General features: G+C 67.3%; 191 protein-coding genes, 8 tRNA genes, 12 rRNA genes and 1 other RNA gene (2 of these 212 only partly in view). 82 read left to right on the top strand and 130 right to left on the bottom strand.

Going from position 1 to position 230,686, the window contains the following annotated elements:
- The 3 genes from hprK to hpf all read right to left on the bottom strand — a co-directional run.
- A protein-coding gene (gene hprK, locus DEH84_RS02025) for an HPr(Ser) kinase/phosphatase (protein WP_109038155.1) crosses the window boundary here: on the bottom strand, positions 1–644 show its 5' portion. 307 nt of this gene lie to the left of the window's left edge; only the first 644 of its 951 coding nucleotides appear in the window; the start codon lies at positions 642–644; its stop codon lies off the left edge, out of view.
- A gap of 73 nt (positions 645–717) precedes the next feature.
- Entirely contained in the window at positions 718–1,188 is a 471-nt protein-coding gene (ptsN, locus tag DEH84_RS02020) for a PTS IIA-like nitrogen regulatory protein PtsN (RefSeq protein WP_109034285.1), read from the bottom strand.
- A 253-nt stretch (positions 1,189–1,441) separates the two neighbouring features.
- Entirely contained in the window at positions 1,442–1,789 is a 348-nt protein-coding gene (gene hpf / locus DEH84_RS02015) for a ribosome hibernation-promoting factor, HPF/YfiA family (protein WP_109034282.1), read from the bottom strand.
- Positions 1,790–2,100: 311 nt separating this feature from the next.
- Here hpf and DEH84_RS02010 point away from each other — a divergent pair, with 311 nt between their 5' ends.
- On the top strand, positions 2,101–3,900 hold the full coding sequence (locus tag DEH84_RS02010) for a PglL family O-oligosaccharyltransferase (protein ID WP_159098811.1): 1,800 nt from the start codon (positions 2,101–2,103) through the stop codon (positions 3,898–3,900).
- Between the two features lie 32 nt (positions 3,901–3,932).
- Here the strand turns inward: DEH84_RS02010 and moaC are convergent, their stop codons facing one another.
- Complete coding sequence (gene moaC, locus DEH84_RS02005) at positions 3,933–4,430, bottom strand: cyclic pyranopterin monophosphate synthase MoaC (RefSeq protein ID WP_109034278.1); 498 nt, start codon at positions 4,428–4,430, stop codon at positions 3,933–3,935.
- Positions 4,431–4,559: 129 nt separating this feature from the next.
- On the opposite strand from moaC, the gene DEH84_RS02000 reads away from it, so the two are divergent.
- A complete protein-coding gene (locus DEH84_RS02000; RefSeq protein WP_245932658.1) occupies positions 4,560–6,215 on the top strand; it encodes a M48 family metalloprotease in 1,656 nt (551 codons plus the stop codon).
- 12 nt (positions 6,216–6,227) lie between these two features.
- Here the strand turns inward: DEH84_RS02000 and DEH84_RS01995 are convergent, their stop codons facing one another.
- From DEH84_RS01995 to DEH84_RS01990, 3 genes are all read right to left on the bottom strand, one after another.
- The gene (locus DEH84_RS01995) at positions 6,228–8,369 is read right to left on the bottom strand and encodes a TonB-dependent siderophore receptor (RefSeq protein ID WP_109034276.1); all 2,142 of its coding nucleotides are present in this window, start codon (positions 8,367–8,369) and stop codon (positions 6,228–6,230) included.
- A gap of 71 nt (positions 8,370–8,440) precedes the next feature.
- Positions 8,441–8,596 (bottom strand): hypothetical protein, encoded by a 156-nt coding sequence (locus DEH84_RS19035; RefSeq protein ID WP_159098810.1) that lies wholly within the window; start codon positions 8,594–8,596, stop codon positions 8,441–8,443.
- 110 nt (positions 8,597–8,706) lie between these two features.
- Positions 8,707–10,008, bottom strand: a complete 1,302-nt coding sequence (locus DEH84_RS01990) for a DUF2325 domain-containing protein (RefSeq protein ID WP_109034274.1) — start codon at positions 10,006–10,008, stop codon at positions 8,707–8,709.
- 306 nt (positions 10,009–10,314) lie between these two features.
- On the opposite strand from DEH84_RS01990, the gene DEH84_RS01985 reads away from it, so the two are divergent.
- The gene (locus DEH84_RS01985; protein WP_109034272.1) at positions 10,315–11,298 is read left to right on the top strand and encodes a TerC family protein; all 984 of its coding nucleotides are present in this window, start codon (positions 10,315–10,317) and stop codon (positions 11,296–11,298) included.
- 56 nt (positions 11,299–11,354) lie between these two features.
- Here the strand turns inward: DEH84_RS01985 and bfr are convergent, their stop codons facing one another.
- Positions 11,355–11,822: a bacterioferritin gene (bfr, locus tag DEH84_RS01980; protein ID WP_109034270.1), complete on the bottom strand. Its 468-nt coding sequence runs from the start codon at positions 11,820–11,822 to the stop codon at positions 11,355–11,357.
- Between the two features lie 497 nt (positions 11,823–12,319).
- Here bfr and DEH84_RS01975 point away from each other — a divergent pair, with 497 nt between their 5' ends.
- The 5 genes from DEH84_RS01975 to DEH84_RS01955 are packed head-to-tail and all read left to right on the top strand — an operon-like array spanning position 12,320 to position 17,276.
- Positions 12,320–14,587 carry a TonB-dependent receptor gene (locus DEH84_RS01975; protein WP_245932657.1) on the top strand — a complete coding sequence of 756 codons (2,268 nt, stop codon included), beginning with the start codon at positions 12,320–12,322 and terminating at the stop codon, positions 14,585–14,587.
- 12 nt (positions 14,588–14,599) lie between these two features.
- Positions 14,600–15,286, top strand: coding sequence for a Fe2+-dependent dioxygenase (locus tag DEH84_RS01970; protein ID WP_109034267.1), 687 nt, complete (start codon positions 14,600–14,602; stop codon positions 15,284–15,286).
- A gap of 34 nt (positions 15,287–15,320) precedes the next feature.
- Positions 15,321–15,608, top strand: coding sequence for a PepSY domain-containing protein (locus DEH84_RS01965; protein ID WP_109034265.1), 288 nt, complete (start codon positions 15,321–15,323; stop codon positions 15,606–15,608).
- Positions 15,608–16,141, top strand: a complete 534-nt coding sequence (locus DEH84_RS01960; protein WP_109034263.1) for a cytochrome b/b6 domain-containing protein — start codon at positions 15,608–15,610, stop codon at positions 16,139–16,141. Before DEH84_RS01965 ends, DEH84_RS01960 begins: the two co-directional genes overlap by 1 nt.
- A gap of 19 nt (positions 16,142–16,160) precedes the next feature.
- Positions 16,161–17,276 (top strand): alpha-hydroxy acid oxidase, encoded by a 1,116-nt coding sequence (locus DEH84_RS01955; protein ID WP_109034260.1) that lies wholly within the window; start codon positions 16,161–16,163, stop codon positions 17,274–17,276.
- A gap of 33 nt (positions 17,277–17,309) precedes the next feature.
- Here the strand turns inward: DEH84_RS01955 and DEH84_RS01950 are convergent, their stop codons facing one another.
- Positions 17,310–18,572: an NADH:flavin oxidoreductase/NADH oxidase family protein gene (locus DEH84_RS01950; protein WP_109034257.1), complete on the bottom strand. Its 1,263-nt coding sequence runs from the start codon at positions 18,570–18,572 to the stop codon at positions 17,310–17,312.
- A 325-nt stretch (positions 18,573–18,897) separates the two neighbouring features.
- On the opposite strand from DEH84_RS01950, the gene DEH84_RS01945 reads away from it, so the two are divergent.
- Positions 18,898–19,218, top strand: a complete 321-nt coding sequence (locus DEH84_RS01945; protein WP_109034255.1) for an SWIB/MDM2 domain-containing protein — start codon at positions 18,898–18,900, stop codon at positions 19,216–19,218.
- Between the two features lie 99 nt (positions 19,219–19,317).
- Here DEH84_RS01945 and DEH84_RS01940 read toward each other — a convergent pair whose 3' ends face one another.
- Complete coding sequence (locus DEH84_RS01940; RefSeq protein WP_109034252.1) at positions 19,318–20,196, bottom strand: crotonase/enoyl-CoA hydratase family protein; 879 nt, start codon at positions 20,194–20,196, stop codon at positions 19,318–19,320.
- 250 nt (positions 20,197–20,446) lie between these two features.
- Between DEH84_RS01940 and DEH84_RS01935 the strand changes: the two genes are divergently transcribed.
- Positions 20,447–20,647 carry a hypothetical protein gene (locus DEH84_RS01935; protein ID WP_342755627.1) on the top strand — a complete coding sequence of 67 codons (201 nt, stop codon included), beginning with the start codon at positions 20,447–20,449 and terminating at the stop codon, positions 20,645–20,647.
- A 23-nt stretch (positions 20,648–20,670) separates the two neighbouring features.
- Here the strand turns inward: DEH84_RS01935 and DEH84_RS01930 are convergent, their stop codons facing one another.
- The 7 genes from DEH84_RS01930 to argB are packed head-to-tail and all read right to left on the bottom strand — an operon-like array spanning position 20,671 to position 26,717.
- Positions 20,671–21,168: an NUDIX domain-containing protein gene (locus DEH84_RS01930; protein WP_109034249.1), complete on the bottom strand. Its 498-nt coding sequence runs from the start codon at positions 21,166–21,168 to the stop codon at positions 20,671–20,673.
- Positions 21,165–22,070, bottom strand: a complete 906-nt coding sequence (locus DEH84_RS01925) for an ATP-binding protein (protein WP_109034246.1) — start codon at positions 22,068–22,070, stop codon at positions 21,165–21,167. The genes DEH84_RS01930 and DEH84_RS01925 overlap by 4 nt, the downstream gene beginning before the upstream one ends.
- A 30-nt stretch (positions 22,071–22,100) precedes the next feature.
- Positions 22,101–22,889, bottom strand: a complete 789-nt coding sequence (pdeM, locus tag DEH84_RS01920) for a ligase-associated DNA damage response endonuclease PdeM (RefSeq protein WP_109034243.1) — start codon at positions 22,887–22,889, stop codon at positions 22,101–22,103.
- Between the two features lie 17 nt (positions 22,890–22,906).
- Complete coding sequence (gene slmA, locus DEH84_RS01915; RefSeq protein WP_245932656.1) at positions 22,907–23,587, bottom strand: nucleoid occlusion factor SlmA; 681 nt, start codon at positions 23,585–23,587, stop codon at positions 22,907–22,909.
- 37 nt (positions 23,588–23,624) lie between these two features.
- On the bottom strand, positions 23,625–24,326 hold the full coding sequence (locus tag DEH84_RS01910) for a pyrimidine 5'-nucleotidase (protein WP_109034238.1): 702 nt from the start codon (positions 24,324–24,326) through the stop codon (positions 23,625–23,627).
- 5 nt (positions 24,327–24,331) lie between these two features.
- On the bottom strand, positions 24,332–25,798 hold the full coding sequence (locus tag DEH84_RS01905) for a hypothetical protein (protein ID WP_109034236.1): 1,467 nt from the start codon (positions 25,796–25,798) through the stop codon (positions 24,332–24,334).
- Position 25,799: 1 nt separating this feature from the next.
- On the bottom strand, positions 25,800–26,717 hold the full coding sequence (argB, locus tag DEH84_RS01900) for an acetylglutamate kinase (RefSeq protein ID WP_109034234.1): 918 nt from the start codon (positions 26,715–26,717) through the stop codon (positions 25,800–25,802).
- Positions 26,718–26,934: 217 nt separating this feature from the next.
- Here argB and DEH84_RS01895 point away from each other — a divergent pair, with 217 nt between their 5' ends.
- Positions 26,935–27,228, top strand: coding sequence for a copper-binding protein (locus DEH84_RS01895; protein WP_245932655.1), 294 nt, complete (start codon positions 26,935–26,937; stop codon positions 27,226–27,228).
- Positions 27,229–27,536: 308 nt separating this feature from the next.
- On the opposite strand, the gene DEH84_RS01890 is transcribed toward DEH84_RS01895, so the two are convergent.
- Together DEH84_RS01890 and DEH84_RS01885 are read right to left on the bottom strand one after the other, a co-directional pair.
- On the bottom strand, positions 27,537–28,046 hold the full coding sequence (locus DEH84_RS01890; RefSeq protein ID WP_179950603.1) for a YqaA family protein: 510 nt from the start codon (positions 28,044–28,046) through the stop codon (positions 27,537–27,539).
- A gap of 106 nt (positions 28,047–28,152) precedes the next feature.
- Entirely contained in the window at positions 28,153–29,013 is an 861-nt protein-coding gene (locus DEH84_RS01885; protein ID WP_159098809.1) for an OmpW/AlkL family protein, read from the bottom strand.
- Positions 29,014–29,254: 241 nt separating this feature from the next.
- Here DEH84_RS01885 and dusB point away from each other — a divergent pair, with 241 nt between their 5' ends.
- From dusB to purH, 3 genes are read left to right on the top strand one after another with little or no spacing between them, the layout of a single operon-like run.
- Positions 29,255–30,349 (top strand): tRNA dihydrouridine synthase DusB, encoded by a 1,095-nt coding sequence (dusB, locus tag DEH84_RS01880; RefSeq protein ID WP_425428983.1) that lies wholly within the window; start codon positions 29,255–29,257, stop codon positions 30,347–30,349.
- A gap of 13 nt (positions 30,350–30,362) precedes the next feature.
- The gene (locus DEH84_RS01875; protein WP_109034228.1) at positions 30,363–30,599 is read left to right on the top strand and encodes a Fis family transcriptional regulator; all 237 of its coding nucleotides are present in this window, start codon (positions 30,363–30,365) and stop codon (positions 30,597–30,599) included.
- A gap of 54 nt (positions 30,600–30,653) precedes the next feature.
- A complete protein-coding gene (purH, locus tag DEH84_RS01870; protein WP_109034225.1) occupies positions 30,654–32,243 on the top strand; it encodes a bifunctional phosphoribosylaminoimidazolecarboxamide formyltransferase/IMP cyclohydrolase in 1,590 nt (529 codons plus the stop codon).
- A gap of 54 nt (positions 32,244–32,297) precedes the next feature.
- On the opposite strand, the gene DEH84_RS01865 is transcribed toward purH, so the two are convergent.
- The 7 genes from DEH84_RS01865 to DEH84_RS01840 form a co-directional block, all read right to left on the bottom strand.
- Positions 32,298–33,689 (bottom strand): sensor histidine kinase, encoded by a 1,392-nt coding sequence (locus DEH84_RS01865; protein ID WP_109034222.1) that lies wholly within the window; start codon positions 33,687–33,689, stop codon positions 32,298–32,300.
- A 141-nt stretch (positions 33,690–33,830) separates the two neighbouring features.
- Positions 33,831–34,244, bottom strand: coding sequence for a type IV pilin protein (locus DEH84_RS01860; RefSeq protein ID WP_109034220.1), 414 nt, complete (start codon positions 34,242–34,244; stop codon positions 33,831–33,833).
- A gap of 27 nt (positions 34,245–34,271) precedes the next feature.
- On the bottom strand, positions 34,272–37,652 hold the full coding sequence (locus DEH84_RS01855; protein WP_109034218.1) for a pilus assembly protein: 3,381 nt from the start codon (positions 37,650–37,652) through the stop codon (positions 34,272–34,274).
- Between the two features lie 9 nt (positions 37,653–37,661).
- Positions 37,662–38,276: a pilus assembly PilX family protein gene (locus DEH84_RS01850; protein WP_109034215.1), complete on the bottom strand. Its 615-nt coding sequence runs from the start codon at positions 38,274–38,276 to the stop codon at positions 37,662–37,664.
- Positions 38,273–39,001 carry a PilW family protein gene (locus DEH84_RS19285; protein WP_159099038.1) on the bottom strand — a complete coding sequence of 243 codons (729 nt, stop codon included), beginning with the start codon at positions 38,999–39,001 and terminating at the stop codon, positions 38,273–38,275. The genes DEH84_RS01850 and DEH84_RS19285 overlap by 4 nt, the downstream gene beginning before the upstream one ends.
- Positions 38,998–39,570, bottom strand: coding sequence for a type IV pilus modification protein PilV (pilV, locus tag DEH84_RS19025; protein ID WP_159098808.1), 573 nt, complete (start codon positions 39,568–39,570; stop codon positions 38,998–39,000). The genes DEH84_RS19285 and pilV overlap by 4 nt, the downstream gene beginning before the upstream one ends.
- A complete protein-coding gene (locus tag DEH84_RS01840; protein ID WP_159098807.1) occupies positions 39,567–40,148 on the bottom strand; it encodes a GspH/FimT family pseudopilin in 582 nt (193 codons plus the stop codon). Before DEH84_RS01840 ends, pilV begins: the two co-directional genes overlap by 4 nt.
- A 153-nt stretch (positions 40,149–40,301) precedes the next feature.
- On the opposite strand from DEH84_RS01840, the gene ruvC reads away from it, so the two are divergent.
- Positions 40,302–40,862, top strand: coding sequence for a crossover junction endodeoxyribonuclease RuvC (ruvC, locus tag DEH84_RS01835; protein WP_109034208.1), 561 nt, complete (start codon positions 40,302–40,304; stop codon positions 40,860–40,862).
- Between the two features lie 3 nt (positions 40,863–40,865).
- On the opposite strand, the gene DEH84_RS01830 is transcribed toward ruvC, so the two are convergent.
- From DEH84_RS01830 to dsbD, 4 genes are all read right to left on the bottom strand, one after another.
- Entirely contained in the window at positions 40,866–41,897 is a 1,032-nt protein-coding gene (locus DEH84_RS01830) for a carbonic anhydrase (protein ID WP_109038148.1), read from the bottom strand.
- Between the two features lie 96 nt (positions 41,898–41,993).
- Positions 41,994–42,332: RNase P RNA component class A (rnpB, locus tag DEH84_RS01825), an RNA gene on the bottom strand.
- A 9-nt stretch (positions 42,333–42,341) separates the two neighbouring features.
- Complete coding sequence (locus DEH84_RS01820; RefSeq protein ID WP_109034206.1) at positions 42,342–43,541, bottom strand: multidrug effflux MFS transporter; 1,200 nt, start codon at positions 43,539–43,541, stop codon at positions 42,342–42,344.
- A gap of 2 nt (positions 43,542–43,543) precedes the next feature.
- Complete coding sequence (dsbD, locus tag DEH84_RS01815) at positions 43,544–45,283, bottom strand: protein-disulfide reductase DsbD (protein ID WP_245932654.1); 1,740 nt, start codon at positions 45,281–45,283, stop codon at positions 43,544–43,546.
- Between the two features lie 81 nt (positions 45,284–45,364).
- On the opposite strand from dsbD, the gene cysK reads away from it, so the two are divergent.
- Together cysK and DEH84_RS01805 are read left to right on the top strand one after the other, a co-directional pair.
- Entirely contained in the window at positions 45,365–46,282 is a 918-nt protein-coding gene (cysK, locus tag DEH84_RS01810; RefSeq protein ID WP_109034202.1) for a cysteine synthase A, read from the top strand.
- Positions 46,283–46,326: 44 nt separating this feature from the next.
- Positions 46,327–47,130 (top strand): potassium channel family protein, encoded by an 804-nt coding sequence (locus tag DEH84_RS01805; RefSeq protein WP_109034200.1) that lies wholly within the window; start codon positions 46,327–46,329, stop codon positions 47,128–47,130.
- A gap of 11 nt (positions 47,131–47,141) precedes the next feature.
- Here the strand turns inward: DEH84_RS01805 and pyrC are convergent, their stop codons facing one another.
- A complete protein-coding gene (pyrC, locus tag DEH84_RS01800; protein WP_109034198.1) occupies positions 47,142–48,185 on the bottom strand; it encodes a dihydroorotase in 1,044 nt (347 codons plus the stop codon).
- A gap of 113 nt (positions 48,186–48,298) precedes the next feature.
- Between pyrC and DEH84_RS01795 the strand changes: the two genes are divergently transcribed.
- Together DEH84_RS01795 and DEH84_RS01790 are read left to right on the top strand one after the other, a co-directional pair.
- Entirely contained in the window at positions 48,299–49,129 is an 831-nt protein-coding gene (locus DEH84_RS01795; protein ID WP_218929746.1) for a prohibitin family protein, read from the top strand.
- 43 nt (positions 49,130–49,172) lie between these two features.
- Positions 49,173–50,108, top strand: a complete 936-nt coding sequence (locus DEH84_RS01790) for a DUF4394 domain-containing protein (protein ID WP_109034197.1) — start codon at positions 49,173–49,175, stop codon at positions 50,106–50,108.
- Positions 50,109–50,129: 21 nt separating this feature from the next.
- On the opposite strand, the gene DEH84_RS01785 is transcribed toward DEH84_RS01790, so the two are convergent.
- A complete protein-coding gene (locus tag DEH84_RS01785; protein ID WP_109034196.1) occupies positions 50,130–51,956 on the bottom strand; it encodes an ABCB family ABC transporter ATP-binding protein/permease in 1,827 nt (608 codons plus the stop codon).
- A 53-nt stretch (positions 51,957–52,009) separates the two neighbouring features.
- On the opposite strand from DEH84_RS01785, the gene DEH84_RS01780 reads away from it, so the two are divergent.
- Positions 52,010–52,432, top strand: coding sequence for an acyl-CoA thioesterase (locus DEH84_RS01780; RefSeq protein ID WP_109034195.1), 423 nt, complete (start codon positions 52,010–52,012; stop codon positions 52,430–52,432).
- Positions 52,433–52,537: 105 nt separating this feature from the next.
- A complete protein-coding gene (locus DEH84_RS01775; RefSeq protein WP_109038146.1) occupies positions 52,538–53,269 on the top strand; it encodes a 2OG-Fe dioxygenase family protein in 732 nt (243 codons plus the stop codon).
- A 24-nt stretch (positions 53,270–53,293) separates the two neighbouring features.
- On the opposite strand, the gene DEH84_RS01770 is transcribed toward DEH84_RS01775, so the two are convergent.
- From DEH84_RS01770 to DEH84_RS01740, 7 genes are all read right to left on the bottom strand, one after another.
- Positions 53,294–54,223 (bottom strand): GGDEF domain-containing protein, encoded by a 930-nt coding sequence (locus DEH84_RS01770; protein WP_159098806.1) that lies wholly within the window; start codon positions 54,221–54,223, stop codon positions 53,294–53,296.
- A 178-nt stretch (positions 54,224–54,401) separates the two neighbouring features.
- A complete protein-coding gene (locus DEH84_RS01765; RefSeq protein ID WP_109034193.1) occupies positions 54,402–55,178 on the bottom strand; it encodes an enoyl-CoA hydratase in 777 nt (258 codons plus the stop codon).
- Positions 55,179–55,243: 65 nt separating this feature from the next.
- Positions 55,244–56,143, bottom strand: coding sequence for an alpha/beta hydrolase family protein (locus tag DEH84_RS01760; RefSeq protein ID WP_109034191.1), 900 nt, complete (start codon positions 56,141–56,143; stop codon positions 55,244–55,246).
- Between the two features lie 71 nt (positions 56,144–56,214).
- Complete coding sequence (locus tag DEH84_RS01755) at positions 56,215–57,438, bottom strand: acetyl-CoA C-acyltransferase (RefSeq protein WP_109034189.1); 1,224 nt, start codon at positions 57,436–57,438, stop codon at positions 56,215–56,217.
- Positions 57,439–57,456: 18 nt separating this feature from the next.
- On the bottom strand, positions 57,457–59,856 hold the full coding sequence (locus DEH84_RS01750; protein ID WP_109034186.1) for a 3-hydroxyacyl-CoA dehydrogenase/enoyl-CoA hydratase family protein: 2,400 nt from the start codon (positions 59,854–59,856) through the stop codon (positions 57,457–57,459).
- Between the two features lie 90 nt (positions 59,857–59,946).
- On the bottom strand, positions 59,947–61,737 hold the full coding sequence (locus DEH84_RS01745) for an acyl-CoA dehydrogenase C-terminal domain-containing protein (RefSeq protein ID WP_109034184.1): 1,791 nt from the start codon (positions 61,735–61,737) through the stop codon (positions 59,947–59,949).
- Positions 61,738–61,796: 59 nt separating this feature from the next.
- Positions 61,797–62,516: a TetR/AcrR family transcriptional regulator gene (locus DEH84_RS01740; RefSeq protein WP_425428981.1), complete on the bottom strand. Its 720-nt coding sequence runs from the start codon at positions 62,514–62,516 to the stop codon at positions 61,797–61,799.
- A gap of 263 nt (positions 62,517–62,779) precedes the next feature.
- Here DEH84_RS01740 and DEH84_RS01735 point away from each other — a divergent pair, with 263 nt between their 5' ends.
- The gene (locus DEH84_RS01735; protein ID WP_109034182.1) at positions 62,780–63,340 is read left to right on the top strand and encodes an HNH endonuclease; all 561 of its coding nucleotides are present in this window, start codon (positions 62,780–62,782) and stop codon (positions 63,338–63,340) included.
- A gap of 44 nt (positions 63,341–63,384) precedes the next feature.
- Here DEH84_RS01735 and DEH84_RS01730 read toward each other — a convergent pair whose 3' ends face one another.
- Positions 63,385–63,990, bottom strand: a complete 606-nt coding sequence (locus DEH84_RS01730; RefSeq protein WP_109034179.1) for a TetR/AcrR family transcriptional regulator — start codon at positions 63,988–63,990, stop codon at positions 63,385–63,387.
- A 22-nt stretch (positions 63,991–64,012) separates the two neighbouring features.
- Positions 64,013–65,605, bottom strand: coding sequence for an alkaline phosphatase D family protein (locus DEH84_RS01725; protein WP_109034177.1), 1,593 nt, complete (start codon positions 65,603–65,605; stop codon positions 64,013–64,015).
- 92 nt (positions 65,606–65,697) lie between these two features.
- Between DEH84_RS01725 and DEH84_RS01720 the strand changes: the two genes are divergently transcribed.
- From DEH84_RS01720 to DEH84_RS01710, 3 genes are all read left to right on the top strand, one after another.
- Positions 65,698–66,510: a PhaM family polyhydroxyalkanoate granule multifunctional regulatory protein gene (locus tag DEH84_RS01720; protein ID WP_179950602.1), complete on the top strand. Its 813-nt coding sequence runs from the start codon at positions 65,698–65,700 to the stop codon at positions 66,508–66,510.
- An 18-nt stretch (positions 66,511–66,528) separates the two neighbouring features.
- On the top strand, positions 66,529–67,758 hold the full coding sequence (locus tag DEH84_RS01715; RefSeq protein WP_179950601.1) for an FIST signal transduction protein: 1,230 nt from the start codon (positions 66,529–66,531) through the stop codon (positions 67,756–67,758).
- A 138-nt stretch (positions 67,759–67,896) separates the two neighbouring features.
- Positions 67,897–68,232 (top strand): hypothetical protein, encoded by a 336-nt coding sequence (locus DEH84_RS01710; RefSeq protein ID WP_109034175.1) that lies wholly within the window; start codon positions 67,897–67,899, stop codon positions 68,230–68,232.
- A gap of 10 nt (positions 68,233–68,242) precedes the next feature.
- Here the strand turns inward: DEH84_RS01710 and DEH84_RS01705 are convergent, their stop codons facing one another.
- On the bottom strand, positions 68,243–68,974 hold the full coding sequence (locus DEH84_RS01705; protein ID WP_109034173.1) for a GntR family transcriptional regulator: 732 nt from the start codon (positions 68,972–68,974) through the stop codon (positions 68,243–68,245).
- A gap of 329 nt (positions 68,975–69,303) precedes the next feature.
- Here DEH84_RS01705 and DEH84_RS01700 point away from each other — a divergent pair, with 329 nt between their 5' ends.
- Positions 69,304–71,124 (top strand): acyl-CoA dehydrogenase C-terminal domain-containing protein, encoded by a 1,821-nt coding sequence (locus DEH84_RS01700; RefSeq protein ID WP_109034171.1) that lies wholly within the window; start codon positions 69,304–69,306, stop codon positions 71,122–71,124.
- A 65-nt stretch (positions 71,125–71,189) separates the two neighbouring features.
- Entirely contained in the window at positions 71,190–71,855 is a 666-nt protein-coding gene (locus DEH84_RS01695) for a TetR/AcrR family transcriptional regulator (RefSeq protein ID WP_159098805.1), read from the top strand.
- An 82-nt stretch (positions 71,856–71,937) separates the two neighbouring features.
- Here the strand turns inward: DEH84_RS01695 and DEH84_RS01690 are convergent, their stop codons facing one another.
- Positions 71,938–72,123: a hypothetical protein gene (locus tag DEH84_RS01690; protein ID WP_109034167.1), complete on the bottom strand. Its 186-nt coding sequence runs from the start codon at positions 72,121–72,123 to the stop codon at positions 71,938–71,940.
- Between the two features lie 302 nt (positions 72,124–72,425).
- On the opposite strand from DEH84_RS01690, the gene DEH84_RS01685 reads away from it, so the two are divergent.
- The 4 genes from DEH84_RS01685 to DEH84_RS01670 all read left to right on the top strand — a co-directional run bounded on the left by DEH84_RS01685 (position 72,426) and on the right by DEH84_RS01670 (position 79,166).
- On the top strand, positions 72,426–73,877 hold the full coding sequence (locus DEH84_RS01685; protein WP_159098804.1) for a TolC family protein: 1,452 nt from the start codon (positions 72,426–72,428) through the stop codon (positions 73,875–73,877).
- Positions 73,874–75,151, top strand: coding sequence for an HlyD family secretion protein (locus tag DEH84_RS01680; RefSeq protein ID WP_109034163.1), 1,278 nt, complete (start codon positions 73,874–73,876; stop codon positions 75,149–75,151). Before DEH84_RS01685 ends, DEH84_RS01680 begins: the two co-directional genes overlap by 4 nt.
- 11 nt (positions 75,152–75,162) lie before the next feature.
- Entirely contained in the window at positions 75,163–77,322 is a 2,160-nt protein-coding gene (locus tag DEH84_RS01675; RefSeq protein WP_109034160.1) for a peptidase domain-containing ABC transporter, read from the top strand.
- Between the two features lie 122 nt (positions 77,323–77,444).
- On the top strand, positions 77,445–79,166 hold the full coding sequence (locus tag DEH84_RS01670) for an AMP-binding protein (RefSeq protein WP_109034158.1): 1,722 nt from the start codon (positions 77,445–77,447) through the stop codon (positions 79,164–79,166).
- Between the two features lie 77 nt (positions 79,167–79,243).
- Here DEH84_RS01670 and DEH84_RS01665 read toward each other — a convergent pair whose 3' ends face one another.
- Positions 79,244–80,227, bottom strand: coding sequence for an alpha/beta hydrolase (locus tag DEH84_RS01665; RefSeq protein WP_109034156.1), 984 nt, complete (start codon positions 80,225–80,227; stop codon positions 79,244–79,246).
- Positions 80,228–80,256: 29 nt separating this feature from the next.
- Positions 80,257–81,099, bottom strand: coding sequence for an SDR family NAD(P)-dependent oxidoreductase (locus tag DEH84_RS01660; RefSeq protein ID WP_109034154.1), 843 nt, complete (start codon positions 81,097–81,099; stop codon positions 80,257–80,259).
- A gap of 223 nt (positions 81,100–81,322) precedes the next feature.
- Here DEH84_RS01660 and DEH84_RS01655 point away from each other — a divergent pair, with 223 nt between their 5' ends.
- Positions 81,323–82,045, top strand: coding sequence for a TetR/AcrR family transcriptional regulator (locus DEH84_RS01655; RefSeq protein ID WP_109034152.1), 723 nt, complete (start codon positions 81,323–81,325; stop codon positions 82,043–82,045).
- A gap of 22 nt (positions 82,046–82,067) precedes the next feature.
- Here the strand turns inward: DEH84_RS01655 and ybaK are convergent, their stop codons facing one another.
- Complete coding sequence (gene ybaK, locus DEH84_RS01650) at positions 82,068–82,556, bottom strand: Cys-tRNA(Pro) deacylase (protein ID WP_109034150.1); 489 nt, start codon at positions 82,554–82,556, stop codon at positions 82,068–82,070.
- Positions 82,490–83,233: a helix-turn-helix domain-containing protein gene (locus DEH84_RS19280; RefSeq protein ID WP_218929745.1), complete on the bottom strand. Its 744-nt coding sequence runs from the start codon at positions 83,231–83,233 to the stop codon at positions 82,490–82,492. The genes ybaK and DEH84_RS19280 overlap by 67 nt, the downstream gene beginning before the upstream one ends.
- A 204-nt stretch (positions 83,234–83,437) precedes the next feature.
- On the opposite strand from DEH84_RS19280, the gene DEH84_RS01640 reads away from it, so the two are divergent.
- A complete protein-coding gene (locus tag DEH84_RS01640; protein ID WP_109034147.1) occupies positions 83,438–84,469 on the top strand; it encodes a patatin-like phospholipase family protein in 1,032 nt (343 codons plus the stop codon).
- Between the two features lie 62 nt (positions 84,470–84,531).
- On the opposite strand, the gene lipA is transcribed toward DEH84_RS01640, so the two are convergent.
- The 4 genes from lipA to DEH84_RS01620 all read right to left on the bottom strand — a co-directional run bounded on the left by lipA (position 84,532) and on the right by DEH84_RS01620 (position 88,824).
- On the bottom strand, positions 84,532–85,548 hold the full coding sequence (gene lipA / locus DEH84_RS01635; RefSeq protein ID WP_109034145.1) for a lipoyl synthase: 1,017 nt from the start codon (positions 85,546–85,548) through the stop codon (positions 84,532–84,534).
- 162 nt (positions 85,549–85,710) lie between these two features.
- Positions 85,711–86,340 (bottom strand): lipoyl(octanoyl) transferase LipB, encoded by a 630-nt coding sequence (gene lipB / locus DEH84_RS01630; RefSeq protein ID WP_245932730.1) that lies wholly within the window; start codon positions 86,338–86,340, stop codon positions 85,711–85,713.
- A 117-nt stretch (positions 86,341–86,457) separates the two neighbouring features.
- Entirely contained in the window at positions 86,458–87,594 is a 1,137-nt protein-coding gene (dprA, locus tag DEH84_RS01625) for a DNA-processing protein DprA (RefSeq protein ID WP_342755626.1), read from the bottom strand.
- 111 nt (positions 87,595–87,705) lie between these two features.
- Positions 87,706–88,824, bottom strand: a complete 1,119-nt coding sequence (locus DEH84_RS01620; protein WP_109038142.1) for a LysM peptidoglycan-binding domain-containing protein — start codon at positions 88,822–88,824, stop codon at positions 87,706–87,708.
- 299 nt (positions 88,825–89,123) lie between these two features.
- On the opposite strand from DEH84_RS01620, the gene def reads away from it, so the two are divergent.
- From def to DEH84_RS01600, 4 genes are all read left to right on the top strand, one after another.
- A complete protein-coding gene (gene def / locus DEH84_RS01615; RefSeq protein WP_109034141.1) occupies positions 89,124–89,639 on the top strand; it encodes a peptide deformylase in 516 nt (171 codons plus the stop codon).
- Positions 89,640–89,644: 5 nt separating this feature from the next.
- Entirely contained in the window at positions 89,645–90,601 is a 957-nt protein-coding gene (fmt, locus tag DEH84_RS01610) for a methionyl-tRNA formyltransferase (protein WP_109038141.1), read from the top strand.
- Positions 90,602–90,680: 79 nt separating this feature from the next.
- The gene (gene htpX / locus DEH84_RS01605) at positions 90,681–91,532 is read left to right on the top strand and encodes a zinc metalloprotease HtpX (RefSeq protein ID WP_109034139.1); all 852 of its coding nucleotides are present in this window, start codon (positions 90,681–90,683) and stop codon (positions 91,530–91,532) included.
- 97 nt (positions 91,533–91,629) lie between these two features.
- Positions 91,630–94,935 (top strand): bifunctional diguanylate cyclase/phosphodiesterase, encoded by a 3,306-nt coding sequence (locus DEH84_RS01600; RefSeq protein ID WP_109034137.1) that lies wholly within the window; start codon positions 91,630–91,632, stop codon positions 94,933–94,935.
- Between the two features lie 18 nt (positions 94,936–94,953).
- On the opposite strand, the gene DEH84_RS01595 is transcribed toward DEH84_RS01600, so the two are convergent.
- The 11 genes from DEH84_RS01595 to DEH84_RS01545 form a co-directional block, all read right to left on the bottom strand.
- A complete protein-coding gene (locus DEH84_RS01595) occupies positions 94,954–95,520 on the bottom strand; it encodes a TMEM165/GDT1 family protein (RefSeq protein WP_109034134.1) in 567 nt (188 codons plus the stop codon).
- A gap of 55 nt (positions 95,521–95,575) precedes the next feature.
- A complete protein-coding gene (locus DEH84_RS01590) occupies positions 95,576–98,065 on the bottom strand; it encodes a DUF1631 family protein (RefSeq protein ID WP_109034132.1) in 2,490 nt (829 codons plus the stop codon).
- A 67-nt stretch (positions 98,066–98,132) separates the two neighbouring features.
- Positions 98,133–99,149: a protein translocase subunit SecF gene (secF, locus tag DEH84_RS01585; protein WP_109034130.1), complete on the bottom strand. Its 1,017-nt coding sequence runs from the start codon at positions 99,147–99,149 to the stop codon at positions 98,133–98,135.
- Positions 99,150–99,176: 27 nt separating this feature from the next.
- Positions 99,177–101,039, bottom strand: coding sequence for a protein translocase subunit SecD (gene secD / locus DEH84_RS01580; RefSeq protein WP_109034127.1), 1,863 nt, complete (start codon positions 101,037–101,039; stop codon positions 99,177–99,179).
- A gap of 24 nt (positions 101,040–101,063) precedes the next feature.
- Complete coding sequence (gene yajC / locus DEH84_RS01575; RefSeq protein WP_109034125.1) at positions 101,064–101,387, bottom strand: preprotein translocase subunit YajC; 324 nt, start codon at positions 101,385–101,387, stop codon at positions 101,064–101,066.
- Between the two features lie 97 nt (positions 101,388–101,484).
- On the bottom strand, positions 101,485–101,796 hold the full coding sequence (locus tag DEH84_RS01570; RefSeq protein WP_109034122.1) for an HP0495 family protein: 312 nt from the start codon (positions 101,794–101,796) through the stop codon (positions 101,485–101,487).
- Between the two features lie 63 nt (positions 101,797–101,859).
- On the bottom strand, positions 101,860–103,032 hold the full coding sequence (locus tag DEH84_RS01565) for a D-alanyl-D-alanine carboxypeptidase family protein (protein ID WP_109038140.1): 1,173 nt from the start codon (positions 103,030–103,032) through the stop codon (positions 101,860–101,862).
- 202 nt (positions 103,033–103,234) lie between these two features.
- Positions 103,235–103,897 (bottom strand): alpha/beta hydrolase, encoded by a 663-nt coding sequence (locus DEH84_RS01560; RefSeq protein ID WP_109034120.1) that lies wholly within the window; start codon positions 103,895–103,897, stop codon positions 103,235–103,237.
- A gap of 11 nt (positions 103,898–103,908) precedes the next feature.
- Positions 103,909–104,235 (bottom strand): (2Fe-2S) ferredoxin domain-containing protein, encoded by a 327-nt coding sequence (locus DEH84_RS01555; protein WP_109034117.1) that lies wholly within the window; start codon positions 104,233–104,235, stop codon positions 103,909–103,911.
- 9 nt (positions 104,236–104,244) lie between these two features.
- Positions 104,245–105,405, bottom strand: a complete 1,161-nt coding sequence (locus DEH84_RS01550) for a VanZ family protein (RefSeq protein ID WP_109034114.1) — start codon at positions 105,403–105,405, stop codon at positions 104,245–104,247.
- Positions 105,406–105,439: 34 nt separating this feature from the next.
- Positions 105,440–105,886: a CopD family protein gene (locus tag DEH84_RS01545; RefSeq protein WP_109034111.1), complete on the bottom strand. Its 447-nt coding sequence runs from the start codon at positions 105,884–105,886 to the stop codon at positions 105,440–105,442.
- Positions 105,887–106,181: 295 nt separating this feature from the next.
- Between DEH84_RS01545 and hemB the strand changes: the two genes are divergently transcribed.
- Positions 106,182–107,183 (top strand): porphobilinogen synthase, encoded by a 1,002-nt coding sequence (hemB, locus tag DEH84_RS01540; protein ID WP_109034108.1) that lies wholly within the window; start codon positions 106,182–106,184, stop codon positions 107,181–107,183.
- A gap of 25 nt (positions 107,184–107,208) precedes the next feature.
- Positions 107,209–108,435: a magnesium transporter CorA family protein gene (locus tag DEH84_RS01535; protein WP_245932651.1), complete on the top strand. Its 1,227-nt coding sequence runs from the start codon at positions 107,209–107,211 to the stop codon at positions 108,433–108,435.
- On the opposite strand, the gene DEH84_RS01530 is transcribed toward DEH84_RS01535, so the two are convergent.
- From DEH84_RS01530 to tsaB, 3 genes are read right to left on the bottom strand one after another with little or no spacing between them, the layout of a single operon-like run.
- Entirely contained in the window at positions 108,436–109,305 is an 870-nt protein-coding gene (locus DEH84_RS01530; RefSeq protein ID WP_109034104.1) for a uracil-DNA glycosylase, read from the bottom strand.
- Positions 109,292–109,792 carry a ribosomal protein S18-alanine N-acetyltransferase gene (rimI, locus tag DEH84_RS01525; protein ID WP_245932650.1) on the bottom strand — a complete coding sequence of 167 codons (501 nt, stop codon included), beginning with the start codon at positions 109,790–109,792 and terminating at the stop codon, positions 109,292–109,294. The genes DEH84_RS01530 and rimI overlap by 14 nt, the downstream gene beginning before the upstream one ends.
- A gap of 3 nt (positions 109,793–109,795) precedes the next feature.
- The gene (gene tsaB, locus DEH84_RS01520) at positions 109,796–110,560 is read right to left on the bottom strand and encodes a tRNA (adenosine(37)-N6)-threonylcarbamoyltransferase complex dimerization subunit type 1 TsaB (protein ID WP_109034100.1); all 765 of its coding nucleotides are present in this window, start codon (positions 110,558–110,560) and stop codon (positions 109,796–109,798) included.
- A gap of 41 nt (positions 110,561–110,601) precedes the next feature.
- Between tsaB and DEH84_RS01515 the strand changes: the two genes are divergently transcribed.
- Positions 110,602–112,176: a D-alanyl-D-alanine carboxypeptidase/D-alanyl-D-alanine-endopeptidase gene (locus DEH84_RS01515; RefSeq protein WP_245932649.1), complete on the top strand. Its 1,575-nt coding sequence runs from the start codon at positions 110,602–110,604 to the stop codon at positions 112,174–112,176.
- A gap of 106 nt (positions 112,177–112,282) precedes the next feature.
- Entirely contained in the window at positions 112,283–112,582 is a 300-nt protein-coding gene (locus DEH84_RS01510) for a SemiSWEET transporter (protein WP_425429002.1), read from the top strand.
- Positions 112,583–112,626: 44 nt separating this feature from the next.
- On the opposite strand, the gene DEH84_RS01505 is transcribed toward DEH84_RS01510, so the two are convergent.
- The 4 genes from DEH84_RS01505 to purE form a co-directional block, all read right to left on the bottom strand.
- On the bottom strand, positions 112,627–113,757 hold the full coding sequence (locus tag DEH84_RS01505) for an SGNH/GDSL hydrolase family protein (RefSeq protein WP_109034098.1): 1,131 nt from the start codon (positions 113,755–113,757) through the stop codon (positions 112,627–112,629).
- A gap of 94 nt (positions 113,758–113,851) precedes the next feature.
- On the bottom strand, positions 113,852–114,901 hold the full coding sequence (locus DEH84_RS01500) for an L-threonylcarbamoyladenylate synthase (protein WP_425429001.1): 1,050 nt from the start codon (positions 114,899–114,901) through the stop codon (positions 113,852–113,854).
- Positions 114,902–114,942: 41 nt separating this feature from the next.
- The gene (locus DEH84_RS01495) at positions 114,943–116,118 is read right to left on the bottom strand and encodes a 5-(carboxyamino)imidazole ribonucleotide synthase (RefSeq protein WP_109034094.1); all 1,176 of its coding nucleotides are present in this window, start codon (positions 116,116–116,118) and stop codon (positions 114,943–114,945) included.
- Positions 116,115–116,594 (bottom strand): 5-(carboxyamino)imidazole ribonucleotide mutase, encoded by a 480-nt coding sequence (purE, locus tag DEH84_RS01490; RefSeq protein WP_109034092.1) that lies wholly within the window; start codon positions 116,592–116,594, stop codon positions 116,115–116,117. The genes DEH84_RS01495 and purE overlap by 4 nt, the downstream gene beginning before the upstream one ends.
- A gap of 129 nt (positions 116,595–116,723) precedes the next feature.
- On the opposite strand from purE, the gene DEH84_RS01485 reads away from it, so the two are divergent.
- The 15 genes from DEH84_RS01485 (at position 116,724) to DEH84_RS01415 (ending at position 135,033) form a co-directional block, all read left to right on the top strand.
- The gene (locus tag DEH84_RS01485; RefSeq protein ID WP_109034090.1) at positions 116,724–117,701 is read left to right on the top strand and encodes a tetratricopeptide repeat protein; all 978 of its coding nucleotides are present in this window, start codon (positions 116,724–116,726) and stop codon (positions 117,699–117,701) included.
- Positions 117,702–117,975: 274 nt separating this feature from the next.
- The gene (locus DEH84_RS01480) at positions 117,976–118,572 is read left to right on the top strand and encodes a GspH/FimT family pseudopilin (RefSeq protein WP_159099037.1); all 597 of its coding nucleotides are present in this window, start codon (positions 117,976–117,978) and stop codon (positions 118,570–118,572) included.
- Positions 118,569–118,982 carry a type IV pilus modification PilV family protein gene (locus DEH84_RS01475; protein WP_109034086.1) on the top strand — a complete coding sequence of 138 codons (414 nt, stop codon included), beginning with the start codon at positions 118,569–118,571 and terminating at the stop codon, positions 118,980–118,982. Before DEH84_RS01480 ends, DEH84_RS01475 begins: the two co-directional genes overlap by 4 nt.
- A complete protein-coding gene (locus DEH84_RS01470; RefSeq protein ID WP_109034084.1) occupies positions 118,979–120,109 on the top strand; it encodes a PilW family protein in 1,131 nt (376 codons plus the stop codon). The genes DEH84_RS01475 and DEH84_RS01470 overlap by 4 nt, the downstream gene beginning before the upstream one ends.
- A gap of 26 nt (positions 120,110–120,135) precedes the next feature.
- Positions 120,136–120,741, top strand: a complete 606-nt coding sequence (locus tag DEH84_RS01465) for a pilus assembly PilX family protein (protein ID WP_159098803.1) — start codon at positions 120,136–120,138, stop codon at positions 120,739–120,741.
- 11 nt (positions 120,742–120,752) lie between these two features.
- Positions 120,753–124,571, top strand: a complete 3,819-nt coding sequence (locus DEH84_RS01460; protein WP_109034078.1) for a pilus assembly protein — start codon at positions 120,753–120,755, stop codon at positions 124,569–124,571.
- Between the two features lie 44 nt (positions 124,572–124,615).
- Positions 124,616–125,470, top strand: coding sequence for a sulfurtransferase (locus DEH84_RS01455; RefSeq protein WP_109034076.1), 855 nt, complete (start codon positions 124,616–124,618; stop codon positions 125,468–125,470).
- Positions 125,471–125,662: 192 nt separating this feature from the next.
- A complete protein-coding gene (locus tag DEH84_RS01450; protein ID WP_109034074.1) occupies positions 125,663–126,145 on the top strand; it encodes a type IV pilin protein in 483 nt (160 codons plus the stop codon).
- A gap of 12 nt (positions 126,146–126,157) precedes the next feature.
- Positions 126,158–126,814 (top strand): GspH/FimT family pseudopilin, encoded by a 657-nt coding sequence (locus DEH84_RS01445; RefSeq protein ID WP_109034071.1) that lies wholly within the window; start codon positions 126,158–126,160, stop codon positions 126,812–126,814.
- Positions 126,811–127,239: a type IV pilus modification PilV family protein gene (locus DEH84_RS01440; protein ID WP_109034069.1), complete on the top strand. Its 429-nt coding sequence runs from the start codon at positions 126,811–126,813 to the stop codon at positions 127,237–127,239. Before DEH84_RS01445 ends, DEH84_RS01440 begins: the two co-directional genes overlap by 4 nt.
- Position 127,240: 1 nt before the next feature.
- Positions 127,241–128,449, top strand: a complete 1,209-nt coding sequence (locus DEH84_RS01435) for a PilW family protein (protein WP_159098802.1) — start codon at positions 127,241–127,243, stop codon at positions 128,447–128,449.
- Positions 128,450–128,462: 13 nt separating this feature from the next.
- A complete protein-coding gene (locus DEH84_RS01430) occupies positions 128,463–129,107 on the top strand; it encodes a pilus assembly protein PilX (RefSeq protein WP_109034064.1) in 645 nt (214 codons plus the stop codon).
- 14 nt (positions 129,108–129,121) lie between these two features.
- Complete coding sequence (locus DEH84_RS01425; RefSeq protein ID WP_109034061.1) at positions 129,122–133,384, top strand: pilus assembly protein; 4,263 nt, start codon at positions 129,122–129,124, stop codon at positions 133,382–133,384.
- A 7-nt stretch (positions 133,385–133,391) separates the two neighbouring features.
- On the top strand, positions 133,392–134,123 hold the full coding sequence (locus DEH84_RS01420; protein WP_109034058.1) for a hypothetical protein: 732 nt from the start codon (positions 133,392–133,394) through the stop codon (positions 134,121–134,123).
- A gap of 61 nt (positions 134,124–134,184) precedes the next feature.
- Positions 134,185–135,033 (top strand): carbon-nitrogen hydrolase family protein, encoded by an 849-nt coding sequence (locus tag DEH84_RS01415; RefSeq protein ID WP_109034056.1) that lies wholly within the window; start codon positions 134,185–134,187, stop codon positions 135,031–135,033.
- A gap of 23 nt (positions 135,034–135,056) precedes the next feature.
- Here the strand turns inward: DEH84_RS01415 and DEH84_RS01410 are convergent, their stop codons facing one another.
- From DEH84_RS01410 to DEH84_RS01380, 7 genes are all read right to left on the bottom strand, one after another.
- The gene (locus DEH84_RS01410) at positions 135,057–135,461 is read right to left on the bottom strand and encodes a hypothetical protein (RefSeq protein ID WP_179950599.1); all 405 of its coding nucleotides are present in this window, start codon (positions 135,459–135,461) and stop codon (positions 135,057–135,059) included.
- Positions 135,462–135,626: 165 nt separating this feature from the next.
- Positions 135,627–136,223: a hypothetical protein gene (locus DEH84_RS01405; RefSeq protein WP_109034054.1), complete on the bottom strand. Its 597-nt coding sequence runs from the start codon at positions 136,221–136,223 to the stop codon at positions 135,627–135,629.
- A gap of 16 nt (positions 136,224–136,239) precedes the next feature.
- Positions 136,240–138,594 carry a hypothetical protein gene (locus DEH84_RS01400; protein ID WP_109034052.1) on the bottom strand — a complete coding sequence of 785 codons (2,355 nt, stop codon included), beginning with the start codon at positions 138,592–138,594 and terminating at the stop codon, positions 136,240–136,242.
- Positions 138,595–138,729: 135 nt separating this feature from the next.
- Positions 138,730–139,527, bottom strand: a complete 798-nt coding sequence (locus DEH84_RS01395; RefSeq protein ID WP_109034049.1) for a Crp/Fnr family transcriptional regulator — start codon at positions 139,525–139,527, stop codon at positions 138,730–138,732.
- 19 nt (positions 139,528–139,546) lie between these two features.
- Complete coding sequence (gene ccsB, locus DEH84_RS01390; RefSeq protein WP_109034046.1) at positions 139,547–140,902, bottom strand: c-type cytochrome biogenesis protein CcsB; 1,356 nt, start codon at positions 140,900–140,902, stop codon at positions 139,547–139,549.
- An 18-nt stretch (positions 140,903–140,920) separates the two neighbouring features.
- Entirely contained in the window at positions 140,921–143,236 is a 2,316-nt protein-coding gene (locus DEH84_RS01385; protein ID WP_170119667.1) for a cytochrome c biogenesis protein ResB, read from the bottom strand.
- Positions 143,237–143,368: 132 nt separating this feature from the next.
- Entirely contained in the window at positions 143,369–143,995 is a 627-nt protein-coding gene (locus DEH84_RS01380; protein WP_109034043.1) for a c-type cytochrome, read from the bottom strand.
- A 162-nt stretch (positions 143,996–144,157) separates the two neighbouring features.
- Between DEH84_RS01380 and yihA the strand changes: the two genes are divergently transcribed.
- Complete coding sequence (yihA, locus tag DEH84_RS01375) at positions 144,158–145,003, top strand: ribosome biogenesis GTP-binding protein YihA/YsxC (protein WP_109034041.1); 846 nt, start codon at positions 144,158–144,160, stop codon at positions 145,001–145,003.
- Between the two features lie 150 nt (positions 145,004–145,153).
- Complete coding sequence (locus tag DEH84_RS01370) at positions 145,154–145,660, top strand: FxDxF family PEP-CTERM protein (RefSeq protein WP_159098801.1); 507 nt, start codon at positions 145,154–145,156, stop codon at positions 145,658–145,660.
- A 101-nt stretch (positions 145,661–145,761) separates the two neighbouring features.
- Here the strand turns inward: DEH84_RS01370 and DEH84_RS01365 are convergent, their stop codons facing one another.
- From DEH84_RS01365 to pyk, 5 genes are all read right to left on the bottom strand, one after another.
- Complete coding sequence (locus tag DEH84_RS01365; RefSeq protein WP_109034037.1) at positions 145,762–146,661, bottom strand: phosphoribosylaminoimidazolesuccinocarboxamide synthase; 900 nt, start codon at positions 146,659–146,661, stop codon at positions 145,762–145,764.
- An 89-nt stretch (positions 146,662–146,750) separates the two neighbouring features.
- The gene (locus DEH84_RS01360; RefSeq protein WP_109034034.1) at positions 146,751–148,736 is read right to left on the bottom strand and encodes a hybrid sensor histidine kinase/response regulator; all 1,986 of its coding nucleotides are present in this window, start codon (positions 148,734–148,736) and stop codon (positions 146,751–146,753) included.
- Positions 148,733–149,554, bottom strand: a complete 822-nt coding sequence (locus DEH84_RS01355) for an alpha/beta fold hydrolase (RefSeq protein ID WP_109034032.1) — start codon at positions 149,552–149,554, stop codon at positions 148,733–148,735. Before DEH84_RS01355 ends, DEH84_RS01360 begins: the two co-directional genes overlap by 4 nt.
- Positions 149,555–149,764: 210 nt before the next feature.
- A complete protein-coding gene (gene fba, locus DEH84_RS01350) occupies positions 149,765–150,829 on the bottom strand; it encodes a class II fructose-bisphosphate aldolase (protein WP_109034029.1) in 1,065 nt (354 codons plus the stop codon).
- Positions 150,830–151,059: 230 nt separating this feature from the next.
- Positions 151,060–152,490, bottom strand: a complete 1,431-nt coding sequence (gene pyk / locus DEH84_RS01345; protein ID WP_109034027.1) for a pyruvate kinase — start codon at positions 152,488–152,490, stop codon at positions 151,060–151,062.
- A 190-nt stretch (positions 152,491–152,680) separates the two neighbouring features.
- On the opposite strand from pyk, the gene DEH84_RS01340 reads away from it, so the two are divergent.
- The 4 genes from DEH84_RS01340 (at position 152,681) to DEH84_RS01325 (ending at position 156,549) form a co-directional block, all read left to right on the top strand.
- Positions 152,681–153,517, top strand: coding sequence for an alpha/beta fold hydrolase (locus DEH84_RS01340; RefSeq protein ID WP_109034024.1), 837 nt, complete (start codon positions 152,681–152,683; stop codon positions 153,515–153,517).
- A 3-nt stretch (positions 153,518–153,520) separates the two neighbouring features.
- Entirely contained in the window at positions 153,521–154,606 is a 1,086-nt protein-coding gene (locus DEH84_RS01335) for a helix-turn-helix domain-containing protein (RefSeq protein ID WP_109034022.1), read from the top strand.
- 142 nt (positions 154,607–154,748) lie between these two features.
- A complete protein-coding gene (locus tag DEH84_RS01330; protein ID WP_159098800.1) occupies positions 154,749–155,642 on the top strand; it encodes a metal-dependent hydrolase in 894 nt (297 codons plus the stop codon).
- Positions 155,643–155,679: 37 nt separating this feature from the next.
- Complete coding sequence (locus DEH84_RS01325) at positions 155,680–156,549, top strand: metal-dependent hydrolase (RefSeq protein WP_109034018.1); 870 nt, start codon at positions 155,680–155,682, stop codon at positions 156,547–156,549.
- 102 nt (positions 156,550–156,651) lie between these two features.
- On the opposite strand, the gene DEH84_RS01320 is transcribed toward DEH84_RS01325, so the two are convergent.
- The 25 genes from DEH84_RS01320 to DEH84_RS01200 form a co-directional block, all read right to left on the bottom strand.
- Entirely contained in the window at positions 156,652–157,845 is a 1,194-nt protein-coding gene (locus DEH84_RS01320) for a phosphoglycerate kinase (RefSeq protein WP_109034016.1), read from the bottom strand.
- A 117-nt stretch (positions 157,846–157,962) separates the two neighbouring features.
- On the bottom strand, positions 157,963–158,289 hold the full coding sequence (locus tag DEH84_RS01315; protein WP_109034014.1) for an AzlD domain-containing protein: 327 nt from the start codon (positions 158,287–158,289) through the stop codon (positions 157,963–157,965).
- Entirely contained in the window at positions 158,286–159,047 is a 762-nt protein-coding gene (locus DEH84_RS01310; protein ID WP_109034012.1) for an AzlC family ABC transporter permease, read from the bottom strand. The genes DEH84_RS01315 and DEH84_RS01310 overlap by 4 nt, the downstream gene beginning before the upstream one ends.
- 83 nt (positions 159,048–159,130) lie before the next feature.
- On the bottom strand, positions 159,131–159,502 hold the full coding sequence (locus DEH84_RS19020) for a hypothetical protein (RefSeq protein WP_245932648.1): 372 nt from the start codon (positions 159,500–159,502) through the stop codon (positions 159,131–159,133).
- A 209-nt stretch (positions 159,503–159,711) separates the two neighbouring features.
- The gene (locus DEH84_RS01300) at positions 159,712–160,164 is read right to left on the bottom strand and encodes a Smg family protein (RefSeq protein ID WP_109034010.1); all 453 of its coding nucleotides are present in this window, start codon (positions 160,162–160,164) and stop codon (positions 159,712–159,714) included.
- A 131-nt stretch (positions 160,165–160,295) separates the two neighbouring features.
- Positions 160,296–160,408: ribosomal RNA gene (rrf, locus tag DEH84_RS01295) — 5S ribosomal RNA — on the bottom strand.
- A 174-nt stretch (positions 160,409–160,582) separates the two neighbouring features.
- Positions 160,583–163,464 (bottom strand): 23S ribosomal RNA (locus DEH84_RS01290).
- A gap of 312 nt (positions 163,465–163,776) precedes the next feature.
- Positions 163,777–163,852, bottom strand: a tRNA-Ala gene (locus DEH84_RS01285).
- Between the two features lie 16 nt (positions 163,853–163,868).
- Positions 163,869–163,945, bottom strand: a tRNA-Ile gene (locus DEH84_RS01280).
- A 127-nt stretch (positions 163,946–164,072) separates the two neighbouring features.
- Positions 164,073–165,601 (bottom strand): 16S ribosomal RNA (locus DEH84_RS01275).
- A gap of 373 nt (positions 165,602–165,974) precedes the next feature.
- A 5S ribosomal RNA gene (gene rrf / locus DEH84_RS01270) occupies positions 165,975–166,087 on the bottom strand.
- 175 nt (positions 166,088–166,262) lie between these two features.
- Positions 166,263–169,145, bottom strand: a 23S ribosomal RNA gene (locus DEH84_RS01265).
- 313 nt (positions 169,146–169,458) lie between these two features.
- Positions 169,459–169,534 (bottom strand) — tRNA-Ala (locus DEH84_RS01260).
- A 16-nt stretch (positions 169,535–169,550) separates the two neighbouring features.
- Positions 169,551–169,627, bottom strand: a tRNA-Ile gene (locus tag DEH84_RS01255).
- Between the two features lie 127 nt (positions 169,628–169,754).
- Positions 169,755–171,284 (bottom strand): 16S ribosomal RNA (locus DEH84_RS01250).
- Positions 171,285–171,657: 373 nt separating this feature from the next.
- Positions 171,658–171,770, bottom strand: a 5S ribosomal RNA gene (rrf, locus tag DEH84_RS01245).
- A 175-nt stretch (positions 171,771–171,945) separates the two neighbouring features.
- A 23S ribosomal RNA gene (locus tag DEH84_RS01240) occupies positions 171,946–174,828 on the bottom strand.
- 313 nt (positions 174,829–175,141) lie between these two features.
- Positions 175,142–175,217 (bottom strand) — tRNA-Ala (locus DEH84_RS01235).
- A gap of 16 nt (positions 175,218–175,233) precedes the next feature.
- Positions 175,234–175,310 (bottom strand) — tRNA-Ile (locus DEH84_RS01230).
- A 127-nt stretch (positions 175,311–175,437) separates the two neighbouring features.
- Positions 175,438–176,967: ribosomal RNA gene (locus DEH84_RS01225) — 16S ribosomal RNA — on the bottom strand.
- Positions 176,968–177,340: 373 nt separating this feature from the next.
- A 5S ribosomal RNA gene (gene rrf, locus DEH84_RS01220) occupies positions 177,341–177,453 on the bottom strand.
- A 174-nt stretch (positions 177,454–177,627) separates the two neighbouring features.
- Positions 177,628–180,508, bottom strand: a 23S ribosomal RNA gene (locus DEH84_RS01215).
- Between the two features lie 312 nt (positions 180,509–180,820).
- Positions 180,821–180,896: transfer RNA gene (locus tag DEH84_RS01210), tRNA-Ala, on the bottom strand.
- A gap of 16 nt (positions 180,897–180,912) precedes the next feature.
- Positions 180,913–180,989: transfer RNA gene (locus DEH84_RS01205), tRNA-Ile, on the bottom strand.
- Between the two features lie 127 nt (positions 180,990–181,116).
- A 16S ribosomal RNA gene (locus DEH84_RS01200) occupies positions 181,117–182,645 on the bottom strand.
- Together the 16S, 23S and 5S rRNA genes with 8 tRNA genes alongside form the textbook arrangement of a ribosomal RNA operon.
- A 407-nt stretch (positions 182,646–183,052) precedes the next feature.
- Here DEH84_RS01200 and DEH84_RS01195 point away from each other — a divergent pair.
- A complete protein-coding gene (locus DEH84_RS01195; RefSeq protein ID WP_245932647.1) occupies positions 183,053–183,829 on the top strand; it encodes a 16S rRNA (uracil(1498)-N(3))-methyltransferase in 777 nt (258 codons plus the stop codon).
- A gap of 139 nt (positions 183,830–183,968) precedes the next feature.
- Here the strand turns inward: DEH84_RS01195 and DEH84_RS01190 are convergent, their stop codons facing one another.
- The 7 genes from DEH84_RS01190 to argS form a co-directional block, all read right to left on the bottom strand.
- Complete coding sequence (locus DEH84_RS01190; RefSeq protein ID WP_109034006.1) at positions 183,969–185,612, bottom strand: THUMP domain-containing class I SAM-dependent RNA methyltransferase; 1,644 nt, start codon at positions 185,610–185,612, stop codon at positions 183,969–183,971.
- A 132-nt stretch (positions 185,613–185,744) separates the two neighbouring features.
- The gene (locus tag DEH84_RS01185; protein ID WP_109034004.1) at positions 185,745–187,283 is read right to left on the bottom strand and encodes an RNA polymerase factor sigma-54; all 1,539 of its coding nucleotides are present in this window, start codon (positions 187,281–187,283) and stop codon (positions 185,745–185,747) included.
- A gap of 12 nt (positions 187,284–187,295) precedes the next feature.
- Entirely contained in the window at positions 187,296–188,087 is a 792-nt protein-coding gene (lptB, locus tag DEH84_RS01180) for an LPS export ABC transporter ATP-binding protein (RefSeq protein ID WP_425428980.1), read from the bottom strand.
- Position 188,088: 1 nt separating this feature from the next.
- Positions 188,089–188,691 (bottom strand): lipopolysaccharide transport periplasmic protein LptA, encoded by a 603-nt coding sequence (gene lptA, locus DEH84_RS01175; protein ID WP_109034002.1) that lies wholly within the window; start codon positions 188,689–188,691, stop codon positions 188,089–188,091.
- A 122-nt stretch (positions 188,692–188,813) separates the two neighbouring features.
- Positions 188,814–189,470, bottom strand: a complete 657-nt coding sequence (locus DEH84_RS01170) for a thiol:disulfide interchange protein DsbA/DsbL (protein ID WP_109034000.1) — start codon at positions 189,468–189,470, stop codon at positions 188,814–188,816.
- Positions 189,471–189,499: 29 nt separating this feature from the next.
- Positions 189,500–190,180: an SPOR domain-containing protein gene (locus tag DEH84_RS01165; protein WP_109033997.1), complete on the bottom strand. Its 681-nt coding sequence runs from the start codon at positions 190,178–190,180 to the stop codon at positions 189,500–189,502.
- Between the two features lie 11 nt (positions 190,181–190,191).
- Complete coding sequence (gene argS / locus DEH84_RS01160; protein WP_109033995.1) at positions 190,192–191,880, bottom strand: arginine--tRNA ligase; 1,689 nt, start codon at positions 191,878–191,880, stop codon at positions 190,192–190,194.
- Positions 191,881–192,042: 162 nt separating this feature from the next.
- On the opposite strand from argS, the gene DEH84_RS01155 reads away from it, so the two are divergent.
- On the top strand, positions 192,043–193,380 hold the full coding sequence (locus DEH84_RS01155) for a protein kinase domain-containing protein (RefSeq protein WP_109033994.1): 1,338 nt from the start codon (positions 192,043–192,045) through the stop codon (positions 193,378–193,380).
- Between the two features lie 164 nt (positions 193,381–193,544).
- Positions 193,545–193,802, top strand: a complete 258-nt coding sequence (locus DEH84_RS01150; protein WP_109033992.1) for a hypothetical protein — start codon at positions 193,545–193,547, stop codon at positions 193,800–193,802.
- An 8-nt stretch (positions 193,803–193,810) separates the two neighbouring features.
- On the opposite strand, the gene DEH84_RS01145 is transcribed toward DEH84_RS01150, so the two are convergent.
- On the bottom strand, positions 193,811–194,263 hold the full coding sequence (locus DEH84_RS01145) for a ComEA family DNA-binding protein (protein ID WP_159098799.1): 453 nt from the start codon (positions 194,261–194,263) through the stop codon (positions 193,811–193,813).
- A 96-nt stretch (positions 194,264–194,359) separates the two neighbouring features.
- On the bottom strand, positions 194,360–195,277 hold the full coding sequence (locus DEH84_RS01140; RefSeq protein WP_109033988.1) for a LysR family transcriptional regulator: 918 nt from the start codon (positions 195,275–195,277) through the stop codon (positions 194,360–194,362).
- A 116-nt stretch (positions 195,278–195,393) separates the two neighbouring features.
- Between DEH84_RS01140 and DEH84_RS01135 the strand changes: the two genes are divergently transcribed.
- Both DEH84_RS01135 and DEH84_RS01130 read left to right on the top strand, forming a co-directional pair.
- On the top strand, positions 195,394–196,077 hold the full coding sequence (locus tag DEH84_RS01135; protein ID WP_109033986.1) for a haloacid dehalogenase type II: 684 nt from the start codon (positions 195,394–195,396) through the stop codon (positions 196,075–196,077).
- A 39-nt stretch (positions 196,078–196,116) separates the two neighbouring features.
- The gene (locus tag DEH84_RS01130) at positions 196,117–198,312 is read left to right on the top strand and encodes a malate synthase G (protein WP_109033984.1); all 2,196 of its coding nucleotides are present in this window, start codon (positions 196,117–196,119) and stop codon (positions 198,310–198,312) included.
- An 87-nt stretch (positions 198,313–198,399) separates the two neighbouring features.
- Here the strand turns inward: DEH84_RS01130 and DEH84_RS01125 are convergent, their stop codons facing one another.
- Positions 198,400–198,969, bottom strand: coding sequence for an outer membrane beta-barrel protein (locus tag DEH84_RS01125; protein ID WP_159098798.1), 570 nt, complete (start codon positions 198,967–198,969; stop codon positions 198,400–198,402).
- Positions 198,970–199,276: 307 nt separating this feature from the next.
- Here DEH84_RS01125 and DEH84_RS01120 point away from each other — a divergent pair, with 307 nt between their 5' ends.
- The 7 genes from DEH84_RS01120 to DEH84_RS01090 all read left to right on the top strand — a co-directional run bounded on the left by DEH84_RS01120 (position 199,277) and on the right by DEH84_RS01090 (position 207,373).
- The gene (locus DEH84_RS01120) at positions 199,277–199,750 is read left to right on the top strand and encodes a DUF3015 family protein (protein ID WP_109033980.1); all 474 of its coding nucleotides are present in this window, start codon (positions 199,277–199,279) and stop codon (positions 199,748–199,750) included.
- 116 nt (positions 199,751–199,866) lie between these two features.
- Positions 199,867–201,843 (top strand): Lnb N-terminal periplasmic domain-containing protein, encoded by a 1,977-nt coding sequence (locus DEH84_RS01115; protein WP_109033978.1) that lies wholly within the window; start codon positions 199,867–199,869, stop codon positions 201,841–201,843.
- Positions 201,844–201,995: 152 nt separating this feature from the next.
- The gene (locus DEH84_RS01110) at positions 201,996–202,418 is read left to right on the top strand and encodes an adenosine deaminase (protein WP_109033976.1); all 423 of its coding nucleotides are present in this window, start codon (positions 201,996–201,998) and stop codon (positions 202,416–202,418) included.
- 44 nt (positions 202,419–202,462) lie between these two features.
- Complete coding sequence (locus tag DEH84_RS01105; protein ID WP_159098797.1) at positions 202,463–204,301, top strand: Lnb N-terminal periplasmic domain-containing protein; 1,839 nt, start codon at positions 202,463–202,465, stop codon at positions 204,299–204,301.
- Positions 204,302–204,387: 86 nt separating this feature from the next.
- The gene (locus DEH84_RS01100) at positions 204,388–205,155 is read left to right on the top strand and encodes an endonuclease/exonuclease/phosphatase family protein (RefSeq protein ID WP_109033972.1); all 768 of its coding nucleotides are present in this window, start codon (positions 204,388–204,390) and stop codon (positions 205,153–205,155) included.
- Positions 205,152–206,369: a cardiolipin synthase ClsB gene (gene clsB, locus DEH84_RS01095; RefSeq protein ID WP_218929744.1), complete on the top strand. Its 1,218-nt coding sequence runs from the start codon at positions 205,152–205,154 to the stop codon at positions 206,367–206,369. Before DEH84_RS01100 ends, clsB begins: the two co-directional genes overlap by 4 nt.
- A gap of 5 nt (positions 206,370–206,374) precedes the next feature.
- Positions 206,375–207,373: a lysylphosphatidylglycerol synthase domain-containing protein gene (locus DEH84_RS01090; RefSeq protein WP_109038134.1), complete on the top strand. Its 999-nt coding sequence runs from the start codon at positions 206,375–206,377 to the stop codon at positions 207,371–207,373.
- Positions 207,374–207,387: 14 nt separating this feature from the next.
- Here DEH84_RS01090 and DEH84_RS01085 read toward each other — a convergent pair whose 3' ends face one another.
- The 3 genes from DEH84_RS01085 to DEH84_RS01075 all read right to left on the bottom strand — a co-directional run bounded on the left by DEH84_RS01085 (position 207,388) and on the right by DEH84_RS01075 (position 210,359).
- Positions 207,388–208,332, bottom strand: coding sequence for an alpha/beta fold hydrolase (locus tag DEH84_RS01085; RefSeq protein WP_109033968.1), 945 nt, complete (start codon positions 208,330–208,332; stop codon positions 207,388–207,390).
- 93 nt (positions 208,333–208,425) lie between these two features.
- Positions 208,426–209,124: a histidine phosphatase family protein gene (locus DEH84_RS01080; RefSeq protein WP_109033966.1), complete on the bottom strand. Its 699-nt coding sequence runs from the start codon at positions 209,122–209,124 to the stop codon at positions 208,426–208,428.
- A 5-nt stretch (positions 209,125–209,129) separates the two neighbouring features.
- Positions 209,130–210,359 (bottom strand): acyl-CoA dehydrogenase family protein, encoded by a 1,230-nt coding sequence (locus DEH84_RS01075; RefSeq protein ID WP_109033964.1) that lies wholly within the window; start codon positions 210,357–210,359, stop codon positions 209,130–209,132.
- 456 nt (positions 210,360–210,815) lie between these two features.
- Here DEH84_RS01075 and corA point away from each other — a divergent pair, with 456 nt between their 5' ends.
- Both corA and DEH84_RS01065 read left to right on the top strand, forming a co-directional pair.
- A complete protein-coding gene (gene corA / locus DEH84_RS01070; protein WP_109033962.1) occupies positions 210,816–211,775 on the top strand; it encodes a magnesium/cobalt transporter CorA in 960 nt (319 codons plus the stop codon).
- 5 nt (positions 211,776–211,780) lie between these two features.
- The gene (locus DEH84_RS01065) at positions 211,781–212,929 is read left to right on the top strand and encodes an MFS transporter (RefSeq protein WP_109033960.1); all 1,149 of its coding nucleotides are present in this window, start codon (positions 211,781–211,783) and stop codon (positions 212,927–212,929) included.
- A gap of 31 nt (positions 212,930–212,960) precedes the next feature.
- Here the strand turns inward: DEH84_RS01065 and DEH84_RS01060 are convergent, their stop codons facing one another.
- The 9 genes from DEH84_RS01060 to DEH84_RS01020 all read right to left on the bottom strand — a co-directional run bounded on the left by DEH84_RS01060 (position 212,961) and on the right by DEH84_RS01020 (position 223,173).
- Positions 212,961–214,781: an ATP-binding response regulator gene (locus tag DEH84_RS01060; RefSeq protein ID WP_109033958.1), complete on the bottom strand. Its 1,821-nt coding sequence runs from the start codon at positions 214,779–214,781 to the stop codon at positions 212,961–212,963.
- Positions 214,778–215,452, bottom strand: a complete 675-nt coding sequence (locus tag DEH84_RS01055; RefSeq protein ID WP_159098796.1) for a response regulator transcription factor — start codon at positions 215,450–215,452, stop codon at positions 214,778–214,780. The genes DEH84_RS01060 and DEH84_RS01055 overlap by 4 nt, the downstream gene beginning before the upstream one ends.
- A gap of 88 nt (positions 215,453–215,540) precedes the next feature.
- Positions 215,541–216,677, bottom strand: coding sequence for an AbrB family transcriptional regulator (locus DEH84_RS01050; RefSeq protein ID WP_109033954.1), 1,137 nt, complete (start codon positions 216,675–216,677; stop codon positions 215,541–215,543).
- A 60-nt stretch (positions 216,678–216,737) separates the two neighbouring features.
- Complete coding sequence (locus DEH84_RS01045; RefSeq protein WP_109033952.1) at positions 216,738–218,282, bottom strand: tripartite tricarboxylate transporter permease; 1,545 nt, start codon at positions 218,280–218,282, stop codon at positions 216,738–216,740.
- Positions 218,283–218,304: 22 nt separating this feature from the next.
- On the bottom strand, positions 218,305–218,760 hold the full coding sequence (locus DEH84_RS01040; RefSeq protein WP_109033950.1) for a tripartite tricarboxylate transporter TctB family protein: 456 nt from the start codon (positions 218,758–218,760) through the stop codon (positions 218,305–218,307).
- 13 nt (positions 218,761–218,773) lie between these two features.
- Positions 218,774–219,772 (bottom strand): Bug family tripartite tricarboxylate transporter substrate binding protein, encoded by a 999-nt coding sequence (locus tag DEH84_RS01035; RefSeq protein WP_109033948.1) that lies wholly within the window; start codon positions 219,770–219,772, stop codon positions 218,774–218,776.
- A 158-nt stretch (positions 219,773–219,930) separates the two neighbouring features.
- Positions 219,931–221,355: a sensor histidine kinase gene (locus tag DEH84_RS01030; protein WP_245932646.1), complete on the bottom strand. Its 1,425-nt coding sequence runs from the start codon at positions 221,353–221,355 to the stop codon at positions 219,931–219,933.
- A gap of 13 nt (positions 221,356–221,368) precedes the next feature.
- The gene (locus tag DEH84_RS01025) at positions 221,369–222,037 is read right to left on the bottom strand and encodes a response regulator (protein WP_109033947.1); all 669 of its coding nucleotides are present in this window, start codon (positions 222,035–222,037) and stop codon (positions 221,369–221,371) included.
- Positions 222,038–222,054: 17 nt separating this feature from the next.
- Positions 222,055–223,173: a 3-deoxy-7-phosphoheptulonate synthase gene (locus tag DEH84_RS01020; RefSeq protein WP_109033945.1), complete on the bottom strand. Its 1,119-nt coding sequence runs from the start codon at positions 223,171–223,173 to the stop codon at positions 222,055–222,057.
- A gap of 394 nt (positions 223,174–223,567) precedes the next feature.
- On the opposite strand from DEH84_RS01020, the gene DEH84_RS01015 reads away from it, so the two are divergent.
- Genes DEH84_RS01015 through DEH84_RS00990 form a run of 6 tightly spaced genes read left to right on the top strand, consistent with a single transcriptional unit; the run spans position 223,568 to position 228,602 of the window.
- The gene (locus DEH84_RS01015; protein WP_245932645.1) at positions 223,568–224,392 is read left to right on the top strand and encodes an ABC transporter ATP-binding protein; all 825 of its coding nucleotides are present in this window, start codon (positions 223,568–223,570) and stop codon (positions 224,390–224,392) included.
- A gap of 10 nt (positions 224,393–224,402) precedes the next feature.
- Positions 224,403–225,365, top strand: coding sequence for an ABC transporter permease (locus DEH84_RS01010; RefSeq protein ID WP_109033940.1), 963 nt, complete (start codon positions 224,403–224,405; stop codon positions 225,363–225,365).
- On the top strand, positions 225,362–226,558 hold the full coding sequence (locus tag DEH84_RS01005) for an ABC transporter permease (protein ID WP_109033938.1): 1,197 nt from the start codon (positions 225,362–225,364) through the stop codon (positions 226,556–226,558). Before DEH84_RS01010 ends, DEH84_RS01005 begins: the two co-directional genes overlap by 4 nt.
- A 52-nt stretch (positions 226,559–226,610) precedes the next feature.
- A complete protein-coding gene (locus DEH84_RS01000) occupies positions 226,611–227,618 on the top strand; it encodes an ABC transporter substrate-binding protein (RefSeq protein ID WP_109033936.1) in 1,008 nt (335 codons plus the stop codon).
- A gap of 4 nt (positions 227,619–227,622) precedes the next feature.
- Positions 227,623–228,255, top strand: a complete 633-nt coding sequence (locus tag DEH84_RS00995; protein WP_109033934.1) for a TetR/AcrR family transcriptional regulator — start codon at positions 227,623–227,625, stop codon at positions 228,253–228,255.
- A 47-nt stretch (positions 228,256–228,302) separates the two neighbouring features.
- Entirely contained in the window at positions 228,303–228,602 is a 300-nt protein-coding gene (locus DEH84_RS00990) for a YkgJ family cysteine cluster protein (protein ID WP_109033932.1), read from the top strand.
- 17 nt (positions 228,603–228,619) lie between these two features.
- Here the strand turns inward: DEH84_RS00990 and DEH84_RS00985 are convergent, their stop codons facing one another.
- Together DEH84_RS00985 and hydA are read right to left on the bottom strand one after the other, a co-directional pair.
- Positions 228,620–229,888, bottom strand: a complete 1,269-nt coding sequence (locus tag DEH84_RS00985) for a Zn-dependent hydrolase (protein ID WP_109033930.1) — start codon at positions 229,886–229,888, stop codon at positions 228,620–228,622.
- Positions 229,889–229,913: 25 nt separating this feature from the next.
- Positions 229,914–230,686, bottom strand: the 3' portion of a protein-coding gene (gene hydA / locus DEH84_RS00980; RefSeq protein WP_109033928.1) for a dihydropyrimidinase. 688 nt of this gene lie beyond the right edge of the window; the window shows 773 of its 1,461 coding nt (coding positions 689–1,461); its start codon lies off the right edge, out of view; it ends in the stop codon at positions 229,914–229,916.

The following is a 230,686-nucleotide window of genomic DNA, read 5'->3' as shown; positions in this document are numbered from 1 at the left end:
AGCAGGCCGATGCCGCGCACTTCCAGCAGGTTGCGCAACAGCTCGGGGCAGCGCCCTTCGACGGCATTGCGCGACACGCGGTAGAGGTCGACGGCGTCATCGGCCACCAGACCGTGGCCGCGCGAGATCAGTTCCAGCCCCAGTTCGCTCTTGCCCAGGCCGGATTCGCCCGTCAGCAGCACGCCCAGGCCCAGGATGTCCATGAACACGCCGTGGCGCGTGATGCGCTCGGCGAAGTGCTGGGTCAGGTAGCTGCGCAGCACGTCGATGACGTGGCCTGCCGGCTCCTTGGTGACGAACAACGGGATGCCAGCGCGGCCGCACATGGCCACCAGGCGGTCGGAGGGGACTTCTCCGTCGGCCACCACCACCACGGGCGGCTCCAGCGTCACGATGCGCTGGATGCGGCGTTCCTGGTCTTCCGGGGTGGAGTTGGTTAAGTAGGCCGTCTCGCGGCGCCCGACGATCTGCACCCGGTAGGGGTGGATGTAATTCAGGTAGCCCACCAGGTCGGCGGCCGACTGGGCCGCGTGCACCGCCTCTTCGTCGAAACGGCGCTCAGGGTGGGCGTGGCCCGCGATCCACTCCCAGCGCAGCGAGGTGCGGTTGGCTTCGAACAGTGCCTCGGCACTGATGACGGCGATGTCTTTGACGCTCACGGGGACAGGATGCCTTCAGAACGGGGTCACGCCATGATGCCCGATGAACGCGGCGTGGTCAGGCCACCGACTTCAGGGGCTGCCACCGTTCGATCAGGCCGTGCACCTCGGCGGCGCTGCCTTCGGTCTTGAGGCGATCGCGCAGTTCGCGGTCGGAGAGCAACTCGGCAATCTCGGACAGGATTTCGAGGTGGCGCTGGGTGGCGGCCTCGGGCACCAGCAGGAAGATCAGAAGGTTGACGGGCTCGTCGTCCGGCGCGTCGAACGGGATGGCCTGGCTCAGCCGGATGACAGCGGCCAGCGGGTTCTTCAGCCCCTTGATGCGGCCATGCGGAATGGCGACGCCGTGGCCCAGGCCGGTCGACCCCAGGCGCTCGCGGGCGAACAGGTTGTCCGTGACGATGGCGCGGGCGATGGCGTTCTGGTTCTCGAACAGCAACCCGGCTTGCTCGAAGACGCGCTTCTTGCTGCTGGCGTCGACGTCCACCAGCACCTGGCCGGGGGTAAGGATGGCTGCGAGACGGTTCATCTTGTTACAAGCGGGTACGACGGCGGGATGCCTTGGCACCGCTTCCGGGGTCGGATGAGGGGCGGATTATAGGGAACTGGCAGACCGACACGGTACCGTCAAATTCCATTGATGTGCGGGATTCTGCATCCGCTGCTGCACCGCAGCAAGCAAAAAATCACATTTCCGCTGGTACCGGGACCACGAAAAACGGCCCCGAAGGGCCGTCGTCTGGGTCGGTCATGCGCCGAGGGCTCGGCGCGCGGCCAGTGGGTCACTGGGCGCTGTCCCAGTTCCCTTCGCGCTTGGGCGAGGTGTGGTGGTGATCCTGCACCTTGTCCTTGTGGCGACAGACCTGGCGGTCCAGCTTGTCCATCAACTGATCAATGGCGGCGTACAGATCCTCGTGCGAAGTTTCAACAAAGATGTCCTTGCCCTTCACGTGCAGGTTGACTTCAGCCTTCTGGCGGCGATCCTTTTCCTTTTGCTTTTCAACACTGAGCAGGACAGTCACGTCCACGACCTGGTCGAAATGACGGGTCACCCGATCCAGCTTGGTCAGAACGTACTCACGCAGGGCGGGAGTCACTTCAAGATGGTGGCCACTGATCGTCAAATTCATACTGCCTCCTTTCGAGAGCAGAAAGGTTGAGAACATCCGGCCCCGGCCCAAAAAGGCGTGACCGGACACCCAGTGTGCGCGCGGCGCCAGCGTGTGACAAGGGCATGACATTGGTGTTTGTATGGGGGTCGCGACGCCGCGTGCAGAAAGGCCGCAAACGCTTGAGACAGCGCAAGAAACACGGGTTTGCGAGGCTGGCCGGCGCCGCAGGTGTGTGCAGCGTCTGCCGAGCCGGCCTGCCCGCATGGGCGATCTCCACCGGCGCAGCAGGGGGGGCAAGGAGGCCGGGCTGTGGCCCGACAATACCGGCCATGACGCAAGATGCCCTCGCCCGGACCGCGCCGGCCGGCCTCGCAGCCCGCTGGTGGCCACTGGCCCTGCTCGCCATCGCCGCTCCGACGCTGATCGCGGCCCATGACCCGCCCTCCGTGACGTTCTACAACCAGGCCCTGGCGGTGCTGGGCTGGGGGCTGCTGATCGCGATGATGGCTGCCGCCCCGCTGCCCCCCGGCGCCCGTGCAGGCGGAGCGGTGCGGGCCCTGCTGGGTGTGCTGGGCATGCACGCAGCGCTCGCCGCATGGGCCGCACTGGGCGGCCCCCTGCCGGCCGGGCTGGCGATGATGGGGGCAGGCCTGGGCCTGGCGGCCCTGTTTGCGGTGTGGGCCGGATGGCGCGGCGGGCGCAGCACGGCCGGGGAACTGGCCGCCGACGTGTTCTTCGGCGCCCTGGCTGCGGCCGGGGCCATCGGGATCGCCCTGGCGGCCGTGCAGGTCTTTCATCCTGCCTGGGCAGACGGCCGGCTGTTGGCCGCGCCGGTGGTGGCGGGCCGGGCCGTGGGCAACCTGCGCCAGCCCAACCATTTCAGCACCCTGCTGGTGTGGGGCTGTTGTGCAGCCGTCTGGCTGAGCCAGCGCCGGCGCCTGCCGGAGGGGGTCTGCGCAGCCCTGGTCGCCCTGTTCATCGGCGGGGTGGTGTGGACGGCCTCGCGCACGGGCATGGTCGGCATGGTGTTCCTGTGCCTGTGGGGGCTGCTGGACCGCAACCTGTCGCGCCGCATGCGGGTTGTGGTGGCCGGTGCGCCCGTGTGGTACGCCGCGTGGTGGGGCCTGATGTGGGCCTGGTCCCATCTGGACGGCGGCGTGGCGTTTGCGGCCGAGGCTCGCTTGCACGATGGCAGCGACATCTCGAGCTCCCGCTTTGCCATCTGGTCGAATGTGCTGTCACTGATCCGCATGCACCCGTGGACCGGTGTGGGCTTCGGCGAATTCAACGTCGCCTGGACCTTCACGCCCTTCCCCGACCGTCCGGTGGCGTTCTTCGACCACACCCACAACCTGCTGCTGCAGTGGGCGGTCGAGTTCGGCGTGCCGCTTGCCCTGCTGATGACGGGGCTGTGCCTGTGGGCGTTCGTGGCGCTGTTTCGTCGCCCGGCGCGCAAGGCGATATCGGCACCTTCGCCAGCGCCGGCCGCTGCCGTGATCGTGGCGCTGGCCGGCCTGCACAGCCTGCTGGAGTACCCGCTCTGGTACAGCTACTTCCTGCTGCCGGCCGCCTTTGCCTGGGGATTGGGCCTGGGTGCGCGCGAGGCCGCTTGCGACCTGGACACGGCATCGTCGGGTGCGCCCGCGACAGGCCGGCTCGGTGCCCACGCGCTGACCGCCGCCGGCCTGCTGACGGCGCTGGGTGCGGTGTGGTGTGCGGTGGACTACCAGTCCGCCGCCAACATCTACGCACCACGCGCCGGGGCCGGGCCCCTGGCCGACCGTGTTGCCCGCGGCCAGCGCATGCCGTGGTTCGGATACCAGGCGGACTATGCGGCCGTCACCACCGCCGATGGCGACGAGCCGAGCCTGCCCCCGGCGGCCTTCCGCCGCACGCTGCACAACCTGGTGGACGCCCGCCTGATGATCGCCTACGCGCGCTCACTGGCGGAGCACGGCCAGGTCGACCAGGCCCGCTACGTGGTCGCGCGGCTCAAGGAGTTCCGCAACCCCATGACACGGTCCTTCATGGCCCCGTGCGACACCGAACCAGAGGACGACGAGCCGCTGCCATTCCAGTGCACGCCCCCGGCGCACGACTACACGTGGAGACAGTTGCTCCCCCGTTGATACGCCGAGGTGGCGAAGGCGGACCGTGGCGATCAGGCTGCGGGCAGGTCGCCCTCGGCGCGCACCCAGTGGCCGCTCTTGCCGCCCTGTTTTTCCAGCAGGCCCACATCGGTGATCAGCATGCCGCGGTCGGCGGCCTTGCACATGTCGTACACCGTCAGCAGCCCCACCTGCACGGCGGTGAGGGCCTCCATCTCCACGCCCGTCGGGCCCACGGTCTGCACCGTGGCCTGGCAGCGCACGGCGCAAGGGCTGTCTTCCAGCGTCAGTTCCACCGCCACGCGCGACAGGGCGAGCGGGTGGCACAGCGGAATCAGGTCCGCCGTGCGCTTGGCCCCCTGGATGGCGGCAATGCGGGCGACGCCCAGCACGTCGCCCTTGCCGGCGCGGCCTTCGCGGATCAGTGCCAGCGTCTCGGGTTGCATGCGGATGCGGCCTTCGGCCACGGCCACACGGACGGTCGGCGCCTTGGCCGAGACATCGACCATGTGCGCTTGGCCTTCGCTGTCGAAATGGGTGAGAACGGACATGGCGGACGATCTGCTCAAGGGTAAAGAAACACAAAACAGCCCGGCTGGCAGGGGCTTCCGCTCAGGGATGCACCGCCGGCCGCGCCGGTTCGCAGCATACTGCGCAGTCCACCTGTTGCCATGGTGCCCATGCTGATGCGTCCCCTGCGCCGAGCGGCCCGCCGCCTGCCCTCCCCTCGTTTTACTGCCCTGCACGGCGCCAGGCGGCACGCCATCGTGGCGGCACTGCTGCTTGGCAGTTGGGCCGCCGGGCCGGTGGCCCAGGCCCAGGCCCAGGAGGCCACGCCGAACGCCCTGCCGGCCCTGGGTGATGCGATCTCGCAGGAGCTGTCGCCGGTGGCCGAGCGCCGGCTGGGCGACCGCATCATGCGCAGCATCCGCCGCGACCCGGACATCGTGGACGACCCGTTGGTACAGGCCTACATCGAACAGCTGTGGCGCGGCCTGCTGGTGGCCGGGCGACTGCGCGGAGAGATCGGGCCCGAGCTCGACAGTGCCCATGCGTGGACGCCCTTCCTGATCCGCGACCGATCGGTGAACGCCTTTGCACTGCCCGGCGGCTACATCGGCGTGCACCTGGGCCTGATCGCCATGACGAACACGGCCGACGAACTGGCCTCCGTGCTGGCGCACGAGTTGTCGCACGTGACGCAACGCCACATCGCGCGGATGATCGGGCAGCAATCGCGCACCTCGTGGGTGAGCATCGCAACGATGATCGCCGGCATCCTCGCGGCGAGCCGCAACGCGCAGGCCGCGCAGGCGCTGATCTATGGCGGCCAGGCCGTAACGGCGCAGACGCAGCTGAACTTCTCGCGCGACATGGAGCGCGAGGCCGATCGCGTCGGCTTCGGCGTGCTGGCCCAGGCCGGCTACGACGTGGCGGGCATGGCCTCGATGTTCGAGATGCTGCAGCAGGCCTCGCGCCTGAACGACGACGGCAGCTACCCCTACCTTCGCACCCACCCGCTGACCAGCGAACGCATTGGCGACGCACGCGCCCGGGTGGGCCTTGCGCATGACCGGGCCGGGCCGCTGGCCAGCCGGCCGGATGGCGAACGGGCCGCCTGGCACGCGCTGATGGCCGCCCGCTCACGCGTGCTGATGGACACGCGCAGCGTGGCGCTGCAGGCCTTGCTGCAGCAGGAAGCGCCGGCCAACGCCACGCCGATGCAGCGTGTGGCGCGGCACTACACCACCATGCTGGCCGCACAGCGCGGCGGCGCGCCCTCACAGGCCATGGCGGCCCTCGCCCAGGCTCGCGACGCGGCACGCGCCCTGCCGGCCGTGCAGCAACAGGTGGCCCTGCGGGTGCTGGATCTTGGCGAAGCCGAGAACCGCCTGCGGGATCGCCAGCCGGCGGCCGCCGCGGAGGCGCTGTCTCGTGCCATCGCCGCGGGGGCCAGCGCCGACGCCCGCCCGGAACTGCTGATGGCCGCCCAGATCGCGCTGGCGGCGCCACCCGGCGTCGCGCGGCGCGCCCATGCCGAGCAGGTGGCCGAGCGCCTGCAGAGCCAGGTGAGCCGCCAGCCGGACGACGCCACCGCCTGGACGCTGCTGGCCAGCCTGTGGGCGGAACTCGATCAGCCTGTACGGGCTGTGCGGGCCGAGGCCGAAGCCGTGGCCGCATTGGGTGACCTGCCCGGCGCCATCGAGCGGGTGCAGGGCGCCCGAACCCGCTTCCGTCAGCCGGACGCGGCCGAGGTGATCGAATTGAGCGTGATGGACGCGCGCATGAAGGCATGGATGCGCCAGCAGCGCGCCGACCTGCAGGACGGCAGCTGATGCCGACGCCGTTCAGTACGTCCAGTTCACACTGACCTGGCCGTGGCGCGGTGCGCCGTAGAAGGCCTGATCCCAGTAGAGGCTGTTGATGTATTTCTGGTCGGTGAGGTTGCGGATCTGCGCCGAGACCTTCCAGTGCTTGTCGATCTGGTAGCTGGCGCCGACATCCAGCAGCGCATGGCTGTCCTGCGTGGCGCGCACGCCGCCGATGTCGCGGTAAATAGCCGACTGCCAGCGCAGGGCCGCGGTGGTGCTCAGCCTGCCGGTGGCGGCGTAGCGCACGCTCACCCGCGCCGTGTCGCGCGGCAGAAAGGTGCGCGTGTCCTGGCCATCGGCATCTTCGATGTCCGTGTGTGTGAGGCTGGCGCTCAATTCCACACCCTCGGCCACGCGCCCGGTGGCTTCCAGCTCGATGCCCTGGCTCCGCGCATCGGTGGCTGAATACACATTGCGCCCCTCCACCCAGGTCGCGTCACCCGCGAGGCCGTCCTGACGCGTCCGGAACACGGCCGCCAGCAGGCTCAGCTTGCGATCCAGCAGGTCGGCCTTCAGCCCCACTTCGGCGTTGGTGCCGCGCACGGGCGCCAGTGGCTTGCCATCGGCGTTCACCTCGGTCTGAGGCTTGTAGATCTGCGTGTGGCTTGCATAGGCCGACAGCGCCGGGGTCAGGGTCCACACGGCGCCCAGGTAGGGCGTCAGCCGCGTCGCGTCGTAGACATGGGGCACGCCATAGCTGAGGCCGCTTGAACGGATGTGCAGCAGTTGCGCCCCGGTGATCAGCTTCACCGCGTCGCTCAGGCTGAAGCGCGCAGCGCCATACACGCCCTGGCGCTCCAGATCGAAGGACGAGCCGGCAAAGCTCGCGTCCATCGCCGGCTTCGCGAAGCGACCATCCCAGTTGTCCAGCATCGCCCCCAGGTCCGTGAAACGCGAACCGGCATAGCTCGCATAGCCCGATTGCTCGGTCGCATCTTCCTTCGCCCAGTTGGCGCCAACCACCGCTTCGTGCTGGCGCCCCGCCAGCGAGAACGGCCCGCTGGCCTGCACATGCAGCAGGTCCTGCGTGTAGTCGCCACGGAAGGCCGACGGGTAGCCATACAGCCCGGCAGCGCTGCCCTGTACCGGCGTGCCGAACACGTACAGCAGCTCCGAATCCGACTTGTTGCTGCGGTGGGTCAGCCCGGTGCGCAGCTGCCAGCCCTGGCCGAAGTCGTGGCTCAGTTCAGCGGTCAGTCGCCGCTCCTTGTTGTTCCACCAGGTCCAGTCGGCGGCCGTGTTCGTCGACACGTCGTAGTCGGTCTGCGTGCCGTTGGTGTCGTTCATCGGCAGCGCGCCCCAGAAGGGGCTGCGGGCGCGGCTCTCACGCTCCAGCCAGCCGAGCGAGAGGGTGGTGTGACGGCTCAGGTCGATGTCGACGGCGCCATACAGCGTGTACAGGCGCTTGCCATGGCGGTCGAGGTAGCTGTCGCTGTCCTGGGCTGCACCGACCAGGCGCCCACGCACAGACCCGTCGGCATTCAGCGCACCCGACACATCGCCCTCCAGCCGAACCTTGTTCCACGACCCGAGCGTGAGCCCGCCCGAGGCCTGGAAGGCCGACGTCGGCTTCTTGCGCACGAAGTTGATCGTGGCCGATGGCAGCCCCGTGCCCGTCAGCAGACCATTGGCCCCGCGCAGCACGTCGATGCGGTCGTACACGATGGTGTCGACCTCGCCCCATTGGGCCCCGTTCGTGAACGGCAGGCCGATCCCATCGAGCTGAAAGTTGTCGATGTCGAAGCCGCGCGCCGAGTAGTAGGTGCGATCGGTTTCGACGCGCTCCACCGTCACGCCCGGCGCAAACGCCAGGGCATCGTTGACCGTGCCGAGCCCGAAGTCATCCAGCTGGCTGCGGGTGATGGTGCTGATGGCCTGCGGTGTTTCACGCGGGGTGAGTGCCAGCCCGGTGGCCGTGCGCGAGCGGCCGGCCCGGTAGGAGGCGCGCCCCTCGGTGGGCGCCTCCTCCTTGCGGGCGGTGACGGACACCCCCTGCACGCTGTCGACAGCGGGCTCGGGGCTTTGCGCCCAGGCGGTGGCCGGGATGGCGGTGATGAGCCCGCTCAGCACGAGCAGGGAGGGAGCCGCCGCAACGCGGCGAAGCAGGATGGCAGACATGGCACAGCACGGTGAGGCCGGCCCGCAGGCAACGGCCGGGTGGCAAGGCACCCGATGTGCGCCCTGGTAGCTCAGGCCGCCCCGCTCACCGGCACCGTGAACCAGACGGTCAGCACCACGGCCGCGAAAGGCAGCCAGAACCGAGCCGACTCGGCCCACGGGGCCAGTCGGCCGGGCCGCAGGGGAAGTGGCGCAGAACGCAGACGGCGATCAGAGGGGCGCGGCATGAACGGCTCCAGGGCCCGGCATCGGGCAGAACGCGTTGACCGGCTGGCGGCAGCTGGCTGGCATCGACGGGGTTGAAATATAAATACGAATCATTCTCATCGCAAGCGCGTCATGTTGCCTGCGGGGTCTTGGCGTCGGTGCAAGCGGCTTCCAGCGCCCGGGCCAGGGCGGCGCGGCTCGGCGTGTCGACGAACAGACAGGGCTTGCCGGTCCGCTTGCAGTGCGCTTTCACGCGCCAGTAGGCGCCATGGCTGATGCAACCGGTCTGGCAGACCACCAGGTCCGCGGCAGCGAGGGTGGCGTCCAGCCGCTGGGGGTTGTCCTCGTCGCCGCCGTCATGGTGCAGAAAGCGCCCCCCGGTCTGCTCCACCAGCTCGCGGTAGGCCGGCACGCTGGCCGGACGGCCGCCCACGCACAGCACGGCCCGGTCGATCAAGGCCGCCCGCGGCACCCAGTGCAGCGGCGAGGCGACCGCACGCCCATCGTGCTCATCAGGCTGCGGCGGGAAGGCGTCGGCGCGCTGGGCCTCGGCTGCGAGGGCGCGCTCGCTCAATCTCTGAGCCTGTTCGCTCAGGCGATGAACCTGGCGCTGCAGGGCCTGCAGGCGCTCGGTCTGTGCCTGGCGCTCGCGCAGCAAGGCCTCCCGGGCAGGCAGGTCGGGCTGCGCCGCAGCCAGCCGGTCGCGTTCCTCGCGCAACTGCGCCAACTCGGTGTCCCGCGAGATCAGATCGGCGCGAAGACGCAGCACCGTCTGCTCGAGTGCATCGATGCGCCGGCCCTGCCGATCCGATTGTTCCTGCAGCCGCGCCTGTGCCGCCTGATGCGCCCGCTGCAGCGTGGCGTGCGCCGCCTGCAGGGCGTCGAACCGCGCCTGATCCACCCGCGTGGCAGCGCCCACCTGATGCTGAACCATGTGCACGAAACCCAGCACCTTGTAGGCCAGATCGGGACCGCAGCGTGGGTGCGTCAGCGTGGCCCACAACGCCTCCCCGAGGCGCGGGCCGGCGCAGGCCTCGCGCCACCAGGCCGCGAGCGCATCGGCGTCCTTGCACCGCGCCGCCTGCTTGATGGCCAGCTGGTGGCGACGGTCCAGATCCTTCTGCACCGCCTCGGCCATCGGTCCGCGCTGGCGACACGCACTCACCACCATGCAATGCAGCTCGTACTCGTCGGCCCAGGCGCCGCGGGGCAGCAGCCGCTCGGCGAGCTGGTGCAACGTCGGAATGGGCAGGCACACACCGACCACCGGGCAATGCGCCGTCGCTTCAAGCTCCCAGATTCGCTGGCGCCGCGACCCTCGATCACCGTCCGGCCCGGGCGAACACCCCGCCACGGGCGCGCTCAACGCGGAGGCCGGTTCAGGCAAACGGGGCGAGAGAAAGTCGAAGAGGCGGCGAGAGGCATCGCACATGAGAGGCTCCTTTTGGCCGCACTTTAATGCGAACGATTCTCATTTGCAATGTTGAATTCACCGCTCTCGCTCTGGATACCCATCTTTACGGAGCGGTTTTGCCGGGCCTCGCTACACTTCGGCAATCCGGAAGGGGAGTAGCGCACGGCGCAAGCCGTGGTGACACCCCGTCAACACGGTGGAGCCGCCCGGCATCCACCCGGGTTCCACGAGAGGCCCGGCGCAGCGCCCTGCTGCCCCGTCTCTGGCAAGACCTTCCGGTGACCAACCCGTGCTTTCTGGCACCCTTTGATCACCGGAGAAAACATGCTCACGCTTGCGCCCTTGTGGCTGTGGTTCGTCTTTGCCGCCATCGTGCTGGTGGCCCTGTTCGTCGACTTCGTCGTCCTCAAGAAGCAGGGTGCGCACGAAGTGACCGTGCCCGAAGCACTGCGCTGGTCGGCCATCTGGGTGGCCATCAGCCTTGCCTTCAACGGCCTGCTGTGGTGGGCCTTCCAGCAGGAACAGGGCACCGCGGTGGCCAACACCAAGGCCCTCGAGTTCCTCACGGGCTACCTGATCGAGAAGTCGCTGGCGGTCGACAACATCTTCGTGTTCCTGATGATCTTCACCTACTTCGCGGTGCCGCCGGCCTACCAGAAGCGGGTGCTGATGATCGGCATCATCGGCGCGATCGTGCTGCGCACCGTGATGATCCTCGTGGGCGGCTGGCTCATCAGCCAGTTCCACTGGATCCTGTATGTGTTCGGCGCCTTCCTGTTCCTCACCGGCGTGAAGATGTGGTGGGCCGCGGACAAGGAGTCGAGCCTGGAAGACAACCCGGCGCTCAAGCTGCTGCGCCGGGTGCTGCCGGTGAGCGAGCGGTTTGACGGCGAACGCTTCTGGACGGTGCAGCGCGGCAAGCGCATCGCCACGCCGCTGATGCTGGTCGTCGCGCTGGTGGGCCTGACCGACGTCATTTTTGCGGTCGACTCCATCCCGGCCATCTACGCGATCACCACCGACCCGTTCATCGTGCTGACGTCGAACATCCTGGCCATCCTGGGGCTGCGCGCGATGTACTTCCTGTTGGCTGCCATGGCTGCCAAATTCCACCTGCTCAGTTACGGCCTGGCCGTGGTCCTGGTCTTCATCGGCACCAAGATGATGCTGATCGACCTCTACAAGATCCCGGTGCTGGTGTCGCTCGGCGTCGTGGTCGGCATCCTGGCCATCACGATGATCTGGAGCGTGAAGACGGCGCCCCGCATCGGTGGCAGCAAGACGGCCACCGGCACGCCGCAGTCGTGAGGTGAGGGTTGCGCGTGCAAGGCGTCCGCATCCCGCGGCGCCTCGCTCGAGCCGGCTCAGACGAGCTGGCTCTGCAGGTAGTTCGGCAGCCCCATCAGGCGGATGAGGTTGAGTTGCTGCGACAGCCAGTGGGCGTGGTCTTCCTCGGTGTCGATCAGCATGGGCAGCAGGATGTCGCGGGTGACGAAGTCACGCTCGCGCTCGCACAGCGCCATCACCTCGCGCAGGTGGGCCGTCACCGAAATCTCGACCGCCAGGTCGTTGGCGAGGATCTCCGGCAGATCGTGGCCGATGGTCAGCGTCGAGGGCTTCATGTCCGGGTGCCCGCCCAGCATCAGGATGCGGCGGATCAGCGCGTCGGCGTGGCCCGTCTCGTCCTCCATCTCGTGGGCGATGCGGGCGGCGATCTTCTCGAAACCCCACTCCGCCAGCATGCGGGAGTGGATGAAATACTGGTCGCGCGCAGCCAGCTCGTCAACGAGCAAGGCATTCAGCGCCACCAGCACGGCGGGTGAGCCATGCATGGGAACTCCAATGGTGCAAACGCCGCCATGATGCCGTGAAGCCATGTGGCGTCACGCCAACCGGGTCCGGCATTGACGTACATCAGCCACGTCCCGCACGGGGTATTGCAAATGAGAATCGTTTGCAATAAAGTCACTTCCATGCGCTGACCAATTCAGCGCCGTCTCGCAAGGAGCGCGTTGTCTGGCAGGACGACCGCACCGGTGTGGGGACATCTGGATCCTGGGGCAAGTGGGGCTGACGGATCCGTGTGCGAAACGGCGTGGGTCAGCGCATTTTTTTGTCTGCAGCCCGCGGAAGTGTGGCGGCAATGTGTCACTCCCCGGGTCGGATGGTCGGGTTTACGAGTCAAGTTGTATTGCGAATCGTTATCATTTGCAAACTCACCGGTTCCTCTCGTACGCCAGCCATCCTGCAACAGGACCAGCCAGCCACCCGGAGCCCGGCAAATCAGGCCTGCCTTGCTAGGCCCCCTGCCCTCTGGAGCTTCCTGACCATGTCCCAACGTCGTACCCGTGTGGCCCGCCCTCAGTCGGCCGCGTCCCGTTCTGTTCCCGCCACACTGCCGCTGGGCGCACTGGCCGCCGGCATGGGGCTGAGTCTGCTGGCTGCGCCGGTGATGGCGCAGAACGAACCGGCGGCCAGCCAGACCCTGCCCGCTGTGGGCGTCAAGGCGGCCAAGCAGCAGGCAGCGCCATCGAAGGAGAACCTGCAGACCGTCACGACCAACATCGGCAAGGGGAAGCAGGCGATCCGCGACATCCCGCAGTCGATCACCGTGATGACGGAAAAGCTGATCGACGACGTGAAACTCGACACGTTGAAACAGGCGCTGCACTACACGGCCGGCATCACCTTCGCCGCCACTGAGAACGGCACCGACCAGGACATCCGCATGCGCGGCTTCCCGGTGGCCACCGTCGGCGACCTGCTGATCGACGGCATGAAGGATCCCTCGCAGTACGACCGCGACACCTTCAACTACGACCGCATTGAAGTGATGCGCGGCTCGGCTTCGATGATCTTCGGGCGCGGCTCGACGGGGGGGGTGGTCAACCAGGTCACGAAAAAGCCGATGCTGGCCGACCAGACCGATCTGACGACCACCATTGGCACAGGCGACTACCTGCGCACCACCGTTGATCTGAACAAGCGCACGGACGAGAACGCCGCGCTGCGCATCAATGCCATGGTGACCACCGCCGACAACTACGGCGCAAAAGTGAAAAAGTATGGCGTCGCTCCCACCTACAGTTGGGGCATCGGCACGGCGGATGAGTTCACAGTCGGCCTGTTCTACCTGAACGTCGACAACAAGCCGCTCAACGGATTCCGGTATGTGGGTGGCCAGGTTCCCAAGAACATCGACCCCAACAGCTATTACGGCACGAGCGGTGACTTCCTCAAAGGCGAAGCCACGTATGTGTCGGCGTCTCACGTGCACCGCTTCGGCGGAGATGCCGAACTGCGCACGCAGTTCCGCTCGGGTGAATTCATGCGCGGTCAATGGAGCACAACGGCGACCTTCGGCACCGGCACCACTCAGGCAAACATCGACGGCAGCACGTCCATCACACGTGGGGGCCTGACCCCCCGCCGAGACATCTACAACGGCACTTACCTCCAGAGCGATTTCAGCAACAAGCTGACGTTGCTCGGCATGAGGCACGAAGTGCTCGCCGGTGTTGACCTGTCTGCCGAACAGGCCACCCGCTACTCCAACAACGGCGCTCGCAATGTGCTGGGCACCCGCCCGGTTGCCACTGTAGGCAATCCGAACAATGAAGCGGACCTGACAGGCACCGGAAACCGCCCGCTGTGGCGCGAGACGTCCAGCTATGCAGGCTGGGCACTGGGCGCGTACGCGCAGGATCTGATCCAGATTGCCGATCACTGGAAGGTGCTGGGTGGCGTTCGTTGGGACCGCTTCGAGACCACGACGCAGTCGCTCACCTTCGGCACCAACGCATCGCCCTCGCTGACCCCGACAGCCACTTCACTGACCCACCTGAAATACAGCTCGCTGTGGAGCCACCGCGTCGGCCTGCTGTATCAGCCGACGTCCGAGTCCTCGTTCCATCTGTCGCACAGCTCGTCGTTCAACACCGCCGCCGACACCTACCAGTTCACCACCGCGCTGAACTCCAACACGCCGGCCGAAAAGAGCCGCAACATCGAAGTGGGCGCCAAGCTGGACTGGCTCAACGGCGACCTGTCGACCCGCTTTGCGCTGTTCCGCACGGAGAAGTTCAACGAACGCACCACCGACATCGACTTCGCGACCAGCGCCTACACGCTGTCCGGCAAGCGCCATTCGCGCGGCCTGGAGGTGGACGTCGTGGGCCGTCTGGCCAAAGACGTGGAGGTGTACTTCTCGTACGCCTACATCCCTGAAGCGAAGATCGACCGGGCCGGCTCGGCAGGCGCCGGCGTGGGGCAACGCGTGGGCCTCACACCTCGCCATACCGGCGCAACCTGGCTGAGCTGGCAAGCCATGCCGAAGTTCCGTGTGGCAGCCGGCGTGCGTGGTGCATCTGAGAACCGTCCGCTGACGGGCAGCACCGGTGCGGCCTCGGCCACCGCAAAGGCCGGTGGCTACACCGTGGTCGACGCGATGGCCGAGTACAAATTCACTCAGGACACCTATGCCCAGCTGAACGTGACCAACCTGGCCAACCGTACCTACGGCGACATGCTCTATCCGGGCTTCTCCGTGCTGGGCGAAGGCCGCTCGATCAAGTTCACCGTCGGCACGCGCTTCTGACCTGCTTCCGCCATGCTGCTCCACGCTCAACAGGTGCTGACACCGGATGAAGTCCACCACGCGCGCACCCTCCTGTCCGATGCACCCTGGTCGGACGGCCGTGTGAGCTCGGGGCAGCAGGCCGCCCAGGCCAAGCGCAACGAACAACTGCCGGAAAACCACCCGGTGACCCGGCAGTTGCAGGAGATGGTGCTCCAGGCCCTGCAGCGTCACGCCCTGTTCTTTTCGGCCGCGCTGCCACGGCAGGTTTCACCGCCCATGTTCAACCGCTACGGCGGCAACCTGAACACCTTCGGCAACCATGTCGACAGCGCGGTGCGCCACCTCCCGGGCGGCGTGGGGCGCGTGCGCACCGATGTATCGTGCACCATCTTCCTCAGCGAACCCGATGAGTACGATGGCGGCGATCTGGTGATCGAAGACACCTTCGGGCCACGACGCGTCAAGCTGCCAGCAGGCGACATGGTCGTCTACCCCGGCACAAGCGTGCACCGGGTCGAACCGGTCACGCGGGGACACCGGGTCGCAAGCTTCTTCTGGGTGCAGAGCATGGTGCGCAGCGACGAGCAACGGCGCCTACTCTATGACATGGACATGCACCTCATGCACCTACGCAGCACGGTGGGCGAGACCGACGAGGCCGTGATCGGCCTGACGGCGACGTACCACAACCTGCTGCGCATGTGGATCGATGTGTGAGCCCCCCTCCCCTCTTGTAATGCGGAGTCATTCAATGACCAAGATCACTGTCCTTCTGACCACCCTGGCCGCCGCACTGATGGCCAGCGGTCCAGCCCTGGCCCATGGTGAATTCAAGTGCGATGTGCCGCAAGCCGAGTGGCGCAAGCAGATGGACCTGCAGCGCAAGCTCCTCGACGACGGCTGGAAGAAGGTCCGCCAGGTCAAGGTCGACAACGGTTGCTACGAGGTCTACGGCTTCGACGAGACGGGCAAACGCGCCGAGGTCTATTTCAACCCCAAGACCTTCGAGAAGGTCGGCGCGGTGAAGCAGCCGGACTGATGCAGGTCTGGGATCCGTTCGTCCGGCTGGTGCATTGGAGCGTCGCCGCTTGCGTGGCCGTTGCCTGGATCAGCACCTTGGACGACGTGGGCTTCGGCCCACATGAAAACGCCGGCCTGCTCGCCGGCGCACTGGTGCTTGGCCGGCTGCTGTGGGGCGCTCGCGGACAGAGCCATGCAAGCCTGCGGCGGTTCGTGCACGGGCCCAGGGCCACTTGGGCATATGCAAGGCAGGTGTGGCATGGCACCGAGCGCCGCCACATGGGCCATAACCCGCTCGGCGGCTGGATGGCCCTGGCCCTCTGGACATGTGTGCTCGCCCTCGCCTTCACCGGCTGGCTGTACACCACCGACGCCTTCTGGGGGGAGGCGTGGCTCGACGAATTGCACCGCTTGCTGGGCTGGTGCCTGCTCGGCCTGATCGCGGCCCATCTGGCGGGCGTCGCGTTCACGAGCCGACGGCATGGCGAAAATCTGGTGCGTGCCATGATCGACGGGCGGAAGCCGGCTCCCGGCCCGGACGACGTCGTCTGAGCGGGGAGCCGACCAGACCATGCCTGAACCTGCTCTCACATCACTGCCCCCCGAGGTCGTCGCCCTGATCGACCACGAGCGCCTCGCGCAGGCGCGCCTGCCACAGGCCGCCTGGGCCTACTTCCAGGGCGGCGCAGCCGACGAGGTCACCGTGTCGGCCAACCGCGCCGCCTGGGACGCGATGCGCCTGCGCCCTCGGGTGCTGCGCAACCTCACGGGCGGCCACACCCGGATCAAGTTGCTCGGGCGCACTTGCGCACATCCCATCCTGCTGGCGCCGGTGGCGTTCCAGCGCATGGCGCACCCGGACGCAGAACTGGCCACGGCGGTGGCCGCGTCGGCCCAGGAGGCCGGCATGGTCCTCAGCTGCCAGTCCTCGACCTTGCTCGAGCATGTGGCCCGAGCCATCGGCACCGATGCGGGGCGCGGGCCGCTCTGGTTCCAGCTTTACCTGCAACATGACCGGGATTTCACGCTGGAGCTCGTCAGGCGCGCCGAGGCCGCGGGTTACGAGGCGCTGGTGCTCACCGTCGATGCGCCGACCAGTGGCGCCCGCGATCGCGAGCGGCGAGCCGGCTTCTCACTGCCACCGGGCATCGAAGCGGTGAACCTGCTCGGCCTGCCACCCTGGCGTCCCGCTGCACTGCAGCCCGGCCAGAGTGCCATGTTCGATGGCCTGCTGCAGCAGGCGCCCACGTGGGGCGATGTCGCGTGGCTGAAGGCACACACGCGGCTTCCCGTGCTCCTCAAGGGCATCCTGCACCCGGACGATGCGCGCGCGGCACATGACGCGGGCGCCGACGGCCTCATCGTGTCCAACCATGGCGGACGGACGCTGGACACGGCCCTCCCCACCGCGGAAGCCCTGCCCGCGATCGTGGCAGCCGTGGGGCACACCATGCCCGTGCTGGTGGATGGGGGCATTCGCAGAGGCACGGATGTCCTGAAGGCCCTGGCGCTGGGAGCCCGGGCCGTGCTGGTGGGCCGTCCACAGGTTCACGGGCTTGCCACAGCGGGGGCGATGGGCGTGGCACACGTGCTGCGCCTGCTGCGCGACGAGTTGGAGATCGCCATGGCCCTGTGTGGTGTCGCGACCCTCGATCAGATTGATGCGGACCTCGTGATGTCGCGTTGACGCACGGGGGCGCTCAATGGATGAGCCTGGCCCTCAACTCGCCCGCAAGCGCGTCGGCCGCTTCTTGCGCCCCAACCCCGCCTGCTTGAGCAAAAAGCCCAGCAGCACCCACAGCGCCGACTCCTTCGGCTTGGGGGCCTCTCCCCGGCCGATGCGCTTGAGCTGGCCGGTGTACCAGGTCACCTCCATCAGCCCCATGCGATCCACCATGCCGATGCCGGTGCGGATGGGCCGCACGGTCTGCGTGGGCTGCTGACCGGCCAGCAGGCGTCGGGGCAGATCGGGCTCGATGGCCAGCGCCCGCGCCAGGCCGACGAAATCGACCGCTCCGGATGACACCGCCTCGGCCATGCCCTCCAGCGAGCGGAAGCCGCCCGTGACCACCAGCGGCACGCGCACGGCCTGTCGGGCCTTTTCGGCAAAGGCCAGGAAGTAGGCCTCGCGCTGGCGGGTGCTGTCCTTCACGGGCTCGGCCCTGGCTTTCACCCCCGTCATCGCAGGCGCCTCGTAGGTGCCACCCGACACCTCGATCAGGTCGATGCCGGCCTCGGCCAGCGCGCGGATGGTGTCGAGCGACTCTTCCTCTGTGAAGCCCCCGCGCTGGAAGTCGGCCGAGTTCAGCTTGATGCCGATGGGGAAGGTCGGCCCGACGGCGTCGCGCATGGCGCGGTAGACGGCCAGCACGAAGCGTCGTCGCTTCTCTGGCGTGCCGCCCCACTCGTCTTCACGGCGGTTGTGGTGCGGCGACAGGAACTGGCTGACGAGGTAGCCATGTGCCCCGTGGATCTGCACCCCACTGAAGCCCGCCTGCTTCACCACGCCGGCCGCGCGACCGAAGCGCGCCACCAGCTCATGCACCTCGGCATCGGTCAATTCGCGCGGCGTCGGAAAGAAGGCCTGCATCTCCGGGCGGAAAGGCACCGCCGACGGCGCCACGTTCTCGCGGTTCAGCCCCTTGGGCGCCTGCTTGCCCGGGTGGTTGAGTTGCACCCAGCACTGCGCGCCCTGCTGGGTGGCCGCCTGCGCCCACGCCCGCAGCGCGGCCAGGTCGCCCTCGCCTTCGATCACGACGTTGCCCGGCTCGCCCAGCGCACGCCGGTCGATCATCACGTTGCCCGTCACGCACAGCCCGATGCCGCCCTCGGCCCAGGCGCCATACAGCCTCGCCAGCTCGGGCGTGGCGCCACCCGCACGGGTGCCCAGCGCTTCGCTCATGGCGGACTTGAACAGGCGGTTCTTCACGACCGTGCCATTGGGCAGGGTGAAGGGCTGGGCCAGCACGGCTTGAGGGGTCATCAACGCGCTCCACGAAAGAGGGGGGACATCCCCCCGGATTGGACACCAGGCCATTGGATGGCCGGGCGCCCTGTCACCGGATGTTCCATCCGTGCGCCGTGGCGTCCGAAAGGGCACATGGTTTGCCTGCGAACGGCCACAACGGACAGCGCTGTCGATACCGCGGGGCAAAATCATGACGTGCCCCGGCCACACAGCCCGGGAAAGCGTGGTTTTGCCTGGGAAGAAGCATTACCATGTCCGATGCATCGCCTCAGAGGAACGCTCGCACAAGCAGCCGGCGCCCGGGGCCCACAGATCCGACTTCTCTCTGGAGTGAATTCACATGGCAACTGCGAAGAAAGCCCCGGCCAAGAAGGCCGCCACGAAGACTGCCGACAAGGCAGCTGCACCGAAGCGCGCCCCGAACGCGGCCTTCTCCAAGCCCCTGACGCCGAGCCCGCTGCTGGCCGCCGTCATCGGCAAGGACCCGCTGCCGCGCACCGAGGTCACCAAGAAGGTGTGGGACTACATCAAGCAGCACAAGCTGCAGGACGAAGCCAACAAGCGCAACATCAATGCTGACGCCAAGCTGAAGCCCATCTTCGGCAAGGACCAGGTCACGATGTTCGAACTGACCAAGCTGATCAGCAACCAGCTGAGCTGATCGCCCCCCGGGTGCCGGGCCGCGCATGCGTGGCCCTCGGCCCCAAAGGCATCCGCCCTCCAGCCCGGCCCTATGCCGGGCTTTTTCATGGGCGCGCGTTCACCACCACGGGTAGAACGGCGGCATGTCGGAGGCCTGGCTGGTGAAGCGCGCCGGGCGCTTGTCGAGGAAGGCCTGCACGCCCTCCTTGCCGTCGCCGATGCTGGTGTAGAACATGGCGAGCGAATCCACCTGGTGCGCCGCGAGCGGATGCGGCTGGGCCGCATTGCGGTACATCATCTGGCGCGTCAGCGCGATGCCCACCGCCGAGCGCTCGGTCGCGATGCGACGCGCGATCTTCATCGCCTCGGCCAGCAGGTCGTCGCCCGGCACCACGGCCTTCACAAGGCCGCCGCGCTGCGCCTCATGGCCGTCGAACACATCGGCCATGTAGGTCCACTCCAGCGCCCGCGAGATGCCGACGATGCGCGGCAGGAACCAGCTGGAGCAGGCCTCGGGCACGATGCCGATGCGGCCGAAGACGAAGCCGATGCGCGCCTTGTCGGATGCAAGGCGGATGTCCATGGGCAGGGTCATCGTCGCACCGATGCCCACGGCCGCGCCGTTGATGGCACCGATGACTGGCTTCTTGCAATCGAAGATGGACAGCACCACGCGCCCGCCGGTGTCGCGCACACCATTCAGGATGGCCGGGTCGTTCAGCCGGGTCTGCAGGTCGTCCATCGTGGGGCGCTGCCCCTCATCCAGCCCGAAGACGTTGCCGCCCACCGACAGGTCCATGCCGGCGCAGAAGGCCTTGCCGGCCCCCGTCACGACGACGGCCCGCACGCTGTCGTCGTCGCTGGCGCGGGTGAAGGCATCCACCAGTTCATTGGCCATCTCGATCGTGAAGGCGTTGAGCTGATCGGGCCGGTTCAGCGTCAGCAACAGCACACCGTCGGTGTCGACGGACCAGTTCAGGGTTTGGTAGGACGTCATCGTTTGCCTCGCTCGTGTCTCGTTCTTGATCAATGTCGATCGATCGACCGTTCGGGTGTCCCAGAATAGCGCAGGGGTATGCCCCTTGACGGCACAGCTCGCCCCCGGGAAGCTACCGAGGAACAAGCCATGCCGTTCGGGCCCACAATGCGCCCGCGCCGACAAGGCTTGGCCAAGGTGGCACCCATGAGGTGCCTTGCATAGACGGGGCGCAGACCGCGCCCAGAACCGGAGACAGATGATGTGGAAGATGCTGGTTGGTTTCGTGGTGTTCGCCGTGATCGTGGTGTTCGTGCTCAGCAAGACGGATGCGAACATCGACATGGGCGGTGAGAAGCACGGGATCGACCCGACCCACACGGAAGAGTCCGCCTCGGCGGCCAGCGCTCCGGCCAGCGAACCGGCGCCCGCCGCCAGCGCCGAAGCCCCTGCCAGCGCCGCCTCGAACTGAGGCGCGCCGACGGCCCACGCCCCTCAGTCGCCCGACACGGGCGCCTGATGCGTGGGGCCAGGGTGGCCGCGCTCGGCGGCCAGCCATTGCAGCACCGGAATGGTGCCGGGCAACACCGGCACCACGTCCACCGGCAGCGTCTGCCAAGCCATGTGCTGCCCTTCGCGCATCTCGAATGCGCCTTCCCATGTGTAGACCTTGCAGAAATGCAGGCGCACGCGCGCGTGGGGATAGTCCATCACTTCGGTCTGCCATGCATGGGCCTCACCGATCGTGATGCCGAGCTCCTCGATCAGCTCGCGGCGCAGCGCCTGCTCGACCGTTTCGCCTGCTTCGAGTTTGCCCCCCGGAAACTCCCAGTGCCCTGCGTAGACCTTGCCTTCGGGGCGTGAGGTCAGCAGAAAGCGCCCTTCGCGCCCCTGCGCATCGCGCTCGATCAGCACGCCCACGGCCACCTCGACCGGCACGCGATCGGTCGGCTCCATGACGTGGTACGACTTGCGTTCGGGCGACGTGCTCATGGCGCTGCCCCTTGAACGCGTCCGGCGTGGTCGCGCGCGAACTGGTAGGCCACGCGGCCGGAGCGGGAGCCCCGTTCGATGGCCCACACAAGGGCCTCTGGTCGTGCCGCCTCGATGGCGCCGGAATCCACCCCGAAGTGGCTCAGCCACTGCGCCACGATGGCCAGGTACTCGTCCTGGCTGAACGGATAGAAGCTGATCCACAGCCCGAAACGCTCGGACAGCGAGATCTTTTCCTCCACCACCTCGCCGGGGTGCAACTCCCCGTCATCCGAGCGCGTGTAGCTCTTGTTGTCGGAGTGGTATTCGGGCAGGAGATGCCGGCGGTTCGACGTGGCAATGATGAGCACGTTGTCGCCGCTGGCCGACACGGTGCCGTCCAGGATGGACTTCAGCGCCTTGTAGCCGGGTTCGCCCTCGTCGAAGCTGAGGTCGTCGCAGAAAACGATGAAACGCTCGGGGCGGCTGCTCACCAGGTCAATGAGATCAGGCAGGTCGATCATGTCGGCCTTGTCGACCTCGATGAGGCGCAGCCCCTCGCCCGCATGCGCGTGCAGGGCTGCCTTCACGAGCGACGACTTGCCGGTGCCGCGCGCACCGCTGAGCAGCACGTTGTTGGCCGGGCGCCCGGCCACGAACTGCGCCAGGTTGCGTGCAAAACGCGCCTTCTGCGTGTCGACCTCCTGCAGGTCGTCGTAGCGGATGTGGGCCACGTGACGCACCGGCTCGAGCCAGCCGGCGGCCCACGCGGCCGTGCTGCGCTTGCGGTAGCGGAAGGCGACCGAAGCCTGCCAGTCCGGCTCGATCACCGGGCTGTGGTGGGACGACGGGACAAGGGTTTCAAGGCGCTGCAACAGGGATTCGGCGCGCGCAATCAGGGAGGACACGTCGGGAGAGCTCATGGGCGCCAGTGTAGAGGCAGGGCCCGTGGCTCACGTGCTGAGGGGATGCAGGCCTTGCGGGGTGATGGCCCACAGTTGGTCACCCGGGCCGGGCTCGGCCGGATGCATGCCGGTGAAGGCACCGAAGGCCGGCAGGACGCCCAGCGGGCGGCGCACGGGTTCGCCCAGCCAGAAACAGGGCAGGCGCAGGTGATCACGTGCGCGGGCGCGCAGCGACACGCAGGGATGCCAGTGCCCGCACAGCGTGTAGCCGGCATCCGGCACGGGCGCGGGGTGGTGGGTGCAGGCCAGCGCACCCTGCCGCCAGTGGCCGTGCTCGGGCAGGTGGAGGAGGCGCGCGCCCAGGCGCTGCTGCAGGGGCCCGAGGTCGGCGCGGGCGCGGGTGTCGTGGTTGCCGCCGATCAGCACCAGCTCGGCGCGTTCACCCACATCCACGGCCCAGCTGGCCATGGCCTCGGCAAAGCGGGCCACGCTGTCACCGCCCTGCGGGCCATGGAAGAGGTCGCCCAGCACCACCAGGCGTGCGGCATGGCTGGTGTGCAAGGCATGCAGCAAGCGGGTGAGCGTGTCGCCATCGGCGCCCTGGCGCACCGAGGCCGGCAGCGGCAGCCCCCGCGCGCTGAACTGGTGGGCCTTGCCCAGGTGCACGTCGGCCACGAGCAGCGTGCCGCCAGCGGGCCACGGCACGTCCCGCACCTCTCGCTGCCCCGATGGTGCTTCGTGCGAGCACCCGGCCGGCGCCAGCCAGGCGGTGCGGTCGGGCCGCAGCCACACAGCCTCTCCCGCCAGGCTCACACATTGAGCCACTGCCTGCGTCATTGCCGTCACATGCCGCCTCAGGCCAGCAGCGTCTGCAACGTGGCGTCGAGGTGCTCGGTGGGGTGACGGACAAAGCCCGTGCGCGTGTAGCGCTGCAGGCGTCCCAAGAGCACCGCCATCGCCAGCGACGCACCGGCCTGTGCCGCCACCGTGGGCGTGGCCGCACCCCGCGACTCGGCCAGCATGCGCCAGCTCTGGCGCAGCAGCGATTCCAGCCGGTCGAGCGCCTGGTTCATGCGCGCGGCCAACCGCTCGTGCTCGTGCAGCAGGGCCTCGCCCACGATCACACGGCACATGCCGGGGTTCTTCTCGCCGAACTGCAACACCATGCCGATCACGCGGGCGATCTGACGCGCCGGATCCGGCTCGCGCGCCACGATCTGGTTCGCCAGCGTGAACAGGCTCTGTTCGATGAAGCCGATGAGGCCCTCGTACATCTGGGCCTTGCTGGCGAAGTGCCGGTACAGCGCGGCCTCGCTCACCTCCAAGCGTGCAGCCAGGGCGGCGGTGGTGATGCGCTCGGCGGAAGGCTGTTCGAGCATGGCCGCCAGGGCCTGCAGGATCTGGTTGCGACGCTCGCCCGGCGCGGGGCGCTTGCGCACGGACGTGGGCGGTGCGGTCAGCGCGTCGGGGGATGCCGACTCGGTGTCGTCGATGGGGTCTGCCTCGCTGCTGCTCATCGCCTGCCTGGCCCGCATGGGGGCGTGTTGGTCTGCTGCCCGGACCGGGCCGCGTTCAGCGGGGCCGACGTGGCCGCCAGTGGTGCAATGCCCGAAGCCGTCGGATTCTGACACACAGCCAGGGCGGCCGACCGTGACCGGCGCCGGTCTCCGGGCCATGCGGGTTGTCTCGCAGGTAATGCCGCATCCACACCGTGCCCATGCCCAGGCTGGCCGCGCTGCGGAGGTTGGCCAGCGTGTCTTCGACGAGGATGCAACGCTGGGCCGGCAGCCTCAAGCGGGCCAGCACGATGCGCAGCATGCGGGCGTCGGGCTTGGGGCGCAGGTGGCCGAACACGCGCATGCCTTCGATCGACACCACCGACTCGAAGCAGCTGGCGAGGTCGAGCGCCGTGAGCACCCGACGGGCGTAGTCGGCAGGCGCGTTGGTCAGCAGGATCTTGCGACCGGGCAGTCGCTGGAGGGCGACGCGGTCGACGTGGGGCATGCTGAGCGTGCCCTCCAGCCCCGGCAGCGTGTGCGTGTGCGCCAGGAAATGGGCGGCCCGGATGCCGTGGTGACGCTCCAGCCCGAGCAGCGTGGCGCCATAGCGGCGCCAGTAGTGCATCCGCAGCGCATCGGCCTCGTCATGCGGCAGGCCCAGGTGCGTGACGATGTAGTCCGTCATCGACTGGTTGAGCCGGCCGAACACGGCGCGGCTGGCGTCGTGCAGCGTGTTGTCGAGGTCGAACAGCCAGATGGGGTCGGTGCGGGGCATGGTGTTCAGGGCTTGAGCACGACGGGACGGACGGGCAGGCGGGCCCACTTCAGCACCACCGACTCGGCTTCAGAGCGGTACCACGGGCGGGCCGCCACCTCGCCCTGCCAGGCAATGTCGGTCACGGCGTGGCCGGTGCGGGCCTGCACCCAGCGCTGCACGCGCGGGTCGCGCAGGTCGGCGGGCTGGGCCACCAGCAGCACCTCGGCGGGCAAGGGCTCCAACCAGGGGACGACCGGGGTCAGCACACGGGGCGCCTCGGGCCAGGCGTGCTTCAGGTTGGCGCCGGGCATGTGGTGCGTGGCCAGCAGCAGCGGCGGCACCGCCCCCCATTGCGTGCGCAGCGCGGCCGCGAGATCGGCATAGGGCAGGTTCTGGCGCGTGGGCTTGCCCGAAGGCCACAGCACGCGCGCCGGCAGCGCCAGCGCAGCGATCGCGGTCACCACCGCGCCCACCGCCACCATGCGCCGCCCCCATTTGCGCACGGCTGGGTCGGTCGCGGCGGCCAGCCACAGCGGCAGGAAGAACAGTTGCGGAAAGAACCAGCGCGGGCTGAAGCGGTCCACACCCAGCGCCGTGGTGAACAGGAGCAGACCGGCCGCCACGGCCAGCGCCAGATGCCCCAGGAAGCGGCTGGCCTCGGACGCGCGGCGCGCCTGCCAGAGCATGGGCAGCGCCAGCAGCCACCATGGCGTGAAGAAGGCCAGCAGGGCCTGGGCCGCCTCGGCAGCCAGCCCACCCGGCCCGCCGGAGCCCTGGATCTTCTGCAGGGTGCGGTCGAGCGACTCGGGATGCTGCATCAGCCAAAGCCCGTGCGGCAGCCACACCAGCGCGCCCACGGCCGCGACCGTGAACAGGCTCCGCCAGCGCCAGCGCCCCCGGGTGACGGGCGACAGCGCCAGGGCCAGCGGCAAGGCCACCAGAAAGACCATGGCGTTGTGCTTGGCCAGCAGGGCCGCGGCCGCCAGCAGGCCGGTGCGCGCGTCACGCCACCACGCCGGCTGGCGCAGGCTGTTGAGCGCCGACCACAGCACGGCGGCGGTGGCAGCAGCGGCCAGCAGCGAATGGGTGAGGTCGCGCTGCGCCTCCCACACCACGGCGGGCAGCAGGGCCAGGCCGGCCAGGGCCACCCGCCGCTGTGCGGCGCTCAGGCCCAGTTCACGGGCGGCACCGTCGCACGCCAGCACCAGCCCACCCAGCAGACCGATCTTGATGCCCCACAACGCGAGCACCGGCAGCCCGGTGACGGTGCCGAGCGCCCACACCAGCCAGGTGTAGAGCGGCGGCTGGTTGGTGTAGCCCCAGTCCAGGCGCTGCGCCAGGATGAGTTGCTCCGCCTGGTCGAGCTCGACCGTGGGCGACACGCCGGCCTGCATGGCGGCCACCAGGGCCAGATAGACGAACAGGGCGACCGGCCATGCCAGACGCCCTGCGGACGGGGAAGCGGCCCCGCCCGACCAGCGGGGGGCCATGTCAGTGCGACCGGATCATCGTGCCGTAGGCCGACTCGGTCAGGATCTCGAGCAGCATGGCGTGCGGCACGCGGCCGTCGACGATGTGCACGGCATTCACGCCGCTCTTGGCGGCATCCAGCGCCCCGGCGATCTTCGGGATCATGCCCCCGCTGATGGTGCCGTCGGCGATCAGCTCGTCGATGCGGCGGGCCGTCAGGTCGGTCAGCAGGTTGCCTTCCTTGTCGAGCACGCCCTTGATGTTGGTGAGCAGCATGAGCTTCTCGGCCTTGAGCACCTCGGCCAGCTTGGAGGCCACCAGGTCGGCGTTGATGTTGTAGCTCTCGTTCTTCGAGCCGAAGCCGATCGGGCTGATCACGGGGATGAACTGGTCATCCTGCAAGGCCTTCACCACGCTGGGGTCGATGGACTCGATCTCGCCGACCTGGCCCACGTCGTGCTCCAGGCTGGGGTCCTTCAGGTCCTTGAGCTTGAGCTTGCGGGCACGGATCAGGCCACCGTCACGGCCGGTCAGGCCCACCGCCTTGCCGCCGGCGGCATTGATCAGGCCGACGATGTCCTGCTGCACCTCGCCGGCCAGCACCCACTCCACCACTTCCATGGTCTCGTCGTCGGTGACGCGCATGCCCTGGATGAAGTGGCCCTTCTTGCCGACCTTGTTGAGCGCTGCATCGATCTGCGGGCCGCCGCCGTGCACCACGACCGGGTTCAGGCCCACGAGCTTGAGCAGCACGACGTCTTCGGCGAAATCGGCCTGCAGCTCGGGATCGGTCATGGCGTTGCCGCCGTACTTGATGACGATGGTCTTGCCGTGGAACTTGCGGATGTAGGGCAGCGCCTGGGCCAGGATCTCGGCCTTGTCACGGGGGGCGATGAGCGCAACGGAATCGGACTGGACCGGGGCGGGGGTGTTCGGCATGGCGGGCACGGCAAAGCGATGAGCGAAGCGGGTATTTTAGGAGCTTCGCCACCGCGCCGGACGCCGCCCGCCGCAGCCCCCGACAGGGTCAACCGCGTGCTGCATCCGATCGTTGAAGGAAGCAGGGCATGATGCCCGCAGCGCCCAAGGGCGGGAACCCCCACCCCGCCGGGCGGTCCAACCGCCGCATCATGGCCTGCACACAAGGAGCCCTACCGTGAAACCGTCTCTCGCCCGCCCCCTCATCACCCTGCTGGTCGGGCTGGGGCTGTCGCTGTCCGTGCTGGCCCAGCCGGTGCAAGGCGAGGTCCGCAAGGTCGATGCCGAAGGGGGCAAGATCACGCTGAAGCACGGCGAGATCCGCAACCTCGACATCCCCGCGATGCAGATGAGCTTCCGGGTGAGCGACCCGGCGTGGCTCAAGCGCTTTCAGGTGGGCGACAAGGTGACCTTCACCGCAGACAAGGTGGGCGGCCAGTTCACGATCACCTCGATCACACCACGGCCCTGAGCGCCCGCTCGGGTGCACGGACAAGAAAAAGGGCCCCGATCGGCAGACCGGAGCCCTTTTTCCGAGACATGTCCTCCCCGGACCTGACTCTTCTCTTGATGACAGCGATTTTTTGGCTTGTTTGTCAGGCCGGGCGACGTCTTGCTGCGCTCTTCACCGACCTGACGCAACGCAGTTTAGTGTCGCCCTGCGTCAAATATTCACGCAAAGACGGGGCAATCGTTACAAGATGATTCCCATGTTCATGGGAGGCCCCCGGAAGGGGGAAAAAGCGCCTGCCGGGGTCGACCATCTGACCGATGCCCCCCTCAGATCATCCACAACAACGCCGCGGTCATGGTGACGTAGCGCAGGGCTTTGCCGACCGCCATGTAGCCCACGCAGGGCCAGAACGGCATCCGCAGCCAGCCGGCCACGGCACACAGCGGATCGCCCACCACGGGCAGCCAGGACAGCAGGCAGGCGACCGGCCCGAACCGCCCAAGCCAGCGGGCAGCGCGGCCCTCGGCCTGGCCGGCACCGGGGGGCAGGTCGGAATCGGGCGCCCGGTGGCGCAGGTGGTCGGAAGCCCGGTGCGCAGCCCGCCCCATCCACCAACTGATGGCCCCGCCCAGCGTGTTGCCGGCCGTGGCCACGGCGACGGTGGGCCAGAACAGGTCCGGCTTGAGGGACACGAGGGCGTAGACCGCCGGCTCGGAGCCCAGTGGCAGCAGCGTGGCCGACACCAGGGACACCAGAAACACGGCCCCGAGCCCGACCTCGGGCAGAGAGAACCAGGCCAGCAGGGCTTGCACCCAGGTCATCAAGGTGGCTTCCATGGCGCGATTGTGGGGCAGCCTGCACGGGCGAGCGCCCCACGAAAAAGGGCCCCGAAGGGCCCTTCCCGGCGCATGCCCCCGTGCGCGGGGGGCGGGCGGCGATGCGTCAGAAGCTGTAGCCGACCGACACGGTGTACACCGACGGGTGGAAGCGGTAGGACGCCTTCTGCTCGCCGTTGGCCGTCGAGATGGTCATCTTGTTCTTGACGGAGGCCGTCATCCAGCCGGCATTGAGCGACCACTTGTCGTCGATGCGGTAGGTCACGCCCGTCTGGAACGCGAGGCCCCAGGAATCGCTCAGCTTGATGTCCACCGGGCCGTCCATGTAGACGTTGGCGCCGGCCGTGGTCTCGCGGGCCTTGAAGCGGGTGTAGTTGATGCCGACGCCAACGTAGGGGCGCAGCGCCGTGCCGCGCTCGAAGAAGCGGTAGTTGATGAAGGCCGTGGGGGCGGCCTGCTCCACGCGGGCCACGGTGGCGCCGTTGTACTTGCCGACCTGGGCGGCGGTCACCAGTGCATTGGCCGACAGCGTGGCCTGTTGAACGGTGATGCCGGGCTGCGAGGCGATGTAGCCGGCAACCTGATCACGCGTGCGGATGCCGTTGGCGGCCAGCGCCTGGTATTGCGCCGCGCGGCCCATGGTCTCCTTGCCGACGCGCAGGCGGACGTCGTGCGTGGGCGGCGTGCCCAGCACCAGTTCCGCTTCCCAGTTGTCCGTCAGGCGGCGGCTGATGGTGAAGAGCACGGTGGACTCGGGCATCACTTCCAGCTGGTTGCCGGCAGGCACTTCGACGCCGTACGGCGGCAGCGTGCCCTTCAAGTCGGTGCTGGTCGCGCGCGCAAAGATGCGCGCCACGCCCATCTTCACGGTGTACGGCGAGGCCTCGGTGTCGGCGAAAGAAGCAGCCGGCAGCGTCAGGACGGCGGCGGCGAGCAGGGAAAGGTGGAACGGCTTCATGTCAATCATGGGTGGAACGCGGAGGTACCGCACAACCATTGCATTCTCTCTGTAACGATTGCATTTGTAATGCAATGTTTATCAGGGGTTTCCCGTAGACACGGCCCGCCAGACGCTGCACAGCCCCCCAGCGCCACCCCGCGCAAGGGAGACAAGCGCCTCGCACCCGGCTATACTTCTGCCTTCTTTTTAAGCAGCCCTGTCCGCCCGCGTGGACAGGGCTGCGCTGTCTTTGACCGCCTTCCCGCCCATGTCTCCCGCCCCCCTGACCACCCGCGCGCTGCAGGTTGGCTCTGTCGAGCTGCCGAATCGCCTGTTCGTGGCGCCGATGGCGGGCGTGACGGATCGCCCCTTCCGCCAGCTTTGCAAGCAGCTGGGTGCGGGCTACGCGGTCAGCGAGATGGTGACCTCGCGCAAGGACCTGTGGCACAGCCTGAAGACCTCGCGCCGCGCCAACCACGAGGGTGAGACCGCGCCGATTGCCGTGCAGATTGCTGGCACGGACGCGGCCATGATGGCCGAGGCCGCCGCCTACAACATCGATCGCGGCGCCCAGGTCATCGACATCAACATGGGGTGCCCGGCCAAGAAGGTGTGTAACAAATGGGCGGGCTCGGCGCTGATGCAGGACGAGCCGCTCGCGCTGCAGATCGTGGAGGCCGTGGTGGCGGCCTGCCTGCCGCACAACGTGCCCGTGACGCTGAAGATGCGCACCGGCTGGAGCCAGCACAACAAGAACGCCGTGCGCATTGCCCGGGCCGCCGAGCAGGCCGGCGTGGCCATGCTGACCGTGCACGGCCGCACACGCGAGCAGGGCTACACGGGCCAGGCCGAGTACGACACGATTGCGGCGGTGAAGGCGGCGGTCGGCGTGCCGGTGGTGGCCAACGGCGACATCAACTCGCCCGAGAAGGCGCTGGCCGTGCTGCGCCACACGGGGGCCGACGCCATCATGGTGGGCCGTGCAGCGCAGGGGCGCCCCTGGATCTTCGGTGACATCGCGCATTACCTGGCCACGGGCGAGCACCGCGCGCCCCCGCTGACACAGCAGGTCCGGCAATGGCTGCTGGCGCATCTGGAAGACCACTATGGCCTGTACGGCGAGTTCGCTGGCGTGCGCACCGCGCGCAAGCACATCGGCTGGGCCGTGCGCAGTCTGCCGGGTGGCGAAACGTTTCGCGCCCACATGAACACCCTCGACAGCTGTGCCGCGCAGGTGCAGGCTGTCACGGATTTTTTCGACGCCCTCAGTCTGACGCACGACCGCTTGCCAGCGGGTGACCTGGACGCAGCCGAGGACGACGACGCGGCAACGGCCGAACACGCCGCCTGCCACGCGAACTGAGAACGACAAGAATATGAGCAAGAAGACCATCCAGGACTGCATCAAGGACAACCTCGAGAGCTACTTCCACGACCTGCGCGGCGCGGAGCCGCATGCGGTGTACGACATGGTCGTCAACGCGGTGGAACGGCCGATGCTCGAGGTGGTGATGCAGCGCGCCGAGGGCAACCAGTCCAAGGCGGCCGAATGGCTTGGCATCAACCGCAACACGCTGCGCCGCAAGCTGCTGGAGCACAAGCTCATCAAGTGAGCTGCCTCTGTTTTCGATTTCCCGCATCCACGCTCTTTTCCAGAAGGAAGAACCATGGCCCTGACCGCCCTGCTGTCCGTGTCCGACAAGACCGGCATCGTTGAATTTGCCCAGGCGTTGAACGCCCAGGGCGTGCGCCTGCTGTCCACCGGCGGCACCGCCAAGCTGCTGGCTGAAAAAGGCCTGCCCGTGACCGAGGTGTCTGAGATCACCGGCTTCCCCGAGATGCTCGACGGCCGCGTGAAGACGCTGCACCCGCGTGTGCACGGCGGCATCCTGGCCCGCCGCGACCTGCCCGAGCACATGGCCGCGCTGAAGGAACACGGCATCGACACGATCGACATGCTGGTGGTCAACCTCTACCCCTTCGCGCAAGCCACCGCCAAGGCCGACTGCACGCTGGAGAACGCCATCGAGAACATCGACATCGGCGGCCCCACCATGCTGCGCGCGGCCGCCAAGAACTGGCAGGACGTGGCCGTGATCATCGACCCGGTGGACTACGAACAGGTGCTGTCGGAAATGAAGGCCAACGGCATCACCCGCTCGACCAAGTTCATGCTGGCCAAGAAGGTGTTCGCCCACACCGCGGCTTACGACGGCATGATCACCAACTACCTGACGGCGCTGGAAGCCGGCGCCGAGCTGGCCACCGAAGCCGTGCCGGCCAGGGCCGAATACCCCGCCGTCTACAACCTGCAGCTGCACAAGGTGCAGGGCATGCGTTATGGCGAGAACCCGCACCAGTCGGCCGCCTTCTACCGTGAAGCCGCCCCCGTGGTGTCCACCCTGGCCAACTGGACCCAAATCCAGGGCAAGGAGCTGAGCTTCAACAACATCGCCGACGCCGATGCGGCCTGGGAATGCGTCAAGGCCTTTGAAGCTCCGGCTTGCGTCATCATCAAGCACGCCAACCCCTGCGGCGTGGCCGTGGGCGCCGGCCCGCTGGAGGCTTACACCAAGGCACTGAAGACCGACCCAACCTCGGCCTTCGGCGGCATCATGGCGTTCAACCGCGTGGTCGACGCCGACGTGATCGAGGCCATCAACGCCAACAAGCAGTTCGTGGAAGTGGTGATCGCACCGAAGTTCACCGACGCCGCCCGTGCAGCCTATGCCTCGAAGCAGAACGTGCGCCTGCTGGAAGTGCCGCTGGACGACGCCACCCGCAAACTGGGCAATGCCCTCGACTTCAAGCGCGTGGGCGGCGGCATGCTGCTGCAATCGGCTGACGCCATCGACATCGTGGGCGACATCAAGGTCGTGACCCAGCTGCAACCGACCGAGCAGCAGATGAAGGACATGCTGTTTGCGTGGACGGTGGCCCGCTTCGTCAAGAGCAACGCCATCGTGTTCTGCAAGGACGGCATGACCATGGGCGTGGGTGCCGGCCAGATGAGCCGCCTGGACTCGGCCCGCATTGCCTCGATCAAGGCCGGCCATGCTGGCCTGACCCTGCAAGGCACCGCCGTGGCGTCGGACGCGTTCTTCCCGTTCCGCGACGGCCTGGATGTGGTGGTGGACGCGGGCGCGACCTGCGTGATCCACCCGGGTGGTTCGATGCGCGACGACGAAGTGATTGCTGCGGCCAACGAGCGCGGCATCGCGATGGTGTTCACCGGCACGCGCCACTTCCGACACTGAACACAAGAGGCCCCGCGGGGCCTCTTTTTCATGGGGCGTACGGCCCTGCCGCGCTCACACCGGCAGGCTGAAGAAGAAGCGGGCCCCTGCCCCCACCTGGCCTTCTGCCCACACCGTGCCGCCATGTCGCTCGACGATGCGGCGCACGATGGTCAGGCCGATGCCGTTGCCCTCGACTGCCTTGCCATGCAGGCGCACGAAGGGCTGGAACAGGCTTCTGGCCTGCTCCGGCGAAAAGCCCGGCCCGTTGTCGCGCACCTCAACGACGATCTGGGCCGCGGCCTCGTCCGAACGCACGCGCACTTCCGGATGGGCCATGAGGCCGGCAAACTTGATGGCATTGCCAATCAGGTTCACGAAGACCTGCTGCAGCAGCACCGGGTCGACGGTGGCCCGCGGCAGCGGCGTGGCGGTCACGCAGGCCACCGCGTCGGCACCGTGGCTGAGCCGCAGAACATCCAGCGCGCGGCCCAGCACGTCGCCCAGCTCGGTTTCATGCCGTTCGAGCTGCGCATGGGTGACTTTGGCCAGCTCCAGCAGCTGGCTCACCAGCTGCCCGAGGCGATCGGCTTCCTGCTGCATGACGCCGAGGTAACGCGCCACCCGAACGAGGTCACCGGACTGCAGGCCCTGCTGGCAGACCTCGGCGAGGCCCTTCATGCCGCCCAACGGCCCCCGCAGGTCGTGCGAGACCATGTGATTGAAGGACTCGAGGTCGCTCACCAGCTCTTCCAGCTCGGCAGTGCGGTCCTTGACCCGCGCTTCGAGCGAAGCATTGGCTTCCCGCAGCGAGGCTTCGGCCTGACAGCGCCGCGCGATTTCACGCTCCAGCTCCATGCGCAGGCGGCCCATGGCTGCCATCAGCAGCCCCAGCCCGACCACGGCCGAGCCCATGACGCCCCAGCCGCGCAGGCCCTTCATGTCGGGCGCCACCACCAGGGGCCCGATGCCCAGCACCAGCGCGGGGTGCAGGATGAAGACGACCGCCGCCAGCACGTAGGCGCCCCCGGCAAACGAACGCATTCGGCGCACGCACAGGAAGGCGAGGTAGGCGAAGATCACCCCCGAGGCCCAGGGCCCCGCCGTGGCCCCGAGCCCCACCCACTCGAAGCCGGACCGCAGACCGAACCAGACCAGCATCCCACCGACCAGCCAGACCCCATGGCCACGCACCGGCTGCTCGATGTAGGCGCGCACCCCGACGTACAGCGCCGACACGTTGAGCGCGGCCAGCATGGCCGCCGCGGTGGCCCACTCGGGCCAGGCGGCCAGCGACGACGCGGACCCGACGGCGCGCAGCAAGGTCAGCACCATCGCCAGCGCAAACCACCTCAGACCCCAGGTGGGGCGCAGCCGATCGCCCACAGCGAAGCTGCCGGCAAGGACCACCAGGAACCCGCTGGCTGCCAGCAGGGCCCCTGCCGTGGCGTCGTCCATGAAGGTCATTGCCGTCTCCCTGCTCCCAAAGCGGAACGGCACGCCGCTTTACCGAAAAGCCGAGGTGCCGTCAGAAGTCGCCCAGCGTACACCAGGCCGGCACGCCACCGGGCATCGCGCGAGCGAGGGCATCCCCCTGGCTGCGTTCACTCACCAGCAGACGACGCCGGTGATCACCGTGGTGCCATCGAGGTTGCGGGTGCGGCCCGTTTCGTTGAGCTCGAAGGTGCCGCACGCGTCTCCCGCCTGCACCCCGGTCGGCGTGGCCGTGACGGTGAAGGCCGAGGTCGTGACTCCGGACAGGGCGAGGGTGTAGCCGGTCACCGAGGACGCCGTGTAGCCGAAGTCAGCCAGGTTGCTGCTGTAGTTGTTGATCTGACTGAAGCGCCGCTCCTGCCGCGCTGCGATGTCGAGCAAGGCGCTGCGCGCGTCGGCCCGACGGGACTTGCGCACGTAGTCGGTGTAGCTCGGGTAGGCCACCGCAGCCAGGATGCCGACGATGGCCACCGCCACCATCAGTTCGATCAGGGTGAAGCCGCGCGGGCGGTGAAGACGGATGGCCATGGAATGCCCTCTGTTCGGTTGCCGCGCTCAGCGCAGGCGGATCCAGTTGACGCGCTTGCCCTTGCCCGAGGCCGAGGGCGTGACCTCGACCGCCGTGCCGGTGCCGCGGTTGTTCTGCTGCACGAGCACCGTGCGGCCCTTGGTGGTGACGAAGCTCGGCGAGCCCGTGCCATTCAGCCCCACCCCGCCGATGCCGGTGTTGGTGGGCACCGCCACGCTGCTCGGAACCAGCGCGTTGAAGAACGACGTGGCGGGTGCCGCGCCGGTGTCGGCCTGCACCGCCATGGTGAAGCCGGCCGACGCGGTCGTGGTGCAGCTCAGGGGCTGATCCACCGCCGGGATCAGCGTGTTGACCACCATCAGGCTGTTGAACATCACCGGGTTGAACACCACCTGCTCGTTCGTGCCCGGCAGCGCCATGCGCCAGCCCATGTGGTTGTTGGACGCGGCCTCGCTGCCGCACACGGTGCTGCCACGCCAGCACACGGCGGCACGACTCACGGCCCGGTAGCCGTTCACCTCGCCATTCGTGCCGCTGACGGCGGTGATGGTCTGCGTGACCAGTTCACTGGCCGCCACCGTCGGGTAGGCCGTGGCGCCGGTGAGCGCAGCGTACCGTGCGGTGGTGCCAATGTCGTTCCAGCGGGTCATGTCGGCATCCCACACGCCGAACAGGTATTGCGTGCCGCTGGCATGGGTCGCGCCCGCGGTGGCCGTTTGCGGGAAGACCTGGCCCGTGCCCAGGTTGAGGATCACGCGCGGCGCACCGGTGGTCGACAGCGCGGACGACACGTTGACCCGCGTGGTGATGGGCAGTCCGCCGGTGGAGAACACCGGGGTGCTGCGCGCGGCCCAGTCCGAGGCCGTGCTGCTGGTCAGGTCGAAGCGCCACACATATCCAAACACGTCGCCAGCGTAGATGTAGTCGGTGATGCGGTCGCCATCCAGGTCGGCCGAGGACACGAAGGCGATGCCGTTCTTGCCACTGGCGCCCTGCGGGTCACGTGAGGGCCCGTAGCCGGTGCTGAGAAAGCGCACGGTGGGTGCTCCCGACGTGGCGTTGAACGTCACGACGAAGATGCCGGCCACGCCGTTGGCGCTGTTGCGGCCATTGCCGAAGATGAGCGCCCACTCGCCGTTGTGCAAACGGCGGATGATGGGCGTGCCATACGTATTGCCGAGGTTGTTGCCGCAGCCCGTGGCCACGTTGGCGCAGGTGAGGTTGGCCGAAGTCCACTCCCCGATCACGAGGCTGGCGGCGTTCGCTTCCGAGAAGTTCGCCGGGTTGGTCACGTCCAGCGCATAGATGGTGCCGGTGCCGGTGGCCGTGCGGCTGGCAATCTGCCCCGTGGCGTTGCCGCCGCCGCCCAGCCCGCCCACCAGCCAGGTACGCCAGGCGCCCTTGTAGAAGATCTCACCGGTACCGGGCGTGGCGTCGACATAGGCGTTGTCGATGTAGCTGGGCGAGGCGTAGCTCAGCGAGGCGGTCGTCGAGTGGATGGTGTTGAGCACCTGGGCCGGCATGTAGCCCAGCACCTCGCGCCCGTCGTTGGCGGTGGTGGCGGTCGAGAAGTTGCCCGCGGCATCGTTCGCGCCAGCCCGGAAGCCATGCAGCCAGCCATCGTTCGAGCCCGCGTAGACCACATGCGGGCGGGTGGCGTACGTGCTCTGGAAGGTGCTGTAGTTGGCCTCCACCCCCTGGGTGCCGGTGAGCCGGTCACGCCAGGTGTCCGGGTAGTTCGTGGTCGGCGGCCCCACCCAGGTCGGGCTGGCGTTCTGGATGTCGCCCAGCACGCCGGTGCGCGTGCGGAAGGTGCCGGTGCCCGACGCGGTGATCTCCTGGCTGCGGTCACCGCGCAGGTAGCTGAGACGCGACGACGTGGCCGTGGCATCACCGGCCGTCAGGGCGGTGCGCTGGGCGGTGGTCAGGTTGGTCCACTGGAAGGGGATGCCTTGCGTGCCGTTCCAGGTCAGCAGCGCACGGCTGGATGGCCCCTGAGCTGTCACCGTGGTGCCGCCCGTGGCCTGGCACGTGCCGCCGGTGAGCACGCAATGGGCATCCCAGTTGGCGGTGGTGGCCAGGCTGATGCTGTCCGTGGTGCTGTCATACAGCAGGCTGTTGGCCGTCAGCTGCCCCCAGTTGTTGGTGGCGTGGTAGTAGGCCAGGTAGACCTGGGTGCCCGCCTGCACGCGCGAAGCCTGCTGAGCGTTCACGCCGGCCGAGCTGCTGGAGGTGGCCATCTGCTCGGCCTTGAAGCAGGTGATTTCGTGGACGTTGCTGCCACCGCCCGTCGAGGCGCTGAAACCGAAGCGAAAGGTCGATGGCAAGGGGCCGTTCGATGCCGTGATGGCCTGGTCGGTCAGCACGGGCGTCGGCGCGCCGCCGTTGTAGCTGTAGGACAGGCTCAGCCGACCGTTCTGCGTGATCTTCAGTGAGTAGGTGATCGGGATGGCGTTGCCACGCGTCGGCAGGCTGACGACCTGCTGGTTCGCGATGGGCTGGGTGCTGGGCAGATCCGACCGCGCGATGTGGGGGTAGGTGAGCACAGGCTGGGTTGTTTCGGCCGGCGCCAACCGCCCGCCCCACCAGGAGCGCCGGTCGTAATCCCACAGCTTGCCCGACTTGCAGGTGTTGCGTACCGCCTCGGAGCGCTCGTCGGCACTCAGCCATGACGGGTAGTAGGCCGAGTACGACGCATTCAGCCAGCCCCACGTGATGCTCCCGCCACCACGCAGCACAATGGATCGGGGCCGAAAGCCCGGGCCCGAAGCAGAGGTGTCATCCGGATTCGAGAAGTTGCCGAACTCGTCGATGCCCAGCCCGATGTAGCCACCCCGCACCCCGTCTGCGTTGTACTTGTTATTGGAGCAGCTGTAGCCCAGCGAGCCGCCATACGCCCCCTCGCCGTCGCTGGCCGGGCGCGAGCCATCCATCAGGAAGAAGGCCAGCCCGTCGGCCCCGGGACCCGGCGTGGTGGTGGTGCCGCCATAGCCGTTGCCGCCATAGGTCACACTCGTGAAGGTCACCTGCAGGCCCTGCGACGACGGAAAGGTGAAGTCCGACACCACCGAACCAGTCTGGTCGGCGCTGTTGCGCCCGTCCCGCACGGTGTCGCCGTTGGTCAGCCGCAGCGCGCCTTGCCCCACCGGGTCTGGCAGTCGGCCGGCCACGCCGCCGACCTGCACGGTCCCGCTGTAGGAGGGGTGGCCGTTGCAGCCCGGGATGCGGGTGCTGCCGCTGGCATAGGTGCCGGCCGTAAGACACGCCCCACCGAGGCTGCGCCAGAGGTAGGCCGAGGTGGCCCCCGTCAGCGTGTCACTGATCACCAACTGCGTGTTGGCTGCCAGCGGCCACAGGGCCGCGATGCACAAGGCAACGGGTCGAAGCGCGGAAGGGTGCCATGCCATGAAGGAGCCTCAGGGATTGTCGAGCGCCGTCACCTGCGCGGTGAGGGCGTATGTGGACTGCACCACCGACACCGACGTGCCGTTGCCGCCGATGCCGTAGCTGGTGACCTGATAGAACGGTGTGCGGCCATCGGGCCCGAGCCCGAGCGAGGTGATGTGGAAGCCGGGCAGCTGGGCGTGACGCTGGACGCTGGTGTCCGACGAGCCCACGGCCATGCCGGCGGGCTGGTAGGTGAAGCGAGTCGGCCAGCTGGTGGGCTCGGTCACGATGGCACGCTGGGCGCTCGTCGTGCTGGCGCTGCCGTACAGCGGTGCGTCACAGACCTTGACCAGGCTGACCGACGTCACCGCCGTCGTGCCGGCCGCGCAGGTGTTCAGGTTGCCGGTGTAGACCGTGCTCAACCAGTTCTCGGCAAACTGCAGCGAGGTCTGGGCGGCCGCGTAGGCGCGCTGGTGCTCGCGCACGTCCCCCGCAATGCGCTCCTCGCCGACCACCTTGCGGAACAGCGTCACGCTCAGCACGGTCATCACGAGCAGCAACAACAGCGCTGTCACCAGGGCGGCACCGCGTTGTGCGCGCAACCCGGATGGCGCCCGGCAGTTTCGGTCGTCGATCTCGCTCATATGTAGTTGGCCAGGTTGATCACCTGCTGCCAGGTGCGCTGTCCATTCACGAAGGTCAGTTCGATGCGCACAGTCAGCACGCGGCTCCACTCGTCGTCACTCATCTGGGCGGCCGTCTTGTAGCGGCTGACATTGCGGTCGGTGTCGAACGTGGTGGCCGTCTCATGCACCCCGAAGGACACCGCCAGCCGGCTGACGTTGGCCAGGATGGGCTGGGCCGCCTCGCCGTCATCGACCTCGCACACCAGTTCGTTGCTCGCGTTGACGCTCAGCGCATTGAGGTAGAGCCGGGCGGTGCCCGCCGTGCCCTGGTTGGTGTCGCCCTTGCAGTTGAAGATGCCGTCCCCCGACAAGGTCTGAAAGCGCACGTAGAGCGTGTCGCCCGTGGTGCCGGTGCCCGCCTTGGCCGACACGGCCTGGCCTGCCGAGAACCTGGGCACGCTGGCCGTGGCCGTCCGGGCAGGCAGGGCATCGATCCGGGCGTTGCGCGCCGGATTCACGTGGTAGCCCGCCGCCTGCACCGTGGTGCGGATCATCTGCACCGCCATGCGCTGCGCGTCCTGCAGTTGCGACTGGGTGTCCTGCGCCAGATAGGTCGCTTTCATGTTGATGAAGACGCCGATGGCGCTGGCGACCACCAGCAGGCCGATGGCCACGGCGACCATCAGCTCGACCAGCGTGAAGCCGGCCTGCCGGTGGCAAGCAGGGGGGCGACGGCGCATCATGGCTGGACGTAGTGGGTCAGGCTCTGGTTGGACGTGCCGGCCGTGCCGCCCTGGATGGCGGGAATGTTCTCGCGCCACTGGATGGTCAGCGCGGCGTTGACGGCGCTGGCCCCGTCCGGTGGCTGCAACACCAGGGTCACGCCGATCAGGGCATCGCCCAATTGGGACTGCAGGTTGGCGGCCCAGGCCTTGAGGTCGTAGGCGGCCAGTTCGGTGCTCGAGCACGTGGCGGTCGAGCAATCCCGGTTTGCGGCAGTCAGCTCGTTCTGCGACAGGGTCACCCCGCCACCGCTGGCCGGCGTGACGCTCACGGTCAGCGCGGTGGTGCGGCCCCGGGCCAGCCCACGCCAGTAGGCCGGATTGCCCTCCATGGCCGCGGCCAGGCTGGCGGCCGACAGCGACACCAGCGAGCGCTGTCCGGACGAATATGTGCTCTTCAGGACCAGGGCCTGGGTCTTGGCCACACCCAGCAGCCCCAGGCCCAGCACCAGCAGCGCGACCGCGGCCTCGAGCAGCGCATAACCCGCCTGCCGGCGACGCGTGGACCCGACACGGCAGGCCGCGTTCATGTGCACGCGCTCCCGTCATACGCGCGCTCCTGCACGCGCCCCACGCGGTTGAGGACGACACAGCGCGTCGCCGCGTTGCTCACGGGGGTGGTGCGGATCGTCCAGGTCACGGCCGCGCCCAGGTTGAACGCAAAGCCGTCGCGGCTGAAGGTGACGCCTGAGGTGGTGTTGCTTGCGCTGACGACATCGCCGCCCGAAAAGCCGGGTTGCACGCGCACGATGCGGTCCCCGGTGTCGACCGCGCGGTTGGCATCCTGGTCGACAAAGAGGATCCAGCCGCCTTGCCAGGTGTTGGCCCCCGAGCATGACGTGCCGTTCGTGGACGCGCACAAGGTGACGGGCAACCCCTGACGCAAGGCCTCGGCCCGCGCCACGCGCATCGAAGCGGTGAGCGTGTTCATTTCAGTGAGCGTGCGATTGGCCTGTACGATCGGCTGGAACGCCGGCGCCGCCACGGCCATCAGAATGACGGACACCGTCAGCACCACCATCAGTTCGATGACCGTGAAACCACGGCACGCCGTCGGCCCGCCGCATGCGCGCCTGCCCGCCCGGCTTCGCGCCTTGTCCACCCACATCACCATCCTCGACACTGCAAGACTTCGCTGGAGTGTAAGGAACGATTTCACGAGCCGAGAAGTGCAAAAGACCGAAATCCGAGACTCTTCTTGTTGTTTAGGCGCAGCGCGCCCCGCCGTCCCCCACGCCGGACAACCGCGGGCGGAGGCCCGATGAGCCGGCGCATCCTGGGCATCGACCCCGGCCTGCAGACGACCGGCTTCGGTGTGATCGAGACCGATGGCCCGCGGCTGCGCTACCTGGCCAGCGGCACCATCCGGACCAAGGAAGCGGCCCAGGGCGACCTCCCCAACCGCCTGCGCCTGATCTTCGAGGGCGTGCGGGAGGTGGTCGCGCGCTATGAGCCGACCGACGCCTCGGTGGAGATCGTCTTCGTGAACGTCAACCCGCAGTCCACGCTGCTGCTGGGGCAGGCCCGCGGCGCCGCCATCGCGGGGCTGCTGTCGTTCACCACCTCACCCCAGGTGTCGGAATACACCGCACTGCAGATGAAGAAAGCGGTGGTGGGCCACGGGCATGCAGCCAAGGCCCAGATCCGGCACATGGTGATGCGGCTGCTGGAGTTGCCGCGCGAGCCGCACAACGACGCCGCCGACGCGCTGGGCCTGGCCATCTGCCACGCACACGCAGGCCACGCCATGGCGCAGATGGCCCGCATGACGGACCTCAGCCGCCGCACGCACGCCCAGATCAAGGGCGGGCGCGTGTACTGAGGCTCACTGCCCGTCCTTGATGAGCCGGCCGGACGCCGGCTGCACCGGCCGGGCGTTCATCGGGTAAAGCCGGCTGAACACGCCGATCTGCTGGCGCGAAACCCCGGCGGGTTGCTTCATCACCAGCCACAGCACCCCCTCGCTGCATGGCGGCGTGGTCAGCGAACCCATGTAGGTGTAGTACTGCCGCGCCTCGGGCAGCAGGCCGTTCAGGTCCAGCGGCTGCTGCGCTGCCTGCTCCAGGTGCTTTTCCAGCGGCAGGTTGTTCCACACCTGCTGCACCACCGGGTTGGCGGGCCCGGCGTCCAGCAGCACGGCCACCACGGCCAGGCGCCCTTCCGAATCCTTGTGCACCAGGTGCGCGACCATCTCGAACTGCCTGCCGTTGATGCGCTCCTCGCTGGGCCGGTGGAAATGGAACTGCAGCAGTTCATAGCGCCGACCACTCACGGTGATGCCGTTGCCCGCATCCACATTGACTTGCACCGTGTGGCCGTTGTCCGTCACCCGGAAGGCGCTGGGCCGGTAGTCGAACGCGATCGGGTCGAGCTCGACCGGGATGCCGTCGCGGATGTCGATGGGGCTCTGGCGCTTGCCCAGCATGCACTGGCGGTACTCGGGCTTGAGCTGCCCCCAGCTCTCCGGGCCCGTGGCGCCGCCATAGGCCCAGTGCACCTCGTGGCCGTGGGGGTCGACCACGCTGCCGCCGCCCGAGCCGGCCCGGGTGGGCGCCGCCTTGCTGGCCGTGGCACGGGCGCCGCGCACGGGCACGCGCACCACGGCCGGCCCTTCGCGCCGCGCGCGCACCTCGTTGATCTTCTGATCGATCATGTCGCGCAGCTCGGTCATGGAGACGTTGCTGGCCGCGCCGGATGCGGCCGGAGTCGCCTTGGGCACCGCCTGGGCCGCATGACCGTCACCGTGGGCCTCGGCCGCGTGGGCATCCGCCGCGTACGACAGCCCGATCGACAGCATGACGAGGCTGGCGTAGTACTTCAGGCGCTGGCTGGCGTGGCGGAGATCGAGGTCGGACATGGTGGGGATGTGAAAAGGGTCACTCCCCGGGTTGTCGGACGCCACCGCCCCGAACTTGAATGAGGCCGCCGCGGGCGATGCCTCATCGTGAAAAAAGTGTGAAGTCGGCCGATAGGCCGGATTCTGTGCAGTCCGTCGTCTTGCAACGCCGGACCGTGACCGCCATTCCTCTGGGCCGCCTGTCGCCAGAGCGGCTCGGTGCCACCTACCCGCACACTCCCCGGGCCAGGTCATCGTGTGCCTATTTGGTGTTGCTGCGCGTAGAGATTGCCCGTTTCACCCGAACCAGCCCGAAAGCCAGCCCGACTCGTCTCTGTTGCTCTGATCCTCACCTCGCGGTGGAGAGGTGTTACCTCCTACGCTGCCCTGTGCAGTCCGGACCTTCCTCCAGTGCGCCCTTTCGGGCCCCGCACCAGCGGCGGTCTGGCCGACTTCACCCGCGCATTATCGCCGCTGCAGCGCGATCCACGCGAACAGGCCCACCAACATCAGCAACAGCGAGGCCACCGCCAGCGCCACGGTGTCGTGCATCACCATGGGCACCACCACGCCGGCCACCACGCCGTTGGACAGCGCCCCAACAAAGGCCTGCATCGACGCCGCCATGCCGCGCCGGTCAGGGTAAAGATCCAGCACCATCAGCGTGACGACGGGCGTCATCATGGCCCAGCCCAGCGCATACAGGCCGATCGGGATGAGGGACCAGCTCACGTGCGCCGGCATCAGCATGTTGGCGGCCAGGTTCAGCACCGACACGGCCAGCATCACGCCCAGACCGATGCGGATCTGGCGGTCGCGTTCGATGCGCCCGGCCAGCCGCCCGCTGATCCAGGCGCCGCCCATGATGCCGCTGATGGTGCACAGAAAGAACCAGAAGAACTCGGTGGGTGCAAGGTGGAGGTGCTCGCCCAGGAAGGCCGGCGCCGCCAGCACATACAGGAACATGCCGTTGAAGGGCACGCCACTGGCCAGCGCCAGCAGCAGGAAGCGCGGGCTGGTGCCGATGGCCACATAGCCACGCATCAGGTTGCGCAGCACGAAGGGCTGCCGGTGCCCCACATGCAGCGACTCAGGCAGGAGACGCCAGTTGGCCACCCACAGCACCGCGCCCACGCCGGTCAGGAACCAGAACACCGCATGCCAGCCGAGATGGGCGAAGAGGAAGCCCCCGATGATGGGCGCGATGGCGGGCGCAATGCCGAAGAACAGCGTGACCTGCGACATCACCCGCTGCGCATCGGCCGGCGGGAACAGGTCGCGGATGACCGCGCGCGACACCACGATGCCCGCCCCGGTGGACAGCCCCTGCAGCGCCCGGAAGAACACCAGCTGCCCGATGCTGGTCGACAGCGCACAGCCCGCCGAGGCCAGCGTGAACACGGCGATGCCGGTCAGCACGACAGGCCGGCGGCCCAGGCTGTCGGACAGCGAGCCATGGAACAGGCTCATGAAGGCAAAGGCAAACAGGTAGGCCGACAGCGTCTGCTGGATCTGCACGGGCGTGGCCTGCAGGTCGGCCGCGATGCCCGAAAACGCCGGCAGGTAGGTGTCGACCGCGAACGGGCCCAGCATGCCGAGCGCCGCCAGCAGCACCGACAGCAGCCACATCGGGGCGCGCCACAGCGCCCGGGCGTCGGGGTGCATGCTCACAAGCCCGCCTGCTGCAGCGCCTGCACGAACACCTCGGGCTTCTGGAAGCCGACCACACGGGCTTGTGGCACCGGCTGCCCCTGCGCGTTCCAGAACAGGATGCCGGGCGGCCCGAAGAGCTGGAAACGCGCCAGCAGCGCGCGGTCGTCGTCGTTGTTCGCCGTCACATCGGCCTGCAGCAGCACCGCGCGCTGCACACGCTGGCGCACGCCCTCATCGCGGAAGGTCAGCTGCTCCATCTCGACGCACGACACGCACCAGTCGGCATAGAAATCCAGCATCACGGGCCGGCCTTCGGCCGCGGCGCGCGCCAGGGCCGCATCCAGCTCGGCCACATTGCGCACGCGCTCGAACGGCAGCACGCTGCGGTGCGCCCCCACAGCGGCCTGCTGGCCCGTCACCTGGGCCACCAGCACCGGCCAGGCAGGCCGGGTCACCCAGGCGGCCATCACCAGCATCAGCACGCCGAACAGCGCCTTGACCGCCTTCATCCACGGCCCCGTGCGCGGCAGCAGCGTGCCGGCCGAAAGGCCCACGAGCAACAGCGGCACGCTCATGCCCCAGGCCATGGCGTACAACGCGCCGCCGCCCAGCCACACGTCGCGCGTCTGGCTGATATAGAGCAGCGCCCCGGCCAGCGGCGCCGACACACACGGGCTGACGATCAGCGCCGACACCACGCCCATGGCAAACACGCTCAGGAAACGCCCGCCGGGCAGGTGCTGCGTGCCCTCGCCCAACCAGCTCTGCACGGCCACCGGCAGACGCAGCTCGTACAGCCCGAACATGGACAGCGCCAGCAGCACCATCAATGCGCCAAAGCCCAGCACCACCCAGGGGTGCTGCAGGTAGGCGGCCAGGCCCTGGCCCAGCAGGCCGGCGGCCACGCCCAGGCCGGTGTAGACCAGCGCCATGCCCTGCGAATAGCTCAGCGCCAGCGCAAAGCCGCGCCCCCGGCTGACCCGCCCCTGCTGCCCCACGATGATGGACGACAGGATGGGCACCATCGGCAGCACACACGGCGTGAGCGACAACAGCAAGCCGGCCAGCAGGAACACCGGCAGAACCACCGCCAGCCGGCCTGAGGCGAGCGCCTGGCTCACCCGGTCGCCATCGGCGTCCACGGGTGCCGGGGCGGCCGCAGGCGATGGCACGGCGGGCACCGTCGCACTGCCCAGCAGGCGACCGCCCCCCGGCGCGGCCAGCGCCACCGAGCCCCCCGCCGGGCGCACGCCCTGCAAGGCGCCATCCGGCCCGATCTGGAGTTCGTAGCGCCGGGTCTGCGGCGGGTAACACAGGCCGGCATCCGCACAGCCCTGGTAGACGATGGTGAGCATGGGCTCGCCGCGCAGCCCGGCCGGCAGCGCCACTTCGCCCGAGACCGGGCCGTGGTAGACCTCCATCACCTTGTCGAACGTGGCGTCGTGCTTGGACTCGCCCGGCGGCAGACGCCAGCTCAGCGCCTCGGGTGCCGCCCGTTCACCGGCCTGCAGGCGGGCCTCGAAGCGCTCGCGGTAGAGATACACCCCAGGCACCTGCGCGATGTCGACGCGCACGGCCTGCTTGCCGGCCACGCCCACGCTCGGCCGGAAAGCCTGGTCGGCGGGCAGGAAATCCTCGGCGCGCACGCCCTGCGGCCAAAGGGCCACCATGATGAGGGTCAGACAGAGCAGCACGACCGCGACGCCCTGCTCCACAAGGCGGCCGCCGCGCATCAGAATCGGTGTTTGCAGCATGGCACGCATTCTGCCCGGCCCGCGTCGTATGCTCTCAGGCGCTTTGTGCATAAGGTCTTTATGACCGCGGAGAGAACCACCATGAAAGCCTCATCCATCCTCGACACCATTGGCCGCACCCCTCACGTCCGCATGAACCGCCTGTTCGGCGCGGCGCCCGAGGTCTGGATCAAGGCCGAACGCGCCAACCCCGGCGGCTCGATCAAGGACCGCATTGCCCTGGCGATGGTGGAAGACGCCGAACGCAGCGGCGCGCTCCAGCCTGGCGGCACCATCGTCGAGCCCACCTCGGGCAACACCGGCATCGGCCTGGCCATGGTGGCCGCGGTCAAGGGCTACCGCCTCGTGCTCGTCATGCCCGACAGCATGTCGATCGAACGCCGTCGCCTGATGCTGGCCTACGGCGCGCAGTTCGACCTCACGCCGCGCGAGAAGGGCATGAAGGGTGCGATCGAGCGTGCCAAAGAGATCGTTGCCACCACGCCCGGCGCCTGGATGCCGCAGCAGTTCGAGAACCCGGCCAACATCGCCGTGCACGAACGCACCACGGCCCAGGAGATCCTGGCCGACTTCCCCGAAGGCCTCGACGCCCTGATCACCGGCGTGGGCACCGGCGGCCACCTCACGGGCTGCGCAAAGGTGCTCAAGGCCGCCTGGCCACAGCTCAAGGTGTTTGCGGTCGAACCCAAGGCGTCGCCCGTCATCTCGGGCGGCAGCCCCGCGCCGCACCCCATCCAGGGAATCGGCGCCGGCTTCGTGCCGGTCAACCTGCACACCGACCTGCTTGATGGCGTGATCCAGGTGGAAGCCGAAGACGCCCGCGAGTACGCGCGCCGCGCTGCCCGCGAGGAAGGCATGCTGGTCGGCATCTCTTCCGGCGCCACGCTGGCCGCCATCGCGCAGAAGCTGCCCGAGTTGCCCGACGGCGCCCGCGTGCTCGGCTTCTGCTATGACACGGGCGAGCGCTACCTGTCGGTGGAAGGCTTCCTGCCCGCCTGAGGTCTCACCCCCTGCTTTCCGGGCTGCCGCAGCCCGGCCTTGCCATGCCCCGACGCTTCGGCCGCCTCGATGCGGCCCACTCACCCTGGCCGATGCTGATCGCGCTGACCGCCAGCGTGCCGGCCTTTTACGACTCCATGATGCCGACGCCGGCCACCTGGGCAACCTGGATGTACCTGCTCAGCGGCACGGTCGTGCTGGTGTCGGCGTGGCGGGTGAGGCGGGCGCTGCAGGCACCGGGCCCCGCGGTCAACGAGCAGAGTCACACGTGGGGCCACCACCCCATGGAGTTGCGACTCGACTGGTTTCTGGGCGCGGCCCTGCTGCTCAACGCGGTGCTGCCGCAGAGCAATGAGTCGGAACCGGCGCTCATCTGGCGCCTGGCCATCGCGGTGCTGATGCTCTATCGGCTGTTGAAGATCAGCAAGCCGCTGTTCACCGAAACGGGGCTGGCCCGGTTGCTGGGCATGGGCGCCACCGTCATCGGCCTGTGCGGCATCGGCTTCTACTGGCTCGACCCGGGGGTGACCTCGCTGCACGAGGGCCTGTGGCTGGCGTTCTCCACGGCCGCCACGGTGGGCTATGGCGACGTCGTGCCGAGCAGCACCGCCTCGCGTGTGTTTTCGGTCTTCGTCGTGCTGCTGGGCTATGGCCTGCTGTCGCTGGTGACGGCCAGCATCGCGGCCATGTTTGTCGGCACGCAGGAACGCAAGGTCGAGCGCGACATCCTCCGCGACATGCACGCCCAGATCCGCTCGCTGCGCCAGGAGATCACCAGCCTGCGCGACGAGGTTCATGCGCTGCGGGCAGGGCGGCCCGCCCCACCCGACACCCCAGAGAGCCCCTGAGCCGCCCCGGATCAGCGCAGACGCCAGTGCAGCGTCTCGCCACCGCGCAGCGGCTTGATCACGGTCTCGCCGAAGGGCAGGCTTTCCGGCACCACCCAGTCCTCGCGGGCCAGTGTGATGCGGTCGGTGTTGCGAGGAAGGCCGTAGTAATCCGGGCCATGGAAGCTGGCAAAGCCCTCCAGCTTGTCGAGCGCACCGGCGGCCTCGAAGGCCTCGGCGTACAGCTCGATGGCGCACGGCGCGGTGTAGCAGCCGGCGCAGCCCGAGCTGTGCTCTTTCAGGTGCGAGGCGTGCGGCGCGCTGTCGGTGCCCAGGAAGAACTTCGTGCTGCCGCTGGTGGCGGCCTGCACCAGCGCCACGCGGTGCTCCTCGCGCTTCAGGATGGGCAGGCAGTAGTAGTGCGGGCGCACGCCGCCCATGAAGATGGCGTTGCGGTTGTACAGCAGGTGCTGCGGCGTGATGGTGGCGCCCACGAAGCGGTCGGCCTCGGTCACGTACTGCGCGGCCTCCTTGGTGGTGATGTGCTCGAACACCACCTTCAGCTCAGGGAAGTCGCGGCGCAGCGGGATCAGCTTCTCGTCGATGAAGGCCTTCTCGCGGTCGAACACGTCCACGTCGCTGTCGGTCACCTCGCCGTGCACGCACAGCACCAGGCCCTCGCGCTGCATGGCTTCCAGCACCTTGTAGGTCTTGCGCAGGTCGGTCACGCCAGCGTCGCTGTTGGTGGTGGCGCCGGCCGGGTAGAGCTTGAAGGCCACGGCGCCCATGGCCTTGGCGCGGGCCGCCTCTTCGGCCGGGGTGTTGTCCGTCAGGTAGAGCGCCATCAACGGCTCGAAGGTCACGCCGGCCGGCACCGCCGCGCGGATGCGGTCGCGGTAGGCCACCGCCTGCTCGGCCGTGGTGATCGGCGGGCGCAGGTTGGGCATGATGATGGCGCGGGCGAACTGCGCCGCCGTGGCCGGCACGACCGAGGCCATGGCCGCGCCATCGCGCACATGCAGATGCCAGTCGTCGGGGCGGGTCAGGGTCAGCGTGGCGGGCGCGGTGGCAGTCATGGCAGAGCGGTTTGGGGTGTGAAATCAGCCGCCATTTTCGCACCGCCGCCTGCCCGCGGTGCCGGTAGGATGCCGACAAGGCCGCCATTCGAGCGGCCGCATCAGGAAGGACCATGACGACGTTTTCTTCTCCCTCCCGTGTGGGCCCGGTGTTCAAGGGCGCGCTGCTCATCGGCGGCGCGCTGTTCGCGCTGTCCATCCTCAACCCCGTGGTGGTGATCACCGCCGGCGAGCGCGGGGTGAAGACCACCTTCGGCAAGGCCGACGACGCGGTCTACGATCCCGGCATCCACTTCAAGGTCCCGCTGGCGCAGTCCATGCACCTCATGGACGTGCGCATCCAGAAGGGCGAAGGTGAAGGCGACGCCGCCTCACGCGACCTGCAGTCGGTGCACACACGCATTGCCATCAACTACCACCTCGACCCGCACCGGGTGGTGGACGTGTTCCGCACCATCGGTCCCAGCACCGACATCGCGGCCGACCGCATCATCATCCCGGCCGCGCAGGAGGCGGTGAAAGCCGTCACCGCGCGCTTCACGGCCGAAGAGCTGGTCACGCGGCGCACCGAGGTGCGCGACGCCATCGGCGACCTGTTGAAACAGAAGATGGCACGACACGGCCTGGTCCTCGATGAATTTGCCATCGTGAACTTCGCGTTCTCGCGATCGTTCGCCGAAGCCATCGAAGCCAAGGTCAAGGCCGAACAGGAGAAGCTCAAGGCCGAACGCGACCTGCAGCGCATCGAGGTGGAGGCCAAGCAGAAGGTGGCGTCGGCCAGGGCCGAAGCCGACGCGCTGGCCCTGCAACGCCAGCAGGTGACGCGCGAACTGCTGGAGTTGCGCAAGGTGGAAAACGAGCGGGAGGCCATCCGCAAGTGGGATGGCAAACTGCCCAACGTGACGGGCGGCACCGTGCCGTTCATCCAGGTCAAGCCCGATTGAACAAGGTTGGCGGCTGCGGGCTGCCGGCCCAGGAGTACCGCCCATGGCCATCCTTCGCCGTCCATCCTCTTGCCGCGTCGCCCTCATGGGCAGCTTGGCCCTGTCGGTGCTGGCCGGGTGCGTCAGCGCCCCGGCGCCCGACACCGCCGCACGGGCGTCCCACCTCGAGACCCCCGCCCCGCGCATCGAGCGCAAGGAGCTGATCGTCGGCGTGACCGACGACAACGTGCTGGTGACCTTCAACGGCAGCGCGCCCGAGCAGATCCTGAGCCGTCAGCCGCTGCAGGGGCTCGCGCCGGGCGAGGCCCTGGTGGGCATCGACTACCGCGTCGCCAGGGGGCTGCTGTACGGGCTGTCGACGCAAGGCCGCCTGTTGCGCATCGACCGGGCCTCGGGCCAGACCACGCCCATCGGCGAGCCGATCACAATGCCGGCCGGCGCCCGTGTCGGCTTCGACTTCAACCCGACAGTGGACCGCATCCGCGTGGTGACCGATGCGAGCGCCAACATGCGATTGCACCCGGACACCGGCGCCGCCGTGGACGGCAACCCGCAGCAGCCGGGCGTCCAGCCCGATGGCGCGCTGCGTTACGCGCCGGGTGACCTGCTGGAGGGCCGCCCCGCACGCATCGTCGCGGTGGGCTACACCTACAACGCCGACAACGACAAGATCACCACGAACTACGCGATCGACGCACAGACGCGCCACCTGTCCATCATGGGCTCGCTGGAGGGCACACGACCCGAGGTTTCGCCGAACACGGGCCTGATGCGCTCGGTGGGGCCGCTGGTCATCGACGGATTCGACGACGCCGCGTTCGACATCGCCGACACCAACAACCGGGCCTACCTGGCCACCCGCCGCGGCGTCGACCGGGCCACGCGGCTGTACGAGGTCGATCTGAAGTCGGGCCAGGCCCGCTTCATTGGCGGCGTGGGCCAGGGCGTGGTGCTGCGCGGCATGGCCATCGAGCCCTGACCCCGCCACTGCGGGGCTGGCTCAGGCCTCGTGCTGCTGCAGCCGCCACATCTGCGCGTAGCGGCCGTTCGCGGCCAGCAGCTGCGGGTGCGTGCCGCGCTCGATGATGCGGCCCTGCTCCATCACCAGGATCTCGTGCGCGTGCACGATGGTCGACAGCCGGTGTGCAATCACCAGCACCGTCTTGCCCTGGCCGACCGCGGCCAGCTCGGCCTGGATGGCGCGCTCGTTGGCCGAATCGAGCGCCGACGTGGCCTCGTCGAACACGAGGATGGGCGGGTTCTTCAGCAGCGTGCGGGCAATGGCCACCCGCTGCTTTTCGCCGCCCGACAACTTCAGGCCCCGCTCGCCCACCATGGTGTCGTAGCCGCCGGGCGTGGCCAGGATGAAGTCGTGAATGTGCGCCGCCTTGGCCGCCTGCTCCACCTGCTCGCGCGTGGCATCGGGCCGGCCATAGGCGATGTTGTAGGCCACGGTGTCGTTGAACAGCACGGTGTCCTGCGGCACGATGCCGATGTGGCGGCGCAGGCTGTCCTGCGTGAGGCTGCGCACGTCGTGGCCATTGACGGTGATGCGGCCACCCTGCACATCGTAGAAGCGGTACAGCAGCCGCGCCAGCGTCGACTTGCCCGAACCCGATGGGCCCACCACCGCGACCGTCTGCCCGCCCGGGATCTCGAAGCTCACGTCGTGCAGGATGGGCCGTGCCGGGTCGTACGCGAACTGCACATGGTCGAAACGCACGGCGGGGGCCTGCTGGTCCTTGATCAGCAGCGGGCGCGCATCGGCCGCATCGGCCACCTCCCGCTCGCGCGCCATCAGCGTGAACATCTTGTCGAGGTCGGTGAGCGACTGCTTGATCTCGCGGTAGATCACGCCCAGGAAGTTCAGCGGGATGTAGAGCTGGATCATGAAGGCGTTGACCATGACCAGGTCGCCCACCGTCATGCGGCCGTCGACCACCCCCTGCGTGGCACGCCACAGCATGGCGATCAGGGCCGTGGCGATGATGGTCTGCTGCCCCGCGTTGAGCAGCGACAGCGTCTGCTGCGTGCGCACGGCCACCTTGCGCAGGCGCTCCAGGGCCTCGTCATAGCGCCGGCCTTCAAACGCCTCGTTGTTGAAGTACTTGACGGTCTCGTAGTTCAGCAGCGAATCGACCGCGCGCGTGTGCGCCTTCGAATCGAGCTCGTTCATCTCCCGCCGGAAACGGGTGCGCCACGTCGTCACGCCCACGGTGAAGCTCACGTACAGCACCAGCGCGGCCACCGTGATCCACACGAACACCATGTCGAACTTCGCGCCCAGCAGCGTCAGCACCAGCGCCACCTCGATCACCGTGGGCACGATGCTGTAGAGCGAGTACGAGATCAGCGAGTGCACGGCCCGCGTGCCACGCTCGATGTCGCGGGTCATGCCCCCGGTCTGGCGCTCGAGGTGAAAGCGCAGGCTCAGCGCGTGCAGGTGCGAGAACACCTCCAGCGAGATGCGGCGCGCCGCGCCCTCGGTGGCCTTGGCAAACACCAGCTCGCGCAACTCGGTGAACACCGACGTCGACAGGCGCAGCAGCCCGTAGCCCAGCAGCAGCCCGGCCGGCACGGCCAGCAGCGCCTGGGGGCTGCCTGCATCCGGCGCGAGGCGGTCCACCAGGTTCTTGAGCACGAGCGGCACGCTCACGTTGGCCAGCTTGGCGCCCACCATGAAGGCCAGCGCCAGCATCACCCGACCTTTGTAGGCCCACAGATAGGGCCAAAGACGCGCCAGCGTCTGGCGTTCGCCGTGCTGCGGGGCGGCGGGGGGCGAGCCGGCAGGGGTCTCGGCGGCGGGAACGTGTGCGTAACGGCGCATTCTGGAACAATCACGGGTCAGACCGAAGAAGCAGATTGTCTGCCTGATTGCCCATGACCGTCGTCCCCCGCCCCAACACCCTTCTGACCCCCACCGAGCTCCACCCCGACATGGAGCTCGTCATGCGGGTCATGCCCATGCCCAAGGACGCCAACGGCAACGGCGACATCTTCGGCGGCTGGATCATGGCCCAGGTCGATCTGGCCGGCTGCGTGCTGCCCGGCCGCGTCTCGCGCGGGCGCGTGGCCACCGTCGCCGTCAACGAGTTCGTTTTCCGCAATGCGGTGTCGGTGGGCGACCTGCTGTCGTTCTACGCCCGCATCGAATCGGTCGGCCGCACCTCGATGAAGGTGCATGTCGAGGTCTGGGCCGAGCGCCAGCCCACGGACCCGATCCTCGTGAAGGTCACCGAGGCGCACATCACCTACGTGGCCATCGACCTCGAAGGCAAGCCCCGGCCGGTGCCCGCAGCCTGAGGCCGTCTGCGGCTTGCGACAGGTCAAGCCATGGCCCATCGCACCGCGGGCGACGCCACCCTGTCGCCGGGCGCACACCGCCGTCTGTGCGACCATGTCGCCCTTATGGAAGCGCTCACCTCGACCTCCCTCGATCAGGTTCCTGACGCCTTGCGCCAGCAAGGCTGGGCCCTGCTCCGCCCTGCCGTGCTGCTCGACTGGTTGCACAGCGACGCGGCCACCGCCGACGCTCTGCACGCCAGCTGGAACGACCTGCCGCCCGACCAGCACCTGCGCGACGGCGGGCATTACCGCTTCCGCCGCCACAGCTGCTTCACGCTCGACACCGCCGACGGCACGCTGACCCAGGTGCCGCACCGCGCGCACTGGCAGCCGGTCACCTACAACGCACTGCACGGCGGCTTCGAGCGCTGGTTCGAGCCCGTGGCGCCCGACGTCTGTGCCCACCCGCTGTGGCAGGGCCTGCTGGCGCAGATCGGTCAGTTGCTGGCGCAGGCCAAGCCGGTCGACCGCTGGTACATCGAGGCCCACCAGTTCCGGGTCGACACCACCGGCGGCATCGGCCGACCCACACCGGAAGGCGCCCACCGCGATGGCGTGGACTTCGTGGCCGTGCTGATGCTCGAGCGCCATGCCATCAAGGGCGGCGAGACCCGGGTCTTCGAAGCCGACGGCCCCCGCGGCGTGCGCTTCACGCTGACCGAGCCCTGGAGCACCATGCTGATCGACGACGAGCGTGTGATCCACGAATCGACGCCGATCCAGCCCCTGGCCGATCACGGCTGGCGTGACACGCTGGTGCTCACCTTCCGCCAGGGCGGATTCCAGGGGCCCTGAGGGCCGGCCGCAGCGGCGGCGGCGTCAGGAGCGCCGCCAGTCCTTGCTCAGCAGGTGGCGGCCTTCGTTCTGGGCCACCACAACGCGGTCGCGTCCGGTACGCTTCGCGGCATACAGCCCTTCGTCGGCCCGGCCCAGCACGTGGGCCCAGTCCTCATCGGGCAGGCTGCTCGCCAGGCCCACACTCACGGTCAGCTGCAGCATGCCGCCCAGCGTCTCGACCATGATCTGCGAGACGGCCTGACGCAGCCGCTCGGCCACGCCGCGCGCGTCATCCAGGTCGGTGCTGCCCAGCACCACCAGAAACTCCTCGCCACCGATGCGGCCCACCCGGTCGCCGTCGCGCAGGTTGCTGCGCAGGCAGCCGGCCACACGCACCAGGGCCTCGTCGCCGATGGCATGGCCAAAGCGGTCGTTGATGGACTTGAAGTGGTCGACGTCGACCATCAGCAGGCACAGCGGCTGCCGGGCCTGTCGCCGATCGGCATGCAGGCCCTCGAGGTGGGCGAGGATGGCCCGTCGGTTGAGCAGGCCCGTGAGCGCGTCGCGGTCGGCCAGATCGGCCAGTCGGTGCTCCAGCGCCTTGCGCTCGGTGATGTCGAGGATGGTGCCCACCAGGCCGCACACGACGCCGTGCTCGTCGCGCACCGCGGCCTTGTAGAACAGCACGTGCAGGCGTTCGCCGTTCGGGCGCTGCACTTCGGCTTCGTAGCGTTGTTCGCCCCCGGCCAGCATCAGTGCCTCATCGGCCTCCTGGTAGACACGCGCCAGCTCCGGCGGCGACAGGTCGAACACCGACATCCCGAGCAGTTCATCGGGCCGCTTGCCCATCAGCTCGGTGAAGGCGCGGTTGCACCCCCGGTAGCGGCCGGCACGGTCCTTGAAGAAGACCGGCGTCGGCAGGGCGTCCAGCACGGACTGGACCAGGGTGGAGGGCAGACGGATGTCGAACAAGGCGGGCCAGACGGCAGCGCACCGCGCCACCAGATTGAAGACCGGAAACGCCCATTATGCGCGCGCGCCCCGCCTTTGACACCTCCGTGCCGAGACTTCCTTGGCATTCTGCCCACCGCCGGCGGCCGTAAGGCGCGACAGTTCGTGGACAGACCCTCTACAGGTCCGTCCAGCCTGGTCAGCACTTCGAGAAATCGGGCTTGCGCTTTTCCATCACCGCGCTGATCGCCTCGCGGGCGGCCGGGCCGCGCAGCAGGTCACCGAAGGACTGGAACTCGTCGATCATGGCCTGGGCCAGACCGGTCATCGGCTTCTTCATCAGCGCCTTCGTGGCGCGCAGCGAGGTGGCCGGCTTGGCGGCCAGCTTGGCAGCCTGCGCCTGGGCGTAGCCGTTCACTTCGTTGGGCGGCAGGATGCGGTTGACGAGGCCCATCTCCAGCGCCTCGTCGGCATAGAAGGCATCGCCCAGCAGCAGCTTTTCGGCCGCACGCTGGTAGCCCAGCAGCTGCGGCAGCAGCAGGCTCGAGCCGCCCTCGGCGCACACGCCCAGGTTGACGAACGGCAGGCTGAAGGCCGCGTTGTCACCCGCGTAGACCAGGTCGCAGTGCAGCAGCAGCGTCGTGCCGATGCCCACGGCCGGGCCGCACACAGCCGCCACCACGGGCTTGGGGAAGGTGCGCAGCGCTTCCAGGAAGCGCACCACCGGCGCGGGCTCAGCGCCCGGCGACAGGTCGGCCGGCTTGCTCAGGAAGTCGGCCAGGTCGTTGCCCGCGGTGAAGACCTCGACCGCGCCCTGGAACACCACCACGCGCACGGCGTCGTCCTGGGCGGCCTCGGTCAGGGCGTCGGCCAGCGCAGAGTACATCGCGGTCGTGATCGCGTTCTTCTTCTCGATGCGGTTGAAGGTGAGGGTCAGCACCGCGCCTTCGACGTGGGCGAGGATGGGATCGGACATGAGAGGTCTCCTGAAGGATGCGGTTCGAGAGGCAGGGGCCGGAATCAAGGCGCCATGTTAGGGCGTCAGGCGGCCTGCCGGGAGGGTTCGGCCGTGTCGGCCTGCGGTGTCACGCCCAGCCAGGCCAGGCTGTGTGCCCAGCCACGCGGGCCCGTGCGGGCGTGAAAGAAATCGAAGTGACCCACGCGCGCCGCCCCGATGTCCTGCGGACGCAGGTGGAGGTGGCGCACCGTGGTGCCGGTGTAGCCCGCGTGCACGGCGCGGATCCCGCGCGCGCTGGCCATCGTGTCGTCGGTGAAGAGCACGGCCGTGATCGGCTTGCGCACGGCGGCGTACGCGGCCACGACCTCGGGCCCTTCGCTGAACAGGAAGTCGGGGCTGGCGCACCAGCGCTTCCACTGCGCGACGATGCCGCGCGGCAGGTCACCCACCGCGTTGATCCGCCGCCCGGCGAAATAGCCGTGACGCGCCACGCTCAGCGGCACCACCACATGCCAGAACAGCCCCATCCACGGCCGCAACCGCGGCGCCAGATGGCGCGTGAAGCCGCTGCCGCTGCCCAGCGTCACGACGTGGTCGATCTGCGGGTGCTGCGGCACCATCCCGAACAGGATGCCGCCCATGCTGTGGCCGAACCAGCTGATGGGCAGACCCGGGTGGCGTTCGCTCACCAGCGCCATGATGGCCGGCGCATCGTGCCGCGCCCAGTCGGTCAGGCGGGCGCGGTAACGCTTCAGGTCGGCCGGGGCCGACTCGCCCATGCCGCGCCAGTCGAGCGTGTAGACCACGCAACCATGGCCGGCCAGCCAGCGTGCGTAGCGGTCGTAGAACGACTGCGGCACACCCAGCGCCGGCGCCACGATGACGGCGCGCTGCACCGTCGCCCCCTCCAGCGGCCGGTAGGCCCGGGCCGCCAGCGTGTGGCCATCGTCGGTGTGCAGGTGGAGGTGTTCGAGGTGTTCCATGGTGGCGAGGCGGTCAAGAAAAAGCCCGCACGGCGGCGGGCTTTCTCAGGCGTGCAGCACGGTGGGGCCGATTACAGGCTGTCCACGCGCTCGAAGATGCCGGCAGCGCCCTGGCCGGTGCCGATGCACATCGTCACCATGCCGTACTTGCCGCCGGTGCGACGCAGGCCGTGCACCACGGTGGCGGCACGGATGGCGCCGGTGGCACCCAGCGGGTGGCCCAGGGCGATGGCGCCGCCCATCGGGTTCACCTTGGCGCGGTCCAGCACGTGGCCCTTGCTGTCGAGGTCCTTCAGCACGGCCAGCGACTGGGCGGCAAAGGCTTCGTTCAGCTCGACCCAGTCCAGGTCCGAGGCCTTCAGGCCGGCGTACTCCAGGGCCTTGGGGATGGCTTCGATCGGGCCGATGCCCATGATCTCGGGCGGCACGCCCTTGACCGCGAAGGCCACGAACTTGGCCAGCGGCTGCAGACCATACTTCTCGCAGGCTTCCTTCGAAGCCAGGATCAGGCAGCCAGCGCCGTCCGAGGTCTGCGACGAGTTGCCGGCCGTGACCGAACCCTTGGCCGCGAACACCGGGCGCAGCTTGGCCAGGCCTTCCATCGAGGTGTCGGGGCGCGCGCCTTCGTCACGGGTGATGACCTTCTTGGAAACGGTCACTTCACCGGTTTCCAGATTCGGCGTGCGCACTTCGACTTCGATCGGGGTGGTTTCGGCGTCGAACCAGCCAGCCTGTTGGGCGGCGATGGCACGACGGTGCGATTCCACCGAGAAGGCGTCCTGCTCTTCACGGGTGACTTGCCACTGCTCGGCCACCTTCTCGGCGGTCATGCCCATGCCGTAGGCGATGCCGACGTTCTCGTCGACGTTCACCACGGCCGGGTTGAACGAGGGCTTGGAGCCGCCCATGGGGACCATGGACATCGATTCCACGCCACCGGCGATCATGACTTCGGCTTCACCGACGCGGATGCGGTCGGCAGCCATCGACACGGCGGTGATGCCGGCCGCGCAGAAGCGGTTCACGGTGGCACCGGCCACGGTCTTGGGCAGACCCGACAGCAGCGCGGCGATCTTCGCCACGTTCATGCCCTGTTCGCCTTCGGGCATCGCGCAGCCGATGATGGCGTCTTCGATGGCGGCCGGATCCAGCGAGGGAACCTGCTTCAGGGCGTTCTTGATGGTGGCGACCAGCAGGTCGTCAGGGCGGGTGTTCTTGAACACGCCACGGCCCGACTTGCCGATCGGGGTGCGGGTGGCGGCAACGACGTAGACGTCGCGGAGTTGCTTGGACATGTGTGTGTCTCCGATCGATCAGTTGCGGACAGGCTTGCCGGTCGACAGCATGCCCATGATGCGTTCTTGCGTCTTGGGGTTGTCCAGCAGCGTGCAGAAGTGCTTGCGCTCCAGGGCGTGCAGGTATTCCTCGCTCACCAGGGTGCCGGCATCGACGTCGCCGCCGGTCAGCACATCGGCGATGCACGAGCTGATGTAGTAGTCGTGCTGGCTGATGAAGCCGCCATCACGCATGTTGATCAGCGAGGACTGCAGCGTGGCCTTGACGCTGCGGCCCGCCACGGGGATCAGCTTCTTGGCCGGGGCGCGGTAGCCCGACTCGAACATGGCCTTGGCCTGGGCGATGGCCACGTGCAGGACTTCGTCCTTGTGCGGCACGATGACGTCGCCGTCGATCAGGTAGCCGAACTTGCGCGACTCGATCGCCGAGGTACCGACCTTGGCCATGGCCGCAGCTTGGAAGCCTTCCTTCAGGAAGCCCATCAGCTCGCCACCGACCTGGCCCGACACGCCCTTCGACGGTTCGAGCAACTCGGCTGCGCGGCGGGCCAGGTAGGCCAGGCCACCGCCGCCAGGGATCAGGCCCACGCCCACTTCGACCAGGCCGACGTAGGTTTCCATCGCGGCCACGCGCTTGGCAGCGTGCACGGCCAGCTCACAGCCGCCCCCCAGGGCCAGACCGTGCATCGCAGCCACGGTCGGGACGTTGGCGTAGCGCAGCGACAGCATGAAGTCCTGCAGCTGCTTCTCGAACGGAGCGATGGCCTTGCCGCCGCCCTGCATGAAGGCCGGCATCATCGACTGCAGGTCGGCACCGGCCGAGAACGGACCGTCCTGCGACCAGATCACCAGGCCCTTGTAGCCGGCTTCGGCCAGCTCCAGGCCCTTGGTCAGGCCCGAGGTCACTTCGGCCGAGATGGTGTGCATCTTGGACTTGATCGAAGCGATGACCACTTCGTCGTCCAGCGTCCACAGGCGGATGGCGGCGTCTTCGAACAGGGTCTTGCCGGCGGTGGCCGCCGACGGGGCGTTCGAGCCCAGCACGTTCTCGCGGAAGTACTGGCGCTCGTACACGGGCAGGTTGCGCACCGGCACGTACTTGCCCAGCTTCGGGGCCCACGAACCTTCGGCGGTGTGCACACCGTCGCGGCCGTCGAACACCCAGGCGGGCAGCGGCGCCTTCGACAGGGCCTTGCCGGCGTCGATGTCGGCCTTCACCCATTCAGCGACCTGCTTCCAGCCGGCTTCCTGCCACAGCTCGAACGGGCCTTGCTTGGCACCGAAGCCCCAGCGCATGGCGAAGTCGATGTCGCGGGCGGTCTCGGCGATCGATTCCAGCGTGACAGCGGCGTAGTGGAAGGCGTTGCGCAGGATGGCCCACACGAACTGGGCGTGCGGGTGGCTCGACTCGCGCAGCGCCTTCAGGCGCTCGGCGGCCGGCTTCTTCAGGATCTTGCTGACTTCGTCGTCGGCCTTGCCGCCGGCGGCACCGTACTCACCCGTGGCAGCGTTGAACTGCAGGATGGTCTTGCCTTCCTTCTTGAAGAAGCCCTGCTTGGTCTTCTGACCCAGGAAGCCCTTCTCGATCAGGGTGGTCAGGGCAGCGGGGGTTTCGAACGCGCCGTTGAACGGGTCGTCCTTGGCACCGTTCTGCAGCGTCTTGATGACGTGGGCCATCGTGTCCAGGCCCACCACGTCGGCGGTGCGGAAGGTGGCCGACGAGGCGCGGCCCAGCTTCTTGCCGGTCAGGTCGTCGACGACGTCATAGCCCAGGCCCGAGCGCTCGACTTCGCGGAAGGTCAGCAGCATGCCGGCCACGCCCACGCGGTTGGCGATGAAGTTCGGGGTGTCGTAAGCGCGGATGACGCTCTTGCCCACGGCCGAGGTCGAGAAGGCTTCGAGCTGGTCGACGACTTCCGGCTTGGTGTACTCGGTGGGGATCAGTTCCAGCAGCGCCATGTAGCGCGGCGGGTTGAAGAAGTGGATGCCCAGGAAGCGCGAACGCAGCTGCTCGGGCAGCACGTTGGCCATGGCGGTGATCGACAGGCCCGACGTGTTGGTGGCGAGGATCGCGTTGTCGTTCACGAACGGGGCGATCTTCTTGTAGAGGTCTTCCTTCCAGTCCAGACGCTCGGCGATGGCCTCGATGATGAGGTCGCAGCCGCGCAGGGCTTCCAGGTGCTCTTCGTAGTTGGCCTGCTGGATCAGCGCGGCGTCTTCGGCCACGCCCAGCGGTGCCGGCTTGAGCTTCTTGAGGTTTTCAACGGCCTTGGTGACGATGCCGTTCTTCGGGCCTTCCTTGGCAGGCAGGTCGAACAGCACGACCGGCACCTTGCAGTTGACCAGATGGGCCGCGATCTGGGCACCCATCACGCCGGCGCCGAGCACGGCCACCTTGCGGACATTGAATCGACTCATGTTTTCTCCTGGCAGAGATTTTTGGAAAGGAGGAGAGAGGCTGAAGGGCGCACCCCGTGCGGAGCACGCCCTTCATCGGGTGCCTGTCGGTCAGAACAGGGCTTCTTCCATTTCGGTCAGCGGCTTCAGACCGGCCTTGGCCGTGATCATCAGCGTTTCGACTTCAGGCATCAGCTTGGCGAAGTAGAAGCGGGCGGTGGCCAGCTTGGCCTTGTAGAAGGCGTCGCCGGTGGCCTGCTTTTCAAGCGCGATCTGGGCCATGCGGGCGAAGAAGTAGGCGTAGACCATGTGGCCGACCACGCGCAGGTAGTCGACGGCCGCGGCGCCCACTTCGTCCGGGTTCTGCATGCCCTTCATGCCGATTTCCATCGTGAAGGCCTGCACCTTCTGACCCAGGTCGGCCAGCGGCTTGGTGAACTCCTGCATGGCTTCGTTGTCGGCGTTTTCCTTGACGAAGCGGCCCACCACCTTGCCGAACTTGGTCAGCTTGGCGCCGGCATCGCCCAGCACCTTGCGGCCCAGCAGGTCCAGCGACTGGATGGTGTTGGTGCCTTCGTAGATCATGTTGATGCGCGCATCACGGACGAACTGCTCCATGCCCCACTCGTGGATGAAGCCGTGGCCGCCGTAGACCTGCTGGCAGTGCACCGTCGAGATCCAGGCGTTGTCGGTGATGAAGGCCTTCACGATCGGGGTCAGCAGCGCGACGATGTCGTCGGACTCCTTGCGCACGGCTTCGTCCGGGTGGTTGTGGGCCTTGTCCAGCTCGATGGCCACGTAGTACACCAGGGCGCGGGCGCCTTCGGCGTAGGCACGGGCGGTCAGCAGCATCTTGCGCACATCGGGGTGCACGATGATCGGGTCGGCCGCCAGGTCAGGGCGCTTCGGGCCCGACAGGGCACGCATCTGCACGCGGTCCTTGGCGTAGTTGACGGCGTTCTCGTAGGCGACTTGCGTCAGGCCCAGCGACTGGTTGCCCACGCCCAGACGGGCGCCGTTCATCATCACGAACATGGCGGGCAGGCCGCGGTGCGGCTGGCCGACCAGGGTGCCGACGGCGTCTTCCAGCACCATCTGGGCGGTGGCGTTGCCGTGGATGCCCATCTTGTGCTCGAGGCCACCGCAGTAGATGCCGTTGCGCGCACCCAGCGAGCCGTCGGCGTTCACCAGGAACTTCGGCACGGCGAACAGCGAGATGCCCTTCGAACCCGCAGGCGCGTCCGGCAGGCGGGCCAGCACCAGGTGGACGATGTTGTCGGCCATGTCGTGCTCACCGGCCGAGATGAAGATCTTGGCGCCGGTCAGCTTGTAGGTGCCGTCGGCTTGCGGCTCGGCCTTGGTGCGCAGCAGGCCCAGGTCGGTGCCGCAGTGCGGTTCGGTCAGGCACATCGTGCCGGTCCACTCGCCCGAGGTCAGCTTGGGCAGGTACATGGCCTTCTGCTCGGCCGAACCGTGGGCTTCCAGACAGGCGTGGGCACCGTGGCTCAGACCGGGGTACATGGTCCAGGCCTGGTTGGCCGAGTTCAGCATCTCGTAGATGGCCTGGTTGACCAGCAGGGGCAGGCCCTGGCCGCCCCACTCCGGATCGGCCGACAGCGCCGACCAGCCGTTTTCGGTGTACTGCTTGTAGGCTTCCTTGAAGCCCTTCGGGGTCGTGACCTCGTGGGTTTCCTTGTTCAGCGTGCAGCCTTCGACGTCGCCCACCAGGTTCAGCGGAGCCAGCACTTCGGAGGCGAACTTGCCGCCTTCTTCCAGCACCGCGTTGACGGTGTCGGCGTCCAGATCGCCATAGGCGGGGATCTTTTTCAACTCGTCAACGCCACCCAGCAGCTCGTGGATCACGAATTGCATGTCGCGCAGGGGGGGGGTGTAGGAAGGCATCGTGAAGCTCCTCGGTCAGAAAGACACTTGAATAAACCTGATCTGGCCAGGCGATGGGTTCAGCGGGACACCGGTGCGGATGACGCCGCCGCGGTGGATGGTTGGTATGGCAAGGGGTTGGGTGCACCCTGTGCGTAGTACTGCACCACGCGGTCGAAAGCGACGCGGGCGCGCTCGATGGCCCCCGTCGACCGCAGGAAGCGGGCGTCGTGGTGCAAGGAGAGGATGAGGCCGTGGATCTCGAACTGCATCTGCATCGGATCCGTGTCGGCACGCAGGTGGCCCATCTCGATGGCCATGCGGATGGCGCGCACCAGCGACGTGTGCCAGGTGACGACCATGCCGGCCAGCGCGTCGCGCACAGGGCCGGGGCGGTCGTCGAACTCGACGGCACCGCTGATGTAGATGCAGCCGGAATCGATTTCGGTGGCGACCTTGGCCACCCAGTTCTCGAACAGGGCACGCAGGCGCGGCAGGCCACGCGCCTGCTGGATGGCCGTCTTGAAGACCTCTTCCTCGAAGCGGGCGTGGTACTCGCGGATCACCGAGATCTGCAATTCTTCACGTGAGCCGAAGTGGGCGAACACGCCGGACTTGCTCATGCCGGTGACTTCAGCGAGCGCGCCGATCGACAGGCCTTCGATGCCCATCTGCGAGGCCAGGTTCAGGGCCGCGTCGAGGATGGCTGCGCGCGTCTGCTGCCCCTTGGCGGCACCACGCCCACGCTCGCGCCCAGACTCGGCGGCGTGTTTGGTGTCGATGGGCGGCGGGACGGACACAGGCGGGCTCCTTCAAAAAAATACGAACGGTCGTGCTAAATCGAACGACCGTGCTATTTTGCAGAAAATGATGACGGCTGTGTGAGTCCGCCCCAATTTTTTTTGGGGATTTGTCGTGCCGGGGTGCATCGCCTTGCTGGCGGTGCGGTTGCGCGGCCTCAGGGTTCTCCACAGGGTCCCCGCCATCTGCAGGGCCGTGCGTGCTTGAGAATGTCACGCAAGGTCTCTATGCTGTATCGCACCAATGCCTTACTGGAGGCTGCATGGACGTGCTGCAACTTGACGTGTCAGGCCGTCCGCAGGCTTGGCTGTCGGCCAAGGAAGCGGCGGTGGTGTATGCGAGCGACGGTGTCGCGTGGACGCTGGGCGAGCCCTTCATGGTGCTGCGCGGCGGCATCCAGCGGCTCACGGGTCTGCAATCGCGGCTGGCCCTGCACCCCATCGTGGCGGTGCACGGGGCCGTGCCGAGCCGTGCGTGGCGGCAGCAGCCCGCGCTGAGCAACCCGAAGCTGTTTGCACGCGATCGGCAGATGTGCGCTTACTGTGGCGGGCACTTCGCGCTGGATCACCTCACGCGTGAGCACATCGTGCCGACCTCGCGCGGCGGCCACGACACCTGGATGAACTGCATCACCGCGTGCCGGGGGTGCAACGGGCGCAAGGGCAACCGCACGCTGCACGAACTCGGGTGGTCGCTGTACTACCTGCCCTATGTGCCCAGCCTGCATGAGGACATGATCCTGCGCGGGCGTCGCATTCTGGCCGACCAGATGGAGTTCCTGCTGGCCTGCGTGCCGGCCCACAGCCGCCTGCGCCAGAACTGAGTCAGAACGGCGTCGGTGGCGCGGCCGCCACGCCCGGCTGCCGCTCAGCGGGCGCGCAGCCCGTCGAACGTGGTGGCCATCACCCAGTCGATGATGCGCTCGTCAGGGTGTCCGCCGGCCTTGAGCACGGCCAGAACCGGATCGCAGGCGCGCGCAAACAGCGTGTAGAGCACCACCTCGGGCGGCACGGTGGCGCCCAACTGCCCGGCGGCCTGCGCCTGCAGGATCCAGCCGCTGAGGCGCTCGCTGACGCCCAACAGCAGCGTCATGTAGTCCATGTCGGCCATCAGGGCCGTGCGCAACGAGGAGTTCTGCGAAGGCAGCGAGGGCATCTCGCCAGCCAGCTGCACACCCATGGTCCAGCGCACCACGGCCTGCAGCCGGCCCAGGGGGTCGAGCTCGGTCAGCGCCTCGACACGGTCCAGCTCGAAACGGGCGCGGTTCAAGAGGCGCTTCATCGCCGCCGCCGCCAGCGCTTCCTTCGAGTCGAAGTGCTTGTAGAGGCTGGCCTTGGCGATGCCAACCTCGGCGGCCACTTCATCCATCGTCATCAGGTCGAAGCCCTTGCCCGCCAGAAGCCGGTTCACGGCATCCACGATGGCGTCTTCGCGCGCCTGGCGTACCTGCTGACTGAAAGGAAGACGGGCCATGGCGTGATTGTAGGCACGCTGCTCAGACGCGCCGCGGACCGGCAATGCCCCGGTCGATGCGGTAGCGGGCCTGGGTGCGCAGCCGCGAGTCGGGGCGGACCGGGTGCGGCGTGCCGCGGAATTCGATGTCGATCTGGCGCGGCGTGACGTCCAGCACCACGTAGCCGCGCTGGTCGGCACGGGCGTGCAGCATGTCGGGGTTGCCGCCCTTGAGCCAGGCGGTGACGATTTCGCTCAGGCCTTTGCTGGACACCGAGGTCGTCACCACCTCGCTGGCGATCACGGGCGAGGCGGTGTCCTCGGGATGCAGGCGCAGCTGGGCGGCCACATGGCGGTGGACATCGCCGCCCAGGCACACCACGTCGGGCACGCGAGGCTGGGCGATGGCCTGCATCAGGCGTTCGCGCGCTGCGGGGAACGCATCCCATCCGTCGCCATAGATCACGCGCCCGAACGGCGCCCGGATCGTGCCCGGCGCAACCTGGGTCGACTGAACGATGAACTTCCAGTCGACCGGGCTGGACGCCAGTTCCCAACTCAGCCAGTCGGCTTGCGCCCGGCCGATCAGATCGCGCCCCGGCGCGGCCAGCTCGGTGCAGTTGCGCACCAGCTTGCCGTTGAAGAGGCTCTGCGTGCGGCCGGTGCAGGGCGAAGGGTCACGGTGCTGCCGCGTGTCCACCGTCCAGAACGTGGCGAGGCGTCCCCAGTCATAGCGGGCGTGCATGCGCATCCGCGGGCCGGTCGGGGCGCGCGACGGCGAGATCGGCAGGTGCTCGAAATAGGCCCGGTAGGCGGCCGTCCGCACCGCGAGAAAGGTGTCGACATCGTCGATCTCGGCATCGCGGTCGCCGGTGTAGTCGTTGACCACCTCGTTGTCGTCCCAGGCCAGCAGCCAGGGGTGCGCCGCATGGCAGGCGCGCAGGTCGGCGTCCAGCTTGTAGCTCGCGTGGTGCACGCGGTAATGCGCCAGCGTGAAGTCGGCATGATCCCGCGGGAAGCGATGCGGGTGCCGGCGCACACGGTTGAACGACGGCACCGACGACGTGTAGATGTAGTCGCCCACGAAGACGACCAGGTCGACGTCGGCCGCGGCGATCTCGCGGTGGACCGTGAAGTGGCCCGCTTCATAGTGCTGGCACGACGCCAGCGCCACCCGCATGCGCGCCGGCCGGGCCTCGGGCGCCGGCGCGGTGCGGGTGCGTCCGACCGGACTGGTCTGGCCACCGGCCTCGAAACGGTAGTGGTAGCTGCGCCCCGGCTGCAGGCCCGAAACGTCGACATGCACGCTGTGCGCGGCCTCCGGCGAGGCCAGCGCCTGGCCGGACGCCACCACGTGCTCGAACCGGGCGTCGCGGGCCACCAGCCAGCGCACGGGCACGGCCGCGGCCGGCATGCCCCCGTCCGGCCTCAGGGGCTGGGGGGCGAGCCGCGTCCAGATCACCACCGACTCGGGCTGCACCTCCCCGCTTGCCACCCCCAGCGAAAACACCTCGCCCGGGGCGGTCCAGTCCGGCGCCTGCAGGGGCTGCGCCCGGGCACCGGGCCCAAAAAGCTGCTGCCAGGCCAGGGTGGCGGCCATGCGGCTGGCGTGGAGAAACAGTTGTCGGCGTTGCATGAAGCCGCCGATTATGCGGCGGGGTTTTCCCCAGCCCTCGCGTGCGCCGCACAGGCCGGGCACAATGACCTAAAGCCCAAGAGGAGACCCGCATGTCGACCCGCCCCTCCAGCCCTGCCGACGACGGCACGCCGAACCCCACCGACCGCCTGAATCCGTTTGCGGGCCTTGGCGCCGGCCTCGACTTCTTCCAGGACTGGATGAAGGCCGCCGGCAGCGCCATGCCGAATCTGCAGGCGGCCGCGGGCGCCGCACCCGCGGGCCTGCCCGCCTGGTCGCTGCCGACGCTCGACCCGGAAGAACTCGACAAGCGCATCCGGGACCTCAAGACGGTGCAGTTCTGGCTGGAGCAGAACGCCCGCATGATCGCCATGACCATCCAGGGAATGGAGGTGCAGCGCATGACACTGGCCACCCTCAAGGGCATGAACGTGTCGATGGACGCCGTGCGCGATGCACTGAAGGTGCGCCCCGACTCGCCGGCCAGCGGCGTGGAGGCCCCCGCTGCGCCGGACTGGATGGCCCGGGCACGCGCCTCGGCCGCGTCGGCAGACCGCCCGGCGGACGCCGCCCCCGTCGCCGAGCAGGCACCCGAATCGCCCGCAGCCGGGGCCGAGGCCAGCCGGTCGGCCGAGGCGTCGCCGGAACTCATCAACCCGATGCGCTGGTGGGACACCCTCACGCAGCAGTTCACGCACCTGGCCAACCAGGCCGCCGCATCGGCCATGCCGCCGGCGGCACCCGCGGCAGCCCAGGCCCCCCCCCAGGCCGCCGGCAGCGCACCGGCCCGCGACCGCAGCCGCACCGCCGACAAGGCGCCGCCCCGCAAGACGGCCGCGACCGGCTCGCCGCGCAGCCCTTCGCGCCCCGCAGCACGCCGTCGCGGCGACCCGCAGGCCGACTGACCCCTCACAGGCACGGCCATGCGATCTGCCCCGCTGCGCTTCCTGCACGCCCACGCCACCCACCCGCATCCCGAGCTGGCCCTCGAGATCGTCTGGGCGCAACTGGCGTCGCAGGGCGCGACCACGATGGAAGCCAGCCTCGGCTGGTGCTACCTCACCGAAGCGTATTCGGACCACGCCGAGGCCGTGCTCGACAGCCTGCGCGCACGCCTGCCGGGCGTCGCCTGGGTCGGGGGTGTGGGCATCGGCGTGCTGGCCACCGGGGTGGAGTACATCGACGAGCCGGCGCTGGTGGTGATGCTGTGCAACCTGCCAGCGGCCACTTTCCGCATCTTCCATGGCCGGCACCCGCTGCCCGGCGCGGCAGAACGGGTGATGGCGCAAGAGGGCGTGTGGCGCGCCCACACCGCGCAGGTGCACGCCGATGCCCGCACGGCTGACATGCCGGAGTTGCTCGCCGAGCTCGCGGAGCGCACCGACACGGGCTACCTCTTCGGCGGCCTGAGCACCGGCCGCCAGCACGCCCTGCACCTGGCCTTTGACCCGCACGATGGCCAGGACGAGGTCGGCGTGTGGGAAGGCGGGGTGTCGGGCGTGGCCTTCAATGCCGACGTCGACGTGGTCTCTCGGGTGACCCAGGGCTGTGAGCCGATCGGCCCCCGCCGCGAGGTCACCTCCGCCGACCGCAACCTGGTCTATGAGCTCGACGGCGAACCCGCCCTCACCTGCCTGCTGCGCGACCTGGGTGTCACCGCCCGGGTGGGCGGCACGGACTGGCAGCGCGAAGCCCTGCCCCGCATGCGGGCCACCCTGGTCGGTCTGACCGACGCCGGATCGGACCTGATGCAGCACGGACAGCACTTCGGCGCCGACACCCGCGTGCGGCACCTGGTGGGGCTGGATCCCGCTCGCCAGGGCGTGGCGGTGAGCGACTGGGTCGAGGAAGGCATGCAGCTGGCGTTCTGCCAGCGCCACGTGCAGGCCGCCCGGCAGGATCTGGTGCGGGCCTGCGCCGAGGTGCGCGAGGAGTTCGACCCGACGGAGTCACCCGGCCGCCAGATGGCCGGCGCGGTGTACATCAGCTGCTCGGGGCGCGGCGGGCCGCATTTCGGCGGGCCGCACGCCGAAATGGAGATCGTTCGGCACGCGCTGGGCGATGTCCCGCTGGTCGGGTTTTTCGCGGGCGGCGAGATCGCGCGCCGGCATCTCTACGGCTACACCGGCGTGCTGACGGTCTTCGGCAGCTGACCCCCTATCTGGGTGGTTCACCCCCCAAACACCACCCCAAGGGGGATTCCCCGGCATCGGGCCGCACCGGACACTGCATGCAGACCGCTGCGCGCCATGGCCCGTTCGAGCATGGCTGAGCCCACCCCAGGAGCCACCATGATCGCCCGTCCGTCCGCACAACGCATGCCCATTCCGTTTTCGGCGCCCGGCCTCGGCCCGGCCCCGTCGCCTGCCGCACCGCCCGTGGTCGCCACGACGCTGCTGCCTCGACGTTCACCGGTCACGGTGTCACTGGGCAACGCCCTGCCCCCGGTGCCCCCCGCCCATGCCCCCACGCGGTTCGCCCGCTTCACGGGGCAAGGCCGTTTAAGCGTGCGCTCCAGCACCTCCGGGCAGCACTACCGCTTCGTCGGACACGGCGACACACAGCCGGTCGACCCGCGTGATGTGCTGATGCTGCGCCGCATCCCCGACCTGCAACTCGGCGACTGAGCCCGGCCGCTCAGCCCTGCGGGGTGTGCGCCTCGGCCATGCGCAGCCGGGCGTTCTGGAGCGTCTCGATCGTGATCCGCCGCACCTCGAGCTTGCTGTGCTCGATGTGGGCGCGCAGCAGTCGCTGCGCCTCGTCGGCACGACGCCGGGTAACGGCACGCAGGATCTGCGCGTGCTCCTCGTACGTGGCCTCCACACGCTGCGGCTTGGTGAAATCCAGCCGGCGGATGATGCGGATGCGGTCGGTCACATCGGCGTGCACACGCGCCATCTCGGCGTTGCCCGCGGCCTCCACCAAGGCGGTGTGGAAGGCCTCGTCAAGACGGTCGATCGTCAACACGGTGTGCTGACGCTCGGCCTCGGGCACCAGCCACACACGGTTGAGCTCATCGAGCGAAGGACGCGGATCGGCCTCGCACAGGCGGACCACCGCGTGCGTTTCGAGCAGCATGCGCAGGTCGTAGAGCTGGTCGAAGGCGTTGAAATCGAGCGGGGCGACCTGCCACCCGCTCTTGGGGAACACGAGCAGGAACCCCTCGCGCTGCAGGCGTTGCAATGCCTGGCGCAGTGGCGTGCGGCTGACCTGCACACGGTTGGCCAGATCGCTCTCCGAGAACCGATCGCCCGGTAACAGCACGAAATCGAAGATCAGCTGCTTGATCTGGGCGTACACCCGCTCGGCCAGCGTGCCGGCAGACAGGGCGACAGACGGCGTGGACAGGGACGGAACGACCAGCGTCATGGGGACAGGGTGAAGGGGAGAAGCCGGATGCGGCTAAACAACCATGCTGGCACGCCCCGCGTCACTTCGCCATCCCTCGGAAGGGTCAAACGCGGGTCCCGCCCTCATTGCCCCCGCCCCCGCAGCACACCACTGATCGGCTTCATTCCGGCGTCACCACGGCGTGCCCCGGGAAAGCCTGCCCCTCGCTTCCGGGGGGAGGCCCCGGGGGCGATGGGGCCGGCTTGACACAGACGGTGCACCATGCGCTATAAATGCGCCTGAATTCGAACGACCGTTTCAAAAGACCGTTCGACACCCTCCCCTGACCCTGACCGAGGTGACGACCTATGCCGCAGTACAAGGCGCCTTTGCGCGACATGCGCTTCCTGCTCAACGAAGTCTTTGATTTCGAGGGCCACTTCAAGAGCCTGCCCAATGGCGAAGAAGCCTCGCCCGACATGGTGGACGCCATCCTGGAAGGCTGCGCCACCTTCTGCGAAGAAGTGCTGGCCCCGCTGAACCTGCCGGGTGACCTCGAGGGCTGCACGCTCAAGGACGGCGAAGTCACCACGCCCAAGGGCTTCAAGGAAGCCTATGCCGAGTACGTGGCCGGCGGCTGGCAGGGCCTGTCGCACCCCAAGGAGTACGGCGGGCAGGAGCTGCCCATGTCGCTCAACCTGCTCAAGGCCGAGATGATGGGCACGGCCAACTGGTCGTTCACCATGTACCCCGGCCTGAGCCTGGGCTGCATGAACACGGTGTTCCAGTTCGGCTCGACCGAGCAGAAGGCCACCTACATGCCCCCGCTGGTCAGCGGCGAATGGACGGGAACGATGTGCCTGACCGAGCCGCAGTGCGGCACCGACCTGGGGCAGGTCAAGACCAAGGCCGAACCCCAGCCCGACGGCTCCTTCAAGCTCACCGGCACCAAGATCTTCATCTCGTCGGGTGAGCACGATCTGGCCGAGAACATCATCCACATCGTGCTGGCCCGTCTGCCCGATGCGCCCAAGGGCACCCGCGGCATCTCGCTGTTCATCGTGCCGAAGTTCCTCGTCAACAAGGACGGCAGCGTGGGTGAGCGCAACGCGGTGCGCGCCGGTGCGCTCGAGCACAAGATGGGCATCCGTGCTTCGGCCACCTGCGTGATGAACTTCGACGGCGCCACCGGCTACATGATTGCCGAGCCCAACAAGGGCCTGGAGGCCATGTTCACCTTCATGAACACCGCACGCATCGGCACCGCCGTGCAGGGCCTGGCCCACGCCGAGTTGTCGTACCAGGGTTCATTGCCGTATGCCAAGGAGCGCCGCTCGATGCGGGCGCTGTCGGGCAAGAAGGACGCCGACCACCCGAACGACGCGCTGATCTGGCACGCCGACGTGCGCCGCATGCTGCTGACCCAGCGCGCCGTGGCTGAAGGCGCCCGCGCCATGATCTACGAAGCCGCCAAGCTGGCCGACCACATGGTGGCCGGCGTGGCCACGGGCGACCAGGCCAAGTACGAGGCCTACGACGACAAGCTGGGTTTCTACACACCCATCCTGAAGGGCTTCATCACCGAGATGGGCCTGGAATGCGCCAACCTGGGCATGCAGGTCTTCGGTGGCCACGGCTACATCAAGGAGCACGGCATGGAGCAGATCGCCCGTGACGCGCGCATCGCCACCCTGTACGAAGGCACGACCGGCATCCAGGCGCTCGACCTGCTGGGCCGCAAGACCCTGCTGCAGTCGCGCGGCAAGTGCATCTTCAACTTCACCAACGAGATGATCGCGCTGGCCAAGCCGCACCTGCTCGACGGCGACGCCGTCGGCGCCATGGCCCGCGCCTCGTTCAAGCGCGCGCTCGAGTGGAAGTGGATCACCGTCAAGATCATGCTGCGCGCCAACAAGGACCGCGACGTGGTCAGCGCCGCCTGCTACGACTTCCTGATGTACGCCGGCTTCGCGATGATGGGCCACTTCTGGCTCAAGCAGGCCATTGTGGCCAAGCAGAAGCTCGCCCAGGGCGGCAAGGAGTCGAAGGAGTTCTACACCGCCAAGCTCCAGACGGCCGAGTTCTTCTTCGAGCGCCTCGCCCCGCGCGCCAACGCGCACAAGAAGACCATGCTGTCGTCGACGCGCTCCATCATGCAGATGGACAACGAGCACTTCAGCTTCGTCTGACCTGGTGGTCGTGCCGCGGCGCGGGTCCTTCCATGGCCTGCGCCGCGCCCCATGCCTCCCTTGACATGACGACACCGACGATCTCGCAGCGTCGCTACAGCGGCGTGAGCGCCGATGAACGCCGGGCGCAGCGACACGAAAGGCTGCTGCAGGCAGCCTACGAAGTGTTCGGGGTGCACGGCTACCGGCTGACGACGATGCGCCTGATCTGCGCGCAGGCGCGCCTGGCAGACCGCTACTTCCACGAACACTTCGCCACCGTTCACGAGTGCTTCAAGCACGTGCACGATCGGACGACGATGGACGTGTCCATGGCGGTGGAGGAGGCCATCCGCAGCCTGCCCCCTGACCTGCTGACACGCGCCCGGGGGGCGCTGCAGACCTTCTTCGAGCAGATCCGACAGGACCCCCGTCGCGCCCGCATCCTCATTCAGGATGCCTCGAACAGTGGGCTGACCGCCGAGGACCGCGTGGCGCAGCAATACGCCTTCATCGTGGACCTGCTTCGCGCGCGGTTTCGCCAGAAGTACCCTGCCCTGCAGGGATACCCGAATATCGACCTCATCATTTCCGGATGCATCGGCATGGTGAGTCATACCACGATGCTGTGGATCGAGCGCGGTTTCGACCTTCCTGTCGAAACCCTGATCGATCACAACCTCTACGCGTGGACGGGACTGGACCAGTGGTTATCTTCCGCCAACGCCACGGCGCTCCAGAAAACCGCGTGAAGAAACTGATCGGCAGCATGAAAGTAAAAAACCCCGCATCTGCGGGGTTTTTTACTTTCCGCCGAACCAGCCGGCGAGTCACTCAGGGCGCTTTCGGAAAGCCCAACAGCACGGCAAACGTGTTGTAGAGCGGGCGCCCATAGGTGTTCCATTCCTGCTTGTGAATGGCGTCGATCAAGGCAATGCCGGTGGGCTTGAACAGGCCGAGCTCCGGGTCGAGGGCCGCGCCGCTGACTTGCTGAACTTCTTGGAGGGAAAGGGTTTTCATGATGTCTTCCGTTCTGGATTGAATAAAGGGCTTGCAGCCCAGGGCCGAATATGACGCACCCCGCGCCAGAATAAAACCCATCAATACCCGCAGACTTCTTTCAATCAGGAAAACAGAAATGACAGATCGAACAAGCGGAAGATAACCTGAAAGGATTAATCCAATCTGCCTGCGCACGGCTTTTATGCCCGTCACAACAGGAATGCATGGATATTCCCACCCCGGAATTCTTAACCCGCCGGGATACTGGGAAACGTATGCACGGAAACCGATTCAGGCTGTTTGTCGAGTGCCCTGCCCTTGTGCCCGTCCATCGGGCCCTCGGGTGCCTGCGCGGGCTTGGCCCGGCCGTGTGGGCCGGCAGCCTGCTCTGCGGCGTCCCCAGCTTCGCCCCCGCCCTGCAGCTCGACTGGCACCTGCGGCTGGCGCAGGCCCCCGTGGCGGCGGATGCGCCACCGCCGCGCTCAGGGGCCCCGGCCTGGGTACGCTGGCTGGACGCCGTCATCGACAACCCGGCGCTGGCAGAGGCCGAGGCTCAGGCCGACGCCGCGGAAGCGCGTCATCGCCGGGGCGCACGAGAGGCCACGTGGCCGCGCCTGGATGCCCAGGCCAGCGGGCAGCGCGGGCGGCAGGTCGGTGACGGTCGGGCGGTCGACGCGCCCGCGACCAGCCACAGCCTCACACTGAGCATGCCGCTGTGGCGCCCCGCCGAGCAACGGGAAGTCCAGGGCCTGCAGGCGACGGGACAGGCCACTCGCCTACAGGCCCTGGCCACCCGGTCCGAGCTGGCCCTTGGCGTCAGCCAGGCCTACCTGGCCGGGCTGCATGCGCAGGCCAGGGCGTCCATCCGCGCCCGGCAGATCGCCGAACTCGAGGCGCTCGAACAGGTTCAGGCGCGCCTGCTGACCGCAGGCCTGCTCACGCTGGTGGACGTGCAGGCCACCCGCTCGCTCGCCCTGCAGGTGCAGGACCAGTGGCTGCAGGATCAAGGTGACGCGGCCCAACAACTGCTGACCCTTCGCCGCCTGGTCGGGCCGACCGCCTCGCTGCCGCGCGGGCTGCACACGCCGGCCCCGGGCCCTTTTCCCCCGCGTTGGCATGACAGGGAGGGTGGGGACGTGGCCGTCCTCGTGCGCGCACACCCGCTGGCCGAGGCGGCGCAGGCCCAGATCCGCGCCGCCCAGGCCCGGGTCGAGGCGCGGCAGGCGGCGCGCTGGCTGCCCACGGTGGAGGCCTCTGCAAGCCGGGGGTACCGTCAGACCACGCCGCGCTCCGACGGGGTCGCCGACCGGCAGTCCCTGCGCAACGACAGCATCGGTGTGAGTGCGCAATGGACCCTCTTCGGTGCCGACACGCTGGGCGATGGCGAGCGCATCGCGGCCGCCGAACTGGTGCAGGCCCTGGCCCGCCATGACGTGGTGGTGGCCGAACTCGCACGGGACCTGCGGGCGGCCATCGAGACCCACCGCCTCGAGGAGCAACACCTGGGGGCGCGAACCGCGTGGCTGCGACACGCCGAAGCCGCCCTCGACGCCGTCCACCGCGCGTGGCTTGCGGGCCTGCGCCCCACCAGCGACCGACTCCGTGCCCAGCAGGCCGTGCTCGACGCGGCGCTGGCGGTGGCCGACAGCCAGGTGGCCCGCATGACATCGGGCACCCGGATCCTGGCCCTGCTCGGCAAGCTGGACGCGGCGCACATCGCGCCCTGGCTCGCGGAGATCGACCACCCGACGAGCGACCTCGCGACGCCATGACCACCACGCCCCCCAGCCCGCCGCCGCGTGATGACGGCCCCCTGTTCCGCCCTGAAGCGCTGGCCGCGCGCGTCGGCACCCTGACAGGCCCCGCCCTCTCGATCGGGCCCGTCGGGGCCCGCGTGTGGACCGCCCTGGTGGTGGCCCTGGCCCTGGCGGTGCTCGGCGTGCTGATCTGGGGACAGCACACCCGCAAGGAGCGCGTGACCGGCGTGCTGCAGGCCCGGTCCGGCGTGTCCACGCTGGTGGCGCCCGGCACCGGGGTGCTGATGCGGCTGCCCGTGAAAGAAGGCCAGACCGTGCGGGCCGGTGATGTCCTGGCCGAGATCCACCAGACCCAGCACAGCGATCTGGGCGATGCCCTGAGCCAGGTCGAGGTCAGCCTGCGGGAACGGCAGCAGGCCTTGCGCACCGAAGCGGCCCGGCGTCATGACAGCCTGCAGGCCCGGCTGTCCGGCCTGGACGAGCGCACGAGCCACCTGCGCCAATCGGCGCGCTCGCTTCAGACGGAGCTGCAGTTGCAGGCTCAGCAGCAAGCGGTGGCAGAGCGCCTGCTGGAGCAGATGCGCCCCCTGCGCGACGACCGCATCGTGTCGGAGCTCCAGTTCGCGCAGCAGCTGCAACTCGTCACGCAGCACGCCTCGCGCCAGCAGGAGTTGCGGCGCCAGTCCACCCAGATGCAGGCCGAACTGGCGCAGGTGCAGACCGATCGGCAGCACCTGCTGGCGGACGAGGCCGCGCAATCGGCGCTGCGGCAGCGCGATGCCCTGACGCTGCATGCCGAACAGGCTCAGCGCCGCCGCGAGCAGGTGATGCTGCTGCGCGCACCGGTGAACGGCACCGTCACCAACCTGCGTCTCGCGGAAGGGCAGACGGTGGCCGGCGGGGCCACGGTGCTCAGCGTGGTCCCGGCCGCCTCGCCGCTTGAAGCGGTGCTGCGCGTGCCCAGCACCGCCATGGGCTTTCTGCGGCCGGGGCAGACCGTGCGCCTGGCCTACGACGCCTTTCCCTACCAGCGTTTCGGCCAGCACCGGGGGCAGATCACGGCCATCCCGCTGGCCGATGTGCCGGCCAGCGAACTGGGCGGCAACCGGCAGGACACCCGGGCGGTGTTTCTGGTTCACGTGGCGCTGGAACGCGACACGGTGGTGGCCTACGGCCAGGCGCTGCCCTTGCGCAGCGGCCACACCCTGGTGGCCGACATCGAGATCGAGCGCCGGGCCTTGTGGCGCTGGCTCTTCGATCCCCTCTTCGCCTTCACCGGCCGACTCTGATTCAGGCGCGCATGATCTCTTCCTCCTCCTCTGCCCCGTCGTCGTCGGGATGGCGACGCCCCCGTGTGCCGGTGGTCCTGCAGACCGAAGCGACCGAATGCGGCCTGGCCTGCCTGGCCATGGTGCTGGGCGCCCACGGACACGACACCGACCTGCACACGCTCAGGCAGCGCTTTGCGGTGTCCGCGCGCGGCACGACCCTGGCGGTGCTGATGGACATGGCCGCCAGACTGAAGCTGTCCGCCCGGGCCGTGCGGCTGGAACTTGACGAACTGGAGGCACTGCAACGCCCCTGCGTGCTGCACTGGGACATGAACCACTTCGTGGTGCTGGTCGCGGTGGACGGCCAGCGGGTCACGGTGCACGACCCGGCCGTGGGCGAGCGGCGCATGAGCCTGGCCGAAGCCGGGCGCCATTTCACCGGCGTCGCGCTGGAGTTGTCTCCGGCCGCTGCGTTTCAACCCCGGCGTGAGCGCACGCCATGGCGCCTTCGCAGCCTGTTCGCCGGCCACCCCGGGCTGGGCCGTTCGTTCGCACAGATGGCGGTGCTGTCGGTGGTGCTGGAGGTGTTCACCTTGCTGATGCCCTTGCTCAGCCAGTGGGTCATCGACGACGTCATCGTCAGCCGCGATCAGCCCCTGCTCGTGGTGCTGGCCCTGGCGCTCGGCCTGCTCGCCCTCATGTCGCTGGCCACGCGGCTGTTGCGCAGCTGGGTGGCGCTGGGCACCGGTCTGCGCTGGCAGCTCGCCAGCAGCACGCGCGTCTTCGGTCACCTGATCCAGCTGCCGCTGTCGTACTTCGAGCGCCGGCATACCGGCGATGTGCTGTCGCGCATGCATGCCGTCGAGTCCATTCAGGACACCCTCACCCACACCCTGGTGGAGGCGGTGCTAGACGGGCTGGTCAGCCTCATCACGCTGGGCCTGATGTTCGCGTACAGCCCCCTGCTCGGCGGCATCGTGCTGGGCGTGGCCGTGTGCTACCTCGGCGTGCGGCTCGCGGTGTTCGGCCCGTACCGCCGCGCCGCGGAAGAGCTCATCGTGCGGCAGGCGCAGACACAGTCCTTTCTGCTGGAGACGCTGCGAGGCATCCATGCGATCAAGTTCTTCTCCCGGCCGGCATGGCGCGTGGCGGGCTGGATGAACCAGCAGGCCGCCATCGTCAACGCCCGCGTCAGGCAGGAGCGCATCAACCTGCTGCATCAGGGCATCAACGGCACGGTCGGCGCGCTCGAACAGGCCACGGTGCTGTACCTCGCCGCCAGCATGATCATCGACGAGCACTTCTCCATCGGGATGCTCGTTGCCTTTCTTGCGTACAAGGGCCAGTTCCTGCAACGCGTCGGCGACTTCATCGAGCGGCTCATCAACCTGCGCCTGCTGCGCGTTCAGGGCGACCGGCTCGCTGACATCGTGCTCACGCCGACCGAAGCCCCCTCGTCTGCGCAGCAGATGCAGCGTGCGGCCACCCCCTTGCCGCAAGGGGGCATGACGCTCAGCCTGCATGACGTCGTCTACCGATACGACCCGCAATCGCAGCCCGTCCTCGACCACATCAGCCTGACCCTGCGCAGCGGGCAGACCCTCGCGGTCGTGGGTCCGTCGGGCGGCGGCAAGTCCACGCTGATGAAGGTGCTGGCAGGCCAGGTCACGCCGGAATCGGGCGAAGTGCGGCTCAACGGCGTGCCGCTCGCCCAGCTGGGTGCCGAAGCCCACCGCTCGGTGATCGGCACCGTCTTTCAGGACGATCAGCTGTTCTCCGGCAACCTCTACGACAACATCGCCATGCACGACGCGCACGCCACGCCGGAGAAGGTACGGCACGCCGCCGAACTGGCCTGCGTGCACGACGACATCGCGCGCCTGCCCATGGGCTACCAGACGCTGGTCGGCAACATGGGCACAAGCCTGTCTGGCGGGCAGAAGCAACGCGTGCTGCTGGCCCGCGCACTCTACAAACAGCCGCAGTTCCTGCTGCTCGACGAATACACCAGCCACCTCGACTTCGCCACCGAGCGGCGTGTGCAGGACCACATCCAGGCCCTGGGCTGCGCGCGCTTCATCATCACCCACCGGGAGCACTCGCTCCGCGAAGGCGATGACATCCGCGTGCTGTGGGGCGGTCGCCTGATGCACCCCGAAGAGCTGGAAACCCTCGCCCGGGAAGCGTGAGCGACACGGTGGCGTCGCACGCAAACGCATGCACCCCGGGGATGGCCGGATCCCCTTGCGCCACGCAAAATGACACAATCTGTTTTCAGATTGATTCTGATCTTTTTTTGCGGAAGCGTGTCATGACCAACGTCAAACCCTGGTTGAAGCAGTACGAACCCGGCGTCCCGGCCACGATCGATCCGGACAGCCACCCCTCGCTGGTGTCGCTGCTCGATGCCGCCTTCCGCGCGCACGCGGGCACGGACATGATGGCCTATCTGGGCTCGCGCTGGACCTTCGCCGAGGTCGACGCCCTGTCGCGGCAACTGGCCGCCTGGCTGCAGGCCCGCAAGCTCTCGAAAGGCGCCCGCGTCGCCGTGATGATGCCCAACATCCCGCACTACGCCGTGGCCATTGCCGGCATCCTGCGGGCGGGTCACGTGGTGGTCAACGTCAACCCGATGTACACGCCGCGCGAACTGGAACACCAGCTCAACGATGCCGAGGTCGAAGCCCTCATCGTGCTCGAGTACTTCGGCCCGACGGTGCAGGAAGTGATCGACCGCACGCCCGTCAAGCACCTTCTGCTGGCTTCGCTGGGCGACGTGTTTGGTGCGATCAAGGGCCCCTGGATCACGTACAAGTCGCGCAATGTGGACAAGCACGTGATCGATTTCAAGCTGCCGTCCAGCAGCCGGCTGCAGGTCACCCCGTTCAAGCAGGCGCTGGCCGAAGGCAAGGGCCTGCCCTTCACCCCGCCGCCCCTGACCGGCAGCGATGTGGCCTTCCTGCAGTACACCGGCGGCACCACCGGCGTGTCGAAGGGCGCCACGCTCACGCACCGCAACCTGGTGGCCAACATCCTGCAGTGCGAGGCCTGGTTCAAGCCCGAGCTCGACAAGGTGCAGGGCCAGCTGGTCAACGTGGTGGCCCTGCCGCTGTACCACGTGTTCGCGCTGACGGTGTGCTACTTCCTGAGCGCACGCATGGGCACGCTGAACGTGATGATCGACAACGCCCGCAACGTCGGCAAGCTGATCGAGACGCTCAAGAAGTTCAAGATCACCCAGTTCCCCGCGGTCAACACGCTCTACAACGCGCTGGTCGAAGAGCCCGATTTCGAGCAGCTCGACTTCTCGCGCCTGAAGGTGTGCAACGGCGGCGGCATGGCCGTGCAGCAGGCCACCGCAGAGGCCTGGCAGCGCATCACGGGCGTGCCCATCGTCGAAGGCTATGGCCTGTCGGAGACCTCGCCCGTGGTGACCGTCAACCGGCTCGACAACCGCCAGTACAACGGCGCCATCGGCTATCCGCTGCCCTCCACCGAGGTCGCGCTGCTCGATGAACAGGGCCAGCCCGTGGCCCAGGGCGAAGCCGGCGAGATCGCCGTGCGCGGCCCGCAGGTGATGGCCGGCTACTGGAAGCGCCCCGAAGAGACCGCCAGGGTGATGACGGCCGACGGCTTCTTCCGCACCGGCGACATCGGGGTGATGGCGGCAGACGGTCTCATCAAGATCGTGGACCGCAAGAAGGACATGATCCTGGTGTCGGGCTTCAATGTGTACCCCAACGAGATCGAGCAGGTGGTGAGCCTGCACCCTGGCGTGACCGAGTGCTGTGCCATCGGCGTGCCGGACGAACGCTCCGGCGAGGCCGTCAAGCTGTTCGTGGTGCGCAAGGACTACAGCCTGTCCGAGGACGACGTCGCCGCCTACTGCAAGGAGCAGCTCACGGGCTACAAGCGGCCCAAGTACATCGAGTTCCGCGAAGACCTGCCGATGAGCAACGTCGGCAAGATCCTGCGCAAGGACCTGCGCGACGAGGAACTGGCTGCGATGGCGCGCCGCAAGAAGGTGGCCTGAGCAGCACACGCGCTCACCGGAACGCAAAAGGCCACCCGCGAGGGTGGCCTTTTTTTGGCGATGCGAACCGAAGGCCTTCAGGCGCCCCAATGCTGCTTCAGGAACGCCGCCTGACGGGCCAGCGCCTGCGTGGCGCTCGGCATCATGCCGGCGTGGATCTGGAACACATGCCAGCGGTCCTGATAGATCTCGAGCTCCACATGGCGGTCGAAGCGCTTCGCCGCATGCAGCAGCCACACCGAATCGTCGTGCAGCACTTCGATCTCACCGACCTGCACCAGCGTGGGCGGCAGCGTGCTCAGGTCCTGACGCTTCGGAAAGGCCAGCGGATGGTCGTGCTGCGGGCGATACCAGGCAAAGCCCTGCATGCCCCACTCGATGTTGATCATCGGGTCGCGCTTCTTGTACTTCTTGACGCTGTCGCTGTTGAGCCGGGCGTCGAACGCCGGCGACATCATCACCAGGCACTTGGGCGTGGGCAGCCCCTCGCGCTCCAGCGCCTTGAACACCAGCAAGGTCAGCGTGCCGCCCGCCGAGTCGCCCGCCACCGCGATGTGCTCCGGCCGGTAGCCGCGCTGCAGCAAGTCCTTGAAACCCGTCACCGCGTCTTCGATCTGCGCCGGAAAGGGGTGCTCGGGCACACGGCGGTAATGAATGGCCAGCACCTCGCAGTCGGCCATGCGGCTCAGGCGCGAGGTGATGCTGCGGTGGCTGCGCGGGCTGCCGGCACAGAAGGCGCCGCCATGGAGGTACAGCAGCGCGTGCCGCGGCTTGGGGTTGGCCTTGGGCGTGATGCGCTCGGCGGCCATCGCGCCCAGCTTCACGTGCTCGACGCGCACGCCGCCACCCGGCGGCATCAGCACCGACAGCGTGTGCAGCACCGCGCGCTGCAGGCCCACCGGCATCGGCGGCTTGATGACCGGCTTGAAGAAGGTGCGCAGGCTGGTGCGCATCATGGCGGCGACGATGCGCTCGCGGGCCCCGGGCACCGGCGCATAGGTGCGCTGGATGGGGCCTTCGGGACGGGACGAGGCGTGAGGGGTCTTCATGACGGCAGACATGGGGGCACTCCGGGGGGCGGACACCGGGCTCAGCCCAGCATGCTCTTCTTGGCAAAGAAGGTGGTGAGGGGCTGGTAGGCGCTGCCCAGCAGCCGCACCAGCTTGTCGAGGAACTTGGCGTCCATCCCGACCAGCACGCGTCGCTCGTTGCGCTCGACCGCCTTCAGGATCTGCAACGCCGCGCTTTCGGCGCTGGTGGCATTGAGCAGCTTGTCGAACTTGGCGCGGGCCACCTCCGACTTGCCGCCGGTGGCCTTGTCGATGCTGGCGTCCATCTTGGCATCGCGGGCGATGTTGGTGCGGATGCCGCCCGGGTGCACGCAGGTGGCGCTCACGCCGCACTTCATCATGTCGAGCTCCTGACGCAGCGCCTCGGTGTAGCCGCGCACGGCGAACTTGCTGGCGTTGTAGGTGCCCTGGGTGGGCGTGGCCAACAGGCCGAACAGGCTGGAGGTGTTGACGATGTGCCCCTCACCCGCGCGCTTGAGGTGCGGCAGGAAGGCCTGCGTGCCGTTGACGACGCCCCAGAAGTTGATGCCCATGATCCATTCGAAGTCCTTGCGGCTCACGCTCTCGCAAAAGGCGCCCAGCGCCACGCCCGCGTTGTTGAAGACCACATTGACCTTGCCGTGGGTGCGGGCCGTGTCGTCGGCCCACGCCGTCATCGCCTCGAAGTCGGCCACGTTGACCTTGGCCGTGGTCACTTTGACGCCGAGGGCCGCCGCCATCGACGCCGTCTCGGCCAGACCGCGCTCGTTCACGTCGCTCAGCGACAGGTGGCAGCCGCGGCGCGCCAGCTCGAGCGCCAGCGTGCGTCCCATGCCCGATGCTGCGCCTGTGATGGCGGCGACCTTGTTGCGGAAGTCCTTCATGTACGGTGTGCCTGGTGGTGTGAGGGTGGAGCAAAAACAGCCTGAGCGCAGCCCTTCCGGCGCGGCGGACGGCAGTCAGAGCACATCCGTATGCACACGGGAGGCAGCGAAGTCGCCCCGACGTGCCATACTTTTGGGCACTGCACCGCAGTCATCGCGTGCGCACCGGCATCGGTGTCGCGCCGGATTTGACAACGATCAATCTCAAAAATAGTATTTGACAATGGCCGTTTCCAGAAATCGGGTTAACCCTGACCCCCCCTCCACCGCGGGGACGTCAGGCCGGCGTTATGGCGGCGTCGATTCCGAAGAGCGCCAGCGCCAGCGGCGGGCCCGCCTGATCGAGGCCGCCCTGGCCGTGTTCGGCGACCAGGGCTACCACCAGTCCACCGTGCGCGACGTCTGCAAGCAGGCGCAGCTCACCTCGCGCTACTTCTATGAGTCGTTCGACGGGATGGAAGACCTCTTCCGAGCGGTTTACGCGGAAGTGAGCCGGGACCTGATGCAGGCCACCGTGATGGCGCTTGCGCGCAGCGAGCCCGAACCCGACAAGCTGGCCGAAGCCGCCCTGCGCGCCTTCTTCGAGTTCATCCGCGACGACCCGCGGCGGGCCCGCGTGGCGCTGATCGATGCACTGAACGTAGGCGGCGAAATGCAGACCGCCTTCGACAAGGCGCAGGAGGACTTCGCGCTGCTCATCCAGGGTTTCATGACGCAGATGTTCCCGCGGCTGCCCGAAGCCGGGCTCAATCACCACACCCTGGCTCAGGGGCTGGTGGGCTCGAACACCCGCATCGCAACCAAGTGGGTGGCCGACCGCTGCCGCGCCCCCCTGGAAGACGTGCTGCGCAACACCTTCTCGCTGTTCCAGGCGGCCATCCTGTACGCGCGCGACGTCGAAGCCCGGCTGCCACCGCTCGAGGCGCGGCAGAGTCAGTCGGCCTGACGCACGCCGGTACGGGGCAGGATCAGATCGCGCACTGCACCGGGCGCGCGCCCAGCACGGTCTCCAGCACGGCAGGCGCCAGGCCCACCAGAAAGCCGCGGCGCCCGCCGTTGATGAGGATGCGCTCCAGCGCCAGCACGCTGGCTTCCACATAGACCGGCAGGGCCTTGCGCGTGCCGAAGGGCGAGGTCCCGCCCACCAGGTAGCCGCTGTGGCGCTGCGCCACCTCGGGCTTGCAGGGCTGCACCGACTTCACGCCGATCGCGCGGGCCAGATTCTTGGTGCTGACCTGGCGATCGCCATGCATCAGGACCACCAGCGGATCCCCGCGCTCGTCTTCCATCACCAGCGTCTTGATGACCTGGTGTTCGGGCCAGCCGAGCTGGCGTGCGGATTCGGCCGTGCCGCCGTGGTCGACGTAGTCGTAGGCGTGCTCGGTGTAGCTCACGCCATGAGCCTTGAGCCACTGGGTGGCAGGGGTTTCGCTGACATGGGGGGTCTTGCGGGCCATGAGGGCGAGTCTACGTCGACTGCCGCGCCGTGGCCGAGCCGCGCATACAGGTTCATCACCGCCAGATGCAGTTCGCGGAAGTCGACCGGGCGACTGAAGACGCCGTCGGCGCCGGCCTCGCGCGCGGCCGTCCAGTGCCCCATGTGGTAGCTGGGCAGCAGCAGCAGGAGGCCACAGTCGGTGGCACGGCGCAGGGCAACAACCGGCTCGAATGCGCCCTCATCCCACGCAAACACCGGCGGACACAGCGACATCAGCACCACGTCGGTGGCGGCCGGTGCGCCGTCGTGCAGCAACTCCGCCACCCCCGGGTGCTCCTGAGCCGGGATGCCACGGCGCCGCAGCGCCTGGAGCAGCCCGCGCCGCGCCGTGGCGTCGGTGTCGACCACGTGGGCCTGCAGAGGCCGCACCAGCCGGGCGCCCATGCCCGGGGCGGCCGAAGCCGGCACACCCAGGAAGTGCCGCACCAGTTGAACCGGCGAGGCCGCGCCCAGCCGCTGCATCGCCTCCCGGCGGTAGACCTTCACGGTGGCGACACTGAGCCCCAGGCGCTCGGCCACCTCGGCATTCGTCAATCCCTGCGCCACCAGGGCCCCCACCGCGAACTGACGGGGCGTCAGGGCCGTGCCCACGCCCGCGCCGCCGGGCACCCCAAGTTGCTTCGAACTGGCTGGCATGGCCACCCCTGATCCCGTTCTGGTTTGTCGTCATGGCGCACCCGGAAACAAGCAGTGCGATGACCGCATGATAACTGTCGGCACGGTGACATTAAAGGATTCCGGACGTCTCCTCCCCCCTTTCAAGTGCCTGATCACACCCAAGGGGATAGGGCCGCCGACCCGCCCCTCCGGCCAGAATGGGGGAAGGAGATCCCACGCCGCATGGCCAGCACCACACGCCACCGCAAGCAGATCAAACTGGCGCTCCAGGGAGGGGGCGCCCACGGCGCCTTCACCTGGGGGGTGCTCGACCGCCTGCTGGAAGATGAACGCCTCGAAATCGAGGCCGTCAGCGGGGCCAGTGCCGGCGCCATGAACGCGGCGGTTCTGGCAGATGGCTTGCACGCGGGAGGCCGAGCCGGCGCGCGCGAAGCCCTGCGCCGGTTCTGGACCGCCGTGGGCCGGGCCGCCCCGGGTGGATGGCTGCACGCCATCACGGGCGACCAGGCCGCGCCCCTGCCCATCCAGTGGATGGCGGGCTGGATGTCGCTGTGGTCGCCCCGCCAGTACCTGCCGGGCACGCACACGCTGGGGGAGATCGTTCGCGCCAGCGTCGACTTCGACCGGGTCCGCGCCTGCAACAAGGTGCGGGTGTACGTGTCGGCCACCCACGTGCGCACGGGTGAACTCAAGCTCTTCCGGCAGGACGAACTGAGCGTCGACGTCCTGCTGGCCTCGGCGTGTCTGCCCCTGCTGTTCGGCTCGGTAACGGTGGACGGAGAGGCCTACTGGGACGGCGGCTTCGTGGGCAACCCGCCCCTGCTGCCTCTGGTGGCCGAGGGCGGCAGCGACGACCTGATGCTGGTGCAGATCAACCCGTCGAACCGCCAGGCGCTGCCGGTGACCCAGCAGCAGATCATGGACCGCACCAACGAGATCACCTTCAACAGCGCGCTGCTCAAGGACCTGCGCACGCTGGCTCTGGTCCAGGCGGCGCTGCAGGAGGAAAAGGCGGACGGCGCCGGTCCACCGCGACGGGCGACGCTGTTCCAGCGGATCGGCGCGTTGCGCCTGCATCGCATCGACACCGAGAAGGACCGGGTCAGTCTGGACGCGAGCAGCAAGCTGCAGGCCGGCTGGCCGCACCTGCTGCGCCTGCACGGCGTCGGTCGTCTCGCGGCGGACGCCTGGCTGCAGGACAACTTTGCCCACCTGGGCCGCCGCCCCACCGTGCCCTTGTCCGACTACACCTGATTTTCAGGAGGCCCCCGGGGGACCGGATCGTGGCCCGCGCCGGACGCCCCGGCGCAGCCGACTCAGGCGCCGTCGACCGCCACACCGGCCTGCAGAGCCTGCTGGTCGGCGTGGTAGCTCGAGCGCACCATGGCCCCCACCGCGGCGTGGGTGAAGCCCATCTCGCGGGCGGCCTGCTCGTAGGCCTTGAAGGTGTCCGGGTGCACGTAGCGGCGCACCGGCAGGTGGTGGCCCGATGGCGCCAGGTACTGTCCGATCGTGATCATGTCGATGTCGTGCGCGCGCATGTCGCGCATCACCTGATAGACCTCGTCGTCGGTCTCGCCCAGGCCGACCATGATGCCGCTCTTGGTCGGCACGTCGGGGTGCAGCGCCTTGAACTTCTTGAGCAGGTTCAGGCTGAACTGGTAGTCCGAGCCCGGGCGCGCTTCCTTGTACAGGCGCGGCGCCGTCTCGAGGTTGTGGTTCATCACGTCGGGCGGCGCGGCCTTGAGGATCTCGAGCGCACGGTCGTCGCGACCGCGGAAGTCGGGCACGAGGATCTCGATGCGCGTGGCTGGCGACTGTTCGCGGACCTGCTTGATGCACTCGACGAAATGGCCGGCGCCACCGTCGCGCAGGTCATCGCGGTCGACCGAGGTGATCACCACGTACTTGAGCTTCAGGGCCGCAATCGCCTTGGCCAGATTGGCCGGCTCGTTGACGTCGAGCGGATCGGGGCGGCCGTGGCCCACGTCGCAGAACGGGCAGCGGCGCGTGCACTTGTCGCCCATGATCATGAACGTGGCCGTGCCGTGCCCGAAGCATTCACCGATGTTGGGGCACGAGGCCTCTTCGCACACCGTGTGCAGCTTGTGCTCGCGCAGGATGTCCTTGATCTCGTAGAAGCGCGTGGTGGGCGAGCCCGCCTTCACGCGGATCCAGTCCGGCTTCTTCAGCACCTCGCCGGCGGGCACCACCTTGATGGGGATGCGGGCCGTCTTGGCCTGGGCCTTCTGCTTGGCCGTGGGGTCGTAGGCGGGCTGGCCGGCTGCGGGGGTGTCGGGAGCCGGGGCGGACGGGGTGCGTTCAGTGGTCATGGCGCGGGGTCTGGGTGGCGGGGCTGCCGGAGCGACCGCCAGGACGCCGGATAGGCGCCCTGCGGCCAACAGTGGCCACATGGGTGACGCGGCCAGCCGGGACTGTAGCCGATCTGCCCGCTGCCCGGGCGCCGAAGGGCTGCTGCGGGCCCCGCGCGGCGCTCAGGGTGCGAGACGTTGCACGAGTTGCGCGGCCAGCACCGCCGCGGCCTCCGCCGGGTCCACCTGCACGCCCAGCGACGCCAGATCGACCGTGGCCAGCCCGGCATAGCCGCAGGGGTTGATGCGCTGGAAGGGCGCCAGGTCCATGGCCACATTGAGCGACACGCCGTGGTAAGTGCAGTGCCGCGTCACCTTGATGCCGAGCGCCGCCACCTTGCCGAGGCCCTTGAACGGATCGCGCGGGTCGACCGGCGTGGTGAGGGCCGCATGCGAGAAGGGGTCGTTGAGCCGCACGTAGATGCCCGGTGCACTGGCCACGCGGTGGCCGGTCACACCGAAGTGCATCAGTGTGCGAATGACGGCCTCTTCGATGCGGTAGACGTACTCCTTGACGAAGTAGCCCCGGCGCCGCAGATCGAGCAGCGGGTAGGCCACCACCTGACCCGGGCCATGGAACGTGACCTGCCCGCCGCGGTTGGTCTGCACGACCGGGATGTGGCCCGCGCCCTCTGGGTTGAGCAGCACGTGCTCGGGCTTGCCCGCCAGGCCCTGGGTGAAGACGGGCGGGTGCTGGCACAGCCAGATCTCGTCGGGCGTGTCGGGCGTGCGGGCCTCGGTGAAGGCCTGCATGGCGGCGTAGGTGGGCGCATAGTCGACCCGGCCGAGGTCGCGCACCAGCGTGGAAGGGAAGGATTCGGGCGTGCTCACGGCCCCGTTTGTATCACCGCCCGGCGCGCCCCGCGGCGATCAGGCCCGGGCGACCCGCTGGAACAGCTGGCCCGGCAGTCGGGCCACGTGGCCGTCGAGTTCGAGCTCCAGCAGGCGGGCCCCCAGTTCGGCCGGCCCCCAGCCGGTGCGTGCGCACAGGGCCTCCTGGCTGACCGGGTCGTGGCCCATGGCGGCCAGCAGGGGGTCGACCGGTGCATCGGCCTCGTCCGCGGTCGCCGCACCGCGGGCCTGAACGAGGTCCGCCAGCAGCTGCACCGGGCGCTGCAGCTGCAGCTCCTCCAGCACGTCCTGCGCCGTCTCGACCAGCCGCGCACCCTGCTTGATCAGCGCGTGGCAGCCGCGCGCCTGCGGGGCATGGATGGAGCCCGGAATGGCGAGCACCTCGCGCCCCAGCTCAGTGGCCAGCCGGGCCGTGATCAGCGAGCCGGATTGCACGGCCGCCTCGACCACCAGCGTGCCGCGCGACAGCGCCGCCACCAGGCGGTTGCGCTTGGGAAAGTGCGCGGCCAGCGGCGGCGTGCCGGGCACGAACTCACTGAGCAGCAGGCCGTGTTCGGCGATGCGCGCCGCCAGGCCGGCATGGGCTTTGGGGTAGACCACATCAGGCCCGGTGCCCACCACCGCGATGGTGCCCCCACCGGCCCGCGGCTGCCGCGCCTGCCCTTCCAGCGCGCCGACATGCGCCGCCCCATCGATGCCCCGCGCCAGGCCGGACACCACCACGACGCCCACCTCGCTGAAGGCCGCAGAGAACGCCTGGGCGTGGTCCGCGCCCTGCGGCGTGGGATGGCGGCTGCCGACCACCGCCACGGCGGGCCGCTGCAGCAACGTCAGGTCGCCCTGGGCAAACAGCAGGATGGGCGGATCGGCCAGATCCAGCAGCGCCACGGGGTAGCGCGGGTCGGCCAGGCTCAGCACGTGGTGGCGCGGGCTTTCGGCCAGCCAGGCCGCGGTGCGTTCCAGCACGACGGACAGGTCGGGCGGCGGGGTGCCCAGGTTGGCGGCTTCACGCGCCGAAACCAGCGTGGCGAGGGCCGACGGCGTCGCCGCAAAAATGGCCTGCGGCGAGCCGAAGGCGGCCAGCAGACGGCGCGCCAGCAAGGGCCCCACGCGGGGGCTCAGCAACAGGCGCAGCCAGGCGCCGAGTTCATCCATGTCCATCCCTGAGGCGGCCCGAAGGGGCCGGTGAGGCGCTCGGCCAGGCCGCCCTCGCCTCTGTCGGGCGATGGGGCGGTGGCCGCGCTAGGTGAGATCCGCGCAGCCGGATCAGGGCTGCGTGAAGCGGTCGCCCACGCGAACGGCGTCCTGCGCGCGCATGATCAGCGCGTACGACATGCGGTCGAACACGCGGAACACGAACAGCAGGCCCTGCCGTTCATCGGGCAGCTTCATGTCGGGCTTGTCGGGCAGGGTCATGTCGCGCACGACGCGGCCATCGCGCCACAGCGCCAGCACGTGGCCGCGCTCCAGACCGTCGCGGGTGCCGCGGTTCAGCGACACGATCTGGTACTGGCCCGCCGCCAGCGCGTCGCCGTAGATCGACACGATGGAGCCGGTGAGCGGCTGGGCGGGCGGGTGCGGCACGAGGTTGTCGAACTCGCGCGGCGGCACCGGAGCCAGCCGGTCGCCCACCGAGGCTTCCTGGCGGATGGTGTTGACGGTGAAGGTGGACGGGATGACAAGCGGCTTGCCGTCGGCGCCCGTGCCCTCGGCGCCTTCGCGCTGCAGCGTGAGCGTGCCGACGTACTGCGCCTCGTAGCCCAGCACGTCCTTGGTGACCGGGTCGCGCAGCGGCTTGGGTTCGCGGAACAGGCGCCACTCGCGGCGGTCGCCGATGTCGCCACGCACATAGGCGGTTTCACCGCGCGACAGCATCACGCGGCCTTCCTGCGTGGCCACGACACGCGGCGAGGTCAGCAGCTGCTGGCTGTCTTCCAGGAGGATGGCCTCGTTGAAGAAGGATTCGAGCAGGTGCATCGGCACCGCGGCGATCGCATCGTAGAGGCTGCCTTCGCGCACGCGGGGCGTGAGCTTGACGTCACCCGACGCACCCAGCGGCTGGCCCACCCGCAGCACGGCACGGCCGTTGCGCTTGTCGAGGTAGAGCACCTGGCCCGGGAAGATGAGGTGCGGGTTGCGGATCTGCTGCAGGTTCATGCCCCACAGCTCGGGCCAGCGCCACGGCGACTTGAGGAAGATCGAGGCGATGTCCCAGAGGGTGTCGCCACGCTTGACGGTGTGGCTGTCCGGCGCGTTGGGCGCCAGCTCGGACAGCGGCACGCCGGCTTCGGCGACCTTCTGGGCCGTGGCCTTCTGCTGCGGTGTGATGGGGAGATTGGGCTCGGCGCCGGCCTGGTGGGCGCCCAAGGCGAACAGGGCCAGCATGGCAGCGCGGGCCACAGGGACGGCCAGCCGGCGGGCGTTGCCTGACACCAGGACGCCTGCCTGCCCCCGGGGCAGCGATTGCTCGGTCATGAAATCGGTCTCCGAAAACCGCCGAAGGGATTTCATCCAGCAAGGACTCCCCGGATTCGGCAAAATCTGGTCAGTGATCGGACGATTCTGCCCGCAAAAACCGGGCGGTCGCAACGAAAATTGCCCTGTGTTACGGCCGGATACCCGCCCCTGGGCGAAGCCGTCGTTGCGCTGCATCCACATTCATCTCCCTGATTCCACACGCTGCCATGGCCCTGCTGCCCATTCTTCACTTCCCCGACCCCCGTCTGCACACGGTCGCCAAGCCTGTGGCCCAGGTCGATGACCGCATCCGCCGGCTCGTGGACGACATGCTGGAAACGATGTACGACGCCAAGGGGGTGGGCCTGGCCGCCACGCAGATCGACGTGCACGAGCGCGTGGTGGTGATCGACACCAGCGAGGAGCGCAACCAGCCCATGGTGTTGATCAACCCGGAAATCATCTGGGCCAGCGACGAGATGATCGTGTGGGAAGAAGGCTGCCTGTCGGTGCCGACCATCTACGACAAGGTCGACCGCCATGCCCGCGTGCGCGTGCGCGCCACCAACCGCGACGGCGAGGTCTACGAATTCGACGCCGACGAGCTGCTGGCCGTGTGCGTGCAGCACGAACTGGATCACCTGAAGGGCAAGGTGTTCGTCGAATACCTGTCGCCACTCAAGCGCAACCGCATCAAGACCAAGCTGATCAAGCGCGCCCGCGACGAGCAGCACACCGCATGAGTGCGCTGAAGGTTGCGTTCGCGGGCACGCCGGAGTTCGCCCGCGAAGCCCTGGCTGCCATCCTGGCCGCCGGGTACACCGTGCCGCTGGTGCTGACCCAGCCCGATCGGCCGGCCGGCCGCGGCATGAAATTGCAGGCTTCGGCCGTGAAGCAGCTGGCGTTGGAGCACGGCATTGCCGTGGCACAGCCGCACAGCCTGAGGCTCGACGGCAAGTACCCCGACGAGGCCGCAGCCGCGCGGGAGGCCCTGTTGGCCGCCGCCCCGGACGTGATGGTGGTGGCCGCCTATGGCCTGATCCTGCCGCAGTGGGTGCTTGACCTGCCGCGCCTGGGTTGCCTGAACATCCACGGCTCGCTGCTGCCGCGCTGGCGGGGGGCCGCGCCCATCCACCGGGCCATCGAAGCGGGCGACGCCGAAACCGGCATCACCATCATGCAGATGGACGCAGGCCTCGATACCGGCGACATGCTGCTGATGGCCCCAGACGCGATCGGGCCGGATGACACGACCGCCGCACTGCACGACCGCCTGGCCGCGCTGGGCGGTCGTTTGATCGTCGAGGCACTGGCCCGGGTCGATGGCGGCGGGCTGACCCGCACGCCGCAGCCGGCCGACGGCGTGACCTACGCGCACAAGATCGAGAAGGCCGAGGCCGCCATCGACTGGCGCCTGCCGGCCACCACGCTCGCACGCCGGGTGCGCGCCTTCGATCCCTTCCCGGGCTGCACCTTCACGTTGCCGGGTGCGGCCAAGGGCGCCGACACCGTCAAGGTGTGGGCGGCCAGTGTGGTGCCGGCCAGCGGCCAGCCTGGCGAGGTGCTGCACGCCCAGGGCGACACCCTGGTCGTGGGCTGCGGCGAGCAGGCGCTGGCCCTGCATACGCTGCAGAAACCGGGCGGCAAGCGGGTCGGTGCGCGTGAATTTCTGCAAAGCACGACCCTGCCCGCCACACTGGCTTGAACCGCGCGGCACCATCCGCATCTAACGGTCTGTCACCATGGGGTGACGTCGTTTTCACGGACCAAGGAGGGTCCTCCAGATGTTCAACATGATGAAAACCGCCATCCTGATGGCGGCGATCACCGCCCTCTTCATGGCCATCGGCGCCATGATGGGCGGCCGCGCCGGGATGATGATGGCCCTGGTCGTGGCGCTGGGCATGAACTTCTTCAGCTACTGGTTCTCCGACAAGATGGTGCTGAAGATGTACAACGCGCGGGAGGTCGACGAGACCTCGGCGCCGCGCTTCTACGGCATGGTGCGCGAGCTGGCGCAGCGCGCCCAGATGCCGATGCCCAAGGTCTACCTGATCGACGAGCAGGCCCCCAACGCGTTCGCCACCGGCCGCAACCCGGAGCACGCGGCCGTGGCGGCCACGACCGGCATCCTCAATGTGCTGACCGAGCGCGAGCTGCGCGGCGTGATGGCGCACGAACTGGCCCACGTCAAGCACCGCGACATCCTGATCAGCACCGTGAGCGCGACCATGGCCGGCGCCATCTCGATGCTGGCGAACTTCGCGGTCTTCTTTGGTGGGCGCGATGAGGACGGCCGCCCGGTCAACCCGATTGCGGGCATTGCCGTGGCCATCCTGGCGCCGCTGGCCGCCAGTCTGATCCAGATGGCCATCAGCCGGGCGCGCGAGTTCGAGGCCGACCGGGGCGGCGCCGAGATCAGCGGTGACCCGGCCGCACTGGCCAGCGCACTCGACAAGATCCACCGCTATGCGCAGGGCATCCCGCTGCACGCCGCCGAGGCCCACCCGGAGACGGCGCAGATGATGATCATGAACCCGCTGTCGGGTGGTGGTCTGCGTGGGCTGTTCTCGACGCACCCTGCCACCGAAGAGCGCATCGCGCGCCTGATGGCGCTGGCCCGCCAGGGCCGCTGAGCCACACAGGCGCCCGGGGTCAAGCCGGCGGGCTGACAGCCGATATCCTCCTGAGCCGTGCCGCGACCCCGTGTCGCGGCAGGCCCGAGGACGCTGGATGCCCATCGACGACGAACACACGCCTGCCCCCCCGCTAGACAAGCCCGTTCTGGGCACCCGCGCCGCCTGGGTGGCCCTCGTGGCCGGCCTGGCCATGAGCGTGGGCGCGTGGTGGGGCGCCGCGCGCCACCTGCAGGACGAGGCCGACGCGGCTTTCCGGCGTGACGCGGCCGACGTGTCTGCGCGGCTGGACGACCAGATGACCCACCATCTGGTGATGCTCAAAGGCTTCCAGGCGCTGTTTGCGGCCTATGGCGACGCCGGCCGCGAAGCGTTTCACCGCCACTACGAGGGCCTCAACGCCGAACGCACCTACCCGGCGCTGTGGGCCGTGCATTACGCGCCCCTCGTCAGCGAAGACGACCGCCCCGCGTTCGAAGCGGCGGTGCAGGCCGACCGCACGGTGCGCCCCGATGGCCACCCGGGCTTCCACATCCGGCCGGCCGAGCCGGCACGCGCCACCTACGTGCCCATCACCTACGTCGAACCGGCCGGGCGCATCGACGCCATGCTGGGTCACGACCTGCTCGATGAGGCCGCGCGCCGACAGGCGGTGGTGCGCGCACAGCAGTCCGGCCAGATCGAAGCGGCCCCACCCCTGCAGATCCAGGGCATCACCCAGGGCAGCGGCGTGGTGGTGCGGCTGCCCGTGTACCGAGGCGGCGCGGTGCCCGGCAGCGAACCCGCTCGGCGGGCCGCCTTCCAGGGCGTGGTGTCCGGTGTGCTGGAATGCCAGACGCTGATGCGGCAGGTGGCCGGCCGGCTGGACTGGCGAGACCTGCACTGGCGCGTGGAAGACCGCGGGCCGCTGGACGGCATCCCGGACCATGACTCGGCCGACGTGCTGCCGGTGGTGTTCGACAGCGCTTCGCTGGAGGCGGCCTGGGCTGGCCCGGATGCCGTGAGCCCGGTGGACGACCGCGATCGGACCGTGCACACGCTGGGCGTGGCCGGCCGCCGCTGGGCGCTCACGTTCACGCGCCCCCCCGTGCGCCCCTTGACCGCGCCCTACCCGCTGGCGCTGCTGCTTGGGGGCGTGGCCGGCTCGGTGGGCCTGTGGTGGGCCTGGCGCAACCGCGGGCTGCGCGCGCAGCAGGCCGCCGAACTGGCCGACGAACTGAGCGCCCGCGCCACCGACAACGAGCGGCGCCTGCGCGCCATCATGGACCACACCGTCGACGGCATCATCACCGTGGCGCCGTCCGGGCGGGTGCTGAGCCTGAACGCGTCGGCGTGCCGCATGTTCGCGCGCCACGCCGACGAGGTGCTGGGCCAGCATCTGCGCCTGCTGCTGCCCGAAGCCGGGCGCCACGAACGCGGGGGGCGAGTCGAGCAGTTCCTGCAGCAGCAGTGCACCGGGATGGACGGCCTGGGGCAACGCACCGAGGGCCTGCGTGGGGCGGCCGGCAGCGCCTTCCCGCTGGAGCTCTCGGTCAGCTCGATGGTCTACAAGCAGCAGAAGCACTACATCCTGATCGTGCGGGACCTGAGCACGCAGGAGACCGCCGAGCGCGCCGTGCTCGAAGCGCAGCGGCAGCTCAACGAGGTCGACGAGATGCGCCGGGTGATCGTGCACCACGCGCCTTACGCGATCTGCGTGCTGAACGGGCAAGGCGTGATCCAGGCCATCAACCCCGCGGGCGAGCGCCTGCTGGGCCAGACCGCGATGGAGCTGGTGGGCCGCAGCACGGCCACGCGCTTCTTCGATCCCGAGCAGGTGGCCGAACGCACGCGCATGCTCGCCATGCGGATGGAGCGACCGGCCCACACCGTGAACCTGTTCAGCCACCTGGCCGACCAGAGCCCCGGCATCCCGACCGAATGGCTGCTGCGCCGGGGCGACGGGCAACCGCTGATCGCAGAACTCTCGGTGACCGAGCTGCGCAACGAGCACGACCAGCTCACGGGCTACCTCGCCATGGCGCAGGACGTGACCTCGCGCCGTGAAGCCGAAAAGCAGGTGCAGCACATGGCGCGCCACGACGCGCTGACCGGCTTGCCCAACCGCAACATGCTGCAGGAGCAGCTCAAGGTCAGCCTGGCTCAGGCCGAGCGCCACGACGGCGCGATGGCCATGATGTTCCTCGACCTCGACCGCTTCAAGAAGATCAACGACAGCCTGGGCCACCACATCGGTGACCATGTGCTGATCGAGGCGGCCCGCCGCCTGAGCACCGCGATGCGCACCTCGGACATCGTGGCGCGGCTGGGCGGCGACGAGTTCGTCGTGCTGCTCACCCAGATCGCCGAGCCGGCCGACGGCATGCGGGTGGCCGACAAGCTCATGGCCCTGTTTGCCGAACCGCTGCGGGTCGGCCCGCACGAGCTGCGCGTGACGCCCAGCATCGGCCTTGCGCTCTACCCCGAGCACGGCCGCGATGCGGTCACGCTGATGCGCCATGCCGACCTGGCCATGTACCAGGCCAAGCACGCCGGGCGCAACCGCATCCAGGTCTACAGCGACCGCATGGAGTCGCCGTCGGCCGAGTCGCTGATCCTCGAGAACGACCTCTACAAGGCCCTCGAGCGCGACGAGCTGCGCCTGCACTTCCAGCCCCAGTTCAGCTGCCGCACGGGTGCCATCACCGGCGCCGAGGCCTTGCTGCGCTGGGAGCACAAGGGCAAGCTGGTCTCGCCGGCCGAGTTCATTCCGCTGGCCGAGGAGACCGGGCTGATCGTGTCCATGGGCCGCTGGGTGCTGCGGCGCGCCTGTGCCCTGGCACAACGCTGGCGCACCGACACCGACTGGCCGCTGCGCGTCGCGGTGAACCTGTCGGCGGTGCAGCTGGATCGCCCCGACATCGTCGACGAGGTGCGCGCGGCGCTGTCCGACACCGGGCTGCCGGCCACGGCGCTGGAGCTGGAGATCACCGAAAGCGTGGTGGTGCGCGAGTCGCTGCGGGCCGCGGCGGTGTTGAACCAGTTGCGCGCGCTGGGCGTGGGCATTGCCATCGACGACTTCGGTGTCGGCTACTCCAGCTTTGCCTACCTGCGCGAACTGCCGGTCGACCGATTCAAGCTGGACCGCAGCTTCCTGAGCGCGATCCCCCAGTCACCGGGAGACAGCCGCCTGGCCGCGGCCTTGATTGCCATGGCGCACCGGCTGGAGGTCGGCATCGTGGCCGAAGGCGTGGAGACCGCCGAACAGGCCGCCTTCCTCGCCTCCCATCAGTGCGACGAGGCCCAGGGCTACTTCCTGGGGCGCCCGATGACGGAGGACGCCTTCGGGGTGCTGCTGCGTCAGCACGTGCGCACGCAGCACGAGGCGGCCGTCAGCCCGCCGGACGCCAGCCTGGCGATCTGAGACCGCGGCGCTGGCGGCTCAGAACAGCCAGAAGGTCAGCACCGCCAGCAGGGCAAACAGCAGCGCCGAGCCCCGGTGGATCCAGTCCATCGGCAGGCGCCGGGTGAGGCGGTCGCCCAGGTAGACGGCGGGCACGTTGGCCAGCAGCATGCCCGCGGTCGTGCCCGCCACCACCTGCACGAAGGCTTCGGGAAAGCGCGCCGCCAGCACCACGGTCGCGATCTGGGTCTTGTCGCCCATCTCGGCGATGAAGAACGCCACCGTCGTGGCCGCCAGCACGCCCAGGCCGGACGGCAGCCTCACCTCGTCGTCGTCCATCTTGTCGGGGATCAGCATCCACACGGCGACCGCCAGGAACGAGCCGCCCACCAGCCAGCGCAACGCGTCGGGCCCGAGCCATTGCGTCAACCACGCCCCGAGCGCCGCCGCCAGGGCGTGGTTCAGAACGGTCGCGATCAGGATGCCGATCACGATGGGCAGCGGGCGTCGGTAGCGCGCAGCCAGCATCAGGGCGAGCAACTGGGTCTTGTCGCCCATTTCGCCCAGGGCGACGGCGGTGGAGGAGAACGCGAAGGCTTCAAGCATGGGCAGAGACGGTCCGCGGCGCGGGAACGCCCGCGGGCCGTAAGGGGATGGGGGATCAGTTCAGCAGGCGCTCGGGATCGGCGTCGAGCTTGGCCAGCGCCTCGCGGGTGGCGCGGGTGGTGAGCGACTCTTCTTCAACCGGCACCAGCAGGCCCGCCTGCAGAAAGGCGGCCAGCCGCCGCAACTGGAACAGCACGCCCCGCCCGGACGGCGTGACGAACAGCGCCAGCTGTTTCTGCAGCCCCTGCCAGGCCAGCTGCACGGGCTCGCGACGTTGCCGGTAGTCGAGCTCGAACCAGGCCCCGATCTGGAGTTCACGGGCCCAGGCCAGCATGGCCGGCGTGGGCATGGTGCCCCCATCGGCCACCACCTGCAACTCGTCGGTCTCGTGCCCCGACAGGTCGCGCAGCGTCTGCTCGTCAAGGTCGACCTGCGCCAGATCGGGCAGCACCTCGTCGAGCGCATCGAGCCGGTCGGTGACGGCCTTCAGGTGGGCGGGCGAGATCGACGCCGAGCGCGCCGAGAACGCCGCCGCCAGGGCCGCATTGAGTTGCTGCACGTGCTCGTCCTGCCGGGCCACCGACAGGCCGGCGCGGGCCATGCCGTCACGCACGATCTTCAACAGTGGCGGCAGACGGCGCAGCACATCGGCCCGCTCCTCGCGCGAGGTCTTGGCGCTGGCCGACCAGATCAGGTCGGCGGCGGCCCGCTTGAGCGCCCGGGTCTCGTCGCTGCCAGGGCTGGACTGCACGGCGCTGTGCGCCAGCACGTCGGCCCACACCCGGAACAGGAAATCGCGCACCCCTTCGTGCACGGGCACGCCATCGAGCATCTTGCGCAGCTCGATCGTGTACTGGATGGCGCAGGTTTCCCGCTGCTCCACCTGCTGCGCCAGCGACACCCCCTTGCGCGACGCCTCGTTGGCATCGCGGAAGTAGGTCTCCAGGAACTTCTGGAACTCGATCAGCACGGTCTGGAACACGCGTCGGCCGGTGTCCGGATAGGCCTCGACCACCTGCACCACGCGCCGGATCTCGGCATGCAGCGCCTCGGCGTCGGACTCGGCGCCGCCGCCCGCAAAGCCCATCACGCAACTGCCCATGCGGTCGATCAGCATGCGGGCGGGGTGGTTGGTGGTGGCAAAGAAGTCGGGCTCGCTGACCGCCACCCGCAGCACCGGCATCTGCAGGCGCGCAAACCACACGCGGATGGTGGCGGGCAGGCGCTCCTCGGTCAGGATGTGCTGGAACAGCAGCGCGACGATCTCGATCGTGGCGCGCTCGACCGGCGTGGCCGCGGCCTGCTTGAGCGCACGCTTGCTGTCTTCCAGGTCACGCAGGATGAGCGCGGGCGTGGGGGCGTCGCCCACCAGCACGTCCACGTCGGTGTGGCGGCGCAGCGCATGCCCGGCCTCGCGCATCGCCTCGCCCAGGCCCGGGCTCACCAGCACGGGCGGCGTGCCCGTGAGCTGCGGTGCCGTGGGCACGAAGCCGGGCACCTGGCGCGCCACCATCTGGTTCAGCTTGCCCAGCACCGCCTGGGACTGCCCGGGCGCGCGCAACCCGGGCGTCTGGGTCAGCAGGTGGGTTTCATCGAAGGACTGGCCCAGGGGCTGCAGCCCGCTGTTGCCACGCGTTCCGGCCGCCGAGGGCGAACCAGGCGATGCGCCGCTGCCGGATCCGCCACCGGCGCCGCCCGAGCCCCCGCCGGCGCCGCCACCGTGGCCCGCACCGGGTGGCATCGGCGCACCAGGTGAACCAGATGAACCGGGTGTGCCGGCACCGCCCCCGCCACCACCGGTGCCGTTTCCTGTGCCCCCGCCGCTGCCCCCTGCACCGCCCCAGCCACCGCCCACGCTGCGCCCCGGCACGCCGGTGTCGGCAGCCCGACGAATGAACGGCCGCAGGTCGATCTCGGGGCGCACGCCGTTGTCGAGCAGCAGCTTGTTCGCATGGTGGTAGGCCTCCTGGGCCCACTGCGCCGCCTCGTTGTTGAGCACGGTCTGCAAGGTCGCCCAGTGGCCGAGGTTCAGGCCGGACAGCAGCCAGGCGTCGAGCACCACGCGGCCGAGCCACGACGGGTTGAGCACGTCGACCACGCCCGGGGTGTTGTCGATCGCACCCTGGATGACCTGAAGTCGGGCGCTGAGGTCGGTGTACTCCGAGCCGGTCAGGTCGGCGACCGCCTGCCCCAGCCGCACGCCCACGATGTCACGCTCGATGTGGCTGTCTTCCACCAGGCTGAGCACCGCCGGCATGCCCCCCCCGACCACGGGACGGGGATCGACCGGACGGCCCAGGCGCAAGGCCTGGGCGGCCTCACGCAGACGCTGCTCGAGCGCCTGCTGCCACGCCGTCTGCGCACGCGGGAAATCGAGCACCAGATCGCGCCGCCGCTGGTAGAGCGCCGGTTCGGCCGCCTGGGTTGCCAGCAGCTTGGCCCCATCGACGCAGGCCAGCACCAGCCCGGCACTGCCCCTCAAGAGGCACTCGATGAAACTGACGCGGGCGCTCAAGGCCAGCGCTCGATTGGGTCCAGCGGACATGCGGAAGTGAAAACGCCGGGCTCATCACACGACGAACCCGGCGGGGTGGTTCCTGTTGAAAAGGACTCTACACCACGGCACCCGCGTGCGGGTCGTTGGGATCGATGTCTTTTTTGGTGTTCTTCACGAGGTCTTCACGCTTCACGCCGAGCCACATGGCGATGGCCGCCGCCACGAAGACCGACGAGTAGATGCCGAACAGAATCCCGATGGTCAGCGCCAGCGCGAAGTAGTGCAGCGTGGGCCCCCCGAACAGCAGCATGGCCAGCACCATCGCCTCGGTCGAGCCGTGCGTGATGATGGTGCGGCTCATCGTCGAGGTGATGGCGTGGTCGATGACCTCGCTCGTGCTCATCTTGCGGTACTTGCGGAAGGCCTCGCGGATCCGGTCGAAGATCACCACCGATTCGTTGACCGAATAGCCCAGCACGGCCAGCACGGCCGCCAGCACCGACAGCGAGAACTCCCACTGGAAGAAGGCGAAGAAGCCGAGGATGATGATGACGTCGTGCAGGTTGGCGATGATGCCGGCCACGGCGAACTTCCACTCGAAGCGGATCGCCAGGTAGATCATGATGCCGATGACCGTCACGGCCAGCGCCAGGGCACCGTCGCGGGCCAGTTCATCCCCGACCTGCGGGCCGACGAACTCGCTGCGCTGCAGCGTGAGCGGCTGCACGGCACCCGCCTGACAGAGCTGGGACGGGCCCTTTTCAGCGGCCTGCGTGCTCACCTGCCCGCCTTCGGCACGGCACAGCGCGTCGAACACCTTGCCGACCACCTCGCCCTGTTTCATGCCGCCGCGCAGCGGCAGGCGGATCAGGACATCACGCGAGGTGCCGAAGTTCTGCACCTGCACCTCGCCGTAGCCGAGCGATTCAACGGCCTCGCGCGCCTTCACCAGGTTGGCGCTCTGGGCGTACTGCACCTCGATGAGCGAGCCGCCGGTGAATTCGATCGAGAAGTGCAGCCCCCGGGTGACCAGGAAGAACACCGCTGCGGCGAAGGTGAGGAAGGAAATCACGTTGAAGATCAACGCGTGGCGCATGAAGGGGATGTCGCGCCGGATGCGGAAGAATTCCATGACCGAGTGTTCCTTGTCTTCCGGTTCTTATTCCTGGGGCTTCCAGACCTGGCCGATCGAGACGCTCTTGAGCTTCTTCTGACGGCCGTACCAGAGGTTCACCAGGCCGCGCGAGAAGAACACGGCCGAGAACATCGAGGTCAGGATGCCCAGGCAGTGCACCACCGCAAAGCCCTTGACCGGGCCCGAGCCGAAGGCCAGCAGCGACAGGCCGGCGATCAGCGTGGTCACGTTCGAGTCCAGGATGGTGGCCCAGGCGTGTTCGTAGCCCATGGCAATCGCCGTCTGCGGCGCCGAGCCATTGCGCAGCTCTTCGCGCACGCGCTCGTTGATCAGCACGTTGGAGTCGATGGCCATGCCCAGCGTCAGGGCGATGGCCGCAATGCCGGGCAGCGTCAGCGTCGCCTGCAGCATCGACAGCACCGCCACCAGCAGCAGCAGGTTGACGGCCAGCGCCACGGTCGAGAACACGCCGAACAGCAGGTAGTACAGCATCATGAACACCGCGATGGCGCCAAAGCCGTAGACTAGGCTCTTGAAGCCCATCTCGATGTTCTCGGCACCCAGGCTCGGGCCGACGGTGCGCTCTTCGATGATCTCCATCGGCGCCGCCAGCGAGCCAGCGCGCAGCAGCAGCGCGGTGTCGGCGGCCTCTTCCGAGCTCATGCGCCCGGAGATCTGCACGCGCCCCCCCCCGATCTCGCCGCGGATCACCGGCGCCGTCACGACCTCGCCCTTGCCCTTCTCGAACAGGATGATGGCCATGCGCTTGCCGACGTTCTCGCGGGTCACGTCCTTGAAGATGCGGGCGCCGCGGGCGTCGAGCGTCAGGTGCACGGCGGCTTCCTGGTTTTCGTCGAAGCCGGGCTGCGCGTCGGTCAGGTTGTCGCCGGTCAGCACGACCTGGCGCTTGACGATGACAGGCACGCCCCCGCGCTCGAAGTAGCGCTCGGTCCCGAAGGGCACAGGGCCACCGGCCAGCGCGGCCTGGGCCTCGGTGCCGTCATCGACCATGCGCACTTCCAGCGTGGCGGTGCGGCCGATGATGTCCTTGGCCTTGGCGGTGTCCTGCACGCCGGGCAGCTGCACGACCACGCGGTCGATGCCCTGCTGCTGGATCACGGGCTCGGCCACGCCGAGTTCGTTGATCCGGTTGTGCAGCGTGGTGATGTTCTGCTTGAGGGCCTGCTCCTGGATGGCGCGGGCGCTCTGGGGGTTGAGGGCGCCCACCAGGGTGAGGTCGCCCGAGCCGCCGGTGTCGGTGCCCGGTGTCCAGACCAGATCGGGCAGGCGGTCCTGCAGCACCGGCAGCGCCGCCTGGCGCGCGGCCCCGTCGCGGAAGCGCACGATCAGGCTGTCACCCTCGCGGCGGATGCCGCTGTGGCGCACGTCCTTGTCACGCAGCAGGGAACGGATGTCGACCGTCTGCCCATCGAGCTTCTGCGTGATGGCCGCCTTCATGTCGACCTGCATCAGGAAGTGCACACCGCCCCGCAGGTCGAGGCCCAGAAACATCGGGTTGGCGTGCAGGCTGCGCAGCCACTGCGGCGAGCGCGACACCAGATTGAGCGCCACGATGTAGCTCGGGTCGGCCGGATCGGGGTTGACCGCCCGGGCGATCACGTCGCGTGCCTGGATCTGGATGTCGGTGCTGGCAAAGCGCGCACGCACCGAGTTGCCGTCGAACTCCACGAAGTCGGCCTGGATGCCGGCCTGCTTGAGCGCCGCCTCGACCCGGGCCACGGCCGATCTGTCGAGCTTGAGCGTGGCCTTGCCGCTGGAGAGCTGCACGGCCGGCGCCTCGCCGAAGAAGTTCGGCAGGGTGTAGATCAGGCCGACCAGCAGGGCCACGGCGATGATCAGGTACTTCCACCAGGGGTAGCGGTTCATGGGGTCCTCGACGGCGCAGCGGGATTACTTGACGGTGCCCTTGGGCAGCACCTGCACGATGGCCGCGCGCTGCACCTGCAGCTCGACGCCGTTGGCCACTTCGAGGTGCACGAAGGTGTCGCCCAGCTTGCTGATGCGGCCGATGACACCCCCCTGGGTCACGACCTCGTCGCCCTTGGTCAGGGCTTCGAGCATCGCGCGGGTTTCCTTCTGGCGCTTCATCTGCGGGCGGATCATGACGAAGTACAGGACGACGAACATGAGGACGAGCGGCAGCATGCTCATCAGGCCACCGGTGGCGCCAGCGGCAGGGGCCGCGGCTTGGGCGTAGGCTTCAGAAATCAACACAGTCAGGTTCCTTCAAACAAAGGGCCGAGGCGCCTCCCGGCTGGGAGGGGCGCGCCGGCCATTGAACGGGGCATTGTATGCGGCAGGCCACCGCACCTTAGAGCACGTACTTCACCAGCGGGTGGCCGCTGAGCGCGCGGTACAGGTTGTCGAGCTGGGTGCGGCTGGTGGCCGTGACGGTGACGGTCAGGCCGAGGTACTTGCCGGAACTGCTGGGGCGGCGCTCCAGGGTGTGCGCGGCAAAGCCCGGGTCGTGCTCGACCACGATGGCCACGACGGTCTCGACAAAGGTCTCGTCGTGCGCCCCCATGACCTTGATGGGGAAGGCGCACGGGTATTCGATCAGGGATTCTTCCGGCGGAATCACCGGGTTGGCGGGAGTGTGGGCGGGGGGCGTGGTGGAGGCCATGTCAGCGTCCTTTCAGGGAAACGGGTACGGAAAGCAGGAAAAGAGGGGGCAGAAGGCGAGCGGTCACTTCACGCCGAGCCGCACGGCGTCCCACAGGCGGCCGAACCAGCCGGCCGGCGGCACATCTTCCAGCGCCAGCAAGGGCACATCCTGCCAGTGCTGGGGGCCGATGGCCACCCGCAGGCGGGCCACGGTCTGGCCCTCGCCCAGCGGGGCCATCAGCGGATCCTGGCGCACCACGCTGGTCTGCAGCTGGCCACCCTGCCCGCGCGGCACCACGACCACGATGGGCGTGGGGCGTCCCAGGCGCACGGTGCTGGCCTGACCCTTCCACACCTGCGCGGTGGCCACCGGCTGGCCGGCATCGAACAGGCGCACCATGTCGAAGGCGCTGTAGCCCCAGTTCAGCAGCTTCTGGGTCTCGGCGGCGCGGGCCTCGGGCGACGCCGCCCCGAGCGTGACGGCGATCAGCCGGCGCTCGACCCCTCCCAGGCTGCGGCGGGCGGTGGCGACCATGCCGTAGCCGGCCGCCTCGGTGTAGCCGGTCTGCAGGCCGTCGACCGTCGGGTCGCGCATCAGCAGCAGGTTGCGGCTGGGCTGGCTCACGCCGGCCACGGTCGCCTGCTGCAGGGACGAGACCTTGAGCACCTCGGGGAAATCGGTGACCAGGCGGGCTGCGATCAGCGACAGCTCGCGCGCCGTGCTGCGGTGACCGCTGGCGGACAGACCCTCGGGGTTGCGGAACCGGGTGGCCTGCAGCCCGAAGACCTCGGCCTGGCGGTTCATACGATCGACAAAGGCCTCGACCGAGCCCGCCAGCCCTTCGGCCAGCGCCACCGTGGCGTCGTTGGCGTTGTGCACGACCATGCCACGCAGCAGGTCGTCGACGCGCGCGCTGCCACCGGCCTTCAGAAAGGAGCGCGATGCACCGGCCATGCCGGCCTTCCAGGCGCGCTCGGACACAGGCAGCATCTGGTCAGGGCGCAGCTTGCCATCGCGCAGTGCCTCACACACCAGCCAGGCCGTCATCAGCTTGGTCAGCGAGGCCGGCTCCAGCGACTGGTCAGCCTGGCGGGCGGCCAGCGTCTGTCGGCTGGCCAGATCCTGCAGGATGAAGGCGCGGGCGGCCACCTCGGGCGGCGACGGCATCGCGGTGGCGGGCTCGGCAAACACACTGCGCGCCTCGGTGGCCGGGGCAGCAGCCAGCGCCGCCGGTGTCTGCCCGCTGGCCAGCATCACGGCCAGCGAGGCCAGCAGCACGCGCCACCGCCAAGCGGGGGCATGGCGGTCGGGGCGCACTGCCTGACGGGTGTCGGGGCGGCGAGAGACAAGGCAACGGAGGGCGGGCATCGGTTCAGCAGGGCACGCGGAAGGAGGCAGGTGGGGCCACGGTGCAGGATTGCAAGCGGCGCGTGTGCCCGCCGCCGGGCGGACACGCTCAGCCGCCGGCCGCGGCCAGGCGCAGGTGCTTGCGCACGACCTCGCGCAGCGTGGGCAGCTGGCCGTGGAAGAAATGGCCGGTGCCGGGCACGACGGTGATCGGCAGGCTTTGCGGGCGGGCCCAGGTCAGGATGTCGGCCAGCGGCACGACGTCGTCCTCTTCGCCCTCGACCACCAGCGTGTGGGCCGGCACGGGTGGCACATCGAAACGGGTGGTGGCCGGGCTGACCAGCACCAGCTGAGACGGGCGCGCGGCATTCGGATCGGTGTCGGCGGCCGCCATCAAAGCGGCGTGCGCACGGGCGGCCACGAAGCCACCGAACGAAAAACCGGCCAGGGCCAGCGGCAGGCCCTGCAGCGCCGGGTCGGCCCGGTGCTGCGCCACCACGGCGAGCATGTCGTCCGTCTCGCCCCGGCCCTCGTCCCAGGCGCCCGCCGAACGGCCCACACCACGGAAGTTGAAGCGCACGGCCCGCCAGCCCTGCAGCACGAAGGCGCGCACCAGGGTGTGGACCACCTTGTTGTCCATCGTGCCGCCCATCAGCGGGTGGGGGTGGGCCACGACGGCCAGCCCCACGGGCGCCTGCGCGGGCTCCTCGACAACGACTTCCAGCAGGCCGGCCGGCCCCTCGAGGGTGATGGATGCGGGGCGTCCGATCATCGCGCCCCCCTTCAGCGACCGACCGACGGCGGCAGCACCAGACGCTCGACGACCTCGCCCTTGATCAGGTGCTGGTCGACGATCTCGTCGATGTCGCTCTTGTCGACGAAGGTGTACCAGGTGCCCTCGGGGTAGACCACCGCGACCGGGCCGCCGGCACAGCGGTCGAGACAGCCGGCCTTGTTGACGCGAACCTGGCCCGGCCCCGCCAGCCCGGCGTCTTTCACGCGCGCCTTGCAGTGATCAAAGCCTTCCTTCGCGTTGTGGTCGGCACAGCAGTCCTCGCCGTTGATGCGCTGGTTCAGACAGAAGAAGATGTGGCGCTGGTAATAGCTCATGCGCGCATTCTAGGCACTCGGGCCCCGCCGCACCGCAGCAGGGATTCGGGGCTCGCGGTGGAGCAGCCGCGCCAGAAGCCAGGCAAGCGCCACATAGGGCCACAGCAGCCCGATCCAGCGCGACAGGCCGTGAAAGCGGATGAAACGCCCCTGCTCCCAGGCGGCCAGGGTGGCGGCGTAGTACGGGTCGGTGGGGGCCAGGTGGATCAGCACGATGAGGGCCAGCGTGAGCGCCACACCCAGCACCGCGCACAGGGTGCGACCCAGCCCGACCAGCACCACGGCCCCCATGGCGCCGAGCATCAGGCCGACCAGCGTGGGCATCGTCATCCACGTGAGCGCGTGCACGGGCGCGAAGTTCAGGGCGGTCGCGAGCGTGGTGACGCCCACGGCCACCACGACCGCGCCACTCAGCAGCAACAGGCGCAGGCGGCGCGGGCGCGCCACCGCGCACGCCAGACACATCGGCACCAGCAGGCCGGCCGCCACGGTCAGCGACTCCAGCAGCGGCGGCCAGCCGTCGTGCAGCAAGGCGCCGGTGCCGGCCCACAGGGTGAGCGGGTCGTCGGGCAGCAGCCAGCGTTGCAGCGGCGTGTCGGCCGTCCAGTCGACCAGCAGCACGTGCAGGTGCGGCCACAGCTGCCCCTGCCCCAGCGGCAGCGGCGGCGGAAACAGCAGGCCCAACGGCCACACCCACAACAGCGCCAGCCCGTGGCCGGCCTGGGGAATGAACCAACGCTCGCGCAGACGGTGCCAGCCGTCGATGAGGCCCAGCGCGTGGACGGTGACCGCAGCCAGTGCGCCCCAGGCCGCGCCCAGCGTGTTGAGCACCCAGTCGGTGACCGACGGCACGCGCGCCGGCAGGGTGAACTGGGCCAGTTCCAGCGCGTAGGACAGCGCGGCCCCGCTGAGCACGGTCAGCAGCGCCGACACCGGCACCGAGCGGCCCGAGCGCAGGTGGGCGATGCACAGGATGGCGCCCAGCGGCAGGTAGCCGACGAGGTTGCCGGCCAGGTCACCGGAGAACTCCTGACGCAGCTTGGGCAGGGTCCAGCTGAACACCCGGGCATCGGGCCAGTGCCAGCCGCTGAGCGGGTACAGCGTGGCGTAGGCGATCAGGGCGATCGCCAGCCAGCTCAGCGGCCAGGCCGCGCTGCGGTGTGCGCTCATTGCCGTCAACCCCGCGCCAGGCGCGCCGTGGTCCTCAGCCGACCGTCGGCTTGAGCACCACGAGAATGACGATGGCCGCAAACAGCAGCACCGACACCTCGTTGAAGACGCGGAACCAGCGGTGGCTGCGGCGGTTGTGCAGCGCCTCGAAATCGCGCAGCAGCCGCTTGCAATAGTGGTGGTAGCCGATGGTCAGCACGACCAGCGTCAGCTTGATGTGCAGCCAGATCTGGCCCGGGCCCTTGCCCATGCCGAAGTACAGCCACAGCACCAGCCCGAGCCCGACCGCCGGGATCATCAGGATGGTGGCGAAGCGGTAGAGCTTGCGCGCCATCACCAGCAGGCGCTCGCGCTCGGCATGGCTGTCGCCCGGCACCATGGCCAGGTTCACGAACAGGCGGGGCAGGTAGAACAGGCCGGCAAACCAGCTGGCCACGAAGATGATGTGCAGGGCCTTGACCCAGAGGTAGGGAGCGCTCATGGGGGGATTATGAGCAGCAGTGCACACCGGGCGCACGCGCGGTGTGTCGAAACCGCGCAGACAAAAAAAGAGCCCCGGCACGAGCCGGGGCTTTCAAGCCTTAACGCTGTCATCACGGTAAGGCACCTGCTCAGGGAGGAAAAGCAGGGAATGACAGCCTCGCGGCGTATCATTCGGGATCCATTATAGGGGGGCCTGCGCGGCATGTCTTTCGGCCATGTCCGAAAAACCCCGGATGCCAGCTGATTTTTTGCCAGCTTTGCAATCTTTCACGGTCTTTTCATTGTTCCCGTCGATGTCCATCACCCCCGCTTTCCCCCTGCACCGCCCCCGTCGTCTGCGCAAGGACGCCTTCAGCCGCCGGCTGGTGCGCGAGCACGCGCTGAGCACCGACGACCTGATCTACCCGGTCTTCATCCTGGACCAGGACGAAGGCACGCAGGACGTGGCCTCGATGCCGGGCGTCGCACGGCTGGGGCGCAGCGCGCTGTGGTCGGTGGCCGAGCGCTGTGTGGAACTGGGCGTGCCGGTGCTGGCGCTGTTCCCCGTGATCGACCAGGCACACAAGACCCCCGACGGCCGCGAGGCCTTCAATCCCGAGGGGCTGGTGCCGCGCACGGTGCGCGAACTCAAGCGGCGCTTTCCCGAACTGGGCATCATGACCGACGTGGCGCTCGACCCCTACACCAGCCACGGCCAGGACGGCCTGCTGGACGAGACAGGCTACATCCTCAATGACGAGACCGTGGCGGTGCTGACGAAGCAGGCGCTGGCCCAGGCCGAAGCGGGTGTCGACATCGTGGCGCCCAGCGACATGATGGACGGCCGCATCGGCGCCATCCGCCGCGCGCTGGAGGCGCAGAACCTGATCTACACGCGCATCATGGCCTACAGCGCCAAGTACGCGAGTGCCTTCTACGGGCCCTTCCGCGACGCGGTGGGCTCGGCCGCCAACCTGGGCAAGGCCGACAAGAAGGTCTACCAGATGGACCCGGCCAACAGCGACGAGGCCCTGCACGAGGTGGCCATGGACATCGCCGAGGGCGCCGACATGGTGATGGTCAAGCCCGGCATGCCGTATCTGGACATCGTGCGTCGCGTGAAGGACGAGTTCAAGGTGCCCACCTTTGCCTACCAGGTGAGCGGCGAGTACGCGATGATCAAGGCCGCCGCGCAGAATGGCTGGCTGGACCACGACGCCGTGATGATGGAGAGCCTGCTGGCCTTCAAACGCGCGGGCGCCGATGGCGTGCTGACCTATTTCGCCCTGGAAGCCGCGGCCAAGCTGCGCGCCTGACCCCGGGCCGCATGGCGGAGACCGTGTGCGCTTCTTCCTGATCAACGACCAGTTCACCGAGCTGCCCGGCTGGCCGGCCTCGCTGCCGTCCCACGGCTTTCTGTGGGTGACCTCTGCGCGGCGCGTCTTCGAGGTGCAGCTGACCGAGGTGCAGCGCCACTTGCAGCGCCTGGCCGGAGGCAGCCTGGTGGACCTGCACGTCTCGGACCTGCTGAACCCCCAGTTGCCCTCGCAGTACGACTACACCTCGTGGTACGACCTGCTGGTGTTCCGCCGGTTGGCAGCGGGCCAGGGCACGGCCCACCTCTTTCTGGACGACGAGCGCGGCACGGCGTCGAGCGCGCGCAAGGCGCTGGCGGCCATCGACACGAGTCCGGTGGGCTTTGCGGTGTTCGATCGGGTGCTGCTGACCGTGCACCCGGCCGACTGCTCGGTGCGCGACTTCTTCGAGACCCGCCTGAGCCAGCTCGGCCAGGGCCCGCAGGACGGCCTGGGCGCCCCTCGGTCAGAGCCGCAGCTGGCGCCGGCCGATGCCCCAGCCCGCACGGGCGACGAAGACGGCCACCTCAGTGCCGACGCCGTGCTGCATGGCCTGAGCGAAAGCCTGCCTCACCGCACGGAAGGGCGCGGCCCCTCGCGGCTGCCGCCGAGCCCGGCGGACCTGATGCTGCGCATCGTCAACCACATGGTCGACAGCTACCTTGACCTGCGCCGCCTGCTGACCCGGCAGCTGGGTTACCTGCAGCAGGAGATGCTGCACAACCGCAACCGCTTCCGGAACTGGCAGGCGCTGCTCGAGTCGCGCAACACGCTGCACATGCTGGAAGACACCTGCGAAGACCAGCGCAGCGCGGTGCAGGAGTGGCTGGATGCGCTCGAGGACTGGCCCATGCCGCAGGACCCGCAGACCGCCCGCGAGCGCGAGGTGCTGCGCGTCCGCTCACGCGATGTGCAGGAGCACATCGAGCGCGTGCTGAGCCATGTGCGCCGGCTCGAGAGTTCGTCGGAAAGCGCGGTGCAGATGCACTTCTCGCTGCAGGGCAGCCGCACCAACGAGATCATGCGCACGCTGACCGTGCTGACGGCCATCTTCCTGCCGCTGAACCTGATCACCGGCATCTTCGGCATGAACTTCGACATGCTGCCGCTGATTCACGAAGCCGCCGGTTTCTGGATCGCGCTGGGCCTGATGGGCGCAGTCGTGGTCGGGCTGGTGTGGTGGTTCCGCCGCCAGCGCTACATCGACAGCTGATCAGCCTGCCGCGGCTCGCACCTCGCGGGCCAGGCACAGATCGGCCCAGGCCAGGGCCTTGTCGGCCGGATTGCGCAGCAGGTAGGCCGGGTGATAGGTGACCACCACCGGCACGCCCTGCACCGTGTGCACGCGCCCGCGCAGCTTGCCGATGGGCTCGCTGGTCTTGAGCAACGACTGCACGGCAAAGCGCCCCATGGCCAGGACGACCTTGGGCTGCACCAGCGCCATCTGCCGCAGCAGGTAGGGCTCGCACTGGCTCACTTCCTGAGGCTGCGGGTTGCGGTTGGCCGGCGGGCGGCACTTCAGCACATTGGCAATGAAAACCTGGCGCACAGGCGCGTCTTCGCCGCGCGTCAGGTCGATGGCGTGCAGCATGCGGTCGAGCAGCTGACCGGCGCGGCCGACGAAGGGCTCGCCTTCGCGGTCCTCCTGCTCGCCCGGGGCTTCGCCGACGATCATCCAGTCGGCCTGCTCGTGGCCCACGCCGAACACGGCCTGCTTGCGGCTGGCGCCCAGGCTGCAGGCCTGGCAGCCGGCCACGGTGGCGCGCAGGGCGGCCCAGTCCATGGTGTCGATGCCGGCGGGGCGGGCGCCCAGCGGGGCCTCGACCGCGGCCGGCTTGTCGGCCATGGCGGGGGGGCGCCCCAGGGGCGCGCGAGCGGGCGCTGCCGGGGCCACGGCAACGGGGCGCTGCGGCACGGCGGGGGGCGCCACGGGGGCGCCTGCGGCAGCTGCCTGCACCGCCGGCGCGGCCGGAACCGCCGCCGACTCGGTCATGCCCTCGGCGGGCGCCTCCGCCTCTTCGGGCCAGAACGGCGGCACGCCCATCTCGCGCAGCATGGCGCGCTGTCGTTCAGTCCACCGCATGGGCTTCTCCAGGCGAGGCGGGGGCCAGCGCCAGCCGCATCACGATCGCGTCCTCGCGCCCTTCGGGCGCCGGGTAATAGCCTTTGCGCCGCCCCACCTCGACAAAGCCGAGGCGCGCGTACAGCGTCCGTGCCGGCATGTTGCTGGGGCGAACTTCCAGCCACAGGGTCTCGGCGCACTGCTGGAGGCAGCGTGCAGCCAGCACGTCGAGCAACGCACGGGCCACGCCCTGGCCCTGCCAGGCGCGGTCGACGGCGACGTTGAGGAGGTGCACCTCGTCCGGGCCGTCCATCGCCACACAGACGGCCACCACCCGGCCGCTGTCCGCATCGCAGCGCACGCGGGCCCAGTAACCCGCACGCAGCGACGAACGGTAGTTGTCGGCCGTCCAGGCGTGCGAGGGGTGCTCGCACGCCTGGGCCTCCATGGTCACGACGGACGCGATGTCGGCGTCCGTCAGGGGGCGGTCTACATACCGGGACGGCACCGTTCAGCCCCCCTGCCCGGCTGGATGGCGGGCCGCGGCGCGTTCGGCCGAGGTCTGGGCGACCTTGTCGCGCACATAGGTGGGCAGGGCCAGTGCGGCATCGACGGTGTCGCCGCGGGCCCAGGCACGCCGTGCCAGCGAGGCCAGCGCCTGGCCCGACGGGCGGGCCTCGGCATCGGCCAGCCGGCAGCGGCCTGTCTGCAGCACAGGCGCCAGCGCCTCGGCGCAGGCCGAGAGTGCGTTGCCCGCCAGACGCAGGTCGTCGGCCGCAGCACCCTCACCCCAGCGGCGAGCGGGCTCGGCCACGGGCCACAGACGCGGGGGCTCGATGGTCTGCCATTCGCCGTCGCGCCAGGCAAGGGCCGCCACATACAACTCCTCCATGCGCGCGTCCTGCAGCACCCACACGGTCGCCCCCTCGGGCACGGCATCGGGCTGACGCAAGCGGGCGTCTTCGGCCACGGCGCGCAGGGTGTCGAGTGCGATGACCGGGCAACCCAGGCCCAGGGCCAGGCCCTGCGTGACGGAGCACGCCGTGCGCAGGCCGGTGAAGGCGCCCGGGCCGGCCCCGAAGGCAATCGCATCGACGTCCTGCCAGGTGCGCCCGCCCTCGGCGAGCAGGCTCTGCAGCGCGGGCAGCAGGTCGCGCGAGGCCTGGGCACCGCCCGGCAGCTGGCGCACCAGCGTGGCATCAGGGGCGGCCAGGGCAGCGTGGATCAGGTCGGTGGCGGTGTCCAGCGCAATCAGGACGGCAGGGGACGCGGGCATGGCCGGGAGTGTAGCCACTGCGGCGCTCCTATGATGGCGACATGCCCGTCTCGTCTCTGATTCCGTGCCTGCTTGCCTGGGCTGTCGCCCTGATCGGACCGTGGACCGCCGTGCGGGCGGAAGGCATGCCTGCCGCCCCGGACCAGGCGCCCGCGTCTGCCGCCTCGGCCGGTCTGCCGGACAACGTGCGCCTGGCGCTGGCGCGTGCCGGTGTCCCGCTGGAGGCCGTGTCGGTCGGGGTGTGGCCGGTCGAGGGGGGCCCCGCCCGGGTGGCCCACCTCGACGGGGTCGTGCGGCAGCCCGCTTCGCTGATGAAGCTGTTCACGACCGGGGTGGCGCTGCAACGGCTGGGGCCGGCATGGACGTGGCGCACCGAAGTGGGCCTGGGCGGCCCGATGCAGCCGGACGGCCGCCTGGCCGGCCCGCTGTACGTGCGTGGGCAGGGCGACCCGGCCCTGGTGCTGGAGCGCCTGGACGCCATGCTGGCGCGGTGGCGGGCCGCCGGGTTGACGCAGGTGGACGGCGACATCGTGCTGGACCGCCAGGCTTTCGCACTGCCGCCGCACGATCCGGCCGCCTTCGACGGCCAGGCGCTCAAGCCCTACAACGGCGGGCCGGACGCGCTGCTGCTCGCGCACCGGGCGGTGACCTTGCGCCTGCGGCCCGATGCGGCGCGGCCCGGCTGGGCCCGCGTGGACGTGAGCCCCCCGCTCGACGGCGTGCAGTTGCGGGCCGACGTGCCGCTGGGCGACGGCCCTTGCGGCGACTGGCGCCAGGCGCTGGTGTTGGGCTTGGCCCCGTCGGCGGGCCCGGCGCAAGGGGGCGACGCCGCGCCATTGCCCGCCCCGGTGGGCGCAGCCCCACCGACACCGTGGACGGTGACCCTGCAAGGGCGCTACCCGGCGAGCTGCGGTGAGCGCGACTGGCCCGTGCTGTGGCCGGCCACCGACGACCACAGCGCCCGGCTGCTGGCATCACGTTGGCGGGCGGCGGGTGGCGCGCTGAGGGGCCAGGTGCGCGCGGGGACGTGGCCCGCGGGCCTGCCGGCGTGGCAGGCCTGGGTGTCGCCGCCGCTGGGCGAGGTGGTGCGCGACATCAACAAGTTCAGCAACAACGTGATGGCGCGGCAGCTGTTTCTGACGCTGGGGCGTGCGCCGACGCCGGATGCGCCGCCCGCCAGCCCGGACAGCGCCCGCCAGGTGGTAACCGAGGCCGTGCGCGGGGCCACACGCGAGGCTGGGCAGGACACCGGCCCGTGTGACGGCGAGGCGCTGGTGCTGGACAACGGCTCGGGCCTGTCGCGGCTGGAGCGCAGCACGGCCGCCTGCCTGGGCCGCTGGCTGCAGCGGATGTGGGTGGCGCCCACCATGCCGGAGTTTCTGGCGTCGTTGCCGGTGGCGGGGCTGGACGGCACCGCGCGGCGGCTGCGCGGGGTGGCGGGCCAGGCCCACCTGAAGACCGGCTCCCTGGACGGGGTGGCGGGCATCGCTGGCGTGGTGAGCCGGGACGACGGTCGCCGCCTGGCCGTGGTCTTTCTGGTCAACCACGCCCGCGCCGAAGCGGCCCGCCCGGCATTCGACGAACTGCTGCTCTGGGCGCGCGCCACGCCGCTGTGAAAACTGGGAGAATCCGCGCCGGCCCGATCACCGACGGGCTCTGCCCATCTCGCCCGGAACCCGCCCTGTGAACCTCGCCGCCCTGTTCGCCTTCGATCCGCATGTCATCGACTGGGTGGGCTCGGCGGCGGCCGTGCTGACCACCAGCGCCTTCGTGCCTCAGGCGTGGTTGACCTTCCGCACGCGGGATGTCAGCGGCATTTCGCTGGGCATGTACTCGGCCTTCACCGGCGGGGTGGCGCTGTGGCTGGTCTACGGCCTCGCGCTGGGCGCGCTGCCCATCGTGATCGCCAACGTCATCACGCTGAGCCTGGCGCTGAGCATTCTGGGGATGAAGCTGGCCTACCGCCCGCGGGACGCCGGCGTCGAGGCTGAAGCCGAAGCCGCCCCACGCTGCGAGCGCTGAGCGGCCCGTCAGGCCCGGCTACCGGGGCCGAGCGCTGACCTGCATCACAGCGGGTTGCGGTTGACGTTGCTGACGACCAGCGCGGCCAGACGGGCATGGGCCTGGGGCGCGAAGTGCGTGGCATCGGCCCACAGGTACACCGAAGACACGGTGCTGTTGACCACGCCCTGCGACGCGGTGGGATCGGCGTAGCTGGTGTTGCACAGCGGGGCCGAGGTGCCGCGGCCGCTGGCGCAGCCGACGTCGGTCGAGTTGCTGATGCCGTAGCTGCTGCGGGTGCGCGAGTCGGACATCTGCTGGGTCAGGGTGTCGGTGCGGACCAGGGTGAGTTGGCGCCCGTCGAAGTCGACCTCGGCCTGGTTCGTGACGCCGTCGTTGAAAGCGACGATGAGTTGGAGCAGCGCGTCACGCTCGGCCTCGGTGGCGGCCTGGCCCAGAGGGCTGAGCGTCAGCAAGGGCAACCGGACCAGTGCCACACGGGCGCCCGTGGGCTTGATGTACTGCGCCATGGCCGTAGACAGGCTGATGCCCAGGGCCTTCATTTCGGCGACCAGCGAGGCCAGCGATGTGGGGCTCGCCTTGTAACGGACAAAGGCGTCGAGCACGTCGGGCTGGCCGGCCATCATCAGCACCAGGGTCCCGTTGGTGAGCAGCCCGGCGTTCGTCTGCATGGCCTGAATCACTTTGGCCACGCCCGCGTTGGTCTTGCCGGCCGCGGCGGCGGTCGCGTCCAGCACGCCGGCCGAGGTGGTGGCCGTCGCACCCGGGTCGAGCGCCAGCAGGTAGGCCTGGCGTGTGGCGCCGCTCACCGGACACTGGCTCGCATCGAAGCCATAGGCCGCCGCCACCGTCTGCACCCACACGGCGTTGACCTGGCAGTTGTAGCCCATCTGGGTGGGGTCGTTGGTGGTGGTCGTCGTGCTGCCGCTGACATAGGCGTTGCCGGATGCGTCCAGGCTGACGGCATTGACCGTGTACTTCTTGCCCGCGCTGCTGACGAAGCTGTTGTCATCGCCAAAGCTGACCACCCGGCTGGGCTTGAACTTCGATGCCTGGGAACCACCGCCACAGGCCGTGACAGTCACCGCCAGCGCGCAGGCCGCGGCCACCGCACCCACGGCCTTCAGGGGCCGGCGCAGTGAGGAAGACGTCAGGGAAACGGGCAGGCGGAACATGGACTCTCCAGATACGGGTCGCGAGACTGAGGCGGCAAGAATAACCGCCTTCGCAAAGGCGGACGATGTCAGGACGTAAAGAGCCGGTGCGCGATCAGGCAGCGGCGCGGCGCAATCGGTCGCGCACACCGTCCCATGCGGCATCGTCGGGCGGGGTCTCGACCCAGATCAGGTCGACGCCCAGGGCATCGAGCTCGCGCAGGTCGGCAAACAGGTCGTGGGCGGCGGTGGCGGCATCGCCCGGCATGGAGCGGTGCACCACGCCCTTGCTCGGCGCGCGGCGGGCCCACAGGCTGCGCGAGTACACCGCCACCTTCGGCGGGTGGCTCGGCTCGCGCAGCGCGGCGGCCAGCAGCTCGGGCTCCAGCACGTCGAGCGCGGCATCCAGTTGGGTGTCGGCCATCAGGCGCAGGCGGGCGCGCGGCGCGTAGTGCGAGGCGAGCGTGCCCGGGGCCTTCGGGGCGGCCGGGTCCGGCGCCTCGGGGGTGGACCACAGCACGGGCTGGCCGGCGACGGCCTCGATCTCGGCCAGCGTGAGGCGGCCGGGGCGCAGCAGCACCGGCTGCTCGCGTGAGCAATCGACGATGGTCGACTCGATGCCCACCTCGCACGCGCCGCCGTCGAGCACCCAGACCTCGTCCAGGCCTTCACCGGCGTCCTGGAATTCGTCGACCACGTGGACGGCCTGCGTCGGGCTGATGCGACCGAAGCGGTTGGCGCTGGGCGCGGCCACCCCCAGAACATCGAGGTTGGCGCAGGCTTCCAGGAGCTGGCGCGCCACGGGGTGCGACGGGCAGCGCAGTCCGATCGTGTCTTGACCGCCGGCAGCCGCGGTGGCGGTGTCCGGGTCGCGCGGCACGATGACCGTCAGCGGTCCGGGCCAGAAGGCCGCGCACAGGCGCTGCGCCACCGGCGGGAAGGCCGAGACGAAGTGCAGCGCCGCCGCGCCGTTGGGCACGTGCACGATCAGCGGGTGGTCGCTGGGCCGACCCTTGGCCGCGAAGATGCGGGCCACGGCCTCGGCATCGTCGGCGCGGGCACCCAGGCCGTAGACGGTTTCGGTGGGCAGGGCCACCAGGCCGCCGGCCACGATGCGGCGCGCGGCCTGCTCGATGGCGTCGGGTTGGGTCGCGGGATCCAGCAGGCGCATGGTGGTGTGGGCGTTGGAGGCCAGCTCTGGCCGGGTCAGAACGGGGCGATGCCCAGGATGGCTGCGGCCTTCAGTGCCGTGTCACGGGCTGCTTCGGGCGTGGCCGCGGTGACGGTCAGGTGGCCCATCTTGCGGCCCTTGCGTGCCTCGGTCTTGCCGTACAGGTGCAGGTGCGTGCCGGACAGCGCCAGCACGGCGGCCCAGTCGGGCTCGACCTGCGCGGTGGCGCCGGCCGGGAACCACAGGTCGCCCAGCAGGTTGAGCATCAGGCAGGGGCTGTGCAGCACGGGCGCCACCAGCGGCAGGCCGGTCATGGCGCGCACCTGCAGCTCGAATTGCGACACGTCGCACGCGTCGATGGTGTGGTGGCCGGAGTTGTGCGGGCGCGGGGCCATCTCGTTGGCGACGATGCGGCCGTCGGCCAGCACGAAGAACTCGATGCACAGCACGCCGACGTAGTTCAGCGAAGCGGCGATCTGGTGGGCGGCGTCGTACGCCTGCTGCGACACGGCCTCGGTCACGTTCGGTGCGGGCACCGTGGTCACGGCCAGGATGCCGTCACGGTGCAGGTTCTGCTGCAGCGGGAAGTGCACGACCTGGCCGTCGCGGCCGCGCGCCACGATGACGCTGACCTCGTAGGCCAGCGGCAGCATCTTCTCGAGCACGCACTCGACCTGCTGGAGCTCGGCCCAGGCGGCTTCGAGCTCGGCGCGGGTCTTGACGCGCACCTGGCCCTTGCCGTCGTAGCCCAGGCGGGCGGTTTTCAGGATGCCGGGCAGCAGGTCGTCCGACACGGCGGCGAGTTGCTCGGCCGTGGCGATGATGGCGTGCGGCGCGCAGTCGACCCCGCAGCCGACGAAATGGGCCTTCTCGCGGGCGCGGTCCTGGCAGACAGCCACGGCGGCGCCCGAGGGCGCGACGGGGCGGGTCCGGGCCAGCTGGTCGAGCGCGGCGGCAGGCACGTTCTCGAACTCGGTGGTGATGGCCGCGGCTTCGCGGGCCAGCGCGGCCAGACCGGCCTCATCCAGATACGGCGTCTGGATGTGGGCGTGCGAGACGAGGCCGGCCGGGCTGGTCGGGTCGGCGTCGAGCACGGCCGTGCGGTAGCCCATGGCCTGGGCGGCATGCACGAACATGCGGCCCAGCTGGCCGCCGCCCATCACGCCCAGGGTGGCGCCGGGCAGGATCACGTCGGAAGCGGCCTTGCTCATGCCTTGGGTTCCATGATCAGGTCGGCCGTCATGGCGCGGGCCACTTCGGTCTGGCGGGTGCGGAAGGCGTCGAGCCTGGCGCGCAGCGCCGGGTCGTTGCCGGCCAGCATGGCCACGGCAAACAACGCCGCGTTGCCCGCCCCGGCGGTGCCGATCGCGAACGTGGCCACAGGAATGCCCTTGGGCATCTGCACGATGGAATGGAGCGAATCGACGCCCTGGAGGTGGCGCGAGGGCACGGGCACGCCCAGCACCGGCACCGTGGTCTTGGCGGCCAGCATGCCCGGCAGGTGGGCCGCACCGCCGGCACCGGCAATGATGGCGACCAAGCCGCGGTCGGCCGCCGCTTCGGCATAGCGGAACATGTCATCCGGCATGCGGTGCGCGGAAACCACCTGCGCCTCGAACGGAATGCCGAACTCGGTCAGAATGTCGGCGGCGTGGCGCATGACATCCCAGTCGCTGCTGGACCCCATCACGACACCCACTTTCACCTGGCTTGCGCCCTTCGTTTCCGACACGGTTGGCTCCTCAAACGTCAAAGACCGAATTTTAGGCGCTGCCTCACTGAATCAGACGCTCCCAAAGGCGGCCTGCTGCACACCATGATCGACATCACCATCGAAAACTTCGAATCCGACCTGATTGCCACCTCGCTGCGGGTGCCGGTCCTGCTCGACATCTGGGCTGAATGGTGCGGGCCGTGCAAGGCGCTGGGCCCGGTGCTGGAGAAGCTCGAGCAGGAGTACGCCGGCCGCTTCGTGCTGGCCAAGGTCAACGCCGATGAGCAACCCGAGATCGCCGGCCAGCTCTCGCAGATGTTCGGCGTGCGCTCCATTCCGTTCTGCGTGATGTTCGTGGGCGGCCAGCCGGTGGACGGCTTCGTGGGCGCGCTGCCGCCCGAGCAGATCCGCAGCTTCCTCGACAAGCACGTGCCGTCGGAAGGCGCGGTCGAGTCCGCCGAGGAAACCGCCGAGGCCGAGCAGCTGCTGGCCGATGGCGCCGAGGACTCCGCCGAAACCCTGCTGCGCGACGCCCTGGACAAGGACCCCGCCAACGACGAGGCCCGCTTCGACCTGATCAAGCTGCTGCTGGGCGAGGGCCGCGTGGACGAGGCCCGGGGCGCGTTCGAGCCCATCGCCGCCCGGGCCACCGGCCCGGTGCCCGAAGCCCGCGTGCTGGCCTTCAGCCGCTGTGTGGAGGCGGCCCAGGCCGCGCGAGCCGGCCGCTCGCCCGCTGAACTTGACGCCGCCATCGCCGCCAACAAGCGCGACTTTGCCGCGCGCTTCGAGCTGGCGCAGATTTTCTGGGCCGCCGGCCAGCCCGAGCAGGCCATGGACGAGCTGCTGGAAATCATCATGCGCGACAAGGCCTGGAACGACGAACTGGCCCGCAAGACTTACGTCGCCATCCTCGAAGTGATGAGCAAGCCGGCGCCGAAGCCCACCCCGGCCCGCGCGACGCCGCCCGGCGCCCCCGGGGCAGACAAGCCCAAGCTGGAAATCGCCGGCAAGGTGGAAGTGCTGGCCGCCGATCCGGTGATCGACGCCTATCGCCGCAAGCTCAGCATGGCGCTGTTTTAAGGGCCTTGGCGACGCCCCCTCAATCGGGTGTCGCACCAGGTTCCCATGGGTACCGGCGGGGCGGGATAGCGCGCACTTTCACACGGTTATCGCTTCTTTGCCCCCTGACAAGCCGTTTCAGAATCGTGCCAACAGCCGATGATCTGCGTTCACATGCCGTGAATGCAGCGCCGGGTCGCTGCCGCCCTGAATGCGTTTGTCCGAGTCCGTCCCTGCCGATCTCTGCCCTGCCTGCGCGCCGTGCGCGGGCTGCAGCGCGCTGCCCTCCAGCAGCATGGGGTTGACGCTGATCGAGTTGATGGTCACCCTGGCCGTCGTGGCCATGCTGATGGCAGCCGTCGCGCCCACGCTGGGGGTGTGGATCACCAACCAGAAGGTGCGCAACACGGCGACGTCGATCGTGTCGGGGCTGCAGTACGCCCGATCGGAAGCGGTGCGGCGCAATCGGCCGGTGACGTTCTGGCTGGTGCGCAGCGGCAGTGCCGCCCGCATGGACGACAACTGCGCCGTCGCCTCCGACAGTGCCTCGTGGGTGGTGACGCTGGGCACCGCCTCGCCCGCGGGCAAGTGCGCGCAGGGCACCTCGTCGCTGCAGCTCAAGGCCAATCTGGCAGCGCAGGATGGTGGAGGTGGCGATGCGGCGGTGGCGGTGGCCGCCCTCAACGCGGACAGCGGCGACAGCGCCACCCGGGTGACCTTCAACGGCTTCGGGCAGGTGACGAACACCTCGCCCATCTCGCGCATCGACGTCACAGGCACCAGCGAGGGCGTCAATAAATCGTGGCGGGTGGTGGTCTCGGGCGGCGGGCACAGCAAACTGTGTGATCCCGCCGTGACGGGGGCCACCGACACACGCGCGTGCGGCTCATGACGCGCGCCCGGCACCGCCACATCGGCGGCTTTCTGCTGATCGAATCGCTGATTGCCATCCTGATTTTTTCGGTCGGGATCCTGGGGCTGGTCGGCCTGCAGGCCCGCATGACGAAGGCCCAGACCGAAGCCAAGGCCCGCGCCGATGCCGTCAACCTGGCCTCCGAGCTGCGCGGGGTGATGTGGGTCGACATGGCCAACCTGGCGCAGTACGAGACGAGCGCGTGCGCCGCGCACAGCCCGTGCGCCAACTGGCTGGCCAAGCTGCAGGCCACCCTGCCTTCCGGCGCCGCCACCGTGACACGCGACACCACGCGACCGGGCTGGGTGAGCATCGCCATCACCTGGCGCCTGCCCAACGGCCAGAGCCACACCTACCAGACGGTGACCGTCATCCGGGGGGCGGCATGAAGCGCGCGCAGCAGGGCCTGAGCCTCGTCGAGCTCATGGTGGGGGTGCTGATCGGCATGCTCACGGTGGTCGCGATCAGCCAGGTGCTGATGAGCGCGGAGGGCCAGAAGCGCACCGCCTCCAGCGGGGGTGACGCGCAGGTCAATGGCACGCTCGCGCTCTACGCGCTGCAGCGCGATGTGGAGATGGCTGGTTACGGCTTCACGGGCCAGCCGGCGGCACTCGGCTGCCCGGTCAAGGGCAAGTTTGGCAATGGCACCGGCGAAAAGGCCCTGCCCTCGTCGCTCTCGCTCGTGCCCGCGCTGATCAAGCCTGGCACCACCGCTGCCGACCCGGACACGATCACGGTCTGGCAGAGCAACAAGCCCAACTACGCGGTGCCGCTGCGCGTGGCCGAGGCCCACCTGAAGACCGACACCCGCTTCATCGTGCCCAGCAGCCTGGGCGTGGTCGCCGGCGATCTGCTGGTGGCGGTGCCGCCCACGCCCTCGGCCACCGACTCGTGCACCGTCATGGTCGTGGCGGGCGACAGCACCACCCCGCTGAGCAGCCAGCAGATTCCACACCTGGCCAGCGCCGGTGGCTGGAATGCCGCCGGCTCGGCCCTGGTGCCCGACGCCGGCTACCCTGCCGGCAGCCACCTGATCAACCTCGGCACCGGCCTGCCGCGCACCTACAGCATCAGTGCGGGCAAATCGCTGGTGGCGACCGATGTGCTGGCCACGAGTGGCGGCACCAGCGTTCAGACGATCGCACCGCAGATCGTGCAACTCAAGGCGCTGTACGGCAAGGACACGGATGGCAACGGCACCATCGATGCCTTCAACACCACCGCTCCGGCTACCAACGCCGACTGGCTGCAGGTGATGGCACTGCGCGTGGCCGTGGTGGCGCAGAGCGCGCAGCCCGAGCCGGTCAGAGGTGGCGGCAGCCCCGTGACCCCGGCCATCGGCGTGGAATGGGTGGTCGACGCCCGCACCGAAAACGCCGTGGCCTGCAGCTTCGATGGCAGCCAGAAGTGCCTGCGCATCAATGTCAGCGGTGTGGGCAGCGACTGGCGCAACTACCGCTACAAGGTGTTCGACACCGTCGTGCCCTTGCGCAACATGTTGTGGACCCGCGGATGATGCACACCCACCGCCGCCCCCCGACCATGGCCGCCTCGCGCGGCTCTGCGCTGATCTTTGCGCTGATTGCGCTGGTGTCGATGAGCCTGGCCGCGCTGGCCCTGGTGCGCTCGGTGGACACGGGCACGGTGATCCTGGGCAATGTGGGCTTCAAGCGCGAAGCCACGGCCGCGGCCGATGAGGCGACGCGCCAGGCCATCGACTGGCTGCAGACCGCCGACGTGAGCGCCAACAATGCGGCGCAAGGCTATTACGCGACCACCGCGACCACGCTGGACGCCACCGGCTTTCAGCAGACCGCCAGCACGCGCACGCTGATCGACTGGGACAGCGACAACTGCGGCTATGCCGACGGCGGCACCTATGCCGGCTGCGGGCAGCGGCCCCGGTCCGTGTCAGTCAGCGGCGTGACCGCGCACTACGTGATCCTGAGGCTGTGCGCCGACGTGGCCGCCACGCAGTGCAGCCGGCCGCTCAACGCGGTCGCCTCAGCCGATGGTAGCAAGGGATCGCTGGATTACGCCAACCCCGGCGGTCCGGAGGTGAACACCGCTGTGTACTACCGGATCGTGGTGCGGGTGCAGGGGGCGCGCCAGTCGCAGTCCTTCACCGAAACCATCGTGCAACGTTGAGGAGCCCGACGATGTGGTCCAGACGCTTCCTCCTGTGCATCGGGCTGGCCCTGTGGCTGGGCCTCGGCATGGCGCCCGCACAGGCCGCCCTCACCGAGTTGAACGACGAGCCCCTGGCCACCCAGTCGAGCAGCCTGCTGGCGCCCCCGAACGTGATGTTCATCGTCGACGACTCGGGCAGCATGGACTGGGAGTTCATGCCCGGGGCCACGACGGGCGACCTGCCGGCGCGCACCGGGAGCTATGGCTACAAGTCAGCGCAGTGCAACGGGCTGGCCTACGACCCGAGCGTGAACTACACGCCGCCCGTGAAGTGGAACGGCGTGTCCTACCCGCAGGCCAGCTATGGCGCGGCCTGGGACAACGGCTACACCCCCCGGTTCCGCGACAACGAGGCCTACGCCGGCACAGGCGTGACAGCATCCACCCACTCGCTGGGTACGAAGACCATGACGTTCGAGGAGACGACCGGGCTCTTCGTGTGGATCGGAGAGTTGCTGACCGGCATCATCGACATCCTGTTCGATGTGGGTGTGCAGAACATCCCCAACGACCTGCCGGCCTGGGCCACTGGCACCACCGTGGTCATGGTGCAGCGCAACGACAGCGCGTACTGGATGCTGGGCACCGTGCAGAGCAAGAGCAGCATCACGACGACCGGGATCTGCCTGTTCGGCTGCACGCGCACGCAGACCTTCACCTTCAACGTCACCTTCTTCACCGGCAAGGACAACGCGGCGAACAGCGACTGGCTGGTGAACACGCCGGGCACGGCCGCCCTGGGTACACGCACCTACTACAACTACACCGGCACCGAGCCCAAGCTGGGCTGGAGCTACACCAGCAGCGGCGCGCTCGACGGCACCACGGCGTTTGCCCAGCAATGCAGCAGCAACGTCGGCGCGGCGCCGGGCTCGGGCGTGTTCTCGGCCGTCACGGTCAACAGTGCCTCGCCCGCCGCCGACCAGGCGAATTACGCCAACTGGTATCAGTACTACCGCACGCGGCTGCTGCTGATGAAGACGGCCTCGGGCCGCGCCTTCCTCAACATGCCGGACACCTACCGGGTCGGCACCACGAAGATCAGTCACAGCCTGTACAGCGCGATCAACGGCAACTACTTCCTGCCGGTGGGCGTGTTCACGGAGAACGCCGCCTCGACGGCCGCAGGCCAGAAGTTCAACTTCTACGTGCACCTGTACAACTCGAAGTTCTACGACCGGGACGCCGCCAGCGTGTTCAACAACCGGCGGGCGACCTCATTCGGCACACCACTGCGGCTGAGCCTGAGCCAGGTCGGCAAGTACTACGCCAACAAGCTCAGCGGCCAGACGGACCCGATGACGGCAGCATGCCAGCGCAACTACGCCATCCTGTCGACCGACGGCTACTGGAACGACAGCAGCAACCCGACGGGCCTCACCGGCACGGCCATCGGCCACCAGGACGGCAGCCCGGAGGTACGGCCCATGCTCGATGCGCTGAACGTCTCGAACACGCTGGCCGATGTCGCCCAGTACTACTACGTGACCGACATCCGCGACACCACGCTGTCGAACTGCGGCAGTGGCACCAGCCTGTGCACCAACGACAGCACCATGAGCACCGACATCGGCACGCCGGGGCGGCAGAACATGGTCACCTACACGCTGGGCCTGGGGGTGGGCAGCACGCTGCGCTATGACGTGAACTACGCGTCGTCCGGTGCGGGCGACTTCGCGGCCATCCGCGCCGGCACCAAGAGCTGGCCCAACCCCACCCTGGCCGAGAACGCCACCCGGGTGGACGACCTCTGGCATGCGGCCATCAACGGCCGAGGCCGCTACTTCAGTGCCCAGAACGCCACCGAACTGAGCAGCTCGCTGGAAAGCACGATCGGCTCGCTGGCCCAGACGCCCGGCGCCGGCTCCGCCATCGCGAGCAGCGCCTTCCAGCTCAGCAGCAGTGAGACCAACTTCGTCTATGCCGGCAGCTATGTGACCGGCCGATGGACCGGCGAGCTCGAAGCCTTTGCCATCAGCGCCAGCGGCACGCTGGCCAGCACCCCCACCTGGACGGCACAGGCCCAGCTTGATGCGCTGGCCAACCGCAACAGCCGCACGGCACCGGCCAGCGGCGTGACCTCGCCGCAGTGCGGCGCGCTCTACAGCAACTGCAATGACGAGCGCAAGGTCTACTTCATGCACCCGACGACGAAGGCGCTCACCGCCTTCACCTACGCCGACCTGCAGGCCGCCGGGCTCGATGGCGATGGCAAGTTCAGCACGGCCTGCAGCGCCAGCCGCCTGTCGCAGTGCAGCAGCCTGAGCACCGCCCAGAAAGCGCTGGCCAACACCGGCAAGCACCTGGTGAACTTCCTGCGCGGCGACGCCACCTACGAGACGACGAACGGCAGCAACCCGCTGTTCCGGCTGCGCCATTCGGCGCTGGGCGACATCGCCAATGGCACGCCGGCGTTCTCGGGCAAGCCCCCCTTCCAGTACACCGACTCCGGCTACAGCGATTTCGTCGCCGCCCAGGCCAGCCGCACCAAGGTGGTCTATGTGGCCGCCAACGACGGCATGCTGCACGCGTTCAACGCCACCACCGGCAAGGAGCTCTGGGCCTTCGTGCCGCAGGCGGTGATGCCGAATCTGTACAAGCTGGCCGACAAGAACTACAGCCATCAGTACTTCGTGGACGGCAGCCCGGTGATTGCCGATGTGAAGGTCGGTGACACCTGGAAGACGATTCTGGTCGGCGGCCTCAACAAGGGCGGCAAGGCCTACTACGCGCTGGATGTGACCAACCCGGCGGCCCCCGCGCCGCTGTGGGAGTACACGCACACCCACCTGGGCTACACCTATGGCAACCCGGTGGTGACCAAGAACACGGCAGGCGACTGGGTCGTGGCCTTCGGCTCGGGCTACAACAACAGCGGGCTGGGCTACCTGTTCGTGCTGGACGCCTACACCGGCGTGCCCAAGACCGGCTCGCCGATTGCCACCACGGCGGGCGATGCGACCACCCCGTCCGGCCTGGCGCCGATCAACGCCTGGTTGGACTCCAACCGGGACAACACGGCGCGGCGCATCTACGCGGGCGACCTGCTGGGCAACGTCTGGCGCTTCAACATCGATGCCGGCACGGTCGCGCCGGTGGCCCGGCTGCTCGTGTCGTCGACCACGCCGCAACCCATCACAGTGCGCCCCGAACTCGGCTCGGTCACCCAGAGCGGCACCGCCTACCCCGTGGTGCTGGTGGGCACGGGGCGCCATCTGCACAGCAACGACGCCTCTGACCGGACGCTGCAAAGCATCTATGCCCTGCGCGACAAGCTCGACGCCACGGGGTGGGGCGACGTGCGCCTGGGCACCAACCTGGTCAGCAAATCGGTCGTGAGCTCAGGCACCGGCACCAGCCTCACCCGCACGGCCACCAGCAACACCAAGGTCGACTGGTCGACCAAGGCGGGCTGGGTGTTCGATCTGCGCCCCAGCAGCACGGGCACGCTCGAGGGCGAGCGCGTGAGCACGCGCATGCAGGTCGCCTATTCGACGCTCGTCGTCGCGGGCAACATTCCCGGCACGGGGGCGGCCTGCCGGGCCTCGGGCGGCACCTCGTGGCTCTACTACTTCACGCTGGCAGACGGCTACACCGAGGTGGCCCCGATGTACCAGGGCAACACGATGGTCAGCGGCATCGGCATCGTCTATGACGCCTCCGGGCGCGCCATCGTGATCACCAACACCACCGACGGCGAAACCGTGCGGCAGACGCAGTCGCCCACCTCGCCCACGGCCAGCACCGGCGGCCTGCGTCGGGTGTCGTGGCGGGAGCTGGTCAACTGAACATGGCACCATCGGTGGGTGTCTCACCTGCCGAGCCCGCTGCCATGACTTCACCGCTGATCGCTGCTGCCGACCTTGCCCACCTGCTGGCCACCCGGCCGACCGACGTGCGGGTGATCGACTGCCGCTTCAACCTGGCCGACCCGGACACCGGTCATGCGGCCTGGCGGGAAGGGCACATCCCGGGCGCGCTCTACGCCCACCTCGACCGCGACCTGTCCGGCACGAAGACCGGACGCAACGGCCGCCACCCCATGCCGGCCATCGCCGACTTCACGGCCACTGTGCGCGGCTGGGGCATCGGGCCCGGCACCCGGGTGATCGCCTACGACGCCAGCGGCGGCATGTTTGCGGCCCGGCTGTGGTGGATGCTGCGCTGGCTGGGCCATGAGGCGGTGCAGGTGCTCGACGGCGGATGGAGCGCGTGGCTGGCCCTGCCCGGTGCCGTGAGCACCGACACGCCCCCCGCCCCGGCCACGGGCGAGTTCGTGGCCGCACCACAGCCCGGCTGGCTGCTCGACACGGCGGACGTCGAGGCGGCGCTCGCCCGGCCCGGCACGGTGCAGTTGCTCGACGCGCGCGCGCCCGACCGCTTCCGCGGCGAGAACGAGACGCTCGACCCGGTGGGAGGCCACATCCCCGGCGCCCTGAACCGCTTCTTCCAGCTCAACCTCACGCCCGACGGCTGCTTCCAGCCGCCTGAAGCGCTGCACGCCGCCTACCTGGCCCTGCTGGACGGCCGCCCGCTGGATACGCTCGTGCACCAGTGCGGCTCGGGCGTGACCGCCTGCCACAACGCGCTGGCCATGGCCCACGCCGGGCTGCCGGTCATGCGGCTGTACGGCGGCTCGTGGAGCGCCTGGTGCGCCGACCCGGCTCGGCCGGTGGCACGCGGCTGACGGAAAGCCGGTCGATCTGCACCGACAAACGGCACCCGCCGTGGGTGGGGGCCTCACTGCGCGCTTGTTACAGATCGTAAGCCCCCTGGAATGCGCGCACTTTCACACGGTTTTCCGCCCATGGCGGCAGGCCGTGCCTGCCAACAATCTGCCTCGTCCGCACATGATTTCCTCTAACGCAAGGACGCTGGCATGGTGCACCCCTCTCCTTTTCACAGCCCCCAGAGGGCATCCGGCTTCACGCTGATCGAAGTGATGATCACCGTGGCCATCGTGGCCATTCTGGCCAGCGTGGCCCTGCCCGCCTACACCGACTACGTGCGCCGCGGCCAGCTCCAGGAAGCCTTCACGCTGCTGGCCGACTACGGCGTGCGCATGGAGCAGTACTACCAGGACAACAAAAACTACGGGGCGGCCTCGGGCACGACCTGCGGCCTCGCCATGCCCGCGTCCACCACCACGCGTTACTTCAACCTGACCTGCGCCACCGCGAGCTCAGGTCAGGCCTACACGCTCACGGCCACCGGCAAGGCCGGCGCAGTCGCCCCGAGCGGCGGGGCAGACACCTTCATCTACACCCTCAACAGCAGCGACCAGAAGGCCACCACCCGTTTCGCGGGCAGCACCGTCGCGCTGTCGTGCTGGGCCAGCCGCTCCGGCTCGGCCTGCGACTGAACGGACGCCATCATGCGCACGCCTGCCCGCGGTTTCACGCTCGTCGAGCTGGTCGTGGTCATCGCCGTCCTCGGTCTGATGATGGCGGCCGTGGCACCGGATGTCAGCGCGTGGATGCGCAACCTGCGCATCCGCAACCAGGCGGAATCCATGCAGAGCGGCCTGCAGCGCGCGCGCGCCGAAGCCGTGCGCCGCAACACGCCGGTGACGTTCTGGCTGGTCACCCTGACCGATGCCGACGTGCTGAACAACGACTGCACCCGCGCGGCCAGCGGCACCTCGTGGGTGGTCAGCCTGGATGACCCGGATGGCAAGTGCGGCACCGGCCCCTCCACCTCGGAAGACCCGCGCCTGGTCGTGGCCCACAACGCGGGCGATGGCGGCAGCCGTGTGGCCATCTCCGGCACGCTGCCCGACCTGAGCACCAGCGCCAACAAGGTGACCTTCGACGGCTTCGGCCGCATCGCCTCGGCCAGCGTCGCCACCGACCTGCATGCCATTGCGATCGCGTACCCGGCCGACACGGCCTCCAGCGGCGACCGCCCGTTACGCATCGAGATCACGCCGGGCGGTCAGATCCGCCTGTGCGACCCCGCCGTGGACAGCACCGACGCCCGGCACTGCGACTACACCGCCCCCACCCCGGCCCCCAGCGGGAGCGCCTCATGAGCCGTCGCCCTGTCCTGCCCCCGTCCCGCGCGCGCCGCCAGCGGGGCTTTCTGCTGCTCGAGGTGCTGATCAGCGCCGTGATTTTTGCCATCGGCGTGCTGGCCCTCATCGGCCTGCAAGGGCGCATGAACCGGGCCCAGGCCGAGGCGCGCGACCGCGCCGATGCCGCCTACCTCGCATCGGAACTGCAGGCCCGCATGTGGGGCGACCTGGCTCATCTGACGAGCTACAACGGCTGCCCCACCAGCTACGCCGCATGCCAGGAGTGGCGCAACAAGGTGGCCACCGTGCTGCCGGGCAGCGCCGGGCAGACGCAGACGATCTCGGTCTCGGGCAACCTGGTCTCGATCACGTTGCAGTGGAAGACCGCCAATGGCGAACTGCGCAACTACAGCACGCAGACGACCATCGTCGCGGCCCAGTGACATGCACACCCCGGCACACCCCCTTGCACGCACCCGCGGCTTCACCCTGGTCGAAGTGATGGTCGGCCTGGTGCTGGCCATGCTGACCACGGTCATCGTCTCGCAGGTGCTGATCCGTGCGGAAGGCCAGAAGCGCGCCGCCACCTCGGGCTCGGATGCCCAGGTCAACGGCACCCTGGCCCTGTTTGCGTTGCAGCGCGAGGTGCAGAACGCGGGCTATGGTCTGGCGGTCAACCCCAGCGCGCTGGGCTGCACCGTGAACTACCGCTACAAGGGCGCGGGGGCGAGCGCTGCCACGTCGGCCAGCTTCACGCTGGCGCCGGTGGTGATCACCCAGGGCGCATCCGGCGCACCGGACACCGTGCGCGTGCTGCGCAGCGACAGCCCCGGTGCAGCCGTGCCGGCCATCCTCACGGCCGCCCATGCCCAGACCGCCGGCGTCTTCATCGTCAAGTCGTCGTTCGGCATGACCTCGGGCGATCTGGTGACCGCCGTCCCATCCACCTGGGGCAGCGGCGCGCCGTGCACGCTGTTCCAGGTCGCCACAGACAGTTCGTTCAGCCTGACCGACACCAATGTGCCCCACGCCGCGGCCACCACCGGCTGGAACACCGAATCCGCCGTGTTCCCCTCCGGGGGCTACGCTTCGGGCACCACGCTCGTCAACCTCGGGCGCATGGTGAACCGGACCTACTCGGTCGCAGACAACAACCTCGTCTACACGGAGTTGAGCGGCACCAGCGGTGCCGAAAGCGGCGCCAACGCCAACGGCACGTCGCCCGCCCGTGTGGTGTTCGCCCAGATCGTCAACCTGCAGGCCCTGTACGGGCTCGACAACGATGGCAACGGCGTCGTCGACCAGTACACAGACACCACGCCGAGCGACTTCATGACCTGGTCGCGCGTGCTCAACGTGCGCGTGGTGCTGGTGGCCCGCAGCAGCAACCGCGAGAAGGAGGCCGTGACCACCGCCGAGCCCGAATGGAACCTGGGCCAGAACGAGACGCTGGTCCTGACCACCGCGAACCCGAAGACCAACCCCGGCAGCCCGACCCTGGAAGGCAAGTGCAAGAACGGCGCCACGGCAGACCGCTGCTACGCCCTGCGGGTCAACTTCGCCACGCCCAGCACCGACACCGAGTGGCAGCACTACCGCTACCGCGTGTTCGACACGGTGATCCCGCTGCGCAATGTGCTGTGGAACAGCTGAGGATGCACCGGCCATGACCCCCATCCACTCTCCTGCGGCCCGCGGCATCTCGCTGGTCTTCTCGTTGCTGGCCCTGGTGGCCCTGTCGCTCGCTGGCGTCGCGCTCGTGCGCTCCATCGGCACGGGCACGCTGGTGCTCGGCAACATCGGCTTCAAGCAGGCCGCCACCCTCACGGCCGACACGGTCGCACAAGAGGCCATCCAGGCGCTGCGCACCACCGTCACCGACAAGAAGGTCGACCTCAGCACCGCGGGCTATTACGCCTCGGTCGATAACAGCAAGCTCGACGTCACCGGCCAGCAGCTGCCGAACGACACCAGCCGCCAACTCATCGTCTGGGAGGCCGACTGCAAGCATGTCAGCAGCAACCGCGTGGGCTGCGTACACGCGCCCAAGGCCGCGACCAGCACGCTGCCGAGCAACTGGTCGGCTCAGTACGTGATCTTCCGCATGTGCAAGGCGGCCGGTGAGGTCAACCCCGAGACCTGCGCCATGCCGACCACCAGCACCAGCGGCACCTCCACCAAGCGGGGCAAGCTGGACTACGCCGACTACGCCCGCTTCGGCAGCGCTGCCAGCCCCTACTACCGCGTGATCGTGCGCATCCAGGGCGACCGCAACACCGTCAGCTACACCGAAACGCTGGTGCACTTCTGAGCAGGAGCCCGACCATGTCGTCGTCACGCCAACTCTCCGCGCGCGCTGCGCCCCTTCTCGCCACCGTCGCCATCGCCCTGCCTGCCCCGTGGGCACATGGCGGCCTCACCGACATCGCCAGCGAGCCCCTGATCACGTCGCAGACGGCGGCCAAGCCCAACATCCTGTTCATCCTCGATGACTCGGGTTCCATGGGCTGGGAGTACATGCCCGATGACATGAGCCCGAACGACACCTACGGCTACAGGTCGTCGCAGTGCAATGGCGTGGGCTACAACCCGGCCCTGCCCTACGACCGGCCCTTGACCGCCGACGGGCGCCTGTTTCCCGCCATGTCGATCACTGCCGCCTGGCCCAATGGCTTTCTGCCCACCATCGGCGGCAGTGTGGCGACCACCAGCAGCACCAGCCTGACAATGCCGGCGGTGGGCACCAACAGCCGCACCGGGGTCACCGTGGCGCCCACGTCGGCCCGCCTCGTCGTCGCCAGCACCAGCAACATCACGGTGGGCGCCCGCATCGCCGCCATCAGCACGGACAACACCGCACACTGGGTGACAGGGGTCGTCACGGCGGTCAACAGCACCTCGCGCGAAGTCACCTTCACCCTCGACTTCGCTTCGGCCACCAGCACCTACAACAGCTGGACAGTGGGCCCGGTCACCACGAATAACCGCAGCGGCCAGACCTACTACACCTACAGCGGAGCGCAGCAGGCCTTGAACTGGGTCTACACCAGCGCGGGCGCCGACAGCACCAGCACGTTCTATCAGGAATGCCGCAGCCGGATCGGCAGCGCCCCCGGCTCGGGCGTGTTCACGGGCGTGACCGTGTCGGCCACATCGGACGAGGCCGGGAAGTACGCGAACTGGTACAGCTATTACCGCACCCGCATGCTGACCATGAAGACCGGCGTGAGCCGGGCCTTCAACGACCTCGACGACAAGAAGCGCATCGGCTACACCCGCATCAGCGACGCCACCCTCGGCGAATCGAGCTTCCTGCCCGTCGCCGACTTCAATGACACGCAAAAGGTGCGCTTCTACAGCCAACTGTTCAAGGCACCCGCGAGCGGCACCACGCCCTTGCGCGGCGCGCTGTCCAAAGCCGGCCGCTATTTTGCCGGCAAGGCCCCGGGCCAGACCAGCGAGCAAGACCCGGTTCAGTACAGCTGCCAGCGCAATTACGCGTTGCTGTCGACCGACGGCTACTGGAACACCGGCAGCGAAAGCACCACCTACGGTCCCCTCAAACTGAACGGCACCGACCTCGTCGGGCAGCAGGATGGCCTGGAGGTGCGCCCCATGTACGACGGCGCCGCCATCGTCGTGACCTCGACAAGCACGATCACCCGCCAGTCGCCCCAGCAGCAGACCGCCTCCACGTACCTGACGCAGAAGAACCAGCGACGCACCGTCGCCACCGGATCGAAGGACACGTGGTATTGCGGCACACGCAAGCCTTACAAGGTCACGCAGTGGACGGAGCAGCAGACCCAGAGCATCTACACGCGCACCACGGTGGTGGCCGACGTGACGCAATCCCGCACGCACACGGTCGAGACCACCAACGGCCGCGTGACCCGGGACACCTACGGTGACTGGACGATCACCAGCAGCACGGAGATCAGCCGGGTGGCCAACGTCCCCGTCAGCACGAGCACCGGCAGCTGGGGCACCGTGTCGGGCTCAACGAACACGAGCTGCGTCAGCAGCACCACGTACACCAGCACGCCCACGTACGGCAGCACCACGCTGCACAGCACGGTGGGCCCCAACCTGTACAGCACGGCCGTCACCGACCTGGTGGCCGCCATCCAGACAGAGAGCGAGCCCGAGGCCGTCACCAGCACCGCTGGCGGCTCCAGCAACAGCCTGGCCGACGTCGCGCAGTATTACTACGCCACCGACCTGCGCACCGAGGGGCTCAACAATTGCACCGGCAGCCTCGGGGTGAACGTGTGCGGCAACGACGTGACGGCTTCCGGCCGCGACGCAGCCACCCACCAGCACATGACCACCTTCACCATCGGGCTGGGGGTGAAGGGCACGCTGGCATACGACCCCAATTACCTCACGCAGGCCACGGGGGACTACGTCAACCTGAAGAACGGTCCGACGGTGTGGCCCGTGCCTGTGGAAAGCAGCACCGGCGGTTCGGCCAACAACGTCGATGACCTGTGGCACGCCGCGGTCAACGGGCGTGGCCGCTACTTCAAGGCCGATGACCCCCAGACGCTGTCGGAGTCCCTCAACCAGATGTTCAAGGACCTGGACGAGGTCAATGGCGCAGGCACGTCGGCGGCCACCAGTTCGCTGGAGCCGGTGCAGGGCACCGACCAGATCTATCTGGCCTCCTACGCCACCGTGGCGTGGACCGGCGATGTGAAGGCCTATGACTTTGAAGTCAACCGGACCACGGGCGAGATCACCAAGACCGAGGCCTGGAGCGTGCTCACCGGTCTTGACAGCCTCAACGCCACCACGGCCGCCTCGCGCAGCATCCACTACATGCTGCGCACGACGGGCGATGGCGCGGTCACCCACAGCCTGCGCGCTCTGACCTGGGCCAACCTGACGGCGGACGGGCACGGCAGCGGCTTCTCGAACCTCTGCAGCAAGACCCCGACACCTGCGCAGTGCCCCAAGCTGGCGACGACCAACTCGGGCAGCTTCACCCAAAGTCCGCTCGACATGGCCAACGACGGCGCCACGCTGCTGTCTTACCTGCGCGGCGATCCGACCCATGAAGGCAGCACGCTGGGCGACTACGGGCTCTTCCGCGCACGCAAACACAAGCTCGGCGACATCGTCGGCGGCTCGCCCGTGTACGTCGGCCCGCCCGTCTTCGGCTACGGCGACACCGGCTATGGCGAATACAAGCAATCCAAAGCCAGCCGCAAGCCGATGCTGTATGTGGCGGCCAACGACGGCATGCTGCACGCCTTCTCGGCGGCGCGCAGCGCCCCCGGCAGCGACGGCGGCACCGAGCTCTGGGCCTTCGTGCCCTCGATGGTCCTGCCTCACCTCTACCGCCTGGCCGACACCGAGTACGCCACCCGCCATCGCTTCTACGTCGATGCGCCCCCGGTGGTGGCCGACATCAAGGTGGGCAGCAACTGGAAGACCATCCTGATCGGCGGACTGGGGGCCGGTGGCCGGGGCTACTACGCGCTCGACATCACCGACCCGGCCAGCCCGCAAGCGCTGTGGGAATTCACGCACGACAACCTGGGCCTGAGCTATGGCCAGCCGGTGGTCACCAAGCGCGCCGACGGCACCTGGGTGGTGGTCTTCACCTCGGGCCTGAACAACGTCAGCCCGGGCGATGGCAACGGCCACCTGTTCGTGCTGAACGCCGGCACGGGCGCGCTGCTGCACACCGTACCGACCTACATCACGGGCACCACGGCCGCGGGCAACACCAGCACCCCCAGCGGGCTGATGAAGCTCAACGCCTGGGTGCCGGAGGCGGCCAACAACACCGCCCTGCGCTTCTACGGAGCGGACATGCTGGGCAACATATGGCGCTTCGAAATCGACGGCCCGGCCACCGTGGCCACCGACGGCACCAGCACCCCCTTCGTGCCCAAGGCCACGCTGCTGGCCCAGCTGGAAGACGCCAACGGCAACGCGCAGCCTGTGAGCGCACGCCTGGAGCTGGCCGAGGTGACCTATGGCACGGCGACCTACCCGGTGGTGCTGGCCGGCACCGGCCGCTACCTGGGCAAGAGCGACCTGAACGACGCCACCGAGAACCTGGTGCAGTCCATCTACGCCGTGAAGGACCCGCTGACCAGCACCGGCTGGGGCGTGCTGCGCGACCTCTCCACCGTGGTGGCGCAGACCCTGACGGTCTCCGGCAACACCGCCACGGTGACGAGCAACGCCGTCGACTGGAGCACCAAGGCCGGCTGGTATGTGGACCTGCCGAACGCCAACGAACGCATCGCCATCGACATGTCCCTGCAGTACAACACGCTGGCGGCCGTCTCGGCCATCCCGACCAGCGACACCTGCTCGGCCTCGGGCGAATCGTGGCTGTACTACTTCAACGTCAACAACGGCTCGGCCGTGCTGTCCAGCAGCTCGACGGCCGGCAACAAGCTGGGCAAGAACCTCGGCATGGGCCTGACCTGGGTGCAGCTCAGCGATGGCACTTCGCGCCTGCTGATCCCGTCGAGCAACGCGGAACTGCGCATCGAGAAACCCGGCGTCAGCACCGGCAGCGCCGGCGACACGCCGCGCCGCACGTCATGGCGCGAGTTGCTGCCTTGATCTGACCATGCTGAGCGCCCGCCTGCTGGCCCCCGTGGCCGCTGCCATCGGCCTGCACGCGGCGCTGCTGCTCGGCGCAGGCGGGCAGCCCGCGGGCGGACCAGGCCTGCGCACCGACGGCGCGCCGCCGGCAAACCAGCCCGAGGCACGCAGCCAGGCGCTGCGGGTGCGCTGGGTCGCCCCCACCATCGCGCCCGCCACAGAGTCGACGGCCGAGCCCCCTGCGACGCCCACCGAACTGCAGCCCGCCACGCAGGTCGCGCCTGCGCCATCCACCGAGACGGCATCCGCGTTGACGCCACTGGACGACGCGCAGCCTGCAACGGCCGTACTCCGGCCAGCGCAAGCGGGCCCTGTCTCCGCCGACCTCGGTCCGCCGCCCGGTGAAGACGCCCTGGGCTGGTTGCCGCGGCAGGCGCTGACCCAGCCCCCGCACGCCCTCGGCCCCATCGTGATCGACTACCCGGAAGGTGTGCGCCCGGCCACCCCGGTGGTGCGCATGAAGCTCGCGCTCTACATCGACGAGCGCGGCCACGTGCGCCGCACCGAACCCGTCGGCGAGCGCCTCGAAGCGGCCTTCGAACACGCGGCCAACAACGCCTTTCTGCAGGCCCGCTTCAAGCCCGGCCAGTTGGGCCCTCACGCGGTGCGTGCGCGCATCACGGTCGAGATCGCGTTCGAGGCGCTGCCCGAGCAGGGCGCCGAGGCCCGCGGCGTGCGTGTGGCCATCACGCACTGACCGCGCGGCGGCGTGCCGCCCGCCTTGCCCGCGGGCCCGTGCTTCCGCGATGATGGCGACCATGAAAGTCGCCGCCCTCCAGATGGTTTCCACGCCCCGCGTGGCCGACAACCTCGATCAGGCCCGTACCCTGATTGCCCAGGCCGCCGCAGCCGGCGCCGAGCTCGTGGCCCTGCCCGAGTACTTCTGCCTGATGGGCCTGCGCGATGCCGACAAGCTCGCCATCGCCGAGCCCCTGGCCCTGGCCGCGGCCGCCGACCCAGCCGTGGCGCCCATGCAGGCGATGCTGGCCGAGGCCGCACGCACGCATGGCGTCTGGGTCATCGGCGGCACGCTGCCCATCACGAGCCACGAGGCGAACCGCGTCTTCAACACCACGCTCGTCTACAACCCGGCCGGCGAGCGTGTGGCCCGCTACGACAAGATCCACCTGTTCTGCTTCGACGACGGCGAGCGCCGCTACAACGAGGCGGCGACCCTCACGCCTGGCGAGAGACCGATCGCCTTCTGGCTCACCGACCGAGCCGGTGATCGCTGGCGCGTGGGCCTGAGCGTGTGCTACGACCTGCGCTTTCCCGAACTCTTCCGGCAGCTGGGTCAGCCCGACCCGCTCGACCTCATCGTGCTGCCCGCCGCTTTCACCGACACCACCGGCCGTGCGCACTGGGAGTTGCTGCTGCGCGCGCGCGCCGTGGAAAACCTCTGCCACGTGCTGGCGCCCGCGCAGGGGGGTCTGCATGAGAACGGCCGCCGCACATACGGGCACTCACTGGTGGTCGGTCCGTGGGGCGAGGTGCTCGCCGTTCAGCCGGAAGGCGCCGGGGTGGTGCTGGCCGAACTCGATCGCGCGCGGCAGGACGAGGTGCGGCGACAACTGCCCGCCCTCACCCACCGCGTGATGCGGGGTTGAGCGCCCGGGTTCGGCGCCGCCGTTCAGCGCGGCAAGTCGGGCGGGAGGATCCCATCGCCCCACGTTGAACCCGCCGGCGCGCCGTGACCGCTGCCCGCCTCCCCCGGCTGGTGCGCCGGCGCACCAAACAGCGACAGCGCATGCGTCTGCATGCCTTCGCGGAAGTGCTTGCGATCGAACAGCTTGGCCTGCGCCTCGGGCGGCAGGTCGGTGATGTTGATGACGTTGCGGCGAATCAGCGCGTCGATCAGGTCTTCCAGCACCCGCACCAGATCGGCATCCAGCGCGGCGAAACGCTGCTGGTCCCGGTCCTGCCCCAGAAAGGCGACCACCTCGGGATGGTCGGGCGGCAGGGCCTCCCCCCCGGGCACCGGCTCGCGGTGCAGGCTCAGCAGGCGGCCCTCGGCGTCGCGCAGGACATGGAGCATGGTGGATCAATCGCTTCGCGTGGTGTCGGGATCCCATCTTATCGGCACGCCACGCACAAAAAAAAAAGCCGCCGGACAAGCCGGCGGCACAGACGTGAAACACGCCATAGGAGAACGGACCATCGCGTGTCTGGCGCATGCAAGCACCGGGCCAGCTTGAGCCGCCTAACGGCAATCGACCATCACGGGCACGCCCATGATCCGCCCGTGGGGCAGGCAGTCCAGCGTGGCCATCTGCCCTGGCAGCCGATCCGGCGACGCGGCCGCCCCGCCGGGCGCCAGGACCAGACGCAGCGCGGGTTCGCCCTCCCCCGCCGCCATGCCGAGCACCACGAGGCCATCGGCGCCGGTCTCGACCGACAGCACGCGGCCAGCCACCCTGATGCGAGCGCCCTCGGCCTGGGCAGCCGGTGGTGGGGGCGCCGCCTGCAGCGCCCGGGCCGCGACCGAGGCCGCCTGCGCATGGGGTGCCGCGGGCGCAGCCCTGCGCCCGGCTTCGCTCACCTGCGCCAACACCGCGCCCGCCGCATCCGGGGGCACCGGCAGCGTGCTTCGGCCCGGCGCGTTGGCACCGTCGTCCGTTGCGGTGCTGCGCCGGCCGGTCTGCGCGCCGGCCCCCGGGATGGCCGCGGGCACCGGCGCCGCGGCGCCGGCAGGCCCCGGGCCCTCGTTCCCCTGTCGCCGCGCACCCGTCCACCACACCGCGGCCGCGAGCGCCGAGGCCACCAGCACCAGCGCAACCGACCCGGCTCTGCGCGTCATCGCCCTTCGCATCACGTCACAGCGTCAGCAGGTACTGCACCAGGTCGGCGACGGCCTCCTTGTTCGGCGCACACCACGGGTGGGGCGTGGCAGGCAGGCCGATCGGCCCGGGCGCGCCCATTTCATCGGGGCCGTATTGCGCGCGCATCTTCTGAAAGTCCCAGTAGTAGTGCGAGGCGTCCCACGCGACGGTGCTGAAGTACTTGTGGCGCTCGACAAAACGGTTGCGCGCCGGCGCCACGGTGTCCAGCAGGTTCTGCGGCTTCTCGCGGTACACCCGGAAGACGTCGCCGCGACGGTTCAGGTCGGGTGCCGCCAGGGGCTGGTCCGGCGTGCCGGCCGCCGGACGCACCGGGGTGTGCAGCGTGTAGTACTGGCGGTACAGCGCCGACTGCGCATCGCAGCGATCCGGGTGCACCAGGTCTTCCAGGTTGCGCACGTGCCCGTCCGACAGCAGCCCGCGCGAGCTCACCCAGTACAGGTTGCGCAGGTAGGTCGCGCGGATGGCCTGCTGCTTGCGCTGGAAGTCGGTCGGCGCAAAGAAGCGCCCCACCTCGTTGAGCGGCACCATGATCTCGCTGGTGTGCGCGCCGAGCTGGTCCTGATGGCAACGGGCGCAGGCCTGGTCGAAGCTGCCCTTGCCGCGGGCCACGGCGGCCTTCACGCCGTCATAGGCCCGCCAGCCCTGCTGCACGAAGCTGCCCTCGCCCAGCAGGCCCGAGCCCGTCTGGGCGCCGAGCCGCCCGGTGAACTTGAGCCACCGGTACATGCCCACATCGCGCAGCACGTCGTCGTCCTGATCCAGCGTCGACATGTAGGCCGTCAGCGCCTTCAATGACGTGGCGTCCATCGACCCCATGGCGCCGTCCGGCTCCTCGGCGTGCACATACGAGCCCTCGAAGCCCACGTACGACTCGGTGTGCGACAGCGCCCGCCGGATGGGCAGGTGGAAGGTCACGTTCGGGATGGCCGTCGGGTTGAACATGTAGTCGTTGTCGTACAGCCCGCCCTCGCCCGCCGTGCGCGTGATGGTGGCCTCCCCCGTGCCCGGCGGCATCAGGTACATCAGCGGCGTCTTGTCGACGCGGGCCTTGCCACTGGCCCACTTCGGGCCATGCTCGTCCTCGTTCACGTAGGCAAATTTCGAGGTCGTCTTGCCGGTGCCCGTGCCCAGCGCCGCCCACTTCATCGTCCAGCCGGGGTTCGGCAGGCCGGGGAACACCTTGGTGACCGTGCTCCCGCCCTTCTGGTAGCTGATCTGGTAGCCGTGGCACGAGGCGCAGTTGAAGCCGATCCACGCGCCCTTGCCCAGAAACGGGTGCTGCGACTCGGCATAGCGGTAGCCGGCCCAGCCCGTGGTGCGCGTCAGGCCTTCCTTGAGTTGCTCGCCGATGGCCAGCAGCCCCGGCGTCGGGTTGAACTGCGGGTAGGGCTTGAAGTAGACGTCGTCGATCGACTCGGCCGGCACCTGGCCCGCCACGTTGCGCACCGCCCCGAACAACCGCGCCGGGTCGGCCTTCAGCCGCGTGTACGGGTCGGTCGCCTGGCCCTTGACGATGGCATCCCACTCCAGGCCCTTGTACTTGTGGCTCAGGCCCAGGTTGTAGTCGTACGACCAGAAGATCTCGCGGCCGCGCTTGAGCATGTCGGCAAAGCTCGGATTGAGCACCGCCACGTCGATCGGCGTGATCGCCTTGGACTCGGCCGACAGCACCGAGACCACGTCGCAGTTCGTGTCGGCCGGCGACGGGATGCGGTAGACCTGCGCATCGATCACGTTGTGCGGCTGACCCGGGCGGGTCAGCGAGGCGTTGAAGCCGGTGCGCTTCTGCACCTGCAGTTTCAGCGGCCCCTTGCTCGCGTGCGAGGGCACGGTGAACTGCACCTCGGTGTCCGACCAGTGCAGCACGTCGCGCGGCCAGTGGCTGCGCGAGACGCCCGTCTCGTAGTTCAGCGTCGAGAGGATGTCGAGCTTCTGCTCGTACATCTGCAGCGCCGTCTCCAGCACCCGGCTGTTGCCGATCATGATCTTGCTGAAGTCGATGTCGGTGCCCGCGCCAAAGCCCGCGCCGATCAGCGTGACCACGTCACCCGGCCGCAGGGTGGGCCGGGGGCTCGCACCGCCAGCCGCCCACACCAGCGCCCCGTTCACTTTCATCTGCTGCACCACCGGCTGGGCAAAGCGCGCGGCCGAGGCCTGGCGCTGCTGTTCGCGCTCGGCGTTGAAGCTGCACACCACCTCCTGGTTGGGATACGTGGGTGCGGCCTGCACGGCCGCCGCGGCGCCCAGCAGGGCCAGGCCGGCAGACCAGCGCACAGGCACGCACAGGCGGCGGGACGGCCGACCGGCAGAGAGGGGCGGACAGGGCATGGCGGTCTCCTCGATTCTTGTAGGGGGACCGCGATGATGGAAAGCCGCCGCCGGGCGACCTGTCAGCTGCGCGACAAACGCGGGAAAGCACCGGGACGGACGGCCGACAAAGGCCTGCGGCTCAGGGGGCGCCGCTCAGACAGACCGTGGGGAATCGGCAGGGCCGGGCTCGCCCTCACCCCGCCACTGAGACAGCACCACCTGCTCGGCCTTCGACAGCCCGGCGGCCTCGCGCAGCGCCGTTCCGTCGCACACGGTGATGCGACCGTAGGCCACACGCAGCACCCCGCGGTCCTGCAGGCCCTGCAGGATCTGGTTGGTGGTCTGGCGCGACAGCGACAGCATCGCCGCCAGCCGGTTCTGCCGCAGCGGGAGCACCACCTCGCCCTCCGCCGCACCGGCCGGACGCTGGGCCACCGCCACCTCGCACAGCCACACCAGCCGACGGGCCAGGCGGGCTTCGGCCGGGTGCAGCGCCATGTCCTCCATGGCGATGAAGGCCAACCGCAGCCGCGTAGCCATCAGCACGCCCAGGTCGCGCCAGCAGCCGGGCTCGCGCGTCAGCAGCGCCAGCAGGGGTGCCTGCGGCACGTGCCAGACCTCGGTCGGCCCCTCGGCCACGGCATCGTGCGTCCGGGGCAGGCGGTCGAACAGCGAGACCTCCCCCAGCCAAGCAGGCGGCTCCAGCAACGCCAGCACCGCTTCCTTGCCGTCCTCGCCCAGGCCGCTCACGCGCAGGGCGCCGTCCAGCACGGCATACAGCCCGTCCGGGGCATCCCCCCGGAAGAAAAGGTGCTCTCCGGTGTGCAACCGTCGGGTCGCGCCCAGCGCCAGCAGGCCGTCCTGCAGCGCCGGCGTCGCATGCCGGAACCAGGCGTCCCGGGCCAGGCGCTCACGCAGCGCAGAGGTGGTGATGTCGGCACGCGGCTGCATCACGCCCCCGGGCCCGATGTCAGAGCTCGCCGTACGAGTGCAGCCCCGACAGGAACATGTTGACGCCCAGGAAGGCAAACGACGTCACCAGCAGGCCGGCCAGCGCCCACCAGGCGGCAAACGCGCCGCGCAGGCCCTTCATGAGCCGCATGTGCAGCCACGCCGCGTAGTTCAGCCACACGATCAGGGCCCAGGTTTCCTTCGGGTCCCAGCTCCAGTAGCCGCCCCAGGCCTCGGCCGCCCAGAAGGCGCCCAGGATGGTGGCGATCGTGAAGAAGGCGAAGCCCACGGCAATCGCCTTGTACATCACGTCATCCAGCACGTCGAAGGCCGGCATGCGCGCGGCAATCGGCTTGCGGGCGGCCACGATGGCGGCCACGATCAGCGCCGAAATGCCGAAGTACACCGCCCAGTAGGCACTCAGCCCGCCTTCGACGCCCGGCTTGGCGCGAAACACCACCGGCTCGAAACACAGCACCACGCCCATCAGCCACAGCGGCGCCAGCTTCCACCAGCGCGTCTCACCCGCGTGGTGCTTCACCAGGTACGCAAACGCCACCATGGCCGCCAGCGCGAAGGTGCCATAGCCCACGAAGTTGGCCGGCACGTGCAGCTTCATCCACCAGCTCTGCAGGGCGGGCACCAGGGGCTGGATTTCGCTCGCGCCGCGCACCACGGCGTACCACAGCAGAAAACCCACCGCGGCACTCACCACCAGCATCACGAAGGCGCCCAGCGAACCGAGTGCCTGGCCCATCTTCGCGAATCGGTCTTCGTAGTACAGCCAGTAAGCGGTGGTCAGCCACGCGAACAGCACGAACACCTCGTAGAGGTTGCTGACCGGGATGTGGCCGATGTCCGGCGCGATCTGGTGGCTCTCGAACCAGCGCACCAGCGTGCCGGTGAGGGCCATGAAGACCCCGGCCCAGGCAAAGCGCGAGCCCAGCCGGGTCGCGGTGTCCCCCTTGCTGACCACGCCCAGCCAGTAGAAGACCGTGCTCAGGAAGAACAGCACGCTCATCCACAGAATGGCGCTCTGGCTCGACAGGAAGTACTTCAGCAGGAACACGTTGTCGGCCTGCGCCAGGTCGGCGCCGTGCGCGTCGGTCGTACGCAGGTACAGCGCCATCGCGGCCCAGGTGGCCAGGCCGCAGCCCACCAGCAGCAGCCGCAGCGGCTTCCAGAACCAGCCCAGCGCGATCAGGCTGGGCACGGCCCCGGCCAGAATGGCTTTCTCATAGCCGTCCATGGCTGCACCGTGCGTCTGCCAGGCCCACCCGGCCACGGCCATGACGACGAGGGCAAACAGCCAGTCGGTCAAAGGGCGACGCGCTGCCGGCGCGCCAGGCAGTGCGGTGGAAGTGGTGGTGTTCATCTCGTCGTACTCCTCGGATCAGGCACGGGCGTCGGGGGCGCCGGTGGATGCGGCCGGCGTCGGGCCCAGCAGGGCGTCGCGCAGGCGGTCGAATTCTCGGTCGGTGTCCAGCGTCTGGCGCGTCGACGACAGGGCCAGGCGCACGGCGCTGCCGCCCTGGCCATCGTCCTGCAGCCACACCCACAGGCGACGCTCGCGGATGTAGAGCATGGCAAAGACGCCGACGATCAGCAACACGCAACCCAGATAGACCACATTGCGACCCGGCGTGCGCGTCACCTGGAAGACGCTGGCCTGCTTCTGCTCGAAGCCATCGAGCGTGAAGACGACCGGCGCCGGGTAGAACACGGCATCCGACAGCGACAGCACCGACTGCGTCATGAAGGCCAGCGCGGCCGGCGAATCCGGGCGCAACGGCGCCAGCCCGGCCTGCTCACGGCCCACGTTGGCCAACTCGAACAGCGCCCCGTTGAGGATGCGCATCAGCGTCTCGGCCGTGCGCGGGCGGTCCGGCTCGGGCACCACGGCCGTGATGAAGTCCTGCAGCGCCTGCAGCCCGCCTTGCGGCGGCGCATCCGTGCCCATCAGGGCCCCGGCCCCCGGTGCTGGTGCAGACGGCGCGGATGCCGCCGCCCCCGTCGTGGCTGCAGCCGCCGCCTTCGGCGACGTCGCCCCGGCAAACAACTCCAGCGCACGCCGCGCCGAGTCGGCCAGCTGGTCTTGCAGGTCAGTGCGACTGGCCGGAGCGGCCATGCGGCCGAAGCGGCGAGCCGCCTCCGCACGCAGGGCCGGCTGGCTCAGGTGGCGACGCAGCCGCACCCAGCCCTCGATCGACATCTGGTCATCGGCCGGCACCCGCAGGAACCGGAAGGCCTCCGCCGGCGTGTCCCGCACGCCCAGAAGGAACACGGCCTGGCCGTCCAGCGTGACCGGCGCCATGTAGTTCTGGAACTCGCGCGCCTGGCCCGCCGCATCGCGCAGCTTGTAGCTGACCGAGGGGCCGATGTTGGTCAGCTGCTTGGCTTTTGCCCCACGCGCGCCCGAGCCCAGGTGCTGCGTGATGCCGCTCAGATTCACGCCCCGCACATCCTTGCCACCCGCGGCCGAAGCGGCTGCGTCGGCCTCCTCGGCCTCCGCCACCGGGCCCTGCCGGGCCGCACTCAGGTCTTCCACGTTGATCACACGCAGCTCGGTCACCTCCAGGCGCACGTCACCGACGCCGGCGCCCCCGCCCTGGCTCACCCACCACGCATTCGGAATGGAGAAGGCCTCGCCATTCACGCGCGCATCCAGCACGCGCTCCGGCTCGGGCCCGCCGCCCAGCCCGCGCGCCTTCAACTTCAGCTGCGAGCCCCCGTCTTCGAAGCTCGACTGGAAGATCGTCACGCCGTCGTACACCACCGGGTGGTTCACCTCGACCGTGAACGGCTTGCTCGTCTTCGTGCGCGCATCGTGGATCACGATGTCGCTGGCAAAGCGCTTGGGCATGCCCGTGTCGTAGTAGTCCACCTTGAAGCGCTTGAGCTCGACCTCGAAGGGCAGCGGCTGCACGAGCATGCCATCGGGCAGGTTGACCACCGCCGCGCTGCTGCGCTGACCCTCGGGCACGAAGAGCTGCCCCCGGTAGGCCGGGTTGTCCACCGACAGTCGCCCGCGGTCGGACTCGATCCGTCCCTGGAAGGGCTGCAGCTTGTTGGCCCACGCCTGCACCTTGATGATCAGGTCGCCGTCGAACAGGCCGCCCAGGCACACCAGCACGATGGCGCTGTGGGCCGCGATGTAGCCCAGCTTGTTGGCCGCCCCCAGGCGCGCCCCGAACATCACGCCCTGCTCGGCCCCGTCGGTGCGCACCTGCGTCTTGACGGACCAGCCCTGGCTCGCCAGCAGCCGGGCGACCTGGTCCTGCGTCTGCGCCAGCGGCTGGGGCAGATGCCCCTCGGCACGGTGATGGAAGGCCTTCAGCGCGCTGGCCCGCACATGTTCCTTGTGCGTGCGCCAGTCGGTCAGGATCTTCGGGGTATTGCGGGCAATGCACAGGCTGGTGGAGACCACCAGAAACGCCAGGATCACCAGAAACCAGACCGAGCTGTAGACGTGGTACAGCCCCAGCGAGCCGAACACATCCGCCCAGAATGGCCCGAACTGGTCGACGTAGTTGACCAGTGGCTCGCCCTGCTTGACCACCGTGCCTATGGCCGAGGCGATGCAGATCACCGTCAGCAGGGCGATGGCAAAGCGCATCGAGGCCAGCAACTCCAGCGCCTCGCGCTGCCAGGAGGTGCGCGGCGGACGGATCGGGGGGGCAGAAGGCGCGGAGGTCGGGAGGGCACTCATGTCATGAGACCGCCGCGGCGCGAACCACGGCGGCCAGCAAAAAAGGCGGGTGCCCCGAAAGGGGCCTCCCGCCTTGTTGATTCAGCCCCCGGGTGCGTTCCCGGGGTGCCGAGCAAACCGGCTCACCGGCGGTCAGCGCAGGCCGGCCACGTAGTCGGCCAGGGCCTCGATTTCCTTGTCGCTCAGGTTGGCGGAGATCGCCGTCATCTGGGCGTTGTTGGTGCGCTCACCCTGACGGAAAGCGACCAACTGGGCCTTCACGTAGTCAGCGTGCTGGCCACCCAGGCGGGGGTACTGCGACGGGATGCCCACGCCATTCGGGCTGTGGCAGCCCGCGCAGGCCGGCACGCCCTTCTTGGCGATGCCACCGCGGTAGATGCGTTCGCCGGTGGCCACCAGATCCTTGTTCTTGGCGGTGCCCACGGGGGCCTTCTTGCTGGCGTAGAAAGCCGCGAGGTTGCGCATGTCTTCCGGCGTCAGCGGGGCGGCCATGCCGTTCATCACGGCGTTCTTGCGCTTGCCTTCCTTGAACTCCATCAGCTGCTTCACCAGGTAATCGGCGTGCTGCCCCTGCAGGATGGGGTTGGCCGACAGCCCGCGCGAACCGTCGATGGCGTGACAGGCCGAGCACACGGCCGTGGCCTTGGCTTCACCCGCGGCCAGATCGGGCTTGGCGGCTTTGGTCTCTGCGCCATGGGCCAGACCGGACAGGGACAGGGCCACCGAGGCAAGGGCAATCAGGTTCGAGAAGCGCTTCATGGCGTAGGGGCTGTGTGTTGCTTGTTGGGGCTGCTGGGTGAACGCAGAGTGTAGTGGCCGCGCGGCGCACTTCCGAAGCCTGAAGGACGTCAAGAAGCGCGTGTTCGACAAGTAATCGGCGTCAATTTGATGCAGGTAAACCGAGGGATTTTACAATGACCCATGAGCCAACCCAAGCCAACCCGTTCAAAGTCCGATGTGAAGCCCGCGCGGCCGGTCACGCCGTCACCTGGTCGAGCCCGCCATGCCCCGCGCAAGGTGGCCGCGCCCGAGTGGTCTCCCGAGGCCCGTGAGGCGCTGGCCTGGGCGCACACGGCGCGCTTCTTCACCACCGCGGCGCAGTTGCACCAGCTGCCCACATCCGAGTTGCCCGAGGTGGCCTTTGTCGGCCGCTCGAATGCCGGCAAGTCCACGGCCGTGAACACGCTGGCCCAGCAACGCCAACTGGCCTTTGCCTCCAAGACGCCGGGGCGCACCCAGCACATCAACCTGTTCCAGGTCGGACCCAAGACCGCCCCCGATCAGGTGTGGGCCGACCTGCCGGGCTACGGCTACGCGGCGGTCGACCGCACGGCCAAGCTGCGCTGGCAGGAAGTGATGGCCCAGTACCTGGAACTTCGCCGCAACCTGACGGCGGTGGTGCAGATGGTGGACTCGCGGCATGGCTTCACCGAACTCGACCGGCAACTGCTCGACTTCGTGGCGCCCCGGGTGCGCACCGGCGAAGTCAGGCTCCTGGTGCTGCTGACCAAGGCCGACAAACTGAACCGCAAGGAGCAGGCGGAATCGCTGCGCGGTGCGCAGGCCGTGCTCGGCGAGATCGCGACCGAGGAGTCCGACGTTGGGCTGGCATTGTTCTCGTCGTTGGCCCGCATCGGCCTGGACGATGCCGCCCTGGCACTGCGAAGCTGGGCCGCCCCGCCGGATGTGGCCGAGGCTGCTGCGGCAGCGGCCGCAGCAGCCCTGGCTGCCGCCGCCGCGGCCCAGGCGCCTGATGAGGCCCCCTGATTTTTCAGGATGAGCAACGGCACGGTGGAACACCCGGGAAACACCACCGGAATGAGGGATGCTGGGACACCGGGCAACCCCGACAATCAGGTCACAAGTTGTAAGGCGGGCAACCGCTCGCACCCCCTTCCGTTTTCAGGGACCACCAAGATGTACAGCAAGCTCCTGCCTCTCGCCCTTGCGGCCTTCGTGTCGACCTCGGCTTTCGCCACGCCCGACGTCAAGACGTTCACGATCAATGCCCCCCTCGAGACCTTCGGCACCGCCGGCTGGACGTCCTCGGTGATCACCCACCCGGAAGGTCGCGCCTTCGAAGACAGCTTCGTCTTCACGATCGGCGGCATGGCCGATGTGGACTACGGCTACACGCTGAACACGCGCGGCGGCAAGTACCTCGAACTCACTCAGGTGACCCTGAAGGGTGACGGCTACAACATCGTCAAGACCGGCTCGGCCACGGAGCTGAGCAGCTTCACCTTCGACGGTCTGCTCGGCGGCACCTACACCCTGACGCTGGCTGGCCTGTCGACGGGCAAGACCGGCGGCCAGTACCAGGTCACGATCGGCGCCGCTCCGGTGCCGGAACCTGAAGCCCTGGCTCTGGCCCTGGCCGGCCTGGGTGTGGCCGGCTTTGTCGCCCGCCGCAAGCAGGCCTGAAGACGGCCGTGGGGTCGCGGCCCTGGCCGCGGCACTCAGCAAAAAGCGCCCCGCGGGGCGCTTTTTTCATGCCGCTCCGCAGAGCGGTCGCGTCGGGGCGATCACGCGCCCATCAGGCGCGTCAGCGCTTCCTGGTACTTCGCCGCGGTCTTTTCGATCACGTCCTGCGGCAGCGCGGGCGACGGCGCGGTCTTGTCCCACAGCTGTCCGTTCACGGTGGCCTGCTCCAGCCAGTCGCGCAGGAACTGCTTGTCGAAGCTCGGCGGGTTGCGCCCTTCCACATAGCCCTCGGCCGGCCAGAAGCGCGAGGAATCCGGCGTCAGCACCTCGTCCATCACCGTCAGCGTGCCGTTTTCATCCAGGCCGAACTCGAACTTGGTGTCGGCAATGATGATGCCCTTGGTCAGCGCGTAATCGGCCGCCGTCTTGTAGAGCTTCAGCGCCAGCGCACGCACCTTCTCGGCCATCTCGGCGCCAATGATCTCGCTCATCTTCTCGAACGAGATGTTCTCGTCGTGCTCACCGACCTCGGCCTTGGTGGCGGGGGTGAAGATGGGCTCGGGCAGCTTGCTCGCGTTCTTCAGGCCAGCAGGCAGCTTCACGCCGCACACCTCGCCGTTGTCCTGGTATTCCTTCCAGCCGCTGCCGGCCAGGTAGCCGCGCACCACGGCCTCCACAGGCAGGGGCTTGAGCTTCTTGACCAGCATGGCGCGGCCTTCCACCTGCGGGCGCTCCGCAGGGGTCACGACGCTCAGCGGGTCTTCGCCAGTCAGGTGGTTCGGGGCCACGTCCTTGAGCAGGTCGAACCAGAACAACGCCATCTTCGTCAGCAGCGCGCCCTTGCCCGGAATCGGCTCGCCCATGATCACGTCGAACGCGCTGATGCGGTCGGAGGCCACCATCAGGATGCGGTCGTTGCCGACGGCGTAGTTGTCGCGGACCTTGCCGCGGGCCAGCAGCGGCAGCGAGGTGATGGCGGAGGTGTGCAGGGCAGAAGTCATGGAAAGGGCGCCAGAAAGGTTCGCAGCGGGCCGGCTCGCAGCCCGGACGTCAAACCGCCATTGTGCCGTCTGTTGCCCTCGCCGGCGCCTCAGGCCGCCGGCGGTGCATCCCCGCGCGCCGGCGCCCCGGCCACCAGCACGGTCAATTCGGCCATCAGGCGGCCGATGTCGAGGGGTTTGGTCCAGTAGGCGGCAAAGCCGGCCGCCAGAGCCCGCTCGATGTCGGCCGGCATGGCATCGGCCGACACCACGGCCGCCGGCACCCGCGCCAGGTGCGGCAGGCGGCGCAAGGCGGCCAGCAGCGCCAGCCCGTCCATGTCCGGCAGGTGCATGTCGAGCAGCAGCGCATCGGGTTGCAGCGTGCGCGCCCTCTCCAGCGCCTCGGCGCCGGTCTCGGCCACCGTGAGATGGAAGTCGGGCCGGTCCTCGAAGACGGAGGCCATCAGGATGGCGTTGACCCGGTTGTCCTCGACGTACAGCACCTCGCGCACGCGATCGGGCGCCGGCGGCACCGTTGCCTCGGTGTGGCCAGGAGCGGGCTCCAGCGCATCCAGCGCCCCCGCCCCCGTCGGTGTCCAGGGGTCGTGCCCCTGCGGCTCGTCCTCGGCGCCGGGCACCGGCTGCAACGTGACCTGAAAGCACGCGCCCAGCCCGGGGCGCGACCGCAACTGCAGTTCACCGCCCATCAGCTCGACCAGCCCCCGCGTGATCACCAGGCCCAGGCCGACGCCTTCCACGCCCGTGCGCTCCGCCCCCAGTCGGTTGAAGGGCTGGAACAGCTGCGTCTGCTGCGCCTCGCTCAGGCCGGGGCCCTCGTCCTGCACGGCGATCACGACGCGCCCGCCCTCGCTGCGCAGGTCCACCGTGACCGCCCCGCCCCGCGGGCCGTACTTGATCGCGTTGGACAGCAGGTTGAGCAGCACCTGCAGGAGCCGGTTGTCATCGGCCATGGCCCACCAGCCCTGCTGCACGGGCGGCACGATCCCCACATGGCGCGAGACCGCCAGGGGCTCGACCAGCCGCATTGCCTGGCGCACCACCGGATCCACCTGGGTGGGCTGCACATGGATGCTAGTGTGGCCGGCTTCAATGCGCGAGAGTTCGAGCACCTCGTTGACCAGGTGCAGCAGGCTGTCTCCGGCAGCCTCGATGTAGCCGAGCTTGCGGCGCTGGTCGGCATCCAGCGGGGCACCCTGGGTGCGCATGAGCCGCGCAAAACCGAGAATGCCGTTGAGCGGCGTGCGCAGCTCGTGGCTCATGCGGGCCAGAAAGGCGCTCTTGGCCTGGCTGGCGCGCTCGGCCGCTTCGCGCTCATGGTGGTGGTGCTCCATTTCCCGCCGACCGGTGATGTCCTGCGCGTAGCCGTGCCACAGCACGGTGCCGTCCGGCTCGCCATGCGGCGAGGCGTGCGTCTCACGCCACTGCTCGTGCCCGTCGAGCATCACCCGGTACTCCAGGCGCCAGGGCCGCATCGACGCCGCCGACTGCGCCACTGCTTCCATCAGCTGGGCCAGATCCTCGGGATGCACCGCATCCCACAATGCGCGGGCATCGGCCAGGGCCTGGGCCGGCGTCACGCCAAAAAGCGGACGCACCCCTTCCGTCACGTACGTGAAGGCGAGGCCGAGCTCGGGCTGCGGGGACCGACGCAGCTGGAACAGCATGCCCGGCGCCTCTTCGGCCACCCGCTTGATGGCCAGCAGCTGGTACTCGAGCCGGCGGCGCTCCTTGATGCGCATGAACACCACCAGCACGCCGCCGTCGACCTCGTCCCGCCGCGCGTTGAGCAGCACGTCGACCACCGTGCCATCCCTTCGCTGCAGCAGCATCGAGACCTCTTCCACCTCGCCCTGCGCGGCCAGCATCGGTTGCACATAGGTGTGCCACATCAGGCGCCCTGCCTGCGGATACAGCGTCGTCACACCGCGGCCGTGCAGCTCGTCCGGCTGCGCCACACCCAGCCAGCGGGCCAGTGTGACGTTGGCGGCCTGAACCACCCCGTCCCGATCCAGGCGCACCAGCCCGCACGGCAGCATGTCCCCGCGCTCGACTCCGGCGCCCGACGGGTCTTTCATGGCCTGGCCGCCCTTCTCGGCCGGCGCAGCTCATCCCGAATCAGCGCGATGGTCTCGTCAGGATGGCTCAGATGCGGGCAGTGCCCGGTGGCTGCCATGCGGTTGAGCCGCGCGCGCGGGATGTGTCGCTGGAGGTAATCGCCCACCGACAGCGGGGCGACGGCATCGTCGGCACACTGCATGATCAGCACCGGCACCGGAATGTCCGGCAGATGCTGGCGGATGTCGGAGGTGAACACCACCTCGGCGAATCGCCGCACGATGGCCGGGTCGCCAGCACACAGGTTCTCGCGCATCTCTGCCACGCGCTCGGGCCACACGGTCGTCTTGACCACGAGCGGGGCCAGCATGTCGGCCCAACCCACCATGTTGCGGTCCATGAGATCCAGCATGTCCATGACGTCCTGCCGCTCGAAGCCCCCCACATAGTCCCCGTCGTTGATGAAGCACGGGCTGGGGCCGACCATGATGAGGCGCTCGAAGAGCTCCGGCCGGGCGATGCTGGCCAGCGCACCGATCGAGCCACTGATGGAGTGCCCGATCAGCACGACCTGCTCATGTCGCAAGGCCTCCAGCACCTCGATCATGTCGAGCTTGTAGCCTTGCAGGCTGCCGTAGCGCTGCGGGGTCCAGGCGCGCAGGTCGGAGCGCCCGCTGCCCACGTAATCGAACAGCACGATGCGATGGTCGCGGGCCAGGTCCGCGGCCACGAAGCGCCAGATGCGCTGGTCACAGCCGAAGCCGTGCGCCAGCACCAGCACACGCTCACCCCGCCCGATTTCCGTGACGTGGTTGCGTGCGCGGACGTCGATCTTCATGACGCCTCTCCTCGTTTTGTGTGTGTGGGATCCTGCTCATGCTGGTGCAAGGCACAGACCTCCATCGCGGTTGTAGCACAGCGGCCCCGCCGAGGGCGAGCGCGGCGGGGCACCCCGCACGGTGACCGGGGCAAGCATGAAAAAGGCCGACAGCGCCTGCGCCCTGTCGGCCTGATGGCCGGCCCTTCGGCCGGCACGGAGCGGTGGCGATCAGGCCACGATCTGGGCCAGCTTGCCTGCCGCGTACAGCGAGGCGATTTCGCTCAGGCCGATGGGCTTGATCTTGCCGGCCTGGCCTTCGCAGCCGAACTCCATGTAGCGCTGCTTGCACACCTGCTTGGCGGCCTCGCGGGCAGGCTTGAGCCATTCGCGGGCGTCGAACTTGTCCGGGTTCTCGAACAGGAACTTGCGCACGGCACCGGTCATCGCCAGACGGATGTCGGTGTCGATGTTGATCTTGCGCACGCCGAACTTGATGGCTTCCTGGATTTCCTCGACGGGCACGCCGTAGGTTTCCTTCATCTGGCCGCCGTACTGGTTGATGATGGCCAGCAGCTCCTGCGGCACCGACGACGAACCGTGCATCACCAGATGGGTGTTGGGGATGCGGGCGTGGATTTCCTTGACGCGGCTGATGGCGAGGATGTCGCCCGTGGGCTTGCGCGAGAACTTGTAGGCGCCGTGGCTGGTGCCGATGGCGATGGCCAGGGCGTCGAGCTGGGTGGCCTTCACGAAGGTGGCGGCCTCTTCCGGGTCGGTCAGCATCTGGCTGTGGTCCAGCTTGCCGACGGCGCCGATGCCGTCTTCCTCGCCGGCGTCACCGGTTTCGAGGTTGCCCAGGCACCCCAGCTCGCCTTCCACGGTCACACCGACCTTGTGAGCCATCTCCACCACCTTGCGGGTGACGTCCACGTTGTAGTCGAAGCTCGACGGCGTCTTGCCGTCTTCCATCAGCGAGCCGTCCATCATCACCGAGCCGAAGCCCAGGTTGATCGCGCCTTCGCACACCTTCGGGCTGGTGCCATGGTCCTGGTGCATCACCAGCGGGATGTGCGGGTAGGCCTCGACCGCTGCCTGGATCAGGTGCTTGATGAAGGACTCGCCAGCGTACTTGCGGGCACCGGCCGAGGCCTGCAGGATCACCGGCGCACCGACTTCGTCGGCCGCGGCCATCACGGCCTGAACCTGTTCCAGGTTGTTCACGTTGAATGCCGGAATGCCGTAGTTGTTTTCGGCGGCGTGGTCCAGCAGCTGGCGCATGGAAACGAGTGGCATGGGATCCCCAATATCAGGAAAGATGAATGAAACCTGAATGCGCGCCCGCGGCCCGCATGTGACTGGGGTCGATTCTAGCGAGAGTGCGCAGGGGCAGCACCCCCACGACCACGCAGGGCGCCCTTGTTTCCCCGGGGATGCCGTGAAGGAAAATTACACCGCCGATCCGCTCCTCACAATATCGCGCCGAATACGTATCACGTGGTCTGCATCCAGCGGCACCAAGGGCGTCAACCCACCTGACAAACCTTCAGCATGTTGGTGCCCCCCGGGTGCCCCATGGGCTCACCGCAGGTGATGGCGTAGGTGTCGCCGGGCTTGAGGATGCCGCGCTCCACCAGCAGCAGCTCGGCCTGGCGCAGCGCCTCATCGCGGTCGGCATAGGTCGGCATCAGCAGGGGCCGGACATTGCGGTACAGCGCCATCTTCCGCTGCGAGATCGGCTGCGCAGTCAGCCCGAAGATCGGCACATGGATCTTGTGCCGGCTCATCCACAGCGCGGTCGAGCCGGATTCGGTCAGCGCGATGATGGCCTTGCAGCCCAGGTGGTGGGCAGTGAACAACGCGCCCATGGCAATGGACTGGTCGATGCGCCCGAAGGTCTTGTTGGTGAAGTCCGCGTCGAGCGACACCTCCTCGGCGCGCTCGGCCGCCATCGCGATCGCGGCCATCTGCTCGATGGTCTCCACCGGGTACTTGCCGGCCGCAGTCTCGGCGCTCAGCATCACGGCGTCGGTGCCATCGAGCACGGCGTTGGCCACGTCGGACACCTCGGCGCGCGTGGGCACCGGGTTCACGATCATCGACTCCATCATCTGCGTGGCGGTGATGACGACCTTGTCCATCTCGCGCGCCAGCTTGATCATGCGCTTCTGCAACGCAGGCACGGCCGCGTTGCCCACCTCCACGGCCAGGTCACCCCGCGCCACCATGATGCCGTCCGAGGCACGCAGGATGCTGTCCAGGTTGGGGATGGCTTCGGTGCGCTCGATCTTGGCGATCAGCGCCGGGCGATGGCGCCAGGGTTCGCCGGCCACATTGGCGAGCTGGCGGGCCATCTCCATGTCGGTCGCGTTCTTCGGAAAGGACACGGCGATGTAGTCGCACTGGAAGCTCGCCGCCGTCTTGATGTCCTCCATGTCCTTGGCCGTCAGCGCGGGCGCCGTGAGGCCGCCGCCCTGCTTGTTGATGCCCTTGTTGTTCGACAGCTCGCCGCCCACCTTCACGATGGTGTGCACGGCATCACCCTGCACGGCGTCCACCGTCAGCACGATCAGCCCGTCGTTGAGCAGCAGCGTGTCGCCCGGCTTCACATCGCGCGGCAGCTCCTTGTAATCCAGGCCCACGCCCTCCATGTCGCCCGGCGTGGCGCGGCTGGCATCCAGCACGAAGGGCTGGCCCACCTCCAGCATCACCTTGCCTTCGGCGAACTTGCCCACGCGGATCTTGGGGCCCTGCAGGTCGGCCATGATGGCCACGACCTTGCCGACGCGCGCCGCCACCTCGCGCACCAGCTGCGCCCGCTCGATGTGGTCCTGCGCCTTGCCGTGCGAGAAGTTGAGCCGCACCACGTCCACCCCGGCACGCAGCATGCGCTCGAGCACCTCGGTCGTGGACGAGGCGGGGCCGAGGGTGGCGACGATCTTGGTCGAACGGGGCATGAAACAGATCTCCAGTGGGGTTCGGTGCCGACATGGTCCGGACGCCGCCCGGACCATTATTAATATTCTATTAACGCACCACCTTGAAAGACGGACAGCGGGCCTCTGGTAAACCCGCAATCCCCAGTATTCCATGATGCGCCTGTAGCAACCTTACACTTCCCGCACCCTTCCGGTCATCGAAACCAACGTGTACCGCACCCTCGTTTTCGCGCACGCCAACAGTTTTCCTGCCAGCACCTACCGCACCTTGCTCGACGGTTGGCGCGCCGCAAGCTTCCAGGTGCACGCCGTGGACCGGTTCGGCCACGACCCGCGCTACCCGGTCACGCCGGACTGGCCGCATCTCGTCGAGCAACTGCACGACTTCATCGCCCACGAGGTCGGCCACCCCGTCTTCCTGGTCGGCCACTCGCTCGGCGGCTTTCTCGGCATGATGCTGGCGCGCCGCCATCCCACGCTCGCCCAGGGTGTCGTGGTCATGGACTCGCCCCTGCTGTCAGGCTGGAAGGCCGCAGCCATCGGGCTCGCCAAACGGGCCGGCGCCATGCACCGCGTCATGCCGTCGCGCATCTCTGCCCAACGCACGCACGAATGGGCGAGCGAACAGCATGCCCATCAACATTTCCGCGGCAAGGCCAAGTTCGCGGCCTTCCACCCCAGCGTCCTGCACGACTACGTGTGCACCGGAACCGAAGCGCACCCCGATGGCACCGGCCGTCGCCTGCGTTTCAGCCGCGAGATCGAGACCGCCATCTACGACACGATGCCGCATCGGCTCCTGCAGGAGTTCCGGCGTCACCCCCACCGCTGTCCGCTGGCCTTCATCGCCGGCACGCGCTCGCGCGAATTGCGCAGCGTGGGCCTGAGCGGCACCCGGCAGGTCTTCGGCGACCGCATCTCGTGGATCGACGGCTCGCACCTCTACCCCTTCGAGCACCCCGAGCGCACCACCGCCGAGGTGCTGCGCTGGCTCGAGGCCTTCCTGGCTGAGGCATCGGCGCCCGCGCCCGCGCCCGCTTGCTGACCCATGCCCGCCGCCGCCCATCCGGATACCCCGCTGCCGTTTGTCACGGTGACGAACTGGATCCGTGCAGCGCGGCGCTGCGGCATCGACATCGAAGCCCTGTTCCTCGCTGAAGGCGTCGACCTGGCGGGCCTGCACCCCACCACCGCGCTCATCCGGCCTGCGGTGGTCGGCCGCATCATGCACCGCTGCCTGTTCGAGGCACAGCGGCTCGGATGCCCGCACCACTTCCCCATCGTGCTGGGCGACACCTTTGCCTTCGAGTACCTGGCCGACGTCGAGACCTTCATCTCCACCAGCGCCACGCTGCGCGACGCGGCGCGGGCCCTGGACTGGATCCCGCCGCTGGTGAACCCGCTCATGACATTCGAGCTGCAGGAGTTCGGGGACCAGGCCCGCATCACGCTGCACCTCGGCGGCGGCACGCCCGTCGACGAAGCCTGGCCCTTCATCGAAGCCGCCTTCACCACCCTCGTGAAGTTCAGTCGCACCCTGCTGGGCGACCTGCCTCTGGCGGGCCGCCTGACCCAGCGCCATGCCGCGCACGCACAAAGCCGCCTGCTGGCCGAGCACCTGCGGGTCGAGCTTGAACCCGATGCCGACATCGACGCGCTGTGGTTCGACCGTGCCCTGCTGGATCGCCCCCTGATCGGCGCCCTGCCCGCGCTGCACGAACTGGCCGCGCGGCGCATCACCGAAGAAATCGCGCGCCGTGGGCCGCCGCCGCTCAGCCTGGCCAACCGCGACCACGAGGCCCACCCGCTCGTGTGCCAGATCGAGCAGGCCATGCTCAGCCAGCCCGAGCTGCTCGGTCAGGGGCTGCCTGCACTTGCGACCGCGCTCGGCCTGCATGCGCGCACGCTGCAGCGTCGGCTGCGCGAGGCCGGCGACTCGCACTCCGCCATCCTCGACCGCGTGCGATTCCATCTCGCGCGCCAGTGGCTGGCGGCGCCGGGCGCGCGCATCGAGTCCGTGTCCGCCCGGCTGGGCTTCACCGACCGCCGCAGCTTCACGCAGGCCTTCATCCGCTGGGCCGGTGTGCCCCCCAGCCGCTTCCGCGACACGCCCCCGCCCCCACCCGACCTCTGAGCGCACGGGTTTCCCCGAGCCCCGCTTGTCGCAATAACCGTCTTTCTGTCGCCGCGTTTCATCGCGCGATCCCCGGCGTTTTCCTACAGTGCAGACAAGGTCCTCCCACTCCGGGCGGGCCCGCTGTTCGATGGAGACCCCGATGCCCCGCCCCGACCTCGCCCCGCCGCCCATCGTCCCGCGCGAGAAGCTCGACTTCGGCCTCGATGGCGACATCCCCCGCCACTGGATGGCTGGCGACCCGTTCAAGACCCGCTTCTTCGACGCCATGTCCACGCTGTTCCCGGTCGGCGAGCGCTTCTTCATCACCTGCGTGCGCGACTTCAAGGACCGCATCACGGATCCCCGCGTGCTGCAGGACATCAAGGACTTCACGCGCCAGGAAGCGCAGCACAGCATGCTGCACACCCGCTACAACGACCGCCTGCAGGCGCAGGGCGTCCACGTCGACCAGATCCTCGCCGGCCAGGAGAAGCGACTCTTCCAGATCATCCGCGGCCACTGCTCGCGCGAGTTCACGCTGGGCATCACGGCGGCCGCCGAGCACATCACCGCCATCATGGCCGACTGCTTCGTCGAACGCCCCGAGATCTTCGAAGGCGCCGATCCGCGCCTGCGCGCCCTCTACGTCTGGCACGCCATGGAAGAAATGGAGCACAAGGCCGTGGCCTTCGACGTGCTGCAGGACGTCGCCCGCTCCAGCTACCTCAACCGCGTCGGCTCCATGCTGCTGGTCACGATGCTCTTCCCCTATCACGTCTTCCGGATCATGCGCCACATGCTTCAGGTCGACGGCTTCAGCCGCTGGCAGCGCACAAAGATCTGGGCCAGGGGCCTGTGGTGGCTCTACGGCCCCGGCGGCCTCTTCCCCCCCATCCTCGGCCAGTACTTCCGTTACCTCAAGCCCGGCTTCCACCCCTGGCAAGACCCCGTCGTCGCCAGCTACGACCCGTGGTTGCGCCTGTTGAAGGAGACCGGCGACCCGGTCGAAGCCGGCAACCGCCTGCACGGCCCCGGCGTCTGGGCCACCCCGTGAGCCGGGCGGCCAGCCCCCCATTCATGGAGCCCTCACCATGACCACACCGCACACCATCACGCCGCGAAGCCAGCTCGACTTCGGCCTCGACGGCGACATCCCCACCTACTGGTTCGCCGGCGACCCGTTCAAGACCCGGCTCTTCGACGCCATGTCCGTCATCTTTCCGGAGGGCGAACGCTTCTTCATCGCCTGCGTGCGTGACTTCCGCGACCAGGTACAGGACCCGCAACTGCAGGCCGACATCAAGGACTTCATCCGGCAGGAAGCCCAGCACGGCCTCGTTCACGACCAGTACAACCGCCGCCTCAAGGCCCAGGGCATCGACGTCGACCGCCTCGAAGCCATCACGCACCACATCCTGTTCAAGCTGGTGCGCCGCCACCTGCCCGCACGCCAGACGCTGGCCGAAACCGCGGCCGCCGAACACCTCACGGCCATCATGGCCCACGGCTTCTTCGAGCGCAAAAGCATCCTGAACCAGGCAGACCCGCGCGTGCGGGCGCTGTACGCCTGGCACGCCATGGAAGAGATCGAACACAAGGCCGTCGCCTTCGACGTCATGCAGAAGGTCGCGGGCGTGGGCTACCTGCGCCGCGTCTGGGCCATGCTCGTCGTCACACTCAGCTTCAACCTGCACGTGCTGCTCAACACCCGCTACATGCTCAAGGTCGACGGCTTCACTCGCTGGCAGCGACTCAAGCTCTGGGGCAAGGGCCTTGCCTGGCTGTACGGTCCGGGCGGGCTCTACATGGGCCTCGCGCGCCACTACCTGGGCTACTTCCGCCCGGGCTTCCATCCCTGGCAGAACGGCCAGATGCGCAGCTACGGTCTGTGGCTCGACACCTTCAACCGCACCGGGGATCCGGTCCTGGCCGGTGAGGCCCTCCACGCCGCCGGTCGCTGAACGCGCACACGCCCAGCAAAAAGGCCTCTCACCGAGAGGCCTTTTTCGTCTGCGAAGGCGTCACCGGTCCGCCCCGTCGGGCGACACCGGTGCGCCAGCGGCTCAACCTGCCGCGCGCTTCGTCAGAATTTCGAAAGCAGGCAGCGTCTTGCCTTCCAGCACTTCCAGGAACGCACCGCCCCCCGTCGAGATGTAGCCCACGTCCTTTTCGATGCCGTACTTCGCGATCGCCGCCAGCGTGTCACCGCCACCGGCGATGCTGAACGCGGGCGATTCGGCAATCGCGCGCGCGATCGCTTCCGTGCCCTTCGCGAAGGCCTCGAACTCGAACACGCCCACCGGGCCGTTCCACACGATCGTGCCGGCGGCCTTCAGCTGGTCAGCCAGCCTGGCCGCCGTCTTCGGGCCGATGTCCAGGATCAGGTCGTCGTCCGCCACGTCCGCGGCCGCCTTCACCGTCGCAGGCGCGTCGGCCGCAAACGTCTTGGCCACCACCACGTCCTCCGGAATCGGCACCTCGGCGCCACGCACCTTCATCGACTCGATTACGGCCTTGGCCGCCGACACCAGGTCCGGCTCCGCCAGCGACTTGCCGATCTTCAGGCCGGCGGCCAGCATGAAGGTGTTGGCGATGCCGCCACCCACGATCAGGCCGTCCACGTTCTTCGACAGCGACTCCAGAATGGTCAGCTTGGTCGACACCTTCGAGCCGGCCACGATGGCCACCAGCGGGCGCTTCGGCGCCTCCAGCGCCTTGCCGATCGCGTCGATCTCGGCAGCCAACAGCGGGCCCGCACAGGCCACCTTCGCAAACTGCGCGATGCCGTAGGTCGTGCCTTCGGCGCGGTGGGCGGTACCGAACGCGTCGTGCACGAAGATGTCACACAGCGCGGCCATCTTGCGAGCCAGCTCTTCGTTGTTCTTCTTCTCGCCCTTGTTCAGGCGGCAGTTCTCGAGCAACACCACTTCGCCCGGCTGCACCGACACGCCGTCCACCCAGTTGCTCACCAGCTTCACCTCGCGACCCAGCAGTTCGCCCAGGCGCTGGGCCACCGGGGCCAGCGAATCTTCGGGCTTGAACTCGCCCTCGGTCGGGCGGCCCAGGTGAGACGTCACCATCACCGCGGCACCCGCCTTCAGGGCCAGTTCAATCGCCGGTACCGAGGCGCGGATGCGGGTGTCTTCGGTGATGTTGCCCGCGTCGTCTTGCGGCACGTTCAGGTCGGCACGGATGAACACGCGCTGACCAGCGGCCTTGCCCTGGGCCACGAGGTCTTCGAATCGGAGGATGGTCATGTTGGCTGCCGTTGAGGCGTTGAAGTTGGAGGAAGGAAACGGTTCAACCTGCCATTGTAGAAAGGTCGGCCGGGCTCGCTCCTCACCGCCCCACGCAGATGGGGGCAGTCCACGGCGTCAGGCGCCCCACCAGCGCAACATTCCGTACACCGCCATGCCGACCAGCAGCGTGCCCAGCATGTCGCGCCGCCACCATGCGTACGTCATGGCCACAGGCGTCGCCACCCAGCGCGGATCCCAAGGGCCATCCGGCCATTGCCCCTGATCCAGCAAGACCCCGGGCAGCACCACCGCGGCCAGCGCCGCCATCGGCGCATGTCGCAACCCCCGCTCGGCCCAGGCAGGAAGCGGCAGCGGTTCCCGCGTCAGGAAGAAGAAGGAGCGCGTCAGCACCGTGATCACCACGAGGCCCAGCACCGCCAGCGCGATGTAGGCCTCGCTCATGCGTCGGCCCGCCCGCGACCCGGCAGCGCGTCCAGCAGCAGCCCCGCGGCGATCCCCACCGCGACGGCCACCACCATGTTGAGCTTGAAGGGCCATCCCCAGCATGCCACCGCCGTCGCGCCTGCCAGCGTCGCGGCCACAGCCGCTCGTCCATCCCGAACCAGCGAAGCCAACAAGCCCGCCAGCGTCAGCGTCCCGGCAAACGCCAGCCCCCACGAGGTCGGCAGTTGCCCCGCAAACACAATACCGAGCAGGGCCGCACCATTCCAACCCAGCCAGTTCGGCGCCGCCAGGCCCACCATGTGGGCCAGTGGCCCCAACGCGCTGGCCGTGGTCGCCGTTCCGTGCGGGTAGCGCGCGACCTGCATCACGTAGGACACGTCGGCCACCAGGTAGCCGCAGACCAGCCGCCAACGCAAGGGCAACGCCATCACGAAGGGCCGCAACTGGGCGCTGAAGATCACGAAGCGCAGGTTCACGCACAGCGCAGCCAGCCACACCACCCACAACGGTGCGCCCGCCAGCATCAACGGGATCGCCGCCAGTTGTGCGCTGGCCGCGAACACCGTCATCGACATGAGAACCGCCGCCCACATCGGCAAGCCCGACTGCGCCATCACCATCCCGGTGACCAAGCCCCATGCCGCGACACCCGGCAAGGCACGCAGCATGGCCCGCGTGCCCTGTTCTCGCTCAGGATGCCGCCACAGGCGTGCATCCAGCAAGCTCAGCCGCGGAGGATCGATTGCAAACGACATGCGCCATTCTCGCCGCTGAACCCGCATGGCGCCCGGCGCCGCAGCACACCCTCATGGCCAGCCCTCGCCCGGACGGGCAGCGTTCAAGTGGCCGACTTGCCCTTGCGGCCCTTGACCGGCTCCGCCGGCTCCTCCTCGACCACCTCTTCGTCCTCGTCCGCGTCAGCCTTCGGCCGTGAGGCTGCACCCTTCCCCTTGGAAGCCGCCTCCGCAGGCGGCCGAGGTACCACTGGCGCGATCCCATCCAGCTTGTTCTCGCGCATGTACTCGTCCATCTCGCGCCAGCCGCCGAAGACAGCGGCCTTGTCGGCCTGCGGGTTCAGCGTGTAGCAGTCCTCGATGGCACGCAGCGCATGTCGACATGCGCTGCCGATCGCCTTGGCCTCCGCCGCCTTGGCCTCTGCGGCCTTCTGCGGCGTCTCGATGCCCAGTTGGTCGCATCCGCTCAGCAACATGCACACCGCAATGACCAGGCCGCCCTGCCTCATGGGTCGCGCAACGCCCCGCACGGCCCGCCGCGGGTGCCCCCACCGGCGCTGTCCGGCCTCTTCGCCCTCATGCCATGCGGCCCGCTCGTTCATCTCGACACCTTCTCTGCTCGCTTTCGAATCGCGAAAGCACTGACAGAATGTCGACCCGCCAGCCGCAAACTTGAATCGCCCGATCAATGGACCACGCGGTCGGCGTCGTCGACAAAAAGTTCGTCCAGCACCAGAGAGTCGGGCTCTTCCCCGCGAGACCAGAAGGCCAACAACACCAGCACCTTGAAGTCGTCCAGGGTCAGCGGCGCACGCGGCACCGCCATCGCACGGTCGAGCACGAGCTCCCGCATCGCCCCCGTCAACACGCCGGCTGACTCCAGAAAGTGCAGGAAGCCCAGCGCCTCCGGGCCGAAGCGTTCGCGCTCTGCTGAGGCCAGCACGCGGGCACTTCCGTCGGCCGGGGCCACCATGGGCGCAGTACTGACCGAACGCAGGCCATCGAGCCACGTCAGCGCATCGGCAATCTCTTCTTCTTCGAATCCCACCGCCGAAAGCTTGCGCGCCAGCAGGCCGGCCTCCGGACAAGCGTCCGGTCGCCAGTAGTGCTCGTAGACGTAAACCAGGACATCGAACATTGAATCACTATATCTCAACGCGCCTGCCGACACATCGGCAACCGTCCGAACCCCGGGGGTCATCAATGCCGCTTCGGAAAACAAAAAAGCCCCCGACCAATCTGGTCGGGGGCTTTTCTTCACTGTAAGTAGCCTGACGATGTCCTACTTTCACACGGGAATCCGCACTATCATCGGCGCTGAGTCGTTTCACTGTCCTGTTCGGGATGGGAAGGAGTGGGACCAACTCGCTATGGTCATCAGGCTTAAACCGGTCACTGACACGAGGCTGTGGGCCTGGTCAGTCAATTCGTAGAGTCTTTTTGAATCAGCTTCAAATTGATTGCGTTGTGCCAGAGGATCGGGAAGATCCATCGCATAACGTGTGTTCACAACAGGGACGACTTCGACAGCGTGTTGCTGGAGTCATCAAAGTTATAGGGTCAAGCCGCACGGGCAATTAGTACTGGTTAGCTTAACGCATTACTGCGCTTCCACACCCAGCCTATCAACGTCGTGGTCTACAACGACCCTTCAGGGGGCTCAAGGCCCCGGCAAGACTCATCTTGAGACGAGTTTCCCGCTTAGATGCTTTCAGCGGTTATCTCTTCCACACTTAGCTACTCGGCAATGCCACTGGCGTGACAACCGATACACCAGAGGTGTGTCCACTCCGGTCCTCTCGTACTAGGAGCAGGCTCTCTCAATCTTGCAGCGCCCACGGAAGATAGGGACCAAACTGTCTCACGACGTTTTAAACCCAGCTCACGTACCTCTTTAAATGGCGAACAGCCATACCCTTGGGACCGGCTACAGCCCCAGGATGAGATGAGCCGACATCGAGGTGCCAAACACCGCCGTCGATATGAACTCTTGGGCGGTATCAGCCTGTTATCCCCAGAGTACCTTTTATCCGTTGAGCGATGGCCCTTCCATACAGAACCACCGGATCACTTAGTCCTACTTTCGTACCTGCTCGACTTGTCAGTCTCGCAGTCAAGCACGCTTATGCCTATGCACTATCAGCACGATTTCCGACCGTGCCTAGCGTACCTTCGAACTCCTCCGTTACACTTTGGGAGGAGACCGCCCCAGTCAAACTGCCCACCATACACTGTCCCCAACCCGGATAACGGGCCAAGGTTAGAACCTCAAACACACCAGGGTGGTATTTCAACGTCGGCTCCACCAGAACTAGCGTCCTGGCTTCAAAGCCTCCCACCTATCCTACACAGATCTGTTCAAAGTCCAATGTAAAGCTACAGTAAAGGTTCATGGGGTCTTTCCGTCTTTCCGCGGGGAGATTGCATCATCACAAACATTTCAACTTCGCTGAGTCTCTGGAGGAGACAGTGTGGCCATCATTACGCCATTCGTGCAGGTCGGAACTTACCCGACAAGGAATTTCGCTACCTTAGGACCGTTATAGTTACGGCCGCCGTTTACTGGGACTTCGATCAAGAGCTTGCACCCCATCAATTAATCTTCCAGCACCGGGCAGGCGTCACACCCTATACGTCGACTTTCGTCTTTGCAGAGTGCTGTGTTTTTATTAAACAGTTGCAGCCACCGATTCTCTGCGACCTCATTGGGCTCCACCCGTAAAGGGCTTCACCTACTAAAGGCACACCTTCTTCCGAAGTTACGGTGTCAATTTGCCGAGTTCCTTCTCCAGAGTTCTCTCAAGCGCCTGAGAATACTCATCTCGCGCACCAGTGTCGGTTTGCGGTACGGTCGTCTATGGCTGAAGCTTAGTGGCTTTTCCTGGAAGCAGGGTATCACTCACTTCGTCTGCAAGCAGACTCGTTATCACCCCTCATCTTAGCCCGGCGGATTTGCCTACCAGGCATGACTACAGGCTTGAACCAACTATTCCAACAGTTGGCTGAGCTAACCTTCTCCGTCCCCACATCGCACCATAGATCGGTACAGGAATATTGACCTGTTTCCCATCAGCTACGCATCTCTGCCTCGCCTTAGGGGCCCGACTCACCCTACGCCGATGAACGTTGCGTAGGAAACCTTGCGCTTACGGCGAGGGGGCTTTTCACCCCCTTTAACGCTACTCATGTCAGCATTCGCACTTCCGATACCTCCAGCATCCTTTACAAGACACCTTCGCAGGCTTACGGAACGCTCTCCTACCACTCACAGTAAACTGTGAATCCGCAGCTTCGGTAACTGGCTTAGCCCCGTTACATCTTCCGCGCAGGACGACTCGATCAGTGAGCTATTACGCTTTCTTTAAATGATGGCTGCTTCTAAGCCAACATCCTGACTGTTTTAGCCTTCCCACTTCGTTTCCCACTTAGCCAATTTTAGGGACCTTAGCTGGCGGTCTGGGTTGTTTCCCTCTTGTGTCCGGACGTTAGCACCCGGTGCACTGTCTCCCAAGCTGTACTCATCGGTATTCGGAGTTTGCAATGGTTTGGTAAGTCGCCATGACCCCCTAGCCATAACAGTGCTCTACCCCCGATGGTAATACTTGAGGCACTACCTAAATAGTTTTCGGAGAGAACCAGCTATTTCCAAGTTTGTTTAGCCTTTCACCCCTATCCACAGCTCATCCGCTAGTTTTGCAACACTAGTCGGTTCGGACCTCCAGTGCGTGTTACCGCACCTTCATCCTGGCCATGGATAGATCACTTGGTTTCGGGTCTACACCCAGCGACTAGACGCCCTATTCGGACTCGATTTCTCTTCGGCTTCCCTATTCGGTTAACCTTGCCACTGAATGTAAGTCGCTGACCCATTATACAAAAGGTACGCCGTCACCCGTTTCCAGGCTCCGACTTTTTGTATGCATGCGGTTTCAGGATCTATTTCACTCCCCTCCCGGGGTTCTTTTCGCCTTTCCCTCACGGTACTTGTTCACTATCGGTCGATTACGAGTATTTAGCCTTGGAGGATGGTCCCCCCATCTTCAGACAGGATTTCACGTGTCCCGCCCTACTTATCGTGCACTCAGTTCCACAGAAGACTTTTCTCATACGGGGCTATCACCCACTATGGCCGGACTTTCCATTCCGTTCTGATAAGTCGACTGCTAAAGAGCACTAGGCTGTTCCGATTTCGCTCGCCACTACTTTCGGAATCTCGGTTGATGTCTTTTCCTCGAGCTACTTAGATGTTTCAGTTCACTCGGTTCGCCTCGCATACCTATGTATTCAGTATGCGATACCCTTGCGGGTGGGTTTCCCCATTCGGATATCTCCGGATCAAAGCTAATTTGCCAGCTCCCCGAAGCTTTTCGCAGGCTATCACGTCCTTCATCGCCTGTAATCGCCAAGGCATCCACCACATGCACTTAGTCACTTGACCCTATAACTTTGACGCCCCATGCTTCGAGCGTCGTCAAGGACTGTTGTGAGCGCCGTGTGCAGGTTTAAAACACACGGCTTCGCGTTATGCCGATCTTCAAATATTTCATTGAAGTCTGGTGACGCAATCAATTTGTCGCTGGTGGCACGGTGCCTGGCGCCCCTTTACGAAGAACGACCAGACTTTCCACCAGCAACGCTGATTTCGACTCTACGAATTGTTAAAGAACGAAGTGGCTTGAGCCACAAACCTCAAGGCCTGCGCAGCGCCAGGCTGACAGGCATTCAGGTTTGTGAACCAGGCTAGAGATGATGGTGGAGGATGACGGGATCGAACCGACGACCCCCTGCTTGCAAAGCAGGTGCTCTCCCAGCTGAGCTAATCCCCCATTTTCTTGACGAGGTTGGTGGGTCTGGTTGGATTCGAACCAACGACCCCCGCCTTATCAAGACGGTGCTCTAACCGACTGAGCTACAGACCCAACTGCCTTCACTCTTCGCTCTAATCAACAGCCGATAAGTGTGGGTGCTTGAATTCAATCAGCACTGTATATGACGTCCATCGAACACGACATCCGTAGACATCGAGACGACTTCAGTATTTTCCAGAAAGGAGGTGATCCAGCCGCACCTTCCGATACGGCTACCTTGTTACGACTTCACCCCAGTCACGAACCCTGCCGTGGTAATCGCCCTCCTTGCGGTTAGGCTAACTACTTCTGGCAGAACCCGCTCCCATGGTGTGACGGGCGGTGTGTACAAGACCCGGGAACGTATTCACCGCGGCAAGCTGATCCGCGATTACTAGCGATTCCGACTTCACGCAGTCGAGTTGCAGACTACGATCCGGACTACGACCGGTTTTCTGGGATTGGCTCCCCCTCGCGGGTTGGCAGCCCTCTGTACCGGCCATTGTATGACGTGTGTAGCCCTACCCATAAGGGCCATGAGGACCTGACGTCATCCCCACCTTCCTCCGGTTTGTCACCGGCAGTCTCATTAGAGTGCCCTTTCGTAGCAACTAATGACAAGGGTTGCGCTCGTTGCGGGACTTAACCCAACATCTCACGACACGAGCTGACGACGGCCATGCAGCACCTGTGTCCAGGTTCTCTTTCGAGCACCAAGCCATCTCTGGCAAGTTCCTGGCATGTCAAGGGTAGGTAAGGTTTTTCGCGTTGCATCGAATTAAACCACATCATCCACCGCTTGTGCGGGTCCCCGTCAATTCCTTTGAGTTTCAACCTTGCGGCCGTACTCCCCAGGCGGTCAACTTCACGCGTTAGCTTCGTTACTGAACAGCAAGCCGTCCAACAACCAGTTGACATCGTTTAGGGCGTGGACTACCAGGGTATCTAATCCTGTTTGCTCCCCACGCTTTCGTGCATGAGCGTCAGTGCAGGCCCAGGGGATTGCCTTCGCCATCGGTGTTCCTCCGCATATCTACGCATTTCACTGCTACACGCGGAATTCCATCCCCCTCTGCCGCACTCCAGTCATGCAGTCACAAATGCAGTTCCCAGGTTGAGCCCGGGGATTTCACATCTGTCTTACATAACCGCCTGCGCACGCTTTACGCCCAGTAATTCCGATTAACGCTCGCACCCTACGTATTACCGCGGCTGCTGGCACGTAGTTAGCCGGTGCTTATTCTTCAGGTACCGTCATCCTCCCGGGGTATTAGCCCAGAAGATTTCTTCCCTGACAAAAGCAGTTTACAACCCGAAGGCCTTCTTCCTGCACGCGGCATTGCTGGATCAGGCTTGCGCCCATTGTCCAAAATTCCCCACTGCTGCCTCCCGTAGGAGTCTGGGCCGTGTCTCAGTCCCAGTGTGGCTGGTCGTCCTCTCAGACCAACTACAGATCGTTGCCTTGGTAGGCCTTTACCCCACCAACTAGCTAATCTGACATCGGCCGCTCCAATCGCGCGAGGCCTTACGGTCCCCCGCTTTCACCCTCAGGTCGTATGCGGTATTAGCTGCTCTTTCGAGCAGTTATCCCCCACGACTGGGCACGTTCCGATGCATTACTCACCCGTTCGCCACTCGTCAGCACCTTGCGGCCTGTTACCGTTCGACTTGCATGTGTAAGGCATGCCGCCAGCGTTCAATCTGAGCCAGGATCAAACTCTTCAGTTCAATCTCTGTAAACTCACTCTTTCGGAATTGAAGTGAACTTCACTACAAGTGAATTTCATTTCGTCTTCCGTGAGCATTTGGCTTCTTTCATCCAAACACCCACGCTTATCGGCTGTTAATTTTTAAAGAACTTGGCTGCTTCATCAGCAGCGCAGAAGCGAGATTCTCGCACGCTTTTGCTTTTCTTGTCAAGCGTCTTAGCAACATTTTGCTGCCAGCTTGCTGTCGAGCTGCTTTTGCGCAGCCGTCGGCTCACTGTTGACGCCTCACAGGAGAAGCAAGGGCATTCAGGCCACCCTGCTCGGGCCCCTGGCGCTCTCACTTGAGAAGCAAAAGCCCCTGCCTAAGCAGGGGCTTTTCTTCACTGTAAGTAGCCTGACGATGTCCTACTTTCACACGGGAATCCGCACTATCATCGGCGCTGAGTCGTTTCACTGTCCTGTTCGGGATGGGAAGGAGTGGGACCAACTCGCTATGGTCATCAGGCTTAAACCGGTCACTGACACGAGGCTGTGGGCCCTGGTCAGTCAATTCGTAGAGTCTTTTTGAATCAGCTTCAAATTGATTGCGTTGTGCCAGAGGATCGGGAAGATCCATCGCATAACGTGTGTTCACAACAGGGACGACTTCGACAGCGTGTTGCTGGAGTCATCAAAGTTATAGGGTCAAGCCGCACGGGCAATTAGTACTGGTTAGCTTAACGCATTACTGCGCTTCCACACCCAGCCTATCAACGTCGTGGTCTACAACGACCCTTCAGGGGGCTCAAGGCCCCCGGCAAGACTCATCTTGAGACGAGTTTCCCGCTTAGATGCTTTCAGCGGTTATCTCTTCCACACTTAGCTACTCGGCAATGCCACTGGCGTGACAACCGATACACCAGAGGTGTGTCCACTCCGGTCCTCTCGTACTAGGAGCAGGCTCTCTCAATCTTGCAGCGCCCACGGAAGATAGGGACCAAACTGTCTCACGACGTTTTAAACCCAGCTCACGTACCTCTTTAAATGGCGAACAGCCATACCCTTGGGACCGGCTACAGCCCCAGGATGAGATGAGCCGACATCGAGGTGCCAAACACCGCCGTCGATATGAACTCTTGGGCGGTATCAGCCTGTTATCCCCAGAGTACCTTTTATCCGTTGAGCGATGGCCCTTCCATACAGAACCACCGGATCACTTAGTCCTACTTTCGTACCTGCTCGACTTGTCAGTCTCGCAGTCAAGCACGCTTATGCCTATGCACTATCAGCACGATTTCCGACCGTGCCTAGCGTACCTTCGAACTCCTCCGTTACACTTTGGGAGGAGACCGCCCCAGTCAAACTGCCCACCATACACTGTCCCCAACCCGGATAACGGGCCAAGGTTAGAACCTCAAACACACCAGGGTGGTATTTCAACGTCGGCTCCACCAGAACTAGCGTCCTGGCTTCAAAGCCTCCCACCTATCCTACACAGATCTGTTCAAAGTCCAATGTAAAGCTACAGTAAAGGTTCATGGGGTCTTTCCGTCTTTCCGCGGGGAGATTGCATCATCACAAACATTTCAACTTCGCTGAGTCTCTGGAGGAGACAGTGTGGCCATCATTACGCCATTCGTGCAGGTCGGAACTTACCCGACAAGGAATTTCGCTACCTTAGGACCGTTATAGTTACGGCCGCCGTTTACTGGGACTTCGATCAAGAGCTTGCACCCCATCAATTAATCTTCCAGCACCGGGCAGGCGTCACACCCTATACGTCGACTTTCGTCTTTGCAGAGTGCTGTGTTTTTATTAAACAGTTGCAGCCACCGATTCTCTGCGACCTCATTGGGCTCCACCCGTAAAGGGCTTCACCTACTAAAGGCACACCTTCTTCCGAAGTTACGGTGTCAATTTGCCGAGTTCCTTCTCCAGAGTTCTCTCAAGCGCCTGAGAATACTCATCTCGCGCACCAGTGTCGGTTTGCGGTACGGTCGTCTATGGCTGAAGCTTAGTGGCTTTTCCTGGAAGCAGGGTATCACTCACTTCGTCTGCAAGCAGACTCGTTATCACCCCTCATCTTAGCCCGGCGGATTTGCCTACCAGGCATGACTACAGGCTTGAACCAACTATTCCAACAGTTGGCTGAGCTAACCTTCTCCGTCCCCACATCGCACCATAGATCGGTACAGGAATATTGACCTGTTTCCCATCAGCTACGCATCTCTGCCTCGCCTTAGGGGCCCGACTCACCCTACGCCGATGAACGTTGCGTAGGAAACCTTGCGCTTACGGCGAGGGGGCTTTTCACCCCCTTTAACGCTACTCATGTCAGCATTCGCACTTCCGATACCTCCAGCATCCTTTACAAGACACCTTCGCAGGCTTACGGAACGCTCTCCTACCACTCACAGTAAACTGTGAATCCGCAGCTTCGGTAACTGGCTTAGCCCCGTTACATCTTCCGCGCAGGACGACTCGATCAGTGAGCTATTACGCTTTCTTTAAATGATGGCTGCTTCTAAGCCAACATCCTGACTGTTTTAGCCTTCCCACTTCGTTTCCCACTTAGCCAATTTTAGGGACCTTAGCTGGCGGTCTGGGTTGTTTCCCTCTTGTGTCCGGACGTTAGCACCCGGTGCACTGTCTCCCAAGCTGTACTCATCGGTATTCGGAGTTTGCAATGGTTTGGTAAGTCGCCATGACCCCCTAGCCATAACAGTGCTCTACCCCCGATGGTAATACTTGAGGCACTACCTAAATAGTTTTCGGAGAGAACCAGCTATTTCCAAGTTTGTTTAGCCTTTCACCCCTATCCACAGCTCATCCGCTAGTTTTGCAACACTAGTCGGTTCGGACCTCCAGTGCGTGTTACCGCACCTTCATCCTGGCCATGGATAGATCACTTGGTTTCGGGTCTACACCCAGCGACTAGACGCCCTATTCGGACTCGATTTCTCTTCGGCTTCCCTATTCGGTTAACCTTGCCACTGAATGTAAGTCGCTGACCCATTATACAAAAGGTACGCCGTCACCCGTTTCCAGGCTCCGACTTTTTGTATGCATGCGGTTTCAGGATCTATTTCACTCCCCTCCCGGGGTTCTTTTCGCCTTTCCCTCACGGTACTTGTTCACTATCGGTCGATTACGAGTATTTAGCCTTGGAGGATGGTCCCCCCATCTTCAGACAGGATTTCACGTGTCCCGCCCTACTTATCGTGCACTCAGTTCCACAGAAGACTTTTCTCATACGGGGCTATCACCCACTATGGCCGGACTTTCCATTCCGTTCTGATAAGTCGACTGCTAAAGAGCACTAGGCTGTTCCGATTTCGCTCGCCACTACTTTCGGAATCTCGGTTGATGTCTTTTCCTCGAGCTACTTAGATGTTTCAGTTCACTCGGTTCGCCTCGCATACCTATGTATTCAGTATGCGATACCCTTGCGGGTGGGTTTCCCCATTCGGATATCTCCGGATCAAAGCTAATTTGCCAGCTCCCCGAAGCTTTTCGCAGGCTATCACGTCCTTCATCGCCTGTAATCGCCAAGGCATCCACCACATGCACTTAGTCACTTGACCCTATAACTTTGACGCCCCATGCTTCGAGCGTCGTCAAGGACTGTTGTGAGCGCCGTGTGCAGGTTTAAAACACACGGCTTCGCGTTATGCCGATCTTCAAATATTTCATTGAAGTCTGGTGACGCAATCAATTTGTCGCTGGTGGCACGGTGCCTGGCGCCCCTTTACGAAGAACGACCAGACTTTCCACCAGCAACGCTGATTTCGACTCTACGAATTGTTAAAGAACGAAGTGGCTTGAGCCACAAACCTCAAGGGCCTGCGCAGCGCCAGGCTGACAGGCATTCAGGTTTGTGAACCAGGCTAGAGATGATGGTGGAGGATGACGGGATCGAACCGACGACCCCCTGCTTGCAAAGCAGGTGCTCTCCCAGCTGAGCTAATCCCCCATTTTCTTGACGAGGTTGGTGGGTCTGGTTGGATTCGAACCAACGACCCCCGCCTTATCAAGACGGTGCTCTAACCGACTGAGCTACAGACCCAACTGCCTTCACTCTTCGCTCTAATCAACAGCCGATAAGTGTGGGTGCTTGAATTCAATCAGCACTGTATATGACGTCCATCGAACACGACATCCGTAGACATCGAGACGACTTCAGTATTTTCCAGAAAGGAGGTGATCCAGCCGCACCTTCCGATACGGCTACCTTGTTACGACTTCACCCCAGTCACGAACCCTGCCGTGGTAATCGCCCTCCTTGCGGTTAGGCTAACTACTTCTGGCAGAACCCGCTCCCATGGTGTGACGGGCGGTGTGTACAAGACCCGGGAACGTATTCACCGCGGCAAGCTGATCCGCGATTACTAGCGATTCCGACTTCACGCAGTCGAGTTGCAGACTACGATCCGGACTACGACCGGTTTTCTGGGATTGGCTCCCCCTCGCGGGTTGGCAGCCCTCTGTACCGGCCATTGTATGACGTGTGTAGCCCTACCCATAAGGGCCATGAGGACCTGACGTCATCCCCACCTTCCTCCGGTTTGTCACCGGCAGTCTCATTAGAGTGCCCTTTCGTAGCAACTAATGACAAGGGTTGCGCTCGTTGCGGGACTTAACCCAACATCTCACGACACGAGCTGACGACGGCCATGCAGCACCTGTGTCCAGGTTCTCTTTCGAGCACCAAGCCATCTCTGGCAAGTTCCTGGCATGTCAAGGGTAGGTAAGGTTTTTCGCGTTGCATCGAATTAAACCACATCATCCACCGCTTGTGCGGGTCCCCGTCAATTCCTTTGAGTTTCAACCTTGCGGCCGTACTCCCCAGGCGGTCAACTTCACGCGTTAGCTTCGTTACTGAACAGCAAGCCGTCCAACAACCAGTTGACATCGTTTAGGGCGTGGACTACCAGGGTATCTAATCCTGTTTGCTCCCCACGCTTTCGTGCATGAGCGTCAGTGCAGGGCCCAGGGGATTGCCTTCGCCATCGGTGTTCCTCCGCATATCTACGCATTTCACTGCTACACGCGGAATTCCATCCCCCTCTGCCGCACTCCAGTCATGCAGTCACAAATGCAGTTCCCAGGTTGAGCCCGGGGATTTCACATCTGTCTTACATAACCGCCTGCGCACGCTTTACGCCCAGTAATTCCGATTAACGCTCGCACCCTACGTATTACCGCGGCTGCTGGCACGTAGTTAGCCGGTGCTTATTCTTCAGGTACCGTCATCCTCCCGGGGTATTAGCCCAGAAGATTTCTTCCCTGACAAAAGCAGTTTACAACCCGAAGGCCTTCTTCCTGCACGCGGCATTGCTGGATCAGGCTTGCGCCCATTGTCCAAAATTCCCCACTGCTGCCTCCCGTAGGAGTCTGGGCCGTGTCTCAGTCCCAGTGTGGCTGGTCGTCCTCTCAGACCAACTACAGATCGTTGCCTTGGTAGGCCTTTACCCCACCAACTAGCTAATCTGACATCGGCCGCTCCAATCGCGCGAGGCCTTACGGTCCCCCGCTTTCACCCTCAGGTCGTATGCGGTATTAGCTGCTCTTTCGAGCAGTTATCCCCCACGACTGGGCACGTTCCGATGCATTACTCACCCGTTCGCCACTCGTCAGCACCTTGCGGCCTGTTACCGTTCGACTTGCATGTGTAAGGCATGCCGCCAGCGTTCAATCTGAGCCAGGATCAAACTCTTCAGTTCAATCTCTGTAAACTCACTCTTTCGGAATTGAAGTGAACTTCACTACAAGTGAATTTCATTTCGTCTTCCGTGAGCATTTGGCTTCTTTCATCCAAACACCCACGCTTATCGGCTGTTAATTTTTAAAGAACTTGGCTGCTTCATCAGCAGCGCAGAAGCGAGATTCTCGCACGCTTTTGCTTTTCTTGTCAAGCGTCTTAGCAACATTTTGCTGCCAGCTTGCTGTCGAGCTGCTTTTGCGCAGCCGTCGGCTCACTGTTGACGCCTCACAGGAGAAGCAAGGGCATTCAGGCCACCCTGCTCGGGCCCCTGGCGCTCTCACTTGAGAAGCAAAAGCCCCTGCCTAAGCAGGGGCTTTTCTTCACTGTAAGTAGCCTGACGATGTCCTACTTTCACACGGGAATCCGCACTATCATCGGCGCTGAGTCGTTTCACTGTCCTGTTCGGGATGGGAAGGAGTGGGACCAACTCGCTATGGTCATCAGGCTTAAACCGGTCACTGACACGAGGCTGTGGGCCCTGGTCAGTCAATTCGTAGAGTCTTTTTGAATCAGCTTCAAATTGATTGCGTTGTGCCAGAGGATCGGGAAGATCCATCGCATAACGTGTGTTCACAACAGGGACGACTTCGACAGCGTGTTGCTGGAGTCATCAAAGTTATAGGGTCAAGCCGCACGGGCAATTAGTACTGGTTAGCTTAACGCATTACTGCGCTTCCACACCCAGCCTATCAACGTCGTGGTCTACAACGACCCTTCAGGGGGCTCAAGGCCCCCGGCAAGACTCATCTTGAGACGAGTTTCCCGCTTAGATGCTTTCAGCGGTTATCTCTTCCACACTTAGCTACTCGGCAATGCCACTGGCGTGACAACCGATACACCAGAGGTGTGTCCACTCCGGTCCTCTCGTACTAGGAGCAGGCTCTCTCAATCTTGCAGCGCCCACGGAAGATAGGGACCAAACTGTCTCACGACGTTTTAAACCCAGCTCACGTACCTCTTTAAATGGCGAACAGCCATACCCTTGGGACCGGCTACAGCCCCAGGATGAGATGAGCCGACATCGAGGTGCCAAACACCGCCGTCGATATGAACTCTTGGGCGGTATCAGCCTGTTATCCCCAGAGTACCTTTTATCCGTTGAGCGATGGCCCTTCCATACAGAACCACCGGATCACTTAGTCCTACTTTCGTACCTGCTCGACTTGTCAGTCTCGCAGTCAAGCACGCTTATGCCTATGCACTATCAGCACGATTTCCGACCGTGCCTAGCGTACCTTCGAACTCCTCCGTTACACTTTGGGAGGAGACCGCCCCAGTCAAACTGCCCACCATACACTGTCCCCAACCCGGATAACGGGCCAAGGTTAGAACCTCAAACACACCAGGGTGGTATTTCAACGTCGGCTCCACCAGAACTAGCGTCCTGGCTTCAAAGCCTCCCACCTATCCTACACAGATCTGTTCAAAGTCCAATGTAAAGCTACAGTAAAGGTTCATGGGGTCTTTCCGTCTTTCCGCGGGGAGATTGCATCATCACAAACATTTCAACTTCGCTGAGTCTCTGGAGGAGACAGTGTGGCCATCATTACGCCATTCGTGCAGGTCGGAACTTACCCGACAAGGAATTTCGCTACCTTAGGACCGTTATAGTTACGGCCGCCGTTTACTGGGACTTCGATCAAGAGCTTGCACCCCATCAATTAATCTTCCAGCACCGGGCAGGCGTCACACCCTATACGTCGACTTTCGTCTTTGCAGAGTGCTGTGTTTTTATTAAACAGTTGCAGCCACCGATTCTCTGCGACCTCATTGGGCTCCACCCGTAAAGGGCTTCACCTACTAAAGGCACACCTTCTTCCGAAGTTACGGTGTCAATTTGCCGAGTTCCTTCTCCAGAGTTCTCTCAAGCGCCTGAGAATACTCATCTCGCGCACCAGTGTCGGTTTGCGGTACGGTCGTCTATGGCTGAAGCTTAGTGGCTTTTCCTGGAAGCAGGGTATCACTCACTTCGTCTGCAAGCAGACTCGTTATCACCCCTCATCTTAGCCCGGCGGATTTGCCTACCAGGCATGACTACAGGCTTGAACCAACTATTCCAACAGTTGGCTGAGCTAACCTTCTCCGTCCCCACATCGCACCATAGATCGGTACAGGAATATTGACCTGTTTCCCATCAGCTACGCATCTCTGCCTCGCCTTAGGGGGCCGACTCACCCTACGCCGATGAACGTTGCGTAGGAAACCTTGCGCTTACGGCGAGGGGGCTTTTCACCCCCTTTAACGCTACTCATGTCAGCATTCGCACTTCCGATACCTCCAGCATCCTTTACAAGACACCTTCGCAGGCTTACGGAACGCTCTCCTACCACTCACAGTAAACTGTGAATCCGCAGCTTCGGTAACTGGCTTAGCCCCGTTACATCTTCCGCGCAGGACGACTCGATCAGTGAGCTATTACGCTTTCTTTAAATGATGGCTGCTTCTAAGCCAACATCCTGACTGTTTTAGCCTTCCCACTTCGTTTCCCACTTAGCCAATTTTAGGGACCTTAGCTGGCGGTCTGGGTTGTTTCCCTCTTGTGTCCGGACGTTAGCACCCGGTGCACTGTCTCCCAAGCTGTACTCATCGGTATTCGGAGTTTGCAATGGTTTGGTAAGTCGCCATGACCCCCTAGCCATAACAGTGCTCTACCCCCGATGGTAATACTTGAGGCACTACCTAAATAGTTTTCGGAGAGAACCAGCTATTTCCAAGTTTGTTTAGCCTTTCACCCCTATCCACAGCTCATCCGCTAGTTTTGCAACACTAGTCGGTTCGGACCTCCAGTGCGTGTTACCGCACCTTCATCCTGGCCATGGATAGATCACTTGGTTTCGGGTCTACACCCAGCGACTAGACGCCCTATTCGGACTCGATTTCTCTTCGGCTTCCCTATTCGGTTAACCTTGCCACTGAATGTAAGTCGCTGACCCATTATACAAAAGGTACGCCGTCACCCGTTTCCAGGCTCCGACTTTTTGTATGCATGCGGTTTCAGGATCTATTTCACTCCCCTCCCGGGGTTCTTTTCGCCTTTCCCTCACGGTACTTGTTCACTATCGGTCGATTACGAGTATTTAGCCTTGGAGGATGGTCCCCCCATCTTCAGACAGGATTTCACGTGTCCCGCCCTACTTATCGTGCACTCAGTTCCACAGAAGACTTTTCTCATACGGGGCTATCACCCACTATGGCCGGACTTTCCATTCCGTTCTGATAAGTCGACTGCTAAAGAGCACTAGGCTGTTCCGATTTCGCTCGCCACTACTTTCGGAATCTCGGTTGATGTCTTTTCCTCGAGCTACTTAGATGTTTCAGTTCACTCGGTTCGCCTCGCATACCTATGTATTCAGTATGCGATACCCTTGCGGGTGGGTTTCCCCATTCGGATATCTCCGGATCAAAGCTAATTTGCCAGCTCCCCGAAGCTTTTCGCAGGCTATCACGTCCTTCATCGCCTGTAATCGCCAAGGCATCCACCACATGCACTTAGTCACTTGACCCTATAACTTTGACGCCCCATGCTTCGAGCGTCGTCAAGGACTGTTGTGAGCGCCGTGTGCAGGTTTAAAACACACGGCTTCGCGTTATGCCGATCTTCAAATATTTCATTGAAGTCTGGTGACGCAATCAATTTGTCGCTGGTGGCACGGTGCCTGGCGCCCCTTTACGAAGAACGACCAGACTTTCCACCAGCAACGCTGATTTCGACTCTACGAATTGTTAAAGAACGAAGTGGCTTGAGCCACAAACCTCAAGGGCCTGCGCAGCGCCAGGCTGACAGGCATTCAGGTTTGTGAACCAGGCTAGAGATGATGGTGGAGGATGACGGGATCGAACCGACGACCCCCTGCTTGCAAAGCAGGTGCTCTCCCAGCTGAGCTAATCCCCCATTTTCTTGACGAGGTTGGTGGGTCTGGTTGGATTCGAACCAACGACCCCCGCCTTATCAAGACGGTGCTCTAACCGACTGAGCTACAGACCCAACTGCCTTCACTCTTCGCTCTAATCAACAGCCGATAAGTGTGGGTGCTTGAATTCAATCAGCACTGTATATGACGTCCATCGAACACGACATCCGTAGACATCGAGACGACTTCAGTATTTTCCAGAAAGGAGGTGATCCAGCCGCACCTTCCGATACGGCTACCTTGTTACGACTTCACCCCAGTCACGAACCCTGCCGTGGTAATCGCCCTCCTTGCGGTTAGGCTAACTACTTCTGGCAGAACCCGCTCCCATGGTGTGACGGGCGGTGTGTACAAGACCCGGGAACGTATTCACCGCGGCAAGCTGATCCGCGATTACTAGCGATTCCGACTTCACGCAGTCGAGTTGCAGACTACGATCCGGACTACGACCGGTTTTCTGGGATTGGCTCCCCCTCGCGGGTTGGCAGCCCTCTGTACCGGCCATTGTATGACGTGTGTAGCCCTACCCATAAGGGCCATGAGGACCTGACGTCATCCCCACCTTCCTCCGGTTTGTCACCGGCAGTCTCATTAGAGTGCCCTTTCGTAGCAACTAATGACAAGGGTTGCGCTCGTTGCGGGACTTAACCCAACATCTCACGACACGAGCTGACGACGGCCATGCAGCACCTGTGTCCAGGTTCTCTTTCGAGCACCAAGCCATCTCTGGCAAGTTCCTGGCATGTCAAGGGTAGGTAAGGTTTTTCGCGTTGCATCGAATTAAACCACATCATCCACCGCTTGTGCGGGTCCCCGTCAATTCCTTTGAGTTTCAACCTTGCGGCCGTACTCCCCAGGCGGTCAACTTCACGCGTTAGCTTCGTTACTGAACAGCAAGCCGTCCAACAACCAGTTGACATCGTTTAGGGCGTGGACTACCAGGGTATCTAATCCTGTTTGCTCCCCACGCTTTCGTGCATGAGCGTCAGTGCAGGCCCAGGGGATTGCCTTCGCCATCGGTGTTCCTCCGCATATCTACGCATTTCACTGCTACACGCGGAATTCCATCCCCCTCTGCCGCACTCCAGTCATGCAGTCACAAATGCAGTTCCCAGGTTGAGCCCGGGGATTTCACATCTGTCTTACATAACCGCCTGCGCACGCTTTACGCCCAGTAATTCCGATTAACGCTCGCACCCTACGTATTACCGCGGCTGCTGGCACGTAGTTAGCCGGTGCTTATTCTTCAGGTACCGTCATCCTCCCGGGGTATTAGCCCAGAAGATTTCTTCCCTGACAAAAGCAGTTTACAACCCGAAGGCCTTCTTCCTGCACGCGGCATTGCTGGATCAGGCTTGCGCCCATTGTCCAAAATTCCCCACTGCTGCCTCCCGTAGGAGTCTGGGCCGTGTCTCAGTCCCAGTGTGGCTGGTCGTCCTCTCAGACCAACTACAGATCGTTGCCTTGGTAGGCCTTTACCCCACCAACTAGCTAATCTGACATCGGCCGCTCCAATCGCGCGAGGGCCTTACGGTCCCCCGCTTTCACCCTCAGGTCGTATGCGGTATTAGCTGCTCTTTCGAGCAGTTATCCCCCACGACTGGGCACGTTCCGATGCATTACTCACCCGTTCGCCACTCGTCAGCACCTTGCGGCCTGTTACCGTTCGACTTGCATGTGTAAGGCATGCCGCCAGCGTTCAATCTGAGCCAGGATCAAACTCTTCAGTTCAATCTCTGTAAACTCACTCTTTCGGAATTGAAGTGAACTTCACTACAAGTGAATTTCATTTCGTCTTCCGTGAGCATTTGGCTTCTTTCATCCAAACACCCACGCTTATCGGCTGTTAATTTTTAAAGAACTTGGCTGCTTCATCAGCAGCGCAGAAGCGAGATTCTCGCACGCTTTTGCTTTTCTTGTCAAGCGTCTTAGCAACATTTTGCTGCCAGCTTGCTGTCGAGCTGCTTTTGCGCAGCCGTCGGCTCACTGTTGACGCCTCACAGGAGAAGCAAGGGCATTCAGGCCACCCTGCTCGGGCCCCTGGCGCTCTCACTTGAGAAGCAAAAGCCCCTGCCTAAGCAGGGGCTTTTCTTCACTGTAAGTAGCCTGACGATGTCCTACTTTCACACGGGAATCCGCACTATCATCGGCGCTGAGTCGTTTCACTGTCCTGTTCGGGATGGGAAGGAGTGGGACCAACTCGCTATGGTCATCAGGCTTAAACCGGTCACTGACACGAGGCTGTGGGCCTGGTCAGTCAATTCGTAGAGTCTTTTTGAATCAGCTTCAAATTGATTGCGTTGTGCCAGAGGATCGGGAAGATCCATCGCATAACGTGTGTTCACAACAGGGACGACTTCGACAGCGTGTTGCTGGAGTCATCAAAGTTATAGGGTCAAGCCGCACGGGCAATTAGTACTGGTTAGCTTAACGCATTACTGCGCTTCCACACCCAGCCTATCAACGTCGTGGTCTACAACGACCCTTCAGGGGGCTCAAGGCCCCGGCAAGACTCATCTTGAGACGAGTTTCCCGCTTAGATGCTTTCAGCGGTTATCTCTTCCACACTTAGCTACTCGGCAATGCCACTGGCGTGACAACCGATACACCAGAGGTGTGTCCACTCCGGTCCTCTCGTACTAGGAGCAGGCTCTCTCAATCTTGCAGCGCCCACGGAAGATAGGGACCAAACTGTCTCACGACGTTTTAAACCCAGCTCACGTACCTCTTTAAATGGCGAACAGCCATACCCTTGGGACCGGCTACAGCCCCAGGATGAGATGAGCCGACATCGAGGTGCCAAACACCGCCGTCGATATGAACTCTTGGGCGGTATCAGCCTGTTATCCCCAGAGTACCTTTTATCCGTTGAGCGATGGCCCTTCCATACAGAACCACCGGATCACTTAGTCCTACTTTCGTACCTGCTCGACTTGTCAGTCTCGCAGTCAAGCACGCTTATGCCTATGCACTATCAGCACGATTTCCGACCGTGCCTAGCGTACCTTCGAACTCCTCCGTTACACTTTGGGAGGAGACCGCCCCAGTCAAACTGCCCACCATACACTGTCCCCAACCCGGATAACGGGCCAAGGTTAGAACCTCAAACACACCAGGGTGGTATTTCAACGTCGGCTCCACCAGAACTAGCGTCCTGGCTTCAAAGCCTCCCACCTATCCTACACAGATCTGTTCAAAGTCCAATGTAAAGCTACAGTAAAGGTTCATGGGGTCTTTCCGTCTTTCCGCGGGGAGATTGCATCATCACAAACATTTCAACTTCGCTGAGTCTCTGGAGGAGACAGTGTGGCCATCATTACGCCATTCGTGCAGGTCGGAACTTACCCGACAAGGAATTTCGCTACCTTAGGACCGTTATAGTTACGGCCGCCGTTTACTGGGACTTCGATCAAGAGCTTGCACCCCATCAATTAATCTTCCAGCACCGGGCAGGCGTCACACCCTATACGTCGACTTTCGTCTTTGCAGAGTGCTGTGTTTTTATTAAACAGTTGCAGCCACCGATTCTCTGCGACCTCATTGGGCTCCACCCGTAAAGGGCTTCACCTACTAAAGGCACACCTTCTTCCGAAGTTACGGTGTCAATTTGCCGAGTTCCTTCTCCAGAGTTCTCTCAAGCGCCTGAGAATACTCATCTCGCGCACCAGTGTCGGTTTGCGGTACGGTCGTCTATGGCTGAAGCTTAGTGGCTTTTCCTGGAAGCAGGGTATCACTCACTTCGTCTGCAAGCAGACTCGTTATCACCCCTCATCTTAGCCCGGCGGATTTGCCTACCAGGCATGACTACAGGCTTGAACCAACTATTCCAACAGTTGGCTGAGCTAACCTTCTCCGTCCCCACATCGCACCATAGATCGGTACAGGAATATTGACCTGTTTCCCATCAGCTACGCATCTCTGCCTCGCCTTAGGGGCCGACTCACCCTACGCCGATGAACGTTGCGTAGGAAACCTTGCGCTTACGGCGAGGGGGCTTTTCACCCCCTTTAACGCTACTCATGTCAGCATTCGCACTTCCGATACCTCCAGCATCCTTTACAAGACACCTTCGCAGGCTTACGGAACGCTCTCCTACCACTCACAGTAAACTGTGAATCCGCAGCTTCGGTAACTGGCTTAGCCCCGTTACATCTTCCGCGCAGGACGACTCGATCAGTGAGCTATTACGCTTTCTTTAAATGATGGCTGCTTCTAAGCCAACATCCTGACTGTTTTAGCCTTCCCACTTCGTTTCCCACTTAGCCAATTTTAGGGACCTTAGCTGGCGGTCTGGGTTGTTTCCCTCTTGTGTCCGGACGTTAGCACCCGGTGCACTGTCTCCCAAGCTGTACTCATCGGTATTCGGAGTTTGCAATGGTTTGGTAAGTCGCCATGACCCCCTAGCCATAACAGTGCTCTACCCCCGATGGTAATACTTGAGGCACTACCTAAATAGTTTTCGGAGAGAACCAGCTATTTCCAAGTTTGTTTAGCCTTTCACCCCTATCCACAGCTCATCCGCTAGTTTTGCAACACTAGTCGGTTCGGACCTCCAGTGCGTGTTACCGCACCTTCATCCTGGCCATGGATAGATCACTTGGTTTCGGGTCTACACCCAGCGACTAGACGCCCTATTCGGACTCGATTTCTCTTCGGCTTCCCTATTCGGTTAACCTTGCCACTGAATGTAAGTCGCTGACCCATTATACAAAAGGTACGCCGTCACCCGTTTCCAGGCTCCGACTTTTTGTATGCATGCGGTTTCAGGATCTATTTCACTCCCCTCCCGGGGTTCTTTTCGCCTTTCCCTCACGGTACTTGTTCACTATCGGTCGATTACGAGTATTTAGCCTTGGAGGATGGTCCCCCCATCTTCAGACAGGATTTCACGTGTCCCGCCCTACTTATCGTGCACTCAGTTCCACAGAAGACTTTTCTCATACGGGGCTATCACCCACTATGGCCGGACTTTCCATTCCGTTCTGATAAGTCGACTGCTAAAGAGCACTAGGCTGTTCCGATTTCGCTCGCCACTACTTTCGGAATCTCGGTTGATGTCTTTTCCTCGAGCTACTTAGATGTTTCAGTTCACTCGGTTCGCCTCGCATACCTATGTATTCAGTATGCGATACCCTTGCGGGTGGGTTTCCCCATTCGGATATCTCCGGATCAAAGCTAATTTGCCAGCTCCCCGAAGCTTTTCGCAGGCTATCACGTCCTTCATCGCCTGTAATCGCCAAGGCATCCACCACATGCACTTAGTCACTTGACCCTATAACTTTGACGCCCCATGCTTCGAGCGTCGTCAAGGACTGTTGTGAGCGCCGTGTGCAGGTTTAAAACACACGGCTTCGCGTTATGCCGATCTTCAAATATTTCATTGAAGTCTGGTGACGCAATCAATTTGTCGCTGGTGGCACGGTGCCTGGCGCCCCTTTACGAAGAACGACCAGACTTTCCACCAGCAACGCTGATTTCGACTCTACGAATTGTTAAAGAACGAAGTGGCTTGAGCCACAAACCTCAAGGCCTGCGCAGCGCCAGGCTGACAGGCATTCAGGTTTGTGAACCAGGCTAGAGATGATGGTGGAGGATGACGGGATCGAACCGACGACCCCCTGCTTGCAAAGCAGGTGCTCTCCCAGCTGAGCTAATCCCCCATTTTCTTGACGAGGTTGGTGGGTCTGGTTGGATTCGAACCAACGACCCCCGCCTTATCAAGACGGTGCTCTAACCGACTGAGCTACAGACCCAACTGCCTTCACTCTTCGCTCTAATCAACAGCCGATAAGTGTGGGTGCTTGAATTCAATCAGCACTGTATATGACGTCCATCGAACACGACATCCGTAGACATCGAGACGACTTCAGTATTTTCCAGAAAGGAGGTGATCCAGCCGCACCTTCCGATACGGCTACCTTGTTACGACTTCACCCCAGTCACGAACCCTGCCGTGGTAATCGCCCTCCTTGCGGTTAGGCTAACTACTTCTGGCAGAACCCGCTCCCATGGTGTGACGGGCGGTGTGTACAAGACCCGGGAACGTATTCACCGCGGCAAGCTGATCCGCGATTACTAGCGATTCCGACTTCACGCAGTCGAGTTGCAGACTACGATCCGGACTACGACCGGTTTTCTGGGATTGGCTCCCCCTCGCGGGTTGGCAGCCCTCTGTACCGGCCATTGTATGACGTGTGTAGCCCTACCCATAAGGGCCATGAGGACCTGACGTCATCCCCACCTTCCTCCGGTTTGTCACCGGCAGTCTCATTAGAGTGCCCTTTCGTAGCAACTAATGACAAGGGTTGCGCTCGTTGCGGGACTTAACCCAACATCTCACGACACGAGCTGACGACGGCCATGCAGCACCTGTGTCCAGGTTCTCTTTCGAGCACCAAGCCATCTCTGGCAAGTTCCTGGCATGTCAAGGGTAGGTAAGGTTTTTCGCGTTGCATCGAATTAAACCACATCATCCACCGCTTGTGCGGGTCCCCGTCAATTCCTTTGAGTTTCAACCTTGCGGCCGTACTCCCCAGGCGGTCAACTTCACGCGTTAGCTTCGTTACTGAACAGCAAGCCGTCCAACAACCAGTTGACATCGTTTAGGGCGTGGACTACCAGGGTATCTAATCCTGTTTGCTCCCCACGCTTTCGTGCATGAGCGTCAGTGCAGGCCCAGGGGATTGCCTTCGCCATCGGTGTTCCTCCGCATATCTACGCATTTCACTGCTACACGCGGAATTCCATCCCCCTCTGCCGCACTCCAGTCATGCAGTCACAAATGCAGTTCCCAGGTTGAGCCCGGGGATTTCACATCTGTCTTACATAACCGCCTGCGCACGCTTTACGCCCAGTAATTCCGATTAACGCTCGCACCCTACGTATTACCGCGGCTGCTGGCACGTAGTTAGCCGGTGCTTATTCTTCAGGTACCGTCATCCTCCCGGGGTATTAGCCCAGAAGATTTCTTCCCTGACAAAAGCAGTTTACAACCCGAAGGCCTTCTTCCTGCACGCGGCATTGCTGGATCAGGCTTGCGCCCATTGTCCAAAATTCCCCACTGCTGCCTCCCGTAGGAGTCTGGGCCGTGTCTCAGTCCCAGTGTGGCTGGTCGTCCTCTCAGACCAACTACAGATCGTTGCCTTGGTAGGCCTTTACCCCACCAACTAGCTAATCTGACATCGGCCGCTCCAATCGCGCGAGGCCTTACGGTCCCCCGCTTTCACCCTCAGGTCGTATGCGGTATTAGCTGCTCTTTCGAGCAGTTATCCCCCACGACTGGGCACGTTCCGATGCATTACTCACCCGTTCGCCACTCGTCAGCACCTTGCGGCCTGTTACCGTTCGACTTGCATGTGTAAGGCATGCCGCCAGCGTTCAATCTGAGCCAGGATCAAACTCTTCAGTTCAATCTCTGTAAACTCACTCTTTCGGAATTGAAGTGAACTTCACTACAAGTGAATTTCATTTCGTCTTCCGTGAGCATTTGGCTTCTTTCATCCAAACACCCACGCTTATCGGCTGTTAATTTTTAAAGAACTTTTCGCTGTCTGCGTCGCGTTTTTTGCGTGTCGCGATCAGCGAAGAACGCAATTATGGCATCACTTTGAATCGGTGCGCAAGCGGGTGTCGCAAAAAAGTCGCAATGCGCGTTGTGAGCCATCCGCCGAAGGGCTGCCAGCGGGCGCCAGACGCCCTGTGCGCTACGGGAGAATGCCGGCTGGGCGTGGACGGCGAGGTCGGCCGCGCGGGTGCTGTTGTGAGGTGAGTGATGCCGCGCTTTCATATAGAAGCGTCGCCGGGACTGGCGACGGGGATGGAGCTGACGTTGTCGGAGGGGGTGTCCCGCCATGTGCAGGTGTTGCGCCTGCAGCCCGGGGATGACGTCCACCTGTTTGACGGCGGGGGGCAGGAGTGGCGCGCGGCCGTCGTGGAGATGGGGCGCAAGCGGGTAAGCGTGCGGCTGGAGGCGCCGGTAGACAACGACCGGGAGCTGCCGGTGGCTGTGACGCTGGCCGTGGGCATGCCGGCCAACGACCGGATGGACTTCGTGGTGGAGAAGGCCACCGAGTTGGGCGTGCGGGCGATCCAGCCACTGATGTGCGAGCGCTCGGTGTTGCGGCTGGACGGAGACCGGGCCCTGAAGAAGGTGGCGCACTGGCAGGCGGTGGCCGTGGCGGCGGCCGAGCAGTGCGGGCGCTCGGTCGTGCCGGTGATTCACCCGGTGATGACGCTGGGAGCGTGGCTCAAGGCCGAGGCGGACGGTGCGGCCCTTGGGAGTAGGCCGGTGCGCCATCGGGCGGTGTTGAGCCTGCGGGAGGCGGTGCCGCTGAGCGACTGGCTGGGCGAGCAGCCCCAGGTGGTGCTTCGAGCAGCCCCTTCAGAGGAGGCGCGCGGTGGAAGGCAGCGCAACGGTGAGAGCACGACACAGTTCGTGTTTCTCAACGGACCGGAGGGCGGTCTCGCCCACGCGGAAGAAGAAGCTGCGCTGCGAGCGGGTTGGCGGTCGGTGAGCCTGGGTCGGCGGGTCTTGCGGGCTGATACAGCGCCGCTGGCGGCACTGAGTGTGATCGCAGCACGCTACGAGGTCTGAGCAGACCGCGCCAGACCTCGATGTGCGAGGCGGTGGGAGCGCCCCTCGGCAGCAACGGTCAACAGCCCAGGCGGGGAGGGCAAGGTCCTCGGCAGGCCGCAAGGTAGCGTGCCGCCGAGGCGAGACGATGCGGGTGCGGTCAGCGGTCTGCGTCGCCTGGCTGGGCGGGATCCGCAGCGGAGGGTTCGGTTGCAGCGGGCCGCTTCATGCTGCCGGCCACGAGGTCGAAGCGGAAGAGCCGGCATTCGATGGGGCCGTTGAACAGGACGGTGCGACGGCTTTCCTTGAGACGCATGGCGCCGGGCAGCTTCATGTCGGGGCTCAGGATCCAGGCGGTCCAGCCCGTGTAGTGCTTCTTCCAGTGCGACGACAGTCGCTGGAAGAAGGTCGCAGCTTCATCACCCTCGAACTGTTCTCGCCCTGCGCGGCTGGTGGCAGGCTGGCCGCGATCGAAGTCATCGCCTTCCTGGGCGCCACTACGGGCGCGGTAGGCGTCGCGCACCGAACCCTTGGTGTCAATGCGCTCGCCGTAGGGCGGGTTGAACATGAGCACGCCGCGCTCGCAGGGCACCGGGCGCTGCAGGGCGTCGGCGGTCTTGAAGTCGATGGCGTGGCGCACGCCCGCGCGCTCGGCGTTGCGGGTGGCGAAGTCGGTCATGCGGAAGGACACATCGCCCGCGAAGATCGGCACCCGGGGGGCACGCTGGCGCGCGCGGGCCGCCTGGCGCAATGCCTGCCACGCGGCCTGGTGTGCACGGAAGGGCAGCAGGCGCTCGAAGGCGAAACGGCGCTGCAGACCGGGCGCGATGTCGCAGGCGATCTGCGCGGCTTCGATGGGAATCGTGCCAGCGCCACAGCAGGGGTCGAGCAGGGCCCCGTCTTCGGGGCGGCCCTGCCAGTCGGCGGCAGCCAGCATGGCGGCGGCAAGCGTTTCCTTCAACGGCGCCTCGCCGGTGTCTTCCCGCCAGCCGCGCTTGAAGAGGGCTTCCCCAGAGGTGTCGACGTAGAGCGTGGCCTCGAGGTCGTCCATGTAGAGGACAAGGCTGAGATCGGGGTGTCGGGTGTCGACGTTGGGTCGCTCGCCGGTGCGTTCGCGCAGGTCATCGCACACGGCGTCCTTGATGCGCAGGGCGGCAAAGTTGAGGCTGCGCAGCGTGCTGCGGCGGGTGGTGACGTCGACGCGCAAGGTGTGCTGCGGGGTGATCCAGTCGGACCAGTTGACGTCGCGGCCGAGCGTGTAGATGTCGTCCTCGTGGCGGTAGACGCGCGAGGCAACGCGCCACAGGACGCGCTGGGCCAAGCGGCTCTCGAGGTTGAGTCGCATGGCTGCGTCGATCAGAGCGGCACGGATGGCCGCCGGCGTGCGGGCGTCGGGGCCCGTCTGGATCTCGATGCCGCCACGGGACTCGGTGACGGTCAGCGCTGGCCCCAGGATGCGGTGCGCTTCGGCGGCCAGCAGCGATTCGACGCCCGCCGCACAGCTGAGGTAGAGGCCGGTGGGGCGGTCGGCGGCCAGCACGGGGCGGCTGCGATCGGAGCCAGATAGCCCGCGTTCATGGGGTGCGCGCTGCTGCGGTGCCCGCTCGGCAGGCCGGCGCTCGTGAGGCCCGGTGCCGCCCCCCGCGGCACGGTGGCGCGAGGGCTCTGCCGCACGACGGTCTCCGGCCGCCGCGGCGGCGGAGCGGTGACTCGGGAGATCGTTGGGTCGTCCTGCGTCCCGGTCGTCGGTGGGGCGGCCGGTCGTGCTGGAAACGACGGGGCGGCGGATGGGCTTGATCGGCATGGAGAACCTCGGGCTATGGGGGCGGAACGGCCCGGCGCACACAGGCCGGGCGATGTTCCGCAAGACGAACGGCACGTCAGGCGATCTTCATGGTGGCGTGGTGACCGCCAGACCGCGTGGGCCGCGGCAAGGTCAGAGCGCCTTGCGCAGGTTGGCGGGTGCGATCTTCAGGGCTTCACGGTACTTGGCCACGGTGCGACGCGCAACCTGGATGCCCTGCTCTTCGAGCATGCTGGAGAGCTGGCTGTCGGACAGCGGCTTCTTCGGATCTTCAGCGGCCACGAGTTGCTTGATGAGGGCGCGCACCGCGGTGCTGGACGCGTTGCCCCCGGCATCGGTGTTGAGCGAGGAGCCGAAGAAGTACTTGAGTTCGAACGTGCCGAACGGCGTGTTCATGTACTTGGCCGTGGTCACCCGCGAGATGGTGGATTCGTGCAGACCGAGTTCGTCGGCGATCTCGCGCAGCACCAGCGGCTTCATGGCGATCTCGCCATGGGTGAAGAAGTTCTTCTGGCGGTCGACGATGGCCTGCGAGACGCGCAGGATGGTGTCGAAACGCTGCTGGATGTTCTTGACGAACCAGCGTGCCTCCTGCAGCCGCGAACTCAGCGCCGTGTGACTCTCGGTGGCGGCAGTGCCGCGTGGCGACCGTGTGGAACGCAGCGCCTGGGCGTAGAGGTCGTTGATGCGCAGCTTGGGCATCACGTCGGGGTTGAGCACGACCTTCCAGTTGCGGCCGGACTTTTGCACGATGACATCGGGCACGATGATGTTGGCCTCGGCGCGCGTGAAGCGGCGGCCGGGTTTCGGCTCGAGGCCGACGATCAGGCCCTGGGCTTCCTTCAGCAGGTGCTCGTCGGCGCCAGTGGCCGCCATGAGCTTGCGCGTGTCGCGTCGGGCGAGCAGCTCGAGGTGATGCAGGCAGATGACGATGGCGAGGTCGCGCGCGGCCTCTTCTTCCAGGGTACGGAGTTGCAGCACCAGGCACTCGGACAGCGACGAGGCGCCGACGCCGGTCGGGTCCATGTGCTGCAGCCAGCTCAGAGCGCAACGCAGGCGCGACAGCAGTTCGTCGCGCATGTCTTCGTCGGCCTCTTCGGGCAGGAGGCTGGCGGCGATTTCGTCGAGCGGATCCGCCAGGTAACCGTCCTCATTGAGCGACTCGATCAGGATCTCGACCGCGGCCATGTCCTGCGCATTCAGGCGGGTGCCCAGCAGCTGCTGACGCAGGTGCTCCTGCAGGCTGATGGCCACGGCATTGCGCTCAAGCGGATCGAAGTCATCGTCGCCGTCGTTGTTGCGCGAGGGGGTTTCGCGGATGCCGTCGAAATCATCGCGTTCGGTGCCGTTTTCCCAGTCGTCGCGCTCGGTGGTACCGATCTCGACGGTGTCGAGGCCGCCGGCCTCCCCTTCGCTCGGGCTCGCTTCGCTGCTGCTGCTGCCTTCTTCGCTGCTCGTGCGCTCGTTGCGCTGCCGCTCGAATTCGAGACTGGCGGCCGTGTCCACGGCGGGGAACTCTTCCTCGGGCTCGAGGAAGGGGTTCATCTCGAGCATCTGCTCGACTTCCTGATGCAGCTCCAGCGTCGACAGCTGCAGCAGGCGAATGGACTGCTGCAGCTGAGGCGTGAGCGCCAGATGCTGGGAGAGCCGGAACTGCAGGGATGGCTTCATGGACCCGTTCGCTTACATGCGGAAGTGCTCGCCGAGGTAGACCTTGCGGACTTCGGCGTTGTGGACGATCTCGGACGGGCGGCCTTCCGCCAGCACACGGCCTTCGCTGATGATGTAGGCGCGGTCGCAGATGCCCAGGGTTTCGCGGACGTTGTGGTCGGTGATGAGCACGCCAATGCCGCGTTCCTTGAGGAAACCGATGATGCGCTGGATCTCGATGACGGCGATCGGGTCAACGCCCGCAAAGGGCTCGTCGAGCAGGATGAAGCGCGGCTGCGTGGCCAGCGCACGGGCGATCTCGACACGGCGACGCTCGCCTCCGGACAGCGCCATGGCCGGACTGGTGCGCAGCTTCTCGATGCTGAGGTCGTTCAGCAAGGCATCGAGCCGGGACTCGATGGCGGCCTTGTTCAGCCGGCGACCGCGCTCATCGACCTGCAACTCGAGCACGGCGCGGATGTTCTCCTCGACGTTGAGTTGCCGGAAGATGGACGCCTCCTGTGGGAGGTAGCTCAGGCCGAGGCGCGAGCGTTGATGGATGGGCAGCTTTTCGACGCGTTGGCCGTCGATGTCGATCAGCCCGGCGTCGGCACGCACCAGGCCCACGATCATGTAGAAACTGGTGGTCTTGCCGGCGCCATTGGGGCCGAGCAAGCCCACGACCTCTCCGGCGCCCACCGCCACATGGACGTCGTGCACGACGGTGCGGGCGCCATACCGCTTCTTCAGGCCCTCGGCGCGCAGGCGGCTGGCAGGCAGCGCCGCAGCAGGCGGCACGCCAGCCGATTCAAGCAGGGTGCTCACGTCAGCGCCCTCCTTCGGCCTCGGCGGGACGGGGCGAGATCACCCCGCGCACGCGGCCCTTGCCGGCCTCACCGTTGGTGGGGCTGCCCAGAACCTGGAAGACCGAGGTCTTGTTGTCGTAGACGACCGCCTGGCCGGTGACCTGATCGGCCACGGTGTTGCCCCGCAGGCGGCGCATGATGGCGCGGCCCGTGAAGTGGACGGTGTCGGTTCGGCCCTCGTAGACGACCTTCTCGGCCTCGCCTTCGATGAACTCGTCGAGCGCGTCGCGTTTCTGGCGGAAGAAGGCCCGGCCGCCCGCGCCACCGGTGGCGGTGGCGGTCTGGGTGCCATCGGCGTTCTGACGGACTTCGACGCGATCCGAGCGCAGCACCATGGTGCCCTTCGTGAGCTCGACGTTGCCCGTGAGGATGTTCAGACGCTGGTTGTCTTCGACGCGGGCGGCATCGGCCGCGAACGACAGCGGCTGGCTGCGGTCGGCCTTTTCGGCCTGGGCGTCGGCACCGAGCGTCAGGCCGGAGAGCACAATGGCCAGCGCCAGCAGGGCATGGGCGGCGCGCGCCGCGAGAGGAGAAGCAGGGTGGGGCAACAGCATCATCGGCATGAATTTTGCATTCATTCTAGCCGTGACGCAATGCGAACCGGCGAGGCCGGCGGGAATTCCGCGCATTGTCCCCGGCCTTCACAGGATGCGGGCCGGCGCCTCCCGGCGGGGCCCGCTGCGCCTCAGCGACCCTTGCGGGCGCGGGCGATGAGGAACTCGGTGGTGGCCAGGGCGCGTTCGGGCGTGCCGTTGAGGCCGACCGAGGTGTAGTACTGGCCGGCCACGCCGATGGCGGGCACGCCGTCGATCTTGTAGGCATCCGTCAGGCTGCGGGCCTGGCGGGCCTTGGTCTGCACGGCAAACGAATCGAACACCGACATGAAACGGGCGCGGTCGACGCCTTGCTTGGCCACGAAATCACCGATCAGCTCGGGCTTGTCGAGCTTCAGGCCTTCGGCGTGCATGGCGTTGAACACCTTGGCATGCAGTGAGGGAATCAGGCCGAGGGCCTCGATCGCAAAGTACAGGCGCTGGTGCACGCCGAACGGATTTTCGCGGAAAGCGACCGGGATACGGCGGAAGGCAACGTCGGACGGCAGCCTGGCGGCCCAGGTGGCGAGGTAGGGCTCGAAATGGTGGCAGTGCGGGCAGCCGTACCAGAAGAACTCGACCACCTCGATCTTGCCGGCCGGCGCCGACACCGGGGCGGGCTGGCCCAGCTTCACGTAGTTCGTGCCTTCGACCGGCCCCTGCGCCTGGGCCAGGCCCGGCAGTGCGGCGCCCAGCCCGGCCAGGCCGGCCGCGCCAAGGGTCTGCAGCGAAAACTCACGACGGTTCATGAACGGGATCCTTTCCGTGTTCGACGGATTCATTTCTGGATGCGCACCAGGGCCGATTCGACACCCGAAGCCTGCAGCTTGCCACGGACCTCTTCGGCCTGCTCACGCTGGGCAAACGGGCCGATGCGGACCCGGAACATGGTGCGACCATTGACCTCGCGCTCTTGGATGCGGGCTTCGATGCCCATCATGCCCAGTTTGGCGCGCTGCTGCTCGGCCTCGGCCTGGCTGCCATAGGCCCCGGCCTGCACCTGATAGCTCAACGCATCGGCGGCCGGTGCGGTGGACACGGGCTCGCCCGAGAGAATGGCCGCCGGGTTGCGGGCGCTGGATGCCGGGGCACTGGCGGCCTTCGGCGCCGCAGCCTTGGCCTTGCTGGCCGCCGCCGAGGCGGCGGTGGCGGCTGCCGGCGGGGTGGCATCGGTCACCGGGGATTCGGCCGGGGCGGAAGCCGCATCCGGCGCGCTGGCTTCCGGCTGGATGGCGCGCGGCTTGGCCGGGTTCTTGCCGTACAGCGGGCTGTTGGGATCCCAGTTCTTGTTGTGCTCGACCTCGGCGGCGTCCTGCGCAGGCGTGCGCTGGGGCACCTTGTCGATGAAGGGCAGCGGCACCTTGGTGATGTAGAGCGCCACGCCGAGTGCCAGCGCCAGCCCGACCAGCAGGCCCACGATCATGCCGAGGAAGAAGCCCCCGCGTTGAGATTGCTTCACGGACCGCTCCTTCACATCTTGTCAGGGGCGCTGACGCCCAGCACCGCCAGGCCGCTGCGCAGCACCTGGGCGGTGGCCGTCAGCAGCGCGATGCGGGCGCGGCCCAGCTCCACGTCGTCCACCAGGAAGCGCTCCGCAGCGTAGTAGCTGTGGAAGGCGCCGGCCAGATCGCGCAGATAGAAGGCGACGTCGTGCGGCGCCAGGCCGTTGGCGGCACCGGTCAGCATCTCGGGGAACTCGGCGAGCTTGCCGAGCAGCGCCAGCTCGGTGTCGGCGGTCAGGCGCGACAGATCGGCCTGGGGCACAGCGGCGAGGTCACCGCCCTTGTCGGCGTACTGCTGGCGCACCGACTGGATGCGGGCATGGGCGTACTGAACGTAGAAGACGGGGTTCTCGTCGTTCTGCTTCAGCGCCAGATCGACGTCGAACGTGAACTCCGTGTCGGCCTTGCGGCTGATCAGGAAGAAGCGGACGGCGTCCTTGCTGGTCCACTCGATGAGGTCGCGCAGCGTGACGTAGGAGCCGGCGCGCTTGGAGATCTTGACCTCCTCGCCGTTCTTCATCACGGTGACCATCTTGTGCAGCACGTAGTCGGGCCAGCCCTGGGGGATGCCGACGCCTGCGGCCTGGAGACCTGCGCGCACGCGGGCGATGGTGCCGTGGTGGTCGGAGCCCTGGATGTTCACGCACTGTTCGAAGCCGCGCTCCCACTTGGCGATGTGATAGGCCACATCGGGGACGAAGTAGGTGTAGCCGCCGTCGGACTTGCGCATGACGCGGTCCTTGTCGTCCCCGTAGTCGGTCGAGCGCAGCCACAGGGCACCGCCTTCTTCGAAGGTCTTGCCGGCGTCTTTCAGCTTCTGCACCGCGGCCTCGACGCGGCCCGACGCATACAGGCTGGACTCGAGGTAGTAGTTGTCGAAGCGGACGTCGAAGGCCTTGAGGTCCAGGTCCTGCTCGTGGCGCAGATAGGCCACGGCGAACTGGCGAATGCCGTCGAGGTCATCGACGTCGCCCGAGGCGGTGAACGCGCGGTCGTCGGCCTTGACGGTTTTCTTGGCCTTGAAGTCTTCGGCGATGTCGGCGATGTAGTCGCCGTTGTAGGCGGCCTCGGGCCAGTCGGCGTCACCCGGCTTGAGGCCCTTCAGGCGCGCCTGGGTGGACAGCGCCAGCGTGCTGATCTGCACCCCGGCGTCGTTGTAATAGAACTCGCGCGTGACCTGCTGGCCCTGTGTTTCGAACAGGTTGCACAGCGCATCACCCAGCGCACCCTGGCGGCCGTGGCCGACGTGCAGCGGGCCGGTGGGGTTGGCCGAGACAAACTCGACCAGCACCTTCTTGCCCGTGGCGGGCTGCCAGCCGAAGCGCTCACCGTCTGCCAGGATGTCGGCCACGACGGCCTGCTTGGCCTCGGGCTTGAGGCGCAGGTTGATGAAGCCGGGGCCGGCGATCTCAATGGCCGACACCCACTGCTGCACGGCCGGCTGGGCCTGGAGCGCCGCCACCAGGGCACCAGCAAGCTCACGCGGGTTCTTCTTCAGCGGCTTGGCCAGTTGCATGGCGGCGGTCACGGCCAGGTCGCCGTGGGCGGCCTGCTTGGGGGCCTCGAAGACGGGGGTGAGCGACGCGGGCGCGTCGGGCGCCACCTGGCGCAGGGCTTCACCCAGGGCAGAAAGAAGGGCACGCTTGGCTTGGATCATGGCCCGGATTCTACGGGGCCGGGGCAGCGCGCCGCCGCCTGTGCCAAACTGAGGAGAAATGCACAGTGAGTGCACGGCTTTTCGACTGGCGGCAAACAGCGCAAGCTGGAAAGATGCGGCCATTGACACCACACGGCCCCACGGCCCGGGAACAGCACAGGCATGGGCGGCCTCGACATTGACCTCGACACGGGCACGATTGGCAAGTACCGCGTCATCCGCAAGCTGGGCGAAGGCGCGACCAGCGAGGTCTTCCTGTGCCGCGACGACTTCCATGATCGGGACGTCGCGATCAAGCGGGTGCGCTCGACGGCACTGGGCGACGCGGTGGATGGCCCGGTGTACGCGCGGTTCTTTGCCGCCGAAGCGGCCCTGGTCGGCCGGCTGCAACATCCGAATGTGGTCCAGATCTTTGACGCGGTGGCCGACCCGGTTGCGCCCTATGTCGTCATGGAGTACGTGCCGGGCACGACGTTGCGAGGCTTCTGCCGCCCCGACCAGCTGCTGCCGCTGGAGTTGATTGTCGAAATCGGCTTCAAGTGCGCGATGGCGCTGGGCTACGTGTATCGGCAGGGGCTGATCCACCGCGACGTGAAGCCGGCGAACATCCTGGCGATCACGAATGCCGCCGGGCTGATCACCGACGTCAAGATCAGCGACTTCGGCAGCGTGCTGAACCTCGCGGCCGAATCCACCCAGGTGCACCAGGTCGGCTCGCTGGCCTACATGGCCCCCGAGCAACTCGATGGCGCCGTGCCCGACTGTCGCGCTGACATCTACGGCCTGGGCGCGGTGCTGTACCACCTGATTGCCGGCCGCCCGCCCTTCGAGGCCAGCTCGCAGGCGGTGCTGATGAACCAGATCTACAACGTCATGCCGACGGCCCTGTCCGGCCTGCGTGCCGGGGTGGACAAAGCGGTGGACGACGTGGTGCTGAGGGCGCTGGCCAAGGACCCGCAAGACCGCTATCCGAACTGGGATGCGTTCGCACAGGCGCTGTCGGGCCTGATTGCCGAGCACAAGGTACCGCGCGGGCACATTCAGGGCGTACTGGATTCGGAGCGCTTCAACCTGTTGCGCTCGCTGGACTTCTTCAGCAGCTTTGGCGATGTGGAACTGTGGGAAGTGGTCCACCGCGCCAAGTGGCAGCGCTTCCCGTTCGGGCATGCGTTGTACCGGCGCGGCGAGGAGGGGCGCACCTTCCACATCATCGCGCAAGGCACGGTGGAGGTGTACCGCAACAGCAAGCGGGTGGCGCTGCTGGGCGCGGGCACCTCGGTGGGTGAGATGGCCTATCTGGCGCCCAGCCCCGAGCTGCGGCGGCACAGCACGGATGTGGTGGTGACGGAAGCGGCGACCACCATCTCGTTCACGCCCGACAGCATGCTGCAGCTGAGCCCGGCGTGCCGCCACCTGTTCGACGAGGCCTTCATCCGGGTGCTGGTGCGCCGCCTGCATGCCGCGCACGAAGCGTTGGCCCACCCGCGGCGCATCATGTGAGGCAGGGGGCCCTGGCCTGCCCCTTGATGCAGGTCGCCCACCGTGTTTGCGGGCCCGCGACAGTGCACTGCCCAGCCCCCGGGATGCGTTATCGTGAGCCGGCTGCCACTGTGGCAGCCGCAAACCTGCTCAATCAAGAAACCTGCCTCACTAGGAGTGCCACCATGCGTGCCCTGATTGCCACCGTGTCGCTTGCCCTGCTGTCTGCTCTGGCCCACGCCGAACCGGCCTGCGAGGCCAAGGCGGCGGAGAAGAAACTGGCTGGCGCCGCCAAGACCAGCTTCATCAAGAAATGCGAGAAGGACGCCGGCGGCGCCGCTTGCGAGGCCAAGGCCGTGGACAAGAACGGCAAGGCCCTGGCCGGGGCTGCCAAGGCGAGCTTCATGAAGAAGTGCGCCAAGGAAACGGGCGCAGCCAAGTAAGCAGCCGCTCAGAAGCGGATGAGCGGCGCGCTGGGCGCCGCATCTCGACGGGCCTTGCGGGGCCCGTTGCGTTTTCCGGCACGCGGGGCGCGCGGACCGGCCTCGCGCGGCGGGGACTCGGCTTTTTGCCGGGCGCCGGTGCGCGCCGCTGCACGGGGCAGCCCCTGCCACGGCAGGCCGTTGACCGTGAGCCCGGCCGCCGAGAGGGCCTGCGCGCGGGCGGCCCCCAGCCCGGCCACGCGCTGCACGAGGTCGGCCCAGTTGCGGTAAGGGCCCTGCTGGCGCACGGTGACCAGCCGGGCCGCCATGCCGGGGCCAATGCCGGGCACGGTCATCAGGCGCACGGCGTCGGCGTGGTTCGCGTCGACCAGCGCAGGCGGCATCCGGGCTGCGGCCGCAGCCGGCATCACGCCCACCAGCGCCAGCCACACGAGGATCTGAAAGAAGAAGCATCTCGGCATGGCGCGACACGATGCCGCAGCCGCACACGGGCGCGCCATCCCCTCGGCGGTGGCCCCCGGGCGAGGGCCCTCCGATGAGCGGGCGCGCCGGCGCCGTCAGTGTCGGCCGGCGCGCACCCAGTAGCCCGGGTCGCCGTAGCTGTGCTTGAGGAAGTCGATCCACAGGCGCACGCGCAGCGGCAGGTGTCGGGCACTGGGGAACACGGCGTAGATGCCGTTGGGCGGCGCAGCGAAGTCGTCGAGCACGCTGACCAGGCGGCCGGCCGCGATGTCATGCTGCACCTCCCAGGTGCTGCGCCAGGCGATGCCCAGGCCCTGCAGGCACCATTCGTGCAGCACCTGGCCGTCGCTGCAATCGAGCCGGGCTGTGGGCCGCAGGTGGCTCACGTTGCCGTCGATCACGAAGGCCCATCCCCGGGTCTGGCTGGCGTCCGAACTGAGGGTGAGGCAGGCATGGCGCGCCAGCTCGGACGGGTGCGATGGCACGCCGGCGCGCTGCAGGTAAGCGGGCGTGGCCACGCACAGGCGGCGGTTGTCGGCCAGGCGCACGCTGACCAGGCTGGAATCCGGCAGGTCGCCCACGCGCACGGCACAGTCGAAGCCTTCGTTGACGATGTCGACCACGCGGTCGGACAGGTTGAGCGACAGGCTGACGTCCGGGTGCTCGGCCAGAAAGGCAGGGACCAGCGGCGCCACATGGCGGCGACCGAAGCCGGCCGGCCCCGTGATACGCAGATGGCCGCTGGCCTTCACGCCGCCTTCCGACACGCTGGCCTCGGCATTGTTGAAATCGGTGATCAGCCTCTGGCAATCTTCCAGGAACGCGCTGCCTTCGTGCGTGAGGCTGATGCGGCGCGTGGTGCGCACCAGCAGCTTCACGCCCAACCGGGCCTCGAGCGCGTCCATGCGGCGGCCGATGATGGCCGGGGCCACGCCCTCGGCCTGGGCGGCGGCGGTCAGGCTGCCGCGGGTGGCGACGGCCACAAAGGTTTCGATCTGCTTGAGCCGGTCCATCGTGTCTCCTCTGCCCCTGCTCTGGGCACGGGGCATGGCGATTTGTGCATCAAAGTCACAAATCATTGGATTTTTGTGCCGGTAATGCAGACGGAAGTATCGAATAAAGTGGCGCCATGGAAAAGAGGCCTGCTCCCCGTGCCGTGCTGTTCGACGCCTACGGCACCCTGTTCGACGTGTACAGCGTCGGGCTGACGGCCGAACAGCTGTTTCCCGGCGCGGGCGACCGCCTGGCCCGGGCGTGGCGCGACAAGCAGATCGAGTACACCCGCCTGGTCTCGATGAGCGGCACCTACCAGCCGTTCTGGGAGCTGACCCGCGCCGCGCTGCAGTTCAGCGCCGAGGCGATGGGCCTCCTCCTCACCCCGGAAGGCGAGGAGCGGCTGATGAACCAGTACCGCCACCTCTCCGCCTTTCCTGAAAACCGCGAGGTGCTGCAGGGCCTGAAGGCCCGCGGCATCCCGACCGGCATCCTCTCCAACGGTGATCCCGACATGCTGGCGATCGCCGTGCGCAGCGCGGGCCTGAGCGACCTGCTCGACCATGTGCTCAGCGTGCACGACACGCGGCGCTTCAAGACCGACCCCGCGGCCTACCAGATCGGTGTCGACGCATTGCAGCTGCCTGCGCGCGATATCCTGTTCGTGTCCAGCAACGGCTGGGATGCGATCGGCGCGACCTGGTTCGGCTACACCACGCTGTGGGTCAACCGCACGGGCGCACCGCTGGAGCGCCTGGGCACCCCACCTGACCACCAGGGCGCCACCTTGCGCGAGGTGCTGGCCCTGTTCCCCGCCTGATCCCTTTTTCGATTCTTTCTTGTTGACCGAGGTTCATCCATGACCGCACGCACCCAAGTCCACAGCCTGCAAGTGGCCACCGAGCTCTACCGTTTCGTTGAAGACAAGGTGCTGCCCGGCACCGGCATCGACAGCGCCAAGTTCTGGGCCGGCTTCGACGCCATCGTGAACGACCTGGCACCGAAGAACGCCGCCCTGCTGGCCGAGCGCGACCGCATCCAGACCGAGATGGACGCCTGGCACGCCGCCAACCCGGGCCCGATCCAGGACATGGCCGCCTACAAGGCCCACCTGGAAAAGATCGGCTACCTGGTGCCGGTGCCGGCCGACGTGCAGGCCACGACCGCCAACGTGGACGCCGAGTTGGCCACGCAGGCCGGCCCGCAGCTGGTGGTGCCCATCCTGAACGCCCGCTATGCGCTGAACGCCGCCAACGCCCGCTGGGGCAGCCTGTACGACGCCCTGTACGGCACGGACGCCATCCCCGAGACCGACGGCGCCGACAAGGGCACGGGCTACAACCCCGTGCGCGGCACCAAGGTGATCGCGTGGGCGCGCAACTTCCTGGACCAGTCGGCTCCGCTGGAAGGCGCTTCGCACAAGGAATCGACCGGCTACCGCGTTGAAGGCGGCAAGCTGGTGGTGAGCCTGGCCAACGGCAAGACGACCGGCCTGCAGAACCCCGAGCAGTTCATCGGCTTCCAGGGTGACGCCGCCGCCCCGACCAGCGTGCTGCTGGTGAACAACGGCCTGCACATCGACATCCAGATCAACCGCGCGACCCCGATCGGCAAGACCGACGCCGCCGGCGTGGCCGACGTGGTGCTGGAAGCCGCGCTGTCGACCATTCTGGACCTGGAAGACTCGGTGGCCGCCGTGGACGCCGAAGACAAGGTGCTGGGCTACAGCAACTGGCTGGGCATCCAGCTGGGCACGCTGACCGAGGAAGTGGCCAAGGGTGGCAAGACCTTTGTGCGCGCACTGAACGCCGACCGCGTCTACACCGGCGCCAAGGGCGGTGAAGTCAAGCTGCACGGCCGCTCGCTGATGTTCGTGCGGAACGTGGGCCACCTGATGACCAACCCGGCCATCCTGTGGGGCGCGGAAGGCAAGGAGATCCCGGAAGGCATCATGGACGCCGTGATCACCACGACCATCGCCCTGCATGACCTGCAAGGCCGTGGCCAGATCAACGGCCAGGCCATCCGCAACTCGCGCCAGGGCTCGGTCTACATCGTGAAGCCCAAGATGCACGGCCCGGCCGAAGTCGGCTTTGCCAACGAGCTGTTCGGCCGCGTGGAGCAGCTGCTGGGCCTGCCCGACAGCACCGTGAAGCTGGGCATCATGGACGAAGAGCGCCGCACCTCGGTCAACCTGAAGGCCTGTATCGCTGCGGCCAAGAGCCGCGTGGCCTTCATCAACACCGGCTTCCTGGACCGCACCGGCGACGAGATGCACACCGCCATGCTGGCCGGCCCGATGATGCGCAAGGGCGACATCAAGAACAGCGCCTGGATTGCCGCCTACGAGCGCCGCAACGTGCTGATCGGCCTGCAGACCGGCCTGCGCGGCCGCGCCCAGATCGGCAAGGGCATGTGGGCCATGCCCGACCTGATGGCCGGCATGCTGGAGCAGAAGATCGCCCACCCGAAGGCCGGTGCCAACACCGCCTGGACGCCCTCGCCCACGGCCGCCACGCTGCACGCCACGCACTACCACCAGGTGAGCGTGGCCGCCATCCAGGCCGACATCGAGAAGAACGGTGAAGACCCGCAATCGCTGCTCGACAAGCTGCTGACCATCCCCGTGGTGGCCGAAGCCAACTGGTCGGACGCCGAGAAGCAGCAGGAGCTGGACAACAACATCCAGGGCATCCTGGGTTATGTGGTGCGCTGGATCGACCAGGGTGTGGGCTGCTCGAAGGTGCCCGACATCCACAACGTGGGCCTGATGGAAGACCGCGCCACGCTGCGCATCTCCAGCCAGCACGTGGCCAACTGGCTGCACCATGGCGTGGTGACCGAAGCCCAGGTGCGCGAGACCTTCACCCGCATGGCCGCGGTGGTGGACCAGCAGAACGCCGGCGATAAGCTGTACCAGTCGCTGGTGGCCAACCCGAACGGCGCCGCCTTCCAGGCTGCACTGGACCTGGTCTTCAAGGGCAAGGAACAGCCGAGCGGCTACACCGAGCCGCTGCTGCACGCCTGGCGTCTGAAGAAGAAGGCGCAGGCCTGAAGCGCTGACCTGCAGCGGGCCTGAGGCCGGCACGACAAGGGCACCCCGCGGGGTGCCCTTTTTTCATGGCGCGACGGGTGCCAGCGATCAGAACTGGTACTGCAGGCCCACGCCGATCTGGTGGACGGAGCCGCTCTCGTTGCCGGTGTCGAAGCTGGTGAAATCGACCTCACCGGTGACCTTGAGCTGGCGGTTGAGCGCGTATTCGAGCCCGAAGCCGAGATAAGGCGTGAGCTGGGTGTCGGAGCCGCCGTTGACCAGGAAGGGCCCGACGTTGCCCGTGGCCTTGGCATCGACGTAAGCCAGGCCCAGACGGCCGACGCCGCTCAGCACCGGCGAGAACTTCACGCGGGCGGCCGCCGCGAACGTGAGTGCCGACACGCTGACCTTGCGCGAGGCCACGGCGTTGGCGGCCTGCCCCTCGCCGAAATCGATGTAGCCGGCTTCCAGCGCCAGCGTCGGGATGACGCGGTTGGCGATCGGCAGGCCGAAGTAGACCTTCAGGGCCACGTCGCCCTGGTCGCAACGGCTGGCGCCGCGGCAGTCGATGTCCATGTCGGAGGCGCCGATGACGCCCCCGATGTAGGCCTGGGCCGAGGCGGTGGAAGCCAGTGCAGCCAGAACGGCCGCGGCAAGAACGGAAACGAAAGTACGCATGGTGTGGTGCTTCAGAAGACGAACAAAAACGCCGCCGATCATGCCGATCTTGCAGCGGACCCTGCCCCCTTGAAGCGGGGCCTTCGGCGCCGCCGGCGTGGTAACAGCTGTGGGGACTTGTTGCCGTGTCGTGGAAGGCTCCTGACCGGGGCCAGCGGGCGACGTGCGAGGGAAACCCCGGTGTGCGCGCTCGCCACGGTCCCCCCGTAAGGCCGACCTGTCAGAACAACACCACCCCTACAATGGTTTTCGACACGGTGAGCGTTCTGTGTCCTCGTATCCAACTGCATCAATTTCAGGAATCAGCATGAAGAAAATCGTCATCGCCGCCCTGGCCACCCTGGCCGCCGCTTCGTCCATGGCCGCTCAGAACAACGTCGGCTCCTGCGGCTGGGGCTCCAAGGTCTTCCAGGGCCAGTCGGGCGTCGCACCGCAAGTGCTGGCTGCCACCACCAACGGCACCTCGGGCAACCAGACCTTCGGCATCACCTTCGGCACCTCGGGCTGTACGCAAGACGGCGTCGTGAGCTCGTCGTGGAAGACCGCCATGTACATCGACGGCAACCGCGTGGCCCTGGCCCGTGACGCCGCCGCCGGTCAAGGCGAAAGCCTCGACACCCTGGCGACCGTGATGGGCGTGAAGGAAGGCGACCGCGCCCTGTTCGCCTCGACCATCAAGGCCAACTTCGGCACCATCTTCGCCACCGAAGCCGTGGCCGCCAACCTGAAGGCCGTGCTGGCTTCGAACGCCCAGCTGGCTGGCTACGCCACCGTGATCTGATCACGTTCGCCAGACGCCGGCCCGCCCAGGTGGCGTCGGCGTGACCGGGGCGCCTCCGCGCCCTGTCTGCATGCCCGGCCTGTGCTGGGCATGCGCGCTTTCAGGGAATCATCAAGGTGAAGACACGCATTGGTGGCCTGCTGGCCGCCCTGTGCCTGAGCACGCTCGCGCCCTCGACACGCGCCGCATCGCCCGAGCCCACCGCCCATACCGCACCCGCGCTGTCACCGGCGCAGACTGCGCACCTGGCTGCGCTGCAAGCCCGCGCACGGGCCGCCTCGCTGGCCACCCGGCCGATGTGGCGCGCGCTGCTGCATTACCAGGTGCACCCGCTCACGCGTGTGGACCGCAGCCTGGCCGACGACGCCGACTTCTTCCTGGCGTCCGAAGGCCACCGCAACGCCCAGGCCGAGCTTGACGCCACGCTGGTCGCCTTCTTCGACCCCACGCCACGCCACGCACTGAGCCAGCCGGCCGCATGCCGCTTCATTGCCCGCTATCGCTGGCTGGCGCAGCAGCTGTCGTTCGATGAGACTCTGCTGCCCCAGCCCGTGTGCGAACGCCACGACAGCTGGCGCGCCGGCCTGCAGGCCGACAAGGTCAGCCTGATCTTTCCGTCGGCCTACCTGAACAGCCCGGCCTCGATGTACGGCCACACCTTCTTGCGGCTGGACCCGGACACAGGCGGGCGCCCGGGCGCGCCCATGCTCTCGTACGCCATCAACTACGCGGCCAACGCCGACGAAAGCGACGGACTGGCGTATGCGCTCAAGGGTCTGACCGGGCTGTATGCCGGCCAGTTCACCAACGCGCCCTACTACCTGCGGCTGCGCGAGTACAACGACCTCGAGAACCGCGACATCTGGGAGTACGAACTGGCGCTGTCTCGCGAAGAGATCGACCGCCTGCTGGACCACACCTGGGAGTTGGGCCCCACACGCTTCGATTACTTCTTCTTCGACGAGAACTGCTCCTACCACCTGCTGGCCCTGCTCGAGGCCGCACGCCCGGATGCCCGCCTGACCGAGCGCTTCACGTGGTGGGCCATTCCGGTGGACACCGTGCGGGCGGTGGCCGAGACCCCGGGCTGGCTGCGCGCCGTGCGCTACCGCCCGGCCAACAGCACCGAGCTGCGGCACCGCGCCAGCCTGCTGGGGCCTGAGGCCGCCACGATGGCGCGCCAACTGGCCGACGGCCGTGTGCCTGCCATCGCCGTGCGCGAGAGCGGCCTGCCCGCACCACAGCAGGCCCTGGTGCTCGAGACCGCCGAGCGGCTGGTGGCATACGAGGCCACACGACAGCCGCGCCCGGATGATGTCGTGCAGGCTCAGCGCATGAGCCTGTTGATGCAACGCGCTCAGCTGCCGGCCGGCAGCCCGGTCAACGTGCCCCGCCCCGCCGATGAGCCCACCACGGGCCACGCGACGGCGCGGGTCGACGTGATGACCGGACAGCGCAACGGACGCGGCTGGCTGAGCTTTGCCGTGCGGCCGGCCTACCACGACCTGCTCGACCCTGAGGCCGGCTACCAGAGTGGCTCGGCCATTCAGTTCTTCCAGCTGGAGCTCAGCCGGGAAGGCAACGGCCCGCTGCAATTCGAGCGCCTGACGCCCGTCGAGATCACCTCGCTGAGCGCCCGCGAGCCCTTGTTGAAGGCGCACTCGTGGCGCGTGGGAATGCACATCCAGCGCAGCCGCTTTGCCGACGCCGAGGGGCACCGCCCGGTGGGCGGACAGGTGCAGGGCGGGCCCGGTGCCGCCTGGGATCTGGGCGAGCCAGGCCAGGTCATGGCCTATGTGTTCCTGGACAATCACCTGAGCTGGGATCGCAGCCTGGCACGCAAGCCCTGGGCGGCTGGCACCGGCATCGCGGCGGGCCTGCTGGCCCAGGCGGGGCCGCAGGTGCGCGTGCAGGCAGAGGGCTATCGGCGGGTGTACCTGGCCGGGCAGCCCGGCGAGTACGGCGCCAGCCTGCAGGCCCGATGGCACCCGGATCGGCGATGGGCGCTGACCGTGCAGGCCAGCCATGCCTGGCGGGAGGATGCGCCCACGGGTGCCAGGGTGCTGTCGGTCGGGGTGCAGCGGCACTGGTGAGGGAGCTCAGCACGCAAAAAAGTGGCGCCAGTGCAACGGGTGACGCCTGCTCGACCACGGTGTGCGCAAAGCCTCTTGACCGAGCCCCAGAATGTAAACAAGCGTGTCTATCATCGACGCGCTGTTGCAAATCCCCTGGGAGAAACTTTCACATGAACAAGCTTGCTCTGGCCACTGCGGTGGCCGCCTCGGCGCTGGCCTCCGGCTGCGCCTCCATCTTCAACGACGCCACCCAGACCGTGACGATCGTGGCCTCCAACGGCCAGCCGGTGCAGGGCACCGTTGACGGCAAGCCGTTCCAGACGCCCAGCCAGGTGCAAGTGCAACGCCAGAAGGCATCGAAGCTGATCTCCGTGACGTCGCCGGGCTGTGCCGCCCAGACCGTCGCCGACAGCTCTGTCGATTTCAAGTTCTTCGGCAACGTCATCACTGGTGGTCTGCTGGGCTCATCGACCGACTTCGCCACCGAGCGCATGTGGAAGTACTCCGACAACATCATCATCCCCTGCGTGACCACGCCGGCACCGACTGGTGCGCCCGCTGTTGCACCCGCCGCTGCCGCATCGCAGCCCTGATGCCTCTGACGCGTCACAAAAGCGGCTTTCGGGCCGCTTTTTTCATGCATGCACGGCAGGTGCTGCTCGGCCTGCTCGTGGCCACCGCAGCGGCGGTGTCACGCGCGGCAGCCCCCGAGGCGGCACTGGTGCATGCAGCGGCGGACCAAGCCCGGCTGCATGAGGATCCGCAGTGGGCCGCCCTGCTGCACGTGGACGGCACCCGGCCCGCCATCCCTGATCCGGGCTTTCTGCTGAGCCAGCCGCACTTCAGCCCAAGCGCCGAACTGCATGCAACCATCGACGTGCTGTACGGGGGCGAGGGCGCCCTCGCGGCCCGCTGCCGCTTTCCCGCTCGCTTCCTGTGGCTGCAGGCGCGTCTGAGCGACGGCAACGCCGACCTCGACCACTGCCAGGACTGGGTGGACTTCCGCACGCGCGCACCGGCCGAGACGGTGTCGCTGGTGTTCGCATCCGAGCACCTGAGCCAGCCAGCCAGCATGCTGGGGCACCTGTTTCTGCGCCTCGAAGGACAGCGGACCGATGGACAGCGCGTGGCCCACGCCCTGTCGTTCTACACCGACCCGGTCAGCTTCAACATCCCGAAGCTCGTCTACGACGGGCTGGTGGGTGGCATGGCGGGGTACTTCTCGCTGTCCCCCTTCGAACGCGAGGTGGCGCTCTATGTCGGCGAGGAGCAGCGCAACCTGTGGATCTACCCCCTGAAGCTGGATGCCACACAGCGCACGCTGTTCCAGGCCCACGCCATCGAGCTCAAACAGACCCGCTTCCGCTACCTGTTTCAGAGCCACAACTGCGCCACCCTGGTATGGCAGATGCTTGCAGCGGCGCAACCCGCACTGCTCGCCCACAGGCAGGCGTGGACCACCCCGAAAGACGTCCTGCGTTCGGCCGACGCTGCCGGCCTGCTCGACACCCCGACCACCCTGACCGCGAGCCGGTGGGCGTTGCGCCTGCTGGCCGACGGGCTGCCGAGCCTTGAGGCCATCCAGGTGCGCCAGATGGTGCTGAACGACCACCTGCCGGCACCAGAGACGCTGTCCCGGCAACCTGAGCGCGCCTTTCTGCAACGCCAGCTTGCGGGGGCCTACAACCGTTACCTCGTCGACCAGGGGCAGCGGCGTGCCGAGCACGGCGTGGCCTACGCAGCGCAACTGGACACACTGGATGCGCTGCGCTTCAGCGGCTGGCAGGCCCGCAGCGCCCCCCACCGGGATCCGGCGCAATCGCCCCCAGACAGCCAGTGGTCGGCTGGCTGGTTGTGGCGCGACGGGCACCACTGGACGCAATGGCGATGGCTGCCGACCTCGCACGGCCTGGAGGACGACAACCGAAGCTACTTCAGCGAAAACAGCTTGCAGTTGATGGACCTGAGTCTGCTGGTCGCCCCGCGGGGTGATGCAGTGCGCCTCGAGCGCGCCACGCTGTACTCGGTGGCGTCACTGCTACCGCGCGATGTGTTCACGGGCGGACTTTCAGGGCGGATGCGCATCGGCATCGACCAGCAACCCGACCGCGATCTGCGGGCCCGACACGCCATGCTGGTGGACGGCGCCCTGGGTGCCACTTGGCGCGTCCAGACCGACATCGACGTGTTTGCGCTGGCAGGTGGTGGGCTCGGCTGGCGGGGCGGAGCCTATGTGTTTGGCGCCCCCCAGGTCGGCATGCTGGTGCGGGAAGTCGGCGGCATGAAGTCGAGCGCCACCTTGACGGCGCTCGTCAATGCCGCCGGCAGCGGTCAGCAAGCGTGGGAAGCCCGCTGGACCCAGTCGGTGCCGCTGGGGGCGACCTGGGCAGCCGTGGCGGAGTGGTCGCGACTGTGGCAAGGGAACGGCAAGGCCGCCCGCGAGGCCTGGGCCGTGCACGTCAAGAAGGTGTTCTGAACGGAACGCGGCGCCCGGCCCCCGCAGGCACACCGTTTGCCGTACCCGGTGTCCTGCCACACGGCCTTCTTTCGGGCCCCGCCGAGATGCCCGCCTCCCCGCTGTCGTTCACGGTGCTGACGGTGAACACCCACAAGGGGTTCACGCCCTTCAACCGCCGCTTCATCCTGCCCGAACTGCGGGAAGCCGTGCGCCGCGTGCACGCCGATCTGGTTTTCTTGCAGGAGGTGCATGGCACGCACGCGGGACATGCAGACCGGCACAGCCTGTGGCCCGCGATGCCGCAGTACGAGTTCCTGGCCGACGAGATCTGGACCGACTTTGCCTACGGCCGCAACGCCGTCTACCCCGAGGGCGACCACGGCAACGCGCTGTTGTCGAAATTTCCGATCCGGCGATGGCACAACCACGATGTGTCGGGCCACGGCTTTCGGGGCGAAGAGCGCCGGGGGCTGCTGCACTGTGTGCTGGATGTACCGGGCTGCCCCACCGAGGTCCATGCGGTGTGCGTGCACCTGGGCCTGCGCGAGGCCGAACGCACCGCGCAACTCGCCCTGCTGTGTGAACTGATCGAACGCGACGTGCCGAGCGAGGCGCCTTTGCTCATCGCCGGCGACTTCAACGACTGGCGGCTGAAGGCGCACCACCGGCTGCAGGAGTGCGCCGGCCTGCGCGACCCGTTTGCCGACACCGGCCGCGCGCCGCCGCGCACCTTTCCGGCCCGCTGGCCCCTGCTGCGGCTCGACCGTATCTATGCGCGCAACGTGCATGTTCACCACCCGCGCGTGCTGTCCACGCAACCGTGGAGCCACCTGTCAGACCATGCACCGCTGTGCGCGGAGGTGCGACTGTGAAAGCGAACTGGAGCCCGATCGGCCACATCGAGCTGCTGGAAAACGGCGAGGCCTTTTACCCGCGCGTGTTCGAAGCGATCGCGCAGGCGCAGACCGAAGTGCTCATCGAGACCTTCATTCTGTTCGAGGACAAGGTGGGCTGGGCGCTGCATGCGGTGCTGCTGGACGCGGCGCGGCGGGGCGTGCGCGTGGTGCTCACGGTCGATGGATTCGGTTCGTGCGACCTCGGCGACGACTACGTGGGCCCGCTGACGGCGGCCGGCGCACGGGTGCAGTTCTTCGACAAGCGCCCCCGGTTGCTGGGGCTGCGCCTGCACGCGTTCCGGCGCCTGCACCGCAAGCTGGTGGTGGTCGACGGCGCCCGCGCCTTCGTGGGCGGCATCAATTTCTCGGCCGACCACCTGGGCGACTTCGGGCCCCAGGCCAAGCAGGACTACGCCGTGCTGGTGGAAGGCCCGCTGGTGGCCGAGATCCATCGTTTTGCGCTGTCGAACACGCAGGACCGGGGGCGCCGCCGGTGGTGGTGGAACCGCCCGCGCATCGCGCTCGCCCAGGCTCGCCCGGACACCACCACGGAAGCGTGGGGCGCCTTCATCACACGCGACAACGAGGCCCACCCGACCGACATCGAACGGCACTACCGGCTGGCCATCCGCATGGCGCGGCACGAGTTGATCCTGGCGCATGCCTACTTCTTTCCCGGCTACCGGCTGCTGCGCGACCTGCGCAATGCCGCCCGCCGTGGCGTGCGCGTGCGGCTGATCCTGCAGGGCGAGCCCGACATGCCGATCGCGGGGCTCGCGGCCCGATCGCTGTACCGCTACCTGCTGGGGGCCGGCATCGAGATCCACGAATACTGTGAGCGCCCCTTGCACGGCAAGGTGGCCCTGGCGGATGACGACTGGGCCACCGTGGGCTCGAGCAACCTCGACCCGTGGAGCCTGTCGCTGAACCTGGAGGCGAATGTGGTGGTGTGGAGCCGCGCCTTCAACCAGCACCTGCGCCATCGGCTGGAGCACCTGATGCGCCACCACTGTCAGCAGATCGATGCCGAGGCGGAGGGCAGCAGCCGGGTGTGGCGGCTGGGCAGCAGCGTGCTGGTGTTCCACCTGCTGCGCCACTTCCCTCGCTGGCTGGCGTGGCTGCCGCGCCGCAAACCCCGCATCACGGCGGTGCCGCCCGCACCGACCCCGCACGAGCCCCCACCCGCCTGAACACCATGGCCGCACGCCGCCCCGCCGCGTCTCCCCCCGCCGAGCCCCAGGCCGACACCGCGCAACGTGGCTGGTGGCCCCGGCTGCGTCCGTGGCTGTTCGGCGCGTTTGCGCTGCTGGTGGGCACGCTGCTCGTCCGCCAGGCGCGCGACCTGGACTGGCATGAGGTGTGGACCGCGGTGCGGCGCCTGCAGCCTTCCACGCTGGCCATGGCGGCCGGTCTCACGGTGCTGAGCCATCTGATCTACAGCCAGTACGACCTGGTGGGCCGCCATCAGCTGGGCCTGGCCCTGCCACCGCGGCGCATGATGACGGTGACGGCCGTGAGCTATGCGTTCAACCTCAACCTCGGCTCGCTCATCGGCGGCTTTGCCTTTCGCTACCGGCTGTATGCCCGGCTGGGGCTGAGCCCGGCCGAAGTCACGCAGGTGCTGGGCCTGAGCATGCTGACGAACTGGCTGGGCTGGGCGGTGGTGGCCGGCACCTGCTTTCTGCTCGGGCTGGTGCGGCCGCCGCCGTCGTGGGGCGTGGCCCCGGTGGCCCTGCAGGCGCTGGGTGGGGCGTTGTGCGTTGTGGCCGTGGCCTACCTGATCGCCTGCATCGCCGCCCGCAAGCGCACCTGGCAAGTGCGTGGCCATGAGTTGACCCTGCCACGCACCCGCGTGGCGCTGATCCAGTTCGGGCTGTCGATCGGCAACTGGATGGTGATCGGGGCGGTGCTCTACACCCTGATGCCGGCCGGCGTGGCCTATCCCGTGGTACTCGGCGCGCTCATGGTCAGTGCGATCGCCGGGGTCATCACCCACATCCCCGCCGGGCTGGGCGTGATCGAGGCGGTGTGCCTGGCGTTGCTGGGCGGGCAGGTGGGACATGGCACGCTGCTCGCGTCGCTGCTGGCCTACCGCGCGGTGTACTACCTCGCGCCGCTGGCCCTGGCCATCGCGGCCTACCTGCGGCTGGAGGCCGTGGCCACGCCCGCGGCCGCACGCGACACGTCAGGCTGATGCGGGTGGCTCACTCACTGAGCCAGAAAGCCTTTCACCGCCGCCACGGTGGCCACAGGGTCTTCCTCATGCGGCACGTGGCCCAGGGCGTCGAACACCACCAGCCTGCTGCCCGCGATCTCGCGCGCAAAACGCTGGCCGTTCTCCAGTGGGATCAGGCGGTCGCGCCCGCCCCACAGAATCAGCGTGGGCACCTTGAGCTGTGGAATCTGCTCGGCGAACTCGCCGCCGGGCGTCTGGCGGAATCGCTGCACCAGCGCGCCGCGGTTGCCCTCGCGCAGCGCCAGCTCGTGATAGCGGTCGACCAGTTCGGGCGTCACCCGGGCCGGATCCCCGTAGACATTGCGCACGCTGGATTCGACCATGCTGCGCGGCAGCGTGTGCGTCATCAGCGGCTCGAGCGCGGGGATGCGCGCCATGCGGAAGGCCGCGGGCACCGACTCGGGCTTGAACGGGTAGCCGGCGGCGTCCACCAGCACCAGCCGGGCGACGCGGCCAGGGGCATCGGCCGCGAACTTCCAGGCCACCTGGCCGCCGAAGGAATTGCCGGCCAGCACGACCTGCTTGAGGCCGAGTTCGTCGAGCAGCGCGCCCACGAACCGGCTGTAGCGCACCAGGCGGTAGTCGCCATCGGGCGTGGGGCCGGTCAGGCCGAAGCCGGGCAGGTCGATGCGGATGATGCGGCGCTCACCCTTGAGCGCGTCCACCCAGCCATCCCAGGTATGCAGGCTGGCCGAGGTGCCATGCAACAGCACGAGGGGCGTGGCATCGGTGCGCGGGCCTTCGTCGCGCAGGTGCACCGACATGCCCTCGATCTCGACAAAGCGCGAAGGCCACGGCGCCCAGCGCGCCTTGAGCGTATCCACGGGTCGATCAGGGGCCCAGGTCAGGGCCACGCCGGTGCCTGCCAGGGCGGCCAGCGCCAGCACGCCGATGGCCAGGATTCGGGTGATGCGCATCGCGGGGTCTCCTTCTCGTTGTGTGTCGGCGGTGAAGCCGGCATTGTCGACCGCAGCCCTGGCGGGCCGATCGTCACGAGCGGTGAAACACCCTCAGCGGTAGGTCAGGAGGGAAGGTTCGGTGCCTTCCACATGCGCGTGCTCGTTCACGGACACCAGATGCAGCCCGTCGCGCCCGGCCACCACCTTGGTGATGCCGGCGTTGGCCAGCGTCCAGTTGATGGTGAAGGCCTGCGCGTCATTGAGCCCCAGCAGGTGCGCGCACACCACGCTGATCGTGCCGCCCGAGGTGAATACCAGCGTCGTGCCCTTGGGCGGCGTCTGCCGGACGATCTCGTCGAGCGCGGCCACCACGCGCAGCTTGAAGACGGACCAGGGCTCGGCGTACTCGTCGTCGTGGTTGCCGCCCACCCAGCGGCTCACGGCGTCCTGGAAGAACTTCTGGAAGGCACGGCGCGGGTCACCGGTGGCCGCCATCTCGGCCATCATGGCCACCTTGTCGGCATAGCGGGGCTCGGCCACTTCGATCACGTTCTCGTGGTCGAACTCGTTGACGCCGGCATGCAGCGCCAGCGGCGTGGCCGCATCCAGCCCCAGGCCGGCCAGGGCGCCGGCCGCCGTTTCCTGGTGGCGCTGCATGGTGCCACTCACCAACCGGTCGGGCGTCACCCCGCGGGCCTTCAAGGCCTCGCCCAGCACGCGAGCCTGCTGATGGCCGACGGCCGAGAGCTGGTCGTAATTGTTCGAGCCGAACGAGGCCTGGCCGTGGCGCAGCAGGTAGATCGCCCCCATGCCGCTTACTTCTGGCCGTACTTCATCAGCTCGAGGCGGGCGATCATGCCCTTGTGCACCTCGTCCGGGCCGTCGGCCAGGCGCAGCGAGCGGGCCTGGTTGAAGAAGGCCGTCAGCTGGGTGTCGTGCGACACCCCGGCCCCACCGTGGATCTGGATGGCGAAGTCGACCACGTTCTGCAGCATGGTGGGGGCCACCACCTTGATGGCCGACACATCGGTGAGCGCGGCGTGCACGCCCAGCGTGTCGATCTTCCAGGCGGCCTGCAGCGTCAGCAAGCGGGCCTGGTCGATGGCGACGCGGGCTTCGGCCAGGCGCTCGCGGTTGCCACCCAGGTTGATCAGCTGCTTCTTGAAGGCCACACGGTCCAGACCGCGCTGGATCGCCAGCTCCAGCGAGCGCTCGGCCGCACCGATGCAGCGCATGCAGTGGTGGATGCGGCCCGGGCCCAGGCGGCCCTGCGCGATCTCGAAACCGCGGCCCGGGCCGGCAATCACGTTGCTCAGCGGCAGGCGCACGTTGGTGAAGTGCACCTCGCCGTGGCCGTGCGGCTCGTCGTACTCGCCGAACACGGGCAGCATGCGCTTGATCTCGACGCCCGGGGCGTCGAGCGGCACCAGCACCATCGAGTGCTGGTTGTGGCGGCCCAGATCGGGGTTGGGCGTCAGCGCCATGAAGATGCCGATCTTGCAGCGCGGGTCGCCCACGCCGGACGACCACCACTTCTTGCCGTTCAGCACGATCTCGTCGCCTTCGACCACGGCGGTGGCCGCCATGTTGGTCGCGTCGGACGAGGCCACGTCGGGCTCGGTCATGAAGAACACGGAGCGGATGTCACCGGCCAACAGCGGTTTGAGCCACTGTTCCTTCTGTTCGGCGCTGCCGTACTTCCACAGCACTTCCATGTTGCCGGTGTCGGGCGCGTTGCAGTTGAAGATCTCGGGCGCCATCAGGCTGCGGCCGGTCTCTTCCGCGCTGAAGGCGTACTCCAGCACGCTCAGGCCGGCGCCCAGTTCGGCATCGGGCAGGAACAGGTTCCACAGGCCTTCGGCCTTCGCCTTGGCCTTGAGTTCTTCCACCACCGGCGGAATGGTCCATTCCGTCCAGTGGCCGCCATGGCGCTTTTCGTGGATGCCCTTCCAGTGCGCGGCCTCGATGGGCTCGATGTGCTCCTTGATGAAGGCGCGAACGCGTTCGGCCGTCTGTTTGCCACGCGGGCTGGGCTGGAAATCCATGTCGTGTCTCCTGCAATGGGATGGGCTTGGGCGGATGCTACGCAAGCGTCACCCATGCATCAACTGAAGAATATGCATCGCCCATCATTCGCGGAGCTGATGCATCCAAAGGCCTTCGTATGGCGGGCGCCCGGCTTGCCAAGAACATGCGGCCGCACGCGCATGCCGCAGCGCAACACGCGCCATAATGTCGTGTTGCCGTTCATGCGGCACTTTCGGAGCAGACACCTTGGACAGTCACCCTTGGTGACCGCCCACTCCAGCCACCGGCGCCGAGCCCGCTGACCGCCCCAGACCCGTCTGGCGCACCAGGGTTCGACCGGTGCCACCCGCCGGCGCGACGCCGCGGCCGGCCGGCATGCAGGAGGGGGCGGCAACCACCACATTCCACCCCCTTCACCAACCTGTGCGACCGCGTACGGCCCCCTGGCCTGTGGCGCACGTGCTGGAGCTCCCATGCTCAACGTCTTCACGCTGGCCAATGGCCGGCTGTTTCAGGAAGAAATCGACAGCCTCGACGAGTTGACCCCGGTCCGCCCGATCTGGGTCGACCTCGAAGATCCGACGCCCGAAGAGAAGGGCTGGATCGCCGTGCGTTTCGGCCTCGTCATCCCTGGCGACATCATCGACGACGACCTGGAGGAATCGGCCCGTTTCTACGAAGAAGACGGCGCCGTGCACATCCGCTCCGACTTCCTGATCGACGACGACGAAACCCCGCGCAACGTGCGGGTGGCCTTCATCCTGCACCAGAACGTGCTGTTCTCGATCCACCGCGAAGACCTGCCGGTGTTCCGCCTGCTGCGCATGCGCGCCCGCCGCATCCCCGCGCTGATCGAAGACGCCAAGGACGTGCTGCTCAAGCTGTACGACGCCGATGCGGAGTATTCGGCCGACACGCTGGAAGGCATCTACGACGACCTGGAAAAGGTCAGCCAGCGCGTGCTCAAGGAAGAGGTGAACGACCAGGCCGCGGGTGAGGCCCTGGCGGCCATCGCGCGCCAGGAAGACTTGAACGGCCGCATCCGCCGCAACGTGATGGACACGCGCCGCGCCGTGAGCTTCATGATGCGCGCGCGCATGCTGAACGCCGACCAGTTCGAGGAAGCCCGCCAGATTCTGCGCGACATCGACTCGCTGGACAGCCACACGGCCTTCCTGTTCGACAAGATCAACTTCCTGATGGATGCGACCGTCGGTTTCATCAACATCAACCAGAACAAGATCATCAAGATCTTCTCGGTGGCCTCGGTGGCGCTGCTGCCGCCCACGCTGATCGCCAGCATCTACGGCATGAACTTCCAGCACATGCCCGAGCTCAGCCAGACCTGGGGCTACCCCTTCGCGCTGGGCCTGATGCTGCTGTCCATCGTCACGCCGTTCTGGTTCTTCCGCCGCAAGGGCTGGCTCAAGTAAAGACCGTGCCCCTGAACCTGCCTGCCCTGCCCGCCGGGCTGTGGCGCGTGATGCTGGGCACCACGCTGGTGGTGAGCAGCTACAGCCTGCTCAACCCGGTGCTGGCCGTGCGCCTTCAGACGGCCGGGGCCAGCAACCTGGCGGTGGGCCTGGTCGCGATGCTGCCCTTTCTGAGCGTGGCGTTGCTGGTGCCGGTGGTCTCGCGCGTGTTCGACCGCGTGGGCGTGGGCCGCGCCTACCGCATCGGCCTGCTGCTCGAGTTGCTGTCCTGCCTGGGCTACCTGCTGACCGACGACTACCGCGCCTGGTGCGCGCTGAGCCTCATGGCCGGCATGGGTGCCGCGGCCGCCTGGAACGCCACCGAGGGCCTGATTGCGCACAACGTGCCAGCGACGCACCGCGGGCGGCTCACCGGGCTGTACCAGGCGCTGCTGGGCGCCGGCATGGCGCTCGGGCCCTTTCTTCCCGGGCTCCTGGGCCTCACACCCACCGGCGCCAACGTGCTGGCGGCGGCCGGCCTGGCGCTGGGACTGGGCATCACGCTGGCGCCCTCGGTCAGCCACCTGCGTGCCCACCACGAAGATCGCCCGCACGTGAGCCTGATGGCCGCCTGGCGCTTCCGGCCGGCGCTGGCCTGGGCGGCGGTGGTGGGCGGGGTGTTCGAGGTCGGCCTGAGCAGCGTGACGACCGCGCACGGCTCGGCCGTGGGCCTGGGGCTGGGTGCCGCCACCTCGATCGCCGGCGTGCTGGGCATGGGCAGCTTTGCCTTGCAGTACCCGCTGGGCTGGCTGGCCGACCACGTGCCCTCGCGCCGGCTGTTTGCGGGCGGGGCCGCGCTGCTGGCGCTCAGCGGGGTGGCCTTCACGCAGGCCACGGCCTGGCCGCCGCTGCTGTGGCTGTGCGCCGCGCTGTGGGGCGGCCTGGGCGGCGCGCTCTACACGCTCAGCATGATCCGCGTGGCCCATGATTTCGAAGACACATCGGCGCTGGCCGGCACCTCGGCCATGATCGCCGGCTACACGGCCGGCGGCGCGCTCGGCCCGGTGGTCAGCGGCTGGTTCTTCGACCACGCCGGCGTGGGGGGCCAGGGCGCCTGGCTGGCCTTGCTGGGCCTGAGCCTGCTGGTGCTGCAAAGGCGGCGCGCGGCCGCCTGAAGTCGCCGCCCTGCGCGGTGGGCCGCGGGATTCAGCCCGTGGTCATCGCGCTCGCCACCCGGCGCTCCGCGCGGCAGGCCTGCAGCACGCCCAGCAGGTGGGCGGCCGGCACGGGCTTGTGCAGCAAGGTCAGCCCGCTGGCATGGGCCTCGCGCAGGCGCTCGGGCGCCGTGTCACCCGTGATCAGCACCGCCGGCACCGACCGGGCCAGCGTCTGGCGAATCGCCGCCACGGCCTGCACCCCGGTACGGTGCTCGCGCAGGCGGTGGTCCACCAGCAGCACGTCGGGCGAGAAACCGGACAGCAGGTGCAAGGCGGCCTCCAGGCCATCGACCGCCTCGCACCAGCAACCGCAATCCGTCAGCAGGTCGGCCAGGGCCTGGCGCACCGGCTCATCGTCGTCGATCAGCAGCACGCGCAGGCCCCGCAGGTCGGGTGCCGGCTCGGACCGCGCGGCGCCCATCGCCGCACTGGCCGCCGTCGCCGGCAGGATGATGCGGAACACCGAACCCCGCCCCTCGCGCGAGCGCAAGTCGACTTCCGCGCCCATGGCCCGCGCCAGGCCATCGACGATGGACAGGCCCAGCCCCAGGCCTTTCTGGCGGTCGCGCTCGGGGTTGCCCAGCTGGTGGAAAGCCTGGAACACGTGCCGCTGCTCGGCCTCGGGGATGCCGATGCCGGTGTCCCAGACCTCGATGGCAACGTGCGGGCCCTGGCTGCGGGCGGCCAGCAGGATGCGCCCGCGCTCGGTGTAGCGCACGGCATTGAGCAGCAGGTTGCGCAGCACGACCTCGACCAGGGACGGATCGGCATGGGCCACGCACCGGGTGGGACGAGCGCGCCAGCCCAGGCCCTTGGCCTCGGCCAGCGGGGTGAACTCGCGCGCGAGCTTGTCGAAAGTGGCCTGGAGCGCAAAGGGCTGTGGCGCGGGCCGCACCACGCCCGCATCGATCTTCGAGAAATCGAGCAGCGTGTGCAGCATCTCGCCCGCGGCATCGGCCGAGGCGGTGGCATGGGCCAGCAGCGCCTGCTGGCGCGCATCCAGCGGCGTGCGACCCAAGGTGGCCAGCGACAGCGACAGCGCATGCAGCGGCTGGCGCAGGTCGTGGCTGGCCGAGGCGAGGAAGACGGTCTTGGCGCGGTTGGCCTGCTCGGCATCGTCGAGCGCGTCCTCGGCCACCTGGCGGGCGGCCATGGCCCGCTCGGTCTGGTCACGCAGGCGCTGGATCAGGCCGTCGTTCTCGAAACGCAGGGTGATGGACCGCAGTGCCATGCTCGAGGTGTTGCGCGAGAACGCGGTCATCGCCCACAGATAGACCAGCACGCCCACGCCCAGCGTCACGTTCACGGCGCCGCCCAGGCCAAGGAGGGTGAAGGCCACCGGCAGCACGCTGCACACCCAGTAGGCCATGGCCACCGGCCACGAGGGCGCAAACACGGCCAGACCGCCCGAACTCATGCCGGCCGTGATGCCCAGCACCAGCGTGATGGTTTCGGGGCGGGCCGGGTCCATGAGCCACGGGGCCATGGCGCCGCGGCAGCTGCCCAGCAGGGCCGCCATCACACGCACGGCCTGGGCATACTGGCCGACGCGACGCAAGTCGTCCGGCGGCGGCAGGACCCTGCGCACCAGCAGGCACCCCAGGCTCACCGCCGAAGTCAGCAGCGCCCACCAGACTGCGCGCAGATCGCCCGCAATCAGCACGAAGGCCACCGCGGCCAGGCACGACATCAGGCACGACACGACGAAGGCGCCACCCAGATTGCGGTCGAGCAGGGCCATCTGGGCCGACAGCACCCGCGGGCCGTCGAACTGCCACGCCGCACGCAGCGGAGACCAGGCCGGCTTCACGGCAGGAGACCGCGCGCCTGCGCCAGGGCCACCGCCTGCTCCCGGCTCACCGCACCCAGGCGCTCGGTGACCCACGAGAGCTCGGCGCGCACATCGGTCTCACTGAGCGACAGGGCCCGGGCGATGGCGCGGTTGGAGGCCCCCCGGCTCACCTCGCCCAGCAGCGCGCGCTGCAAGGGGGTCAGCGCGCCGTCATCGCCATCGGCGGGCGTGTCGAAGGCGGGCTCATGCGCTTCGGCCGCCGGCCCGGTCGGTGTCTGTGTCCATGCGTAGGGCAACAGCGCCCAGGCGTTGCGCTGGTTCAGGCAGGCGCTCACAGCCTGCACCACGTCGTCGGGCCCGGCCGACTTGTGGAGGTAGCCGCACGCCCCGGCCGCGCGCGCCTGTTGCAGCAGTGCCGGCCCGACATCGGCCGACATGACGAGCACGCACAGCGCAGGGTGGGCCGCCAGCAGCGCGGGCAGGGCCGCGAGGCCGTCGGCATCGGGCAGGTGCACATCCAGCAGCATCAAATCAGGCGGATGGTCGGCGATCGCGGCCTGCGCCTCGCGCCAGTCGTGGGCCACCACCACCTCGGCCTCGGGCCAGCCTTCGGCCAGCATCAGGCGCAGCCCCGTCAGGTACAGGGCATGGTCGTCAACGAGAAGGAGGCGGGGTGTCACCAGACTCATGGCATCGCGGGAGGCACGATGCGCCAGTATCCACGCCCTCGCACCGGAAAACGCGCACGGCGAGGGCCGGCAGCGCGGCATTCCCCCTTCAGGGGGGCGTCGCCGGCGGCAAAGGCGCCGAGGGCGACCGCGATGCCACACCGCGCAACAGCCCGGGCGCGAGCGCGAGCACCAGCATCAGGCGCAGCACGTGGGTGGCAATCACCTCGGGGAGAAAGGCCCCGCTCTGGCGCGCCAGCAGCGCCATTTCGGCCATGCCACCGGGCGCGAGCGCCAGGTAGTGCGTCAGCCAGGGCGCCGGCCCAGGGGGCAGGATGGCCGCAGCGCACCACGCGACCAGGCCGCACAAGGCCACGCTGGTCAGCACGACGCCGGTGGCCACGGCCGTCAACCGGGGGGCCTGGCGCCAGGCCTGGGCGTCGAGCTTGCTGCCCAGCGTGATGCCCAGCAGCAGCTGCGCCACATCGAGTGCCGCGGCCGGCACGGTCAGCGCCAGCCCGAGCGGCCGGTGGGCCGTCCAGGCCGGCAGCAGGGACATCAGCACGGCGGTGGCCAGCAGCGGCAGCATCATCCAGACGTTGGGCCAGCGGCGTCGGTGCAGGGCCGCCGTGGGCACGGCGATCAGCACCGCCCAGGCCAGCGTGAACAGGCCCGCCTGCCAGGCCAGCACCGTGCCCCCCGGCGCCGAGCGCAGCGCACCGACCGGAGCCAGTTCGCCCGGGAGCCACAGCAGGCTCCAGGGCACCAGCGACACCACCAGGGCCACGCGCAGCCCCTGCGTGAGCGCAACGGGCGCGGCCGGCACGCCATGGCGCTCGGCCAGCACCGCCATCTCGGAGGCGCCCCCCGGCAGCGCGCACAGCCACGATCCGATGCGGTCGAGTCCGCCCCAGCGGCGGTAGGCCCACATTCCCAGGGGCGCGGGCAGCAGGGCCAGCACCGCCAGACTCAGCAGCCAGGGCCAGCGCTCGGCCAGACCGGCCACCACCTCGGGCGTGAAGCGTGTGCCCAGGCCCACGCCGATCACGCACTGCCCGAGGGCGCGCCCCCAGCCCCATTCGCGCAGCGGCAGGCCCAGCCCGCGCGCCAGCCCGTACGCCACCATGGGCCCCAGCAGCCAAGGCAACGGGCCGCCGGCCCCCGACCACACCACGGCCCCGAACACCGCCACCGCCCAGCCGGACAACACGGCGCACGGGTGGGACGCAAGCAGACGATCCAGCATGGCAGACAGACTCAGGAAAAAAAAAGCGGCCCCGAAAGGCCGCCTGAAAGGAGCGCGGTCTCAGCCCGCCTGCTCCGGCGTGGCCGCCACAGCAGCCGGGATGGCACGCTGGCGGCGACGCTGGATCACGGCGCGCACGATGAAGGGCACGGTGAGCATCAGCACGGTGCACACCCAGAACCCGCGCGAGATGCCGCTTTCGGTGAGGATGGACCAGTCGCCGTTGGTCATCGACAGGGCGCGACGCAGGTTCTGCTCGATGAGCTCGCCCAGCACGAAGCCCAGGATCAGCGGAGCCATGGGCATGTGCAGTTTGCGCAGCACGTAGCCGATCACGCCGAGCACCGTCATCAGGACCAGATCGAACGTCGTGGCGTGGATCGCATAGACGCCCACCGTGCTGACCGCCAGGATGCCCGGCACCAGCGCCCAGTTCGGCACCGAGAGGATGCGCGTGAAGATGCGGATCATCGGGATGTTCATCGCCAGCAGCATGATGTTGCCGATGAACATGGAGGCGATGAGGCCCCACACCAGCGTGGGCCGCTGCTCGAACAGCGCCGGCCCCGGGGTGATGTTGTAGAGCGCCAGGGCGCCCACCATCACGGCCGTGGTGCCCGAGCCCGGCACACCCAGCGTCAGCATGGGCACGAAGGAGCCGGCCGCCGAGGCATTGTTGGCCGCCTCGGGCGCCGCCACACCGCGGATGTCACCCTTGCCGAAGGTGCCTTCGGTGTCGGTCAGGCGCTTTTCCATCGAGTAAGTCATGGCGCTGGCAATCGTGGCGCCGGCCCCGGGCAGCACGCCCACGAAGAAGCCCACGATCGACGAGCGCACGGTGCCCCACCAGGTCTGCGCCATCTCCTTGAGATTGAACATGTTGCGGCCGGTCTGCGTGATCATGGTGTTGCCGGCCGTGATCTGCTCGATCATCAGCAGGATTTCGCTGATCGAGAACAGGCCGATCACCACCGCCACGAACTGGATGCCGTCGGCCAGGTGGACGGAGTCGAAGGTGTAGCGGTAGACGCCCGAGTTGGCGTCGATGCCCACCGTGGCCAGAGACAGACCGAGCACGGCCGCCAGCCCCGCCTTCACGGGCTGGTCGCCCATCAAGCCGGTCAGGCACGCAAAGGCGAACACCATCAGCGCGAAATACTCGGCCGGCCCGAACGCCAGCGCCCAGCTGGCCAGCAGCGGCGCCGCCACCACCAGGCCCGCGATCGCGATCATCGAGCCCACGAACGAGCTCCAGGCCGAGATCGACAGTGCGACGCCGCCCAGACCCTTGCGGGCCATCGGGTAGCCGTCGACGGCCGTCATGATGGCCGCGGCATCGCCCGGCACGTTGAGCAGGATGGATGAAATGCGGCCGCCGTACTCGCAGCCCAGGTAGACGGCGACCAGCAGGATCAGCGCCGACTCCGGCGGCAGGTTGAGCGCAAAGGCCAGCGGCATCAGAATGGCCACGCCGTTGATCGGGCCCAGGCCCGGCAGCATGCCCACCACGGTGCCGATGAAGCTGCCCACGGCAGCCAGCATCAGGTTCATCGGCGTCAGGGCGACGCCGAACCCGGTCATCAGATGGTCGAGTGTGGAACTCATGGAATTTTCTCCTCGGCCGGGCTCAGCCCAGCAGGTGCAGCAGGCCGGGCGGCAGGATCACGTCGAACACGCGGTCGAACAGCAGGAAGAACGACACGCCCAGCGCCACGCCGGCCACCGCGCACTGGCGCCACGTGCCACCGAAGACACGACCGACCGGCAGCGTCATCAGCGCGGTGGCGATCACGAAGCCCAGCCACTGGAACAGCACCGCGTAGGCCAGCATGACGGCCGCCAGCGTGAGCACACGAATGGAGGCCGGGCCCCACAACGGCTCGGCCGGCTCTGCGCCGTCGACCTGGGGCTGCGGCCGCACGGCCAGCCAGCCCCCCAGGACGGCCATCAGGCCGGCCAGCAGCAGCGGGAAGGCCGCCGGCCCCACCGGCTCGTACGAAATCGGGGCAACGTAGCCCCGTCCCAGCCACCCCATGCCGGCGGCAAGAATCAGGCACACCAGGCCCAGGATGCGATCGGCCATCTCGGACTCCGCCTTACTTGCTGCTGACGACCAGACCCAGCTCGGCCGCCAGCTTGGCGTACAGGTGGGTGTGGCGCTTGACGTAGACGTCCAGCTCGACGCCGGTCATCGTCATGGGAAACAGGCCGCGCTCTTCACGCAGCTTGGCGTACCCGGGCGTGGCCATGGCCTTCTGGAAGGCCGCCGTCCAGGCGTTGAAGTCGGCGTCCGGCACCTTCGGGCCCATGTAGAAGCCGCGGATGATGGGCCAGCTGATGTCGAAGCCCTGCTCCTTGGCCGTCGGCACGGACGCGAGCTGGCCGGGCAGGCGCTGGTCCGAGAACACGGCCAGCACGCGGATCGGGGTGCCGGCCTGGATCTGTGTGGCCGCCTCGGCCGCATCACCGGAGTACACGTGGATGTGGCCGCCCTGCAGCGCGGTCACCGCTTCGCCACCACCTTCGAAGGCCACGAAGCGCATCGAGCGCGGGTTCACGCCGGCAGCGCGCGCCGTCAGGGCGGCTTTCATCCAGTCCTGGCTGCCCACGGTGCCGCCCGCGCCGAACACGACCTTGGTCGGGTCCTGCTTGAGGGCGGCCGCCACGTCCTTCAGCGACTTGTAGGGCGAGTCCTTCTTGACGATGATGGCGCCGTAATCGGCCCCCAGCGCGGCCAGCCAGCGCACGTCGCTCACGCCATACTTGCCGAACTTGCCCTGGGCGAGGTTGAGCAGCGAGCCGCTGGAAAACGCCACGATCGTGCCCGGCTCTCCAGGGCGTTGGGCCACCACGGCGTTGTACGCCACGGCGCCGATGCCGCCCGGCATGTAGGTCACACGCATCGGGTCGCTGCTCAGCTTGTTGTCCTGCAGCATGGTCTGGGCCATCTTGCAGGTGAGGTCGAATCCACCGCCGGGCTTGGCCGGGGCAATGCACTCGCTCTTGTCCAGGGGGCCGGCGCTGGCCACGGTGGCAGCCAGGGGCAACAGGGCCGCGCAGGTCAGCACGGCGCGAACGGTCAGGGGCAATTTCATGGGCAGGCTCCTCGGGTCTCGTCGGTGGGTCTTGTCGTACAGCCGTGCGCAAAGACCGGCTGCTGGGCATGAACTGTAGAAACCGGAGGCTTTCAACTGCCTTTCAATTCCGCCGGGGACAAACCCCAGGGTGCCAGCCCGCGTCGGGCAGGCGGCCGTCAGGCGCGGCCGGGATGGGGCCAGTGCAGCGTGACGGCAAAGGTGCCGCTGGCGCGCGCATCGATGTCGAGCGCACCGCCGTGGCGCTGGGCAATGCGCCGCGCAATCGCGAGGCCCAGGCCCGCGCCGCCCCGGCGGGCGCCCTGCCCGCGCACGAAGCGGCCGCCCTCACCGCCGCCGGCCTCGCCCGCCAGCTGACGGGACAGCGCCTCGGGCACCGGGTCGCCCTCGCTGATCACCGTGATGGACCAGCCTGGCACGGGCCCGGGCATCCACCGGGCGCTGGCTGTCACCGGCGTGCCGGCGTGGCCATAGCGCAGCGCGTTGTCCAGCAGGTTGGACAGCGCCTCGCGCCAGAGCGTGGCATCGCCCTGCGCAGGCAAGGCATCGGGCACCTCGACGCCCAGGTCGATGCGTCGCTGGCGTGCCCGGGTCAGGAGCGGGCGCACCGTCTGCCGCAGCAGCTCGGCCAGATCGAAGTCGGCCCAGTGCGGCTCGGTGGCATCGCTGCGGGCCAGGCTCAGCAACTGGTTGGTGCTGCGCGTGGCCGCGTCGATCTGCTCGACGATGGCCTGCAGGCTGTCGCGCAGCTCGGCGTCGCCGCTTGGGGGGTCAGGCAGCAGGCGCAACGCGTAGTCGGCCTGCGTGCGCAGCGTGGTCAGCGGCGTGCGCAACTGGTGCGAGGCGTCATCGAGAAACTGCCGCTGCTGGTCGGCCAGGGCCTGGCGGCGCGCCATCTGGGTGTTCACGGCCTGCACCAGCGGCTGCACCTCGCGCGGCAGGTCGGGCGCCTGCAGGGGCGACACATCGGCCGGATGCCGCTGGCGCACCCCGGCCTCCAGCCGTCCCAGCGGCCGCAGCACCCAGGACACCAGGGCCACCACCACGCCAACCAGCACCAGCAGGACCACCGCAGCGCGCAGCACACTGGTGCGCACGAACTGGGCGGCAAACTGCTCGCGCGAGCCCGCCTGCTCGGCCACCTGGATGACAACCGGCGTGTCAGGCCCTGTGGGGCCCTGCAGCTTGACCTGCGTGAGCAGCACGCCCATGCGCACCCGCTCGCCCAGGTACTCGGCATCCAAGAACTGCGGTGCGCCAGAACGCAGCGCCACGCCTTCCGGCAGCGGCAGGTCGAGGTTGCCCACCTCGACGAGCCCGTCACGCGAGGCCACGCGGAAATAGACATGCCCCGAGGCCGTCAGCTCCAGCAGCTCGAAGAGGCGATAGGGCAATTCGACCGCCAGCCCACCGGAGGCCGTCGAGATGTTGGCTTCGATGGCCTTGAGCGCCCCCCGAATGGATCGGTCGTAGGCGCTGTTGGCAGAAGCCAGCGCCTCGCGCTGCGTCAGCCACAGCTCGCCCGCGGAGATGAGCAGCATCAGCGGCAGCAGGCACAGCAGCAGCCGCTGGCGCAGGCTCATGGCCGGCTGACTGTCAGGCCGCCATTTCCAGCGCATAGCCCAGGCCGCGGTAGGTGACGATGGCCAGGCCCGTGCCCTCCAGCCGCTTGCGCAGCCGGTGCACCAGCACCTCGATCACGTCGGGCAGCACGTCGTCTTCGTCGGAAAACACCCGCGCAATGATCTGCGCCTTGGACATCGGCTCGCCCGTGCGCTGGATCAGGGCGCGCAGCACCGCGTGCTCGCGCGGCGACAGGTGCAGCGGCGCCTCGCTCAGCGAGAACTGCCGGCTGACGGTGTCGTACTGCAGCGGGCCGCAGGCCAGCCGGGGGTTGTCGGCCCCGCGGGCGCGGCGCACCAGCGCCATCAGGCGCGCTTCCAGCTCTTCCAGCGCGAACGGCTTGGCCAGGAAATCGTCGGCCCCCTGGTTGAGCGCCTGCACGCGCTCGGCCAGCGAGTCGCGCGCCGTGAGAATCAGCACCGGCAGCCGCCGGTCGCGGGCGCGCAGGCGCTGCAACAGCTGCCGCCCCGTCAGCCCCGGCAGGCCGAGGTCGAGAATCAGCGCGTCGTAGTCGGTGTCGTCGAGCGCGCGCTCGGCCAGTTGCCCATCGTCCACCCAGTCCACCTGGGTGCCGGACCGGGCGAGCGCCTTCGACAGCCACTCGCCCAGGGCATGCTCGTCTTCGGCCAGCAGCACGCGCATCGCGACCGCGTCCGTCTTCAGCGGGCGCGACGGGCCGCCACGGCCTGCGACAGCACCTCGAGCACCTTCTCGGAATCATCCCAGCCGATGCAGGCGTCGGTGATGGACTGGCCGTGGCACAGCTTGGCCGGGTCGTCCTTGCCCGGGGTGAACTTCTGGGCGCCGGCCACAAGGTGGCTTTCGACCATCACGCCGAACACCTGGTGCGAGCCACCGCGGATCTGGCCGGCGATGTCCTCGGCCACCAGCACCTGACGCTCGTGCTGCTTGGAGCTGTTGGCGTGCGAGAAGTCGACCATCAGCGACGGGCGCAGCTTGGCGGCTTCCAGGTCCTTGCAGGCGGCGGCCACGCTGGCGGCGTCGTAGTTCGGGGCCTTGCCACCGCGCAGGATCACGTGGCAGTCGGGGTTGCCGGCGGTCTCGACGATGGCGACCTGGCCGTTCTTGTGCACCGACAGGAAGTGGTGCGGGCGGGCCGCGGCCTGGATGGCGTCGGTGGCGATCTTGATGTTGCCGTCGGTGCCATTCTTGAAGCCGATCGGAGCCGAGATGCCCGACGACAGCTCGCGGTGCACCTGGCTTTCGGTGGTGCGCGCGCCGATGGCGCCCCAGCTGATCAGGTCACCGATGTACTGCGGCGAGATCACGTCGAGGAACTCGCTGGCCGCCGGCATGCCCAGGCGGTTGATCTCGACCAGCAGCTGGCGCGCGATGCGCAGGCCTTCGTCGATCTTGAACGACTCGTCCATGTACGGGTCGTTGATCAGGCCCTTCCAGCCCACCGTGGTGCGCGGCTTCTCGAAGTACACGCGCATCACGACTTCCAGCGTGTCGGCGTACTTTTCGCGCAGCGGCAGCAGCTTGCGTGCGTACTCCACCGCGGCGGCCGGATCGTGGATCGAGCACGGGCCGATGATGACCAGCAGGCGATCGTCACGACCGTGGATGATGTCGCCGATCGTGCGACGCGTGTCGGACACCAGGGTCTCGACCGGCGTGCCGGAGATCGGGAAGAAGCGGATCAGGTGCTCGGGGGGGGGCAGCGGGGTCACGTTCTTGACGCGTTGATCATCTGTTTTCGACGTGGCATCGGCGGGCGGGACCCAGCCGGCGGCGGCGCTGGTGGAGGCATTCATCGGACTTCTTCCTTCGGGCTGATCGGGGGTAAGGCGGGCAGAGCAAAAAAAAACCGCCGGTGAGGACCGGCGGTTTCGTCAGGATTCGGTGTGGTTCGCTCAGCAGCTTCCCACTCCTGCGCCGGTGTGTGGCGGGAGTTCAAAGAAGTACCAGTAAAAGCGGACCGTGTTCATGCCCATCAATGTAGCACGACCCCTCGGGGGGAAGGCAAGCAGTTTTTATCGGCGGGGCACTGCAGAGTGATCCGACCTGTTCATTCTGACCGGAGCATGCACCATGGCGCGGCTCGGGCACGCCACTTCGGTGCGCGGGACGGGGCCGGCGACATGGCATGGAACTCGCATTGGATGCGACACCGAAACCTGACCACTCGGTCAACTTCCTGGCCACGCCATGAATGCACCAGAGATGCTCACCACGCTGAGCCCGTCGCCCCGGCCCGCCTACGGCCCACCCGCCGTGCAGATCCAGAACGCCAGCGTCGTCTACCCCGCGGCCGACGCGCCGGTGCGCGCGCTGCATGAGGTCAACCTCGACATCCGGCAGGGCGAGTTCATCTCGCTGATCGGCCCCTCGGGCTGCGGCAAGACCACGCTGCTGCGCGTCATCGCCGACCTCGAGCCCATCACCGCCGGCACCGTGCTGGTCAACGGCCTGAGCCCGCACGATGCCCGCCTTGCACGGGCCTATGGCTATGTGTTCCAGGCCCCGGCCCTGCTGCCCTGGCGCACCGTGTTGTCCAACGTCATGCTGCCACTGGAGATCCAGGGACGCCTGCCCGAGGCCGCGCGCGAGATCGCCCGCGAGCAGCTTGCCCGCGTCGGCCTGGCCCAGTTCGAGAAGAAGTATCCGTGGCAGCTTTCGGGCGGCATGCAGCAGCGCGTGTCGATTGCGCGTGCGTTGGGCTTTCAACCACGCCTGCTGATGATGGACGAGCCCTTCGGCGCGCTCGACGAGATCACGCGCGACGACCTCAACGTGCACCTGCAGGACCTGTGGCGCCGCGAGCAGCGCACCGTGGTCTTCGTGACCCACTCGATTGCCGAGGCGGTGTACCTGTCGAGTCGCATCGTGGTGATGTCGCCGCGGCCCGGGCGCATCGTCAAGGTGATCGACTCGCCGCTGCCGGCCGAGCGCACGCTGTCGCTGCGCGACACGCCCGAGTTCATGGCGCTGGCGCACGAGGTGCGCGAGGCGCTCGCCGATGGCCACAACTGAAAGCGCGGCGATGACCACCCCGACCGCCACCCTGCCCGCCGCTGCGCGCACGCGTCGGCCCGGCGCCCCCGAGCCCGCGCTGAGCTGGGGCGCACGCACGGGCCCGGTCCTCGCCGTGACGCTGGCCGTGCTCGTACTCTGGTACCTCGCGGCCATCGCGCTCAACGCCCACGGTGCGATCGAGCGGGTGCTGGGCGGCCCCGATGGCGCCTGGTCGGCCACGCAGTTGGTGCAGACCACCTGGGCCATGCAGCGCCCCATCCTGCCCGTGCCTCACCAGATTGGGCTCGACATCTGGCACAGCGTGCGCGACTGGCCGATCGACAGCCCCCGCAACCTGCTGCTGCACGCTCGCACCACGGCCGAGGCCACGCTGCTGGGCTTCGGCCTCGGCACGGCGCTGGGCCTGCTGCTGGCCATCGGCATCGTGCATGCCCGCACGCTCGAGAAGGCCCTGCTGCCGTGGATCGTGGCCTCGCAGACAGTGCCGGTGCTGGCCATCGCGCCCATCGTGCTGGTGGTGCTGGGCAGCCTGGGCTTCACCGGCACGCTGCCCAAGGCGGTGATCGCGATGTACCTGTGCTTCTTCCCCGTCACGGTGGCCATGGTGCAGGGCCTGCGCTCGCCGCAGCGCATCGAGACCGAGCTGTTCCATACCTACGCAGCCAGCCGGTGGCAGGCACTGTGGGCGCTGCGCCTGCCGGCCTCCCTGCCGCACCTGTTTCCCGCGTTGCGCGTGGCCATCGCGGCCGGGTTGGTCGGCGCCATCGTGGCCGAGCTGCCCACCGGGGCGCAGGCGGGCCTGGGTGCGCGCCTGCTGACCAGCTCGTACTACGGCAACACCGTGCAGATCTGGTCCGCGCTGCTGATGTCGGCGGTGCTGGGCCTGGCCCTCACCGCGCTGGTCGGGCTGCTGGAGCGCGCCGTGCTGCGCCGCCACAGCCCGACCGCACAAGGAAAGCTCAAATCATGAGCCACCCCATTGCTTCCCTGTCCGGCGCACGCGTGCGTCCCGATGCGCCGGGCGCGCTCCTCGCCGTGCTGGCCCTGGCGCTGCTGCTGCTGTCCCTGCCCTACCCGGCCCTGCAACTCGCGGGTGAAGACGGCTTCACGTTGAACCCCCTGGCCTGGTGGGCCGTGCAGGCGGTGGCCCCCGGCTGGGTGGCGTGGGGCACCGGGCTGGCCACCGGCGTGGCCGCGTTGCTTGCCTTGCGGGCCACGCCAGGCCGCGCCGCCACGCTGGCGCTCACGCTGCTGACGCTGGCGGCCCTCGGCGGCCTGATCGCACTGACGCCCACCGAAGAGCAAGGCGCAGTAGGCAGCGGCTTCTGGCTGTGCACCGGCGCGGTCGCGCTGCTGGCCCTCGTCACCGTGGCCCGCGTGTCGGCCCTGCCGCTGCCCCGCGGGCTGGATGCCGCCAGCGCCCTGCTGTTCGGCCTGTGGGTGCTGCTGTTCTGGGAACTGCTGACCACCGCCTTTGCCGTGCCCCGCGTGCTGCTGCCGCCGCCGTCGTCGGTCGCGGTGGCGCTGTGGACACACGCGGCCACACTGCGCGACGACCTGGTGCAGACCGTCGGCAAGGCCGTGTTGATCGGCTACGTGCTGGGCTGCGGCCTGGGCGTGGGCGTCGGCATTGCGATCGACCGGCTGCCCTTTCTGCAACGGGGCCTGCTGCCGGTGGCCTCGCTGACCAGCACGGTGCCGCTGGTGGGCGTGGCGCCCATTGCGGTGATGTGGTTCGGCTTCGACTGGCCCTCCAAGGCGGCCGTGGTCGTGCTGATGACCTTCTTTCCCGCACTCATCGGCACGCTGGCCGGGCTGGCTGCGGCCGGCAAGCTCGAGCGCGAGCTGATGTTCTCCTACGCCGCCAGCGACCGCCGCACGCTGCTCGACCTGCGCCTGCCGGTGGCTCTGCCCTTCATCTTCAACGCGCTGAAAGTCAACGCCACGCTGGCCCTGATCGGCGCCATCGTCGCCGAGTTCTTCGGCTCGCCCACGGTGGGCCTGGGCTTTCGCATCTCGACCGAGGCCTCGCGCATGAACATGCCGCTGGTGTGGGCCACCATCGTGGTCGCCAGTGCGGTCGGCATGCTGGCCTATGCGCTGCTGGGCCGGCTCGAGCGCCGCGTCAACTTCTGGCATCCGGCCATCCGCGCCGCAGCCTGAACCCGTTCGTCTTCCCCACGTGTCTCCCTTCCCATCCCACAGGAGCCTTTCGATGAACCGTTCGCTGTCTTCCACGATCCGCCTGGCCCTGCTGTCGGCCGCTGCGGCGCTCAGCCTGGGCGCGCAGGCCGCTGAAAAGGTCACGCTGCAGTTGAAGTGGGTGCCCCAGGCCCAGTTCGCCGGCTACTACGTTGCCCAGGCCAAGGGCTATTACAAGGACGCCGGGCTCGACGTCACCATCAAGCCGGGCGGCACCGACGTCTCGCCCGTGCAGGTGCTGGCCGGCAAGTCGGCCGACGTGATCGTGAACTGGATGCCGGATGCGCTGGCTGCGCGCGAAGCGGGCGTGCCGCTGGTCAACATCGCGCAGGTCTTCGACAAGTCGGGCCTGATGCTGACCTGCAAGAAGGCCAGCGGCGTGAGCGCACCAAAAGACCTCAAGGGCAAGACGCTGGGTGTCTGGTATGGCGGCAACGAGTACCCCTTCCTGAGCTGGATGGGCAAGCTGAACCTGAAGCCCGGCAAGGACATCACCATCCTCAAGCAGGGCTTCAACGTCGACCCGCTGCTGCAGAACCAGGCCGCCTGCATCTCGACCATGATCTACAACGAGTACTGGCAGGTGGTCGATGCCGGCGTGAAGGAGTCCGACCTGGTCACCTTCTTCTACCAGGACCAGGGCGTGGCCTCGCTCGAAGACGGCCTGTACGTGCTGGCGCCCAACCTGCGTGACAAGGCCTTCGTCGCCAAGATGGCCAAGTTCCTGAAGGCCAGCTTCAAGGGCTGGAACGACGCGGTGAAGAACCCCGAAGAGGCCGCCAAGATCGTGGTGGCCAACGACACCTCCGGCAGCGCGAGCCTGGCCGTGCAGAAGCGCCAGATGGAGAACGTGGCCAAGCTCATCAGCAACGCCAACACGCCCAAGATCGGCTACCTGGACCCGGCCGCCTACGAGCGCACGATCAAGGTACTGATGGCCGGCGGCAGCGACCCCATCATCAAGAAGGACCCGGGCAAGGCCGCCATGACCCACCTGGTGTGGGAGCAGGCCGCAAAATGACGGCATGAGCAGCAGCGGCCCCTCCAGCAAGAAGCAGATCCGTCAGGCCAACGAGTCGACCATCCTGCGCGCCGCCGAGCGGGTGTTCGCCCGCGCGGGCTTCGAGGGCGCGACGATGGCCGACATCGCCGAAGAAGCCGGCCTGCCCAAGGCCAACCTGCACTACTACTTCGGCAACAAGCGCGAGCTGTACCGCGCCGTGCTGGATGCCGTGCTGCACGACTGGCTGGCGCCGCTGACCTGCGTCACCCCCGAGGCCGACCCGCGGGCGGCCCTGAGCGAATACATCCGCCGCAAGATGGCCCTGGCCGCCGAGCGACCGGATGCCTCGCGCGTGTTCGCCAACGAGTTGCTGCACGGCGCGCCCGTGGTGCTCGACCTGCTGCGCACCGACCTGCGTCAGCAGGTGCTGGACAAGGCGGCCGTGGTGGACGGCTGGATGGCCGCCGGCCGCATGGCCCGCGTTGACAGCGTCCACCTCTTCTTCTCGATCTGGGCCACCACCCAGACCTACGCTGACTTCGACGTGCAGATCCGCGCGGTGCTGGGCAAGGACAGGCTGACCGCGCGCGACCGCCAGCGGGCCTGCGACCACGTCGAGGCCCTGATCCTGCGCGGCTGCGGCCTGGCTGGCTAGAATGCGGGCCCGTTCCCGAACCGCCTTTCCCCCTCTGGTCTCGCACGATGGATTGCCAGCGCTGTGGCGCCTGTTGCGCCCACTACCGTGTGTCCTTCTACTGGGCTGAAGCCGACGATGCCCCGGGCGGCCATGTGCCCGTCGGCCTGACCGAACCGGTTTCCCCGCTGATGCGCTGCATGGCCGGCACGAACCACCGCTCTCCGCACTGTGGCGCGCTGCAAGGCCAGGTGGGCCAGCAGGTCGGATGCCGTATCTACGCCGACCGCCCCACGCCGTGCCGCGAAGTCCAGCCGGGCGACCCGCAGTGCCTGAAGGCACGCGCCGCCCACGGGCTCACGGACTGAGCCTGCCAGGCTCAGCTTCAGCCGACCACGCCCGCGCGATCCAGCATCGCGTGCATCAGCACGTTGCAGCCCGCCTCCAGGTGGGCCGGGTCGGCGTCCTCAATCTCGTTGTGACTGATGCCGTCCTTGCACGGCACGAACACCATGCCGGCCGGCGCCAGGCGCGCCACGTACACGGCGTCGTGTCCCGCGCCGGACACACACGGCATGCTGCTGTAGCCCAGCTGGGCGGCAGCCTCGCGCACCGCCTGCACGCACCCCGCCTCGAACGGCACGGCCGGGTAGTGCGAGACCTCCCGGATGTCGACCTGCAGGCCGGTCTCGGCGGCCACACGGGCTGCGTAGGCGCGGATCTCAGCATCCATCTGGTCCAGCAGCTCGTTGCTCACGTTGCGCAGGTCCATCGAAAACGTCACGCGCCCGGGGATCACGTTGCGGCTGTTCGGGTGCACCTGCACCATGCCTACCGTGCCGCGTCCGTGGGGCTGGTGGCGCATCGCCACGGCCACCACCTCCTGCATGATCCGCGTGGCCGCCTGCAAGGCATCGCGCCGCAGGCCCATGGGCGTCGGGCCGGCATGCGCCTCCATGCCCGTCACCGTGCAGTCATACCAGCGAATGCCCAGCACCGCCTCCACCACGCCGATGGTGATGCCGTGGTCCTCCAGCACCGGCCCCTGCTCGATGTGGGCCTCGAAGTAGGCGCCCACCGGATGCTGCCCCGGCACTTCGTCGCCGATGTAGCCGATGCGCTGCAGCTCGTCCTTCACCGTGAGGCCGTCGACATCCTTCGCGGCATAAGCGTGTTCCAGCGAAAAGGCCTTGGCAAACACGCCCGAGCCCATCATCACCGGCACGAAGCGCGAGCCTTCCTCGTTGGTCCAGAACGCCACCTCGATCGGGGCCTCGGTTTCGATGCCGGCGTCGTTCAGCGTGCGCACCACCTCCAGCCCGGCCAGCACGCCATAGTTGCCATCGAACTTGCCGCCCGTGGGCTGGGTGTCGATGTGGCTCCCCGTCATGACGGGTGGCAGCGCATTGTTGCGCCCGGGGCGGCGCATGAAGACGTTGCCGATCTGGTCGACCGTGACGCTCATGCCAGCCTCGCGGGCCCAGCCGACCACCAGGTCTCGGCCCTGGCGGTCCAGGTCGGTCAGGGCCAGTCGGCAGACGCCGCCCTTGGCGGTGCTGCCGATCTGCGCCAGCGTCATCAGCGCGTCCCACAAGCGGGTGCCGTTGACGCGCAGGGCGCGCACGTCGCGTGCCTCGGTGGTGAGGGTGCTCATGGGGTGTCCTTTCAATGCATTCGGTTCAGGCGCTGCGCGCCACCGCGGTGGGCGCCTGCAGCGCCGCCTTGCGCGACAGCGCGTCGAACACCGGCCCGAACGGCGGGCGCTTGACGTAACGGCCCTGACCGGGCTCGGCGCGCAGGTCACCCTGCACGTACACCAGCCGGCCGCCGCTCAGCGTGTGGGTCGGGATGCCCGTCACCGTGCGCCCTTCGAAGATGTTGTGGTCGCCCTTCGAGTGCTGGGTGGCCACTGACAGCGTCTTGGTGCCGGCCGGGTCCCAGACGACCAGGTCGGCATCGGCGCCCTCGACCACGCAGCCCTTGCGCGGATAGATGTTGAACAGCCTGGCCGCGTTGGCCGAGGTCACCGCCACGAACTCCGAAGGCGTCAGGCGCCCGGTGTTCACGCCCTCGTCCCAGATCACGGCCAGCCGCTCCTCGATGCCGCCGGTGCCGTTCGGGATCTTGCTGAAGTCCAGCCGGCCCGCCGCCTTCTGCGCCGCACAGAAGGTGCAGTGGTCGGTCGCCGTGGTGTGCAGGTGGCCGGCCTGCAGACCGCGCCACAGGGCAGCCTGGTGCTCGCGCGCGCGGAAGGGGGGGCTCATCACGTGCGCCGCCGCCACGGCGAAGTCGGGGTGGCGGTACACGCTGTCGTCCACCACCAGGTGGCCGGCCAGCACCTCGCCATACACACGCTGGCCGCGGGCCCGCGCACGCGCAATGGCCTCGGCCGACTCGGCACATGACACGTGCACCACATAGATCGGCACGTTGAGCACATCCGCAATGGCGA

Origin of the sequence: Aquabacterium olei, assembly GCF_003100395.1 — a bacterium.
In the GTDB taxonomy this organism is placed as follows: Bacteria; Pseudomonadota; Gammaproteobacteria; order Burkholderiales; family Burkholderiaceae_C; genus Aquabacterium; species Aquabacterium olei.
This window is presented reverse-complemented; position numbering and strand designations above follow the sequence as displayed.

Bases quoted from the DNA above. Each gene is read 5' to 3' on its own strand.
- ptsN (WP_109034285.1), bottom strand. From the start codon at position 1,188: ATGAACCGTCTCGCAGCCATCCTTACCCCCGGCCAGGTGCTGGTGGAC.
- hpf (WP_109034282.1), bottom strand. From the start codon at position 1,789: ATGAATTTGACGATCAGTGGCCACCATCTTGAAGTGACTCCCGCCCTG.
- DEH84_RS02010 (WP_159098811.1), top strand. From the start codon at position 2,101: ATGACGCAAGATGCCCTCGCCCGGACCGCGCCGGCCGGCCTCGCAGCC.
- moaC (WP_109034278.1), bottom strand. From the start codon at position 4,430: ATGTCCGTTCTCACCCATTTCGACAGCGAAGGCCAAGCGCACATGGTC.
- DEH84_RS02000 (WP_245932658.1), top strand. From the start codon at position 4,560: ATGCTGATGCGTCCCCTGCGCCGAGCGGCCCGCCGCCTGCCCTCCCCT.
- DEH84_RS01995 (WP_109034276.1), bottom strand. From the start codon at position 8,369: ATGTCTGCCATCCTGCTTCGCCGCGTTGCGGCGGCTCCCTCCCTGCTC.
- DEH84_RS19035 (WP_159098810.1), bottom strand. From the start codon at position 8,596: ATGCCGCGCCCCTCTGATCGCCGTCTGCGTTCTGCGCCACTTCCCCTG.
- DEH84_RS01990 (WP_109034274.1), bottom strand. From the start codon at position 10,008: ATGTGCGATGCCTCTCGCCGCCTCTTCGACTTTCTCTCGCCCCGTTTG.
- DEH84_RS01985 (WP_109034272.1), top strand. From the start codon at position 10,315: ATGCTCACGCTTGCGCCCTTGTGGCTGTGGTTCGTCTTTGCCGCCATC.
- bfr (WP_109034270.1), bottom strand. From the start codon at position 11,822: ATGCATGGCTCACCCGCCGTGCTGGTGGCGCTGAATGCCTTGCTCGTT.
- DEH84_RS01975 (WP_245932657.1), top strand. From the start codon at position 12,320: ATGTCCCAACGTCGTACCCGTGTGGCCCGCCCTCAGTCGGCCGCGTCC.
- DEH84_RS01970 (WP_109034267.1), top strand. From the start codon at position 14,600: ATGCTGCTCCACGCTCAACAGGTGCTGACACCGGATGAAGTCCACCAC.
- DEH84_RS01965 (WP_109034265.1), top strand. From the start codon at position 15,321: ATGACCAAGATCACTGTCCTTCTGACCACCCTGGCCGCCGCACTGATG.
- DEH84_RS01960 (WP_109034263.1), top strand. From the start codon at position 15,608: ATGCAGGTCTGGGATCCGTTCGTCCGGCTGGTGCATTGGAGCGTCGCC.
- DEH84_RS01955 (WP_109034260.1), top strand. From the start codon at position 16,161: ATGCCTGAACCTGCTCTCACATCACTGCCCCCCGAGGTCGTCGCCCTG.
- DEH84_RS01950 (WP_109034257.1), bottom strand. From the start codon at position 18,572: ATGACCCCTCAAGCCGTGCTGGCCCAGCCCTTCACCCTGCCCAATGGC.
- DEH84_RS01945 (WP_109034255.1), top strand. From the start codon at position 18,898: ATGGCAACTGCGAAGAAAGCCCCGGCCAAGAAGGCCGCCACGAAGACT.
- DEH84_RS01940 (WP_109034252.1), bottom strand. From the start codon at position 20,196: ATGACGTCCTACCAAACCCTGAACTGGTCCGTCGACACCGACGGTGTG.
- DEH84_RS01935 (WP_342755627.1), top strand. From the start codon at position 20,447: ATGCTGGTTGGTTTCGTGGTGTTCGCCGTGATCGTGGTGTTCGTGCTC.
- DEH84_RS01930 (WP_109034249.1), bottom strand. From the start codon at position 21,168: ATGAGCACGTCGCCCGAACGCAAGTCGTACCACGTCATGGAGCCGACC.
- DEH84_RS01925 (WP_109034246.1), bottom strand. From the start codon at position 22,070: ATGAGCTCTCCCGACGTGTCCTCCCTGATTGCGCGCGCCGAATCCCTG.
- pdeM (WP_109034243.1), bottom strand. From the start codon at position 22,889: ATGACGCAGGCAGTGGCTCAATGTGTGAGCCTGGCGGGAGAGGCTGTG.
- slmA (WP_245932656.1), bottom strand. From the start codon at position 23,587: ATGCGGGCCAGGCAGGCGATGAGCAGCAGCGAGGCAGACCCCATCGAC.
- DEH84_RS01910 (WP_109034238.1), bottom strand. From the start codon at position 24,326: ATGCCCCGCACCGACCCCATCTGGCTGTTCGACCTCGACAACACGCTG.
- DEH84_RS01905 (WP_109034236.1), bottom strand. From the start codon at position 25,798: ATGGCCCCCCGCTGGTCGGGCGGGGCCGCTTCCCCGTCCGCAGGGCGT.
- argB (WP_109034234.1), bottom strand. From the start codon at position 26,717: ATGCCGAACACCCCCGCCCCGGTCCAGTCCGATTCCGTTGCGCTCATC.
- DEH84_RS01890 (WP_179950603.1), bottom strand. From the start codon at position 28,046: ATGGAAGCCACCTTGATGACCTGGGTGCAAGCCCTGCTGGCCTGGTTC.
- DEH84_RS01885 (WP_159098809.1), bottom strand. From the start codon at position 29,013: ATGATTGACATGAAGCCGTTCCACCTTTCCCTGCTCGCCGCCGCCGTC.
- dusB (WP_425428983.1), top strand. From the start codon at position 29,255: ATGTCTCCCGCCCCCCTGACCACCCGCGCGCTGCAGGTTGGCTCTGTC.
- DEH84_RS01875 (WP_109034228.1), top strand. From the start codon at position 30,363: ATGAGCAAGAAGACCATCCAGGACTGCATCAAGGACAACCTCGAGAGC.
- purH (WP_109034225.1), top strand. From the start codon at position 30,654: ATGGCCCTGACCGCCCTGCTGTCCGTGTCCGACAAGACCGGCATCGTT.
- DEH84_RS01865 (WP_109034222.1), bottom strand. From the start codon at position 33,689: ATGACCTTCATGGACGACGCCACGGCAGGGGCCCTGCTGGCAGCCAGC.
- DEH84_RS01860 (WP_109034220.1), bottom strand. From the start codon at position 34,244: ATGGCCATCCGTCTTCACCGCCCGCGCGGCTTCACCCTGATCGAACTG.
- DEH84_RS01855 (WP_109034218.1), bottom strand. From the start codon at position 37,652: ATGGCATGGCACCCTTCCGCGCTTCGACCCGTTGCCTTGTGCATCGCG.
- DEH84_RS01850 (WP_109034215.1), bottom strand. From the start codon at position 38,276: ATGAGCGAGATCGACGACCGAAACTGCCGGGCGCCATCCGGGTTGCGC.
- DEH84_RS19285 (WP_159099038.1), bottom strand. From the start codon at position 39,001: ATGATGCGCCGTCGCCCCCCTGCTTGCCACCGGCAGGCCGGCTTCACG.
- pilV (WP_159098808.1), bottom strand. From the start codon at position 39,570: ATGAACGCGGCCTGCCGTGTCGGGTCCACGCGTCGCCGGCAGGCGGGT.
- DEH84_RS01840 (WP_159098807.1), bottom strand. From the start codon at position 40,148: ATGTGGGTGGACAAGGCGCGAAGCCGGGCGGGCAGGCGCGCATGCGGC.
- ruvC (WP_109034208.1), top strand. From the start codon at position 40,302: ATGAGCCGGCGCATCCTGGGCATCGACCCCGGCCTGCAGACGACCGGC.
- DEH84_RS01830 (WP_109038148.1), bottom strand. From the start codon at position 41,897: ATGTCCGACCTCGATCTCCGCCACGCCAGCCAGCGCCTGAAGTACTAC.
- DEH84_RS01820 (WP_109034206.1), bottom strand. From the start codon at position 43,541: ATGCACCCCGACGCCCGGGCGCTGTGGCGCGCCCCGATGTGGCTGCTG.
- dsbD (WP_245932654.1), bottom strand. From the start codon at position 45,283: ATGCTGCAAACACCGATTCTGATGCGCGGCGGCCGCCTTGTGGAGCAG.
- cysK (WP_109034202.1), top strand. From the start codon at position 45,365: ATGAAAGCCTCATCCATCCTCGACACCATTGGCCGCACCCCTCACGTC.
- DEH84_RS01805 (WP_109034200.1), top strand. From the start codon at position 46,327: ATGCCCCGACGCTTCGGCCGCCTCGATGCGGCCCACTCACCCTGGCCG.
- pyrC (WP_109034198.1), bottom strand. From the start codon at position 48,185: ATGACTGCCACCGCGCCCGCCACGCTGACCCTGACCCGCCCCGACGAC.
- DEH84_RS01795 (WP_218929746.1), top strand. From the start codon at position 48,299: ATGACGACGTTTTCTTCTCCCTCCCGTGTGGGCCCGGTGTTCAAGGGC.
- DEH84_RS01790 (WP_109034197.1), top strand. From the start codon at position 49,173: ATGGCCATCCTTCGCCGTCCATCCTCTTGCCGCGTCGCCCTCATGGGC.
- DEH84_RS01785 (WP_109034196.1), bottom strand. From the start codon at position 51,956: ATGCGCCGTTACGCACACGTTCCCGCCGCCGAGACCCCTGCCGGCTCG.
- DEH84_RS01780 (WP_109034195.1), top strand. From the start codon at position 52,010: ATGACCGTCGTCCCCCGCCCCAACACCCTTCTGACCCCCACCGAGCTC.
- DEH84_RS01775 (WP_109038146.1), top strand. From the start codon at position 52,538: ATGGAAGCGCTCACCTCGACCTCCCTCGATCAGGTTCCTGACGCCTTG.
- DEH84_RS01765 (WP_109034193.1), bottom strand. From the start codon at position 55,178: ATGTCCGATCCCATCCTCGCCCACGTCGAAGGCGCGGTGCTGACCCTC.
- DEH84_RS01760 (WP_109034191.1), bottom strand. From the start codon at position 56,143: ATGGAACACCTCGAACACCTCCACCTGCACACCGACGATGGCCACACG.
- DEH84_RS01755 (WP_109034189.1), bottom strand. From the start codon at position 57,438: ATGTCCAAGCAACTCCGCGACGTCTACGTCGTTGCCGCCACCCGCACC.
- DEH84_RS01750 (WP_109034186.1), bottom strand. From the start codon at position 59,856: ATGAGTCGATTCAATGTCCGCAAGGTGGCCGTGCTCGGCGCCGGCGTG.
- DEH84_RS01745 (WP_109034184.1), bottom strand. From the start codon at position 61,737: ATGCCTTCCTACACCCCCCCCCTGCGCGACATGCAATTCGTGATCCAC.
- DEH84_RS01735 (WP_109034182.1), top strand. From the start codon at position 62,780: ATGGACGTGCTGCAACTTGACGTGTCAGGCCGTCCGCAGGCTTGGCTG.
- DEH84_RS01730 (WP_109034179.1), bottom strand. From the start codon at position 63,990: ATGGCCCGTCTTCCTTTCAGTCAGCAGGTACGCCAGGCGCGCGAAGAC.
- DEH84_RS01725 (WP_109034177.1), bottom strand. From the start codon at position 65,605: ATGCAACGCCGACAACTGTTTCTCCACGCCAGCCGCATGGCCGCCACC.
- DEH84_RS01720 (WP_179950602.1), top strand. From the start codon at position 65,698: ATGTCGACCCGCCCCTCCAGCCCTGCCGACGACGGCACGCCGAACCCC.
- DEH84_RS01715 (WP_179950601.1), top strand. From the start codon at position 66,529: ATGCGATCTGCCCCGCTGCGCTTCCTGCACGCCCACGCCACCCACCCG.
- DEH84_RS01710 (WP_109034175.1), top strand. From the start codon at position 67,897: ATGATCGCCCGTCCGTCCGCACAACGCATGCCCATTCCGTTTTCGGCG.
- DEH84_RS01705 (WP_109034173.1), bottom strand. From the start codon at position 68,974: ATGACGCTGGTCGTTCCGTCCCTGTCCACGCCGTCTGTCGCCCTGTCT.
- DEH84_RS01700 (WP_109034171.1), top strand. From the start codon at position 69,304: ATGCCGCAGTACAAGGCGCCTTTGCGCGACATGCGCTTCCTGCTCAAC.
- DEH84_RS01695 (WP_159098805.1), top strand. From the start codon at position 71,190: ATGACGACACCGACGATCTCGCAGCGTCGCTACAGCGGCGTGAGCGCC.
- DEH84_RS01690 (WP_109034167.1), bottom strand. From the start codon at position 72,123: ATGAAAACCCTTTCCCTCCAAGAAGTTCAGCAAGTCAGCGGCGCGGCC.
- DEH84_RS01680 (WP_109034163.1), top strand. From the start codon at position 73,874: ATGACCACCACGCCCCCCAGCCCGCCGCCGCGTGATGACGGCCCCCTG.
- DEH84_RS01675 (WP_109034160.1), top strand. From the start codon at position 75,163: ATGATCTCTTCCTCCTCCTCTGCCCCGTCGTCGTCGGGATGGCGACGC.
- DEH84_RS01670 (WP_109034158.1), top strand. From the start codon at position 77,445: ATGACCAACGTCAAACCCTGGTTGAAGCAGTACGAACCCGGCGTCCCG.
- DEH84_RS01665 (WP_109034156.1), bottom strand. From the start codon at position 80,227: ATGTCTGCCGTCATGAAGACCCCTCACGCCTCGTCCCGTCCCGAAGGC.
- DEH84_RS01660 (WP_109034154.1), bottom strand. From the start codon at position 81,099: ATGAAGGACTTCCGCAACAAGGTCGCCGCCATCACAGGCGCAGCATCG.
- DEH84_RS01655 (WP_109034152.1), top strand. From the start codon at position 81,323: ATGGCCGTTTCCAGAAATCGGGTTAACCCTGACCCCCCCTCCACCGCG.
- ybaK (WP_109034150.1), bottom strand. From the start codon at position 82,556: ATGGCCCGCAAGACCCCCCATGTCAGCGAAACCCCTGCCACCCAGTGG.
- DEH84_RS19280 (WP_218929745.1), bottom strand. From the start codon at position 83,233: ATGCCAGCCAGTTCGAAGCAACTTGGGGTGCCCGGCGGCGCGGGCGTG.
- DEH84_RS01640 (WP_109034147.1), top strand. From the start codon at position 83,438: ATGGCCAGCACCACACGCCACCGCAAGCAGATCAAACTGGCGCTCCAG.
- lipA (WP_109034145.1), bottom strand. From the start codon at position 85,548: ATGACCACTGAACGCACCCCGTCCGCCCCGGCTCCCGACACCCCCGCA.
- lipB (WP_245932730.1), bottom strand. From the start codon at position 86,340: ATGCAGGCCTTCACCGAGGCCCGCACGCCCGACACGCCCGACGAGATC.
- dprA (WP_342755626.1), bottom strand. From the start codon at position 87,594: ATGGATGAACTCGGCGCCTGGCTGCGCCTGTTGCTGAGCCCCCGCGTG.
- DEH84_RS01620 (WP_109038142.1), bottom strand. From the start codon at position 88,824: ATGCTGGCCCTGTTCGCCTTGGGCGCCCACCAGGCCGGCGCCGAGCCC.
- def (WP_109034141.1), top strand. From the start codon at position 89,124: ATGGCCCTGCTGCCCATTCTTCACTTCCCCGACCCCCGTCTGCACACG.
- htpX (WP_109034139.1), top strand. From the start codon at position 90,681: ATGTTCAACATGATGAAAACCGCCATCCTGATGGCGGCGATCACCGCC.
- DEH84_RS01600 (WP_109034137.1), top strand. From the start codon at position 91,630: ATGCCCATCGACGACGAACACACGCCTGCCCCCCCGCTAGACAAGCCC.
- DEH84_RS01595 (WP_109034134.1), bottom strand. From the start codon at position 95,520: ATGCTTGAAGCCTTCGCGTTCTCCTCCACCGCCGTCGCCCTGGGCGAA.
- DEH84_RS01590 (WP_109034132.1), bottom strand. From the start codon at position 98,065: ATGTCCGCTGGACCCAATCGAGCGCTGGCCTTGAGCGCCCGCGTCAGT.
- secF (WP_109034130.1), bottom strand. From the start codon at position 99,149: ATGGAATTCTTCCGCATCCGGCGCGACATCCCCTTCATGCGCCACGCG.
- secD (WP_109034127.1), bottom strand. From the start codon at position 101,039: ATGAACCGCTACCCCTGGTGGAAGTACCTGATCATCGCCGTGGCCCTG.
- DEH84_RS01570 (WP_109034122.1), bottom strand. From the start codon at position 101,796: ATGGCCTCCACCACGCCCCCCGCCCACACTCCCGCCAACCCGGTGATT.
- DEH84_RS01565 (WP_109038140.1), bottom strand. From the start codon at position 103,032: ATGCTGGCCAGCGGGCAGACACCGGCGGCGCTGGCTGCTGCCCCGGCC.
- DEH84_RS01560 (WP_109034120.1), bottom strand. From the start codon at position 103,897: ATGATCGGACGCCCCGCATCCATCACCCTCGAGGGGCCGGCCGGCCTG.
- DEH84_RS01555 (WP_109034117.1), bottom strand. From the start codon at position 104,235: ATGAGCTATTACCAGCGCCACATCTTCTTCTGTCTGAACCAGCGCATC.
- DEH84_RS01550 (WP_109034114.1), bottom strand. From the start codon at position 105,405: ATGAGCGCACACCGCAGCGCGGCCTGGCCGCTGAGCTGGCTGGCGATC.
- DEH84_RS01545 (WP_109034111.1), bottom strand. From the start codon at position 105,886: ATGAGCGCTCCCTACCTCTGGGTCAAGGCCCTGCACATCATCTTCGTG.
- hemB (WP_109034108.1), top strand. From the start codon at position 106,182: ATGTCCATCACCCCCGCTTTCCCCCTGCACCGCCCCCGTCGTCTGCGC.
- DEH84_RS01530 (WP_109034104.1), bottom strand. From the start codon at position 109,305: ATGCGGTGGACTGAACGACAGCGCGCCATGCTGCGCGAGATGGGCGTG.
- tsaB (WP_109034100.1), bottom strand. From the start codon at position 110,560: ATGCCCGCGTCCCCTGCCGTCCTGATTGCGCTGGACACCGCCACCGAC.
- DEH84_RS01515 (WP_245932649.1), top strand. From the start codon at position 110,602: ATGCCCGTCTCGTCTCTGATTCCGTGCCTGCTTGCCTGGGCTGTCGCC.
- DEH84_RS01505 (WP_109034098.1), bottom strand. From the start codon at position 113,757: ATGTTCCGCCTGCCCGTTTCCCTGACGTCTTCCTCACTGCGCCGGCCC.
- DEH84_RS01495 (WP_109034094.1), bottom strand. From the start codon at position 116,118: ATGAGCAAGGCCGCTTCCGACGTGATCCTGCCCGGCGCCACCCTGGGC.
- purE (WP_109034092.1), bottom strand. From the start codon at position 116,594: ATGGGGTCCAGCAGCGACTGGGATGTCATGCGCCACGCCGCCGACATT.
- DEH84_RS01485 (WP_109034090.1), top strand. From the start codon at position 116,724: ATGATCGACATCACCATCGAAAACTTCGAATCCGACCTGATTGCCACC.
- DEH84_RS01480 (WP_159099037.1), top strand. From the start codon at position 117,976: ATGGGGTTGACGCTGATCGAGTTGATGGTCACCCTGGCCGTCGTGGCC.
- DEH84_RS01475 (WP_109034086.1), top strand. From the start codon at position 118,569: ATGACGCGCGCCCGGCACCGCCACATCGGCGGCTTTCTGCTGATCGAA.
- DEH84_RS01470 (WP_109034084.1), top strand. From the start codon at position 118,979: ATGAAGCGCGCGCAGCAGGGCCTGAGCCTCGTCGAGCTCATGGTGGGG.
- DEH84_RS01465 (WP_159098803.1), top strand. From the start codon at position 120,136: ATGGCCGCCTCGCGCGGCTCTGCGCTGATCTTTGCGCTGATTGCGCTG.
- DEH84_RS01460 (WP_109034078.1), top strand. From the start codon at position 120,753: ATGTGGTCCAGACGCTTCCTCCTGTGCATCGGGCTGGCCCTGTGGCTG.
- DEH84_RS01455 (WP_109034076.1), top strand. From the start codon at position 124,616: ATGACTTCACCGCTGATCGCTGCTGCCGACCTTGCCCACCTGCTGGCC.
- DEH84_RS01450 (WP_109034074.1), top strand. From the start codon at position 125,663: ATGGTGCACCCCTCTCCTTTTCACAGCCCCCAGAGGGCATCCGGCTTC.
- DEH84_RS01445 (WP_109034071.1), top strand. From the start codon at position 126,158: ATGCGCACGCCTGCCCGCGGTTTCACGCTCGTCGAGCTGGTCGTGGTC.
- DEH84_RS01440 (WP_109034069.1), top strand. From the start codon at position 126,811: ATGAGCCGTCGCCCTGTCCTGCCCCCGTCCCGCGCGCGCCGCCAGCGG.
- DEH84_RS01435 (WP_159098802.1), top strand. From the start codon at position 127,241: ATGCACACCCCGGCACACCCCCTTGCACGCACCCGCGGCTTCACCCTG.
- DEH84_RS01430 (WP_109034064.1), top strand. From the start codon at position 128,463: ATGACCCCCATCCACTCTCCTGCGGCCCGCGGCATCTCGCTGGTCTTC.
- DEH84_RS01425 (WP_109034061.1), top strand. From the start codon at position 129,122: ATGTCGTCGTCACGCCAACTCTCCGCGCGCGCTGCGCCCCTTCTCGCC.
- DEH84_RS01420 (WP_109034058.1), top strand. From the start codon at position 133,392: ATGCTGAGCGCCCGCCTGCTGGCCCCCGTGGCCGCTGCCATCGGCCTG.
- DEH84_RS01415 (WP_109034056.1), top strand. From the start codon at position 134,185: ATGAAAGTCGCCGCCCTCCAGATGGTTTCCACGCCCCGCGTGGCCGAC.
- DEH84_RS01410 (WP_179950599.1), bottom strand. From the start codon at position 135,461: ATGCTCCATGTCCTGCGCGACGCCGAGGGCCGCCTGCTGAGCCTGCAC.
- DEH84_RS01405 (WP_109034054.1), bottom strand. From the start codon at position 136,223: ATGACGCGCAGAGCCGGGTCGGTTGCGCTGGTGCTGGTGGCCTCGGCG.
- DEH84_RS01400 (WP_109034052.1), bottom strand. From the start codon at position 138,594: ATGCCCTGTCCGCCCCTCTCTGCCGGTCGGCCGTCCCGCCGCCTGTGC.
- DEH84_RS01395 (WP_109034049.1), bottom strand. From the start codon at position 139,527: ATGCAGCCGCGTGCCGACATCACCACCTCTGCGCTGCGTGAGCGCCTG.
- ccsB (WP_109034046.1), bottom strand. From the start codon at position 140,902: ATGAACACCACCACTTCCACCGCACTGCCTGGCGCGCCGGCAGCGCGT.
- DEH84_RS01385 (WP_170119667.1), bottom strand. From the start codon at position 143,236: ATGAGTGCCCTCCCGACCTCCGCGCCTTCTGCCCCCCCGATCCGTCCG.
- DEH84_RS01380 (WP_109034043.1), bottom strand. From the start codon at position 143,995: ATGAAGCGCTTCTCGAACCTGATTGCCCTTGCCTCGGTGGCCCTGTCC.
- yihA (WP_109034041.1), top strand. From the start codon at position 144,158: ATGAGCCAACCCAAGCCAACCCGTTCAAAGTCCGATGTGAAGCCCGCG.
- DEH84_RS01370 (WP_159098801.1), top strand. From the start codon at position 145,154: ATGTACAGCAAGCTCCTGCCTCTCGCCCTTGCGGCCTTCGTGTCGACC.
- DEH84_RS01365 (WP_109034037.1), bottom strand. From the start codon at position 146,661: ATGACTTCTGCCCTGCACACCTCCGCCATCACCTCGCTGCCGCTGCTG.
- DEH84_RS01360 (WP_109034034.1), bottom strand. From the start codon at position 148,736: ATGAAAGACCCGTCGGGCGCCGGAGTCGAGCGCGGGGACATGCTGCCG.
- DEH84_RS01355 (WP_109034032.1), bottom strand. From the start codon at position 149,554: ATGAAGATCGACGTCCGCGCACGCAACCACGTCACGGAAATCGGGCGG.
- fba (WP_109034029.1), bottom strand. From the start codon at position 150,829: ATGCCACTCGTTTCCATGCGCCAGCTGCTGGACCACGCCGCCGAAAAC.
- pyk (WP_109034027.1), bottom strand. From the start codon at position 152,490: ATGCCCCGTTCGACCAAGATCGTCGCCACCCTCGGCCCCGCCTCGTCC.
- DEH84_RS01335 (WP_109034022.1), top strand. From the start codon at position 153,521: ATGCCCGCCGCCGCCCATCCGGATACCCCGCTGCCGTTTGTCACGGTG.
- DEH84_RS01330 (WP_159098800.1), top strand. From the start codon at position 154,749: ATGCCCCGCCCCGACCTCGCCCCGCCGCCCATCGTCCCGCGCGAGAAG.
- DEH84_RS01325 (WP_109034018.1), top strand. From the start codon at position 155,680: ATGACCACACCGCACACCATCACGCCGCGAAGCCAGCTCGACTTCGGC.
- DEH84_RS01320 (WP_109034016.1), bottom strand. From the start codon at position 157,845: ATGACCATCCTCCGATTCGAAGACCTCGTGGCCCAGGGCAAGGCCGCT.
- DEH84_RS01315 (WP_109034014.1), bottom strand. From the start codon at position 158,289: ATGAGCGAGGCCTACATCGCGCTGGCGGTGCTGGGCCTCGTGGTGATC.
- DEH84_RS01310 (WP_109034012.1), bottom strand. From the start codon at position 159,047: ATGTCGTTTGCAATCGATCCTCCGCGGCTGAGCTTGCTGGATGCACGC.
- DEH84_RS19020 (WP_245932648.1), bottom strand. From the start codon at position 159,502: ATGTTGCTGAGCGGATGCGACCAACTGGGCATCGAGACGCCGCAGAAG.
- DEH84_RS01300 (WP_109034010.1), bottom strand. From the start codon at position 160,164: ATGTTCGATGTCCTGGTTTACGTCTACGAGCACTACTGGCGACCGGAC.
- DEH84_RS01195 (WP_245932647.1), top strand. From the start codon at position 183,053: ATGGAGCTGACGTTGTCGGAGGGGGTGTCCCGCCATGTGCAGGTGTTG.
- DEH84_RS01190 (WP_109034006.1), bottom strand. From the start codon at position 185,612: ATGCCGATCAAGCCCATCCGCCGCCCCGTCGTTTCCAGCACGACCGGC.
- DEH84_RS01185 (WP_109034004.1), bottom strand. From the start codon at position 187,283: ATGAAGCCATCCCTGCAGTTCCGGCTCTCCCAGCATCTGGCGCTCACG.
- lptA (WP_109034002.1), bottom strand. From the start codon at position 188,691: ATGCCGATGATGCTGTTGCCCCACCCTGCTTCTCCTCTCGCGGCGCGC.
- DEH84_RS01170 (WP_109034000.1), bottom strand. From the start codon at position 189,470: ATGAACCGTCGTGAGTTTTCGCTGCAGACCCTTGGCGCGGCCGGCCTG.
- argS (WP_109033995.1), bottom strand. From the start codon at position 191,880: ATGATCCAAGCCAAGCGTGCCCTTCTTTCTGCCCTGGGTGAAGCCCTG.
- DEH84_RS01155 (WP_109033994.1), top strand. From the start codon at position 192,043: ATGGGCGGCCTCGACATTGACCTCGACACGGGCACGATTGGCAAGTAC.
- DEH84_RS01150 (WP_109033992.1), top strand. From the start codon at position 193,545: ATGCGTGCCCTGATTGCCACCGTGTCGCTTGCCCTGCTGTCTGCTCTG.
- DEH84_RS01145 (WP_159098799.1), bottom strand. From the start codon at position 194,263: ATGCCGAGATGCTTCTTCTTTCAGATCCTCGTGTGGCTGGCGCTGGTG.
- DEH84_RS01140 (WP_109033988.1), bottom strand. From the start codon at position 195,277: ATGGACCGGCTCAAGCAGATCGAAACCTTTGTGGCCGTCGCCACCCGC.
- DEH84_RS01135 (WP_109033986.1), top strand. From the start codon at position 195,394: ATGGAAAAGAGGCCTGCTCCCCGTGCCGTGCTGTTCGACGCCTACGGC.
- DEH84_RS01130 (WP_109033984.1), top strand. From the start codon at position 196,117: ATGACCGCACGCACCCAAGTCCACAGCCTGCAAGTGGCCACCGAGCTC.
- DEH84_RS01125 (WP_159098798.1), bottom strand. From the start codon at position 198,969: ATGCGTACTTTCGTTTCCGTTCTTGCCGCGGCCGTTCTGGCTGCACTG.
- DEH84_RS01120 (WP_109033980.1), top strand. From the start codon at position 199,277: ATGAAGAAAATCGTCATCGCCGCCCTGGCCACCCTGGCCGCCGCTTCG.
- DEH84_RS01110 (WP_109033976.1), top strand. From the start codon at position 201,996: ATGAACAAGCTTGCTCTGGCCACTGCGGTGGCCGCCTCGGCGCTGGCC.
- DEH84_RS01105 (WP_159098797.1), top strand. From the start codon at position 202,463: ATGCATGCACGGCAGGTGCTGCTCGGCCTGCTCGTGGCCACCGCAGCG.
- DEH84_RS01100 (WP_109033972.1), top strand. From the start codon at position 204,388: ATGCCCGCCTCCCCGCTGTCGTTCACGGTGCTGACGGTGAACACCCAC.
- DEH84_RS01090 (WP_109038134.1), top strand. From the start codon at position 206,375: ATGGCCGCACGCCGCCCCGCCGCGTCTCCCCCCGCCGAGCCCCAGGCC.
- DEH84_RS01085 (WP_109033968.1), bottom strand. From the start codon at position 208,332: ATGCGCATCACCCGAATCCTGGCCATCGGCGTGCTGGCGCTGGCCGCC.
- DEH84_RS01080 (WP_109033966.1), bottom strand. From the start codon at position 209,124: ATGGGGGCGATCTACCTGCTGCGCCACGGCCAGGCCTCGTTCGGCTCG.
- DEH84_RS01075 (WP_109033964.1), bottom strand. From the start codon at position 210,359: ATGGATTTCCAGCCCAGCCCGCGTGGCAAACAGACGGCCGAACGCGTT.
- corA (WP_109033962.1), top strand. From the start codon at position 210,816: ATGCTCAACGTCTTCACGCTGGCCAATGGCCGGCTGTTTCAGGAAGAA.
- DEH84_RS01055 (WP_159098796.1), bottom strand. From the start codon at position 215,452: ATGAGTCTGGTGACACCCCGCCTCCTTCTCGTTGACGACCATGCCCTG.
- DEH84_RS01050 (WP_109033954.1), bottom strand. From the start codon at position 216,677: ATGCTGGATCGTCTGCTTGCGTCCCACCCGTGCGCCGTGTTGTCCGGC.
- DEH84_RS01045 (WP_109033952.1), bottom strand. From the start codon at position 218,282: ATGAGTTCCACACTCGACCATCTGATGACCGGGTTCGGCGTCGCCCTG.
- DEH84_RS01040 (WP_109033950.1), bottom strand. From the start codon at position 218,760: ATGGCCGATCGCATCCTGGGCCTGGTGTGCCTGATTCTTGCCGCCGGC.
- DEH84_RS01035 (WP_109033948.1), bottom strand. From the start codon at position 219,772: ATGAAATTGCCCCTGACCGTTCGCGCCGTGCTGACCTGCGCGGCCCTG.
- DEH84_RS01030 (WP_245932646.1), bottom strand. From the start codon at position 221,355: ATGAGCCTGCGCCAGCGGCTGCTGCTGTGCCTGCTGCCGCTGATGCTG.
- DEH84_RS01025 (WP_109033947.1), bottom strand. From the start codon at position 222,037: ATGCGCGTGCTGCTGGCCGAAGACGAGCATGCCCTGGGCGAGTGGCTG.
- DEH84_RS01020 (WP_109033945.1), bottom strand. From the start codon at position 223,173: ATGAATGCCTCCACCAGCGCCGCCGCCGGCTGGGTCCCGCCCGCCGAT.
- DEH84_RS01015 (WP_245932645.1), top strand. From the start codon at position 223,568: ATGAATGCACCAGAGATGCTCACCACGCTGAGCCCGTCGCCCCGGCCC.
- DEH84_RS01010 (WP_109033940.1), top strand. From the start codon at position 224,403: ATGACCACCCCGACCGCCACCCTGCCCGCCGCTGCGCGCACGCGTCGG.
- DEH84_RS01005 (WP_109033938.1), top strand. From the start codon at position 225,362: ATGAGCCACCCCATTGCTTCCCTGTCCGGCGCACGCGTGCGTCCCGAT.
- DEH84_RS01000 (WP_109033936.1), top strand. From the start codon at position 226,611: ATGAACCGTTCGCTGTCTTCCACGATCCGCCTGGCCCTGCTGTCGGCC.
- DEH84_RS00995 (WP_109033934.1), top strand. From the start codon at position 227,623: ATGAGCAGCAGCGGCCCCTCCAGCAAGAAGCAGATCCGTCAGGCCAAC.
- DEH84_RS00990 (WP_109033932.1), top strand. From the start codon at position 228,303: ATGGATTGCCAGCGCTGTGGCGCCTGTTGCGCCCACTACCGTGTGTCC.
- DEH84_RS00985 (WP_109033930.1), bottom strand. From the start codon at position 229,888: ATGAGCACCCTCACCACCGAGGCACGCGACGTGCGCGCCCTGCGCGTC.